Raw genomic sequence first — 230,686 nt, 5'->3', positions numbered from 1 at the left:
ACCGGGCGGCCAGCATCACCGGCACCAGCAGGGTGTAGAACGGCAGCGACTCTTCGGCCATGCCGTAAATCGTGCCGCCCGCGGCGAATAGCGCCATCAGGATCGGGATCATCCACTCCTCGCGCCCGCGCAGCCGGGTGGTAACGCGTTCGATCCCTGCGTCAATCGCCCCGGTTTTGGTGACGATCCCGAGAAAACCGCCGATGATCAGGATAAACAGCGCGACGTCGATCGCCCCGGCCTGGCCGGAGACCGGATCGTACAGCCCGGCGATGGGCGCCATCAGGACGGAAACCAGCCCCTGCGGATGTGCCGCCACGTGCGCGTACGTTCCGGCAATCGGGACTTCTTTACCGAGGGTTTCGTTCATCGCCATCTGGTACTGACCGGCGGGGACGACCCAGCTCAGCGCCGCCACAACGGCAATCAGGAAAAAGAGAATGGTGTAAGCGGAGGGAAACTTAAACTTGCCCATGATGTTCTCCTTAAACCCGGCGCACCCCGCGGCGCGCCGGGCGGTGATTAATCGCCGAGTGTCGCCACCATGACCGCTTTAATGGTGTGCATGCGGTTCTCTGCTTCGTCGAAAACGATGGAGTTCGGTGATTCGAAGACCTCTTCCGTCACCTCCAGCCCCTTCAGGCCGTACGCCATCTCGATCTCGCGACCCACTTTGGTGTGCTCGTTGTGGAACGCTGGCAGGCAGTGCATGAACTTGACGTTCGGGTTGCCGGTGGCCTTCATGACGTCTGCATTAATCTGATACGGCTTCATCAGGCTGACGCGCTCGGCCCAGGCTTCCTTCGGCTCGCCCATGGAGACCCACACGTCGGTGTAGAGGAAATCGGTCCCCCGCACGCCTTCTTCCACGTCGTCGGTGAGGGTAATGCGCGCGCCCGTCTCTTTGGCGATGGCGCGGCACTGCTCAACCAGCCCGGCTTCCGGCCAGAAGGATTTCGGCGCGACGAGGCGAATATCCATCCCCATCTTGGCCGCGCCGACCATCAGCGAGTTGCCCATGTTGTTGCGCGCGTCGCCCAGATAGGCAAAGCTCAGCTCCGGCAGGGTTTTGCCCGGCGCGTGCTCCAGCATGGTCATCAGGTCGGCGAGGATCTGCGTGGGGTGGAACTCGTCGGTCAGGCCGTTCCACACCGGCACGCCCGCGTACTCGCCCAGCTCCTCAACGATGGCCTGGCCGTAGCCGCGGTACTCGATACCGTCGTACATGCGGCCCAGCACGCGGGCGGTGTCTTTCATCGACTCTTTGTGACCGATCTGCGAGCCGCTTGGACCGAGGTAGGTCACCTGCGCGCCCTGGTCAAACGCGCCCACTTCGAAGGCGCAGCGGGTGCGGGTGGAGGTTTTTTCAAAAATCAGGGCGATGTTTTTCCCGACCAGGGTTTGCTTTTCGCGCCCGGCTTTTTTAGCCGCCTTCAGCTCGATGGCGAGGTCGATCAGGTACTGGATCTCCGCCGGGGTGTAGTCCAGCAGTTTCAGGAAGTTGCGGTTTTTCAGGTTGATGGTCATGGGTAAATCCTTTTTAAATTTGAATTAGTTACGAATCAACGTGCCTTTCTCGCCCGCGAGGATCTCCGCGCCGTCGGCCAGCGCGCCGATCCCGGCCATGCCGTTGCAGGCTTCAACAAACTCGCGGCAGGCGGCCACTTTCGGGCCCATCGATCCGGCGTCGAACTGCATGCCTCTGAGCAGCTCCGGCGTCACCTGCGCCAGCGGGCGCTGGGTCGGTTTGCCCCAGTCGAGATACACCGCGTCGGCATCGGTCAGGATCAGCAGTGCGTCGGCCTCTAACTGGCGCGCCAGCAGGGCGGCGGAGAGGTCTTTGTCGATCACCGCCTCAATGCCGCGATAGCCATTGGCGTTCTCCACCACCGGCACGCCGCCGCCGCCGTTGCAGATCACCAGGTGATCGCGCTGGATCAGCGCCGTGATGGCGTCGCTCTCGACGATGCGCTTCGGCTGCGGTGACGGCACCACGCGGCGGAAGTAGCTGCCGTCGGCCTTAAACACCCAGCCTTTCTCCGCGGCCAGCGTTTTTGCCTGGGCTTCGCTGTAGACCGGGCCGATGTACTTGGTCGGGTTGCTGAAGGCCGGGTCGGCGGCGTCCACTTCTACCTGCGTGAGCAGGACGCTTACCTCGCGCTGCGGCAGATTGTTTTTCAGCGCCTGCTGGAGCATGTAGCCGATCATTCCCTGGCTTTCTGCGCCGAGAACGTCCAGCGGGTAGGGCGTGACTTTGTCGTAGGCGCTGTTCTGCAGCGCCAGCAGACCGACCTGCGGGCCGTTGCCGTGCACCAGCACCACGCGCCACTGTTCTGTTAATCCGGCGATGGTGCGGGCGGCCTGCTCGATGTTCTGGCGCTGGATCTCGGCTTCCAGCGGCTCGCCGCGCTTGAGCAGCGCGTTGCCGCCGAGGGCCACAACCAGAGTGGGTTTTCGTTCCATGATCGCTCCTTTAAATTCCGTCGCGTTCCAGCGGGCAGCTCATGCAGCGCGCGCCGCCGCGCCCGCGTCCCAGCTCGTCGCCCGGGATAGGCAGCACGGTGATGCCCGCTTTGTCGTACTTCTCGTTGGTCCAGACGTTGCGCTCGTAACCGATCACCACGCCGGGGCGGATGGTCAGGACGTTATTGGCGTCGTTCCACTGCTCGCGTTCCGCTTCAAAGACGTCGCCGCCGGTGGTGATCAGGCGCACCTGGCTAATGCCGAGCGCTTTCTCGATGGCGTGCAGCAGGTCGGTCTCCTGGGTGCGCAGCAGGCCGCCGCGTCCGTCCGGGGTGAGCGTCCAGCACTGGGCGTCCTTGCGCACCACTTCCGGGTAGACGGAGAAAGTGTCCACGTCGATGTGGGTCATGACGGTGTCGAGGTGCATGCAGGAGCGGTGTTTTGGCAGCTCAACGGCGATCACGCGCTCGGCCTGACGGTGCTTAAACAGGCTGTTGGCGAGAAACTCCACGCCCTGCGGCGTCGTGCGCTCGGACATGCCGATCAGGACCGCGCCGCGGCCAATGACTAATACATCACCGCCTTCTAAGGTGGCGTGGTCGTAATTAATATTCTCGTCGCCGAAATACTTAATAAAATCGCCGTCGGCAAACGCCGGGTGCCAGCGATATATTGCCCGCAGGTTATTCGTTTCACGCTGACGGGCCGGTTTCGCCATTGGGTTAATAGAGACGCCGTTATAAATCCAGCACGAAGTATCGCGGGTGAATAAATGGTTTGGCAGCGGCTTCATAATAAAATCATTCGCCGTGTGGGTATCCACCACCATATTTTTAATGGCCGCCGGAATTTCGCCGTAGGTTAATCCGCCGCTCAATCTGCGCGCCAGTTCGCGGTGCGGCATATCCGCCAGCCAACCGCGCACGTCGCCGGCAAAGGTTGGGCCGAGGCGGTAGTCGGATATTTGCGTATCCAGAAGCCAGGCTTTCGCTTCTGCAATATCAAGGGTTTGTGTCAGAAGGTCGGTCAACAGCAGGACTTCCACACCCTGCTCGCGCAGCGTGTTGGCGAAGATGTCATGCTCCTCACCCGCCCGCTCCACCGAGAGCACGTCATCGAAAAGCAGCTCCTGACAGTTTGATGGTGTTAAGCGTTTCAGACTTAAATTTGGGCGGTGCAGCATAACGCTACGCAATTGACCAATTTCAGAACCGACGTAATGCTTTTCCATAATTATTCCTTTAACTGTTTTTCAGAATAAAAAGGGCATGCGCCATGTGATGTGTTTAATTTCATGGCGGCTAAGCTCAATTGATTTCGTGATTCATACTAGGCAGTTAAATAATCTGTATTGTGATATTGCTCACGCGAAACTGGATATTAAGCGGTTTGTTTTCATTTGCATGATTCGCATCAGATAATGATTAATTTCATATTATTGAGGGGTGAATAGCTAAGCAGGATCCGGTGGCATTATTTGAGGTTGTTATTATTTTGTAGATTTTAATCTTTTGAAATGTGTTGCTATGTAGTTGATTTTAAATGATAAATATTATGAATAAGAATGGCTATGCAATTAACGTAATTAACTATTTTTGACTTGAGAAAAATCAATAAATAATTATGGTTTTTTAGAGCAAATTATCAAAACAGTAAAGTGTGAGACGGCAACGGGTTTTGTTAATAAGAGAGCATGATCAAGAGGTTAGAACAGTCGGACGATAAGCACGGATCGAGGTTATGCATAACCCCTGCATAAATGCCTGGGCAGGATTAACAGTGGGTTAACACCTTTCCCGATAAACATGCGCTCGCGCAAACCTCTTCGAAAAAGGGCTGGTATGGCAGTCTTAACTCTCGTATAACTGATAAAAATGAAACGTTGTTTTACATAGAGGAGTTTCACATGATTATCGGCAACATCCACCATCTGCAGTCCTGGCTGCCTGACGATCTGCGCCAGGCCATTGAGCACGTTAAAGCCCACGTTACCGACGCCACGCCGCTCGGCAAGCACGACATCAACGGCAGCAGCCTCTTTTATCTGGTCTCGGAAGACATGACCCAGCCGTTCGCCGAGCGCCGCGCCGAGTACCACGCGCGCTATCTGGACATCCAGATAATCATGAAGGGCCAGGAGGGGATGACCTTCAGCACCCAGCCGCACGGTACGCCCGACACCGACTGGCTGGCGGACAAAGACATCGCGTTCCTGCCGGAAGGCGAGCAGGAGAAAACCGTGGTGCTTAGCGAAGGGGATTTTGTGGTGTTCTGGCCGGGTGAGATGCACAAGCCGCTGTGCGCGGTGGGGGCGCCGGCGCAGGTGCGTAAGGTTGTGGTGAAGATGCTGGTAGAGTAACCCCTCTCCCAGGGGTAGAGAGCGTAAAAGTTCCCTCTCCCTGTGGGAGAGGGCACCAGACCGCACCCACGCAATATGTGATCCAGCTTAAAATTCCCGCACTCCCTCTTCATCTCTCATTTACCTGCGCTTTTCCTGCGTCATAGTATGATCGTTAAATTAATGAACGCTGTTCTATAATGTAGAACAAAATGATTCAGCAAGGAGATCTCATGCCGCAGTCTGCGTTGTTCACGGGAATCATTCCCCCTGTCTCCACCATTTTTACCGCCGACGGCCAGCTCGATAAGCAGGGCACCGCCGCGCTGATCGACGATCTGATCGCGGCAGGCGTTGACGGCCTGTTCTTCCTGGGCAGCGGCGGCGAGTTCTCCCAGCTCGGCGCCGAAGAGCGCAAAACCATTGCCCGCTTTGCTATCGATCACGTCGATCGTCGCGTGCCGGTCCTGATCGGCACCGGCGGCACCAACGCCCGGGAAACCATTGAACTGAGCCAGCACGCGCAGCAGGCGGGCGCGGACGGTATCGTGGTGATCAACCCCTACTACTGGAAAGTGTCGGAAGCGAACCTGATCCGCTATTTCGAGCAGGTGGCCGACAGCGTCACGCTGCCGGTGATGCTCTATAACTTCCCGGCGCTCACCGGGCAGGATCTGACTCCGGTGCTGGTCAAAACCCTGGCCGACTCGCGCAGCAACATTATCGGCATCAAAGACACCATCGACTCCGTCGCCCACCTGCGCAGCATGATCCATACCGTTAAAGCCGCCCACCCGCACTTCACGGTGCTCTGCGGCTACGACGATCACCTCTTTAATACCCTGCTGCTCGGCGGCGACGGGGCGATCTCGGCGAGCGGGAACTTTGCCCCACAGGTGTCGGTGAATCTTCTGAAAGCCTGGCGGGATAAAGACGTGGCGAAAGCGGCTGAGTATCATCAGACCTTACTGCAAATACCGCAGATGTATCAGCTGGATACGCCGTTTGTGAACGTCATTAAAGAGGCGATTGTGCTCTGCGGTCGCCCGATTTCCACGCACGTGCTGCCGCCCGCCTCGCCGCTGGACGAGCCGCGCAAGGCGCAGCTGAAAATCCTGCTGCAACAGCTCAAGCTCTGCTGAGCCGGACGATAACCATGACCATCGAGAAAATTTTCACCCCACAGGATGACGTGTTTTATGCGGTGATCACCCACGCGGCGGGGCCGCAGGGAGCGCTGCCGCTGACCCCGCAGATGCTGATGGAATCCCCCAGCGGCAACCTGTTCGGCATGACGCAGAACGCCGGAATGGGCTGGGACGCCAATAAGCTGACCGGCAAAGAGGTGCTGATTATCGGCACCCAGGGCGGCATCCGCGCCGGAGACGGACGCCCGGTCGCGCTCGGCTACCACACCGGCCACTGGGAGATCGGCATGCAGATGCAGGCGGCGGCGAAGGAGATCACCCGCAACGGCGGGATCCCGTTTGCGGCCTTCGTCAGCGATCCGTGCGACGGACGCTCGCAGGGGACGCACGGCATGTTCGACTCCCTGCCGTACCGCAACGACGCGGCGATCGTGTTTCGCCGCCTGATCCGCTCCCTGCCGACGCGTCGGGCGGTGATCGGCGTGGCAACCTGCGATAAGGGGCTGCCCGCCACCATGATTGCGCTGGCTTCCATGCACGACCTGCCGACCATTCTGGTGCCGGGCGGGGCGACGCTGCCGCCGACCGTGGGGGAAGACGCGGGCAAGGTGCAGACCATCGGCGCGCGCTTCGCCAACCACGAGCTCTCCCTGCAGGAGGCCGCCGAGCTGGGCTGCCGTGCCTGCGCCTCGCCGGGTGGCGGGTGTCAGTTCCTCGGCACGGCGGGCACCTCGCAGGTGGTCGCGGAGGCGCTGGGCCTGGCGCTGCCGCACTCCGCGCTGGCGCCGTCCGGGCAGGCGGTGTGGCTGGAGATCGCCCGCCAGTCGGCGCGGGCGGTGAGCGAGCTGGATAACCGCGGCATCACCACGCGCGATATCCTCACCGACAAAGCCATCGAAAACGCGATGGTGATCCACGCGGCGTTCGGCGGCTCCACCAATTTACTGCTGCACATTCCGGCCATCGCCCACGCGGCGGGCTGCACGATCCCGGACGTTGAGCACTGGACGCGCGTTAACCGCAGGGTGCCGCGCCTGGTGAGCGTGCTGCCCAACGGCCCGGACTATCATCCGACCGTGCGCGCGTTCCTCGCGGGCGGCGTGCCGGAGGTGATGCTCCACCTGCGCGATCTCGGCCTGCTGCACCTGGACGCCATGACCGTGACCGGCCAGACTGTGGGCGAGAACCTCGACTGGTGGCAGGCATCCGAGCGCCGGGCACGTTTCCGCCAGTGCCTGCGCGAGCAGGACGGCGTGGATCCGGATGACGTGATCCTGCCGCCGGAGAAGGCAAAAGCGAAAGGGCTGACCTCGACGGTCTGCTTCCCGACGGGCAACATCGCGCCGGAGGGTTCGGTGATCAAGGCCACGGCGATCGACCCGTCGGTCGCCGGTGAAGATGGCGTTTACCGCCACACCGGCCGGGCGCGGGTGTTTGTCTCGGAGGCGCAGGCAATCAAGGCCATCAAGCGGGAAGAGATTGCGCAGGGCGATATCATGGTGGTGATCGGCGGCGGGCCGTCCGGCACCGGCATGGAAGAGACCTATCAGCTCACCTCCGCGCTCAAGCATATCTCGTGGGGCAAAACGGTATCGTTAATTACCGATGCGCGCTTCTCCGGCGTGTCGACGGGCGCCTGCTTCGGCCACGTGTCGCCGGAGGCGCTGGCGGGCGGGCCGATTGGCAAGCTGCGCGATAACGACATCATCGAGATCGCCGTCGACCGCCTGACGTTAACTGGCTGCGTGAACTTTATCGGCACCGCGGACAACCCGCTGACGCCGGAGGAGGGCGCGCGCGAGCTGGCGCGGCGGCAGACGCACCCGGACCTGCACGCCCACGACTTTTTGCCGGACGATACCCGGCTGTGGGCTGCACTGCAGTCGGTGAGCGGCGGCACCTGGAAAGGCTGTATTTATGACACCGATAAAATCATTGAGGTAATTAACGCCGGTAAAAAAGCGCTCGGCATTTAATTATTTTCAGAGATAAAACCGTCTGCGGGAAATATTCCGCGGACGGCTTTTCTGTTTCTGTTATTTAATAATATAAACAATAGGTTGAGATATATCGTTGGCGTCACAAAAGCAAAATAACGTAATTCAGAAATAAGATATGACCATTGCTGGTTAATTGAACAGCTCATTACACTCCATTAACACGATGTTGTAATTCAGCACACTACATAAGGGTGTAATTCTGATGACGCAATTAACCATGAAAGACAAAATTGGCTACGGGCTGGGTGACACCGCCTGCGGCTTCGTCTGGCAGGCCACTATGTTCCTGCTGGCCTACTTCTACACCGACGTCTTCGGCCTGTCGGCGGGCATTATGGGGACGCTGTTTTTGGTCTCCCGCGTGCTCGACGCCGTGACCGACCCGCTGATGGGGCTGCTGGTGGACCGCACCCGCACGCGGCACGGCCAGTTCCGCCCGTTCCTGCTGTGGGGGGCCATCCCGTTTGGCATCGTCTGCGTGCTGACCTTCTACACGCCGGACTTCTCCGCGCAGGGCAAGATCATCTACGCCTGCGTGACCTACATTCTCCTGACTCTGGTTTACACCTTTGTTAACGTCCCGTACTGCGCCATGCCGGGCGTCATCACCGCCGACCCGAAAGAGCGGCACGCCCTTCAGTCCTGGCGCTTCTTCCTGGCGGCGGCGGGCTCGCTCGCCATCAGCGGCATCGCGCTGCCGCTGGTGAGCATTATCGGCAAAGGGGACGAGCAGGTGGGCTATTTTGGCGCCATGTGCGTGCTCGGGCTGAGCGGCGTGGTGCTGCTCTACGTCTGCTTCTTTACCACCAAAGAGCGCTACACCTTTGAGGTGCAGCCGGGCTCGTCGGTGGCGAAAGATCTTAAGCTGCTGCTGGGCAATAGCCAATGGCGGATCATGTGCGCGTTCAAGATGATGGCGACCTGCTCCAACGTGGTGCGCGGCGGGGCGACGCTCTACTTCGTGAAATACGTGATGGATCACCCGGAGATGGCGACCCAGTTCTTACTCTACGGCAGCCTCGCCACCATGTTCGGCTCGCTCTGCTCCTCCCGCCTGCTGGGGCGCTTCGACCGCGTTACCGCCTTCAAGTGGATCATCGTCGCCTACTCGCTGATCAGCCTGCTGATTTTCGTCACCCCGGCCGAGCACATCGCGCTGATTTTTGCCCTCAACATTCTGTTCCTGTTCGTCTTCAACACCACCACGCCGCTGCAGTGGCTTATGGCCTCTGACGTGGTGGACTACGAGGAGAGCCGCAGCGGACGCCGCCTCGACGGGCTGGTGTTCTCAACTTACCTGTTCAGCCTGAAGATTGGCCTGGCGATTGGCGGGGCGGTGGTGGGCTGGATCCTGGCGTACGTCAACTACTCCGCCAGCAGCAGCGTGCAGCCGGTCGAGGTGCTCACCACCATCAAAATTCTGTTCTGCGTGGTGCCGGTGGTGCTCTACGCGGGCATGTTCATCATGCTGTCGTTCTACAAGCTCACCGACGCCCGCGTGGAGGCCATCAGCCAGCAGCTGATCAAACACCGCGCGGCGCAGGGCGAGGTCATTCCCGACGCAGCGACAGCCGCATCCCATTAACCGGAGGCAATATGGAAATCACCAACCCGATACTCACCGGCTTCAACCCGGACCCGTCCCTGTGCCGCCAGGGCGAGGACTACTTCATCGCCACCTCGACCTTCGAGTGGTTCCCGGGCGTGCGCATCTACCACTCCCGCGACCTGAAAAACTGGTCGCTGGTCAGCACCCCGCTGGACCGCGTGTCGATGCTGGACATGAAGGGCAACCCGGACTCCGGCGGCATCTGGGCGCCGTGCCTGAGCTATGCCGACGGTAAATTCTGGCTGCTCTACACCGACGTGAAGATTGTCGACTCGCCGTGGAAAAACGGCCGTAACTTCCTTGTCACCGCGCCCTCCATTGAGGGACCGTGGAGCGAGCCGATCCCAATGGGCAACGGCGGGTTTGACCCGTCCCTGTTCCACGACGACGATGGCCGCAAATACTACCTCTACCGCCCGTGGGGGCCGCGCCACCACAGCAACCCGCACAACACCATCGTGATGCAGGAGTTTGACCCGCAGACCGGCACGCTCTCGCCCGAGCGCAAAACGCTGTTTACCGGCACGCCGCTCTGCTACACCGAAGGCGCGCACCTGTATCTCCACGCGGGATGGTATTACCTGATGGTTGCCGAGGGCGGCACCAGCTACGAGCACGCCGTCGTGGTGCTGCGTTCCAAAAATATCGACGGGCCGTACGAGCTGCACCCGGACGTAACGATGATGACCAGCTGGCACCTGCCGGAGAACCCGCTGCAGAAGAGCGGCCACGGCTCGCTGCTGCAGACCCACACCGGAGAGTGGTACATGGCCTACCTCACCAGCCGCCCGCTGCGCCTGCCCGGCGTGCCGCTGCTGGCCTCCGGCGGACGCGGCTACTGTCCGCTGGGGCGCGAGACCGGTATCGCCCGCATTGAGTGGCGCGACGGCTGGCCGTACGTGGAAGGCGGCAAGCACGCGCAGCTGACCGTGAAAGGCCCGCAGGTGGCGGAGCAGCCTGCAGCCGTTCAGGGCAACTGGCGGGACGATTTCGACGCCAGTTCGCTCGACCCGGAACTGCAGACCCTGCGCATCCCGTTCGACGACACCCTCGGCTCGCTCACCGCGCGGCCGGGCTATTTACGGCTCTACGGCAACGACTCGCTCAACTCGACCTTTACCCAGTCAACCGTGGCGCGCCGCTGGCAGCACTTCGCCTTCCGCTCAGAAACGCGGATGCAGTTCTCGCCGGTCCACTTCCAGCAGAGCGCGGGGCTGACCTGCTACTACAACAGCAAAAACTGGAGCTACTGCTTTGTGGACTACGAGGAGGGGCAGGGCAGAACGATTAAGGTGATCCAGCTCGACCACAACGTGCCGTCGTGGCCGCTGCACGAGCAGCCGATTCCGGTGCCGGAGAGCGCGGAGAGCGTCTGGCTGCGGGTGGACGTGGATACACTGGTCTACCGCTACAGCTACTCGTTCGACGGCGAGACGTGGCACGCCGTGCCGGTCACCTATGAGGCGTGGAAGCTGTCGGACGACTACATCGGCGGGCGCGGCTTCTTCACCGGCGCGTTTGTGGGGCTGCACTGCGAGGACATCAGCGGCGATGGCTGCCACGCGGACTTCGACTACTTCACCTACGAGCCGGCCTGACGGCTCAGGCCGGGTAGCCCAGCGCGCGTGAGAGCTGGAGCCCGGCCTGCTGAAGCTGTTCGCGGAAATTAGCCAGCTCCGCGTCGTCCACGCGGGAGGTCAGCGTCGACAGGCTCAGGGCGGCGATGACGCGAGATTCATGGTTCCACACCGGCACCGCCACGCAGCGCACGCCCTGCTCGTTCTCTTCGCTATCCAGGGCGTAACCCTGCTCGCGGGTCTGCGCCAGGGCGCTCATTAAGGCTTCGCGAGAGGCGAGGGTGGAAGGGGTATAGGTGGTGTACTGATAGCCCTCCAGCAGGGCGTTCAGCTCGGGCTCGCCCAGCCAGGCAATCAACACCTTACCGATGGCGGTGGCGTGAACCGGCAGGCGGCGGCCGATGCGCGAATAGGCGATGGCGGCCAGCTTGCCTTCAATCTTCTCGATATAGACCCCTTCACGCCCGTCCAGGATCCCCAGATGGGTGGTCTGCCCGGTCCGCTGGGACAGCTCCGTCAGCCAGCCTTTCGCCTTCTGCCGAATATCGATGGAGCCCACGACGAAATGACCGCGCTCGACCAGCTTCATGCCGAGGCGATATTTACCGTTTTCCGGGTTCTGATCGATATAGCCGTGAAGCTGCAGGGTTTTCAGCAGCGAGTGGAGGGTACTCTTGCTCAGCCCCATCAGTTTGCTGATGTCGGTGATCTTAAGCTCGGTGGCCTGCTCGTTGAACAGGTCGAGGATCTGCAACGCACGTTCAACAGACTGAATAATCGGCATAATGCTGGCATGTCCACGCTGGAATTAAGGCGAAAACGTACCTTTTTCGGGGTGAAAAATCAATGAAATGGAGCCGGTGTTCTCCCTCTCCCCGTGGGAGAAGGCCGGGGTGAGGGCATCAGGCCGCAACGCCGCCTGATTCGCCCGGCGGCGCTTCGCTTGCACGGGCCTACGGGTTGTGTGTTCTCCCTCTCCCCGTGGGAGAGGGCCGGGGTGAGGGCACCAGGCCGCATCACCGCCTGATTCGCCCGGCGGCGCTGCGCTTGCACGGGCCTGCGGGCTGGGTGTTCTCCCTCTCCCTGTGGGTGTACGGTCCGGGGTGAGGGCATCAGGCCGCATCGTCGCCTGATTCGCCCGGCGGCGCTTCGCTTGCACGGGCCTACAGGCTGGGTGTTCTCCCTCTCCCTGTGGGAGAGGGCCGGGGTGAGGGCATCTGAACGCAGAGGACCCAATCACTCCCCAAGCGTCGCCACCATCACCGCCTTAATCGTATGCATCCGGTTTTCCGCCTGGTCAAACACGATGCTCGCGGCCGATTCAAACACCTCGTCCGTTACTTCCATCCCGCCGTGCAGATCGTACTCTTTTGCCATCTGCTTGCCGAGCGTGGTCTGGTCGTCATGGAACGCCGGCAGACAGTGCAGGAACTTCACGTCCGGGTTGCCGGTGAGCGCCATCATCTGCGCGTTCACCTGATACCCGCGCAGCAGCGCGATCCGCTCTGCCCACTTCTCTTTGGCTTCACCCATCGACACCCACACGTCGGTATAGATAAAATCCGCGCCCTTCACGCCCGCCGCCACGTCTTCCGTCAGGGTGATCTTCCCGCCGTGCTTCTCCGCCAGCGCGCTGCACTCCGCCACCAGGCTCTCTTCCGGCCAGCAGGCTTTCGGGGCCACCAGGCGCAGATCCAGCCCGGTCAGCGCCGACGCTTCCAGCATCGAGTTGCCCATGTTGTTGCGCGCGTCGCCCGCGTACACCAGCGTCATCTCGTTAAACGCCTTGCCCGGCAGGTGCTCCTGCATGGTCAGCAGGTCTGCCAGCAACTGCGTCGGGTGGAACTCGTTGGTCAGCCCGTTCCACACCGGCACGCCCGCGTACTGCGCCAGCGTTTCAACCACTTCCTGGCCGTGGCCGCGGTACTGAATGCCGTCGTACATCCGCCCGAGCACGCGCGCGGTGTCCTTAATTGACTCTTTATGCCCAATCTGGCTGCCGCTCGGCCCTAAATAGGTAACGCGAGCGCCCTGGTCAAATGCGGCAACTTCGAAAGAGCAACGTGTACGGGTCGAGTCTTTTTCGAAGATGAGCGCGATGTTTTTGCCGGTAAGCTTCTGTACTTCCTTGCCATTTTTTTTATCGGCTTTGAGCTGTGCGGCAAGGGTCAGCAGAGAAGTGAACTGTGCAGGGGTAAAGTCGAGCAGTTTCAGAAAGTGTTTCTTGTATAAATCGGACATTTTATCCTCGCATGGCGAACGCCACTTATTGAATTAAAATTCACTTTATATGTGTAATTATTCATTTGCAACCCCGTTTCACAAATCTTTCCAACAAAGGTGGAGGCAAACCCGTCCGTGTGTGAAAATAGAAGTATCTGCCGCACTTTAAAGAGGAATGAGCCATGGCAAACCCGGAACACCTGGAAGAGCAACGCGAAGAGACGCGTCTGATTATTGAAGAACTGCTGGAAGACGGTAGCGATCCGGACGCGCTGTACACCATCGAGCACCATTTCTCTGCGGATGATTTCGACGCGCTGGAAAAAATGGCGGTGGAAGCCTTCAAGCTGGGTTACGAAGTGACCGAGCCGGAAGAGCTGGAAGTGGAAGAGGGCGACACCGTCATCTGCTGCGACATCCTGAGCGAAGGCGCGCTGAAGGCGGAGCTGATCGACGCGCAGGTAGAACAGCTTATGAACCTGGCCGAGAAGTTTGAAGTGGAATACGACGGCTGGGGAACCTACTTCGAAGATCCGAACGGTGAAGACGGCGAAGAAGGCGACGACGAAGATTACGTCGACGAAGACGACGACGGCGTGCGTCACTAAGTGATTCAGGCGGTGGCGCTCGCCACCGCTTTTTCAAGGCAGAACCATGGATTACCCGCAGATACTCGCCCCCGTACTCAACTTCCTCCAGTGCCCGACCCCGCAAGCATGGATTGATAAAGCCCGCGACCCGGCGAACCTGCCGCTGCTGCTCACCGACCACATGGTGTGCGAGCTCAAGGCCGCCCAGACCGCGCTGCTGCTGGTGCGTAAATACGTCGCCGACGAAAGCGGTGCCGACGCGCTGCTCGACTGGCTCAAACCCTATGAACAGTTCACCTTCCGCGACGGCCCGGAGCCGGACTTCATCGCCCTGCACAGGCAGATTGGCAAAAGCGTGATGCCCAAAACCGACGATCCGTGGGGCCAGGCGCTTATCGACAGCATGGTGCTGCTGATTAAAGAAGAACTGCACCACTTCTGGCAGGTGCGCGAGGCGATGCTGGCGCGCGACATTCCGTACGTCAAAATCACCGCCAGCCGCTACGCCAAAGGGATGCTGAAGGAGGTGCGCACTCACGAACCGCTGACGCTGATCGACAAGCTCATCTGCGGCGCCTACATCGAAGCCCGCTCCTGCGAACGCTTCGCCGCGCTGGCCCCGTTCCTCGACAACGACCTGCAGAAGTTCTATCTTTCGCTGCTGCGCTCGGAAGCGCGCCATTATCAGGACTACCTGACGCTGGCTCAGCAGGTGAGCGACGACGATATCTCACCGCGCATAAAGCTTTTTGGCGAAATTGAAGCCACACTTATCTCGACACCGGACCACGAGTTTCGCTTCCACAGCGGCGTGCCGGTGTAAACCGGCACAACTCAAGGATAAGGATGCGAGATGAATAAAACGTGGACCCGTACCGTGATGGTTGTTGTGGTGGCCGCCGCCGTGGCGTTCTGGGTGTTCTTCGACAGGCAGCGCGCTCCGGAACGGCAGATGGATTCCGCCCTTAACGCGATGCCCGCCTGGCAGGTGATTAAGGAGCAGGAGCCCGCGCTGCATCAGCGCATCCTCGACCAGATGGCCGCCCTGCAAAAAGCGGGCGAGCCGGAGCAGCAGATTATCGACACCATCCAGCCGCAGATCCTGCATCTGCAGATGTCGCGTCTGCAAAACGCCCCGGACGCCAACGTGGTGAACTACATGACCATCAACATGGAGCAGACCGCCGCCATCCAGAAGGTGAGCGACGACGCCTGCTTCCGCTTCCTCTACCCGACGGTGAAGGGCGGCGTGAACCCGATGCGCATGCTGGATAAAGACCTGATGGTGCGGCGCATGCAGGCCGACGCCGACATGATGCGCGCGGCCTACGGCAAAAACCGCCACACCGTGACCCCGGCCGAACGCGAGGCGGCTGTCGAGGACGTGCGGCCGATTATGAAGGCTCTTGCCGATAAGTACGGCGAGGACATCCAGCTGCTGCAGATGCCGGAGAAGGCGGCGGGCAAAGAGAAGCTCTCCTGCGATATGGTGCAGGCGATGTGGGCGAAGGTGCTGGCGCTGCCGGAGCAGCAGGCGGCGGGGGTGATTCGGCTGGCGGTGTCTGAGCTGGAGTGAAAGGGCGCTGGTTTTTTGGGCACTTAGCGCGGGTTTAGCGTGTCGTCGCTTGCATGGCGGCGCGCGACAGGTATAATCCACAACGTTTCCGCATCCCCTTCAGTGCCGAAGTGGCGAAATCGGTAGACGCAGTTGATTCAAAATCAACCGTAGAAATACGTGCCGGTTCGAGTCCGGCCTTCGGCACCAAAACCTCTTTTTGCAATAATATTAAGTTCAGCTATCAAAAGCTTAAAGTACATCCCCTTTAGTCCTTAAAAAGCATGTGTCAATATTATACTGTATAACCTATTGAAATAACGGGTTTTTTATTCTCACCTCATTTTACAACTAGTGTGACACAACCCAGTCTTGTACATATTGTATTTGCGTTGCTAATGTTAATGGAGTTAATCTCTATCCATTGATAACTAAGGTAATATTTTTATTACAGTTGATTCGCACTTTCAGGAGATTATGATGACTGAACAAATTGATGCCAGTCCTACTAAGGAATTTTTCATCGATATGTTAACAAGAGATATCGCATTAGATAGAGCTATCTTGGATCTTATTGATAACAGCATCGATGCCGCCAGAAAAAATGACAAGAAATTTGCCGATGTCACACTCACTATAGAAGATAATAAGTTTATTATTTTTGATAATTGTGGCGGTATGGATATTAATGCTGCTAAAGATTATGCGTTTAGATTTGGTCGGTCAAAAAAAAGTCCTCCAACACCAAATTCAGTTGGACAATTTGGTGTTGGGATGAAAAGAACTCTTTTCAAACTAGGGAGGAATTTCCATGTGGCATCTAAGAAAAATAATGAATATTTTTGTATTAATATAGATGTTGATGAATGGAAAAAGAATGAAGAGTGGACATTTGATATTATTTATGATGAGTCTCAGGCCGACTATCATTTAAATGACGGTGAAACAATAATTTCTGTAAGCAACTTATATAGAGAAATCAATGAGCAATTAAATCAGGCTATTTTTATCAACTCTTTGAGTCATGAAATTTCAGTTGCGCATTTCAAAAGCATCAACTCAGGCATGAATATTAATTTAAATGGAGCGAAAATATCCAAATATGAACTGACGTTTCTTTCGTCACCCGAACTAGGCGTTTATAGGAAGTTAATTGATATTAACGGAGTTTCAGTTAATGTCATGGCAGGGGTTTCCTCTAGAAGTCTAGAAGAAGGTGGGTGGTATATTATATGTAATGGTCGCTTAGTTGAATTTGCCGAACAAAGTAATATTACTGGATGGCAAGTTGATGGCATTCCAAAGTATCATCCTGATTATGCATATTTCAGAGGGGTTGTTGAGTTTAATTGTGAAGATTCAAGTAAGCTTCCATGGACAACAACTAAAACAGGAATAGACAGAGATAATGCTGTTTATAGAGCGGCATTGCATGAAATGAAAGTTGCAGCAAGGCCTGTGATATCCTTCTTAAAGGAAAGAATGAAAGAGGATATGGCATTTAGAGATGGTGCTATAGATATTAGGCCATTGAATAATGCAATAGATAATGCTAATAATATTCAGTTGTTTGAAGTTGAACAAGATACGGATTTTGTAAGACCTGATGCGGCAGAAAAAAAATTACTCCCTGAGGTGGGAGTGGTACAATATACAATCTTGCAGAAAGATCTTGAATTGGCTAAAGAAGCATTAAATGTTACAACGAATAAGGAAGTTGGTGTAGAAACGTTTAAATATTACATGAAATATGAGCTGCAAAATGGCTAATTCTGGAAATATTATCAATTATAGCATTCGGGCGGCGAAAAATATTGAGAGAAAAATGCTCAGGGATATTTTTGTCCGTCTTTCACCTGTCGGTGTTTTTTCTGACTATCAGTATATTGGTTTCGGTTCAAAGTATTTTGTTGATTTTATAATGTTTCACAGGTATCTCAATATCCAAGATATGACAAGTATTGAGAGTGATACTCGATTTAAAGAAAAGTATGTATTTAACAAACCATATGATTGTGTGAAGTTAGAATTTGGTCATTCAAATGAAGTTTTGCCAAAATTAAACCTTACAAAAAAATCGATAGTTTGGCTGGATTACGACTCAGCATTTTCAAAAACAATGTTGACTGATTTGTCAACTCTTGTTGAGCGCTTACCAAGTGGAAGTATAATCACGTTGAGTTATAATTCTGAACCCTATAGGGAAAAAGAACTTGTTCAACATTTCGGAAGGAATGTTGACAAGTTATACAGACGTAAATTTGAAGAGGTTTTTGGTAAGCAATTTATCCCAGGAGGTTTTGATGAGCGTGGGTGGACAAATAAAATTAAATTTTCTAAATTTATTCGTCAAGTAATTATTTCACAAATTGAAAGTGTGCTTTCTAAGCGTAATATATCTATTTTAGATAAAGATAAGTTCAAACTTCAACAAGTTGCTTACTTTGATTATGCTGACGGTGCTAGAATGTCAACTTTAAGTTTTGTTATTTTTAACTCTAGTGAACAAGCGAGAATTGAAAACTGCCGAGCTAATGAATTATTTTTCTATAAAGATAGTGATTGTTCATATGAGATTAAAGTACCGAATTTAACTAATAAAGAAATAAGATATCTCATGGAAAAAATGCCTGGTGATAATAATTTAATTTTTGATAAGAAAATATTTAATCAAGAAGAGGTTTTAGAGTTTAAAAAGAACTACAAATATTACCCCTCTTTTTTTGAAATTGACTCAATCTAAACTAAATTATTGTAATAAGGGACGAGAATGAATATTAAAGCTGATGGTAAGAATTTAGAGCAAATATTTTATGGATTAGATACGCGTTATTTTATACCAAGATATCAACGGGATTATTCTTGGACTTCAAATAATGAGCTAACTGAACTATGGAATGATATCATTACATCGTATAGTGATGGAAAAGAATATTTCATGGGCACTTTGCTCTTGGCTAGTCGAGAAAAAAATACAACTCACTATGACATTGTTGATGGTCAGCAACGTACAATTAGTTTTATGTTGCTTCTTTCCGTTATTCAGGATTATTCAAAGTTGGTTTCTGATGGTCTCATTTCAGAGAATGATCTAAATTGCTCCTACGAAAAAAGAGAGGATATTGCTGATTCTTTGTTTGCAAGTGTAAATAGACACATTAAACAAGATGATTATTATTTAAGAGCAAACAATAAAGACTCGAAATTTTTTGAAGATGCATTAGATATCTCACTTAGAGAGGTTACAACTAATATTAGTAATAAATCTAATAGAGTAACCAAAGCAAAACGATTCTTTCAAGATAAAATTAGGAAAGATTTTTTTGGAAGAAGTGATTCGTTAAATGAAATGAAGAAGTTTTTCAGATTCATAATTACAAAGCTTAAGTTTGTAACAATTACAGTTGAAGACGATTTTGATGCTTATGTTATTTTTGAATCTTTGAACTCAAAAGGCATGGATTTATCAGTTGCTGATTTACTTAAAAATAAAATCCTCAGTAATGTTTCAAATAATTATCAAGATGCTGCTTTAAGTGAATGGGATGATCTTGTAAAGAAAATACAAGTTGTTCCTGCCAGCTTTGTAGATTATATAAAAGTATATTGGAATGCTTATGAGTCTATGGATGTTACTAAGGCAACGTTATATAAAACAATTAGAAAAACAATCGGAAATAACGAGGCCAATACAAGGAAGTTCCTAAGTAATTTAATCAATAATGCCGATTCATTTGATAAACTAAAAAACAAGTCTAATTTAAATTGGCCTAAAATCAATACTAGTGGTAAATGGGCAGAAAAAGTGGCTGAAATGAATCTCTTAGGCTATACAATTCATCTTCCATGTTTTTTGTATGCCATGAAGAATAATGAATCTATTCTGGAAAGACTGTCAGAGTTATCTCTAAATCTCTTGTTCCGCTGGGTGACGATTTGTGATTATGGGATAGGGGAAATTGACTCCTTATTCAAAAAAATGTTAACTGATATGAAGTCAGGGAAGAGTAATGACCAAATTCTTGAGGGTTTTTTACCGTTAATCGAAAAGGTGCAAAGTTCGTTTAAAGAAAGCTTTTCAAATTACGAAACAGAAAGCTCAACTATCCTCAAATATATTGCTTGCAAAATAGAACTTCATTTAGGTTCTACGAAGGCACTTATACCCGATTTTTTAGAAGTCGATCTTGAACATGTTTTACCAAAAAATTGTGATTCATGGGGGGAAGGGATGAATTTATTTAGTCAACCTTATCCAAGATGGATTAATTCTATTGGCAATACTATTCTTCTCGAAAAAGGTAAAAATAGGAAAATAAAAAACTCTATTTTTGATGATAAGAAAAAAATCCTTTCGACATCAGAATTTCATGGTGCGAGAACTATTTCAAAGCTTCATGAGTGGAGTGAAGAACAGATTTTTTATAGGTGCGAGGCTCTCACGGATTTAGCCACTTCTATTTGGAAACTTGACAAAACAATGTGTAAATGCTGAAAGTTATTAGTGTTTAAATATATTGATTTTTTATGCAAGCCACCTCATCAGAGGTGGCTTCTATTTAAATACTTCTTGAAAACTCTTTGAGACTTCTATGGTTTCTTAAGCTCGAAATTCCATCTTCCACATGAGCAGCCCAGGCTTTGATATAATCTTTTTTATCTAGCTTAGGATATAGCATTGCAAGGACAAGCTCTGTTAGCAGTAATGTTTCTCCAAGCCAAGTAATTTTATCTAGAACTAGAGAACCATCAAGCTTTTTGTTGGAATTGGCGCTAGTGTAACGGAAATCACTTTCTACAGATCGAAAAAATGCCAATCTTGCAGATATATTTGGTGTTATACCAGTATAGCCTTTCAGTTTTTTTAGTTGTTCTTCTGTCTGACGACTTAGTTGCATTCTATTCGGGAGCATTATACTGCCTCCTTAGTTAATTCCCAGAAGTAGCCTGGTTTAAGTGCAGATGACTTTGTTCGAGCATTAAATACGATTTCATATGCATGAGAAATATCATCTCTAAGTTGATCCACAAAATACCTTTCATCCACTTCTGTATCAGTCGAGAGCAACACGACCTGATGACTTGCATATGGGAAATAATGATTGATAAGTTTATCTCTATGCTGAGAATCTAAGCGTCCTAGAGGAGTATCTATAATGACAGGTAGATCTCGCCCAGATGTTTTAGCTAGTGCTTCAAGAATCGCTATCGCATAAATTTGCTTCTCTCCAGCGGAGAGTAATTTACGGTTAATAACTTTGTCGTTCTCATCCACCAGTTCAACATCAAAGGTTTCTGGATTGATATGCGCATTCAGCTGCAAATCTTCTTTTCTGGCTAATTTACGGTAAGCAACTTCAAAGTTAGATGAGAGGGTTTTTACTCGCGCCTGCGTTAACAGTTCACTATAACGATCAAGCAAGCTGATGGTCTCTTGTGCATTATTGAAAGCGCTATTAAAGCTGTGCTGGTTGCGCGCCGCATCGTGAGCCTTTTGCACCTGGCGAGCGCAATCAAGTTGATGTTGTTTGGTATTTTTTGCTTCTTCAAGCAATGAGCGATACTCCTGCCGCTTAGCTTCACGTTGACGATCCAGGTCACGGAGTCTTTCAAAAATATCCATCAGCTGATCATCTTCCGGTGCCCTGGCGATGTTTGCTGCGGCTTGCTCTAACTGTTCTTCTACCTCTGCCAGCTGGTTACGATAAAGATCGAAACGTTGCCAGGCTTTCTTACTATCCTGTTCGATGGCCTGCTGAATCATCCCAGCTTCACGTTCAGATATGTCAAACAGCAATTCACCTTTTGGTTTATCAGCAAGATATGTTTTAAGGTTATCTTCTATAGCCTCAGCAGCAATTTTACCTGTGCTTCCTGAACGGAAGGATATGTCGCTTTTGAGTTGCGTAAGGAATTGATTCAATTCCTTTTCGAAGCTATTTGCCTGTTTTATTTGCGTCTCAGCACTAATCTGTTCTAACAAACGACCCAGAGTTTTTGGAGCTAAAGCATATGGTAGTGAACTGTCACACTCATGGCGAAGCGCTTTTTCCAGGCGTTCTTTTTCTTTTAAAAGCGTCTCGACCTTCTGTTTCTCTTGGGTTTTTGTTTGAGCAAAAGCCCCCCCTTGTGCATTTAGAAGGGTCTCGTTCTGAACAATTTCCTTGGAGATCAGGTCAATACGCAATTTAACGAAATCAGCTTTTTCAAGTATCTGCTCTGTCTTGAAGGAAAATTCTTTAATCTGTTTTTCAAGTTCGAGCAGCTTTTGCTGTTGGGATTCAGCCAGTTGACCAGATTGTTGGCGCTTTACGAAAATCGTTAAATCGTTTCGGAGCTTCTCGATCAGATCCAGACCCAACAGGCGACGCACAGCAGTACGGAGGATATTTCCCGATTCGTCCTCGGCAAGCTCAGCAATTTTTTCACCATCAAAGAAGAAAAGATCGGCTATGCCGTGGGGGATTAACTCATTTAAGAAACCCTGGCACTGATCATAGCCAAGTCCTTCAATGAGTTTGCCATCCTGTTGTAAGGACAGTTTGTCTCGCTTACCTTTTTGCCAGGTGCGGGTAACGGTAAATTCAGCCTCCTGACCACCTTTGTTGTAGGTAAAAATAAGCTCGACTGAGGCCTCATCGGGCTGTTCACCCAAAGTTGAGCCGTTGTGCACCAGAGCACTAAGCTCTTCCACATACTCTTGCTGCTGAGTTGTTGAACCAAATGCAAGCCGACCGTAAAGGGCCAGGCGTATAGCGGAAAGTATTGATGTCTTACCTGCGCCGTTTAACCCACCGAACAAAACGATAGGACGGGGGTTATCGTCGTTCTGTCGTTTTTTAGGGGCCAGATCGATAACATGGGTTCCATTGAAAACCCGATAATTACGCAGTACCAGCTGTTTAATTAACACGTTCTTTTTCCTCACTGGTAAGCAGGTTTTGTTCGCTGACTTCGGCAATTCTTCGCTGCAACATTTGCAGTTCAGCTTCTATGCTTGCCACTTCTTCCTGATGAACATCACGCTCATTACGTTTCTGCAAAGCTTCCTGCTGTTGTTTGATCTCTTCAAGACTTCCCCAGTCTTGCTTGAGGATCGTCCCTAGCTTGTCAAAGATCCCCTGGCGGCGGCTAAGGCCTTCCATTGAAACTTCGAGCTCGATTAATTTCATAACCATTTCAGGGACAACATCAAATCCTTGGGCAATTTGCTCGAGAAGTTCTGCATCGCTGGCGTCGAAACGTGATTGATCGTCTATAACCCAGTCCAAATTCTTGCCATAAACCCCACGATAAATGCCCGGTAATGTGTCGTACCAGTCAGGCTCGTTGGGATCCTTTAGCCATTGCTGGCGTATGGCATGAAGCTCTGGTTCTGTGATTAATGTAATAGTATGACCTTGGGCGTTCATATCACGCTCAATCGTCAGCAATTCCTTCAACCATTCCTGGCGATACTTAAGCCAGTAGGGACCTGGCACATGTTTACGCTCAGCTGTAAGTTCCTCGCCATCCTTCGCATACTGATAGCTTACTTTACCTGTGCGTCGTTTATAGTTGCGGTAGGTATCTTTGTTTACTGGATCGGTAGTGAATGCCAGCAGATCGCGGTACTTCAAAAGTGGCGACATCCACTCTTCACCGTTCTGGATTAAGCTTTCCATCGCTTTATCTTTTGTGACGACGGTACATGTCCAGCAACCAAAGCGGGAGTTACCACAGGAAGGCGTGCTGTCATCAATAACTAGCGGACATTCACCCTGAGCTGAGGAATCCATGTAAAGAGTCCACAGCGGGCGGTTATTGCCACCCCAAGGGCTTTCCCACTCATCAATATCATCAGGCGCATATCTGAATGCACCACGCAGCAATTTCCATACGTCTTCAACATCCCAGGTATCAATTGGGGTATAAATGAAGGCATTCGAAAGAGTGGTATGGCGTGCAAGGCGCGAGCCGTCAATCTTATGCTTTGCAATAACCTGAGCACGTGATGCACTTTCACTGCTGCGCGATCCAAGAACGACAATAACTTCCTCAAACTGGCTGACCTTATCTTTGATAAAGTCACTTACCGGGTTGATTTTCATGCGTTCTGTACACCAACGGAAACTACGGGTAGGCGCTGGATAGCCTTTACCAAGCAGGTTTACCCAGAATGTCTCGTTGGTTTTTGGGGTTACAGCATGTTGTGTGATCGGTAAGCCGTCGCGCTTAGCGCCAGCTTCAATCTGGAGCATCGTTTTTTTAATGAGGTCAACTACAACCGGCGTCTCTACGAGCGTGTCAGAGGAAACGACAAACACATCCTTCGTACGCATTTCCGGCGGAAGACCCATCAACGCCAGATAAACAAGAGTAATGACTGCTGACGAGTCTTTACCGCCACTATAGCCAATCACCCAAGGGCGTTTATCTGCGCGGTAGACACGCTGAACTTCAGAGACAAAATCAGCGAGAGTACGTCCAGCAAATTGCTCTTCGTTTATGAAATCTTCATAGTCGGCCAGATCATAGGCCTGAGTTAATGTACTCATGATACAACCATCTGAGCTTCAAGCTCTTTTTCTTCAGGAGAAAGGGGGAGAGACAGCGCAGTTTTTAAAGCGTTGCAAGTTAGCTGAATGGCGGTGCCGGTTTTGCTCAGTTTGCCATGCTGCATTGCGCGCTTAATCATCTCAGGATTGCTTTTACGCCAGTCAAAGGTTTTTAGCTTCGTAAGTTTTTCCTGCCAGTGCTCAGGTTCTTCAGTCAGTAGTGAACGGCCCAGAAGGCCTAAAGCCTGCAAACCGATACCATGGGCATGCACATAATCCTGGCGGAGCTGTGCCGGAGATACTTCTTTGCGTGCAGCAAGCTGCCAGTCTGGCATGACTTTGAAAATAGCCTGCCAGTATAGCGTAGCGATATGCGTATTGTCCTCAATGCTGCCTACTTTAGGGTCTTTACCAAGCAGGGCGCGTGTTGCCTGTTTAATGCTGCTTAGCGTAAACAGTTTATTGGAAAGCAAACTGATACTCGATTTCTCAAGTTCAGTAAGGCCAATAAAGGGCTCGATAGACATAGCAAGATAGCGAGCAAGGTTCGAGCTTACATCGCGATGATCGTACAGCGCGGATAATGATGGGCTGGGGCGTATTGCGTATTTATTCAAGTCAGCAAACATCTGCTGACTACGCCTTAAACCTTCATCAACAAAGAACAATACGGGGATGTTGTCCTGCCCTAATTCAGGACGCTCCGAAAGGGCATCCTCGATAGCCTTACGGCGATGTTGACCATCATTGATAAGAATTTGCGCATCCATTGGTACGCGAAGCGTTCCAAGATTGTTGGAGTTTTCGAACTCGTCAAACTGTACATCGACCGCAATGGATGCAGTTAATGCAGAGAATACGTAATCTTTAGGGTTTTCAAGTAAGTAACGCACCATCTCTGGGATGCGTGATTTATTCAAGATACGCTGAGCGCGAAGCTCCGGCGGCACGTCTGTCTCATCGAAACTGAAGATCTTCGGAATGATGCGCATAGGGCAAGTGGCGATATAGAATGGTCGTCCAGCCTGGACGCCCCTCACTGCGGGGAAAGAGTAGCAATAATCTGCATCAAAGTTAGCCATGTTCTAGTCCCTGTTTTAAAGACGCAATTACGTTATATTTTACGTAAAAATTTCTTAGAACGAAATTTTTACGATGATAAAACACGAATTGTTAAAGATTTACGTATGATTTGACGTAACTCTTTGCTGTGCTTGATTCTTCTTCCATGTAAGCCTCAATCCGCAGATTTAAAGTTACGACGTGGCCATATGAGTTCAGGATTGATGCCAACTGATCCTGCAAAGAAGAATTTTACTTTGTGTCACGGTCTCTTAAGAGCGTTAATCGTTGTGCAGGCGCTGAGACCGAAGGTGGCGAGCGAAATCTCGTTCCTTTTTGAGAGCAGCTAAAACGCACGCTTTGTACCAAACCATTCTTCATATCTCCTTGTGGGAAGTTGACTAACAAAAAACTACGTTATTCGTAGCCTTTTTGGAATCTCTAAAAACTACGTTTTACGTAGTTTTGCGAGAGTGCTCGAGAATTTTTGAAATTCTTACGTAAAAATCAATCTAGTATTTGCACTACGTAAAACGTAGTATCTTCCTTAGACATTAACTACGATTATCGTAGTTATGAAAACATCCAATCCCCACAATCAGCTCTTCAGTCGACGCCTCAAAGAGGTGCGCTTAGACATGGCGTTATCGCAAAAAAACCTGGGTATTTTGGCTGGCATAGATGAGTTTGCAGCGAGCGCGCGTATCAACCGCTACGAGAAAGGGGTTCACCAGGCAAGCATTGAAGTCGTTCGACATCTCGCTAAAGTTCTCGAAGTGCCTGTAGCATACTTCTATACAGAAGATGATGAACTGGCCTCTTTGGTACGTCTTTGGCCGAAGCTGGACCCGGAAAAGAAGAAAAATATCCTTCAGGAGCTATAAACAAAAAAGAGTGCTTTACTGTACTTTCTCTTCTCGAAAGGCTTTCCAATGAGTTAGAAACAAAACCTTGCATTGGAATTTGGCTTTAACTCGTCTGATTTCATTTCCTGAATACTCCTCGCAATTTTCAAATTTATCCCACGCCAAACCGCTGTATTTATATTCAGCCCTATATAATGAGCACCAGAAATTACGCCGAACGGCAAAGGAAGTATCAAGGAATATCTAAAGACAGAATTCGCGATATGAAGGTGCTGCAACACCCCCATACCGCTAACCACAACCAACTAAGATGGAGTTGAAAATGGCTGCGACGAATTTTAAGCCAGAGTTTACTGTTTGCAAAACAGAATCAGACGCTTTCACCGGCATGATTGAAAACCGCGAGCTGGTACGCAAAAACAGCGCCCGCCGTCTTCACGGCAACCAGACCAACGCGGCACCCGTCCATCCCCGTGCGGAGACGCCGCAAGACAGTGCCGCCTGTTGCGAACTGTATGCGCGCATTGATATGAAATATCTTCTTTTGGGCGGCGAATGGTTAACCCGTGCGGGCTTTATCAACGGCATGCCCGTAAAAATCCGCGCCATGAAAGACTGCATTGTGATTACGCCGCAGCATACAAGAGAATTATGGGGATGCCTGGAGGGTATGAGCGTGGTGAATATAAATAAACATAAAGTCGCGCAGTGGCTGAGGACCTTTCCGGGAGCGCTGAATGATACAGGTGATGTTCCGGTGATTAAGCGCGGAAGTGGGCAGGCTGTTTAAACTTCAAGCCAGTATGACGGGCATGTGAGCACATGCCCGCTATGCTAAAAATAACTCAATGATGATCTACCTGTTCTTTCACTGCCTTAACCAGCACAGCATGAAGCTCGCCAACGGTTAAATCGCGTATCACAGGTTCGGGAATGCCTCGTAGCCTGCGAATTAAACGGCAGATACCGAAGTAATCTATGCCCTCGGTGCTAAAAAGAAACTCGTTTTCAACGAGGGAAAAAGTTTTCTCATAGCCATCTTCTTCAGTGACAAGCGTAACGCCAAACGCTTCCTCGCAGCCTTCAATCAGGGCATCGCCATCCATGCCGCAGATATCAAGGTCGGCTTCGATTAGGGTGTTCTCATCAATGCGCTTGCGATGATGTCCAGATGACTGACGTACAACTTCTATAACCTGCGAAAGAGTGGGGTGCATTATGTTGAATTCCTTTGGTACAGAAATGACGTAGACATTCATTAATAGACCGAGTTAACGTCTTGGCCCTATTATTGAAGGTACAAAGAAAATCAAAACAATCCACGCAAACATTCCAATGATTTTTAGCGGCCAGGGTTCGAATAAATCAAAGCATACAAGTGCGCCTATAACTAATAGGGGTCCTCCCAATAATTCCAGTATTCCTTCTAGGATAGATAACTTATGAGGCAATACACGATTCAGTAAAACACAAGTAAGGTGTGTGCCTCCTAAAATAATGATTGTAGCTAGAGTGCATTCTTTCCAGTTATCAGAGATACCTAAGCAAATGAGGCACAGTGCAATTACAAAAACACACAGTAACGTATTCAGCATGGAAATAATAAACTTGCTCATATCATTTTACGCCGCTCATTAAACATATAAAGAATCCATGAATATAGCATTATTGGAAGAATGATAAACGACATTGGCTAATAATGGATTTAATACTTTATTGCGCCTCGTTTATTTCCGTAATAATCGAGTTAGCGGCTTCGTACTCTTCCCACGCACTCCACCGCTATTTCTAACTTAACTAAACACCGGCACCCCCAGCCCAACCTTCACCTCCCTCAACGTCTCCTGCGTCACCCCCTGCGCCCGTTCGGTCCCGCGCTTCAGCATCGCCATCAACTCGCCCTTGTCCTGCATGTACATCGCCCTGCGCTCCCGCATCGGCGCAATCAGCTCCTGCAAACACCCCTCCAGCTCGTTCTTGCACGTCCGGTCGCCCAGACCGCCCGCCTGATAGTGCGCCTTCATCGCCGCCACTTTCTCCTTGTCCGGATGAAATGCGTCGAGGTACGTAAACACCACGTTTCCCTCAATCTGCCCCGGGTCGCTCACCTTCAGATGGTTCGGGTCGGTGTACATGGCGCTCACCGCACGGTGAATGGTCTCTTCGTTGGCCGAAAGGTGCAGCGTGTTGCCCAGCGATTTCGACATCTTGGCGCTGCCGTCGATGCCGGGCAGGCGGCTGGTGTCGCTCAGCATCGCCTTGCAGTGGCGCAGCACCGGGGCGGGCAGCAGGCTGTTCATCTTGTGCACAATCTCGTTGGTCTGCTCAATCATCGGCAGCTGGTCGTCGCCGACGGGCACGCACTCAGCCTTAAACGCGGTGATGTCCGCCGCCTGGCTGATGGGGTAGGCCATAAACCCGACCGGCAGCGAGCGGGCGAAGCCCTTCTGCGCGATCTCGTTTTTCACCGTCGGGTTACGCTCCACGCGGGCAACGGTGACGATGTTCATATACAGCATCGTCAGCTCGGCGAGGGCGGGCAGGACGGACTGCAGGCAGATGGTGGTCAGGTTCGGGTCGATGCCGGCGGCGAGGTAGTCGGCCAGCACTTCGGGGATGTTGTCGCGGATCTTCTGCGGGTTGCTGCCGTTGTCGGTTAGCCCCTGCAGGTCGGCGATTAGCACAAACTGGTTGTGCGTCTGCTGGAGCGCCACGCGCTGGCGCAGCGATCCGACGTAGTGGCCGAGGTGCAGCGGGCCGGTTGGGCGGTCGCCGGTGAGGATGGTGGGTGCGTTCATAAAGACTCCTTAATGTGCAGTTGCCGAAAGGGGTCTTAGAAATGTGAAAGCCGCCTTTCGGCGGCTATCTGAAAATGGGGAAAACAACTCCGTGCCGCCTTTAAGAAGGCAGCCACCAACGGTTTACGGTGAGCACGGCGTGGTTTATGTTCATGCTTTTACCGTATCACGTCCGGCGCGAAAAACAAAAGGGCACGTCATGCTGCAATCCCTCAACCATCTGACCCTCGCGGTCAGCGACCTGCAAAAAAGCGTCACCTTCTGGCACGAGCTGCTGGGGCTGACCCTGCACGCCCGCTGGAATACCGGGGCCTATCTCACCTGCGGCGATCTGTGGGTCTGCCTGTCGTACGACGAGGCGCGCCAGTACGTGCCGCCGCAGGAGAGCGACTACACCCACTACGCGTTTACCGTGGCGGAGGAGGATTTTGAACCCTTCTCGCAAAGGCTCGAGCAGGCGGGCGTCACCGTCTGGAAGCAGAACAAAAGCGAGGGGGCGTCGTTCTATTTTCTCGACCCGGACGGGCACAAGCTGGAGCTGCACGTGGGCAGCCTCGCCGCGAGGCTGGCGGCGTGTCGCGAGAAGCCCTATGCGGGCATGGTGTTTACCTCAGACGAGGCTTGAGGCGCGCACCTTCAGCCTGCCCGCCAGCGTCACGTGTGTGGCGGCATCTTCCTGATTGCACAGGTACTCCACCGCCAGCCGTCCCAGTTCGCTGTAGGGCAACTGAATACTGGTCAGCGGCGGGGTGAGCTGTTCGGAAATCTTCTGGTCGTCGTAGCCCGCCAGCAGCATGTCCTGCGGGATGCGCACGCCGTTCACCGCCAGCGCCTGATAGCAGCCAATCGCCAGCCAGTCGCTGGCGCAGAAGATGGCGTCCGGGTGCTCGGTCAGTGCCAGCAGGGCAGTGGTGGCGGTAAAGGACTCGCTGAACTGCCAGTTGGTCTGGCGCACCAGGTCGTCGTCGCACGCGAGTCCGGCCTGCTGCAGCGCGGCCTGGTAGCCCGCCAGACGCTGGCGCGAGGCCTCCATCCAGCTCTCGCCGGTGATGTGGGCGATGCGCGTGGCCCCGCAGGCGATGAGGTGTTTCGTCACCTGGAAGGCGTTGGCGTAGTCGTCCGGGATAAACGACGGCAGCAGCGGCGAGCCGGGGTCGCGCTGGTTGAGCAGCACCAGCGGGATGCGGGTGCAGTCCTGAAACGCCGTCATGTCGACCAGCGTGGTGACCGGGGAGGCAAGGATAATCCCGATGCAGTTGCGCTTCTCCAGCTGGCGGATGATGTTTAGCGCCAGCTCGATGTCGTCGCCGTAGTCGTAGACGGTGAGCAACGTTTCATTGCGCCACGCGGCTTCCCGCGCCTGGCTGATGGCGTCGATAAACGGATCGAAGCTCTGCATGGAGCTGACCAGCAGGGCGATCTCTTCCTGGTTGCGCGGGGCGTGAACGGCGGGGAGGCGGTCGTAGCCGAGCTCGGTGGCAACGCTTATCACCCGCTGGCGGGTGTCGTCGCTGAGCTTGATGTTCCGGGACTGGTTGAGCACCAGCGATACCGTCGCCTGCGACACGCCCGCCGCCCGCGCAATATCGTTCATCGTTACCTTCGTTTTTCGCTTCATCCGTCCTCTCCCTTTCGCGACTTCGCATCATACCCTAACCGCACGCTTACGCGCCGTCGATCACGTTTCTCATTCATCGAAGCGTGAACTTTGTGAGGGGCATCGCTTTTCTCAACGCCGTGATTTGCGCATTCATCCTGCAGCTAATATTTATTAGCTAAATATTATCAGTAAGAGGACGCGTAATGAAAGAGCAGTGGAGCAGGGAGCAGGCACAGGCGTGGTACGAGCAAAAAGGCTGGCTGTGCGGGTTTAACTATCTGCCGTCGACGGCGGTGAACTGGACCGATATCTGGCAGGAAGAGACCTTCGATGCCGCCACTATCGAGCGCGAGCTGGGCTGGGCGGCGGAGGCGGGCTACAACACCCTGCGCATCAACCTGCCGTTTATCGTCTGGGAGCACGACCGCGACGGGCTGATGGCGCGCATCGACCGCTTTTTGACGATTGCCGACGGCCGCGGCTTCAGCACCATGCTGACCCTGATGGACGACTGCGGTTTCTCCGGCGACGAGCCGTACCTCGGCCCGCAAAAGCCGCCGGTGCCGGGCAAGCACAACAGCCAGGCGGCGGCGAGCCCGGGGCGCGACAGGGTGTGCGATCCTGAATGCTGGCCGCAGATCGAGCGCTATATCCGCGACGTTGTGCGCCAGTTCCGCGAGGATAAGCGCGTGCTGCTGTGGGATCTCTATAACGAGCCGGGCAACCGCGGTATTTTCGCGACGGGCACGCAGGAGGTGCAGTACGACGCGAAGCTGGAGACCTGCGCGCACGAGTTGATGAAGCTCGCGTTCCAGTGGGTGCGTGAAGAAGACCCTACCCAGCCGCTCACAGTCTGCGCGTGGCGTCTGCCGCCTGAAGAGGAGGGCGAGACGTTCTTCCGGCATCCGCTGGACCAGACCGCGCTGGCGCTCTCGGACGTGGTGAGCTTCCACGCCTACACCCACACCGGGCGCATGACGGCGATTATCCAGCAGCTGCAACAGCTCGGTCGCCCGCTGTTCTGCACCGAATGGCTGGCGCGCCACGTGGGCAGCACCATCGAAGAGCAGCTCCCGCTGATGTACGCGGCGAAGGTCGCGCCGTACCAGTGGGGGCTGGTGCGCGGCAAAACCCAGACGTGGCTGCCGTGGCCGGTGGTGATGAAGGAGTCCACGGACTACTGCCGCCTCTGGTTCCACGACGTGTTTGAGGAGAACGGCATTCCGTTCTCGCGCCGTGAAATCGCCCTGATGCAGCAGCTGCGCAAGATCGCCCCGCAGGCGCAGGACTAATAATATCGACCCGGCGGTCCACCGCCGGGCAACCAGGCAGGCATTTAACAATGGCAACGACAATGAAAATACCGTCTCGCGAGCTGTGGTCTTATTTTGGCTATGGTTTAGGTCAGTGTTTTAGCTTTGGTTTAGTGGGTTCGTTTATTAACTATTTTTACACCGACGTGCTAGGGATATCGGCGCTGGCGGCGAGCACCATCTTCCTGATTGCCCGCGCCTGGGACGCGGTTCACGATCCGCTGTTTGCCAGCATCATGGACACCATTAACAGCCGGTTCGGCAAGTTTCGCCACTTTTTGCTGATCGCCCCTTTGCTGATCACCGGCGTCACGCTGCTGTCGTTCTATAAAATCGAAGCGGACATGACCACCAAAATTCTCTACGCCGGCGTGACCTACATCCTGTGGGGGACGCTGTACGCCATCTCCGATATCCCGTTCTGGTCGATGTCGTCGGTAATGACCAACGACTCCGGGCAGCGCACCCGCGCGGTGACGGCGGCGATGCTCGGGGTGAACGCCGGGATTGCCTGCGCCAACATCTTCTTCCCGAAGTTGGCGGCCTACTTCGCCCAGTACAGCAACGATAAAGGCTACTTTATGGCGGCGCTAGTGATGATGCTGGTGGGCCTGCCGCTGATGCTCAACGGCTTTATGCAGATCAAAGAGCGCGTGCCGCCGAGCCCGGAAAAGGTGACCATCCGCGACACCTTCCACAACCTGCGCCAGAACAAGCCGCTGTTCATCGTCCTGCTGTCGTTCTTCTTCTGCGTGTTCCACAACGTTGCGGGCGGTCTGTATATCTACTTCTTTATCAACAACCTGGGCGACGGCAGCCTGCAGATGGCGATTGGCGTGATGGGGATTGTCGCGGCGGTGCTGTGCCTGGTCGCCCCGATGCTGACGAGGCGGATGCAGAAGCGGAAGCTGTTTATGATCCTCTGCGGGCTGGACGTGGCGGTGCGCGTGGTGATGTGGTTTGTCGGGTATCAGCAGGCGACGATGCTGTTTATTTTGCTCGGCCTGAGCACGCTGTTCGTGATGATGACCAACATCCTCACCTCGTCGATGATTGCCGACACCATCGAGTACGCGGAGTACCACACCCACAAGCGCTGCGCGGCGATCACCTTCTCCGGCCAGACCTTTACCGGCAAGATGTCGGTGGCGGTAGGCGGCGGGTTGATCGGCGTGTTCCTGACGATGATTGGCTACGTGCCGCAGGCGCAAATCCAGAGTGAAGGCGTGCTGTCGGGGCTTTTCTTCGGGATCTGCCTGCTGCCAGCGATAGGGTCGCTGATCCGAATGGGCTTTATGTCGCGCTTTACCTTTACCGAGGAGAAGCACGCGGAGATTTGTCGGCTGCTGGCGGCGCGCAGGTTGATTAGGGAAGGGGAGCGGGGTAGCGAAGAGCAGGGCCTTCGTCCTATGCAGGTAAATTAATGCTGCCAGACACCGGCCTGGCAGGTGTCTGGTCTCTCTTATATTACGATGCGTGTGGCGGTTTAATCTCCTTCAGGAGATCCAGAATGCTATTACTGCTTGTCGATTTTACTTTTTGATAAAATACAGGTTCGGAGATCGGTGAATCCCATTGATGGATCTGTTCTTTTTTGAATGGGATACATTTCATGGCTGTTCGCTTCAGCGCTTTAATACGGAGATCATAAGCCTCGAAATCATCCGCCGTTGTTTTCAGACTTGCCGATCTCGCTGCGTTAATCTGGTCTGGGCATATGAGCTGTATATTACCCAGTGAAAAGATATTTACCCCAGTGATAAAAAATCTTGACGGGATATCTTTATAGTAACGGGTGTTCCACGTTGCTCCGTCAAACATGGCGTGTGGATGCGTCTGTGTCTCGATGTAATACTGGTGAGTACGCCAGTCACTGATGCCTGAAAGATTGAGGGTCATGTTGATAATCAAGTTCGGAGTGGGTCTAAAGAAAATCGTCATCAGAAACACCAGGGCCGGAATGACAATCACTATTGTCGTTATCATCTGGATGATGTTTTTCTGTTCACTTACGAGGATCATCCCAGGGAAAATGCCGACCACGGCCAGGACCACTGACAGTCCGGTGAAAATGGCTAATTGCGCGAGCATGCTCGTTTCACTGTTAAAATCATGCTGGCTGGTCACGAACAGAAGAGGGAGGACTTGAACACACGCAGGAATGAGCAATAACGCAGGTAACCCGAACTTAATCGGCCATGTTTTAAGGTATTTCTTTTCCAGCGTGTCATCAATTTTAACATACGCAGGGGTGAAAATTTGCCATCTCGACATACTCCATGTCGTTAACAGAAGCAGACCGATTGCCACTATTGTAACGCCAGGTCCGTTCCAGTTAAGAAAATAATAAACACTCATGCTACTGATAAACACAATGCAAATCATGATGCTATTTACCAGACTCACATTCGCGAGTCGTGAGGGTAAACCATCATAATGCTTTAAGGATTGTTCATTCGATAAGAAGATTAAATACAGTAAGAAAGACGAAATAAATATAACGATACTGAAGCCGAACAGGGAAAGCAGAGTGAAACCAAATATAATGCCGAGGGCGCTAGTCACGCTCAGCGCATCATAAAGTATATCCAGCCGATCAATGTTAGCGAGATAGAACCATATGACGCTAAATGTACACCCTGTCACGAAAGTGGACGAGGTTATAATGGCAATGAAAAATTTACGGTTAATGATTTTTAGAAAATCGGCCTTCATCCTGGATGCCCCCTTTGTTTAGGGGCATCATAAGACGTGATAAGCCTTAATTTCCAGCCCCCAAAATATGTGATAAAAATCGAGGGCGTTTCCTTTCTGCATTGTACAGAACAGTGACGATCGCTTAACCGGTGGACTCACCCACAAGCTCAATCCGGTTTCCGTCCGGATCGGCAATGACCGCTTCATAAAATCCATCTCCGGTCATGCGCGGTGCGCTGAGTAACGTACCCCCTGAGCGAGCCTGCTCCGCCATGCTGTCCACCGTTGCTTTGCTGCCCACATTTATGGCGATATGCGCCCAGCCGATAAACTCCGGGTGGGCAGGAGCATCCGGCAGATCCGGCAGCGTCATCAGCTCGATGGTCGGCCCGTTATCCAGCGTAATAAAGTGTGATTCGAAACCGGGACGATTTTTACTGACGTAGCGTTCGTTACTGCGGCCATTAAAAACCGTTTCCCAGAACTGAACCTGGGCGTTCAGGCTGCGGGTCCAGAGTGCGACATGTGCAATATTCATCATAACCCTCGTTGTTTGTGTTGCGCGGTTGTGCAACATTATGCGCATTGATACTCGATTAGACTTTTACAGGGACTTTCTATGCTCGATTATGCTGCTTTTCCGGAGCAACGACAAGCCAGGATCCGCCAGATCCTTCAGAAGAGCGGAAGGGTGGTGTGCGCTGAACTGGCGAGCCAGATGAACGTTTCTGAGCACACCATTCGCCGGGATTTACATGAGCTTAGCAAAGAAGGAGTCTGTAAAAAGGTCTACGGCGGCGCGGTGCTTCAGCTGCCGGATGCGGGTAATTTTTTCAGCCGCGAACAGAAAATAAGTGCAAAAAAGAACACAATCGCGCAGAAAGCAGCAGCGCTGGTTAAGCCTGGCAGCTGTATTTATATCGACGCGGGAACGACAAACCTGGCGCTGGCGAAAGCCCTCCCGGCTGATCTCAGCGTCACGGTGGTCACCAACTCCCCGGCGATTGCCGCGGAGCTGCTGCATCATCCGCTGTGCGAGGTGATCATCACCGGCGGGCAGATCCAGCGGACGTCCGGCGGTACGGTAGGCGCCACGGCGGCAAGCCAGATCCAGGGGATTATATTCGATCAGGCGTTTATCGGCGGCTGCGCGATGGATCCGGATATGGGGCTTACCGGGTTTGATTTTGCCGACTGCGCGTTCAAAACAGCCGCGATCGCCCAGAGTAATCAGACCATCGTGGCCCTGACTGCCGACAAGCTTCCCGGCGTGGCGCGCTATGTGGTAGCAAAGAGCCGCGATATTGATGTGCTGGTGGTGGCAGAGGGGATGGATAAGAGCGTTCTCGACGCGTTTGCGGCGCAGGATGTTCGCATTGTGTGCGCCTGAGGACTTTCACCGGTAAAACAGGCTACACTCTGGTTTTGAGCGCGACAAGCTGAGGAAATAACAATGCACTACACACTGAAAGAAAGCGACAAGGATAAAGCGGAAGGGTCAAACGGCGCGGGCGCTCTGCAGCAAAAACTGCTGGAGTCCCGTTCGATTGTGATCTCCGGTGAGATCAACCAGGAGCTGGCGCAGAAGGTCATCACCCAGATGATCCTGCTGCAAAGCGTCAGCAACGATCCGATCAAGCTGTATATCAACAGCCAGGGCGGCCACGTGGAAGCGGGCGATACCATCCACGACTTCATCAAGTTCATCCGCCCGGAAGTTCACGTCATCGGCACCGGCTGGGTGGCGAGCGCCGGGATCACCATCTTCCTGGCGGCGAAAAAAGAGCACCGCTACTCGCTGCCAAATACCCGCTTTATGATCCACCAGCCGCTGGGCGGCGTGCGCGGTCAGGCAACGGATATTGAGATCGAAGCGCGCGAGATCATCCGCATGCTGGATCGCGTGAACAAGCTGATCGCCGACGCGACCGGCCAGCCGCTGGAAAAAGTGAAAAAAGACACCGATCGCAACTTCTGGATGTCTCCGGCAGAAGCGCTGGACTACGGCATCGTGGGTAAACTGATTACCCATTATGACGAGCTGAAGCTGGATTAAGTTTTCGCGGCGTGTTTGAGTCGGGTGGCGGCTTTGCTTTACCCGACCTACACCGGATCTAGCGTACCTTGAACACCACCGCCATCCAGTTCGTTCGCATGCCTGGCGGAAACGCCGGGTAAGGATCGAGCCGTGTGCATGCCCCCGCCCAGATGTATGTATCCTCATCAATGCGATACCAGTGCGCGTTGCCTTCCACCGCATCCCCCATCACCGCAGCCTGCACCGTCAGCTGGCTTTCCGCAGGGAGTTCACTCGCCACGGGCGAGAATACCGAGGGGTTCTGTTTACGCGTGTAGACCGCTGTTGTGGTCTTAACAAAGCCAGTGACCGGCAGTTCAGTGAAATCGCTCATTTCAGGCCTCATGGCAGTTCTCTCTTAACGTAACGATATAAGCCGCTGTAAATATGGCGATAACGATAAAGCGTGAAACTGTCAGAATGTGTCATGCGGAAGTCTGAAAGGCACCCGTTGAGCGGGTGCCTGGAGGATTACTTAATTCTGGGCTGCGATGCTGATAAGTTCGTAGATTTTTTTTGCCCCGGCATTTGATTGAGTCAGTTCAATATTATGTTTCTGGCCATTCTTCATATGCAGGACAATTTTTTTATTAAAGGATCCTTTTATGACTACGCTACTGACTTCGCTGAAGCGGGCGTAGAAAGTTTCATACAATTTTCCCAACACGCAATAAACACCGTCATCGGTTAATACCACACCATGATCCCCTTGGCCGAAAACCGTTTCGTCGTAGTAGAACAGGATCGCATCTTCCGTGAGAGGAGGCAGCGATTGACGATGACTGGCCGCCTGGACGAAATTGATTATTTTTTTCGCGTTGAGATTGTCGTAGCGGTAAAAATTGTGGTCTTTGTTCGTCGCATACTGTGTTAATTCACCCCCGGCTGGTTTGTGTTCCAGCGCTGGCAAGGTTTGCTGTGGCTGTTGTGGTGTTGTTATCGTTGCCTCCGATACGGAACCAACCATAGAGGCACCAACAGCTCCCATCCCCGGAAGCGTCTGGGAGGTCACGCTATGTTGAATGGTGGTCACAGTTCGGGTGTAAGCGTTGACATGGCTCCCGCCTCGCATATGCGCTGATACGTTTTGCGGGGATTTGACCACGGTCTGCACCGGGGTCAGCACGGTTCTGAATGCCGCGCGCAAGGATGCCACAATCGAGACGATCAGAAGTGCGATAAGTGGGACCGAAAGCCACATAATTGAAAAATAGAAAATACTTTGCTTAGTGTTGGTTGCCAGCTGCGTTAACCTGGAACAATAAAGCCCTGCAGTTATCACGTACACGACACCACAAGCGATAGTGGCAGCCATGTTGCTCTCCCCGTCCATTGCCATTTCCTGGATAACGGGAAAGAGCAAACATCCATAGAGAACAGCGCTAAAGAGCGCATCGGGAAGTAATGTTTTTATCGTCTCAAAGGCTTTCGCAATATTGTAGAAGATCCACAGAAGTAACAATATCCAGCCAATGACAGGAATAGCTGCGGCGATAGCCATAAGTATCATGCTGACGATCATACTGCCAAGAATATTGCCTAAATGCCCTTCCGAAATAAGATACCAGATAAAATACAGGAAGGAACCGGCGAGAACGGCCGGGAAGGCGACCACAACGCTTGCAGGTATAAAGAAAACAAACCCGCCAAAGATAAGTAATAACAAAAAGCAAAGGCCAGGTCCATTATTGTCAGGTATTGAGTTTGCTTCAGCGTCTATAGACATATTAGTGATCTGCCTGCGGGTTAATGATAGGGAATGGAATAAATGCCCTTGGTGTAAGCAAACTGAGAGGTAAAGGCTGTTTGGTCTTTCCGTTAACTAATGCCAGTGACGTCAGGCGCAGCGTGAGATTGCTTTCGCAATAATGCTCGCCTTCGGCGAAAGCCGTTTGGTATCGCGTGGCATCAGAATCGCCGAATGGGTCTACCTGCAAAGTATCATGAGCTACAAGGTTATTTTCTGCATCAACGAGGTCAAAGCCTATCTCTAACGAACCAACGCTTTCCATGCCACTGTCCAGCGTGAAAGTGGCGCTGCACATCCCTTGATTTGCCCAGACGGTGTTTGAGTGCCAGATCTCAATCGCATGAGTTGGAGCAGCGAATAAAAGACATGCGAATACTGTGCTACAGTGTAAGTAACGGCTCATTATATTTTACCATCCTGAAAATTATGTATTAATCAACATAACCGTATGTTGCATCATCACCGGTGTCCGCTTCTTTTACGAGGTCTTGACCGCGATATTCATTAGGTAAAAAACCCCCATTAGTGCACTCTTTTTTCATGATGAGCTTTTGGTTTTTATATACTTTCAGGCCGGTATAATCCCATCCTTTTCCCGTACCGCTATAAACAACATAGCTGTAGTTGCCATTGATGAAACGATAATAATAAGCGCCTCCACCCGAGAACGTCATTTCACCCAGGCGAACCTGAGTTTTGTCTCCCTTATTTTGGGGGAGAGTCATTTCTACTTTTTCAAGTGAGCCGTAATAATAAGTAGGAACATCGTTATCCAGACGGACGATAACGTATTTTCCGTTCGTGAGTTCGCAGTTGAAAATAAGTTCAGGCTCAGGCGGTGCAGCATGAACGCTTGGAATTGTCGCCAGAAGTGTCAATAATCCAGCAGAGAGTAATTGAGATTTCAACGTTATTTTTCCTTAGCAGGTAAAGCAGCCGGTACCCCGGCTGCTATTTTATTATTGTGAAGCCAGTGTTTCTTGTAATTCATTCAGCTGTCCCTGCAGCTTCTGCAGTTCCATCTGTTTTTGCAATTCGGAAGCGCTTGGTTTGTTTTGCACCTCCTTCATACTTTTTTCCAGTTCTGCAACTTGCTTTTGAGCATCAGCCCGGCCAGCTGTTTTTTTCTTCAACTGGGCGACCAGATTGTTCATCGACTTTTGCAGTTCTTGCTGCGATTTTTGTTTACTGGCTACGTTGGCATTGCTCAGTGCTTTCTCTTTTTCAATCGCATCATTCACCGCTTTGAACTCTTTATTCAGTTCCTGATCGTGTTGCAGCGTTTTTTGTTTATCTTCAACGCGCTTATCCCAGGTGCCGGAGTAGTTGCAGTTAAATTTGGTAATAATGCTGACATCACCGGTTGTCGGGTCACAATCTCGCGCGTTAGTGGCACAGCCGGCTAATATGAGTGCGCTGAGTGCAAGAAAAATATAACGCATTGCTATTCCCCTCAACCGACTTTCAGCGCGGTGCGCTGGGTATAGAGGCTATCGAGCTCGCCCTGCAGGGAGCCAATTTTGTCGCGCATCAACGCAATCTCGCTATCCAGATTTTGGGTATCACTGCCGGATTTGCTCATGTCTGCAGAAACGTCCTGCCACTGCTTCTCATGTTTTTTCATGTCGGTGATGGTGCCGCGAAGGTAAGCAATGTTGGCATCCACTCCTTTAATTTGCTTCTGTACGGCGTCTTTTTTCACCGTGTTTGCAGCCATATCTTTTTCTATTTGAGCGAGGGTCTTTTTATCAGAGTCGATAACCGATTTTGCAACGCTGGTTGCGTTCTGAATGCGTTTGTTTTCGGCTTCAACATCCTTAATCGTTGCGTTTAACTGCAGCTCTTGGGAGGCGTATTTTTTGCGCTGATTATCCAGATAAGCGTTAGCCCCCATACCCACACCGCAACCGGCGATAGCGGCGGCGGCCATACATACCGCTTTGTTGCTGGAGTTACTGACAGCGCAGGCCAGTGCGCCGATTACCGCGCCGCCAGCACAGGCCTGCCAGCCTGATTTATTGAAAAACTCAACGTCCTGATTATTGGCAAGGCGCGGGTCGACGCCGCCACTACTTCCCGTACTGCCATTCTGGCACCCCGCCAGAAATACCATCATTCCTGCTATCACTGCTGTGCGAATAACCTTTAACATTCCAATCTCCTGAACTATTTAATTATTTTTTTTACATGAACTAAGCCACGCCTCGCGCGCAACTTTTCCATCTTTCCAGTACCCCTGAAGATTCTTCCAGTAGGTATCGAGATAACCGTTAAGGTTGGTTTTTCCGCGTGCAGCCATCTGTTGCAATACGACAGCGACCTGCGGTTCGATGAGGGGTTTGTCATAGGTTGTGCCCATGTCTACCAGGGTGTCAGCGTAATAACTGGTAATAAAATCAAGGGCTTTTTGATGTTGACCAAGCTGTTCCTGACGGCGGGAGCAATTAGCATCAAGCTGGCTGCCTGCGGCACAGGTTTTGGTGAAGAGCTGGTTGAGACGATCGTAAAACTCGCCGTCATCTTTCATTTTTGTGCACAAAAAGGCGCCCAACTGTAACGATGTGCGTATTGCCTGATCCCGTTGTTCATCCCGAAGCTGGCTATTTGCGCGCAGCTCACCACGCAGTTGCTCAAGTTGTTTCTTCAGTGCGTCATCCTGGACTTTTACCGAGATAGCATTCAGGTTTTTTAGCGAATCATCAGCTTTGCCTGCAGGTGTCTCCTTTTTACCCGTGCCTAATGATTGCCACTCTTTTTCAATCTCTTTCACCCGCTCGCGTGATGTCAGGGTTGTGGAAACTAAAACCAGACGAACACCGGTGCTTTTGGTCGTATTCTCGCCTGTATTGGCATAGTACGGCTCCTCTCCACGCAGTGAACTGCGGATATCCGCCTGAGGAGTCATATAACTGCCCCCCCGAACGACATAGCCCCCAGCCTTACCATGCAGGCGATCGAGCTTGTTCAGGCGGAACGGGTCAAACATCATCTCTGCTGCGTTGCCCAGTATGTCGTGCAATCCGAGCGGGTTAGGTTTCAGCAGGCCGGTAAGCTGAAGTTTTCCATTTGCAGACTGTGCCCCCGCAAACCAGACATAACCGTTTAATCCTTCAGGCATGGGGAAGTGGCGATCGCGGAACTCTGCGGGGGAAACCGCGAGCCCGCCGCGTGCAGCAAACTCCCACTCGGTTTCTGTCGGAAGCCGTAAAAATCCCGCCTGACCATCATCTTCAGGCAGTGCAGAAAGTTTTTCTTTTCGTAACCACAGGTTGTATTGATTTGCGAATACCATGGCATCCATCCAGCCAATACTCACCTTCGGTAAACGTCCTTTCATATCCGTCGTCGGGCATTCCCCAGAAAGCGCGCGATACTGCAGGTCGCTCAGTTCATATTTGGCCATCAGGTAATAACGGCCCTTACCACCCTTCTCCGGGAAACTGCCAGCAATGTGTTCCTGGCGAGATTGTTCAACGTATCCCCAGTCGTCGCCTTCTTGCCCCAGCGTGATGTTGTAATCTTCCAGCGGTTTATTCAGCGGGATAGCGACTTTGCGAAATGCCATGGCACCGTCGCACGGCATAGGCAATATCACGTCATCGGCCAGAGGTTTTGGGTTCCAGAACTTTTCATCCCAGGTGGCTTTCGCCGCGCAGGCGTACCCGAGTCCAATGATAGCCAGGCTCATCGCCAGTTTAGATTTCACGTAAACTCTCCGCAGGTTCGATTTTCAGTGCGCGCAGTGCTCCGATAGCGGCCACGCCTAACGCCACGGTAAGGACACAGAGCAATGCGGCGATAAAATGAATGGGGTCAAGGTGACAGACGAATGCCTGGTCCGGTAAAGAACTGCCCAACACATGGTTGAACAATGCGCTGCCCAGCAGGTAGATGATCACACCCAGTCCGTATGAGACGCCGGTCAAACACAGCGCCTGAATAATAATAAAAAGCGTCACAGCGCGACGGCGAAAACCCAGAAGGCGCAGCACGGCCATATCTTTGCGCTTACGATCAATGTTGGCGATGAAGGCACCGACTAACGAGGCGATGCACCCTGATGCAGAGATCCAGGCAATCACACCAAAGATAATCCCCAGCACACGGTCGATGGCACGCACAGACTCAATTTGAGCTGACTGAGTGATAGCCTCAATGTTCTGAGTCTCCAGCCACCGCGCGAGGAGTGAAACGTCTTCTACCGAACTGGCATAGATACGTGCTCTTGAATAGCGGGTTCTCTCTCTGGGCGGCTTGCCATCGCTGACCCCCAGCAAGGGAGCCTGAAAGCCATCGCGGTAGTCTTCCAGAGCAACAAGCAAAGGCAATGTAATAAAGGCACCTTGACGTGAAAATTTTGCGTCATCCAGCACGCCGGTAACGGTTAAAGCGAACGTGGCGCGTTGGTTTTTCCCTTCGCTTTTTCGGCTCACCATCAGGCGCAGGATATCTCCTGGCTGCACGCCAAGGCGCCGTGCCGCACTGGCGCTGAGTACGGTATCGCTGTCTTTGACCGGTGCTCTGACATCCTGTAAAAGAGGATCGCCTTTGGCCGTCGGGATCACTTCAGCACCCGGGACAAAGTGTTGCCCGTCCCGGACCAGATCGGCCTGAGTGTTCAGCGAACGGGTTAACGGAATCGAAAATCCGACTTCTGAACGGCGGGCGAGCTTATCAAGCCAGGCAAGATCATAATTACCATTACCCGTTATACGTACTTCCCGGGTGCGAGGGTCGTCGAGAAGCTGATGGCGAAGCTGACTGACAATGCCATTCTTCAATCCGAACAGCAGCAATAACGGTGCGATAACGGCAATCAAAGAGAAGATGATGCACAGCGCGACCTTGCGATCGTGAATGAGATCGCGCAGAGCCATACGGCATAGCAGGGTGCCTGACGCTGGCATATCAGCTGGGTAAGAAGACACTTTTTCCCTCTCCGGTCACGGCCTGATATCGGTCAATCCCAAATTGCGTCACGCGCTGCCAGTCGTGGCTCACAACAATGGCTGCCATATCCAGTGAGCGCACCATGCCGATCATCAGGTCAAACAGCCGGTCTGCATTATCAGGATCCAGCGCCGCAGTCGGTTCATCGGCAAGGAGTAAGCGTGGCTGGTGGGCAATCGCACGGATGAAGGCAACGCGCTGGCGCTCGCCGATAGAAAGCCGGGAAGGCATTCTTGTCAGCAGCGGCCGCACGCCCAGGCTGTCGATGGCCTTATCGAGCCAGGCTGACTGTAGGCTAAGTCCTGCCAGCCTGCGAACCAGAGTGATATTTTCTATCACGGGTAACCAGGGCAACAAGCCGCCGTGCTGTAGCATAAACCCAAGCTCGCGTGCGCGAAGCGCGGCCAGGACAGGCTCGTTTTCAGCCATGAGCGGTATTGAAATATCGCGACCGGCGAGCCGGTACTCGGCAAGATGCGCTGGGCGGAGGATCGCCCCTATCATCTCCAGAAGCGTGCTTTTACCGCACCCGCTAGGCCCGGTTAGAGCGACCACCTCTCCCTTTTTCAACGAGAGGTGCGGGAGGGCGACGCTATAGCCATGCGTTCCGCCCCGGCTGATCTCCATATCGCGGATCCTCAACATCAGGGCAGGTTCTCCAGAGGTACCGGATAAACGTTATCGCGTGGGTCGCTATCGGGCGCTAATGCCACCCAACGGTCTACATCCTGGTTGTAGCGTTGATAGTAATTAAGCTTGGTATTCAGCCTGCGGATGAAACGCTCCTGCTCAAGGCCATCCCAGCTTTTCCAGGTTTCTTCATCCAGGCTCAATACTTCGCTGAGGTAAGGTAAGCTCTCGATATATTCACCGAGCAGTCCCATCTCTCCGAGGCGGGTCGCATTTTTCCCTTTCGCCTGGTTTGGATCGTTGCCCATGGTTGCCGCCAGAGAACGCAGGCTGGCAAACATGTCATCCGGAGAGATCATCCCCTCATTGGCGGCATTGACGATCTTCTTCATGACATCGCTCAGATCGCTGAGCTCGCTTTTCGTGAGCAGTACGCGCACCTCGGTCGCCGGGATGTTTTGGTCAATCAGATCGCGGTCGCTTATCCATGACTTGAATACCGGTGGTGCCGTGGTGCCTTGCTTTTCACCCAGATAGGCAAGACGCATTGCCTTACTTAACTTGTCGGCATCACTGAGCAGGGGATCTTCTTTCTTACCGGCATATTTAGGGTTTGCCCCCAGCGCGCTCCCCGCCGTTTCTTCGCCGCTCCAGGCTGTTTTAATCTGGCCGGTAATGGCATTCGCCAGGTTATCGACCATACTACCGAAGCTATTTACATCACCTGAATCAATAGGATAGTAGAGCGGTTTGTGCAGGAATGGATTTAACGTCAGTTCCTGATACTGGGCTTCAGCAGAACTGTGATTTTTCTTACCATCAGAGGTTTTCAGATGTAACGCATACAGCGCAACGCCGCGATAGGCGGCTTCCTGACGCACCTGGGCGGCATCCAGATGGGTTGACGAGAGCTTATCTGTGCCATCAAGCGCGCCTGCGTCAGTAATCAGTACAACGTAGCGGGCGCCAAACTGCGTCCAGTCCACTTTGTCCAGCGCTGTCATGACCCCGCCGTAGGCATCTTCATCAACCTTGCTGCTGGAAACGGTAGCCTGCTTCAGGTCATGTACTTTAGCGAGGAAGTCTTTACCATCTTTAACGGTATTGGGGTCGACATACATCTTGCTGTCGTATTCAAGACCCGGAACCGCTTTCACGCTGGAGCGGAAAGCTACCAGGCCAAACTTGACCTGATCCTGTAAGTGTTCCTTCTCGATCCTCTTGTAGATCTTATCGATCGCCTCTTTGGTGCGATCGATATACGGCCCCATCGAGATGGTGGAGTCGATCACAAAGACAACCGAGGCGGAGAACCCTTTCATCATGTTCTTTTCATCAGCAGCGGACGCGGCCTTTTTTGCGGGCGACTTTTCACTGACGGAGGCAACGTTGAGTACACGTACCTGGAAGCCGGTATCGGTAAACACATCATCTGAGCCAAGAACAGGTAAGAGATAAAAGTTTTTTAACTGATCCACCATGTAATCAGGCTCGCGTGCCAGAACCTGCGGGACCGGTTTATGGCTGCTCAAACTGTTGAGCATTGGTTGCAATGTTGCCGCAGGATTTTTGCTGTTCAGAAGAGACTCAACGTCGGATTTCTCTTTAAAGAACAGCATCGGGTGTCGGCCAGCAGGATTGGTAAACGCCAGCGTCAGCTGCATTTTCCAGTCAACGGTGCAGGAGGATTTCATCCAGCCAGCGGTATGACCAAAGCTGTCCGGCCCAACCTGCAGCCACGTGTCCTGACCCTGCGTTGTCCTTTGGTAAACATAAAATCGACTAAAGGCCGGCTGCTCTTTACCTGCTTCACCTGCGTTGGCGGACAGCTGGCAGCCTGGGTAAGTCAGTACCCGCTGGAATAACGCATGTTTACCTTCCTGCAAAAGCGGCTGTTTACCCGCGGCACAGGCGGGGGATGCCAGCGTTGCGGCACACACCAGGCTACTGAACCAATGCATGTATTTCATTGTTTATCCTATTTCTTTAGCTCAGCTAAACGGGCTTTGGCCTCGTTATTCTGCGGATCCTGATTTACAACCGACTCATACCAATACGCCGCTGTCTCTGCGTCAGGATTGAAGCATCCTCCTGGTTTTGCGGTTTTCGGGTCATATTCTTGTGCATAACGAACGGCTATCTGCGTATCGCCGGACTGGGCTTTATAGGCGTAAAGGCGCTGAGCGATATCGCAATGTTTTGCCGCTTTCGCTTTTGCGATGACGTCCAGCAGTTGTGCACTACTTGGCTGGCTACGCAGGCACCCTTTAACGAACGCCATTTCATTGCCGCTCGCCATTTGTTCATCACCACACGGCCCGGTAGTTTTCGCGACGGGCGCGGGAGGTGCCGCTGGAATTGCAGGCTCTGGCTTACGGGTAAACCACCACCCAGCAGCGGCCAGCAGGAGCAATAGAATGGCTAATCCCGCAAATAACGGCAGCTGACTTTTCGGCTTCTGCGGCTGTTGAGATACAGGCTTTTCTGCGGCAGGTTCTAAAACGACAGGTTCCGGTTCTTGAGCGGACATCGGCTGTACGATGGGGGTATCATTCAGCGTCTGTATATTATCCGGGAGTGGGTTTTCACCACCAGCCTGGGAGCTAAGTAGCCCTTCAGCGATGGTTAGAATCCCCACATCGTTATTACTTCCATCTTTGATGGTGATGCGATAGGCCGCCTGACGGTTGGCGAGTAGTGGATCGATCAGAGAAGGGCCGACCTGAACGCAGGGGGTCTCCTCATTTTGTATCAGTGGAGGAAGGGCGAGGAAAATCTCGCCACTGACCCAATCACCGTGGCTATCCAGATACAGGCGATCCTGATTACGTACTACCGAGATTGTGACGCCCTCGGCATCGCCTTTCCAGCCTTTCAACAAGAGTAATGCGAATCCTGGTTGTATAGGGTTCAGCGTCTTAAGTTCAGGTTTGATCACGTCCAGTTACTCCTTTGCCGATTTAATCTGGCGGAGAATGACGCCCAGATTTTCGTTCTGCGCGACGCTAATCTCGCGTCCGGCAGAATGGCCTGCGTTTTCGGTAATGAGTGCTTCCAGTCCAACCAGCCAGTCGATGATAAAGAAGGCACTGTAGTTCAGCTGTTGCGGCGTCAGGCGTGCGAGGCGTTCATCACCTTTCCAGACCACGCTGTCGCACGTTGGTGGACGGGTAAAGATCGGCTGTTCGGGCTGGTTGAGACGGGCCGGGCGTTTCGATTCCGGTATATTTTGATAGCCCAGCCAGGTGATGAAATCGCTCATCACGTGAAGCACGCGTGAAACCTGACGCTCGACCATACGTTCGCGACGAACGCCAGCCTGCTCGGTATTTTTTATTGCATTGACCAGCGCGTCCTCGACACGTGAACGCAATAACCCCGTGATCAATTCGTCTACCAGCGCTTCGGCAATCGGGCGCGGAAGACTGATGTAGTTGAGCATGGCTGCGGTTTCAGGTAGGCCGCGCAGATGGTTAATCCAGAGCTGAACGCTCTGGTGCGCGAAAGCGATCTCATGGCTGTGCGTCGTAACCGCTGTTGCGCTGCTTTCGAAAGCATCTTCCACACCGATATCAAAGAATCCTGCATCTTCTTCTGCTTCAGGCGCAGACAGGGTCGTTTGCTGCATGTAAAGTGCATGGAGATCGCGGCGTGCCGGAACCAACCGCGCCAGCAGTTCGCCGTGCATGCCGCTGCGTTTTTTCAGTGTGGCAAGGATCTCTTGCGCAATTCGGGATTTTCTGGACAGCTCTTCTTCACCGTCCGGCTGATACCAGTTCCCCAGACCCCCTTCGACCAGTTCGTGGCGGATCTCGTCGAGCTGTTCTGCGATCCGCTCCAGTTTCAGTTCAGGGCGGGCGACGCGGGCCAGATAATCGGCCATTCGGCGCATACCACCGTCGTTGAGGGTGAGCATCGCATCCCAGGCTTCAGCAGGGTTCGCGATGTAGCGAGCGACAGCTTCATCTTCAAGGAAGGTTTTCCGCATCAGTGCGAGCTGCCCGCCATTGTCGTCGTTGAAAGCCGCTTCACTACCTGCGTTCATGCGGATAAAGGGCGTTTGCTGGCGCGGTTTGCGCACCAGGAACGTGTTATTGAACGCCTGGCCCTGGCTCCATTCCTGCATCCATTTGTACTGGCCAAAACGCTCGGTCATCGCCATTTTGATCATCCCGCCAAGCCCCCAGGACTGGCGAAGAAGTGCTTCGTCATGGGAAAGGTTTTGGCTAATGCGCAGATCAAACATGGTTAATGCCCAGACAAGGCCAGGTAAGCGACGACCACGCGCGTCGGCATCGGCGCCCTGGGTGTAACGGATCCACTCGTCCAGCACGCCGCCCACTTCTTTGACATCAGACTGTTTTGTTGAGGCCGTACACACCACCAGGACATTCATCTCCTGGTTTTCGGTATAACGTTCAAAAAGATAGGCCACTTTTCCGCGCAAAATTAACTGCGCTAGCGGGTTGCTCTCTGCATTTTTAACCTCGCGAGTGACATCACTCATGGACTCCACCGCCAGACGGCCGCGATAACCCGGGAAATCAAGCAAGTCGACGCTTTCGAAGATTGTTTCGCGAGGCGGAGCCATTAACGGGATATGCAATTCAACGGTAAGCGCAGTGAGCTCTGCCAGCGATAGCGAAATAGACGCACCCGTTTGCCCATTTACCACAGGACAGACTTCAATAGTCTGATCCGACGGGGTATTCAGCCGCTCCAGCATATCGACGTTCATGATGCTATCCCGCTGGATAAGCAGGCCGTTTTCGTTACGAACCAGTGTGCTCAGTGGGGCACGCAGCTCCTGCACTCCACCGAGACGCTGTAGCGTGTTGGCAAAACGGATATAGGCATTGGTTAGTTCTGGTACTTCGCCCCATAAAACGGAGAAAAGCTGGCCGCGATCTTCAACAGAAAGCCATGGTGCGAGGCTTACTGCCTGTGGCCAGTAGGTCAGGGCAAAACGGCTTTGCGTTTTCTCAGCATGGCGGATGAGGTAATCCCAAAAAGAAACTACGTCATCTTCGGTCACGCCAGGGCTGCGGGAGGTCAGGCGTCGTTTCGACAGGGACGTTAACAGATCGCTGATGCGTTTTTCATCGAACTGCCAGTCAAATTTTTCCTGGTTGAAGTCATGGATGAATGCGTTGGCGAGGATCTTCCCCATTTCCACTTCGTTGAAGAGCTGTAACGTGACAGGCCAGCGGTCGTCTGTGCTCTGATCACTGCGGCTAAACCGGGTAACAAGACCCGTCGCCTCTTTGCCGCCGCCTGGCGGGTTGATGTGGGTTAGAAAATCGAGCTGATTGCCGCCGAGGCGTGTTTCCAGCTTTCCGTTTTCACCCGCAGCCAGCGCGGAAATGAGATACGATTTGCCTGCCTGCGACAAGCCAAAGAAGCCGATTGTCATCGGTTTCGCTGCGGCCTGCGCCAATCTGCGTGCTTTGTTACGGCTGCGGCGCAAGTTCATGGTCAGGCGATCCGCTTCAGTGTTCAGGCGCGGCGCGTCCTGACGAACGCTTGCGATCCAGTCAATGGCCCGGCCTGCACCTTGTTCTACGCCATTCCAGCCCTGGATAATGGTGTTGGGATGAATAGTGCTCATTAGCTTTTAATACTCCCGCTATCCAGCCAGTAATGGGTTTCACTCAGCCCATTACCGACCATTGTGTTCAACTGGAATGCAACATCTCTACGACCATAACCGCGCTGTGCGTTTTTCATTTCCATCGAGCCAATCTGGAAGCGCTCCGGACTGACCGGTTCTTCGCTACTACGTCCACGTCCCTGTTCTGCGGTTAAAACGATGCTTATTACAGCATCACCCGACAGCTCGCTAGCCAGGTTCGCACTGGTAATTTTTAGGGTGTAAAGTGCGGTCGATGGCCAGCGTTCGTTATCAAGCTGGCGGAAACCGATACGCACTTCCCCCCGTGCTTCAAAGCCTTTCCCTTCCGGTAACTGGAAATCAGCGGAGTCCAAATCAACGTCGCGATAGGCGACATTGCTGTCTTTAATCACATTGTTTCCATCAAGCATCCCGACATAGCGGATGGTTGAATAAGGCTTAAAGTTCGCGGTGCGGAAGAAGAAGTTGTTGAGTCTGGATTTCTCCGCTAGCAGGCAGAGCATCGCCCCCACAACGGCTGTCGATTTCGGATCGTCAATGCATCCTTTCTTGTTAAACGGATACCAGCCACCGGTTTCATAACCGTGGAGTGGCAGCACGCGAGAAGGGGGAACAGGTTGAAGCTGGCGAATGAGCGCTTGAATTCCCGGCAGGCGGGATGGACGACCGGTTAAAAGTAGTACATCGCAGTTGTAGTGCCAAAGCACTTCGCACAACGCGCGCAGGCTGTGGCAAATGTTCATTCGCCCGCTGCGAGGGTCGATAAATTCATTGTGCAGACGCGCAAGATCCAACTCCAGCGGTACATCCAGAATGGAGAACGGTACTTCGCTCGCAAGCTGTCCGGAACGGGCAACGTCGTTGACGTAATCCTGTACTTTCTCGGTTGGAAGATTATCGGCAAGTAGCTCACGGAAGGTGTAATTCAGTATCTCCCGCCCATTTTCCGGGGAGTACTCTTCATAGCGATGCAAAATAGATAACGCCAGAGGCGCGAAGATCTGAAGTGTAAGCTGCTGACGTAATACCTGTTTTCCGGCTTCGATCGATTCACTACCGAACAGTTGTGACATCATTGATTCGGCTGCAAGATCGCTGTGGCCGACTTTGGTCATGGCCGCTTTTACTGCTGGCTGGAGGAAAAGCCGTATAACATCCAGCAGTATGTCGTCGCCTGCTACCTTAAACCCTTCACGGAAAAGCTGTTTCGGGGTAATCCGGACGTTAATGCCCTGGCCTTCATCCAGCGTGTAGCGAGAAATGACGAGGTCGGTCGTTCCTCCGCCAATGTCAATCGACGCGATTTTTAATGAGCGTGTATCGCTGGTGTCTTTTTGAGTATCGGGACGGCGAGTAGCTGCAAAAAATTCGTCCGTGCGACCGCCAAAGTAGTTCTGCGTTTCGTTATAGAGATATACCAACTGCCCACAGGTGGCTTCGTCCCACTTCACGTGTACACCTGGATGGGCGTATTTCAAGCACTGCGGGTCATCGCCTTCATAATCCATCTCTTCCCAGCCGAGCGCTTTCCAGACCATGCGGATAGCGTCATGCATGCTCTCCTCAAAGATAGCGCGCTCAGGCTTTGGCATCGCCGGAGGGACAGTCATAATGACATTTCGTAAACGACGCGGTGTGCTGGCGTGGTTCATCTTCAGCCGCTGTGAAGGGCTGTTGATTTGCATGAGAGCCTGGCTTAATACCTCTGACAACATCATCGTCATCAGCGAGCTACGACTGTATACCGGCGTGAAGACGGGCATACGGTCTTCTTCATTTTTCAGGCGAATGAGCAATTTCCCCTGATCGTTGACCATATACAGCAGCGGTGCTGCAGTGGCTAACGGCTCTCTGTCACTTTTCACGAAGGCCTGGCTAAAGCGCCATCCCGGTGAATAGGGTTGATCGTCCCAGAGGTAGCGTTTAGGGCTGGAGATCCCTGTTGAGCCCTCGGTACCCAGGCGTTGAGCCGCCATTCTGAAGGCTTCTCCGCCGACGCGTCCAATGGTTGGCCATGTGAAGGCATCGCTGCGCCCGCTTTTTAGCGAGAAATCCTGCTTGCCGAATTCGGCCTGGGCAAACTCGAGACGGCTGTCAAAAGGCTCGTTATAAACAAATTGCGGTTGGCTCAAATCTCGGAGCTGAAGCTGATAAAGTTGAGAAAGCCCTTTATTATCGTCACGATGTTCTTCGATCAGGATGCCGCAGCTACGTGAGTTACCAATGTCCAGTACGAGGTCTACAGGTATCGCTGAGTCCCGGATTTTGACGTCGTTGACCTGTACTTCAGGAACGACAATCGTCGTCGCCAGGACATGCAGCAGGTTAAGATAATGCGCCTGATGTTCCTTCTGCAGCAGTTGTTCATCAATGTCATCAATATGTTGGCGTAATACTTCGCGAGCCTGAGTACTGAAAATTTCCCGTAGCCATTCATTCACCCATGGCAGTGAGAGAAACTCCCCCATCTCGTGAGGATGGCGTGCCAGAGCAAATCCTGCGCCTGAACGGATATCATCCTCGCCCGGTGCGAGATACTGCGTATTCTCGCGATCCGGGAAAATTTTGGTATCAAAAATCAGAGTAGCGCGCCAGGTATTGCCCTTTTCATCCGGCTCAGGCAGCTCATGGAACTGGACGCGTGACCAGTTATACGGCCCGTGAGCAAAGGCTCGTGGCGGGTTGAAGCGGAAAAATGGCAGCGGTAACCAGAGGCCGCGATAGAGGCGTAGCGACTCTTCGGTCGTCAATGTGTAGTCGGAGTCTGCGTAGCGAGGAGGTTCGCTGTCAGGCTGAGGGATCTGCAGCTTATCTTCCCTCTCATTATAGATAAGCCGCATAATAGCCTCGTCACCCTGTTGACGAAGAAATTCCCCATATTCTTTACGCGTTGGCAGGGTAAAGGCGAAATCAAGGAACTGGATCCCGCTGTCGCGAATAAGTTTGACCTGTTTTTTAAAATCAGTGAGTTCAGCGAGCATTTACTGACTTGCCTCCTGCTTCATCGAAATAGGGAAAAGTGTTTTGGCGTCGTAACGGCCTTTGCAATCCGCAATGTTTTGCGCGCCGGGAGCACACAGAATTTCTGGCATTTGGTAGCGTGACCCATCGGAGCACTGTGCTTCTCCCTGATTGTTGATGGCGAGATGACCTGACTGAATGGCCGCGTTGACCGCGCCACGACAGGTCACACCGTCGCCACGGATCATCTGTACTTCGCCCTTACCGTTATTAATTTGGTAACTCAGACTAAGGGGCTTTCCTGTGCGTTGATCCTGAATACCAGCCCCTGCGTGCCAGTTCCCGTCCAGAAAACGGGTGTTTCCTTGGGCCAGTGAAGATGCAGGCAGGGTCAACGGGACTTTAGCGCCAGTTGAGGTATTGGCTGATGGCGCTTCGAGAGCAGGTGCTGTTCCGCCGGGATGAGGGCTATTCGTGGCTGACGCAGGATCCACAGCAGATGCCGTTGCTGCTGCGCTTTGTGACGGCGTTTGTAATGCTGATTGCTCTTGTGACGTTGTGAGTGAAGTGCCCGTGGCGCTTAAAATCTTACTGCCCGTAGTCGAATGCAGGTTCGCCTTAGACGTTGTTGTGCTGATGACGGCCCTTGACGACGGCGCAAGAGATTCGGCTGTTGGAAGGTGGGGCGCGGGCAAAGCGGGTACGGAAGATGAAATACCAGGGATCGTTATGCCTGGCATGCAACCCCGTAAGAACAGTAACGCTAAAAGGAGTAACAGAAGTAGCGGCAGTAGCCAACGCAACCATGCGGGTAAGAGCAACCACCAGCGTCTTTTGGCGTGCCTTTGATGCGTGAAAGTGCGTTCTGGTATCACCGGTTCAATACTGGCTGATTGCGGAGGCAAGGCTGTAGATATTGGACGCAAACAGTCTAACGGCTCGATGCGGGCCTGGTTAGTGGCGTTCACAAATCCCCAAAAACTGATGACCGGCTTTCCACCTACCAGCCACACGTGCTGCTGATCGGGGAATTGCATCGCTTTTTCAAGTAATTTCCCAAAGAGCCGGCGTTCCGGCTGCTGGCTTTGGGCAAATTCATTACTTATCTGGCGAAACGCTGCATGGGTGGTTTCGAGTTGCGCGAGCGCGGCATGGCGCTCAGCTTCCGTTGCGGCCGTCCATGGAATAACGTCACCGGCCAGCGGGGCATACCAGTCGATTCGATCGCCATGCTCGCTGATTTGCGGGATGGCTAAAGTGTCAGCAACCGCCGTTTGTTTTCTAAGTCGTAGGGTTTCACGCAGCTGTAATGCGGAAATATATACTGCCTGTCCATTCTCACCCATCGACTGATATTTATCGAGCTTGTCACTGCATAGAAAAATTTCTTTCACGCTGCATGCCTTTGCTGTTAAACGAACAAGTGAAAGCAAGTTCCACTGTGGAAAAGGACGCCGCAAATACGCCGGGTAATCTGCGTCATTTGTTTATGGCAACAAAATATTGACTATTATCGGCAAGTGGCCGAAAACATTTAGACCTAAACTAAACTTATTATTGGGACGTGCGCCTATCCGATTACCGCAAAAAGTTTCGCTGTGAAACTATATTTCTGACAATGTATTCATTTTCTCTAATGTGTTAATCACAACCCTGCGGCATATATTCCTTCACGGCGTTGTTCATCATCTTATTAAACTCCTGCGTATTATTGACAGCAAATACCTTTCCACCTGTATTGCTGGCAATACAGTTTCCGGCGCCGGTATTCATGATATCGACAACATTGACCTGTAATCGGGGCTTACGTTTTTTTAGCTCAAGCGCGACATCGCAAGGCGAGCCTCCGCATGTCTCTTCCCCGTCCGTCACCAGTAAAATTATGGCATCACGGTCAACGCCATTAACTCTTTTCCCCGCCTCTTCTAACGCCTCTGCCAGAGCGGTTTTACCCACCGGCTGGATTTTATCAATTAACTTTTTTAGCTCAGCGCGTTGTTCCGGCAGGAAAGCCGGAGTTGCGCTCACCTGGTGGCAATTAGCTGCAGCAATAAGGCTAATGTCCATGTCATTTGGCACGTCATCGATAATGTGTTTAGCGGATTGATGCGCGAGCGTAATGCGACGAGGTTCACGATCGATACCGGGTACAGGTTTATCCTGCATCCACCGCATTATCTCTTCTGGTGTGGCATCCATGCTCATGGCCATAGAGCCAGAAGCATCAAAAATAATAACCATTTCAGGTGCCTGCTGTTTTGTCCGCTGTGCCGGACAGAGCATTTTAACCTGATGCTCAGGGGCTGGCTGGACGGGAGAAACGGCAGGAGTGGCTACTTTGACAGTCGGCCAGCAGCCGCGCAGGAGAACAAGAGCCAGAAGCAGAGCCAGTGCTAAAAGCCCCAGCCATAACCACCCACGCTTTTTAGCCAGCGGTTCTGCCGGCAACTTAGTTTCAGGCATTATGTCCCAGCCTGTAATCACAGGCTGACCGTCAACGATCCATATTCTTTCTGGTGAGGGCTGTCTGGCTATTTTTGCCAGTAACTGCAGTGTTTCGGGAGAAGCCTGCGCGCTAGTCGAGAGTGTTTGATGAAGTTGAGTGAGTGCCGCCAGCTTTTGTGAGAGGAGTATGGCGATTTTGTCTCGCTCAACGACGTTTAAAGCGTTAAAGCGTTGGGGTTTACCATTTATTTCGCTATACCATTCAACCGCACCATCTTCAGCCTGCTGAGGGCGGGCAAAAAGATTGAGATAAGTTTTAGAAAGGTATCGGTCAATAAGATTATTTAAGGCAGAAAACGTTGAAATATATTCTTGTAAGCAATGTTCGCTTTCAACAGTCCTTGTGATTCTAATCATTGCCTTTAATGAGCCAGGTATGCAAAAGAAAATAGCTTAGAGCTAAATATAAAGAATGACAATCTCTAATGCTAATCTTGTTCTTAAAATTAAAAAACTACCAGTTTTAAGAGGTAAGATGCCTTGAGTAAAAGTAAACGTCCGACGGGAGAAAAGGTTCAGGAAAAATTATCATTTAAGTTTTACTTTAATACCACTTCACCTAATGACCAGGTTTAATCATTGCCAACACGCGCGTGGCAGGCAAATCATCTGCGCTTGACCCACGACAAAGCAGCCCTCCACGCTCTCCACCATAATCGCGCCTGTTTCCCCTCTCACTGGTGCTACCCATGGCGTATCAACTCAACCTGAACTGGCCGGAATTTCTTGAGAAATACTGGCAAAAACAACCCGTAGTGCTGAAAAATGCCTTCCCGAATTTTGTCGACCCGATCACCCCGGACGAGCTGGCAGGGCTGGCGATGGAGCCGGAAGTCGATAGCCGTCTGGTGAGTCATTTCAACGGCAAATGGCAGGCCAGCAACGGGCCGTTTGAGCACTTTGACGATCTGGGCGAAACCGGCTGGTCGCTGCTGGCGCAGGCGGTGAACCACTGGCATATGCCCGCGGCGGAGCTGGTGCGTCCGTTCCGCGTTCTGCCGGACTGGCGTCTGGATGACCTGATGATCTCCTTCTCCGTGCCGGGCGGCGGCGTGGGTCCACATATCGACCAGTACGACGTGTTTATCATTCAGGGAATGGGCAGCCGCCGCTGGCGCGTGGGTGACAAGCTGCCGATGCGTCAGTTCTGCCCGCATCCGGCGTTGCTGCATGTGGATCCGTTCGAGCCGATCATCGACGAGGATCTGGCCCCGGGCGATATCCTCTACATCCCGCCTGGATTCCCGCACGACGGCTTTACCCATGAGACGGCGCTCAACTACTCCGTCGGTTTCCGAGGGCCGAACGGTCGCGATCTGATCAGCAGCTTCGCCGATTACGCGCTGGAAAACGATCTGGGCGGCGAGCACTACAGCGATCCGGATCTGACCTGTCGCGAACACCCGGGCCGCGTGGAGCAGTACGAGCTCGATCGCATTCGTCAGATGATGATCGACATGATCGGCAAGCCTGATGATTTCACGAAGTGGTTCGGCAGCTTTGTCTCGACGCCGCGCCACGAGCTTGATATCGCCGCCGCCGAGCCGCCGTACGCGCCGGAAGAGGTGCTGGACGCGCTGCAGGGCGGCGAAACGCTGTCCCGCCTGAGCGGCCTGCGCGTGTTGAACGTTAACGGCAGCTTCTTCATCAACAGCGAACAGCTGGAGACGGTAGACGCGAAGGGCGCGGATGCGCTGTGCCGCTACACCGAACTCGGTCTGGCCGAGCTGGGCGATGCGCTGAAAAAACCGGCGTTTGTTGAAGAGCTCACCGGGCTGATTAACCAGGGATACTGGTACTTCGACGAATAACCTACCTGTTGCTCGGTGGCGCTGCGCTTACCGGGCCTACAGGATCGGTTTTCACCCTCTCCCTGTGGGAGAGGGCCGGGGTGAGGGCATCAGGCCGCACTAGCCCTCCTCCATCGCAATCACAATCGCTTCACCCATCTTCTTCAACGCCTCGCGATTTTTGTCCGTTGGCGGCAGCGCCACGTTGATCCGCAGACAGTTGCGGTACTTCCCGGAGGCGGAAAACAGCGACCCGGCCGCGGCCTGGATCTTCAGCCGACACAGCTGTTTGCTGACGCACACCATATCCACGTTTTCCGGCAGCTCAATCCACAGCAGGAAGCTGCCCTGCGGGCGCGTGACGCAAATCTCTGCCGGAAAATACTGCCGCACCCAGCAGGTGTAGGTTTCCATATTCTGCTGATAAATCTGACGCATACGGCGCACGTGGCGATGGTAATGGCCGTCGCGAATAAACGCCGCCACCGCCATCTGCGTGCCCGGCACGTTAAACCCGCCGGCGGCGTATTTCATGTGCATCACCCGGTCGTAGTAGCGTCCTGGCACAATCCAGCCGACGCGCAGGCCCGGCGCCACGGTTTTGGTAAACGAGCTGCAGAGGATCACGCGGCCGTCGATATCCATCGAATGAATGGTGCGCGGGCGCGGGTACTCCGCCGCCAGCTCGCCGTATATATCATCCTCGACAATCACGATATCGTGCCGCTGGGCGAGGGCCAGCACCTGCTTTTTCCGCGCTTCCGGCATGATAAACCCGAGCGGGTTATTGCAGTTTGGCACCAGAATCACGGCCTTGATCGGCCACTGTTCCAGCGCCAGCTCTAACGCCTCGATGCTGATCCCGGTCTCGGGATCGGTGGGAATTTCAATCGCCTTGATGTCAAACCCGCGCAGCATCTGCATGGTGCCGTGAAACGACGGCGATTCTACCGCCACGATGTCCCCCGGCTTGCACACCGAGAGCAGGGCAATCGACAGCGCGCCGTGGCAGCCGTTGGTGATGACAATCTCGTTCGCTGCCACGGTGGAGCCGCCGTCCAGCATCAGACGGGCGATCTGCTCGCGCAGCTCCAGGCGGCCGTCGAGCACGTCATAGCTCAGCATCTCGGCAGGGTTATGCTGCGCTATGCGGCTCATCTCGCGCCACAGGGGCTTCAGGCTCGGCTGGTTAATGTCCGGCGAGCCGCCGCCAAAGGAGATCATCTCTTTGTCGGCGCGGGCGTCCAGCAGCATCATCACCTCATCCCACTGGGTGACGTCCACTGGGCGCTGTACCGGGCGCGTCATGGCCGGGACGGGGGGCTGGGCCTTGCGCTGTGAGACAAAATAGCCGGAGCGCGGCTGGGGCGTGATGAGCTGGAGGTTTTCGAGGATCTGATAGGCCTGCTGTATGGTGCTGATGCTCACGCCGTGCTCCTGGCTCAGCGCACGCACCGACGGCAGACGTTCACCGCTGCGATACAGCCCTTGTTCAATGCGTTCTGCCAGAAGGTTGGCCAGATGTTGATAGCGCGTCATGCTGTATCCTTTGTTTTCACCATACAGATTGTAAAACCAGTACAGATTGCCGTAAAAATTGGCATGCAGATACTGTTTTAGCGGATCTGTATGTTAAACAAAAGCTGTTTTTGAGTCTGTATTGCACAGGTCGATTTCCAGGATGATAACCCCACTGGTACAGCGAGGAGAGCATCATGGAATTCTACGAAAATCGTTCAAAACGCCCGTTTGTCGTGTTTGTCTGGATCGGCAAAACGATCTGCAACTGGTATCGCATCAACCGCACCCGTCGCATCCTGAGCCGGATGAGCGACGAGCAGCTCAAGGACGTCGGGTTGTCGCGATATGATGTATGAGCCACGTCATCGCCGGGCGAGCGTAGCGCACCCGGCGATTTCAGCTCAACAGCGCAAGCGTCTGCCGCTTCGGCCTTTCCAGCAACTCCACCGCCTCTTCATACGACCGCACGTTGTTATAACCCATCACCAGCCCGTAGCGTTTGCCCGACCCGCGATACCACTCCGAAAGCGCATTTACCTGCAGCTGCTGTTCCTGCCAGCAGCGCGCCACTTCCCGGTCACCGCTGCCTTTGGTCAGGAACGCCACGATATGCATCCCGCCGTCGTTTTGCTCGGTGAAAAACAGATCACCATACATCTCGCGCAGGGCGGCAATCATCCAGTCGCGGCGGGTCTGATACAGCGCGCGCATCTTTTTCAGGTGACGGAAAAAATGCCCTTCGTTGAGAAACGCGGTGAGGATCTTTTGCGTCAGCACCGGCTGGCCGCTGGTGGTAATGTCCGCGCAGTCGGTAAAGGCCCCGACGGTGCTGGCGGGCATCACTACGTAGCCCATGCGCAGCGACGGCATGATGGTTTTACTGAAGGTGCCCATAAAAATCACCCGGTCGTGCTGGTCGAGGCTTTTCAGCGACGGCAGCACCTTGCGGGTGTAGTGAAACTCCCCGTCGTAATCGTCTTCGATGATCCACGCCTCGTTCTGGCTGGCCCAGTCGAGCAGCTGCTGCTTGCGCGGCAGGGAGAGGGTGACCGCCAGCGGGCTCTGGTGCGACGGGGTGACGATGGCAAAACGCGCATCGCGATGGTGACGGAGCAGGTATTCCGTGTCGATACCGCAGCGATCGACCGGTACCGTGTGCAGGCGCGGCACGATCCGCTTGAGCAGCTGCTGGCCCATAAAATAGCCCGGATCTTCAAACACCACCTTGTCGCTGCGACTGGCAAGCGTGTCGAGGATCAACCGCAGGCTGCCGCTGTAGCCGCTGGTGATCAGCACCTGCTCGGCGCTGCAGGAGAGCCCGCGCGAGATGTTGAGATAGCTGGCGATGGCCTGGCGCAGAGGATACCAGCCAAGAACGGGCGGATTGAGCATCTCCTCCTGACGCATGGCGCGCGTCGCCTGGCCTGCCAGCAGCAGCCATTTTTTATACGGAAAGCTGTCGAGGGCAGGGATGCCGGGACGCAGAAACCCAGCTCGTTCCCGCTGGCTGATGAGCGATGCCGGGAGCGTGCCGGTGGGCTGTTCCGCGGAGGCGTTCTGCGCGGGCAGCAGAAGATCCGGATTTACCCGCGTGCCGCGCGCGCCCTGGCTCACCAGATACCCTTCCCCCGTCAGAATGGCATACGCCGTTTCGACGGTTTTACGCGCCACCTTCAGCTCTTCCGCCAGCACGCGGATGGCGGGCACCCTGTCGCCCGGCTTCAGCACGCCGCCCGTGATGTTGTCGCGATAGCGGGAATAAATCTCGTGATAGCCCGGCTTCATGTCCTACCTCATTTCACGCTTTTTGTATCTTTTTACTATGTCATGAACGGCGTAGATTTGCCGCATCGCATGACATATGCCGCACAAAAAAGAGGAAAGACAATGAGCACTCGCGTTAACCACCATAAAGCTACACCTGCCCTCGCCAACGCGCTGTCTGCCCTGAGCATGGAAGTGGCAAAAACCTCCATCGACCCGGCGCTGAAGCACCTGATCGACATTCGCGTGTCGCAGCTGAACGGCTGCACCTTCTGTCTGGATATGCACTCGAAAGAGGCCAAAATCGCCGGCGAGCGCGAGCTGCGCCTGTACCATCTGGCAGCATGGCGCGAGTCTCCGCTGTTCAGCGCCCGCGAGAAAGCCGCGCTGGCCTTCACCGAAGCGCTGACCCAGATTGGCGTTCACGGGGTTAGCGACGCGCTGTACCGCAGCGTGGCGGAACACTTCTCGGACGTGGAGATTTCAGAGCTGAACTTCGCTATCGTGGCGATCAACGCCTGGAACCGTCTGGGGATCACCTCCCGCATGGCGCCGGGCTCGCTGGACGCGGCTTATGGGCTAAACAAGGCTAACCTGGAATAATCCCGCGCTCGCGGATCGTTGCCACCAGCGCCCGTAGCCCTGGCGGAACGTGGCGATGGCCAGGGTAGTACAGGCGCAGTCCGGCAAAGGGCTGCGCCCAGTCGTTCAGGACGCTCACCAGTTCTCCACGCTCAAGCTCATCCCGGATATACAGTTCCGGCAAAAATCCCACCCCTAATCCCGCTTTTACCGCACGGATCGAGGCAAACAGATCGGACGTCGCAAAGCGCGGCGGCACGGCAAGGGCATACGTTTCACCCCGACGCGCCAGCTCCCAGCGGTAGATCCCACCGTGGGCCATGCGCATGCCGATCCCCTGATGCTGCAGCAGATCGTCCGGCGTTTGCGGAATACCGTGACGGGCAAAATAGTCCGGCGTGGCGGTGACCAGCTGGCGGATCTCACCGGTCAGCGGCACGGCGATCATGTCCTGCGGCACGGACTCTTCAAGGCGGATCCCCGCGTCGTAGCCTTCCGCGACGATGTCGATCATCCGCGCTTCGCTGACGGTCTCTACGCGCATCTTCGGATAGCGGATCATAAAGTCGATCAGCAGCTGGTCCAGAAACAGGGTGCCGATATGGTTCGGCACGTTCAGACGCAGTGTGCCGGCGGGTTCCCCGGTGTCGCTGTGGATCTCTTCGCTGGCGAGACGGATCTCCTGCAGGGCCGGGCCGATACGCGCCACGTAGCGCTGCCCGGCGTCGGTGAGCGCCACGCTGCGGGTGGTGCGGTTAAAGAGGCGGGTATCAAGGCGGCTTTCCAGCCCGGCCATGGCGTTGCTTACCGCCGTGGCGGACATGCCCAGCTCCTGCGCTGCGCCGCGAAAGCTGCCGCGCCGCACGACGGCCATCACCACTTCCAGTTCTGTCAGACCTGAACGATGCATAGATTATCCTGAAAATCGAAACAACCCTTTCAGCATAGCGTGGATTATCGCAACGGAGAAGCCGTGACAGACTGTGCTCACACAGCCTGAGGAGGTTTATATGCACACCATCGAACAGATCTTTATTAACGGCGAATTTGTTACCCCGCACGGCACCGAGTGGTTTGATTTGTACAACCCGGCGACGGCGCAGGTCATCGGCCAGGTTCGTCTGGCGGATGAGATTGACGCGGAGCGCGCTATTGCGGCGGCGAAAGCGGCGTTTCCGGCGTGGTCGCAGACCACAAAGCCGGAACGCATCGCGGCGCTAAAACGTATGCACGCCGCCGTGGCCGCACGCCACGACGAACTGCTTGAAGCGATCGTTGAAGAGTACGGCGCGCCCGCCTCGCGCTCGGCGTGGATGGCCAGCTATCCGGCTGAGGTGATTGCTCAGGCCATTGAGGCGCTGGAGGCGTTTGAGTTCGTCATCCCCGCAGGCGCAGCGACGGTGCAGATGACGCCGCTTGGCGTGGCCGGGCTTATCACGCCGTGGAACAGCGACGCGGGGTTTATCTGCGGCAAGCTGGCGGCCGCGCTGGCTGCGGGCTGTACGGCAGTCATCAAGCCGAGCGAAATGAGCGCCCTGCAAACACACATCATCACCGAAGCGCTGCGCGATGCCGCGCTGCCGCCGGGCGTGTTTAACATCGTCACCGGGCGCGGCGAAACCGTCGGTGAAACCATCAGCCGCCATCCGGATGTGGCAAAAATCTCGTTTACCGGCTCGACGAATACCGGCAAGGCGATCCTGCGCAACGCGGCGGAGAGCTTTAAGCGCGTTACCCTGGAGTTAGGCGGTAAATCGCCGACGATCCTGCTGGATGATGTGGATCTGGCACAGGCGATCCCTCTGGTGATTCAGGCCGGATTTATGAACAGCGGGCAGGCGTGCGTGGCCGGAACGCGCATTCTGGTGCCGCAGGCGCGCAAGGCGGAGATCGAAGCCGCGCTGGCGCAGGCCGTGGCGGCGGTGAAATCCGGCGATCCGCGCGATAGCGCGACGGACGTCGGCCCGATGGTCAGCGAAAAGCAGTGGCAGCGGGTGCAGGGCTATATCCGCAAAGGGATCGAAGAGGGGGCGCGCCTGCTGGCGGGTGGTGAAGGGAGACCGGACGGCACGCGAGACGGCTGGTTTGTGCGCCCTACGCTGTTTGCCGACGTGAACAACCGGATGACGGTCGCCCGTGACGAGATTTTCGGCCCGGTGCTGTGCGTGATCCCCTATCGTGACGAGGCGGAGGCGATCGCCATTGCCAACGACACCGACTACGGACTGAGCGCGATGGTGCTGGGCGGCGATGCGGACCGCGCGCGACGCGTGGCGCAGCAGATTGTTTCCGGTCGCGTGCTGGTGAACACGCTTGCCCATGAGCCGAAAGCGCCGTTCGGCGGGTTCAAGCACTCCGGCGTGGGGCGCGAGAGGGGCGAGTGGGGAATTCGGGCATTCATGGAGCCGAGGTCGATTGTGGGCTAAAACCTGCCCGGTGGCGCTGCGCTTGCCGGGCCTACATCATTCCACTGGCCGGATAAGCGCAGCACCATCCGGCACAACGCTTCGCTCTTTGCCGAAGCATCGTTCCTCTCTACCCTGCATTCTCTCCCCAACATCACTACGGAGAGACCATCATGATTGCAGTCATTTTCGAAGCCAAAGCCGCGCCCGCCCATCAGGCGCGCTATCTTCAGCTCGCTGCCGAACTCAAACCTTTGCTGGCGGACATCGACGGCTTTATTGATATTGAACGGTTCCAGAGCCTGACGACCGACGGCAAAATCCTGTCGCTTTCCTGGTGGCGGGATGAGGAGGCCGTCCGTAGCTGGAAGCAGAACGTCTTCCATCAGGCCGCGCAGGCCGAAGGGCGGGAGTCGATTTTCGCGTACTACCGCATTCGGGTGGCGCAGCTGGTGCGGGAGTACAGTTCCGAAACCGGAGGGCACGCGGATGTATGACGTTCATGTGATTTTTAGCGACAGGCCCGGCGAGCTGGCGCGCTTTGGACAGCTGCTGGGGCGCAACGGCGTGGGGCTGGAGGGCGGAGGCGTATTTGGTACCGATGCCCATTTTCTGGTGGAAGACGGGGAAAAAGCGCGACGCGTGCTGCTCGACGCCGGGTTTACCGTGCAGGCGTTGCGTAAGCCGGTGATCCGGAAACTCAGGCAGGAGCGCCCCGGCGAGCTGGGTGAAATTGCGGCGGTGCTGGCGGCACGCGGCGTGTCTATCCTTACCTAGTACAGCGACCACGCGAATCACCTTATTCTGCTGACGGATGATGATAAGCTGGCCGCAGAGATCACCGAACCCTGGGCGACACATGTTAAAAACGAGCCTACCTCCTGAGAACGGCGCGGCGCTGGAACAGGCCATTGCCGCGGTGGCGGCCGCAATGGCCGATCCGTCGCGCGTAAAGATGCTGTGTGCGCTGATGGACGGGCGGGCGTGGACCGCCACCGAGCTGAGCGCGGCGGCAGACGTTGCGCCGTCGACCGCCAGTGGTCATCTCGCCCGGCTGGTGGAGGGGCAACTGATCGCCTGTCTTTCGCAGGGACGGCACCGCTATTATCGTCTGGCGGGGCACGACGTGGCGGAGCTGGTGGAGCAGATGATGGGGCTTTCCTGGAGCCGCATCACCCCGCCGGAAACTACCGCGCCGAAAGCCATGCGCGAGGCCCGAACCTGCTACGACCATCTTGCCGGAAGGATTGCGGTGCAAATCTATGATTTTATGCAGGCGGAGGGCTGGCTGGAGGCAGACGGTTCAGCGCTCACGCTGTATGGCCGGGAGCAGTTTCTGAAGCTTGGTATTCCGTTAAATCCCAATACACGTCGCAAGGCCTGCTGCGCCTGCCTGGACTGGAGCGAACGGCGGTTTCACCTTGGCGGTGAGGCGGGCGCGGCGCTGCTCGACCATCTTGAAAATAAAGGCTGGATCCAGCGGGTGGCGGGATACAGGGAGGTGGTGGTGACGGCTTCAGGTAGGGCTGCTGTTAAGAGACTTTTTAGCCGTTAAATTCGCTGCGGGCTGAAGCCCTCACTCCGCCCCTCTCCCACGGGGAGAGGGAGACGTCGTTTCGCAATTCCTGCTCTTTCACCTCTCGTTTCTTGATAGTTACCCTGATAACTATTATCTTGCCTGCGTGTGACGAGAGATTTCACTATGAGCGAAGAAGAGCTGTTTAGCCGCAGGCCAATGGGCATGCGGATGGCGATGATCGTGCGCCAGTGGCGTGCGGTGATCGACGACGCCATTCTCGATACCGGGTTAACCCAGTCGAGCTGGACGGTGATGATGCAGCTTCATCAGCTCGGGGATAACGTCTCGATGAGTGAGCTGGCGGAGGTGCAGGGCATCGAACTGCCGCCGCTGATGCGCACCCTGACACAGCTGGAAAAGCAGGGATACCTGCTGCGCGCCGTATCGCCTTATGACAAGCGCATCCGGCTTCTGACGCTGACGCCTGAGGGAAAAGCCATATTAAAACGGCTCACTCAGGTGATTGAGACCTATCAGGCGCGCGTATCGCAAAACATCGCGCCCGAACATATCGACATTTTCAGCGCCACCCTGAATCAATTCGCCTGCAATTTGCGGACAATCCGCGAAGAAGATAACAAGACCGAAAAATAATGACCCCTGAACAAAAGTTTGCCCGCTGGGTAAGGGTGAGTATTGCCTCTTTCCTGCTGATGTTTGTCTACTTTATCGTCGCGGATATCTGGATCCCGCTGACGCCGGACTCCACCGTGATGCGCGTGGTGACGCCGGTTTCTCCGCGTGTCTCCGGCTACGTGGCGGCGGTACATGTCCACAACAACAGCCAGGTGAAGAAAGGCGATCTGCTGTTTGAGCTCGACGACACGCCGTTTCGCAATAAGGTGGAAGCGGCGCAAATCGCGCTCGAGCAGGCACGCTTGTCCAATGAACAGCTGGACGCGCAGATCGCCGCCGCGCAGGCCAGCCTGAAAACCGCCGTGCTGACCGCGCGTAACGACAAAGTGACCTTTGACCGCTACCAGAAGCTGAGCACGCTGCAGAACGTCTCGCAGGCCGATCTGGATAAGGTGCGCACGACCTGGCAGAGCAGCGAACAGTCCGTCAGCTCAATTCAGGCCAACATACAGAACCTGCGCATCCAGCGCGGCGAGCGGGACGAGCACCGCAACGTGACGCTGCAAAAATACCGCAACGCGCTGGATGAGGCAGAGCTTAACCTCGGCTGGACGAAGGTTTACGCCCAGGCGGACGGCACGGTCAGCAACCTGCAGTTGAGCCCCGGCTTTTACGCCTCCTCGGGTTCCGCCGCGCTGGCGCTGGTGAACAACCAGACCGATATCGTGGCCGATTTTCGCGAAAAAAGCCTGCGTCACACCCATCAGGGCACCGATGCCGCCGTGGTGTTTGACGCCTTCCCGGGGCACGTTTTCCGCGCCCACGTGACCAGCAGCGACGCGGGGATACTGGCGGGTCAGGAGGCCGTGAACGGCCAGCTGTCCGAACCGGAAACCTCCAACCGCTGGGTGCGTGACGCCCAGCGCATGCGCATTCACGTGACGCTGGATGAGCCGCTGCCGAAGCATCTGCCGACCGGCGCGCGCGCTACCGTGCAGCTCTACAACAGCGAAGGGCCGTTTGCGCGCTTTTTCTCCGGGATGCAGATCCACCTGGTGAGCCTGCTTCACTATGTCTATTAGCACCCTGGCGCGGGTGTTTACCCCGCATGGCAACATCGTCTATACGGCAAACGACTTTCGCCAGACCCTGCGCATCGTCTTTGCCGGGATGATTGCGCTGAGCATCTCCAGCTTTTACAACACCAGCTACGGCGTGTTTTTTGTGGTCTATCCGATCATGCTGCTGTCGCTGGTGCCGGTGTTTAACCGCCACGTGGCGAAGCAGTTTATCTTCAGCGCCGCGCTAAACTGCGTCGAAATGATCTTCATCATCGGCTATCTGTCGCAATGGCCGGTCATCATGACGCTGGTGGTCTTCGCCCTGTACGTGATGCGCTTTCGCTTTATGAGCAAAGGGCCGCTGTTCCTGTTTGGCTCAATGGGCGTGGTGTGCCAGAGCGTGATGCTCAACTTTATGAGCTACCCCACGACCAACTGGCACACGCTGCTGTTTTCCAACATCGAAGCGAGCGTGATGGCGGTGTGCCTGAGCGCGCTGATGAACTATCTCCTGCCGGACGTGGAGCCCCGCAGGCCGCCGCCGCTGATTGAGAAAGACGATGCCCGGGTGCGCCACGAGTCGCTGCTCTCCGGCACCGTCGCGACGCTGATATTCGTGGTGTTTCAGATTAGCGACCTAAGCGATTCGCTTTCGGCGCTGATGGCGGGGATTTTAATTCTGTTCCCCATGCACTACCGCGGTTCGGTGATGAGCTCGATCTGGCGCGTGGTCGGCGTGGTGCTGGGCTGTCTCTACATTCTGGTGGTGCAGCTGATCCTCTACGATCACAGCAGCCATATGCTATTGATGATGCCGCTGATAGGCCTCGGGCTGGCGTTTGGCGCACGACTCCACGTGATGGAAAAGGTGGGGGCGGGCGTAGGGTTCTCCAGCATCACCACCATCGGCATTATGTTCGGGCAGAACATGCACCCGGACACTGACCTGGTGTTCAGCGATCTGTACCGCATCACCTCTGTCACCTTTTCGCTGGTGGCGACGCTGACGATGGTCTTTCTGGTGCACCTGATCCTGAACCGCTTCGAAGCGACGCGCTACGTCATCGCGCCGCCCAGGGCGGATTAATGCCCCAGCACGGCAGGCAGCTGCGAGAGTAAAAACAGAATCAGGCCAATCGTTCCGCCCACCAGGGTCCCGTTGACGCGAATGAACTGCAGGTCTTTACCGATGTTGAGCTCAATCTGGCGGGACATGTCTTTGGCGTCCCAGCTTTTGACCGTGTCGCTGATGTGTCGGGTCAGGAACGCGGCAAAATCCGGCGCGAGGCGGTGCGCGGCCTGCTCCAGATGCTCGTTCAGCGAGGCCCGCAGGCTGGCGTCGTTAGACAGCGTTTCGCCAAACCACAGCCCGGCGTTGGCGATGCGCTGCTTCACGCGCGAATCTTCACTCTGCATATCCGCCTTCAGCCACTGGCGCAGGTCGGCCCACATCTCACCCAGATAGCGGTTAAACGCCTCGTCGTTTTTCAGGTAGTGCTTGATGTTGTCGGCTTTCGCCGCCATCTCCGGATCGTTTTTCAGGTTGTCGATAAGCTTCAGCGTGGCGCGGTCAAACGCCTGGCGGATCTGGTGCGTGCGGTCGTGGCTGATATCGTCCAGCAGCGTGTTCACCGCGTTCGACACCATCTCCGCGCTTTGATCGCCCAGCCACTCGGTGGGCAGCACCAGCGCCTTGCGGGGATGCTCGGTTTTGAGCCAGTGGACGATCTGGTCGGCGATAAAGTCTCGCGTACTTTCCCGCTGAATCAAAGTAATCAGGCGGTTGATGATGGCGTCCAGGAGCACCTGGTGGCGGTTGTTTTTGGTCATGCTCTCCAGCATCACGGCGCTGGTTTCGGTGAAATCGACCTTGTCGATGGCCTTATGCACTGCCCGTTTGAGCAGGCGCTGAATGCGTCCGTCGTCGGTGAGTTCGAGAAAACCGCTCATCACCTGCATCAAGTGCAGCCCGACGCGCTGGGCGTTGTCGGGCTTGCTGAACCAGGCGCCGATCATCTGGGCGGGTTCATAGCGGCGGATTAGTGCTACCAGCGACTGGGTATCTAGAAACTTCTCCTGCACAAACTGGCCGAGATTGTCGCCGATCCGGTCTTTATTGCGCGGGATAATTGCCGTATGGCGCGAGATAAAGGGAATGGGCACCCGGCGGAACAGCGCAACCACGGCAAACCAGTCTGCCAGCGCGCCGACCATCGCCGCCTCGGCAATGGCCTTCACGCCGCGCACCCAGAAGGTCTGCGGCAGGAACAGGGTGGTGATAAACGCCGCGGCGGCAACCAGCAGCAGCGACAGCGCCAGCATCTTGGCGCGTTTGAGTTCAGCTATTTTTTCCATGGGTTAAGGATAGAGGCAAGCGGGGGGAAAGTGCAAAAACCGACACAGCACCCACCCGCCAAACCCCATCAGCACCACTCCCGCCGTGCGCTCAATCAGCCAGAGCGAACGGCTGAGCTTCTGTTGAACCACGGGCAGCCCCAACAGCGACACCAGCGCTAAATCCCACGCCAGCACCACCATCACCATCCAGATGCCGCAGGTCGCCTGCTCAAGCAGCGTGACGTCCGGCCCCAGCAAGGCCGTCATCAGCGCCAGATAGAACAGCGCGTTCTTCGGGTTTAACAGCGCCGAACCGAGCCCCAGCAGGATCTGCTTGCGCAGCGAAGGGCAGCGCTGGTGGGTTTCATTCAGCGCCAGCGCCTGCTGGCGGCTGCGAATCAGATGTGAGCCGATCCACAGCAGATACAGCGCCCCGCAAAGCTCGATAAGCGTAAACAGCCACGTAAACTGGCGCAGCGCGCTCCAGCCGATAATCACCAGTAAGATATACAGCCCGTTGCCCGCGGCGATGCCGACGCACAATCCGGCGCTACCCCGCAGTCGGTAGCGCGCGGCGTAGCCCACCAGCAGGAAGAAATCCGGGCCCGGGCTTAACAGGGCGACAAAATGCGCCAGCGCCAGCGCGAGAAAAGCGGAAGGGAATAACAGTTCCATAGCAACCTCGGTTAATAATCCGAGGTCAGACTACAGCGCTGCAGAGCCTATTTATTGTCAGATATTGATCGGCCGGTGGCGTACTGGCGCGGCGTGGCGGCGGTATAGCTGACGAAGGTCTTATGAAAATGGCTCTGGTCGGCAAAGCCGCTCTGGTAGCCAACGTCGGCAATATCATCCCCGGCGCGCAGCCGCGCTTTGGCGAACTCCACGCGGGAGATGTTGAGAAAGCTGCCCGGCGTCAGGCCGGTGTCCTGCCGGAAGGTGCGAATCAGCGTCTCCTTGCGCAGCGAGAAGCGTTGAGCAAGCTCGTCGAGGGAAGGCGGGCAGGTGAGATCGGAAAGAAACGCCTGCTGAATCTTCTGGCTGGTTGCGCGAAGCGCGTCAGCGTTATCCGCGGCGCGGGGAAGGGCAGAAAGCAGCGTCTCCAGTGATGCCTGAGAAAGGGTCTCAACAACGTCCAGGTAATGGGCAAACAGGGTTGGGCTACGAATAACCTGTAGCGCCAGCGGAAGCCCGGTGTCGATGTAGAGCATATGGTAGCTGCGCGGTTGCCCGGCGACGGGGTTACAGCTGTGCGGCTCACAGGCCGGGATCACGATGAGGTCCCCAGGGTTAAGGATGTACTCTCTGTCATGACACACGCAGCAGGTTTGGCCCTCCATAATCGCGCCGATGGAAAGCTGAGGGTGACTGTGGCGTTTGTACGCCTGCGTACTCTGCCAGGTACTGCGCAGCTCAAGGCCTGAGGCGCGGTGAAATGTCTGACGGACGTGTCGGGTATCGGTCATGGGCGCTCCTTCTGAAGGTTTTTTATACCACGTCAGCGAACCGTCCGGCAGCGCTTCATTAAGAACCTTCCGGATATACCCAACTTTACGCCCACGGCCAGTCATGTTGACTACCCTTAATACCCTAAGCGGTAAAACAAGGAGATTCGACATGGCTTATCAGACAGTAAATCCTGCCACTAACCAGCTCATCAAAGAATACCCCTCACATACCGACGCGGATATCGACGCGGCGCTCAGGGCGGCCGATGCGCTTTACCATTCGGAATGGGCGAAAGGCGACATCAGCCAGCGCCTGCCGGTGCTCCATAAGCTTGCCGATCTGATCGACGAGCGCACCGAGGATCTGGCTAAAATCGCCAGCCGGGAGATGGGGAAACTCATCGAACAGAGCCGCGGCGAGGTGAAGCTGTGCGCACAAATAGCCCGCTACTACGCCGATAACGCGAAGCGGTTCCTGGCCCCGGTGAAGTACGACTCGGAGCTTGGGGAAGCGTGGGTTGAGCATCACCCCATCGGCGTGCTGATGGCCGTCGAGCCGTGGAACTTCCCGTATTACCAGCTGATGCGCGTTCTGGCGCCGAACCTGGCGGCGGGTAACCCTGTCATCGCCAAGCATGCCAGCATCGTGCCTCACTGCGCCGAGACCTTCGCGCATCTGGTGCGCGAGGCGGGCGCGCCGGAAGGGGCGTGGACCAACCTGTTTATCTCGTCCGAGCAGGTGGCGAACATCATTGCCGACGATCGCGTGCAGGGCGCCGCATTAACCGGCTCCGAAAAGGCGGGCAGCGTGGTGGCCGCGCAGGCGGCGAAGCACATCAAGAAATCTACGCTGGAGCTGGGCGGTAACGACGTCTTCGTGGTGCTGGATGACGCAGACCTTGAGAAGGCCGTGAAAATTGGCGTTAACGCGCGGCTCAACAACGCCGGGCAGGTCTGCACCGCGGCGAAGCGCTTTATCCTGCATGAAAAGATTGCGGATGCCTTCCTGAGCAAATTCACCGAGGCATTTAAGCAGGTGAAGATTGGCGATCCGCTGGACGAAAGCACCACGCTGGGGCCTATGTCGTCTAAAGATGCTCTGGAAACGCTAACCAAACAGGTTAACGAGGCGGTGAAAAACGGTGCCACGCTGCACTATGGCGGCAAACCGGTTCAGCGCGACGGGAGCTTCTTCGAACCGACGATCCTGACGAATATCTCGCGCGATAACCCGGCGTACTTCGAGGAGTTCTTCGGCCCTGTGGCGCAGATGTACGTGGTGAAAAGCGACGACGAGGCGGTCGCGCTGGCGAACGACTCCCACTACGGCCTGGGCGGCGCGGTATTTAGTCAGAATATCGAGCGCGCGAAGAAAATGGCGTCACGGATTGAAACCGGGATGGTGTACATCAACTGGCTTACCGATACCGCGCCAGAGCTGCCGTTCGGCGGCGTGAAGCGGTCCGGCTACGGGCGCGAGCTGTCGGATCTGGGGATCAAAGAGTTTGTGAACCAGAAGCTGGTGGTGGTACACAAGTAATACCCGAGACAAAAAAACCTGCCATCTGGCAGGTTTTTTTGTTTGTTCGTCGGCTTAGAAGCTCACGCCGCCGCCCACGTATGCGCCGTCGATCAGCGTGTGGTTTGGACGACCGTCTTTGCCGTCAACGCTCACGTGGCGGTAACCCACTTTCAGCGTAACCGGTTTGATTGGGGTCCAGCTTACGCCGCCATTAGCTTCCACGTAGTTTTTCACGCTGTTGTTCAGGCCGTCTGGCGCAACGTAACCTTCACCGAAGACGTTGATGCTGTCGGTCAGTGCCACGTTCACGCCGCCGCCGATTGGGAACGCCACGCCGTTATCGCCTTTTTTCGGGCCGATGTAGATCGCTTTCGCACCTGCATTCAGCATGACCGGGCCCACTTCCAGGTTGTAGCCTGCGCCTACGCCGCCGGTCTGGGTGCCGTCATCGGTGTTTTTAAGCCAGTTACCTTCGGTGTAAAGACCGGAGGTCGATTTACCCATTTCCACATTCAGGTTGGTAAAGTTTTTACCCTGCTCAATGCTGCCACCCATCGCCAGTGCGGAGCCAGAGACAGCGGTCAGAGCGGAAAGGATGAGTACGTTAAGCTTTTTCATGAGTTTTTCCTCGTCATTAAATTAATCTGAGGGCACCTTAACAAGTGATGTTTATGACTGCAAATGTGATGCGTGTCGTGGTTTTATGCTGATTTTGTTAGTTATTTTGTTTTTATCTGTTGCTGAATTGTTTGTTTGGCGAACCGTCAATAGCAATTAAATTCGCGTTTAGTAAAAGTTTAAAGAGTTTGCTAAACGAGGTTTGAACGAGGGGAAAAAAGCCCTTTGAGATGAATTAATTAAGTTTCTAATAATTTCCAAAAATGTTTCAGTTGTCATAGATAAAGACGTAAGTTTACATTTCTGAAGAGGGATATACGTGCCGCTGCGTTGGTCAGAGTCCCTTCCATGTCATTTTTCTGACACGTTTATTCTTTACATTGTTGGCTTCACTAACTGGATGCTAACAATATGAAAAGAAAAATTATTCCTGTGCTAATCGGCTGTGCGCTCTCTTTCTCTGGCCTGGCGGCGCAGCCTACTGCTGAGCGCTATGTCGTCAGCTTCCCAGAAGGTTCCCACGTGAGCTATAGCGGCGCGTTTGCCAGCGCCTTTCCGAACGGACTCCCCGTGGGCATTGGCTCCGGCCTGCTGTTTACCGGCAAGCAGGGCGACGCCCTGACCTTTGCGACCGTGACCGATCGCGGTCCAAACGCTGATGCGCCAAAAATGGGTAAAAACGAAGCTAAAATATTTGTCACGCCAGATTTCGCGCCGCTGCTGATGACCATCCGCGTTCAGAACGGCAAAGCGGAGGCTGTTGATGCCCGCCCGCTGCATGATGATAAAGGCGAGATTAACGGTCTGCCGCTGCAAAGCGGCGTGATTGGTTCCACCAATGAAGTGGCGTTCAGCGACACCCTCAAGATCCTGAAGGGTGACAACCGTGGCCTGGACACAGAAGGCATCACCCCGGACGGCAAAGGCGGCTACTGGCTGTGCGACGAGTATGGCCCGTTCATGATTAACGTCGACAGCAAAGGGAAGATCCTGGCGATCCACGGGCCGCAGGCCGCGGAGGGGGAGAAATCCATCGCGGGCGGTCTGCCAAACATTATCAAATGGCGCCAGGCGAATCGGGGCTTTGAAGGCCTGACCCGCATGCCGGACGGGCGGATTATCGCCGCCGTGCAAAGCACGCTGGATATCGACGGTAAGAGCAAAAAGCAGGCGCTGTTTACCCGTCTGGTGAGCTTCGACCCGGCGACCGGGAAAACGGCGATGTACGGTTACCCTATCGACAGCGCGGCCTACAGCAAAAACAGCGACGCCAAAATCGGCGACATCGTGGCGCTCGATGACCAGCACATCCTGCTGATTGAGCAGGGAAGCGATAAAAACGATGGCATGCGTAACCTGATTTACAAGGTGGACCTCAGCAAGGCGAGCGACCTGACCGCCTTCGACAAGCCGGGCGAATACCCGGAGTTTGATGATGAGAAAACCCTGGCGCAGCGGGGCATAACGCTTGCTGCAAAAACGCAGGTTGTCGACCTGCGCGCGCTGGGCTGGCAGCAGGAGAAGGCCGAAGGGCTGGCGCTGATCGACAGCAAAACGCTTGCGGTGGCGAACGATAACGACTTTGGCGTGAAGGTGGCGATGCAAAACCCGGTCGAGGGCAAGAAGCTCAAGGATTATCGGGTGAACGCGGAAGGCAAGCTGACGCTGGATGATAAGCCGGTGGAAACCACGCTCAGCGTGAAGCCGCTGAAGAAGCCGGAGTCGGACAGCGAGCTGTGGATTGTGACGCTGCCGGAAGCGGTGAAATAAGTATCCCCACAAAATAATGCCTGCACAGACGCCCCCTCTCCCTTGAGGGAGAGGGCTGGGGTGAGGGGGAACATACGGCTCCGGTGGTCATTCCGTTCACTTCATGTTCCTTGCTACTCTGTAACGGCATGACCGGTGAACGTGCCAGGGTGGCTCAATCGCCACCACCCTGGCGACCTGGGCTCCCGGCGGTAAATCGCCGCTTCGCGGTGCCCTCAGCTTTTTCCTTCAGGCTATCGGGTCGGGCATGAGCCTGCATCCCTGCAGGCCACGCCCTCTCGGCGCATCCCTGCGCCTCGCCCCGGCCTTACGGAAACGCTTCGGCGATTTACAGCCGGACCAGGGCGTCGCTGTAAGTCATTAATTTACCTGAAGCAACGTTCATCGCTTCAGGTTAATAAATTACTGGGCAGAGGGGATGCATGGCGGTTATTTCTTCAGCCCCGCAAACGCCGCTCGAATTTCTTCTTCCGGCAGCTGTATGCCAATAAACACCATCACGCTGCGCGGCGCTTCATCGCCCCACGGTCTATCCCAGTCTGCGCTGTACAGGCGCTGCACGCCCTGGAACAGCAGGCGGTTAGGCTCGCCGTCGATCCACAGCATCCCTTTGTAGCGCAGCAGCTTGTCGGCAAACGACAGCAGCAGGTTTTCCATCACCCGCGAAACCTCGCCGATGTCCACCGGGTAGTCCAGCTCCACCACTATCGACGCGACGTCGTTTTGCTTGTCACCCATAAAGTGGAAGCGCGGTTTCGCGGTGACGTTCTCTTCCAGCATAAAGCCATTGGTGTTGAACAGCTGAGACAGATCGATGTCGCCATGCGTCACCGTGTAAACCGGCGCGCGGGAGTTGATGCGCGTCAGGCGCTCGCGCAGTTTTTCGCTGTCGCCCGCCACGTCGGTTTTGGTCAGCAGAATGCGGTCAGCGTAGCCCACCTGAGACTGGGCGATGGTGAACTGGTTCATCTGCTCGTCGGCGTGGACCGCATCGACCAGGGCAATCACGCCGTCCAGCAGGTAGCGCTGGCAGAGGATCTCGTGAGAGAAAAAGGTCTGAATAATCGGGCCGGGGTCGGCCATGCCGGTGCATTCGATCACCAGGCGGTCAAAGTCGATCTCGCCGCGGTCGCGGCTGTCGAGCAGGTCCAGCAGGGCGTCTTCTAATTCGTTAGAGCGGGTGCAGCAGATGCAGCCGTTGGTCAGGGTTTTGATCTGGGTGGCGCGATCGCCGATCAATTGATCGTCAACGGAGACCTCACCGAATTCGTTTTCGATGACGGCGATTTTGAAGCCGTGCTGTTCGTTCAGGATGTGGCGCAGCAGGGTGGTTTTACCGGCGCCGAGAAAACCGGTCAGCAGGGTAACGGCAATCGGGGTCATGGTCTCTCCTTTAGCAGCAGCGGACGCCGCCTTCTCCACTTCCGCCGTAGCGCGCTTCCTGCCGCTCGCGGAAGAATTCGGTGTAGGTCATGTACGGCTTATCCGGATGGTTGGTCTTCATATGCTCAACGTAGTTGTCATAGTCCGGAATGCCAATCAGCATTTTCGCCGCCTGACCGAGGTATTTTTTTGCTTCGCCTAAGTTACCAAACATTGTGGGTTCCAGACAGAAAAAGCCCGGCGATGTGAGTCCGCTGGGCTTGTGTTCCCCTCACCCCAGCCCTCTCCCAAAGGGAGAGGGGGAGGATTGCGGATTAATGGTGTGAAGAGGTCTTCACGCCGCCTTCCGGCACCGGCACGTACGGAGTTTCTTTATCCGTACGGCCGTCGGCGTTGCGTACTTTCAGCCAGGTTTTGATGCCGTAGAAGATGATGCTGTACACCACCACCAGGAACAGAATGCTCAGACCCGCGTTGGTGTAGTTGTTCACCACGATATGGTTCATGTTGGCAATCTGCTGCGCGGTCAGGTCCGCGCCGCCTGCGGCAATCTTCTCTTTGTACTGGTTAGCCATGAAGAAGAAGCCTTCCAGCTGCGGGTTGGCGCTGAACAGCTTCAGGCCAAGCGCCCAGGTGGTGCAGAGCAGCAGCCACAGCGCAGGAACAACCGTTACCCAGATGTATTTGGTGCGCTTCATCTTCACGAGGACCACGGTACCCAGCACCAGAGCAACGGCTGCGAGCATCTGGTTAGAGATACCGAACAGCGGCCACAGGCTCTTCACGCCGCCGAGCGGGTCGACAACGCCCTGATACAGCAGGTAGCCCCACAGGCCGACGCAGCCCGCAGTACCCAGAATGCCCGCTACCAGAGAGTCGGTTTTCTTCAGGAACGGCACGAAGTTACCGAGCAGATCCTGCAGCATGAAGCGGCCCGCACGGGTACCGGCGTCCAACGCGGTCAGGATGAACAGCGCTTCGAACAGAATACCGAAGTGGTACCAGAAGCCCATGTCCGCCCACGGCAGCACTTTGTGGAACACGTGTGCGATACCGACAGCCAGCGTCGGCGCGCCACCGGCGCGGTTCAGCACGGACGGTTCGCCGATGTCCTTCGCCGTCTGCATAATCTGCTCTGGCGAAATCACAAAGCCCCAAGAGCTAACGGTCGCCGCCGCGTGCGCGCTGGCGTCCTTCAGCTGCGCCATAATCAGCGCCGCGTTGTCACCGCCCATTTCGTGCAGGTTTGGCATGGTGATGCCGAGGCCCGCAGGCGGGGTGTTCATCGCGAAGTAGAGACCCGGTTCGATGATAGACGCCGCAACCAGCGCCATGATCGCCACGAAGGACTCCATCAGCATCGCGCCGTAGCCGATCAGACGCGCGTCTTTCTCGTTCGCCAGCAGCTTAGGCGTGGTACCGGAGGCAATCAGGGCGTGGAAGCCGGAGACCGCACCGCAGGCGATGGTGATAAACAGGAACGGGAACAGGGCGCCTTTCCACAGCGGGCCGGTACCGTCGATGTACTGGGTTACCGCAGGCATTTTCAGGTCCGGGTTAATCACCAGGATGCCGATCGCCAGACCGACGATAACGCCGATTTTGAGGAAAGTCGCGAGGTAGTCACGCGGGGCCAGAATCAGCCAGACCGGCAGCAGCGCGGAGATAAACGCATAGCCAATCAGCGCGAAGGTAATGGTGGTGTCCTTGAAGGTCAGCGCCGGGCCCCAGTACGGGTCGTGCGCAATCACGCCGCCGAAGTAGATGGAGGCCACCAGCAGCACGATACCAATCACCGACACTTCACCTACGCGTCCCGGTCTCAGGAAGCGCATGTAGATACCCATGAACAGCGCAATCGGCACGGTTGAGCAGACGGTGAAGACACCCCACGGGCTTTCCGCCAGCGCTTTCACCACGATCAGCGCCAGCACCGCGAGGATGATGATCATGATCAGGAAGCAGCCGAACAGGGCGATAGTCCCCGGCACGCGGCCCATCTCTTCTTTGACCATCTCGCCCAGAGAGGCGCCGTTACGGCGAGAAGAGATAAACAGCACCATAAAGTCCTGCACCGCACCCGCCAGCACCACGCCGGCGAGCAGCCAGAGCGTACCCGGCAGGTAGCCCATCTGCGCGGCCAGTACCGGGCCGACCAGCGGGCCCGCACCGGCGATCGCGGCAAAGTGGTGACCAAACAGCACGTAGCGGTTGGTTGGCACGTAGTTCAGGCCGTCATTGTTAATGACCGCCGGAGTGGCGCGCGTCGGGTCGAGCTTCATGACCTTCTGCGCGATGTACAAGCTGTAGTAGCGATAAGCCACAAGATAGACGGAAACGGACGCAACCACGATCCACAGGGCGCTTACGTGTTCGCCCCGGCGTAATGCGACAACCGCCAGACAAAAAGCGCCGAGGATCCCGAGTAAGGCCCAGGGCACGTGCTTCAGTAGTTTTTTAGTATCCATAGTAAGACCTGGTTTTTTATGTAAAGAAAAAAGGGTCAGGGTTCGTTGTGAGGAGGTATTGATTAATGCTGGAGCGATCGTGCCAGATCCTCGCGCGTGTAAAGGACGGTAAATGAATGAGTGGTTGAAAGTGCCGGGTGAGCGGTCAAAGGGGGCGACGAGCGGTTCCGGCTCGCCGCCAGGGGACGAAATTATGTGATTGAGATCACTTGATTATTCGGGTTGCGCTCCACGGCCAGATAGCTCTCCAGCGTTCCGATCAGTTTTTCCTTTAGCCATTTCGGTTCCAGAACCTGAATATGGGGAAGCCAGTAGAACAGCAGCGGCAGGATCTGGTTCTCGTGCGCCGCCTGGCAGCGCAGCGTGACGCCGCCCAGCTGCTCCTCCAGCAGCTCCTGTTCCGGCAGAAGATCGCGGCGCAGGAAGTAATGTGAAATATTATCTTTAATGAATATTTTCACCGCGAAAGTATCTTCGGACACCCAGGGATCAAGGCTTTTCTCCAGCAGCTTACGAACATTTTCTTCGGGCGTGAAGGTCGTTTTCTGAATATCAAACCAGCTAATCTGGCTCAATGAGAAGGATTTCAGGCGGCTATTTTCGGTGGCTTGTAAATACCATATATTTTTTTTGTTAATGAGTTTATAGGGGTTAATCAGACGGGTTTTACCCTTATAAACGATCTGACAAACATTATGGTTTTTAATCGATTTCTCGATTTTCGTTAAATGGCGGCGAATATCGCGTTCTAGCGTGTGTTCGGCTTCATTGCCAAGAATAAGAATATGGTTTTCGTCAACGCGCGTTTCAAGCTTCTGCCAGAATTCCGTATTTCTTTCAGGGAAAAAGCTGTCAGCATTCAGGAAGTTAGCAAGGGTGTGATGTAAGCCTTGTCCGCCGGGCGACTGTGCGGAATGGATCAGCCGATATAGCCCGTTACCGGTATGTTCAACAATGGGAGAGAGGGCATTTAAATCCCGGTAGACGGTACGCTCGGTAATTTTAAATTTTTCCATTAGCGCACTGCGGTTTACCACACCGTTTAAATGTAGCTCAAGGAGAATATCGACCAGACGTTCAGCCGAGCGGCTCCGCGTCGTTTTTGCCATAAGGTCATCCTGTATATTTAGGTATGCGCTGAATGATGCGGATGCACTGACAAAGGGTGCCAGTATTCAGTCACAGTAAATTTCTCTTATGGTTATATAACGGCGTGATTTAGCGGAAACCTTAGGAGTTTTTGTAGAAAGCGGCGCTGGCCGGAAAAAGGCCAGCGCGAGGGGGGATCACACGGCGGCTTCTGCCTCCAGCATGACCGGGTGGAAACGGCGCCTGAAGTAGATCAGGCCGTGGCCCGCATCACTCAGGATGATGTTCTTAACTTCAACAAGGTAGACAAGATGCGTGCCGATGGTTTGCACCTGGCTAATCTCACCTTCCAGGCTGGCGAGCGCGCCCTTGAGCACAGGCTGCGCCAGCGGTCCTTTCTGCCAGCAGGAGAGGGCAAAGCGTTCTTCCATCGTCATACCGGTCATCCCGGCGAAATGGCGAGCCATGATCTCCTGCTCGTGGTTCAGCACGTTGACGCACAGCCTGCCGTTACCCTGAAAGACCGGGTTCATGGCGCTGTTGGCGTTGATGCACACCATGACCGACGGCGGGGTGTCCGTCACCGAACAGACGGCGGTGGCGGTGATACCGCAGCGGCCCGCCTCGCCCTCGGTGGTGACCACATTAACCGCCGCCGACAGGCTACTCATTGCGTCGCGAAAACGCAGGCGTTGTTCATCTGAATGCATTGCAACCTCCCGCTGCGCTATTTCAGCAGCTTGTCGAGCATGTTGATATCGCTGTTGTTGTGCAGGTGCGGTACGGTCCAGCCGTGCTGGTCGTACTCGGACATGCAGCGGTCGACCATCGCCATCATTTTGTCCATGTTGCCGGAGCTCTGCGCCTGGCGCAGACACTGCAGGCGGATCTCATCCTGGCTTCCGGAGTAGTTGATTTCGTACAACTCGTGACGGCCGCCAAACTCGCTGCCGATGGCATCCCACATCAGCTTCAAAATCTTGATGCGTTCAACGTGATCCATGCCGTTGGAGCCGCGCACGTATTTCGCCAGATACTGGTCGATCTGCGGGTTGTTCAGATCCCGGGCGCTGGACGGGAGGTAAATCAGTCCGGACGTCACGTTACGCTCGATGATGTTCTTGATCTTGGCGTAGGCCATCGGCGCCATCACGCGGTAGGTTTGCAGCGCGGCGTGATCCGGCAGATACGCGCCGTTGACCCACGGGGTGGCTTCGGAACACATGGAGTCACTCAGCGCCCAGAACATGTTGCGCCAGGCAACCACTTCGCCGAGATCTGCCTGCACGCCGCGGAACTCCAGGGTACCGGTGCACTCCAGGGATTTCTTCAGCAGGGCGGTGATGAAGTCGAGCTTCACCGCCAGACGCACGCAGGCCTGCAGCGGATACATACGGGCGAAACCGCCTTCCATCGTCCAGCGACGGCAGCGGTCGAAATCGCGGTAGATCAGCACGTTTTCCCACGGGATCAGCACGTGATCCATCACCAGGATCGCGTCGTTCTCGTCGAAGCGGCTGGAGAGCGGGTAGTCGTACGGGGATCCGGTTGCGCCTGCCACCATTTCGTAAGAGGCGCGGGAGATCAGCTTCACGCCTTCGGCATCCATCGGCGCGACGAACATCAGCGCGAAGTCCGGGTTTTCGCCCATCACCTGCGCGGAGCCGAAGCCGATCATGTTGTAGTGGGTCAGGGCGGAGTTGGTGGCCACCACCTTTGCGCCGCTGACGATAATCCCGGCGTCGGTCTCTTTCTCCAGCTTGATGTAGACGTCTTTTACCTCGTCCGCCGGCTTGTGGCGATCGATCGGCGGGTTAACGATGGCGTGGTTAAAGTACAGGCCGGTTTCCTGAATGCGCGTGTACCAGTTACGGGCGTTCTGTTCGAACTGGCCGTAGAAGGCCGGGTTGGCGCCGAGCGCGCAGCCGAACGCGGCTTTGTAGTCCGGCGTGCGGCCCATCCAGCCGTAGCTCAGGCGCGACCACTCGGCGATGGCGTCGCGCTGCTGGCGCAGGTCGTCGGCGCTTTTCGCCACGCGGAAAAACTTGTGGGTATAGCCGCCGCTGCCGGTGTCGGTGCCCCAGCAGAGCGCGTCCTGCATGTCAGGCTTGTGCAGCGCGTCGTACATCTGCGCGATGGAGGCCGCCGCGTTGCGAAACGCTGGATGGGTGGTGACGTCTTTGACGCGCTCGCCGTAGATATAAATCTCACGACCGTCCTGCAGGCTTTTTAAATACTCTTCGCCGGTTAACGGACGTTTGGCATCAGCGCGGAAATCTTCAGGCTTCATAGGGACCTCGTATCGGAATAGGGTTGTTAAATTTATGTTTTGTTTTTGTTGTTTAATTGAAGCCTGAGAGGGGCGGAACGTGAAGGGACGATTGGGACAACGGCGGGTACTTTTCGCGAGAGATCGCAGAGTGTGATTTCCCTCACCCTAACCCTCTCCCAAAGGAAGAGGGGACGGTTACTCCCTCTCCCTTTGGGAGAGGGCCGGGGTGAGGGGAACAGGCGATACCGGTACTTTCTGCGCTCGATACGCGCTCGGCGAACACCCCACTAATCGGTTAAAAAACCGGGCAAAATAGGCCGGATCCTTAAATCCCAGCTGCCAGGCAATCTCGCTGACCGCGCTGTCGGAAAAGAGCAGCAAGCGTCTGGCCTCCCGCAGCTGGCGGTCGAAGATCAGCCGCTTCGGCGGGCGGTTGGCAAAGCGGCGGCAGATATCGGTCAGGCGGGATTCGGTCAGGTGCAGCTCGCTGGCGTATTCCGGCACCGTCCAGTGCTGGTGGTAATGAACGTCAATCAGCTGGGTAAAGCGCTGGAACAGCTTCAGCTCGCCGCGCATGCCGCCCGAAGCGTGGTCGTCGAGCTTCGCGTTGCGCAGCAGCAGGGTAAACACCGCCTGCGCCAGCAGGACCAGAGTATGTTCGCGCCCCGGCAGCTGTTCCGTGGATTCCCGGGCAATCAGTGGCCAGTAGTGCTTCAGCGCCGCCAGCTCGTCCGGCCTGTCGGCCAGCGAGAGGCAGATCCCCGGCAGGCCAAACGCTTCACGCGTGCCGGGGTAAAGCACCTCCAGCAGCGGCCAGATCAGATCCTCGCGCACCGTCAGCACGTGCCCGTCGCTGTCGGATTCGGTGATAAACGCGTGCGGTACCGATGGCGGCGTGAGGACGAACAGCGGGGCCTGCACCGAGTAGCGGTGATCGTCGAGCTGGAGTTCAATCTGCCCGGTATCGAGAAAGTGCATCTGAAAATACTGGTCGTGACGGTGCGCCTGCATGTCGCGGCCAAAAAAGGCCGCCATGCGCGCGAACGACTGGTAGTGCACGTCGTCGGTGCCCAGACTTTCGTCGTACTCCTTGCTGATGTCGATGTTGGTAATGGGGTTCTGGCACATGGCGGCTCCCTAGTGGATCTTCTGCGCCGCGATGCCCGGCTCGCGCTCAAGGCTTTCGCGCTGCGTCATCGGGATGCGCGTCAACACCAGCGCGCCGACCACCAGCAGCCCGGCCACGAACCACAGCCCGGAGCTGAAGCTGCCGGTTGCATCACGCAGAATGCCGATCAGCAGCGGGCTAACGGCGGATCCGACGTTGCCGATGGCGTTGATCACCGCCAGCGCCACCGCGCGGGACTGCAGGCTAATCACCCGATCCGGCGTGGTCCAGAATATGGCCATGGCGGTAAAGGATCCGGTTGAGGCCATAATGATGCCAAGCAGCTGGATCAGGCTGTGATCGGTGGCCGAGGCCAGCATCCATCCCGCCGCGGCGAACAGGTACGGCAGGATGGTGTGCTTTTTTCGCTCTTTCAGCCTGTCGGAGCGTCGGCTCCACCAGATCATCCCGAGAATGGTGCAAAACTGCGGGATCGCCGCCAGCAGGCCGATGACGATATTGCTGCTTCCCGTGTTGAAGCTTTGCAGGATCTGCGGCGTCCAGATGTTGATGGCGCTGAGCGTGTTGGTCAGGCAGAAGTAGGCCAGCGTGTAGAGCAGCACCGCCGGGGTCAGCACCTCGCGCAGCGTCGATCGCGGCGTGACGGACTGGGCAATGGCGACCTCCTGCTCGCGGGCGATCATCGTTTTCAGCGCCTGCTTTTCGTCATCATCCAGCCAGGTGGCCTGGTCAGGCGTGTCGTTGAGGTAAAACCAGGTCACCACGCCGAGCACCACCGACGGCAGCCCCTCGAGCAGGAACAGCCACTGCCAGCCCTTCAGGTTCCACAGCCCGTCCATCGCCAGAATGTAGCCGGAGAGGATCGAGCCGAGCATCATGGTCACCGGCATGGCGATCATAAACAGCGCGTTGGCGCGGGCGCGGTGATAGGCCGGGAACCACCAGGTGAGGTAGACCAAAATCCCCGGCAGGAAGCCCGCTTCGGCAATGCCCACCAGCATGCGCAGGACGTAGAGTGTTTCAGGGCTGGTGGCGAACATGGTGCAGGTGGAGGCGATGCCCCACACCACCATGATCCCGGCGATCCAGCGCCGCGCGCCGATCTTCGCCAGCATGATGTTGCTCGGGATCCCGCACAGCACGTAGGTGACGTAAAACAGCGTCGCGGCCAGGCCAAACATGGTCGACGTAAGGCCCAGATCTTTGCCCATCGTCAGCCCGGCAAAGCCGATGTTGATGCGATCGAGAAACGAAAAGACAAACAGGATAAAGAGAAAGACGATCAGGCGTCGGAACAGCTTGTTAATGGCGCGATGTTCAACAGCTTTATTATCATGAGTTTGCAGGGTAGAGGTCGTCATGGTGCGCTCCAGATCTTACGTTTAGTAGACGGATTTATTGTTATTAACTGACGTAACCGGTTGTTCGATAAAACGTGCCGCCAGCGCTTCGGCGCTGCGGGCGAGCAGGGTGGTGTCGACGCCGACGGCGACAAACAGCGCGCCAAGCTCGAGGTAGCGTTTCGCCAGCGGCTCGTTCGCCATCAGGATGCCGGGCGCTTTGCCCGCGCTGAGGATCTGCGCGATAGCCTGCTCGATGGCGGCCTGCACCTCCGGGTGCTGCGGATTGCCGGCAAAGCCCATGTCGGCGCTCAGATCCGCCGGGCCGATAAACACGCCGTCGACGCCTTCCACGTCCAGGATCTGCGGCAGATTTTTCAGCGCCTCGCGGGTTTCAATCTGTACCAGCACGCACATGGCGTCGTTGGCCTGCTGCAGGTAATCCGGAATGCGGTTCCAGCGCGACGCGCGTGCCAGGGCGCTGCCGACGCCGCGAATGCCGGCGGGCGGGTAGCGGGTAGAACGTACCGCCAGCCGCGCTTCGTCGGCGTTTTGCACCATCGGCACCAGCAGGGTTTGCGCCCCCACGTCCAGCAGCTGTTTTATCTGCACCGGATCGTTCCACGACGGGCGCACCACCGGCTGGCTGGGATAGGGCGCGATGGCCTGTAATTGGGTTAACACGGTCTGCACGCTGTTCGGCGCGTGCTCGCCGTCGATCAGCAGCCAGTCGAAGCCTGCTCCGGCCAGCAGTTCGGCGCTGTAGCTGCTGGTCAGCCCCAGCCATAAACCGATTTGCGGACGGCCCGCCTTCAGCGCCGCTTTGAATGCGTTTTGCATGGTTGCCTCCTTACACAAAGCGGCAGCTGATGGAGCCCATGTTGCCGTAGTCAACGTGGAAGGTGTCGCCTCTGCTGGCGGGCACCGGGCGTGTAAAGGAGCCGCCGAGAATAATCTGGCCGGGCTCAAGCTGCACGTCGTACGGTGCCAGCTTGTTCGCCAGCCACGCCACGCCGTTCGCCGGGTGGTTAAGCACGCCTGCGGCGACGCCGGTCTCTTCGATCACGCCGTTGCGGTAGAGCAGGGCGGAGATCCAGCGCAGATCCAGCTCGTCGGGCTTAATCGGACGACCGCCGAGGATCACCCCCGCGTTGGCGGCGTTATCGGAGATGGTGTCAAACACCTTGCGCGGGCGCTGGGTCTCCGGGTCAACGTTGTGGCAGCGGGCGTCGATCAGCTCCAGCGCGGGGATCACGTAGTCCGTAGCGTTGTAGACGTCGAAGATCGTGCAGTTCGGGCCGCGCAGCGGTTTTGCCAGCACGAAGGCCAGCTCCACTTCGATGCGCGGGACGATGAAGCGATCGACGGGAATATCGCTGCCGTCGTGGAAGAACATGTCGTCCAGCAGCGCGCCGTAGTCCGGCTCGCTAATCTGCGAGCTGGCCTGCATCGCTTTGGAGGTCAGGCCGATCTTGTGGCCCTTCAGCACGCGGCCTTCGGCAATCTTCAGGCTGACCCATTCGCGCTGGACGGCGTAGGCGTCGTCGATGGTGATCGTCGGGTAGTCAAGGGAGATCTGGCGGATCTGCTCCCGGGATTGTTCCGCCTGATGCAGACGATGGGCGATCAGGGTATGGGTATGTTTGTCGAGCATGGCGATATCCTGTTTTATATTTTTCTCCCCCTGGGAGAAGGGACGGGATTACTTAAACAGCGCGTGCACGTTGTTTTGTTTGTAATTGAGCGTCGGATGCAGCTCGTCCAGCTCGAACGAAAGCGCCAGATAGCGGCTCGCCATCAGCTCCGCAAAATGCGTTTTGATCAGCGCAAACAGCATCTCCCCCACGGCTTCGCGGCTCTCCAGGCTGCGCCCGGAACCAATCTTCAGCGTCATATGCACGAAGGCGTAATCGTGCCTGCCGTCGGCCATCTGCCAGGTGTCCAGCCAGTGGGCGCGGCTGCGGATGCCGCCGATGGGGAAGATGCCCGTGGCGGCGAGCGCCTCGTTCACTTTGGCAAACAGCCCCGGCAGGTCGGCCTGCTCGCGGATGTTGTCGGTACATTCAGCAATAAAGTGCGGCATGGTGACTCCTTACGCGGGCAGGGGGAAAACGGCGTTAACCTGGCCGGTACCGGAGCTGGCGAACAGCTCGGTGAGGAACTCCACCTTGCCGTCGTACTGGTCCCAGCCGAGCATCCCCAGCAGCATCACCGTGTCGTGCATGTTGCCCTCGCCGTAACAGTAGTCGGCGTACTCCGGCAGCATGCTGCAAAACTCTTTGAACTGCCCCTCGCGCCACAGCTTCACCACGCGCTCGTCCATCTGGCGGTCGAACTCGCGGGTGTAGCTGTTCATCCCTTCCTCGGCGCGCTGGTCGTCGATAAAGCGGTGCGACAGCGAGCCGCTGGCGAGCACCGCCACGGTGCCGTCGTATTTCTCAATGGCGCTGACGATGGCCTCGCCCAGCCTGCGGCTGTCGGCGAAGTCGTGAACCGTGCAGAACGCCGAAATAGAGACCACCTTGAAGTGCTTATCCGCGTTCATGTAGCGCATCGGCACCAGCGTGCCGTACTCCAGCTTCAGGCTCGGAATGTTGTGCGCTTTGGCGCGCACGCCGAGCTTCACCGCCTCGTCGGCGATGAGCTGGCCGAGTTCCGGATTGCCGTCGTAGTCGTAGGTCATGTCGCGGATAAAGTGCGGCAGCTCGTTGCTGGTGTAGACGCCCGAAAAATGGTCCGCACAGTTGATGTGGTAGGCGCTGTTCACCAGCCAGTGGGTGTCGAAGACGATAATGGTATCGACGCCCAGCTCCCGGCAGCGCTTGCTAATCTCTTTATGCCCGTCGATGGCGCCCTGGCGGCAGCCGTGGTTTTTGCCCGGCAGCTCGGAGAGGTACATCGACGGTACGTGGGTGATTTTTGCCGCTAACGCTAATTTACCCATGGTCAGATCCCCCACTTTGGAATCGGATGGTCGCCCATGGAGATGCAGACGTTCTTCATCTCCGCGAACACCTCGAAGCTATACTCGCCGCCCTCGCGGCCGGTGCCGGAGGCCTTCACGCCGCCAAACGGCTGGCGCAGGTCGCGCACGTTCTGGGTGTTCACAAACACCATGCCCGCTTCGATATTGCGCGCCAGGCGCAGCACTTTGCTGACGTCCTGGGTCCAGATATACGACGCCAGGCCGTACTCCACGTCGTTGGCCAGGCGCAGGCCTTCCGCTTCGTCCTTAAACGGCAGCAGGCAGGCCACCGGCCCGAAGATTTCTTCCTGCGCAACGCGCATGCGGTTGTCGACGTCCGCCAGCACGGTCGGGCGCAGGAAGTTGCCGCCCTTCAGGTGCGCAGGCAGGTCGGTCGGTTTGTCCGGGCCGCCCGCCAGCAGGGTCGCGCCCTCTTCAATGCCGAGGCGGATGTAGCCGGAGACTTTTTCCCAGTGCTGCTGGCTGATGAGCGCGCCAATCTGGGTGTTCGGATCGGTCGGGTCGCCCACGCGCAGGCGGTTGGCGCGCTCGGCAAAGCGCTTCACGAATTCCGGGTAGATGCTCTGCTGGATAAAGATGCGCGAGCCGGCGGTGCAGCGCTCGCCGTTGATGGAGAAGATGGTGAACAGGGCGGCGTCCAGCGCGCGCTCGATGTCGGCATCTTCAAAAATCAGCACCGGGGATTTGCCGCCCAGCTCCATGGAGTACTTCTTCAGCCCGGCGTTTTTCATGATGTTGCGCCCGGTGGCGGTGCCGCCGGTGAAGGAGACGGCGCGCACGTCGTGATGGCGCACCAGCGCGTCGCCCGCCGTTGCGCCGTAGCCCTGCACCACGTTGAGCACGCCCGCCGGAATGCCCGCCTCCAGCGCCAGCTCGCCCAGACGGTCGGCGGTCAGCGGGGAGAGTTCAGACATTTTCAACACCGCGGTGTTTCCGAGTGCCAGGCACGGCGCGACCTTCCAGGTGGCGGTCATAAACGGCACGTTCCACGGCGACACCAGCGCGCAGACGCCCACCGGCTGCACCAGGGTGTAGTTGAGCATCTTGTCGTCAACCGGGTAGGTTTTGCCGTTCATCTGCTGGCACACCTCGGCGAAAAATTCGAAGTTGTGCGAGGCGCGCGGAATGAGCACGTTTTTGGTCTGGTGGATCGGCAGCCCGGTATCGGCGGTTTCCATCGCGGCGATCTCCGGGACGTTCTGGTCGATCAGATCCCCCAGACGGCGCATCAGGCGCGCGCGCTCCTTCATCGGCAGGTTAGCCCACTTCGGGAACGCCTCTTTGGCGGCGGCGACGGCCTGGTGAATTTCAGCCTCACCGCCGGCGGCGACTTCCGCTAATACCTCGCCGGAGGCCGGGTTGGTTGTGTGGAAGTACTCGCTTCCGGCGACGTTTTTACCGTTGATCCAGTGGTTAATCTTTTTCATTTTGCAGTCTCCTCGCTGACAATTCGGTTCACCAGGCGTCCCACGCCCTCCACTTCCACCACCACCTCATCGCCCGGCACCACGTCGGACAGCCCCTTCGGCGTGCCGGTGGCAATCATGTCGCCCGGCTGCAGGGTCATAAAATCGCTCAGGTACGCAATCAGGAACGGAATGCTGAAGATCAGATCCGCCGTGGTCCCTTCCTGGCGCAGCTCGCCGTTGACGAAGGTGCGCAGGGCGAGGTTGTGCGGGTCGGGAATGGCCGCTTTCGGCACGATGTGGGGGGAAATGGGGGTCAGCCCGTCGCGGCTTTTCACCCTCAGGTTCGGGCGGTAGTAGTTTTCCAGGTAGTCGCGGATGGCGTAGTCGTTGCAGACCGTATAGCCCGCAACATAGTCCATCGCCTCGGCTTCGCTGACCTTGCGGGCGGTTTTACCGATGACCACCACCAGCTCCGCTTCGTAATGCATGTATTCGATATTGTTCGGGCGCACCGACGTCTGGCCGTCGCCGTTGAAGGTGTTTGGCGCTTTGATAAATACCAGCGGCTCGGTGGGCGGCTTGAAGTCCAGCTCGCTGGCGTGATCGGCATAGTTCAGACCGAGGGCAAACAGCGTGGCGTGCGGCGGCGTGCTGTGCGCAATAGTGACGCTACGCTCATCCACCACCGGGTTTTCCAGCGGCGGAAAACCTTCTGCCAGAATGCGCACGCGATCGCCCGGGCGGATCTCAACGCGGCTTTGCGGGGTGCCGAGCAGGATCGCATCGCCGGGATTGAGGGTGGCGAACTCGCTCAGGGCGCTCAGCAGTTCGGCGGCGTTACGCTGAAGATCGGCCGTGCTCCAGTGGTCCGCTTCGCGACCGTTGATCTCGGTGATGATCGTCAGGTTATCCACGTTATCAACGGCGACCAGTTCGCCGAGCGGGCAAAATCCGTCCCGGCATTTGGCCTTGATGGCCGGGCGGTAGAAGCTCTCTTCCGGCAGGCTCACCTCGTTGGCGAGCGCATATCCCGCGATGTACTCCGCGGCGTCCTCCGGGCGCACCTTGCTGGCGGTTTTGCCCACCACCAGCGCCACCGTCGCGCCGCTCAGCACCGTTTCCCCGTGCGGGAAAGGGATCGGCTCGCCCGCGCGAATCACCGTGTTATGCGGTTTGATAAACCACACCGCCGTTTTCGGCGGCGTGTTGTAGGGGGCTTTTTCAAAGGCCTCACGCCAGGCTTCGCGCTGGCTTTGATGGTTGAGGGCGACGGCAAAAACGGTACCTTTCATTCATATACTCCTCACCCCGGCGGTCCGGGTTGTGATTTCATTAATATGTTAATGATCTGGTTTTATGCTTTTGCTGTTTATTTCGCAATCAGAAGTGAAAGATTTGTGATGGGAATAACAATAAATTTACATTCTGTGATTTGTTTATAGTAAAATCAAATAGTTAATAAAATTATTGGGTTTCTGTTAGACTTTTTGACGGAAAACGTGTTGTTTATAAAAGCATCTTTTAGTGATTGTTTACTTGTTAATGATGTTAAGGGGAAAGGCTATGCATGATTCATTAACCATCGCGCTGCTGCAGGCGCGGGAAGCGGCGATGTCGTACTTCCGCCCGATCGTGAAGCGCCATAACCTGACCGAGCAGCAGTGGCGCATTGTGCGCGTGCTGGCTGAACATCCGTCGATGGATTTTCACGATCTGGCGTTTCGCACCTGCATCCTGCGCCCGAGCCTGACGGGCATTCTGACACGGATGGAGCGCGACGGCCTGGTGCTGCGCTTAAAGCCGGTGAACGACCAGCGCAAGCTGTACGTGTCGCTAACCAAAGAGGGGAATGCGCTGTATGAACACGCCCAGGCGCAGGTCGAAGAGGCGTATCAGCAGATCGAGGCGGAATACACGCCGGAGAAGATGAAACAGCTGACGGCGCTGCTGGAAGAGTTTATTGAACTCGGAAACCGGCATAACGCAGCGCGGGAAGAAGAGTAAAAACCACAAATTCCAGGATGATTTTCGTAAAGTTTTCCCTTTCCAGGCCGAAAATTCTGTATCTGTCTGAGGAAAGAGAAAACATGTTAAACCGTATCAAGATTGTCACCAGCTTAATGCTGGTTTTAGCGATATTTGGCCTTTTACAACTCACATCCGGTGGTCTTTTCTTTAATGCCCTTAAGAATGACAAAGAGAATTTCACCGTCCTGCAAACCATTCGCCAGCAACAATCCACGCTGAACGCCAGCTGGGTCGCGTTGCTGCAAACCCGTAATACCCTGAACCGTGCGGGTATCCGCTACATGATGGATCAGAGCAATATCGGCAGCGGCGCGACCGTTAACGATTTGATGCAAATCGCGTCTACGTCTCTGAAACAGGCGGAAAAAAACTGGGCTGCCTACGAAGCCCTGCCGCGCGATCCGCGTCAAAGCGATGCGGATGCCATGGAGATCAAGCGTAACTATGATATTTACCACGGCGCGCTGGCGGAGCTGATTCAGCTGCTGGGTGCCGGCAAAATCAACGCCTTCTTCGACCAGCCGACCCAGAGCTATCAGGACGGTTTTGAGAAGCAGTACGTGAGCTACCTGCAGCAGAACGACAAGCTGTATCAGACGGCGGTCGAAGACAGCAACAGCTCCTACAGCCAGGCTATCTGGGTGCTGATTAGCGTCCTGATTGCCGTGCTGGTAGTGATCGTGGCCGTCTGGCTCAACATCAAGCAGACGCTGATCTCTCCGCTGAATCGTCTGATCGACAACATTCGCCATATCGCCAGCGGCGACCTGGTGAAGCGTATTGAAGTTCAGGGCACCAACGAGATGGGTGAACTGGCCGACTCGCTGCGCCATATGCAGGGCGAGCTGGTGCGTACCGTCGGCGACGTGCGTAACGGCGCGAACGCTATCTACAGCGGCGCGAGCGAAATTGCGATGGGCAATAACGACCTCTCCTCCCGTACTGAACAGCAGGCCGCTTCCCTGGAAGAGACCGCTGCCAGCATGGAGCAGCTGACGGCGACCGTTAAGCAGAACGCCGAAAACGCCCGTCAGGCGAGCCATCTTGCGCTGAGCGCCTCTGAAACCGCGCAGAAAGGCGGCAAAGTGGTGGATAACGTGGTGCAGACCATGCGCGATATCGCGGGAAGTTCGCAGAAAATTGCCGACATTATTAGCGTGATCGACGGCATTGCCTTCCAGACCAACATTCTGGCACTGAACGCGGCGGTAGAAGCGGCGCGTGCGGGCGAGCAGGGTCGTGGTTTTGCGGTGGTGGCAGGTGAAGTGCGTAACCTGGCCCAGCGCAGCGCCCAGGCAGCACGCGAGATCAAGAGCCTGATTGAAGACTCCGTGGGCCGCGTGGAAGTAGGCTCAACACTGGTAGAAAGCGCCGGTGAAACCATGGGTGAGATCGTGAACGCGGTGACCCGCGTAACGGACATCATGGGTGAAATTGCCTCTGCGTCTGACGAGCAGAGCCGCGGTATCGACCAGGTGGGTCTGGCGGTAGCTGAGATGGATCGCGTGACCCAGCAGAACGCCTCGCTGGTTGAGGAATCTGCCGCAGCCGCCGCCGCACTGGAAGAGCAGGCGAGCCGTCTGACTCAGGCCGTGGCGGTGTTCCGCATTCAGCAGGAGCAGATGAAAGCGCGCGAGTTCGCTGCGGCTAAAGCGGTTTCCACGCCGGTGATGGCGCGTAAAACCGCGACGGCCGATTCAGGCGATAACTGGGAAACGTTCTAATCCTGCGCGTTGTGCCGGGTGGCGGCTACGCCACTCGGCAATATTACAGAGGCAGGCGCATGGCGCAGCGCGTTTTATACGCTAAGCCGTGCGCTGCTTCTTCTTCCCGTTTTTCACGCAGTTCAGGCGTGAGTTCAGCTACGTATTCAAACCCCAGCTTTGCATAGAACAGTGCGTTCCACGGTACGTCCCGGAACGTCGTCAACGTTAGCGACGCCAGCCCCAGCGTGCGGGCATGGTCAGCCGCACGGGCGATGAGCTGCCGGCCAATCCCCTTTCCCTGCCAGTCCAGATCAACCGAAAGCTCGACAATAAACAGCGACGAAGAGTGCGCTTCGGCAAGGATAAACCCGATGGGCTGGTCGTTCGCCAGCGCCAGCCAGCTTAGCCCACGTTTGGCATACTCAAGGTGCTGCTCAGCGGAAATGACCTCGCCGTCGGCAAGCCAGGCGAGCTCCGCGACTTCACGAAAGCGCTCGCCCGCCGCGCGTTCAATGGCGGGCAGGGCTGTAACGTCGCCGGGACGCGTGGGACGGACGGTGAGGTTAGGGTCGACCATTAGCCTGCGCGACTCACAATTTTGATTTCAACCATGCCGATCCCGAGCTCGCGCGGTGAGTGCCCAAGGATATTCCCCTCGTTCGTGGACTGCGGGTCCGGCGGCACGATCACCAGGGTATTGCTGCGCGAAGGATTCTCAAAATGCAGCGTCTGCGTGCTCACGTCGTTCCCGAGCGTCAGCGTCTGCTCCCGATCGCCCACGCGCACGGGCACGGGCTTGTTAGCGTTAGGGCCATACGCTCTGGCGGTGATCACCAGGTCGAACTGTTCCGGCAGGGGATGGGCGTACTCAATTTTTACCTCGTTGCCCAGCTGCGCGTTGGACCAGCGCCCCCACGACTCCGGACGCGAGATGCCGCTAAACTGCTTCACTTCCTCGGGCGCGCCGGCCACGTTAAAGATAAAACTATCCGCTTTGTAGCGAATATCGTTATCGCTGATTTTCAGCATGTCGATGTTGTGCTGATAGCGCGCGGTATCAATCACCGTATCGTTGAACGTGGTTTTGCCTTTCCACTGCGCCTTATCCACGTGCTGCACGGTTTGCTCCCCGCCGAGCTGGCCCTGAGAGACACACCAGTCGGTAGAAAGCGCCAGCGGCTGCGACCAGAGCTGGCCCATTTTGTAACACCTGTCGACCCAGACGAAATTATCGCGTGGGGCAAAATCGGCCAACTGATAGCGCAGCGGCGCGGAATATTCGCTTTCCGGCAGCGGCTCGACCCGCCCCTCCGACACGCGCACCAGCAGCGGCAGACGGAAGCTGCTGCCCGAGAAGGCAATCGTGTTTTTATCCCGATCGACGGTGAAGTCCTTCATCTCTTTCGGGAAGTTCCACAGGCGAATAATGTCTGGCTTCCAGGCGAGGATTTTATCCTTCATGTTGAGAAACACTTCCGACAGGGATTGCCCCGACAGCGTGCTGCGGCCAAGGCCAATAAAGTTGTCGCCGCCCAGAATGTCCAGCACGGTTGCGCCGTTATCCATGGAGTTGCGTTTGGTGGCAATTAGCTCCTGCTGCGGCTGGTCGCCGCGCAGGACGAAGAACAGGTTGCTGCGATCCTGCTTGTTGAGCCGATCCCAGGCGCTGTTTTTCATCGCCAGATGGTCAGACGAAACGACGATGACGGTGTTTTTAAACCAGGGCGAGGCTTTGATTTTCTCGACCAGCGCGGCAATGTGCTCCTGGCTGCAGGTGACGGCGCTGAAGGACTTGTTGCTTTTGCCGTCCACGTCATAGCTTTTGCGTTTACAGCTGCGCGAGACGAACCCGTCCGGATGGTGGGTGTCCACCGTCAGCGCAAAAAGGGAGAAACGCTTGCCCGTGCGGGAAAGCTCCTCGAATTTCTTCCAGGTTTCGTCGAGTACCGTATCATCATAGAAGCCCCAGTCGTTACGGTAGCTCGGATCGGCAACCGTCGCTTTTAACTCTTCTGAGCCATACAGGTGGTCAAAACCGTGGGATTTCAGGAACACGTCTTTTCCGGCAAAGCGCAGGTTTGCCCCCTGAACGAAATAGTTTTCGTAGCCGGAGTTTTTCAGGATATCGCCGAGGCAAATATTCTGCGGGAAGAACGTCGACATCGAGGCTGAGGCGTTACCTTCAAAAGGCGCGAACAGCGGGATACCGCACTGGGAGGCAACCATCCCGGCAATCGTATAATCCGTACCGGGCAGCTGCATGGTGTGGCTGAAATCGAGCCCTTCGTTTTTCAGCGCGCCCAGGTCTGGCGTCAGGTTCGGGAAGGCATCGTTATCAAAGTACGTGCGCTCCAGGCTTTCACCGTAGATGTAGACCAGATTGAGCTTCGGGTTGGCGATTGTTTTCGACGGTTCTTTGTAGTAAGCCGCGAAATCCGGATCGCCATCGCGCGACTGGGATTTCACCAGCTCGGCGATCTGATGGAACGCCGGGCTGGCGTCGACGGAGGCCAGCGCCAGGAATAACGCCAGCAGGCTGTAGCCATGATGGTGCGGAAGATGGCGACGTCGACGCAGCACCCAGGCCAGCGCGCCAAAAATCGTCACCAGCGCGGCGATAAGGCCGAGCCCAGGAAGAATGTATTTGCCGACGCCCGCGCCCGTCAGGCTGTTCGTCAGCGTATAGAGAACCGCATCGTTAATACCGTCACCGGTAAAGTAGTCGCTGGCATATAAGGTAATGTTTAGAATAATAAAAATGCCGAGTACCACCAGCGTGGCGATAAACCACCAGGTGTGACGGCCGGCTTTCCAGGCGTAAACGCCGACAGAAGCCAGAAAAAGGATAAGAGACATGAATTCTGACAACAGCATATCCTCATGACGCCAGGTGCTTCGCTGGCTAACTGTTTATTTTTTGGGTCATACAATGTAATTGCGATGTCGTAAAGCTGCAATTTTAGTGTCACGAAAGTGTGCTGTTGTTAGGATTTGGTTTATAAAATCGTTTTTATGAAGAAGGTCGCATCCTGACAAACGGACGCTGAGACGGTGGCAGGTGGGAAAAAGGCTCGTTTAGCGCCGCGCTGCAAGACTATCGCATTAAACGCGGCGTGTTGTGGCAGAAAATGGGGTGGCTCAGGAGAGGAAATTAACGCCTTGTTTCAGCACCAGATCGCAGGCTTTGGTTTTCACCTGTTTAGCCAGAGAAGAGTTGTCGAGGGTGCTCAGATTCAGCTGCTGGCCGTTTTGCGCGTTAAGCAGACCCTGAATGCCATCCATATAGTTGGTGTCCGCTTTCTGCTCCTGGGTATCCAGACCCAGTTTACCCAGCACCTGATTTTTCACGTTTTGCGCGTCGGTCACTGAGGCCAGCTTTTGCTTCGCACAATATTCCAGAATCCCCGCCGCGTTGTTCATCGTGCCCGCGCTAAGGCTCTGAGAGCTGTTGCCCAGCAGGCTGGTGAGGGAAGAGGCGGAGAGTCCACCCTGAGAGCTGCTGCTCTCTTTGGTCAGCTCATTTGCTGCGCTTGACAGGGACTCCTGCCAGGACGCCGCTTGCGCTATGCCGGTCACCAGCAGCGCGCCTAAAAAAGTGCTGATTAGAATCTGTTTTTTCATCATGGCTCTCTCAAAAAGGTCCGTTTTGGGCCGAAGGGGTTCCAGTATATACCTATGCCCTGACGGCGATTCCTGGAACTGTCTTAATACTCTTTGCCGGTAACGCGGCTGCGGTAACTTTCCCAGTCGAAGATGACATAAAGACTGTTACCCAGCTTCATGCGGTCCATGACGCGCTCTCCCAGCAGGCGGGTCATCTCGTCAATGTTGTGGTTCGTCAGCATGCCGGTAGGGCGTTTGGACGAGGAGCGGCGATCGACAATCTGGTTGATGATCACTTTTTCATAGCGGGATTCAGTCTGAACGCCAATCTCGTCGATGACCAGTAAATCGACATTACTCAGATCGTTAAGCAGCTGTTCTTCGCTGGTTTCGCGGTTGCTGAAGGTATCTTTCATCGCGGACATGATATCGGCCACGGTGATGATAAGAACCGATTTACCCCGCAGAAGCAGCTCGTTGCAGATAGCGGCTGCAAGGTGGTTTTTTCCGGTGCCCGGCTTGCCGCTAAAGATGAAGCTGGCGATATTGCCGTCGAATTCATCCACGTACTGACGGGCGGCGGCAAGGGCGTTCATCTGCCCGTTGGTCTCGATTTTATAGTTATCGAACGAGCAGTTCTGGTGCAGGGGACGGATACCGGAACGGTTAAAGGTGCGCTGCATTTTCATCGCCCGGTTTTCCCGGGCGAGCGCGGCTGCGCGGATCTCTCCTTGCTCTTTTTGCCACGCCAGAAGCTCTTCACCCGTGGTGAACGCGGGCTTCACGTTGGCAGGCATCATTTTTTGCAGACGTTTCATCAGGTCGCCGACGTTCTTCATTTCGCACCTCGGAATCCGCTGGGGATCTGTTTATCCGGTTCTGAAAACGCGTTGATATCGCGTTTGGGCTGGCCGTTGTTGCCGGCGCGGGTAATTTGAAGATGGCGCGCGAGCTTTTGCTGCCACTGAATATGGGTGAAGACTTTACCTTCCGCCTGCCACCAGGCGGTAAACGCGGCGAGCTCTTCCGCGGTGGCCGGTTGGGTTAACGCAATGCCCCACAGCGCGGCCTGCCGCTGAAAATCCGCATCCGGCTGCCAGCCCGCGTAAAGGGCAAATTTTCCCATCGGAACGGTCACGGGGACGTTGACCGGTTCATCAAAGAACTGGTTGTCCAGCGTGATATCGCTCGCCGGGCGCGACAGTTGCGCTTCGATCTCCAGAAGCTGTGCCAGGCGTTCCGGCGTGATTGCGTAGAACGCCGGCGCGTTGTCGGCAAAAACCGCAACCGTGCCGCCTTCGGCATGGGTCAACACACCGCGTGGGTCGCGCATAAAGGCATCAATGCCAGCAATGCTGGTGGTCAGAATTCTGGAGGACATAACGCTTACTCTACTGATTACTACGGGCGTGATATGGGCTTATGGTAGCACAGAGAGAGGAAAGGGAAGGAGGGGTAAAGTGCGGGCTGGTGCCCTCACCCTGACCCTCTCCCACAGGGAGAGGGAACAGAAGGGATTACGCGATGATATTCAGGGTCACGTCGATGTTGCCGCGGGTCGCGTTAGAGTATGGGCAAACAATGTGCGCCGCATCGACCAGCTTTTTGGCTTCCGCGGGATCCATACCCTCAACGTGGATGTTCAGTTTTGCCTCGATACCAAAACCGGTTGGCAGCGGACCAATACCCACTTCTCCTTCAATAAAGGCATCTTTTGGCAGGGTGAATTTGTCGCGTGCGGCCACGAACTTCATCGCGCCCAGGAAGCAGGCAGAGTAGCCCGCAGCAAACAGCTGCTCAGGGTTCGTTGCTTCTCCGCCCATGCCGCCCATCTCTTTTGGCACGCCCAGTTTTACGTCCAGTACACCATCGGAAGAGGTCGCGCGGCCATCACGGCCACCGGTTGCTTTTGCTTTGGCGGTATAAACTACTTTTTCTAAAGACATGGCAGGTTCCTCATCTTGCTTCAATGTGTGCTATTAAATAGCGTACGATATATATGGGTAATAATAACTCGTAAAGTATAGCTTTACGCGCGGTGTAGCTGTTGTCGCAAAAGTTCGAGCTGCTGTTTGAGCGCCAGCAAAGTGTCGGTATCACACTGTGCTGCGCAACCCACCGCATGGGGAATACCCAATGCCTGCTGCTGCAGTTCACGTCCCGCTTCACTCAGGGTGACGGCGACCTGACGTTCGTCTTTGCGCGAGCGGTGACGGTTGATTAACCCGCCGCTTTCCAGCCGTTTTAACAGCGGCGTCAGGGTCGCAGAGTCCAGAAACAGGCGTTCGCCGATGTCCGACACCGTGACGTCATCCTGCTCCCACAGCACCAGCATCACCAGGTATTGCGGGTAAGTCAGGTTCAGCGGTGCCAGCAGTTGCCGGTACAGCTTATTAAGCGCCAGATTTGCCGAATAGAGGGCAAAGCAGAGCTGGTTATCCAGCTTGAGCGCAGCGGTTGCGTCGTTCGTTTTCGCGTTCATGAGATGAATATAGATAGTGTGCGATTTAATTGCAAGCAATTTTATGGGCAGGTGTAGCGGAGCGCCACCTGAACGGCCATTTTGCGGTAGTGCTGGCGCTGAGCCTGTTCGTCCGCTCCGTCTTCAAACAGGAGCGTGAAGGTGTAACTGTTGGCAACGTAGTGAAAGCTGAAGCTGCTTATCAGGCGGTGAAGATCGCGGGCGTCAACCGTCTGGCAGAAGAGCTGCTTTTCTTTGCCCCGGTGCAGGATGCCCTCCAGCAGGTCGAGCGCGCTACGGTTGACCTGGCGAAGATAGCTCGATTGCTGCATAAAGCGGCCGCGCTGCATGTTTTCCATGCAGATAATCCGGATGTAGTCCGGATGGTCGGCATGATAGTCAAAGGTGGCTTCAACCAGGTTCACCAGCGCTTCGACGGGGGGCATTCCCGCCAGGCTTAGCGCTTTTTCACTGGCGCGAATCTGGGTGTAAACATGTTCCAGAACCAGGAGATAGAGATTCTCTTTATTCTTAAAATGGTAAACCACCATGCGTTTGGTGGTACCCGCTTTTTCCGCGATCTGCTCCATACGGGCACCGTTCAATCCATACTCGGCAAAAAGCGCGATGGCGCTCTGAAAAATTTTCTCTTTCAGGCTGGATTCTTCGCTGTGCTCGAGGTGTTCGCTGCCAGGGTTAGCCACATCCTTTCCTTATTTTCACCAAACGGACCAGAAGGATTATCTCCATGGCAGCGAAATAACACAAATATCAAACGCGTGGGCGTTTGCGGTACAGCCACAGTCCGGGGATCGACAGCCCAATAGAAAGCGCTCCGACGATGGACGACGCCTTAAGAAAGTTGCTCAGAAGGAGGATCATCTGCGGCTCGGTGTAGCCAAAATGACTGATTTTCACCGCAGAAATCATCGCCGTATACGCAGATATGCCCGGGAACATCGGGATCACGGCGGCGACGGTGAACACCTTGGGATGCGCCAGATACCAGCGCGACCACTGGATGCCTATACTGCCGACCAGCATGGAGGCCATAAATGTTGACCATTCGATGTTAAAACCCGCGGTCATCATCACCATTCGCGAACCATGACCAATCGCGCCCAGCAGCGCACACCACCGCAGAGCACGTTGCGGAACGTTAAATACCATCGCAAAGCCGACGGCAGGAATGGCGGCAAGAAGCATGTCCTGTGCCAGCGCCAGCAGAAAATCTATCACGCCCATCCGCGTAACCCCCAGAGTGTCATTGCCATCACTACGCCGATGCAGGTCGCCAGCGTCAGCAGGCTGGCAATAGCCCAGCGTGCCAGACCGGTATTGATGTGCCCTTTAAACATGTCAGCAACGGCGTTGATCAACGGAAAGCCCGGAACCAGCAGAAGCACGCTCGCGGCCATGGCAATCGTCGGGGTAGTGGCAAACTGTGGCAGGCGCAGCAGCAGGCCGGAAACCGTGGTGGCGACAAACGCGGTAATGCAGAAGTTAATTTGCGGATGCAGCTGTCTGTGCGTCAGCAGCTGGCGAACATACATAGCGATACTGCTGGCGAAAAAGGTGACGATCGCGCCGTCCCAGCCGCCTTTATTAAGCTTACAAAAGCAGGCGCACGACAGCCCTACCATCACCACGACAAGCCAGCGCGGATAACGTAATGGCTTAATTTGGCTGAACCGTTTTTCAATCTCCCGAAGATCGAGAAGCTTATGTTCAGCAAGGATGACGATGTGCTGCACTTCGGTCACAACGTGCATGTTAATGCCGCGGTCATGGTTTTTGCGGGTGGAGGTCAGGCACTGACCGTCTTTGATCGTGGTCAGCACGATGGCGTTGGATGAAATAGCGCTTTCAACGCTATCCATTCCCAGCGCCAGTCCCAGCCGGGTGGAAAGCTCCTCAACCAGCGCGCTTTCCGCGCCGTGCTGGAGCAGAAAAAGACCGCACTGAATACATAGCCGCGTGATAGCACGCTGCGTTGACCGATCTGCCTGCATGTATTGTCCTGAAGAAGATGGAAAGTTGCCGGTTGGCCCATAGCGATTACTTTTAGCACAAAGTGCAGTGCCTCTTGCTGTGGGCCAGATCAAGGTTTATGCAAACAGTTGCTGCCCTTAAGTGCAGAAGGGGTTGGGATTAATTCATCATTTTAGTGAATTATTAATATTAAAGGATAAGTAATATATATTTAGTTATTCTAATTTTATATTGTAGTTATTTTAATGACACTGCAATTAAATTTAATTTCGCTTTGTGAGATATTACTGCTGTTTAGGCATTTCTTAAACTACGAATACATCTCATCTTCTGCTTGTATTAACCTGCTTTACACTCAGGGACGAAAATACTCATACGTTGATGCGTTTTAACGTTACTCATCAAATGAAGAATGGACACGGAGGGTCTATGTTGTCTTTGCACGGTAAGCATAGCGTTATCATTAGCCGGATACCGGTCATGCAAAACGGGTTAGGGGGGGTAATGACTCGCCATTTCCCCGACTTTGAATTGACCTATTGCAGCTCATTGCAGGAGTTAACACTGCTCCAGCTACGCCGCGCTGACGTCATCATTGCCGATATTACAGGCGAATACTGGAATCCTCGGGGCGCACTCGAAGAGTATTTCAGTTTATTGAATCAATACCGGAACATTCACTGGATCTTTTTAGTTTCGCGGCCACTTAACCCTGTTGCCGTTGAGTTACTTGTGCGCCCGGAGAGTACGTTGCTTTCTGATATGGAACCCATTGAGGGGCTGGTTAACGCGATTCGGGCAGGTAGCGAACGCGCAGAGCGGGTAAGCCAGACGTTGTTAACCATGGAACCTCAACGTCCGGAGGACGAAGACGAACAGGTTATCGCGCTCACGTACTCCGAACGCAAAGTATTGCGGCTGTTAGGTAAAGGATGGGGGATTAACCAAATCGCCACATTGCTTAAGAAGAGCAATAAAACTATCAGTGCGCAGAAAAACAGTGCGATGCGACGGCTGTCATTACGCAGTAATGCCGATATGTACGCCTGGATAAACAGTACACAGGGAATGCGAGAGCTGAGTTTGATGTCAGCCTATGGAGAGTTCGAGGAATGGAAAAAACCGATTCAACAAGACATATCGCCATCGTCGAAAATTGCACGATGAGTGCTGTTGGGCTAAAGCATCTTTTTGCGATGCCCGGCCTGAATCATTATCAGCTGCATCTGTTTAGTGAATTTGACAGCTTTAAGAAAGCACTTCAGCACATCAATTTTTTCTCGCTGATCTATTCATATTCCGATGCGCGAGAAGAGCGTCGTAGCTGCCTGGCGCACCTGCGGGATTTTGCGTTTACGCATGGCCATATCCAGCGCATTATCCTGGTCGCTGATGAGATGGAAGCAAGATTAATTAGCCATCTTTCCCCGTCACGCCTTCACGGTGTGGTCAGCAAATCGCTGACGCTTGAGCGCCTGCAGAATGAACTCATGGTATTGCTGAGTGAAACCCTGCGCATCAATGACAATATGATGAATCACTGGTACCGGAGTCAAAGCAGAATGTTAAGCCCAACGGAACGGGCAATATTGCGTTATATGTCTTGCGGCTATTCCATTCCTCAAATCGCGGCACAGCTTGAACGCAATATTAAGACCATCCGGGCGCATAAGTTTAATGCGATGGTGAAGTTGGGGGTAAACTCTGACGTAGGGCTACTCGATGCGGCGGATATTATTACCCACCTTTCTGCAAGAGAACCGCGAAGTTCGGCACTCAGCAAGCCGACCTTTTTATAACCTGCCTGTTGCGCGCCAGAAAGGATCTGGCGCATCAATCAGATGCAAACATCAACCCATTTTGCGGACGTCAGCTCTGCCATTCTGTCAGGTGAGATACGAACGGCACTATGAATTGCGCCTGCGGCGGGCAGGACTTCGGCGTACTGCTTTAATGAAATATCGCAGTAAACCGCGAGCGGGTTTTCCAGGCCGAATGGGCACACGCCGCCAACGGGGTGACCGGTGATGGTCACCACCTCATCACTGCTGAGCATGCGCGCTTTTGCACCAAATGTGTCTTTCAGCTTTTTGTTATCCAGGCGCGCATCGCCTTTCGCTACCACCAGAATCACCTCATTTTTCACCTTTAATGACAAGGTTTTGGCGATTTGTCCCGGTTCAACACGATGGGCGGCAGCAGCCAACGCAACGGTAGCGGTACTCTGGCTAAGTTCAATGACGTCTATATCCGGCGCGTTGTCGGCAAAAAACTGCTGTACAGACTGCAAACTCATTGTTTCCTCCTGACAAATATCCTGCGTAATCTGTCATAAGAATTTATGCTCTGTAAATATCTCTTCAGTAACAAATATCCCGAACGGCTGATTTCTGGATCCTCTTCACAATCACGGAAACCGGTTACAGTAACCGGTTGCAGAGCGTGATGCGTCGATTAATATTGATTACGTAACGTCCCCTGTATCCAATAATAAGAGCAAATTATGAAACCATTCCGTCTGAGCTGTACCACTGGTCCACAAGCCAGCAAGGTTGTGAAGGTGATTTATGGAACAACGTGCGGCGCAAATGTGCCCGTAACAAACGTCTGACAGGAGATCTGCCATGTCTGCCAACCATGCTGCGTTTAACCTGATATTCCGTTTTGTTGAAAATTACGTGAGCCCGATTGCCGGGCGGATCTCTTCCCAGGGTCATGTGATGGCCATTCGTGATGGGTTCATCTCCGCGATGCCATTCATGATTGTGGGTTCATTTTTGTTAGTGTTCGCATACCCGCCGTTTTCGCCGGATACCACCTGGGGTTTTGCCCGGGCCTGGCTGGATATGGCGAAGCAGTTTGAAGGCCAGATCCTGACGCCGTTTGATATGACAATGGGCATTATGTCCATTTATATTTGTGCGGCCATTGCCTATAACCTTGGCAAACACTATGTCAAATCGCACCAGTTAGACCCGTTTATGTGCGCCATGCTGTCGCTGATGGCGTTTCTGCTGGTCGCGGCGCCGAAAACCAAAGGCACGCTGCCAGTCGACAGCCTGGGTGGGACGGGCATTTTTACCGCGATTCTGGTGGCGATCTACTGCGTTGAGATGATGCGTTTCCTCAAGGCGCATAACATCGGTATTCGCCTGCCAGACCAGGTTCCTCCGATGATCAAAAACTCTTTTGATCTGCTGATTCCAGTGCTGGTGGTGGTGTTGACGCTCTATCCTCTGAGCCTGCTCATTCAGTCTCAGTTTGGCATGCTGATCCCGCAGGCCATTATGTCGGTCTTTAAACCTTTGGTTTCCGCAGCGGATTCCCTGCCTGCGATCCTGCTGGCCGTGTTGATTGGCCATCTGCTGTGGTTCGCCGGGATCCACGGAGCCGCCATCGTCTCCGGGATGCTGCAGATGTTCTGGCTGACTAACCTGGGCGCGAACCAGACCGCGCTGGCCGCCAGCCAGCCTCTGCCGCATATTTTTATGGAGGCGTTCTGGACGTTCTTTATCGTTATTGGCGGGTCGGGAGCCACGATGGGGCTGGTGATTTGCTATCTGCGTAGCCGTTCAGCGCATTTACGCTCTATCGGTCGTTTGAGCGTGGTACCCAGCTTCTTTAACATCAATGAGCCTGTCATTTTCGGTACGCCAATCGTGATGAACCCGGTGTTCTTTATTCCGTTCCTGCTGGCACCGATGGTAAATGCAGTGCTCGCCTGGGCGGCGATGACGTTTGACCTGATTGGCCGCGTCATCTCAGTGGTCCCCTGGACGGCACCGGCGCCGATAGGCGCAGCCTGGGCTCTGGGCTGGGATTTCCGTGCGGCTATTCTGGTTGTGGTTCTGGCCTGCGTATCGGCAATCATCTACTTCCCGTTCTTCAAAGTGTACGAGAAACAGCTGCTGGAGCAGGAAGCGGAAGAAGCGCAGCGTAACGCGGAAGAGGACAATCAGCAGGTGGCATAGGTAAAAACAAAACGGCAACTCAGGTTGCCGTTTTTAGGGTTTGTTCCTTCTCCCTATGAGAGGGGGGAGGGCATCGGGCCGGGCCCGACTACTTCAGCGTGCAATCTCCGCACTGCTTAACGTCCGGCAGGCGGTAGCGCTGGCAGCAGGTGCGGCGAACCAGAAGCCCATCTCGGAGCACGACGGTACGGAATAACGGGTTGTCGCGGCCATCGGAAAGCTGTTTTGCAAAGAAACAGGACTGACGCAGGGCATCAACGTTCTCATCACCAAGCAGAGGCTTCATTTCCGTTAAATACCAGTGGATTAAATAGCCCGTATTGCTCCAGATAAGCTTCGCGTTAATCTCTCCCGTCGCTTCAAGCGCTTCCACCACCGGGATCAGGGCCTGAGTGATAAGCCGCTCCATACGTTCCTGAGCCGTCAGGCGTTCCGCGTTCTGGTCTTCGTGCAGATCAATCCAGAAACAGGCTGCGCGCCCGGTTTCGTGAAACTCGACGTGGAAATTATCCGGCGAGAGTTCCAGCATGCTCTTCTGGGTTAACAGCGCCAGCATGAGGGGAGGCACCATCAACCCGATATACCACTGCGCCCAGAGAGAGAGCAGTGGTTTATTTTCCCGCGTAAGAGTGGGCTGATTGCGATAGATATGGTCGGAATAGGTGGCCAGCAGCGACTGCAGTTTTGTCGGTTGACGCCACTCTGAGAGCGTCATGGCGTGGTTCGGGTGCGCTTCATCAAGGCGGATAAAGTCCAGCAGGTGGGCGCGCGTTTCTGCAATCTTATCCCGTATGGCATCCGCAAGCGAAGCATTCCCGCTGGTGAGGGGCGCTCGCCAGAGGAGGGGTTCGACGATGTGTGCGGTATGCGTAGCCATAGTATAGATAGAAATCTAAATGATAATGATTGCCAATCCTAACTATTGCTCATACCAATGGCAAGACTTTTGTCCGGGTGACACCGCCGTGATGTTTACGCTGTCTGCAGCTCTTCACTCAACAGAATGTTATTGCGCCCCATATGCTTTGCTTCGTAGAGGGCTTTGTCCGCTTTTTCCAGCGCGCCTTCCACGTCTTCATCCTCGAAAATGGCAATACCAATGCTGATGGTGACGTTTGTCGCGACACTCTCGTTAAACAGATGCGGGATTTTCAAATCGTAGACTTTCTGACGGATCCGCTCGGCCGTCTGGCGGGCATGTTCGAGAGAAATATTGGTCAGCAGCACCATAAACTCTTCTCCGCCAAAACGCGCCACAATATCGCGAGAACGCACGGCGTCGCGGATTGCCGCAGAGACGCGCTTAAGCGCCTGGTCGCCCATCATATGGCCATAATGATCGTTATAGGCTTTAAAGTGGTCGATATCCATCAGCAGAACAAAGTGCTCGCCATTTTCTACCGTCGGCAGGTTCTCCAGACGGCTTTGCAGACCGCGACGATTATAGAGGCCGGTAAGCGGGTCCATCATGCTGAGATCGGTAAGGGTTTCTCGCTCTTCCAACAGGCGTGAGAGCAATTCCTGAGCGAAACGATCGTTACGCGTTTGCAAAATGTTATGAATAGCAATTGCCACCACAGGAAGTGCGAAAGAATAGGTCATTCTCAGCCATATATCGTGATCGCTTAACCACAGGCAGGCAATAAAGGTGGGCAATGAGTGCAGCGTAAATGCTTTGATATTACTGGCGAATGCCAGCGTTCCGATAAAAAGTACCGTTAATAGGGCGATTAACAAATACGTCGCGTGGTCGTGGGTAATTAAGGCGAATTTAGACACAATTTGCCAGGCCCACAAAATACCGAAGATCCCTGAAACAACGGGAATATTTATCTTCCGCGCGCGCTTTCTCCAGTGCCAGACGAACAGGCCGGTGCTGATGGAGAAAATAGCAATAAGTGGGGCAGATAACAGGCGTACAGAATTGAGCGGATTTGTTACCGAGAACACTGCCGAGGTTGCGTTCAGAAATAAAAATAAACGTAACGACAATTGATATTTTCTGTGAACCAAAGACCGCCAGGATTGTGATGTCATAGTCGTGCGTTTTTATTAAAATTTAATTAAAACAAATAAGTAGGTGCCGTTTCGCAATAAAACATGCAAAAAACTCAAAGAGTAATTATCAGAAAATCTTTAGATGTTGTTAACAGGTGTGCAATTTATCACCTTAGGCAATTCCTGTCATTACGGGAAAGGTAAAGGTCGATGGATTTTGATTCATTCAGCTGACAAATGATAATGTGTGTCATATGATACTGGTTATCATTATCGTTGTGAGAGGGCAGATCATGTTGAACAGGGCGCTTGGCAGTGGTTGGGGGGTATTGCTACCGGGAGCCATTCTCGGCGGGTTGATGTTTGCCGATCTCTCCCTTGATACCTGGAAAGCGATCATTGTGTCAGGACTGTTAGTCACGTCAGGCATGATCTGGCATAAGCAGCTGCGCCACTTTGTTTTACTGCCATCATGCGTAGCACTGGTCAGTGGAATTCTGGTGATACTGATGAGTTTGAAATAACAGGGAAAACAAGAGGAACTTCAGAAGGGATGTAAGATAATTGGTGCGAGGGGGGGGACTCGAACCCCCACATCCTAAGGACACTAACACCTGAAGCTAGCGCGTCTACCAATTCCGCCACCTTCGCACAGTCATCTTACTATTGTTGATATCGCCTCGTTGGTGCGAGGGGGGGGACTCGAACCCCCACATCCGTAAGGACACTAACACCTGAAGCTAGCGCGTCTACCAATTCCGCCACCTTCGCCCAGTGCGAGCAATATCATTGTGATTTATGGTGCGAGGGGGGGGACTCGAACCCCCACATCCGTAAGGACACTAACACCTGAAGCTAGCGCGTCTACCAATTCCGCCACCTTCGCATACCATCGATACTGTAAAAGTATCGTAACCACGGAGGCGCATTCTAGATGTTTTCAGCTTTACGTCAACAGAAAAGTGCGCGCTACGCCTTGATTGCTGCAAAAATGGCCGATGGGTATGTCGTGTGTAGCCGGATGGCGCTTGCGCTTATCCGGCCTGCAGGAATGGCGATTACTTTTTGGCCTGACGCGTCATCACGGTGCGGTAGACTTTGAAGCGGCCGGTCTGGGCGATGACTTCATGGAAGCCGAAGGTTTCGTCCAGCACTTTCGGATACGCCAGGAAGGCGTTCGCAACGATACGCAGCTCGCCGCCGCTGTTGAGGTGACGGACTGCGCCACGGATCAGCGTTTGTGCCGCTTCCAGGCTGGTTTCCATACCGTCGTGGAACGGCGGGTTAGAGATGATCATGTCGAAGCGACCGGTGATGTCGGAGAAGACGTTGCTGGCAATCACCTCGCCTTCAATGCCGTTTGCGGCAAGCGTTGCGCGGCTGGCTTCTACCGCCGGGGCGCTCACGTCACACAGGGTTAAGCGCACTTTGGGTGAATGGCTGGCAAGCACGGTAGAGAGCACGCCCGCGCCGCAGCCTACGTCCAGCACTTTGCCTTTGGTGTGCGGCGTCAGGGTGGAGAGTAGCAGCTTGCTGCCAGTGTCCAGCGCGTCGCGGCTGAATACGCCCGGCAGGGTTTTGATGGTCAGACCGTCAAGCTGGTACTCGTCCCAGTATGCCTGTGCATCAAACGTTGTCTGCTTTTCCAGACGGCCATGATACAGACCACAGCGGCGTGCACTGTCGACTTTATTCAGCGGCGCGTAGCCTTCCAGCATTTGTTCTGCACTGCGCACGCCGCTGCGGTTCTCACCGACCACGAAAATATCGCAGCCGACCGGCAGCAGGGAGAGCAGGTTCATCAGCTGGAACTGGGCTTCCGGCTTGTTCTTCGGCCAGTAGTAAATCAGCGTGTCGCAGTCAGCGATATCGCTCTGCTCCGCCACCAGGCTAAAGCGCGCGCGCTCGCCCATCTGGCGGCTCAGCACCTGCCAGTGGTGGTAGTATTGGGTGTGGGCACGGCTTTCAGCACAGTCAAAACGCGCGGGCAGGTCATCCTGCATATCTCCGGCAAACAGAATACGGCTTTCTTCGAAATCATCACTGTGACGCAGCAAGACTTCACTTGCCGGGGTAAATGCAGACATGAATTGTTCCTCAATAAACTCAGGCGGGGATTATAGTAGGTAGATGGCGCACTTTCGACACATTTGCTATATTTGCGCGCCTGAGAGACAGGAGTTTTCCCTATGACATCCCGACGAGACTGGCAGTTGCAGCAGCTGGGCATTACCCAGTGGGCTTTGCGTCGCCCGACGGCGTTGCAGGGCGAAATCGCCATTTCCATTCCTGCGCACGTACGCCTGGTGATGGTGGCGGAAGAACTGCCTGCCCTGAATGAACCCCTGATCGATGATGTCCTTCGCAGCCTGAAGATGACGGCCGACCAGGTTTTACAGCTGACGCCAGAGCGTGTCGCGATGCTGCCTCCAGATAGCCGCTGTAACAGCTGGCGTATCGGAGAGACAAATGAGATCCCCCTCCAGGGGAGCCAGATCTGCACGCCAGCGCTGGACGAACTGAAAGCCAACCCAAAAGCGCGCAGCGCGCTATGGCAACAAATCTGCGAATATGAACACGATTTCTTCCCTCACGACGCCTGACCTGACCACAGCGTTTGCGATTGAAACACGCGCCCACGCCTTTCCGTGGAGCGAAAAAACCTTCGCCAGCAATCAGGGCGAACGGTATCTGAACTTCCGTCTGGACGTTGACGGCACCATGGCCGCCTTCGCGATCACGCAGGTTGTTCTTGATGAAGCGACGCTGTTTAATATTGCGGTTGATCCCGCGTTCCAGCGCCGTGGGCTGGGAAGAGAACTGCTCGAGCACCTCATTCGTGAGCTCGAAACCCGTGACGTTTTCACCCTGTGGCTGGAGGTGCGCGCGTCGAATGTCGCCGCCATCGCGCTCTATGAAAGCTTAGGCTTTAACGAGGCGACAGTCCGCCGTAACTACTACCCCACCGCAGAGGGACGTGAAGACGCCATCATAATGGCTCTGCCGATTGGATAACGAATATAAGGTTGTAACGATGAAATGGGACTGGATTTTCTTTGATGCCGACGAAACGCTGTTTACGTTTGACTCGTTCGGCGGCCTGCAGCGGATGTTTCTCGACTATAGCGTGACCTTCACCGCTGAAGATTTTCAGGACTATCAGGCGGTAAACAAGCCGCTGTGGGTGGATTACCAGAACGGTGCCATCACCGCGTTACAGCTTCAGCACCAGCGTTTTGACGTCTGGGCGGAACGCTTAAAGGTCAGTCCGGGAACGCTGAATGATGCGTTTCTGAACGCGATGGCCGATATCTGTGCGCCACTGCCGGGTGCGGTTTCCCTGCTGAATGCGTTGAAAGGCAAGGTGAAACTGGGGATCATCACCAACGGTTTTACCGCCCTGCAGCAGATCCGCCTCGAGCGCACCGGCCTGCGCGATCATTTCGACGCGCTGGTGATCTCGGAAGAGGTGGGCGTACCTAAACCGGATCCGCGTATTTTCGACTACGCGCTGGCGCAGGCCGGTCATCCTGACCGCGATCGCGTCCTGATGGTGGGTGATACGGCAGAGTCAGATATCCTGGGCGGCATGAAGTCAGGTCTGTCGACCGTCTGGCTCAACGCGCATGGCCGCGTGAAGCCTGAAGGCATCGAGCCGACCTGGACCGTGACGTCGTTGAACGAACTGGAGCAACTCCTGTGTAAACAATGATTGCCTGCCCCCCATTGATGGGTAAAATAGCCGCAATTTTGTATTCCATGATGCGTGGCGTGCTGCCGCGCTTATAAAAGAAGATTTAATTATGACGTTGTCTCCTTATCTGCAAGAGGTGGCCAAGCGCCGCACTTTTGCCATTATCTCGCACCCGGATGCCGGTAAAACGACCATCACTGAGAAGGTGTTGCTGTTCGGACAGGCGATCCAGACTGCCGGTACCGTGAAGGGCCGTGGCTCCAGCCAGCATGCAAAATCCGACTGGATGGAGATGGAAAAGCAGCGTGGTATTTCGATTACCACCTCCGTGATGCAGTTCCCGTATCACGACTGCCTGGTGAACCTGCTGGATACCCCGGGCCACGAAGACTTCTCCGAAGATACCTACCGTACCCTGACGGCGGTGGACTGCTGTCTGATGGTGATCGACGCCGCGAAAGGTGTAGAAGACAGGACCCGCAAGCTGATGGAAGTCACCCGTCTGCGCGATACGCCGATCCTCACCTTCATGAACAAACTCGACCGTGACATCCGTGACCCGATGGAGCTGATGGATGAAGTGGAAAACGAGCTGAAGATCGCCTGTGCGCCCATCACCTGGCCCATTGGCTGCGGCAAGCTGTTCAAAGGGGTGTATCACCTCTATAAAGACGAAACCTACCTGTATCAGACCGGTAAAGGCCACATCATTCAGGAAGTGCGCATTGTTAAAGGTCTGGACAACCCGGATCTGGACGCGGCGGTCGGGGGAGAGCTGGCCGCGCAGCTGCGCGACGAGTTGGAACTGGTCAAGGGCGCATCTCACGAATTCGACAAAGAGCTGTTCCTGAGCGGCGAAATCACCCCGGTCTTCTTCGGTACCGCACTGGGTAACTTCGGCGTTGACCACATGCTCGACGGTCTGGTGGAGTGGGCGCCGCAGCCGATGCCGCGCAAAACCGACACCCGTGAAGTGGAAGCGCAGGAAGAGAAGTTCACCGGCTTCGTGTTTAAGATTCAGGCCAACATGGACCCGAAACACCGCGACCGCGTGGCCTTTATGCGCGTGGTGTCCGGTAAGTATGAAAAGGGCATGAAGCTGCGCCAGGTGCGTATCGGGAAAGACGTTGTCATCTCCGACGCGCTGACCTTTATGGCGGGTGACCGTTCGCACGTTGAAGAAGCCTATCCGGGCGACATTATCGGTCTGCACAACCACGGCACCATCCAGATCGGCGATACCTTCACCCAGGGTGAAATGATGAAGTTCACCGGTATTCCGAACTTCGCGCCGGAACTGTTCCGCCGCATTCGCCTGCGCGATCCGCTTAAGCAGAAACAGTTGCTGAAAGGCCTGGTCCAGCTCTCCGAAGAGGGCGCCGTGCAGGTCTTCCGCCCAATTGCGAACAACGATCTGATCGTGGGTGCGGTCGGTGTGCTGCAGTTTGACGTGGTTGTCGCGCGTCTGAAGAGCGAGTACAACGTGGAAGCGATTTACGAGTCCGTGAACGTCGCGACCGCGCGCTGGGTTGAGTGTTCTGACGTGAAGAAATTCGAAGAATTTAAGCGTAAGAACGAAATTCAGCTGGCGCTGGATGGCGGCGATAACCTGACCTATATCGCGCCAACGATGGTGAACCTGAACCTGACGCAGGAACGTTACCCTGACGTTCAGTTCCGTAAAACCCGCGAGCACTAATCCCCTCTCAGAGCACGGCTCCCGCCGTGCTCTTCTTTAATTCCTGTCTTATTAATCCCTTGCGGAATGTTCTTAATTCAACGCAATTTCACGCTATTCGCGCGTTTTTTACCCAATTCTGAAAGCGGCTCTGTGAGAGTGATCTATATTTAACTCAGTGTTTAACACCGGGCGTGGATAAATTAACTGTTCAATGCATGACTTTAGGTTATCCATTTTGCCCGTGTGTTTATTCGCAATATATATAACTACTAAGGAAGTATGTAGCCCGAATAACGGGTCAACACAGGAATAGATCGATGAATATGACAAGACTGAAGATTTCGAAAACTCTGCTGGCTGTAACTCTGGGTAGCGTTCTGGTGAGCGGTTCCGCTCTGGCGGAAAGCAACACCATGGATAAAGCACAGTCCACGGCCGATACCGCAGGGCAAAAAATCGATAGCTCTATGAATAAAGTCGGCAACTTCATGGACGACAGTTCAATCACAGCAAAAGTGAAAGCCGCACTGGTGGATGATGAAGCCATCAAAAGTACCGATATTTCCGTTAAGACCGACAAGAAAGTGGTCACGCTGAGCGGCTTCGTAGAAAGCCAGTCTCAGGCCGAACAGGCGGTGAAAGTCGCGAAAGGCGTTGAAGGCGTTGCGTCCGTCAGCGATAAGCTGCACGTACGTGACGGTAAAAACGCGTCGGTGAAAGGTTATGCCGGTGATGCAGCCACGACCAGCGAAATCAAAGCTAAACTTTTAGCAGATGACATCGTGCCGTCCCGTAAGGTGAAAGTGGAAACCACCGATGGTGTGGTTCAGCTTTCCGGTACGGTAGATTCGCAGGCGCAAAGTGAACGCGCCGAGTCCATCGCGAAAGCGATTGACGGTGTGAAAAGCGTTAAAAACGATCTGAAAACGAAGTAAATCTTGACCATTCGCCCGTCTGGTTAAAACCTGCGGGCGATATAAGAACGACTCTGGAAAAACGCCGGTGAGTGACCTGAGCGCTCACGTTTAGCGGCCGACATTAACTATGGTAAAGGAGAAGCTTATGTTTCGTTGGGGCATTATATTTCTGGTTATCGCGTTAATTGCCGCCGCATTGGGCTTTGGTGGACTGGCAGGTACAGCGGCATGGGCAGCTAAAATTGTCTTCGTTGTGGGTATTATTCTGTTCCTGGTCAGCCTGTTTACGGGGCGTCGACGTCCATAGCAAACGCAATATTTCTTAAACAAAATAAAGCCAGTCACTGCGACTGGCTTTTTCTTATTTGCGTAACAGGTCGGGTGCGTTACTGTGGTGTTATAAAATAATCAAAAACAGGAAAGCAGAGGTGGGGCAACGAATTCCCGTTACGCTCGGCAATATTGCGCCGCTGACGTTAAAACCGTTCCGCGCAGGTCAACTCGCGCTGGTCTGCGAAGGTGGAGGACAGCGCGGCATTTTCACCGCCGGCGTGCTGGACGAATTTATGCGCGCGCAGTTCAACCCGTTTGACCTTTACTTCGGCACCTCTGCCGGGGCGCAGAACCTCTCTGCTTATGTTTGTAATCAACCTGGCTATGCGCGAAGGGTAATCATGCGCTACACCACGGCAAAAGAATTTTTTAATCCGGTGCGCTTTGTGCGCGGCGGCAACCTGATCGATCTTGACTGGCTGCTGGAGTCGACCTCCAGCCAGATGCCGCTGGCCATGGATACTGCTGCCCGTCTGTTTGATAGCGGCAAAGAGTTCTGGATGTGCGCCAGCCGGGGCGATGACTATTCGCCGGGCTATTTTTCTCCTCAGAAGGAGAACTGGCTGGACATCATCCGCGCCTCCAGCGCGATCCCCGGCTTTTATCGTACCGGTGCCCTGCTGGACGGCATTAGCTACCTGGACGGTGGGATCAGTGACGCGGTGCCGGTGCAGGAAGCCGCCCGGCGCGGGGCGAAAACCATTGTGGTGATCCGTACCGTGCCGTCGCAAATGTATTACACGCCGCAGTGGTTTAAACGGATGGAGCGCTGGCTGGGCGACAGCAGCCTACAGCCGCTGGTGAACATCGCGAAGCAGCATGAAACCACCTACGGCGCGATGCAGCGCTTCATTGAAAAACCGCCGGGTAAGCTGCGTATTTTTGAAATCTATCCGCCTAAGCCGCTGCTGAGCATGGCCCTGGGCAGCCGCGTCCCTGCGCTGCGCATGGATTACAAAACGGGGCGGCTGTGCGGGCGCTATTTCCTGGCTACGGTGGGGAAAATGCTGGCGGAGCAACCGCCGCTTCATCGTCATAAACGCATTATTTTGCCGCCTGCGATTGTCGCCAATGACGCTCTGACGACGCCGCTGGTGGATATTCCGCAGGCGAATGACGCTTTACTGGATAACGAGGATCTGGCGTGACGTACCGCTTTGTCGATACCCATTGTCACTTTGATTTCCCGCCTTTTACGGGAGATGAAGAGCAAAGCATTGCGAAAGCTGCCGAGGCAGGCGTTCAGGCCATCATTGTGCCGGCAGTGGAAGCGGCCTATTTTTCCCGGGTGCTGGATCTTTCCACCCGGCACCCCGCGCTCTATGCCGCGCTCGGCCTGCATCCGATCGTGATTGAGCGGCATCTTGATGAGCACATTGAGAGGCTTGATGAGGTCGTGCAGACCGCAGGAGACAAACTTGTCGCCATCGGTGAGATCGGCCTCGATCTTTACCGTGAGGATCCGCAGTTTGAGCGCCAGCAGACGATCCTCGACGCGCAGCTCAGGCTGGCGAAGCGCCACGATCTGCCGGTGATCCTCCACTCAAGACGCACGCACGATAAGCTGGCGATGCACCTGAAACGCGTCGATCTGCCGCGCAGGGGCGTAGTGCACGGTTTCTCCGGCAGCCTGCAGCAGGCGCAGCGTTTTATTGAGCTGGGCTATAAAATCGGCGTCGGTGGCACCATCACCTATCCGCGTGCCAGTAAAACTCGGGACGTGATGGCACAGCTGCCGCTGTCGGCGCTTCTGCTGGAAACCGACGCGCCGGATATGCCGCTGAATGGTTTTCAGGGCCAGCCGAATCGTCCGGAACAGGCGGCGCGCGTGTTTACCACCCTGTGTGAACTGCGACAGGAGCCAGAAGAGGTGATTGCCGGTGCGCTGCTTGAAAACACCCGTTCGGTATTTGGCATCACGCTATAGGTAAAGCGCCGGACGAATCACCGTTATCTTCTGTTTTTCCAGCGCCCGCGCCAGGGGTTCAACGTCCTCGGGCGTGGCGCTGCGCCACGACGCCGCCTCACCGTAAACGCCATGCGCATGAAACGCGTTGATGCGCACCGGAACATTCCCAAGCCCGTGGATAAAGGTCGTTAGCGGTTTGAGGTGTTCCAGATAATCACACTGCTCCGGAATCACCAGCAGGCGGAGCTCCGTCAAACGGTGACGATCTGCCAGCCAGCGGATGCTCTGCTTGATCTGCGGGTTTTCGCGCCCGGTCAGGAAGCGGTGATGCGCGTTCCCCCACGCCTTCAGATCCAGCATCGCGCCATCCAGTACCGGCAGCAGCTTTTGCCAGCCGGTTTCGCTTAACAGACCGTTGCTGTCTACCAGGCAGGTGAGGTGGCGCAGGGTGGGATCGGCTTTGATCGCGGTGAACAGAGCGATCAAAAACGGTAATTGCGTAGTGGCTTCACCGCCGCTGACGGTGATCCCTTCGATAAACGGGGCGGATTTGCGGACCTGGGTGAGGATCTCTTCCACGTTGAAGCGGTGCGCCATAGGCGTTGCCTGCTGCTGACACAGGTGCAGGCAGGTGTCGCACTGCTGGCAGTCACTCTCCTGCCACCAGACGCGTCCGGCCTGAATAGTCAGCGCGTCGTGCGGGCAGTGGGGCACGCAGTCCCCGCAGTCGTTGCAGCGGCCGATCGTCCACGGGTTGTGGCAGGTTTTACAGCGCAGGTTGCAGCCCTGCAGAAACAGCGCCAGGCGGCTGCCCGGCCCGTCCACGCAGGAAAAAGGAATAACCTGACTAACTAAAGCGCATCTGCTGTTCATGGCTTATCACGCGCGGCTGACGTTCCAGAATGCGGGTATTACGTGCGGCCTCTTCGCCCAGCCACGTGGTATTGGTGCGCGATCCGGCTTCCCGGTATTTCTCCAGATCCGATAATCGCACCATATAACCGGTCACGCGGACCAGATCGTTACCCGCCACGTTGGCGGTAAATTCACGCATACCCGCCCTGAACGCGCCCAGGCAAAGCTGAACTACCGCCTGCGGGTTACGTTTTACCGTCTCATCCAGCGTCAGGATATCGCTTATCCCGGAAGAGTAGTGTTTGTGGTGAGGAGCTACCGCCAGCAAATGGCTGATGGGATCCGGCTCGTCGCCGTAGGGCAGACGCGCGCCCGGCGTGGTGCCCGAGTCGGAACTGATCCCCGACTGCGCATGGAGCATCGCGCGCTGCTTCCAGCCGTATTTCACCGGCGTGCTTTCAACGAACGCCGCAAGCTGTTCGCTGATGCGATAGCCCAGCGCGTTGGCCTGCTCGTCTTTTCCGTAACGGCCTTCAATGCCCTCCTTTTCACAGAGCGTATTCACCGCTTCCGCCAGGCCGTACATGCCAAACATGGGCACAAACCGATCGGCATCAATCAGCCCCTCTTTGACCAGGAAGCTATTCTCAAAGAAGCCAGATTGCTCGTACAGGAAACCGCAGCGTGCATCGATGATGGCAATTTGCTGCTGGCAGTAGTGCGGGAGCGTGCGGGTGAAGAAGTCTTCAATGGATGTGCTGCGTTCAGCAATGGCTTTGAGGTTAAGGCGCACCAGGGTGCTGCCACCGCCTGCAAGCGGCAGAGAGTTGTAACAGCTCACCACGCCGTAACGGCCTTTTGTGAAAATTTTATCATTCACTGGGCCATTAGAAATGTGCGGTTTGCTGCATTCACATATGTTTTTTGCCACCTCAAGCAGCAGGTCGTCAGGGGTGATATCGGGATCGTAGATAAAGGTCAGGTTCGGTGCAACCTGCTTCAGCTCTGCATCGGCACGCAGAATGGCACGGGTAATGGGGCCGTCAGCAGGCCCGATGTTTGCGTGCATAAACGCATCCGGCAGCGTACGGTCGAGATAGCGCCAGAAACGTTTTATTCGGCTATTGATTTCTTCTTGTGTTAGAATTCTAACATACGGTTGCAGCAGCGCATCAAGCTGACCGAGATAGACCGGCATCGATGTGACGGACGGAACATGATGGTAGAGGATGGTTAACAGCGAGAGGGCGTCGTCGAGATCTTTCGCGCCTTCCAGCTCCAGCCATTCTGAACCGTTAGCCAGAAATTTTGCGTAATCCGGCAGAACGTAACGGGGTTTGTAGGGCGCATGGCCTTCGAACATGTCGCAGATAAACCCCTCGTCCAGCGCGGCGCGCGCGGCCTCAGGAAGTGCCGGATACGGCAGGTTGTTTTCCGCTTCCAGCGCCAAAAAATGACGTTTTTGTTCCGGGGTTAACACCGGGCTTGTCACAATCTGCTGGCAACGTTGCTGCAGGGCGTCGGGCATGTTCGCTTCCTTGAATGTTCTACGGATGATGACCGGATTGTAGGAAGCCAGCCTGTCGGGGCTTTTGATCCGACAGGGGGTATCGCTGCTTTAGTCGGCAATTTACGCGCTAAAGTTTGAAGAAGATCTCATTACAGTAATGCAAATTTGTACGCAGTTTTCATTAACTGTGATGAATGTCGAAGTGTGGATGCGGGTGAATGTTAGAATACTCACAGACCCGCAAGGTAAAATTTATACGGCACTGCCGTTGGAGATTGTTATGACCGATTTAACTGCAAGCAGCCTGCGCGCGTTGAAACTGATGGACCTGACCACCCTGAACGATGACGACACCAATGAAAAAGTCATCGCCCTGTGCCATCAGGCGAAAACGCCGGTGGGTAATACCGCAGCCGTTTGTATCTACCCGCGCTTTATCCCTATTGCCCGTAAGACGCTGAAAGAGCAGGGTACGCCGGACGTGCGCATTGCAACCGTAACTAACTTCCCGCACGGCAACGATGATATCGAGATTGCGCTGGCTGAAACCCGCGCGGCGATTGCTTACGGCGCAGACGAAGTTGACGTGGTGTTCCCGTACCGCGCGCTGATCGCCGGCAACGAGCAGGTCGGTTTTGACCTGGTGAAAGCCTGTAAAGACGCGTGCGCGGCGGCAAACGTGCTGCTGAAAGTGATCATCGAAACCGGCGAGCTGAAAGAAGAAGCGCTGATTCGTAAAGCATCTGAAATCTCCATCAAAGCCGGTGCGGATTTCATTAAAACCTCTACCGGTAAAGTGCCGGTGAATGCGACCCCGGAAAGCGCGCGCATCATGATGGAAGTGATCCGCGACATGGGCGTGTCCAAAACCGTTGGTTTCAAACCCGCGGGCGGCGTGCGTACTGCCGAAGACGCGCAGCAGTTCCTGGCGATTGCCGACGAGCTGTTTGGCGCCGACTGGGCGGACTCCCGTCACTACCGCTTCGGCGCGTCCAGCCTGCTGGCTAGCCTGCTGAAAGCGCTGGGTCACGGCGACGGTAAGAGCGCAAGCAGCTACTAAGATTTGAATTGCCGGGTGAGCGTAGCGACCCCGGCCTACTTCGGGAGGTTACCGTGTTTCTCGCACAAGAAATTATTCGTAAAAAACGTGATGGTCATGCATTAAGCGACGAAGAGATCCGCTTCTTTATCAACGGCATTCGTGATAACACCGTCTCAGAAGGGCAGATTGCGGCTCTGGCGATGACCATTTTCTTCCACGATATGTCGATGCCTGAGCGCGTGTCGCTGACCATGGCGATGCGAGATTCAGGAACCGTTCTGGACTGGAAAAGCCTCAACCTTAACGGCCCGATTGTGGATAAACACTCCACCGGCGGCGTGGGCGATGTGACGTCTCTGATGCTCGGCCCGATGGTGGCAGCCTGCGGCGGTTACATCCCGATGATCTCCGGGCGCGGCCTGGGCCACACCGGCGGTACGCTCGACAAACTGGAAGCCATTCCGGGCTTCGATATCTTCCCGGACGACAACCGCTTCCGCGACATTATTAAAGACGTTGGTGTGGCGATTATCGGCCAGACCAGCTCTCTTGCTCCGGCAGACAAGCGTTTCTACGCGACCCGCGACATCACCGCGACTGTTGACTCCATCCCGCTGATCACCGCCTCTATCCTGGCGAAGAAACTGGCAGAAGGGCTGGACGCGCTGGTGATGGACGTGAAGGTCGGCAGCGGCGCGTTTATGCCGACCTATGAACTCTCAGAGGCGCTGGCCGAAGCGATCGTTGGCGTCTCCAACGGCGCGGGCGTGCGCACTACCGCGCTGCTCACCGACATGAACCAGGTGCTGGCGTCCAGCGCCGGTAACGCGGTCGAAGTGCGTGAAGCGGTGCAGTTCCTGACCGGTGAATACCGTAACCCGCGTCTGTTCGACGTCACCATGGCGCTGTGCGTTGAGATGTTAATCTCCGGCAAGCTGGCCAAAGACGACGCAGAAGCCCGCGCGAAACTGCAGGCGGTGCTGGACAACGGCAAAGCGGCGGACATTTTCGGCCGCATGGTTGCAGCCCAGAAAGGCCCGACCGATTTCGTCGAAAACTACGCGAAATACCTGCCAACCGCGACGCTCAGCAAAGCGGTGTATGCCGATAGCGAAGGGTTTGTCTCTGCGATGGACACCCGTGCGCTGGGTATGGCGGTGGTCTCGATGGGCGGCGGCCGTCGTCAGGCGTCAGACACCATTGATTACAGCGTCGGCTTTACCGATATGGCCCGTCTGGGCGACAGCGTTGACGGTCAACGTCCGCTGGCAGTGATCCACGCGAAAGACGAAGCCAGCTGGCAGGAAGCGGCTAAAGCGGTAAAAGCGGCTATTACGCTTGACGATAAAGCGCCGGAAACCACACCGACTGTCTATCGCCGTATCACCGAATAGCGGTATACTGATCTGATCGATAATTTTTGAAGCACTACGTACGGAGAACAATTATGAAACGTGCATTTATTATGGTGCTGGACTCATTCGGCATCGGCGCAACCGAAGATGCAGAACGTTTTGGTGACGTGGGTTCCGATACCATGGGCCACATCGCGGAAGCCTGTGCGAAAGGCGAAGCGGACAACGGTCGTAAAGGCCCTCTGACTCTACCTAACCTGACCCGCCTCGGGCTGGTGAAAGCGCATGAAGGCTCTACCGGTAAAATCGCAGCCGGTATGGACGGCAACGCGGAAGTCGTGGGCGCCTACGCCTGGGCTCACGAGCTCTCCTCCGGTAAAGACACCCCGTCTGGCCACTGGGAAATCGCCGGTGTGCCGGTGCTGTTCGACTGGGGTTACTTCTCCGATCACGAGAACAGCTTCCCGCAGGAGCTGCTCGATAAGCTGGTGAAGCGTGCCAACCTGCCGGGCTACCTCGGTAACTGCCACTCTTCCGGTACCGTGATTCTGGATCAGCTCGGCGAAGAGCACATGAAAACCGGCAAGCCGATTTTCTATACCTCTGCTGACTCCGTGTTTCAGATTGCATGCCATGAAGAGACGTTTGGCCTGGATAAACTCTACGAGCTGTGCGAAATCGCCCGTGAAGAGCTGACCGAAGGCGGCTACAACATTGGTCGCGTGATCGCGCGTCCGTTCATCGGCGACAAAGCGGGTAACTTCCAGCGTACCGGTAACCGTCACGACCTGGCGGTTGAGCCACCGGCGCCAACCGTGCTGCAGAAGCTGGTTGAAGAGAAAGACGGCCACGTGGTTTCCGTGGGTAAAATCGCGGATATCTACGCCAACTGCGGCATCACCAAAAAAGTGAAAGCCACCGGTCTGGATGCGCTGTTCGATGCCACCATCAAAGAGATGAAAGAAGCGGGCGACAAGACCATTGTCTTCACCAACTTCGTGGACTTCGACTCCTCCTGGGGCCACCGTCGCGACGTCGCAGGCTATGCGGCCGGTCTTGAGCTGTTCGACCGCCGTCTGCCGGAGCTGATGGAGCTGGTGGGTGAAGATGACATTCTGATCCTGACCGCGGACCACGGCTGTGACCCAACCTGGACCGGTACCGACCACACCCGTGAGCACATTCCGGTGCTGGTGTACGGCCCGAAAGTGAAGCCGGGCTCGCTCGGTCACCGTGAAACTTTCGCGGACATCGGCCAGACCCTGGCGAAATACTTTGGTACGTCTGACATGGAATATGGCAAGGCCATGTTCTGAATCATGTTGGGTGAGGTCTGATGCCCTCACCCCGGCCCTCTCCCACAGGAAGAGGGTGAAAAGAATAAACAATGTAAAAGGAACTGAAGATGGCAACTCCTCACATTAACGCAGAAATGGGTGATTTCGCTGACGTCGTATTGATGCCGGGCGACCCGCTGCGCGCGAAGCACATTGCAGAAACTTTCCTGGAAGACGTGCGTGAAGTGAACAACGTTCGCGGCATGCTGGGCTTCACCGGTACCTATAAAGGCCGCAAAATCTCAGTTATGGGCCACGGTATGGGTATCCCATCCTGCTCTATCTATACTAAAGAGCTGATCACCGACTTCGGCGTGAAGAAAATCATCCGCGTGGGCTCCTGCGGCGCGGTGCGCATGGACGTTAAGCTGCGCGACATCGTTATCGGTATGGGTGCCTGCACCGATTCCAAAGTTAACCGCATGCGTTTCAAAGACCATGACTTCGCGGCGATTGCTGACTTCGGCATGGTGCGTGACGCGGTTGACGCGGCAAAAGCGCTGGGCGTTGAAGCGCGCGTGGGTAACATCTTCTCTGCTGACCTGTTCTATGCCCCGGACGGCGGCGAGATGTTCGACGTAATGGAAAAATACGGCATCCTGGGCGTGGAAATGGAAGCGGCGGGTATCTACGGCGTGGCGGCTGAGTTTGGTGCGAAAGCGCTGACCATCTGCACCGTATCTGACCACATCCGTACTCACGAGCAGACCACCGCTGCCGAGCGTCAGACCACGTTCAACGACATGATCAAAATCGCGCTGGAATCCGTTCTGCTGGGCGATAAAGAGTAATTCTGTCTCTTCCCTCCCTCTCCCTGCGGGAGAGGGCCGGGGTGAGGGCATCAGACCGCACCTAGCGCACGGCCTGTGCAATCCACGCCGACAGCTCCCGCAGCTCTTTTTCCTGCTCCGGGAAATCTCCGAGCAACGCGTCGCATTCCTGCTGCAGCATATCTGCCCTGTACAAACAGCCCTGCAAACGTGCCGACAGCGCCTCTAACGGTGCCGGGTTAAGGCTATCGGTAAACACCTGCGTGCGGGTGATATGGCCTTTCTCCACGTCAAAATGCAGCTCCACGCCGCCCCAGGTAAAACGCTCGTCCAGCAGATGGGAAAACGCAGGGGCCTGACCGAAGTTCCACTCCCAGCTGCTCTGGCGGGCGAAGGTTTCGGCGAAGTTGGGCAGGTCTGGGGTTTTGTCAGGTGAGATGACTTCTGCTTCCACGCGCTCGCCGTAATATTCAAAGAACGCGTCACGGATCGCATCGCAAATCTGCTCGTGCGTAATTCCCGGCAGCAGTTCCACCAGATTTGCCACGCGGCCGCGTACGGAGGTAATTCCTTTGGCCTGGAGCTTTTTCTTATCCGGATTCAGGTAGTTCGCCAGACGGCTCAGGTCAGCGTTCAGCAACAGGGTGCCGTGGTGGAAGCCGCGATCCATCGTTTCGCGGTAGGCGGAGCCGGAGACCTTCCGGTCGCCCTCGGGGGTTTTCACCACCAGATCGTTACGCCCGGACGCTTCCGCCGTCACGCCGAGTGAATTGAGCGCGTTGAGGACGATGGACGTTGAGATGGTTTTATCGTATTCCGGTTTGCCCGCCATAAAGGTAAAGCAGGTATTGCCCAGATCGTGAAACACCGCGCCGCCGCCGCTGCTGCGGCGCGCGAGACGGACGTTGTCCTCTTCCATGCGCCGCGTATTGCACTCTTTCCACGGGTTTTGCGCGCGGCCGATGACCACCGTATCGGCGTTCCGCCAGAGAAACAGTACGCGCTGGGTGGCGGGCATCTGGCGGAAGATGCACTCTTCTACCGCGAGATTAAACCAGGGATCGTAAGAGTCAGAGATAAGCAGGCGTAACGTCGTCATGGCAAAGTTCCTTTTCCGAATCGTTCGCCTACTTTATCACTAATCTTTCTTCTCGCTCTCTTCGTCTTCGGGGACGGATTTGCTGGCGGTCAGCAGGAACGGGGATTGCTGCCAGCGCGAGCGCTTGCCGCGAAGCAGGGTACGCGCCAGCACAACGCCGATGGCGAGCGAAAGCAGCAGCATCAGGCGCAGAATATTGGTGGTATTATCGACCTGTTTGGCTTCAGTAGGCAGGGTGTGGGTATCGAGGGTCAGGCGCAGATAGCCCAGCGGGCCATTCTTCCCCTGAATAGGTTCAACAATCTGCTGGTTGAAGTAGCCGCCGGCTTTTTTGCCGTCCAGCGCCAGCCTGTCTCGCACGTCGACGTGCTCGCCCGCGCGGGCAATCAGGTTGCCTTGCTCATCATAGACGCCAGCATCAAGAATGCGGCTGTTCTCCGTGAGCAGGCGTAAAACCTGGCCTATCCGCTTATCGTCCGGCGTTTCGGTACGCATGGACTGCGCGACGTTGAGCGTCACCTGGCGTGCCAGCGTACGGGCAAGTTCTTCAAACTGCGGGTTGCGTTGCCGTTGATGGTTCTGGCTAAACCACGATGCCCCTTGCATCAGCACCACTACGAGTGCGAGACAGGAAAGGACAATCACGGCGCGATGAAGCCGGAATTTCAGTTTTGCGCGAGCCATATTCCACCTGCTGAAAATTTACGGCTTAATGTTGCCAGAAGTGATGGTTACAGGGTAGCCTCATGCGTTATTTTCCCTCTGCAACCTTCCGGCGCGAACGAAATTACAGGAGCTTTAATGCCGAACATTACCTGGTGTGACCTGCCAACGGATGTCTCTTTATGGCCAGGATTGCCGCTCTCTTTAAGTGGCGATGAGGTGATGCCTCTGGATTACCATGCCGGTCGTAGCGGCTGGCTCCTCTACGGACGCGGTCTGGATAAGCAACGCCTGACCCAGTATCAAAGCAAGCTGGGTGCGGCAATGGTCATCGTCGCCGCCTGGTGCGTGGAAGACTACCAGGTTATTCGCCTGGCGGGTTCCCTGACGCAGCGCGCAACGCGTCTGGCGCATGACGCGGGGCTGGACGTCGCGCCGCTGGGCAAAATTCCGCACCTGAAAACTCCGGGCCTGCTGGTGATGGACATGGACTCTACCGCCATTCAGATCGAGTGTATCGACGAGATTGCGAAGCTGGCGGGCAGCGGCGAGCTGGTGGCGGAAGTTACCGAGCGTGCGATGCGCGGCGAGCTGGACTTCACCGCCAGCCTGAGACAGCGCGTGGCGACCCTGAAAGGGGCCGATGCCAACATTCTGCGCCAGGTGCGCGACGTGCTGCCGCTGATGCCAGGGCTGACGCAGCTGGTGCTGAAGCTGCAATCCCTCGGCTGGAAGGTGGCGATTGCCTCCGGTGGCTTCACCTTCTTCGCGGATTACCTGCGGGAAAAACTGCATCTGACCACCGTGGTGGCCAATGAGCTGGAGATCATGGACGGCAAGCTGACCGGCCAGGTAATCGGCGATATCGTAGATGCCCAGTACAAAGCCAATACGCTGACGCGTCTGGCGGAAAAATATGAAATTCCGGTCGTCCAGACCGTCGCCATCGGCGATGGCGCGAACGACCTGCCGATGATCAAAGCCGCCGGGCTGGGCATTGCCTACCACGCCAAGCCAAAAGTGAATGAAAAGACGGAAGTCACTATCCGTCACGCTGACCTGATGGGGGTGTTCTGCATTCTCTCCGGCAGCATTAATCAGAAATAACGGTCTGCTTTGTAGGCCGGGTAAGCGTAAGCGCCGCCCGGCACGCAGGCCGCACAGAAATAACGAGGTAAACCGTGGCGAAAGCTCCAAAACGCGCATTTGTTTGTAATGAATGTGGTGCGGATTATCCGCGCTGGCAGGGGCAATGCAGCGCCTGTCATGCCTGGAACACCATCACCGAAGTGCGTGGTGTGGCGGCTTCGCCGAGCGTGGCGCGCAATGAACGCCTGAGCGGCTATGCCGGTAACGCGGGCGTGGCGAAGGTGCAAAAACTTTCGGACATCAGCCTCGAAGAGCTGCCGCGCTTCTCCACCGGGTTCAAAGAGTTTGACCGCGTGCTCGGCGGCGGCGTGGTGCCGGGCAGCGCGATCCTGATCGGCGGTAACCCGGGCGCGGGTAAATCGACCCTGCTGCTGCAAACGCTCTGCAGGCTCGCCGAACAGATGAAAACCCTGTACGTCACGGGCGAAGAATCACTCCAGCAGGTGGCGATGCGCGCGCACCGTCTGGGCCTGCCGACCGGCAACCTGAACATGCTCTCCGAAACCAGCATCGAGCAGATCTGCATGATCGCTGAAGAAGAGCAGCCGAAGCTGATGGTGATCGACTCCATCCAGGTGATGCACATGGCGGACATTCAGTCTTCGCCGGGCAGCGTCGCGCAGGTGCGTGAAACCGCGGCTTACCTGACGCGCTTTGCCAAAACGCGCGGCGTGGCGATTGTGATGGTCGGCCACGTGACCAAAGACGGCTCGCTGGCCGGGCCGAAGGTGCTGGAACACTGTATCGACTGCTCCGTAATGCTCGATGGCGACGCGGATTCTCGCTTCCGTACCCTGCGCAGCCACAAGAACCGCTTTGGGGCGGTGAACGAACTGGGCGTGTTTGCCATGACCGAACAGGGGCTGCGCGAAGTCAGCAATCCGTCGGCCATCTTCCTGAGCCGCGGCGATGAGATCACCTCCGGCAGCTCGGTGATGGTGCTGTGGGAGGGGACGCGCCCGCTGCTTGTTGAAATTCAGGCGCTGGTGGACGTGTCGATGATGGGCAACCCGCGGCGCGTGGCGGTCGGTCTGGAACAGAACCGTCTGGCGATCCTGCTGGCGGTGCTGCACCGTCACGGCGGGCTGCAGATGGCGGATCAGGACGTCTTCGTTAACGTGGTCGGCGGCGTCAAAGTCACGGAGACCAGCGCAGACCTGGCGCTGCTGCTGGCGATGGTCTCCAGCCTGCGAGACAGACCGCTGCCGCAGGATCTGGTGGTATTCGGCGAAGTGGGCCTCGCCGGGGAAATCCGTCCGGTACCCAGCGGCCAGGAGCGTATCTCCGAGGCGGCAAAACACGGTTTCCGCCGGGCGATCGTTCCCGCCGCCAACGTGCCGAAAAAGATCCCGGAAGGGATGCAGGTATTTGGCGTGAAAAAACTCGCAGATGCGTTAAATGTCTTTGACGACTTATAATTACGTAAATTTGATTTTGCAGGAGGCACCGTAATTTATGTCATCATTTGACTACATCAAGACCGCAATCCGCCAGAAGGGCTGCACGCTGCAGCAGGTGGCGGACGCCAGCGGCATGACCAAAGGCTACCTGAGCCAGCTGCTGAACGCCAAAATCAAAAGCCCCAGCGCGCAGAAGCTGGAAGCGCTGCACCGCTTTCTGGGGCTGGAGTTCCCGCGTATGCAAAAGAACATCGGCGTGGTGTTCGGCAAGTTTTACCCCCTGCATACCGGACATATCTATCTGATCCAGCGCGCCTGTAGCCAGGTTGACGAGCTGCATATCATCATGGGATACGACGAAACCCGTGACCGTCAGCTGTTTGAAGACAGCGCCATGTCGCAGCAGCCGACCGTGCCGGACCGCCTGCGCTGGCTGCTCCAGACCTTTAAGTATCAGAAAAATATTCGTATTCATGCCTTTAACGAAGAGGGCATGGAGCCGTATCCGCACGGCTGGGACGTGTGGAGCAACGGCATCAAAGCGTTTATGGAAGAGAAGGGCATTGCGCCTAACTGGATCTACACCTCTGAAGAGTCCGACGCGCCGCAGTTCCGCGAGCATCTGGGTATCGAGACGGTGCTTATCGACCCGAAACGTACCTTTATGAACATCAGCGGAGCGCAGATCCGCGAGAACCCGTTCCGCTACTGGGATTACATCCCGACCGAGGTGAAGCCGTTCTTCGTGCGTACCGTCGCGATCCTGGGCGGCGAGTCGAGCGGGAAATCAACGCTGGTCAACAAGCTGGCGAACATCTTCAACACCACCAGCGCGTGGGAGTACGGCCGCGATTACGTCTTCTCGCACCTTGGCGGCGACGAGATGGCGCTGCAGTATTCCGACTACGACAAAATCGCGCTCGGTCATGCCCAGTACATTGATTTTGCGGTCAAATACGCCAACAAGGTGGCATTTATCGATACCGATTTTGTCACCACCCAGGCGTTCTGTAAAAAATACGAAGGGCGCGAGCACCCGTTCGTGCAGGCGCTGATTGACGAATACCGCTTTGACCTGGTGATCCTGCTGGAAAACAACACCCCGTGGGTGGCCGACGGTATGCGCAGCCTCGGCAGCTCCGTAGACAGGCGAGAGTTTCAGACTATGCTGGTGGAGATGCTCAACGAAAACAACGTTGAGTTTGTCCATGTGGAAGAGTCTGACTATGACTCCCGTTTCCTGCGCTGCGTCGAGCTGGTGAAGGAGATGATGGGGGAGCAGGGGTAAAAACTTACCCCTCACCCTAACCCTCTCCCACAGGGAGAGGGGACGTTAACCTCCCTCTCCCTGTGGGAGAGGGACGGGGTGAGGGCATCAAGCCACTCAGAACTCAACCACCACTTTCCCCCGCATATGTCCCTCCAGCACTTTACGGTGCGCCTCGGTAATGCTCTCCACGCTCAGCCCGTGCAGCGTTTCACTCAGTGAGCTTTCCACCACGCCGTTATCCACCAGCTTTGCCACCTCATTGAGGATCTCACCCTGACGCGCCATATCCGCGGTCTGATACATGCTGCGGGTGTACATAAATTCCCAGTGCAGGGCGGCGGATTTGGACTTCAGCTTGTCCTGGTTCAGCGGACGTTCATTCTCAACGATGGAACAGATATGCCCCTGAGGCGCAATCAGGTCGCTGACCGCATCCCAGTGCCCGTCGGTGTCGTTGAGGATGAAAATGTAATCCACAAAGGTCAGCCCCTGTTTCGTCAGCTCCCCTTTCAGGTCGCGGTAGTTGACGACAACGTCAGCCCCGCGATCGCGACACCAGCGGGCGGAATCTTCTCTTGATGCCGTCGCGATGATTTTCACCTTGCTGTTGTGCTTTGCAAAGGGGATCGCCAGCGATCCCACTCCGCCCGCGCCGCCAATGATCAGCAGCGTTTTATCCGCCCCGGCATCCTGAATGTTCAGCCGCTCGAATAATCCTTCCCAGGCTGTAAGGGCGGTCAGTGGCAACGCGGCAGCCGCGGCCCAGCCGAGGCTGGCAGGCTTGTGCCCGACAATGCGCGCGTCGATCAGCTGGTGCGTGGTATTGCTGCCCGGGCGGGTAATGTCGCCCGCGTACCACACTTCATCCCCCGGTTTGAATCCGGTGACGCCACCCCCAACGGCTTTGACGATCCCGCTGGCATCCCACCCGAGGATGCGCGGCTCATTCAGCCCGTTCCTGGCAATGCCCGCATGGACTTTGGTATCGACCGGGTTAACGGAGACGGCTTTCACCTCCACCAGCAGATCGTGCTCGCCGGGCTGCGGCATTGGCGGGGTGATTTCAATGAAGGTGGACGGATTTTCTGGGTTAACGGCAATGGCTTTGACAGACATGGTGTACTCCTCAATGAAATGCGTTTTGTTGAGGCTAGTCTATAAAGTGGCCAGCTGCGTGATAAGATGGACAATCAAGAACTCAGCGTTCGTACAGGGTGAACAATCATGTTTAAACAGCTGCAGGATATGGCGCTGTTCGCGCTGGTGGCGGAGATGGGCAGCTTTACCGCTGCCGCGCAGAAAGCCGAACTGCCGAAATCCAGCGTAAGCCAGCGAATTAGCCAGCTGGAACAGCAGGTGGGTATCCGCCTGCTGAACCGCACCACGCGCAGGATCAGCCTCACGTTTGCGGGCGAGCACTATCTGGTGCACTGTCGCGAGATGCTGGCGGCCAGCGAGCGGGCAGAGTACGCCATTCAGCGCCTGCGCGAAAACCCCAGCGGGCGGCTGCGGATCACCTGTCCGGCGGGGATAGGGGCGACGCTGCTGGCGCATATGAACGCCGAGTTCCAGCTTCGCTATCCTGACGTTTCGCTGGATGTGTCAATTTCTGATGATGTGGTGGATCTGGTCGAGGCCGGTTTTGACGTAGCGCTGCGCACCGGTAAGCCGCAGGACTCCTCCCTGATTGGCCGGATGATCGGGCACTGCCCGCGTTATATGCTGGCCTCGCCGGACTATCTGGCGCGTCGGGATCCGCTGACGCATCCCCGCCAGCTGGTGGAGCACCGCTGCATTACGCACAGGGCGTGGTCGGAGTGGCTTCTGCGAAGCGAGAGCGAGGATTACCGCTACCTGCCGGATAACGCGCACATGACCGATAATCTGGTATACGCCCGCGAGTGTGCGATTGCCGGTGCGGGGGATCACGCTCTTACCCGCATTTCTGCTGGAAGATAAAATTGAAAAAGGTGCGCTGGTTCAGGTGCTGCCGGAGTGGAATGTTGAAGGTAACGATCTGTGGCTGGCGTATCCAAGCCGCAAGCTGAACTCGCCCGCGCTGATGAGCTATATCGACTTTGCGATGCAGTTTGACGAGGTGAAGCGGTATTACGTGGGTGGCTGAATTTGTGCGGCCTGATGCCCTCACCCTGACCCTCTCCCACGGGGAGAGGGTACAAACATAAAAAACGGCAACCGAGGTTGCCGTTTTGCTTTTATTTCGCGATACGCTTGTACTTAATACGCTTCGGCTCCAGCGCGTCGGCGCCCAGCGTGCGTTTCTTGTACTCTTCGTATTCGGTGAAGTTACCTTCGAAGAACTCCACTTTACCTTCGTCCTGGTAGTCCAGGATGTGGGTCGCGATACGGTCCAGGAACCAGCGGTCGTGCGAGATAACCATCGCGCAGCCCGGGAACTCCAGCAGGGCGTTTTCCAGCGCGCGCAGGGTTTCAATATCCAGGTCGTTGGTTGGTTCATCAAGCAGCAGAACGTTACCGCCCACCTGCAGCAGCTTCGCCAGGTGCAGACGACCGCGCTCACCGCCGGACAGTTCGCCCACGCGTTTGCCCTGGTCGGTGCCTTTGAAGTTAAAGCGGCCAACATAGGCGCGGCTTGGCATCTCGGTGTTGCCGATACGCATGATATCCAGACCGCCGGAGACTTCTTCCCACACGGTTTTGCTGTTATCCATCGCGTCACGGAACTGGTCAACGGAGGCCAGCTTCACGGTCTCACCCAGGGTGATAGAGCCGCTGTCAGGCTGTTCCTGGCCGGACATCATGCGGAACAGGGTCGATTTACCCGCGCCGTTCGGACCGATGATGCCAACGATAGCGCCTTTCGGTACGGAGAAGGTCAGGTCGTCGATCAGCACACGGTCGCCGTAGGACTTACGCAGGTTGGTCACTTCAACCACTTTATCCCCCAGACGTGCTCCAGGTGGAATAAACAGTTCGTTGGTTTCGTTACGTTTCTGGTATTCGGTGTTGTTCAGCTCTTCGAAGCGTGCCAGACGGGCTTTGCCCTTAGACTGGCGGCCTTTCGCGCCCTGACGAACCCACTCCAGCTCTTTCTCGATAGACTTACGACGCGCCGCTTCCTGTGAAGCTTCCTGCGCCAGACGCTGATCTTTCTGCTCCAGCCAGGAAGAGTAGTTGCCTTCCCACGGAATACCTTCACCGCGGTCCAGCTCCAGGATCCAGCCAGCGACGTTGTCGAGGAAGTAACGGTCGTGGGTAATCGCCACAACGGTGCCTTCGAAGTCGTGCAGGAAGCGCTCCAGCCACGCCACGGATTCTGCATCCAGGTGGTTAGTCGGTTCGTCGAGCAGCAGCATGTCTGGTTTTTCCAGCAGCAGGCGGCACAGCGCCACGCGGCGGCGTTCACCACCGGAGAGGTTAGCGATTTTCGCATCCCAATCCGGCAGACGCAGGGCATCAGCCGCGCGCTCCAGCTGCACGTTCAGATTGTGACCGTCGTGCGCCTGGATGATCTCTTCATACTTGCCCTGCTGTGCGGCCAGCTTGTCGAAGTCCGCATCCGGCTCGGCGTATTTGGCATACACTTCGTCCAGACCTTTCAGCGCGTTAACCACTTCGGATACCGCTTCTTCAACGGATTCGCGAACGGTGTGTTCCGGGTTCAGCTGAGGTTCCTGCGGCAGGTAACCAATCTTGATGCCAGGCTGCGGACGGGCTTCACCTTCGATGTCTGTATCAATGCCGGCCATGATGCGCAGCAGGGTGGACTTACCGGCACCGTTGAGACCCAGAACACCGATTTTTGCGCCCGGGAAGAAGCTCAGCGAGATATTTTTAAGAATATGACGTTTCGGCGGGACAACTTTGCCGACACGATGCATGGTATAAACGAATTGAGCCACGTTGGACTTCGCCTCTTTTATCGTAATGAGAAGGAATTTCAGCCTCGAAGTGTAGCCTTTTTCACGTCCTAATCCCAGCCAGGAACGTCGGGAGTGTTAAAACGCGCAAGAAAGGTAAAAAAGTGTCCATGACGTGGCGCGTTGAAGGATGCCTGGTTAGCATAAGTTAATTAGACTTTGACGTAGCAAGACGCTGCAATTGACGAAAAAACAATGAGGAAGAGCTTGTGGAAAAAGCCAAACGGGTGGTCTGGCGTCTGCTGGCTGCCAGCGTATGCGTAATGGCGGTAAGCCAGGCGGTGCATGCCGATTCACTGGATGAACAACGTAACCGCTACGCCCAGATTAAACAGGCGTGGGACAACAAGCAGATGGATACCGTGCAGGCGCTAATGCCGACGCTAAAGGATTATCCGCTGTATCCGTATCTGGAGTATCGCCAGATCACGGACGACCTGATGAACCAACCTACCGTCACCGTGAATAACTTCATTCAGGCGAACCCGACTCTGCCGCCTGCCCGAAATCTCCAGTCTCGCTTTGTGAATGAGCTGGCGCGTCGCGAAGACTGGCGCGGCCTGCTGGCGTTTAGCCCTGAGAAGCCGAATGCCACCGAAGCCCAGTGTAACTATTACTACGCAAAATGGGCGACCGGCCAGCAGGAAGAGGCCTGGGCAGGAGCGAAAGAGCTCTGGCTGACCGGAAAAAACCAGCCGAACGCCTGTGATTCCCTGTTTAGCGCGTGGCGTGCTTCCGGCAAGCAGGATCCGCTGTCCTACCTTGAGCGCATCCGTCTGGCGATGAAAGCCGGTAACACGCGTCTGGTGACCACGCTGGCGGGGCAGATGCCGTCCGATTACCAGACGATCTCCACGGCGGTTATCGGGCTTGCAAACGATCCCAACAGCGTGCTGACCTTTGCCCGCAGTACGGGCGCGACCGATTTCACCCGCCAGATGGCGGCGGTGGCCTTTGCCAGCGTGGCGCGTGACGATGTGGAAAACGCGCGGCTGATGATCCCGCAGCTGGTGCAGGCGCAGCAGCTCAATGAGGAGCAAACCCAGGAGCTGCGCGACATCGTGGCGTGGCGACTGATGGGCACCGATGTGACCGATGAACAGGCGCGCTGGCGTGACGATGCGATTATGCGTTCGAATTCTACGTCGCTGGTGGAACGCCGCGTGCGCATGGCGCTGGGCACGGGCGATCGCCGTGGGCTGAATACATGGCTCGCGCGCTTGCCAATGGAGGCCAAAGAGAAAGACGAATGGCGCTACTGGCAGGCCGATCTGCTGATGGAGCGCGGCCGTGATGATGAAGCCAAAGAGATCCTCCATACGCTGATGCAGCAGCGCGGGTTTTACCCGATGGCAGCCGCGCAGCGTCTGGGCGAGGAGTACACCTTCCGCATTGATAAAGCGCCTGCCAACGCGAACCCGGCGCTGACGCAGGGGCCAGAAATGGCGCGCGTTCGCGAGCTGATGTACTGGAATATGGATAACACCGCGCGCAGCGAGTGGGCGAATCTGGTGACCAGCCGCACCACCGACGAGAAAGCCCAGCTTGCCCGCTATGCGTTTGATAATCACTGGTGGGATCTCAGCGTGCAGGCGACGATCGCCGGCAAGCTTTGGGATCATCTGGAAGAGCGTTTCCCGCTGGCGTACAAAGATCTTTTCGATCGCTACACCAGCGGTAAAGATATCCCGCAAAGCTACGCGATGGCGATTGCCCGTCAGGAGAGCGCGTGGAACCCGAAAGTCCGTTCCCCGGTGGGCGCCAGCGGCCTGATGCAGATTATGCCAGGCACGGCGACGCACACGGTGAAGATGTTTAATATTCCGGGGTACAGCAGTCCGTCGCAGCTTCTGGATCCGGATACCAACATCAATATCGGTACCAGCTATCTCCAGTACGTGTATCAGCAGTTCGGCAATAACCGCATCTTCTCATCGGCGGCGTATAACGCGGGGCCAGGACGCGTGCGCACCTGGCTCGGCAACAGCGCCGGACGCATCGACGCGGTAGCGTTTGTGGAGAGCATCCCGTTCTCGGAAACGCGCGGCTACGTGAAGAACGTGCTGGCCTATGACGCTTACTATCGCTACTTCATGGGGCAGAAAGATACCCTGATGAGCGATGCCGAGTGGCAGAGGCGTTACTGATCGGCGTGGGTTGTGTTATGCTGTACTCGCTAAAGAGTACAAGAGGCAGCATAACATGACCCAGCATTCCCCGTATTCCTCGGCAATGGCCGAACAACGTCATCTGGAGTGGCTTCGTTTTGTGGAGCTGCTGCGTCAGTCTTACGAACAGGATCTGCATTTACCCCTGATGCAGCTGATGCTCACGCCGGACGAGCGTGAGGCGCTTGGCACGCGCGTGCGGATCATTGAAGAGCTGCTGCGCGGAGAAATGAGCCAGCGCGAGCTGAAAAATGAGCTCGGCGCGGGCATTGCAACGATCACCCGCGGCTCGAACAGCCTGAAGTCGGCGCCGGTTGAGCTGCGCCAGTGGCTGGAAGCGGTATTGCTGAAAAATGCCGGATGACGGCTTTTCTTTATCCGGCCAACAAACTTACCGATAAATCGCGTTATGGAACGGGCTTAACGCCAGAATCACGGCCTGGTGGTAAACGCCTGAACGCGTCAGCTTGCCAGCGGTAAAGACGCCAATAGCCCCTTCTTTACGGCCAATCTCATCGATGCCGGTGTACTGCGACATCACTGGCCCGAGCGCTTCACCCGCACGGACTTTTTCCAGAATGATTTCCGGCAGCGGCAGGGTGGCCGAACGCGCTTCACCGCGCTGCTCGCGGCTTTCGATGACAACCCAGCTAAAGGTTGCGCCTTCGTCGATACCTGCTTCAATCGCTACCCAAAAGTCAGCATCTGGTGCGGCAGCCTTAGCGTTTGCCACGCGATTTCGTGCGCCAGCGCGCGTTTCCTCGCTGCCAAACGGCTGTTCAGGAACGCCACTCTCGACGCCGATGGCCTCAATATGGCAGGATCCTGCGCCGAAGATCTCGTCAAATGCCCTTAGAATTGCCTGAATTTTGGCAGGATTAGTGGTAGCAGAGACAACATGGTGCATAATTAAGCTCGATTCAAAAAAAACTCATCGCAGTATAACGGAAAAAAAGCATGTTACAGGTATACCTTGTTCGCCACGGTGAAACGCAGTGGAACGCCGAGCGACGTATTCAAGGCCAGTCAGACAGTCCTCTCACCGAGAAGGGGGTGCAGCAAGCGTGGCAGGTGGCGGAACGCGCCAGAACGCTGGGCATTACCCACGTGATTACCAGCGATTTAGGTCGCACACAGCAGACGGCGCGCATCATCGCAGATGCCTGCGGCTGCGACGTCATGCTGGAGCCGCGCCTGCGCGAGCTGGATATGGGCGTGCTGGAGAAACGCCATATCGATACGCTGACGGAAGCGGAGGAAGGCTGGCGCCGCACGCTGGTGAACGGTACCGAAGATGGCCGTATTCCTGAAGGCGAATCCATGCAGGAGCTTAGCGTACGCATGCACGCCGCGCTGGCGGAATGCCTGAAACTTCCGGCTGGCAGCCGTCCGCTGCTGGTGAGTCACGGGATTGCGTTGGGTTGCCTGGTGAGCACTATTCTGGGGCTACCGGCCTACGCTGAGCGCCGTTTGCGTCTGCGCAACTGCTCCATTTCCCGGATTGATTATCAGGAAAGCGCGTGGCTGGCGTCGGGCTGGGTAGTGGAGATGGCAGGGGACATTTCGCATCTTGATGCCCCTGCGCTTGACGAACTGCAGCGTTAACGACGTATCGGAATCAAGAATTCCATACGCAGATTGATTGGGCCTTCTTCCGGTTTGGCATCCTGCGCCGGGTAGTAGCGCTCAATGTCCTGACCTTTACGGCGATTCAGATTCAGCATCGGCATGCAGGTTCCGTAAACGGTCAGGATAAACTCCTGAACTCCCGTTCCCAGCCCTTCATATGCGAACATCACGTATTCGCCGCCTTCCAGCACGACAGGCTTTGATCCCTGAATATAGCCATTGGCCATATCGGGCGTCAGCGCGGTGGTGTAGAACACCTCCTGCTCGTCGTCTTTTTCCTGGCTTGGGTGCGTTTCGTTGAGGCCGTACAGGATCGGCGGGATCGTCGGTGCGTGGCTCAGGAAATCGCGCCAGAACTGGACGCGCATCTGATGACGGAACTCTGAAATCTGCTCCAGGGAGCACGAATAGCTCTGCGTCGTGCCGATCAGATGGGTTTCCGGCAGTGTAATAATTTCATACTTCGGCATCGCGAATTCGCCCAGACGCAGCGGCGGACGCATACCAAACGAGCTCCAGTCAGGCGAGCGGCGATAAAGCGCTGGCGTCAACGAGAACTGTTTTTTAAAGGCGCGGGTGAAGGTCTGCTGGGAATCGAAACGATATTGCAGGGCAATATCCAGAATCGGCCGCGCGGTCAGGCGCAGTGCCACAGCAGATTTTGATAAACGACGTGCGCGAATATAGGCCCCGATAGCATGACCGGTGACATCCTTGAACATCCTTTGCAAATGCCACTTGGAATAGCCTGCTTTAGCCGCCACATTATCCAGTGACAAAGGCTGGTCGAGATGACCTTCCAGCCAGGTGAGCAGGTCGCGAATAATTCCAGCCTGATCCATATACTATCCTCATCCTTAAAACAGCAGGTGCCTGATAACAGGTTAGCGGATAATAGCATTTTTTGATGTTTTAGCATTCAGTGTTTTTTTTGCGCATTCATGCTTTTTAGAGCACATTACAGGCAGATATATTCTAATCCTGTGATCTTGCTACATTTTTGTCTAAAGTGTTGAATAATTGCTCAGTGTAATTTTAAAGAATGGTAACAATATGAAATACAAGACTTTGATCTTCACCGCGCTGATGCTGATGGTCGGGCGCGTGGCGCAGGCAGAACAGATTGGCTCCGTCGATACCGTGTTCAAAATGTTCGGCCCGGACCACAAAATCGTGGTGGAGGCGTTTGACGATCCGGACGTGAAAAACGTCACCTGCTACGTCAGCCGCGCAAAAACGGGCGGTATCAAAGGCGGGCTGGGACTGGCGGAAGATACCTCCGATGCAGCGATTTCTTGTCAGCAGGTGGGGCCAGTTGAGTTGAGCGATAAAATTAAAAACGGCAAAGCGCAGGGCGACGTGGTGTTCCAGAAACGGACCTCGCTGGTGTTTAAAAAGCTGCAGGTGGTGCGTTTCTATGATGCCAAACGCAACACCCTGGCTTACCTGGCCTATTCTGACAAAGTGGTGGAAGGCTCGCCGAAAAACGCGATCAGCGCGGTGCCGATTATGCCGTGGCATTAATTCAGGAATGAACCATGCAACAACCTGTGGTCTGGCTGGTTGAAGACGAAACCAGTATCGCCGATACGCTGATCTACATGCTTCAGCAGGAAGGATTCGCGGTAAAGGCGTTTGAACGCGGTTTACCCGTGCTGGAGGAGGCGCGGCGGCAGGCTCCGGCCCTCGCCATTCTGGACGTCGGGCTGCCGGACATCAGTGGATTTGAGCTTTGCCGCCAGCTGCTGGCGCAGCATCCCTCACTGCCCGTGCTGTTTCTGACGGCGCGCAGTGATGAGGTAGACAAGCTGCTTGGCCTGGAAATGGGCGCTGATGACTACGTTGCGAAACCTTTCTCCCCTCGTGAAGTCTGCGCCCGGGTGCGGACGATTTTACGGCGCATGCAGAAATCCGCCGCACCATCAGAAACGTTGCGTATCGGGCAGTTTGAACTGAACGAGCCTGCCGCGCGAATCAGCTGGTGCGGGGAAGCATTGCCCCTGACCCGCTATGAATTCTTGCTGCTCAAAACCTTGTTGCAGGCCCCCGGACGGGTCTTTTCTCGTCAGCAGCTCATGGACAAGGTGTGGGGTGAAGACGGCGACAGTTTCGACCGCACCGTGGACACCCACATCAAAACCCTGCGTGCCAAGCTGCGGGCGGTAAACGAGGAACTTTCACCCATCAGCACCCATCGTGGTATGGGCTACAGTCTGGGCCTTTACTGATGCGCATTGGGATGCGGCTATTGCTGGGGTACTTCCTGATCGTGGCCATCGCCGCGTGGTTTGTGCTGTCGATCTTTGTTCAGGAAGTAAAGCCCGGCGTGCGCAGGGCAACCGAGGGTACGTTAATCGATACTGCGACCTTACTCGCCGAAGTCGGGCGTGAGGATCTCCTCTCGGGCAATGCGCAGCAGGGCAAACTGGCACAGGCCTTTTCTCAGCTTCATCAGCGCCCTTTCCGCGCCAATATCGGCGGCATTCATAAAGTGCGTAACGAGTATCACGTCTACATGACCGATGCGCAGGGTCGCGTTGTGTTTGATTCCGCCGGTCTGGCCGTGGGGAAAGATTACTCGCGCTGGAACGATGTCTGGCTGACGCTTCGCGGCGAATACGGCGCGCGCAGTACGCAAAGCCATCCCGACGATCCGGAAAGCACGGTGATGTATGTTGCCGCGCCGGTTGTGGATCAGGACAAGATTATCGGCGTGGTGTCGGTCGGGAAACCTAACAGCGCGATGGCACCGGTTATCCATCGCAGCGAGCGGCGGATCCTGTGGGCAGGCGGGGCGCTGCTCGGCATTGCCCTGCTGATTGGCCTCGTTGTGGCGTGGTGGATCAATCGATCTATCGCGACGTTATCGCGCTATGCCGACTCGGTGACCACGGACACGCCTCTCCCGCTGCCTAATCCTGGCAGTAGCGAACTGCACAAGCTGGCATTGGCGCTGGAGAATATGCGCATTCGCCTGGAAGGGAAAAACTACATTGAACACTATGTCCATGCGCTGACCCACGAACTGAAAAGCCCCATCGCCGCCATACGCGGCGCGGCGGAAATTCTCTCCGAGCAGCCGCCGCCGCAGGTGGCCGCGCGGTTTATCGATAATATTCTGGTGCAAAACGCGCGTATGCAGTCGCTGGTTGAAAAACTGCTCACTCAGGCGCGTCTTGAAAATCGGGTCGAAATTACGCCTCAGATCGTCCGTGTCGACCTGCTGTTTACGCGTCTTGCCGACGCGCGCTCGGCGCTGTTGGCAGCAAAAGAGATTGTACTGACCCTCCAGCCCGCTTCGATTCATGTAGAAGGCGATCCCGACCTGCTCGAACAGGCACTCGGTAATTTACTGGATAACGCTATCGATTTTACGCCGCAGGGCGGCGCCATTGAACTGGCGGCCCGGGAAGTGCAGGGGCAGATACAGCTGATCGTCACCGACAGCGGAAGCGGGATACCGGATTACGCGCTGGATCGTATTTTTGAGCGCTTTTATTCCCTGCCGCGCGAGAACGGGTTGAAGAGCAGCGGGCTCGGGCTGGCGTTTGTTCAGGAGGTGGCGCGTCTGCATCAGGGAGAGATTATATTGCGTAATCATGATGAAGGTGGCGTGATGGCCACGCTGGTACTTCACCGTCCCTTCACATAACTTCAAACTGACCCCACATAGCCTGGTTACGCTCTCCTCATCATAAAGGAGACGTAATCATGAAATCCCCACTGTTCTGGAAAATTAGCACCCTGCTGGGGTGCATCCTGCTGCTGTTAGTTCCGCTGTTTATGGTCAGTAACCTGATTTCAGAGCGGGAGAGCTACCGCAACGATGTCGAAAATACGCTGCGCCAGAGTACCAGCGGACCGCAAAAACTGGTCGGCCCGATGATTGCGATTCCGATGACGGAGATCTTTTACAAGATAGAGGATGAGAAGAAGGTCGAATACAAGAAAAGCTACATGCATTTCATTCTGCCGGAATCTCTGGTTGTTGAAGGGAACCAACGCGTTGAGTCGAGAAATATTGGTATCTATGACGGACAGATCTGGAACACGGACCTGAAGATAAAAGCGCAGTTTAATACCGAAGAGCTGAAGCAGTTGAAAGGGGAAACGATCGCGACAGGGCAGCCGTTTATCGTGACGGGCGTTGGCGACGCGCGGGGTATTGGCACGGTCAGTATCTCTAAAATCAATGGTGAAACTCTAAGCGTGGAACCTGGTTCAGGCGTCTACGGTGCGCTTGCTGGGATCCATATCCCACTGACCGACAAAGCGCTGGAAGCCAAAACGTTTGCGCTTGAGATGTCACTCAACCTGGCAGGAACCGGCAGTTTTGCGGTGGTGCCGGTAGGGCGTAATAGCGACATGACGCTCAACAGCAACTGGCCGCATCCGGGTTTTATGGGCGATTATCTCCCTGTTAAGCATCAAATAGGCGAGTCTGGTTTCCAGGCGAACTGGCAGAGCAGCTGGTTTGCAAATAACCTTGAGAGCTGGTTCTACGGCAAGGAATCGCCGGAGTGGGAGGCGCTCCCGGCCTTTAGCGTGACGGTAGCGACGCCAGCCGACCAGTATCAATTGACCGACCGGGCAATTAAATACGCTATTTTGCTGATTGCGCTGACGTTTATGGCCTTCTTCGTCTTCGAAACCTTAACCGGATTACGCCTTCACCCGATGCAGTATCTGCTGGTGGGGCTGTCGCTGGTCCTGTTCTATCTGGTGCTGCTGGCGCTGTCTGAACACGTCGGGTTTACGCCAGCCTGGGTTGTTGCAAGCCTGGTTGGCGCAGCGATGAACGGAATGTACCTGCAGGCCGTGTTGAAAAGCTGGAAACGCAGCGGGCTGTTTGTGCTGGCACTCCTCGGACTGGATGTCGTGATGTGGTTCCTGCTGCGCTCGGAGGACAGCGCATTGCTACTGGGCTCTGCTGTTCTTGCCCTGGCGCTGTTCGCGGTGATGTACCTGACCCGGCATTTCGACTGGTACTCGCTCTCTCAGCCGAAGCGACCAGAGCCACCCGCAGCACCTGATAACGATACGATGCGGATTTGGAAATAAAAAAAACGGCGCAAATGCGCCGTTTTTTAATGCGTTAACTGCGGGATTACTCCTGCAGATCGCCGCAGAAACGGTACCCTTCGCCGTGGATCGTGGCGATGATTTCCGGCGTATCTGGCGTAGATTCGAAATGCTTACGAATACGACGAATGGTCACGTCTACAGTACGGTCGTGCGGTTTCAGCTCACGGCCGGTCATTTTCTTCAGCAGCTCTGCACGGGACTGAATTTTGCCCGGGTTTTCGCAGAAGTGCAGCATCGCGCGGAATTCACTGCGCGGCAGTTTATACTGCTCACCGTTCGGGCTGATCAGCGAACGGCTATTGATATCAAGTTCCCAGCCGTTGAATTTGTAGCTGTCTACGCTACGACGCTCTTCGCTGACCGTACCCAGGTTCATGGTGCGGGACAGCAGGTTGCGTGCACGAATGGTTAACTCGCGAGGGTTGAACGGCTTGGTGATGTAGTCATCCGCACCGATTTCCAGGCCAAGAATTTTATCAACTTCGTTATCACGGCCCGTCAGGAACATTAACGCGACGTTCGCCTGCTCGCGCAGTTCGCGCGCCAGAAGAAGACCGTTTTTGCCCGGCAGGTTAATATCCATGATCACCAGGTTGATATCATTTTCAGAAAGAATCTGATGCATCTCTGCGCCATCGGTCGCTTCAAAGACATCGTAGCCTTCTGCTTCGAAAATGCTCTTTAACGTGTTGCGTGTTACCAACTCGTCTTCAACGATAAGAATGTGCGGGGTCTGCATGTTTGCTACCTAAATTGCCAACTAAATCGAAACAGGAAGTACAAAAGTCCCTGACCTGCCTGATGCATGTCGCAAATTAACATGATCGGCTTAACGTGACTAAAGTACGTAATTGCGTTCTTGATGCACTTTCCATCAACGTCAACAACATCATTAGCTTGGTCTTGGGTACTTTCCCTTTGGACCCGACAGTGTCAAAAACGGCTGTCATCCTAACCATTTTAACAGCAACATAACAGGCTAAGTGACACCAGACACCCAATAAAACTACGCTTCGTTGACATATATCAAGTTCAATTGTAGCACGTTAACAGTTTGATGAAATCATCGTAGCGGAATGCTAGCCTTTGTCACAATTTTTCAATAAACCAACTAGTTGCGGACATTGATTTATAAACGAAGCGAATCCAATCAGAATAGGGTATTCATGTCGCCATTATCATTATAAAACATAGGGATAATAGTGTTCTGTTAACATTCTAACTGATTGTTCAGACAAGGAATAGTTTAGCGTTTTTAATTTGTTATGAAACGCTATTTCGGTGATTTGTGTTGCAATTTTGTAAATTCGCGCTGCGTAATATGTTGAAGTGCATCACATTTTTACCCGCTAACTGATTAAAAAGAGAGCATAAATGCATCTGTCGATTGTACTGGTTGCCCCAGCCAGAGCTGAAAATATAGGCGCTGCCGCGCGTGCCATGAAAACCATGGGGTTCACAGATTTACGTATCGTGGACAGCACTGCCCACCTGGAGCCTGCGGCTCGTTGGGTAGCGCACGGATCGGGCGATATCCTCGATAATATAACCACTTACGCTACGCTTGCTGATGCGCTGCACGACATTTCGTTTACCGTTGCGACCACCGCGCGCAGCCGTGCGAAGTTCCATTACTATGCCACGCCAGCGGAGCTGGTGCCGATGCTGAGCGAGAAAAGCCAGTGGCTGGAGAAGGCCGCGCTGGTGTTTGGTCGCGAAGATTCCGGATTAACCAACGAAGAGCTGGAACTGGCGGACGTTCTTACCGGTGCGCCGATGGTCGCCGATTATCCCTCCCTGAATTTAGGCCAGGCGGTCATGGTCTACTGCTATCAATTAGCCTCCCTAATACAAATCCCCCAACCTCCGGCAGAAGGGGCAAATGAAAATCAGCTGGCTGCGCTGCGCGCTCGCGTTGAGCAACTGTTGTCTCAGCTGGGGGTAGCGGACGATCAGAAAATGGCTGACTGGCTGCAGCAGCGTTTGGGCCGTCTTGAGCAGCGGGACACCGCAATGCTGCACCGTTTGCTGCACGATATTGAAAAAAAATTGGCGGAGTAAAATCCTGTCATAAGTTTTTAATATGGCGAATAAGTCTGTCCAGAAGGGTTGCTATTGGGCGAATCGGATGAAAATAATTCTGCAAACAGCGGGACGTGAGAGTCTCCCGAATTGTGATCAAATTAAAAATTCGTTGACTTAAGGTGCTCGATCCTTTAACCCTAAAAGAATACAGGACAGACAGATAATAATGACAGAGTACACAACATCCATGAAACGCATCAGCATCACCACCATTACTACAACCATCATCATTACCACAGGTAACGATGCGGGCTGACGCGTACAGGAAAAACAAAAAAAAGCCCGCACCTGAACAGTGCGGGCTTTTTTTTCGGCTAAAGGAAACGAGGTAGAACCATGCGAGTGTTGAAGTTCGGCGGTACATCAGTGGCAAATGCAGAACGTTTTCTGCGTGTTGCCGATATCCTGGAAAGCAACGCCAGGCAGGGGCAGGTTGCTACCGTGCTCTCTGCCCCGGCAAAAATCACGAACCATCTGGTGGCGATGATTGAAAAAACCATCGGTGGCCAGGATGCACTCCCGAACATCAGCGACGCAGAGCGCATCTTCGCTGACTTACTGCAAGGGCTGGCAGAGGCGCTGCCTGGCTTCCCGCACGCTCAGCTGAAGTCCTTCGTTGAGCAGGAGTTCGCGCAAATCAAACACGTCCTGCACGGCATAAGCCTTCTCGGCCAGTGCCCGGACAGCGTCAACGCGGCGCTGATCTGCCGGGGCGAAAAACTCTCTATCGCCATCATGGCCGGCGTGCTGGAAGCGCGCGGCCATAGCGTGACCGTAATCGATCCGGTTGAAAAACTGCTGGCGGTGGGCCACTACCTCGAATCCACCGTTGATATTGCCGAATCAACCCGCCGTATCGCCGCCAGCAAAATTCCGTCTGACCATATGATCCTGATGGCAGGCTTCACCGCCGGTAACGAGAAGGGGGAGCTGGTGGTGCTGGGCCGTAACGGCTCCGACTACTCCGCTGCCGTGCTGGCCGCCTGTTTACGCGCGGACTGTTGTGAAATCTGGACTGACGTCGACGGCGTTTATACCTGTGACCCGCGTCAGGTACCGGACGCCAGGCTGCTGAAGTCGATGTCGTACCAGGAAGCGATGGAGCTTTCCTACTTCGGCGCCAAAGTGCTTCACCCGCGTACCATCTCCCCGATTGCCCAGTTCCAGATCCCTTGCCTGATTAAAAACACCGGTAATCCGCAGGCGCCGGGTACGCTGATTGGCGCGAGTACCGATGAAGACGGTTTGCCGGTCAAAGGCATCTCCAACCTCAACAACATGGCGATGTTCAGCGTCTCCAGTCCGGGGATGAAGGGGATGGTCGGCATGGCGGCGCGCGTCTTTGCTGCTATGTCCCGCAACGGTATCTCGGTGGTGCTGATTACCCAGTCTTCTTCCGAATACAGCATCAGCTTCTGCGTGCCGCAGGCCGACTGCCTGCGCGCCCGCCGCGCGCTGGAGGACGAGTTCTACCTGGAGCTGAAAGAAGAGCTGCTGGAGCCGCTCGCCATTCAGGAGCGTCTGGCGATTATCTCCGTGGTCGGCGACGGCATGCGCACGCTGCGCGGTATCTCCGCCAAGTTCTTTGCCGCGCTGGCGCGCGCCAATATCAATATCGTGGCGATTGCCCAGGGCTCGTCAGAGCGTTCAATTTCTGTTGTCGTGGACAACGATGACGCTACCACCGGCGTACGCGTGGTTCACCAGATGCTGTTCAACACCGATCAGGTTATCGAGCTGTTCCTGATCGGCGTCGGCGGGGTGGGCGGCGCGCTGCTGGAGCAGGTGAAGCGTCAGCAGGAGTGGCTGAAGAAGAAACACATCGATCTGCGCGTCTGCGGAATTGCCAACTCAAAAGCGCTGCTGACCAACGTCCACGGCCTGAACCTGGAAAACTGGCAGGCTGAGTTGAAAGAGGCAAAAGAGCCGTTCAACCTGGGCCGCCTGATCCGTCTGGTGAAAGAGTACCACCTGCTCAACCCGGTGATTGTCGACTGTACCTCGAACCAGGCGGTGGCCGACCAGTACGCCGACTTCCTGCGCGAAGGGTTCCACGTGGTGACGCCGAACAAAAAGGCCAACACCTCGTCGATGGATTACTATCACCAGCTGCGTCTGGCGGCGAGCAAGTCGCGCCGCAAGTTCCTGTACGACACCAACGTGGGCGCGGGCCTGCCGGTTATCGAGAACCTGCAGAACCTGCTGAACGCCGGCGACGAACTGCAGCGTTTCTCCGGCATTCTCTCCGGCTCGCTGTCGTTTATCTTCGGCAAGCTGGATGAGGGGATGAGCCTGTCGGAAGCCACCCGCGCCGCGCGCGAGCTGGGCTATACCGAGCCGGATCCGCGTGACGATCTCTCCGGTATGGACGTGGCGCGCAAGCTGCTGATCCTCGCCCGTGAAACGGGCCGTGAGCTTGAGCTTTCCGATATCGTGATTGAACCCGTGCTGCCAGCAGAATTTGACAGCAGCGGTGATGTCGCTGCATTCATGGCAAATTTGCCGCAGCTTGACGACGCTTTTGCCGCTCGCGTTGCGAAAGCCCGTGATGAAGGTAAGGTATTGCGCTATGTTGGCAACATTGAAGAAGATGGCGTGTGCCGGGTGAAGATTGCCGAAGTGGATGGCAACGACCCGCTGTACAAAGTCAAAAACGGCGAAAACGCCCTCGCGTTTTACAGCCACTATTATCAGCCACTGCCGCTGGTGCTTCGCGGCTATGGCGCAGGGAACGATGTTACGGCGGCGGGTGTGTTTGCCGATCTGCTGCGTACCCTGTCATGGAAGTTAGGAGTTTAACATGGTCAAAGTTTATGCCCCGGCTTCCAGCGCGAATATGAGCGTCGGATTTGACGTGCTGGGCGCGGCGGTGACGCCGGTGGATGGTTCGCTGCTGGGCGATACGGTCACGGTGGAAGCGGCAGACAGCTTCAGCCTGAAAAACGTGGGCCGCTTCGCCAGCAAACTGCCGTCCGACCCGCGCGAGAATATCGTCTATCAGTGCTGGGAACGCTTCTGTCAGGAGATCGGTAAAAACGTGCCGGTTGCCATGACGCTGGAAAAAAGTATGCCGATTGGCTCGGGTCTGGGTTCCAGCGCCTGCTCGGTGGTCGCCGCGCTGGTGGCGATGAACGAGCACTGCGGCAAGCCGCTAAACAACAACCGCCTGCTGGGGTTGATGGGCGAGCTGGAAGGGCGCATCTCCGGCAGCATTCACTATGACAACGTGGCGCCGTGCTTCCTCGGCGGCATGCAGCTGATGATCGAAGAAAATGGCATCATCAGCCAGCAGGTGCCAGGGTTTGATGAGTGGCTGTGGGTGCTGGCCTATCCGGGCATTAAGGTCTCTACCGCGGAAGCGCGTGCGATCCTGCCCGCGCAGTATCGTCGTCAGGACTGTATCGCCCACGGGCGTCATCTGGCGGGCTTTATCCACGCCTGCTACACCCGTCAGCCGCAGCTGGCGGCGAAGCTGATGAAGGACGTCATTGCCGAGCCGTACCGCACGAAGCTGCTGCCGGGCTTTAACGAGGCGCGCCAGGCATCCATGGATATCGGCGCGCAGGCGTGCGGCATCTCCGGCTCCGGCCCGACGCTGTTCGCCCTGTGCGACAAGCCTGACACCGCGCAGCGCGTGGCGGACTGGCTCTCTAAACACTACCTGCAAAATCAGGAAGGCTTTGTTCATATTTGCCGTCTGGACACGGCTGGCGCACGAGTACTGGGATAATTAATGAAACTCTACAATCTTAAAGATCATAACGAGCAGGTCAGCTTCGCGCAGGCGGTGACTCAGGGACTGGGCAAAAATCAGGGGCTGTTCTTCCCGCATGACCTGCCGGAATTCCAGCTGACCGACATCGACGAGCTGCTGAAACAGGACTTCGTCACCCGCAGCACCAAAATTCTGTCTGCGTTTATCGGCGACGAAATTCCGCAGGAGCTGCTGGAAGAGCGCGTGCGTGCGGCGTTCGCTTTCCCGGCGCCGGTTAAGCAGGTTGAGCCTGACGTTGGCTGCCTGGAGCTGTTCCACGGCCCGACCCTGGCGTTTAAAGACTTCGGCGGCCGCTTTATGGCGCAGATGCTGACCCACATCAGCGGCGATAAACCGGTGACCATCCTGACCGCGACCTCCGGGGACACCGGTGCGGCGGTGGCGCACGCGTTTTACGGCCTGAAAAACGTCCGCGTGGTGATCCTCTACCCGAAAGGCAAAATCAGCCCGCTGCAGGAAAAACTGTTCTGTACGCTCGGCGGCAACATTGAAACCGTGGCGATCGACGGCGATTTCGATGCCTGCCAGGCGCTGGTCAAGCAGGCCTTCGACGACGAAGAGCTGAAGGTGGCCCTGGGGCTTAACTCTGCTAACTCCATCAACATCAGCCGTCTGCTGGCGCAGATCTGCTACTACTTCGAAGCGGTGGCGCAGCTGCCGCAGGAAGCGCGTAATCAGCTGGTGGTTTCCGTGCCGAGCGGTAACTTCGGTGACCTGACGGCGGGCCTGCTGGCGAAATCCCTGGGTCTGCCGGTGAAACGCTTTATCGCGGCGACCAACGCCAATGACACCGTGCCGCGCTTCCTGAAAGACGGAAAGTGGGCGCCGAACGCCACGCAGGCGACGCTCTCCAACGCGATGGATGTGTCACAGCCGAACAACTGGCCGCGCGTGGAAGAGTTGTTCCGCCGTAAGATCTGGCGTCTGGGTGACCTGGGCTACGCCGCGGTGACGGATGAAACCACCAAAGCGACCATGCGCGAGCTGAAGGCGGTGGGGTATACCTCTGAACCGCACGCGGCGATTGCCTACCGCGCGCTGCGCGACCAGCTTAACCCGGGTGAATATGGCCTGTTCCTTGGCACCGCGCATCCGGCGAAATTCAAAGAGAGCGTGGAAGATATTCTGGGCGAAACGCTGCTGCTGCCAAAAGAGCTGGCCGAGCGTGCCGACCTGCCGCTGCTGTCACATGAGCTACCCGCAGATTTTGCCGCGCTGCGTAAGCTGATGATGACCCGCGCGTGATTGTGTTGCCGGGTGGCGGCGAAGCCGCCACCCGGCTTTTTTATGGAGAAATTAAGGAGAGAAAAAGCAGGAAAAAAGCAGAAATTCCCAATAAATGCGGTCACTTAGCGTTTAGGATTGCAGAGAATAACATCCCCCGTTCCCCTCGCGTAATCTCCTTACATCGGCCCACGTTGGGCAAGAAGAATAAGGAGTCACCTGTGTCTACACTGAAACCTGCACTCATCGCGCTTTCACTGGTGCTGGCCGCCCCCATGGCGGTTCAGGCATCTGAAATTACCCTCGTACCTGCGGTAAAACTGCAGATTGGCGACCGGGATAACAACGGGCACTACTGGGACGGCGGCCGCTGGCGCGACCACGACTGGTGGAAGGCGCATTATGACTGGCGTGATAACCACTGGCGTCCACATGATGAGTATCGTAAACACGACGATCGTCACGATGACCATCACCACGATGACCACCGCGACGATCGCGGCCCGGACTGGAAACATCACTAATGCAAAACCCCGCCATAAGGCGGGGTTTGTTTTTACTGCTCGTGGCGCTTAAACACCAGCTCGCCTTTCCCCGACGACGCCTCGTCAAAGAAATAGCCTTCGCTGTTGAAGGCGGTTAGCTGCTCCGGCTTCGTCAGGCGGTTCTGGATGATGTAGCGGCTCATCAGGCCTCGCGCTTTCTTGGCGTAGAAGCTGATCACTTTGAACTTACCGTTCTTCTCGTCGAGGAACACCGGCTTGATGATTTCGGCATCCAGCTTTTTCGGCTTCACCGACTTGTAGTATTCATCGGATGCCAGGTTAATCACCACGTTATCGCCCTGGGCATGCAGCGCCGCGTTCAGTTTGTCGGTAATGATATCGCCCCAGAAATGGTACAGATCTTTGCCTTTGGCATTTTCCAGGCGAATCCCCATCTCCAGACGATACGGCTGCATCAGATCCAGCGGGCGCAGTACGCCGTACAGACCCGACAGCATACGCAGATGCTGCTGGGCATAATCGAAATCGGCTTCGCTAAAATCTTCCGCCTGCAGGCCGGTATAGACATCGCCTTTAAACGCCAGAATCGCCTGGCGAGCGTTCGCCGGGGTGAAATCCGGGTGCCACTCGTGAAAGCGGGTCGCGTTAAGATCGGCCAGTTTGTCGCTGATGCTCATCAGCGAGGCGATTTGCGGCGCAGAGAGCTTACGCGCTTCGCGGATCAGCTGTTGCGAGTAGTCCAGCAGTTCAGGCTGGGTATAGCGCTCGGTGGCGAGCGGGCTCTGGTAGTCGAGCGTTTTTGCAGGTGAAATCAGAATCAGCATATCCAGTCCTTGCAGGAAATTTAGAGCGACTTTAGCAAAAAATCGCCCTGAATTGATCGATAGCTGTTATTGCCGCGGCAAATCATCCCACGTGCCGGGGGCAAGCTGCGCCTTAACGTCGGGATAGCGGGCGGGATCAAATACCGGCGGAACGCCGAGTTTGCGCTGACGAAGGTAGTCTCTGGCAATCAGCGTAACCACGGGCGAGAGCAGCAGGATCGCCGTGAGGTTCGTGATCGCCATCAGTGCCATAATGATATCGGCCAGCTGCCAGACCAGCGGCATACTGAGGAAGGAGCCAGCGACGATCATCAGTATGACCGCGAGCCGCAGGGCTCCGATTGCGGTACGCGAGTCGAGTTTCAGGAAAATAAGGTTATTTTCGGCGTAGAGGTAATTCACCACAATCGAACTGAAGGCAAACAACACCAGGACGAGCGAGACAAATCCTGCTCCCCAGCCGCCGGTCAGGCTCACCAGCGCCTGTTGGAGAAGCTGTATTCCGGCGTTACCAGAAGAATGCGGGACGGGGCCTGCCAGCAGTAAAATCATGGCGCTGGCGGAACAGATGATAATGGTATCGGTAAAGACGCCAATCATCTGCACAATGCCCTGTGCGGCCGGGTGCGGCGGCCAGGAAGAGGCGGCAGCGGCCGCGTTGGGGGTTGACCCCATTCCGGCTTCATTGGAGAACATGCCCCGCTGAAAACCCGCCATCAGCGCCTGGCTAAAGGTGTAGCCCAGCGCCCCGGAGGCCACCTCGCGCCAGCCAAAAGCGCTTTTGACGATGGTCGCAATCACGCCCGGCACCTGGTCGATATGCAGTGCGGCGACGAACAGGCTCGCGGCAACCCAGAGCAGTGCCATAACGGGAACCAGCCACTGCATCAGGCGGGCAACGCCCCTGAGACCGGCTGAAATGGTGAGCAAAACGACGAGGGCTAACACGATACCGGCGATCCACTCCGGGCAGGAGAAGGCATAGCGCAGGGCATTGGCGACAGAATTTGCCTGGACGGTATTAAAAATAAGGCCGTACGCGAGCAGTAAAAAAAGCGAGAACAGAACGCCCATCCAGCGCATCCCTAAGCCACGCGCCATGTACCAGGCAGGACCGCCGCGAAACTGGCCGTTTTTATCTTTCTCTTTATACAGCTGGGCGAGCGAACTTTCGGCAAAGGAGGTGGCCATCCCGAGTAGCGCCGTCACCCACATCCAGAAGACCGCGCCTGGCCCACCGGCGCTGATGGCCAGCGCAACGCCCGCCAGATTTCCGCTGCCGAGGCGTGCCGCCAGGCTGGTACAGAGTGCCTGGAACGACGTTAATCCGCCCGGCTGGGGCGTAACGCTGTTTTTCAGACTTCTGCCAAACTTGCGGATATAACGAAACTGGATAAACCCACTGCGTAGCGTAAACCAAATCCCTGCTCCCAGAAGCAGGTAAATCATTATCGAACCCCAGAGGACTTCGTTAATAAAGAAAAAGAAATCAGGCATTAACGTCCCTCTTGTTGATGCCAATGTGAATATGTAAGCGCTACCACTGATTGGGCATGCTGTTGCTTAGCAGCCTGTTAATCTTCCGAGTTTACCATACTCTACCTAAGCGCACTGTCTGCGGTTGCGCTACCCCTCCGTCGTGTTATCATCAGGGCAGACCGGTTACATCCCCCTAACAAGTAAACCTGTCATTTTTCCGCTGCAGGCATGCTGTCGGTAGCGTGAATTATCCAGGGCACGTTAAAAGAGAAACACTATCATGACGGATAAATTGACCTCCCTTCGTCAGTTCACCACTGTCGTAGCTGACACCGGAGATATCGCGGCAATGAAGCTGTACCAGCCGCAGGATGCCACAACTAACCCTTCTCTGATCCTTAACGCCGCACAGATCCCTGAGTATCGCAAACTGATTGACGACGCAGTGACCTGGGCGAAAGCACAGAGCAACGACCGCGCGCAGCAGGTTGTGGATGCCACCGACAAACTGGCAGTGAACATCGGTCTGGAAATCCTGAAGCTGGTTCCTGGCCGTATCTCTACCGAAGTGGACGCACGTCTCTCCTACGACACCGAAGCGTCTATCGCGAAAGCGAAACGTCTGATCAAAATGTACAACGACGCTGGCATCAGCAACGACCGTATCCTGATCAAACTGGCTTCTACCTGGCAGGGTATCCGCGCGGCAGAGCAGCTGGAAAAAGACGGTATCAACTGTAACCTGACCCTGCTGTTCTCCTTCGCGCAGGCGCGCGCATGTGCAGAAGCGGGCGTATACCTGATTTCTCCGTTCGTGGGCCGTATTCTGGACTGGTACAAAGCCAACACCGATAAGAAAGAGTACGCGCCGGCTGAAGATCCAGGCGTGGTTTCTGTTACTGAAATCTACGAATACTACAAACAGCACGGCTATGAGACCGTGGTTATGGGCGCAAGCTTCCGTAACGTCGGTGAAATCATCGAGCTGGCTGGCTGTGACCGCCTGACCATCGCCCCTGCGCTGCTGAAAGAGCTGGCAGAAAGCGAAGGTACCATCGAGCGTAAGCTGTCTTACACCGGTGAAGTGAAAGCACGCCCAGAGCGCATCACTGAATCCGAGTTCCTGTGGCAGCACAACCAGGATCCAATGGCTGTAGACAAACTGGCGGACGGTATCCGTAAGTTTGCTGTTGACCAGGGCAAACTGGAAAAAATGATCGGCGACCTGCTGTAATCATTCTGCGTGACCGGGTTCCCGGTCACGCGACTGCTTTCGTACCCTGTCTGAATCTCATCTCTGCGTGTATCATTCCCTTTAATCAGTACTTTTTGAATTGAATGGATATGAATACCTTACGCATCGGCTTAGTGTCGATTTCTGACCGCGCCTCCAGCGGTGTTTACCAGGATAAAGGCATCCCCGCTCTGGAAGAGTGGCTTGGCAGCGCGCTGACCACCCCCTTTGACATTCAGACCCGCCTGATCCCTGACGAGCAGCCAATCATCGAGCAGACGCTCTGCGAGCTGGTGGATGAGATGAGCTGCCACCTTGTTCTGACGACGGGCGGAACCGGCCCCGCGCGCCGCGACGTGACGCCGGACGCAACGCTGGCGATTGCAGATCGTGAAATGCCGGGCTTCGGTGAGCAGATGCGCCAGATTAGCCTGCACTTTGTCCCGACAGCCATTTTGTCGCGCCAGGTTGGCGTGATCCGCAAACAGGCGTTAATACTTAATCTGCCGGGCCAGCCGAAATCAATTAAAGAGACGCTGGAAGGGCTGAAGGCGGAAGATGGCAGCGTCATCGTTCACGGCATCTTTGCAAGTGTGCCGTATTGTATACAGCTTCTTGACGGTCCGTATGTGGAAACCGATGAGAAAGTGGTAGCAGCTTTTCGTCCGAAAAACGCTCGTCGCGAAACAATCTCCTGAAATTAAACAATATGTGACATTAGCTGAAGCGGCGATAGCGTGGTAAAGCTTTTACGGTATAGTAATTTTTTCTTTACGATTGCTGTAAAAATAAATCCACAACACACGCATAATGGTTCGCTATGTCACATAACACCCGACCTCTGAATCGACAGGACTACAAAACTCTCACGCTCGCGGCCTTAGGCGGCGCGCTGGAGTTTTACGACTTTATCATCTTCGTCTTCTTCGCCGCCGTGGTGGGAGAGCTCTTCTTCCCGGCTGATATCCCGGAATGGCTGCGTCAGGTGCAAACCTTCGGCATTTTTGCCGCCGGGTATCTGGCGCGTCCGCTGGGCGGCATTATCATGGCCCACTTTGGCGATCTGGTCGGGCGCAAGAAGATGTTTACCCTTAGCATCCTGCTGATGGCCGTGCCGACGCTGGCTATTGGTCTGCTGCCCACCTATGCCTCGATGGGCATTCTCGCTCCGTTGCTGCTGTTGCTGATGCGCGTTCTTCAGGGCGCGGCGATTGGCGGTGAAGTGCCGGGCGCGTGGGTGTTTGTCGCGGAGCATGTTCCGGCGCGCCGCATTGGTATCGCCTGCGGAACCTTAACGGCGGGACTGACGGTCGGGATCCTGCTCGGCTCGGTGGTCGCAACCATTGTGAATACCAGCATGACGCAGCAGGCCGTGCACGACTGGGGCTGGCGTATTCCTTTCCTGCTGGGCGGGGCGTTTGGTCTGGTGGCGATGTACCTTCGCCGCTGGCTGCAGGAGACGCCGATTTTCCTCGAGATGCAGCAGCGCAAAGCGCTGGCGCAGGAGCTGCCGGTGAAGGCGGTCGTGGTACGCCATAAAAGAGCGGTGGTGGTGTCGATGCTGCTCACCTGGCTGCTCTCGGCGGGCATTGTGGTGGTGATATTGATGTCCCCGGTGTGGCTGCAAAAGCAGTACGGCTTCGCCCCTGCCGTGACGCTACAGGCGAACAGTATCGCGACAATCATGCTCTGCTTTGGCTGTCTCGCCGCCGGGCTGGCGGCTGATCGTTTCGGCACCAGCGTTACCTTTATCGTCGGCAGCCTGCTACTGGCCGCATCAAGCTGGGCGTTTTATCATCTGGCAGGCAGCCATCCTGAACAGCTGTTCCTGCTGTACGGCACGGTAGGGCTGTGCGTGGGCGTTGTCGGGGCCGTACCGTACGTGATGGTCCGCGCGTTCCCACCGGAGGTACGCTTCACCGGGATCTCATTTTCCTACAACGTGTCGTATGCCATTTTCGGCGGGCTGACGCCGATTGCGGTGACGGTGCTGATGGGCGTGTCGCCGATGGCGCCAGCCTGGTACGTACTCGCGCTTTCGTTGATGGGGCTGGGATTAGGGATTTGGCTGGGGCAGATGAAGGGATGTCGTGCCCGCGATGCGGACACGACAGAGGGATCAGTGTTTTTCACCAATCGGTAGAATGGTGCGGTCAAACTGCTCGTTCAGCACTTCACCCATTGCGAGGTAGATAGCGCTTGCGCCGCAAACCAGACCAATCCAGCCTGCAACATGAACGATGCCTTCGTTATCCACCAGGTGACCGATCGCCAGCAGGGCGAACAGCACGGTCAGGCTCAGGAAAACGAACTGCAGCATGCGGTTACCTTTCAGGGTACCGAAGAACATGAACAGGGTGAAGACGCCCCACAGGCCCAGGTAAACGCCCAGGAAGTGAGCGTTTGCCGCGTCTGCCATGCCCATTTTAGGCAGTAGCAGAATGGCAACCAGGGTCAGCCAGAAAGAACCGTAAGAGGTGAAGGCGGTTAAGCCGAAGGTATTGCCTTTCTTATATTCCAGCAGGCCCGCGAAGATTTGCGCGATACCGCCGTAAAAAATGCCCATCGCCAGGATGATGCCATCCATCGGGAACATCCCGATATTGTGCAGGTTCAGCAGGATAGTGGTCATGCCAAAACCCATCAGGCCCAGCGGAGCCGGATTAGCCAACTTAGTGTTGCCCATAAGTCCTCAAAAAAATCATCATTAATATGGTGAAATGGTTAAACCCGCGTCAATACTCCCTGACGGGGCGCGGCATCATAATGGGCGCAATCGATGGCGTCTATGATCTCATCAGGGTGAAATTAAAATTTTTTTTATGCTTGCCCCTTGATGGATGCCGTCGCGACCCCATCTTGTAGTCAACCGCAGTGTGTGGACCTGAAAAAAATCAAATCTGGGCAGTTGAAAAAGCACGTTCTGCCCTTATTACAGGTACACAACCACATGTTGACTGAATTTTTAGTGGAGACGTTTAGATGGGTAAAATTATTGGTATCGACCTGGGTACTACCAACTCTTGTGTAGCGATTATGGATGGCACTACTGCACGCGTGCTGGAGAACGCCGAGGGCGATCGCACCACGCCTTCTATCATTGCTTATACCCAGGATGGTGAAACTCTGGTTGGTCAGCCGGCTAAACGTCAGGCAGTGACAAACCCGCAAAACACCCTGTTTGCGATTAAACGCCTGATCGGCCGCCGCTTCCAGGACGAAGAAGTTCAGCGTGACGTTTCCATCATGCCTTACAAAATCATCGCGGCAGATAACGGCGATGCATGGCTTGATGTGAAAGGCACCAAAACTGCACCACCGCAGATTTCTGCTGAAGTGCTGAAAAAAATGAAGAAAACCGCTGAAGATTACCTGGGTGAACCGGTAACTGAAGCTGTTATCACCGTTCCTGCATACTTCAACGATGCTCAGCGTCAGGCAACCAAAGATGCTGGTCGTATCGCAGGTCTGGAAGTAAAACGTATCATCAACGAACCAACCGCTGCTGCACTGGCTTACGGTCTGGATAAAGAAGTTGGCAACCGTACTATCGCGGTTTACGACCTGGGTGGTGGTACCTTCGATATCTCTATTATCGAAATCGACGAAGTTGACGGCGAAAAAACCTTCGAAGTTCTGGCAACCAACGGTGATACCCACCTGGGGGGTGAAGACTTCGATACCCGTCTGATCAACTACTTCGTTGACGAGTTCAAGAAAGATCAGGGCATTGACCTGCGTAACGACCCGCTGGCCATGCAGCGCCTGAAAGAAGCCGCTGAGAAAGCGAAGATCGAGCTGTCTTCCGCTCAGCAGACCGACGTGAACCTGCCGTACATCACCGCAGACGCGACCGGTCCAAAACACATGAACATCAAAGTGACCCGTGCGAAACTGGAAAGCCTGGTAGAAGACCTGGTGAACCGTTCAATCGAGCCGCTGAAAGTTGCCCTGCAGGACGCTGGCCTGTCCGTATCTGACATCCAGGACGTTATCCTGGTGGGTGGTCAGACCCGTATGCCAATGGTTCAGAAGAAAGTGGCTGAGTTCTTTGGTAAAGAGCCACGTAAAGACGTTAACCCGGACGAAGCGGTTGCAATCGGCGCTGCGGTTCAGGGTGGCGTACTGACCGGTGAAGTTAAAGACGTACTGCTGCTGGACGTTACCCCGCTGTCTCTGGGTATCGAAACCATGGGCGGTGTGATGACTGCGCTCATCAACAAAAACACCACCATCCCAACGAAACACAGCCAGGTGTTCTCTACCGCTGAAGACAACCAGTCTGCGGTAACCATCCATGTGATTCAGGGTGAGCGTAAGCGTGCGGCGGATAACAAATCTCTGGGTCAGTTCAACCTTGACGGTATTAACCCGGCACCGCGCGGCATGCCGCAGATCGAAGTCACCTTCGACATCGATGCTGACGGTATCCTGCACGTGTCTGCGAAAGACAAAAACAGCGGTAAAGAGCAGAAGATCACCATCAAGGCATCTTCTGGCCTGAACGAAGCGGAAATCGAAAAAATGGTTCGCGATGCCGAAGCTAACGCGGAATCCGACCGTAAGTTCGAAGAGCTGGTTCAGACCCGTAACCAGGGTGACCATCTGCTGCACAGCACCCGTAAGCAGGTTGAAGAAGCAGGCGATAAACTGCCAGCGGAAGACAAGACTGCTATCGAAGCTGCACTGAGTGCGCTGGAATCCTCACTGAAAGGTGAAGATAAAGCGGACATCGAAGCGAAGATGCAGGAACTGGCGCAGGCTTCTCAGAAGCTGATGGAAATCGCTCAGCAGCAGCACGCTCAACAGCAGGCGGGCGCTGACGCTTCGGCGAACAACGCGAAAGACGACGACGTTGTCGACGCTGAGTTCGAAGAAGTTAAAGATAAAAAATAATCGCCCTGATGCAGGGTAATTAATCGGCACGGGCGTAGGAGAACTCTCCACGCCCGTGCTCGCATGTTAAGGGGCTTAAAAAAACCAATGGCAAAGCAAGACTATTACGAGATTTTAGGCGTTCCGAAAACTGCGGAAGAGCGTGAAATCAAAAAGGCGTACAAGCGCCTGGCCATGAAATTCCACCCGGACCGTAACCAGGGTGACAAAGAGGCTGAAGCCAAATTTAAAGAGATCAAAGAAGCCTACGAAGTCCTGACCGATGCACAAAAACGTGCGGCCTATGACCAGTACGGTCACGCAGCCTTTGAACAGGGCGGCATGGGCGGCGGTGGATTCGGCGGCGGCGGCTTTGGCGGCGGTGCTGACTTCAGCGATATCTTTGGCGATGTATTTGGCGACATCTTCGGCGGCGGCCGTGGTCGTCAGCGCGCGGCGCGCGGCGCGGACCTGCGATATAACATGGAGCTGACGCTGGAAGAGGCCGTTCGCGGTGTCACCAAAGAGATCCGTATTCCGACGCTGGAAGAGTGTGACGTTTGCCACGGCAGCGGCGCGAAAGCGGGTACGCAGCCTCAGACCTGTCCAACCTGTCACGGCTCTGGTCAGGTACAGATGCGTCAGGGCTTCTTCGCGGTACAGCAGGCCTGTCCGCACTGTCACGGTCGCGGCACGCTGATTAAAGATCCGTGCACCAAATGCCACGGCCACGGTCGCGTTGAGAAAACCAAAACACTGTCCGTTAAGATCCCGGCTGGCGTCGATACGGGCGACCGCATCCGTCTGGCAGGTGAGGGCGAAGCAGGGGAGCACGGCGCACCGGCGGGCGATCTGTACGTTCAGGTGCAGGTGAAACAGCACGCTATTTTCGAGCGTGAAGGTAATAACCTGTACTGCGAAGTGCCGATCAACTTCGCGATGGCGGCACTCGGTGGTGAAATCGAAGTGCCTACGCTGGACGGTCGCGTGAACCTGAAAGTGCCTGGGGAAACCCAGACCGGCAAGCTGTTCCGCATGCGCGGGAAAGGCGTTAAATCCGTTCGCGGTGGCGCCCAGGGCGACCTGCTGTGCCGCGTCGTCGTCGAAACGCCGGTTGGCCTGAACGACAAGCAGAAACAGCTGCTGAAAGAACTGCAGGAGAGCTTTGGCGGCCCAACGGGTGAGAAAAACAGCCCGCGTTCCAAAAGCTTCTTTGATGGCGTCAAAAAATTCTTCGATGATTTGACCCGCTAATTCGTTAGCTGATTTTCATCTTCGAAAAGCCCGGAAGCGATTCCGGGCTTTTTTATTTGCGCGTATAGCTCGGTTAAACTGAGTCTATACTCAACATTAATCTGTTTTTGCCGAGCTATTTGGCTTGGTATTATGGTTTTATCGAGGTATTGTTGTAAAAGAGAGAACTTAAATGAAATTACTACACCGTTTCTTTAGCAGTGAGGCGTCCGGTGGCGTGATCCTGATTATTGCCGCAGCGGCCGCGATGGTGCTGGCTAACCTTGGCATCACGCAGGATCTCTACCATGCATTTCTGGAAACGCCCGTTGAGCTGAAGGTCGGGGCGCTGGAAATTAACAAGAACATGCTGCTGTGGATCAACGATGCGCTAATGGCGGTATTCTTCCTGCTGGTGGGTCTTGAGGTTAAGCGTGAGCTGGTTCTAGGCTCGCTTGCCAGCCGCCAGCGCGCGGCGTTTCCTGTGATTGCAGCCATCGGCGGAATGGTCGTTCCGGCGTTGCTCTTCCTGGCGTTCGCCTGGCAGGATCCTGTTGCGCGTGACGGCTGGGCGATCCCGGCCGCGACGGATATCGCCTTTGCGCTCGGTGTCTTAGCCTTGCTCGGTAGCCGCGTGCCGGTGGCCCTGAAAATCTTCCTGATGGCGCTGGCGATCATCGATGACCTGGGCGCCATTGTGATTATCGCGCTGTTCTACACCAGCGATCTGTCGATCCTGTCCCTGAGCGTCGCCGCCGGGGCGATTGCGGTGCTGGCGCTGCTGAACATCTTCAATGTTCGCCGTATCGGTATCTATATCCTGGTGGGGATGGTGCTGTGGACGGCGGTGCTAAAATCCGGCGTGCACGCCACGCTGGCAGGCGTGATTGTGGGCTTCTTCGTGCCGCTTAAACCGCAGGACGGCAAGTCGCCCGCCAAACAGCTGGAGCATGTGCTGCACCCGTGGGTTGCCTTTATGATCCTGCCGCTGTTTGCGTTTGCCAACGCGGGCGTTTCCCTTGGCGGGGTGACGCTGGACGGGCTGACGTCCGTGCTGCCGCTGGGCATTATTGCCGGGCTGTTTATCGGCAAGCCGCTGGGTATTAGCCTCTTCTGCTGGCTGGCGACGAAGCTGAAGCTGGCGTCATTGCCGCACGGCACAACTTTTGGTCAAATTATGGCCGTCGGCGTGCTGTGCGGAATCGGGTTTACTATGTCGATCTTTATCTCGACGCTGGCGTTTGGTGCGCATGCGCCTGAGCTTATCGTCTGGGCGAAACTCGGCATTCTCATCGGATCATTACTGGCCGCGGTAATCGGTTATACCTTGTTGAAGGTGAAGTTGTCCGGACAGGCCGTCCAGGCATAACGGAACACCGGGAGGAGGCGATCCTCCTTCCGATATACACTCAGGGAGAGAAGATGCGATGTCTCATTTAAATTACAACCATCTGTACTACTTCTGGCACGTCTACAAACAGGGCTCGGTAGTGGGGGCGGCAGAGGCGCTCTACCTGACGCCGCAAACCATCACCGGGCAAATCAAGGCCCTGGAAGAGCGTCTGCAGGGCAAGCTGTTCAAGCGTAAGGGGCGTGGGATTGAACCCAGCGAACTGGGTGAACTGGTTTTCCGCTATGCGGACAAAATGTTCACCCTGAGCCAGGAGATGCTGGATATCGTCAACTATCGCAAAGAGTCGAACCTGCTCTTTGACGTGGGCGTGGCGGATGCGCTGTCCAAGCGACTGGTGAGCGGCGTGCTGGATGCGGCGGTAGTTGAAGACGAGCAAATCCACCTGCGCTGCTTTGAATCCACCCACGAGATGCTTCTGGAACAGCTGAGCCAGCACAAGCTGGACATGATTATCTCGGACTGCCCGATTGACTCCACCCAGCAGGAAGGGCTGTTCTCGGTGAAGATTGGCGAATGCGGCGTGAGCTTCTGGTGCATTAATCCGCCGCCGGAAAAACCGTTCCCCGCGTGCCTTGAAGAGCGCCGCCTGCTGGTACCTGGGCGACGTTCCATGCTCGGACGCAAGCTGCTGAACTGGTTTAACTCGCAGGGGCTAAAGGTAGAAATCCTCGGAGAGTTTGACGATGCGGCGCTGATGAAAGCCTTTGGCGAAGCGCATAATGCGATCTTCGTTGCGCCGACGCTGTACGCGCACGATCTCTATTCAGACGACAAGATTACGGAGATAGGCAGAGTGGATAACGTGATGGAGGAGTATCACGCCATTTTTGCCGAAAGAATGATTCAGCATCCGGCGGTGCAGCGAATCTGCAATCGTGACTACTCGGCGCTGTTTACGCCACCGGCAATCTGAAGGCATAAAAAAACCCGCGTTAAGCGGGTTCTTTAAACAAGCAACAACAAGTAGCGATTAAGCCAGTTTGTTGATCTGCGCGGTCAGGTTTGCTTTATGACGCGCTGCTTTGTTTTTGTGGATCAGACCTTTAGCAGCCTGACGATCCACGATTGGTTGCATTTCGTTAAATGCGTTCTGCGCTGCAGCTTTGTCGCCTGCTTCGATTGCTGCGTATACTTTCTTGATGAAAGTACGCATCATAGAGCGACGGCTTGCGTTGTGCTTACGAGCCTTTTCAGACTGAACGGCACGTTTCTTAGCTGATTTGATATTAGCCAAGTCCAACTCCCAAATATGTTCTATGTGGACAATTCAAAGGCCGAGGAATATGCCCTCTTTGCCTTCTTTTGTCAATGGATTTGTGCAAATAAGCGCCGTTAATTAGCGACGCTACGTTACGTAGTGATGGCGCAGGATTCTACCAGCTTGTCTTCCCTGAATACAGCCTTTCGGCATAAAAATCGCAGTTCAGGAGCAGATTTTTTCGCTGCGAAAGGTCAGCCTGATGAAATCATTACGGCTTTCTGTTTTGCGCGAACAATCGCCGGTTAACCTTAACCGCTGTACAAGGTATACTTTGGCGATTTTCACTGTTTTGAGCCAGACATGAAGCTGATACGCGGCATACATAATCTCAGCAGCGCGCCACACGGGTGCGTGCTGACTATTGGTAATTTCGACGGCGTGCATCGTGGTCATCAGGCGCTGTTGCAGGGATTGCGTAAAGAAGGGGAGGCCCGTGGCCTGCCCGTTGTAGTGATGATTTTCGAGCCGCAGCCGCTGGAGCTGTTCGCGGGCGATAAATCTCCCGCCCGACTTACCCGCCTGCGCGAGAAGTTGCGCTATCTGGCGGAGTCCGGCGTGGACTATGTATTGTGTTTACGTTTCGATCGTCGCTTTGCCGCGCTGACAGCACAAAACTTCGTCAGCGACCTGCTGGTTAAGCGTCTTGGAGTTCAGTTTCTCGCCGTGGGTGATGATTTCCGCTTTGGCGCTGGTCGTCAGGGCGATTTCTTGCTATTACAGAAGGCTGGTCTGGAGTACGGATTTGACGTCACCAGCGCGATGACCTTCTGCGAAGGCGGCGTGCGAGTCAGCAGCACGGCGGTGCGTCAGGCGCTGGCTAATGATGACCTGGACACGGCAGAAACCCTGCTGGGGCATCCGTTCACCATCTCTGGCCGCGTGGTCCATGGCGATGCGCTGGGCCGCACGATAGGCTTCCCGACGGCGAATATACCGCTGCGTCGTCAGGTTTCCCCGGTTAAAGGGGTGTATGCGGTGGAAGTGGCAGGACTGGGCGATAAGCCGTTCTACGGCGTCGCCAACATTGGCACGCGTCCGACCGTCGCCGGTGTGCGACAACAGTTAGAAGTGCACCTGCTGGACGTTGTAATGGACCTCTATGGTCGCCATATAGATGTGATACTGCGTAAAAAAATACGCAACGAGCAGCGATTTGGTTCGCTGGATGAACTAAAAGCGCAAATTGCGCGAGATGAATTGACGGCCCGCGAGTTTTTTGGGCTTTGAACCCGGCTTAACTGCCTACGTGATAAATACGGAACCGAGAATCTGATGAGTGACTATAAATCAACCCTGAATTTGCCGGAAACAGGGTTCCCGATGCGCGGCGATCTCGCCAAGCGTGAACCGGGAATGCTGGCGCGTTGGACCGATGATGACCTGTACGGCATCATTCGTGCAGCCAAAAAAGGCAAAAAAACCTTCATTCTGCATGATGGCCCTCCATATGCGAATGGCAGCATTCATATTGGTCACTCGGTTAACAAGATTCTGAAAGACATTATCGTGAAGTCCAAAGGCCTCACGGGATATGACTCGCCTTACGTTCCGGGTTGGGACTGCCACGGTCTGCCAATTGAGCTGAAAGTGGAGCAAGAGTTTGGCAAACCGGGTGAGAAGTTCACCGCCGCCGAGTTCCGTGCGAAGTGCCGCGAATACGCAGCCACGCAGGTTGACGGTCAGCGCGCTGACTTCATCCGTCTGGGCGTGCTGGGCGACTGGTCGCACCCGTACCTGACCATGGACTTCAAAACCGAAGCCAACATCATCCGTGCGCTGGGTAAAATCATCGGTAACGGCCACCTGCACAAAGGTGCTAAGCCGGTGCACTGGTGCGTGGACTGCCGTTCTGCGCTGGCAGAAGCGGAAGTTGAGTATTACGACAAAACCTCTCCGTCTATCGACGTGGCGTTCAACGCTGTCGATCAGGATGCGGTGAAGGCTAAATTTGGCGTCTCCTCGGTAAACGGCCCGATCTCTCTGGTGATCTGGACCACCACCCCGTGGACCCTGCCGGCGAACCGTGCGATCTCCCTGTCCGGTGAGTTCGAATACGCGCTGGTGCAGATTGACGGTCAGGCGGTTATCCTGGCGAAAGATCTGGTTGAGAGCGTGCTGAAGCGCGCGCATATCAGCGACTACACCGTGCTGAGTACCGTGAAAGGCAACGCGCTGGAGCTGATGCGCTTCAAACACCCGTTCCTGGACTTCGACGTTCCGGCGATCCTGGGCGACCACGTGACGCTGGAAGCGGGTACCGGTGCGGTGCATACCGCCGGCGGCCACGGTCCTGACGACTACAACATCAGTCTGAAGTACGGTCTGGAAATCGCTAACCCGGTTGGCCCGGACGGATCTTACCTGCCTGGCACCTACCCGGCGCTGGACGGTATCAACGTCTTCAAAGCGAACGACATCATCGTCGACATGCTGCGCACCCGCGGCGCACTGCTGCACGTTGAAAAAATGCAGCACAGCTATCCGTGCTGCTGGCGTCATAAGACGCCGATCATCTTCCGTGCGACCCCGCAGTGGTTCGTCAGCATGGATCAGAAGGGCCTGCGCGAGCAGTCTCTGAAAGAGATCAAAGGCGTGCAGTGGATCCCTGACTGGGGCCAGGCGCGTATCGAATCCATGGTGGCTAACCGTCCTGACTGGTGTATCTCACGTCAGCGCACCTGGGGCGTGCCGATGTCTCTGTTCGTACATAAAGAGACGCAGGAGCTGCATCCGAACACCCTGGAACTGATGGAAGAAGTGGCGAAGCGCGTCGAAGTTGACGGTATTCAGGCGTGGTGGGATCTCGACGCCCGCGACATCCTGGGCGCTGACGCAGACAACTACGAGAAAGTGCCGGATACCCTGGACGTGTGGTTCGACTCCGGGTCTACTCACTCCTCCGTGGTTGACGTGCGTCCGGAATTCGCCGGTCACGCTGCCGATATGTATCTGGAAGGATCTGACCAACACCGCGGCTGGTTCATGTCATCTCTGATGATCTCCACCGCCATGAAGGGTAAAGCGCCTTACCGTCAGGTACTGACTCACGGCTTCACCGTGGATGGTCAGGGCCGCAAGATGTCCAAATCTATCGGTAACACCGTTTCTCCGCAGGATGTGATGAACAAGCTGGGCGCAGACATTCTGCGTCTGTGGGTGGCCTCTACCGATTACACCGGCGAAATGGCGGTGTCTGACGAGATCCTGAAGCGTGCTGCCGACAGCTATCGTCGTATCCGTAACACCGCGCGCTTCCTGCTGGCGAACCTGAACGGGTTCGATCCGGCAAAAGACATGGTGAAACCGGAAGAGATGGTGGTGCTGGATCGCTGGGCGGTAGGCTGCGCGAAAGCGGCGCAGGAAGATATCCTGAAAGCCTATGAGTCTTACGACTTCCACGAAGTGGTGCAGCGCCTGATGCGCTTCTGCTCCATCGAGATGGGCTCGTTCTACCTCGACATCATCAAAGACCGCCAGTACACCGCGAAAGCGGACAGCGTGGCGCGTCGTAGCTGCCAGACCGCGCTGTTCCACATCGCAGAAGCGCTGGTTCGCTGGATGGCGCCGATCATGTCCTTCACCGCGGATGAAATCTGGGGCTACCTGCCGGGCGACCGTGAGAAGTATGTGTTCACGGGCGAGTGGTACGAAGGTCTGTTCGATCTCTCCAGCACCGAAGCGATGAACGATGCCTTCTGGGACGAGCTCCTGAAAGTGCGTGGCGAAGTGAACAAGGTTATCGAGCAGGCGCGTGCAGACAAGAAAGTCGGCGGCTCTCTGGAAGCGGCAGTTACGCTGTATGCAGAACCGGAGCTGGCGGCGAAGCTGACGGCGCTGGGCGATGAATTACGATTTGTCCTGTTGACCTCCGGTGCGAAAGTTGCGGATTATGCCGATGCTTCTGCTGATGCTCAGCAGAGCGAACTGCTCAAAGGACTGAAAGTCGCGCTGAGCAAAGCCGACGGTGAGAAATGCCCGCGTTGCTGGCATTACACCACCGATGTTGGCCAGGTGGCGGAACACGCAGACATCTGCGGACGCTGTGTAAGCAACGTCGCCGGTGACGGCGAAAAACGTAAGTTTGCCTGATGAGTAAAACTCTCTGTTCAACAGGACTGCGCTGGCTGTGGCTGGTTGTGGTGGTGCTGATTATCGATCTGGGCAGCAAGTTCCTGATCCTCCAGAATTTCGCTCTGGGGGATACGGTCCCGCTGTTCCCGTCGCTTAACCTGCACTACGCGCGTAACTACGGCGCAGCGTTTAGTTTCCTTGCCGACAGCGGTGGCTGGCAGCGCTGGTTCTTTGCGGGTATCGCTCTCGGTATCTGCGTGATCCTCGCGGTGCTGATGTACCGCTCGAAGGCGACGCAAAAGCTGAATAACATCGCTTACGCGCTGATCATTGGCGGCGCGCTGGGCAACCTGTTTGACCGCCTGTGGCACGGCTTTGTGGTCGATATGATCGACTTCTACGTCGGCGACTGGCACTTCGCGACCTTTAACCTCGCTGATAGCGCAATTTGCATCGGTGCGGCGTTAATCGTGCTGGAAGGCTTCTTGCCTAAACCCGCCGCGAAAGAGCAGGCGTAATACACTCGCCCGGTGGTGAAATACTACCGGGCAAAACAAGCGAGCAATTTGCATGTCTAAATCCGTACAGAGCAACAGCGCGGTTCTCGTTCACTTCACGCTGAAGCTGGATGACGGCTCCACGGCCGAATCCACCCGCAATAACGGCAAACCAGCCCTGTTTCGCCTTGGCGATACCTCCCTGTCTGAAGGTCTTGAGCAGCAGCTTCTCGGTCTGAAAGAGGGTGAGAAAAAGGCTTTTTCGCTGGAGCCGGATGCCGCGTTTGGCGTGCCGAGTCCGGACCTGATCCAGTATTTCTCGCGCCGCGAGTTTATGGACGCGGGTGAACCGGAGATCGGAGCGATTATGCTCTTTACCGCTATGGACGGCAGCGAAATGCCTGGCGTGATCCGCGAAATCAACGGCGACTCTATTACCGTTGACTTCAACCATCCGCTTGCCGGGCGTACCGTTCATTTTGATGTTGAAGTGCTGGAAATCGATCCTGCACTGGAGGCCTGAAATGCAGATCCTGTTGGCTAACCCGCGCGGCTTCTGCGCCGGTGTAGACCGCGCTATCAGCATTGTTGAAAACGCGCTGGAAATTTACGGCGCGCCGATTTATGTACGTCACGAAGTGGTACATAACCGCTACGTGGTCGACAGCCTGCGCGAGCGCGGCGCCATCTTCATTGAGCAGATCAGCGAAGTGCCGGACGGCGCAATCCTGATCTTCTCCGCGCACGGCGTCTCGCAGGCGGTACGTAACGAAGCGAAAAGCCGCGATCTGACCGTCTTCGATGCCACCTGTCCGCTGGTGACAAAAGTGCATATGGAAGTGGCGCGCGCCAGCCGTCGTGGTGAAGAGTCGATTCTGATCGGCCATGCCGGTCATCCGGAAGTCGAAGGCACCATGGGCCAGTACAGCAACCCGGAAGGGGGAATGTATCTGGTGGAGTCGCCGGAGGATGTCTTTACGCTGAACGTGAAAAACGAAGCCCGTCTGTCGTTTATGACCCAGACGACGCTCTCCGTAGACGATACCTCAGACGTGATTGACGCGCTGCGTCAGCGCTTCCCGAAAATCGTCGGTCCGCGTAAAGATGACATCTGCTACGCGACCACTAACCGTCAGGAAGCGGTGCGCGCACTGGCTGAACAGGCGGACGTGGTGCTTGTCGTCGGTTCCAAAAACTCCTCTAACTCTAACCGTCTGGCCGAACTGGCGCAGCGTATGGGGAAAGCGGCGTTTCTGATCGACGACGCAACGGACATTCAGGAAGCGTGGGTAAAAGAGGCGAAATGTGTAGGCGTCACCGCAGGGGCTTCTGCGCCGGATATCCTGGTGCAAAACGTGATTGCGCGTTTACAGGAACTGGGCGGTGGCGAGGCTATTCCGCTGGAAGGGCGTGAAGAGAACATCGTTTTCGAAGTGCCAAAAGAGCTGCGTGTGGATATCCAGCAAATCGATTGAGAAAACGGGGAGCGAGGCTCCCCGTTTTGCTAATGGGATTCCCCAATTCAGCTTGCGCTCAGGTCCCATGGTCGAGGGTTCGCCTGTCTTCCTCCATCTGTTTTGGCGTGAGTGGTGGGATAGACTTTTAGCTGCCTGGACGTATATACAGGGATCTCAGCTTATTACACCAGACCTGAACGGAGCCGGCATCGAAATAGATCGCGTTCATCTTTCTATCCAGTACCAGTGGAATACAGGGATACAAATCTGGTTTACCTTCGCTTAACAACGTATTAATTTCTCCCTCCGCAAACAGGCTCAAATCAAAAAATCGCAGATACCATTTCTTAATATCCTCAAATGAATTCAGCACGATTAGCGTCTGATGACGGGCTCCCAACACAATCAATCTCCACGTAAACTATCCTATATATATTATGTATATATCCTTATGATTGTATTTTGGATATAAATAACGCCTACCTTTAAATATAAATCAAGATGGTTTTAAGTCCATTTTGGCATTGCTTTTTTTGTGTCGGATTTGTTTTATTTAATTGTTTTAATTGGGTTTTTTGTGGGGTCCAGTTTGGCACTTTTATTTGTTTGTCTTTCTGTGCGTTAAATTCATAATCCTCCGCGCATATAAAATTATTCTCTGGATTTTGCTTCATCTGTTTAATGTCGGACAGGGTTTCTCTGGCTGAAGCAAAGGCTATTGGTTTTTTTATGTTTTTACACTTTTAAAGGAAAAAAAGTTGTTAAATCGCCATCATCCACGGGGTCAAAATGAATCCTAAACTCAGTAAACTGTCTGCGACGGTTTGCCTGTTTTCGCAATTATTCAGCATCGCCTTACCGACTTTCGTGCCGGTTATTGCGCTCGCGCAGAATAAGCCGCAAACGCTCGCAGAAATAACCACCACACCTTATATTCTGAAAAAAGGCGAAACGGTCTCCGTTGTTGCCGCGCGTTATTCTCTCAGCGTTGATGCGCTGAAAAAACTTAACGTCTTCAGAACCTTTAGTAAGCCTTTTGAGAAACTCGTAGAAGGCGATGAAATCGATGTTCCGGTAAATAACACCACTAAAAAAGACACTGCCGGAAATACCCCTGAGGGTGCTGACGCCTTCTGGGCAAACCGGGCCTCCTCGCTCGGCAGCACACTCTCTTCAGACCATCCTGCCGATCAGGCAGCCTCGATGGTTAAAAGCATGACCACCGGTGCGGCGGTCTCCACCGTTGAGCAGTGGCTCGATCAGTTCGGCACCGCGAAAGCGAAGCTGAACCTGGACGATGATTTCACCCTCGACGGCTCATCGCTCGACGTCCTGCTGCCGCTCTATGATCAGCAGAATAACCTGCTGTTCACGCAGCTCGGTTACCGGAACAAGGATTCCCGTAACACCCTCAATGCCGGCCTCGGTTTCCGTACCTTCCACGGCAACTGGATGTACGGCATCAACAGCTTTTATGATGACGACGTGACGGGTAATAACCGCCGCCTGGGCGTGGGTCTGGAAGCCTGGACCGATTACCTGAAACTCGGCGCCAACAGCTACACCGGCCTGACGGGCTGGCACCAGTCCCGCGACTTCGCCGATTACGATGAACGCCCGGCTGACGGTTTCGACATCCGCGCCGAAGGCTGGCTGCCGGCTTATCCGCAGCTCGGCGGCAAACTGGTGTACGAGCAGTATCGCGGTGATGAGGTCGCCCTGTTCAGCAAGGACGACCGTTCCAGCGATCCGAAAGCGGTCACCCTGGGCCTGAACTATACGCCGGTGCCGCTGGTGACGGTGGGTGTTGACCACCGCCAGGGGCAGAGCGGGCAGAATGACACCCGTCTGAATCTCGAATTTAATTACGAGCTCGGTCTGCCGTGGAACAAGCAGATCGACGATTCGCTGGTGGCCGCCCGCCGCACGCTGGCAGGCAGCCGTCTTGATCTGGTCGATCGTAACAACGATATCGTCCTTGAGTATAAAAAACAGGATCTGATCCACCTGACCCTGCCGGCGCTTCTCGAAGGCAAAGCCGCTGACAAAGGTAACATCAGCGCCACCGTCAAGGCCAAATACGGTGTCGATCATGTCGAATGGGACTACAGCGAAATCCTTGCGGCGCAGGGCAGTGCCGTCGCCGTCAACAAGCAGACGCTGGAGATCACCTTCCCGCCGTATCAGACCACCGGCAGCAATGTGTACCACATCAGCGCGGTGGCCTACGATCCGCATCACAACAAGTCAAACCGTGAAACCACGGAAATCCGCGTCAGCGAGCCGGATGCGACCATCAGTGACGGGGACCTGATTGTCACCGTGGACGGGGCGGCCGCCAACGGCGAGGCCACCGACACGGTGCAGGCGAAAGTCACCGACAGCGCGCACCACGCGGTCGCCGGGGTGAAAGTTGAGTTTACCGCAGACAACGAGACGCGAGTGATGACGGCCTCGGCGGTCACCGACGTAAACGGTCTGGCGACAACCAACCTGACTAACATCCACGCGGGCAAATCAAACGTGACCGCCACGGTGAACGGTTCAGCCCGCAGCGTCCCTGTCAGCTTTGTCGCCGATAACGGCAGCGCGGTGATTGCCGACGGCAACCTCACCGTTACCCGCGACAACGGTAAAGCGAACAACAGCGACACCAACCACGTTCAGGCGAAAGTCACGGACAAAAACGGCAACACCGTTTCGGGCACCACGGTGAGCTTCTCCAGCACCGTCAGCGGGGCCACTATGGTGACGGCGTCTGCGGTCACGGATGAAAACGGTATTGCAGGCACCGACCTGACCAGCAACATGTCGGGAGTGGTTCCGGTGAAAGCAGCGGTGAACGGTACCGACAAATCGGTCGACACCCACTTCGCCCAGGATGACAGCAGCGCCACCATTGGTGCGGGCGATTTTGTCCTCACCACGGATAACGCGAAAGCCAACGGCAGCGCCACCAACGCGGTGAAGGCGACCGTGAAAGACGCGAACGGCCTGCCGCTTGCCGGCGTGGTGGTCAGCTTCAGCGCAACTAACGGGGCGAACGTTGCCAGCGCGAAGGCCACTACCGACCAGAGCGGGGTCGCCACCACGACGCTGACCAGCACGAAAGCCGGAATCTCTGCGGTCACCGCCAGCGTCAGCAATGCCACGGGCGGCAGCAGCCAGTCGCTGGACGCGCATTTTGTCGCGGACGACAGCACGGCGACGATTTCTGCCGGTAACCTGACGGTGACCACCGACAACGCGAAAGCGGACGGCAGCGCCACCAACGCGGTGAAAGCGATTGTCACGGATGCGAACGGCAACGTTCTCGCCGGACAGAGCGTGAGCTTCTCTGCCTCCAACGGTGCAACGGTCATCACCGCCTCCGCCACCACGGACGCGGACGGTGTGGCCACCACCACGCTGACCAACAGCAAATCCGGGATCACCAGCGTAACCGCCACGGTGAACGGCAACAGCCAGTCTGTGGACACCACCTTCCTGGCCGACAGCAGTACGGCGGGTATCAGTTCCGGTAACCTGACGGTGACCACCGATAACGCGAAAGCGGACGGCGCGGCCACCAACGCGGTGAAAGCGATTGTCACCGACGCGAAAGGCAACCTGGTAAAAGACGCCACGGTGACCTTTACCGCCTCTAACGGGGCTACCATCACCACGGCCTCCACCACCACGGACGTTAACGGTATCGCTACCACCACGCTCACCAACAGCAAAGCCGGTGTGGCGAAAGTGACCGCCAGCGTCAACGGCAGCAGCCAGACCGTGGACACCACCTTTGTGGCGGACAGCGGCACGGCAACCATCAGCGAAGGCAACCTGACGGTGACCACCGATAACGCGAAAGCCAACGGCACGGCCACCGACGCGGTGAAAGCTATTGTGACGGATGCGAAGGGCAACCTGGTTTCCGGTGTGGCAGTGACCTTTACCGCCACAAACGGGGCGACGGTGACCACCGCCTCTGCAACCACGGATGCGGACGGTATCGCCACCACCACCCTGACGAACACCAAATCCGGTGTGGCGAAAGTAACCGCCAGCATCAACGGCAACAGCCAGTCTGTGGATACCACCTTTGTGGCGGACAGCAGCACGGCGACCATCAGCGACGGTAACCTGACGGTGACCACCGACAACGCGAAAGCGGACGGGTCGGACACCAACGCGGTGAAAGCGATTGTGACAGACGCCAACGGTAACCTGGTTTCCGGTGTGGCAGTGACCTTTACCGCCACCAATGGCGCGACGGTGACCACCGCTTCCGCGACCACGGATACGGACGGTATCGCCACCACCACGCTGACCAACAGCAAATCCGGTATTGCCAAAGTGACGGCGACCGTCAACGGCAACAGCCAGACGGTGGACACCACCTTCCTGGCGGACAGCAGCACGGCAACCATCAGTTCCGGTAACCTGACGGTGACCACCGATGGCGCGAAAGCGGACGGGGCGGATACCAACGCGGTGAAGGCGATTGTCACCGATGCGAAAGGTAACCTGGTGAAAGACGTGACGGTGACCTTTACCGCCACCAACGGCGCCATCATCACTACGGCCTCCGCCACCACCGACGTTGACGGTATTGCCACCACCACGCTGAGCAACACCACGGCCGGCACGGCGAAAGTGACCGCCACCGTCAACGGCAACAGCCAGACGGTCGACACCACCTTTGTGGCCGACGGCGGCACGGCAACCATCAGTTCCGGCAACCTGACGGTAACCACCGATAACGCGAAAGCCAACGGCAGCGCCACCAACGCGGTGAAGGCGATTGTCACCGACGCGAAAGGCAACCCGGTGAAAGACGCGGTAGTGACCTTCACGGCCACCAACGGCGCAGTGATTACCACGGAGTCTGCGACCACCGACGCCGACGGTATCGCCACCACCACGCTGAAGAACACCAAAGCGGGTGTTTCTGCGGTGACCGCGAAAGTGAACGGCAACAGCCAGTCTGTGGACACCACTTTTGTGGCGGACAGCAGCACGGCGACCATCAGTTCTGGTAACCTGACGGTGACCACCGATAACGCGAAAGCGGACGGCACGGCCACCGATGCGGTGAAAGCTATCGTGACGGATGCGAACGGCAACCTGGTTTCCGGTGTGGCAGTGACCTTTACCGCCACTAACGGGGCCACCATCACCACCGCCTCTGCCACCACCGATGCGGACGGTATTGCCACCACCACGCTGACCAACACCAAATCCGGTGTGGCGAAAGTGACGGCCACCGTCAACGGCAACAGCCAGACCGTGGACACCACCTTTGTGGCGGACAGCAGTACGGCGACGATTTCGTCCGGTAACCTGACGGTGACCACCGATAACGCGAAAGCCAACGGCAGCGCCACCGACGCGGTGAAAGCCATTGTCACTGACGCCAACGGTAACCTGGTGAAAGACGCGACGGTGACCTTTACCGCCACCAACGGCGCCACCATTACCACCGCCTCTGCCATCACCGATGCGGACGGTATCGCCACCACCACGCTGACCAACACCAAGTCCGGCGTAAGCAAAGTGACAGCTACCGTCAACGGAGCCAGCCAGACCGTGGACACCACCTTTGTGGCGGACAGCAGCACGGCGACCATTACCGACGGTAACCTGACGGTGACCACCGATAACGCGAAAGCCAACGGCAGCGCCACCGATGCGGTGAAAGCGATTGTCACGGACGCCAACGGTAACCTGGTTTCCGGTGTGGCAGTGACCTTTACCGCCACCAACGGCGCCACCATTACCACCGCTTCTGCCACCACCGATGCGGACGGTGTGGCAACGACCACGCTGACCAATACCAAATCCGGTGTGGCGAAAGTGACGGCCACCGTCAACGGCAACAGCCAGACCGTGGACACCACCTTTGTGGCGGACAGCAGTACGGCGACCATTAGTTCCGGTAACCTGACGGTGACCACTGATAACGCGAAAGCTAACGGCACGGCCACCGATGCGGTGAAAGCCACTGTCACCGATGCCAACGGCAACCTGGTTTCCGGTGTGGCAGTGACCTTTACCGCCGCCAACGGGGCGACCATCGTGACGGAATCGGTCACCACCGATGCCGACGGTATCGCCACCACCACGCTGACCAACACCAAATCCGGTGTGGCGAAAGTGACGGCTACCGTCAACGGTGCCAGCCAGACCGTGGACACCACCTTTGTGGCGGACAGCGGGACGGCAACCATTACCGACGGTAACCTGACGGTGACTACCGACAATGCGAAAGCCAACGGCACGGCCACCGACGCGGTGAAAGCCATCGTGACGGATGCCAACGGTAACCTGGTGAAAGACGCGACGGTGACCTTTACCGCCACCAACGGCGCCACCATCACCACCGCCTCCGCCACCACGGATGCGAACGGTGTGGCAACGACGACGCTGACCAACACCAAAGCCGGTATTGCCAAAGTGACGGCGACGGTGAATGGTAACAGCCTGTCTGTGGACACCACCTTTGTGGCCGACAGCAGTACGGCGACTATCAGCGACGGCAACCTGACGGTGACCACCGACAACGCGGTGGCCAACGACAGCGACACCAACGCGGTGAAAGCGATTGTCACCGATGCCAACGGTAACCCGTTGAAAGACATGACGGTGACCTTTACCGCCACCAACAGCGCGAAAATCACCACCGCCTCTGCCATCACGGACGCCGATGGTGTGGCCACCACTACGCTGACCAACACCAAAGCCGGTATTGCAGCGGTGACGGCCACCGTTAACGGCAACAGCAAGTCAGTGGACACCACCTTCGTGGCCGACAGCAGTACGGCGACCATTGCGACGGGTAACCTGACGGTCACCACCGACAACGCGGCAGCAAACGGCACGGCGACGGATGCGGTACAGGCGAAAGTCACCGATGCCAACGGCAACCTGGTGCCGGGTGTGGCGGTTGCGTTCAGCGTCACCACCGGGGCGACGGTTGTCACCGCCTCTGCCACCACTGACGCCTACGGACTGGCGAAAACCAACCTGACCAGCGAGAAGTCCGGTGCCTACACGGTAACCGCCACGCTTGGCGAGGCCAGCCAGACCGCCACGGTGAACTTCAAAGCGGACGCGACCACGGCAGTCACCACGCTGGTAGCCGATGTGACCACGCAGCCTGCTGACGGTGAAACCGCCGTGGTGGTGACCGCCACCGTGAAGGATGCGAAGGGTAACCTGGTGCCAAATGAAAACGTGGTGTTTACCACCACCGGCGCGGCGACGTTAGGCGATGCCACCGTGACCAAAACCGTTGCCACCGACGCGAATGGTCAGGCGAAGCTGAACGTGACGGATGTCACGGTGGAAGCGGTAACCGTTGCGGCGAAGTCCTCGTCCAACGCCAGTGATACTGGCGGCAGCGTGGACCTGACCTTTACCGCGCCACCGCCGGCACCGATGCCGTCCACCACAAAAGTTGCGGTTAACGGCGCTAACTTTGCCGTCGATGCCGGCTTCCCGAAAACAGGCTATGACGGCGCTACGTTCCAGATTGCCATCAAAGGCGATGCGGCTAACAACGCCAATTATACCTGGTCAGATAACAGTGACTGGGTCTCCGTGGACAGTACCGGTACGGTGACCTTTAGCGGTGAGGGCACTTCGGATGAAGTGACCATTACCGCCACGCCAAAAAATGGCGGAGTCACGTATGAGTACAAGTTCCAGTTAAACACATGGTTTAAGGACCCTAAAGTTTCAGTCTCTCCAGGCAACGTAACAACAGGTTGTTCTGCTTTAGGTAATGGATATTCTGTGCCTTCCTATACCAAATTGACAAACGGTGTATATTTAGGCAGCAGCGTCCCGTCCACACGTACTGCAACAGGAGGACTTCTCTGGAGTGAGTGGGGGGACCTCCCCGGAGGGGATCTATGGACCTCCGATGTTGTTAACGGTGAGCAAGTTTATCTAGCCACTGATGGAACATTACATTCGGCTAAGGTAAATCTCTACAAAGATGTTGCCTGCTCAAAAGCGTTATAACCCAACATCATTGCATGCAGTCATGATTAAGCGTTAAGAGTATTAAAATGTCATCAAATGGGAGCCTCCGGCTCCCATTTTTTACGCCCCTGGCGTCCCCGGCAAAACTTTCCCCTGCCTGTGCGGCGTAGATACCCCATTCTGACTCTCAAGGAAAGCGACGATATCATCGATATCTTTCTGCGGGAGTGACAGACTTTTACGCAACCATCGGATCGGCAAAACGCATCTTTCTGCCACCGGCGCGGGTGATGAGAGTCTTGCGGTTTTTGCCGATCGTCATGTCTTTTACTGATATTTAAGTCGGTTTCACGTTAAATTCTAATTATCGGTGTTTTCAGTTGGCAGCAGAGAGCAAGGCTGGTTAATCTGAAAACGGTTTACATCATTTTAACGTAAGAGAATAACTATGCATGATGCACAGATCCGTGTCGCTATTGCGGGCGCGGGTGGACGTATGGGCCGTCAGCTGATTCAGGCGGCACTTCAGATGGATGGCGTAGCGCTTGGCGCGGCACTGGAGCGTGAAGGTTCGTCGCTTCTGGGAACCGATGCCGGTGAGCTGGCGGGCGCAGGCCACACGGGCGTTACCGTGCAAAGCAGCCTGGAGGCGGTAAAAGAGGACTTCGATGTATTCATCGATTTTACCCGCCCGGAAGGGACGCTCGCGCATCTGGCGTTTTGTCGTCAGCACGGCAAGGGGATGGTGATCGGCACCACCGGTTTTGACGATGCGGGCAAACAGGCTATCCAGGATGCATCAAAAGAGATTGCGATTGTCTTCGCGGCAAACTTCAGTGTGGGCGTTAACGTCATGCTGAAGCTGCTGGAGAAGGCCGCGAAGGTGATGGGCAACTATACCGATATCGAGATCGTAGAAGCTCACCACCGTTACAAAGTTGATGCGCCATCGGGTACGGCGCTGGCGATGGGCGAAGCGATTGCTCATGCACTTGATAAAGATTTAAAAGACTGCGCGGTCTATGCCCGCGAAGGTTACACCGGCGAACGCGTGCCTGGCACCATTGGTTTCGCAACCGTGCGAGCGGGTGACATCGTCGGCGAACACACGGCGATGTTCGCCGATATTGGCGAACGAGTCGAAATTACGCATAAAGCCTCCAGCCGGATGACGTTTGCCAACGGCGCCGTACGTTCCGCCTTGTGGCTGAAAAGCAAGAAAAACGGCCTTTTTGATATGCGAGATGTGCTCGATCTCAACAATCTGTAAGCATTATTACCCATCGTGATGTGGTTATTGCAGTCGTAATTGTTTGATTGCATAGGGCAATATTTTATTGCCCTTTTATTTTGCCTGTCTTATAGTGAATTTTACTTTAAAGACATAAATGTCTATGTGTTGTTGCGTTTTAACGTTACTGAAATGTAAATTTTGACCATTTGGTCCACTTTATTCTGCGCCATCGCGTTATTTTTTATTAAACTAGGCGCGCAAGCGTTTTCCGCAGTGATTTACCTGATCTTTTTGTCGCTTAAGCTCTGTTACGCTCGCCAGGCTTGCAAAAGTCTAAGCAAAATATCCGTTTTAAGTTGACTTTTACCCACCAAATCTCCAGAATGCCGCCGTTTGCCAAAAATCCGCTGGCAACACATTTGCATTGATCCATGACGTGCTATGAATTAATATGCAAATAAAGTGAGTGAATATTCTCTGGAGGGTGTTTTGATTAAGTCAGCGCTATTGGTTCTGGAAGACGGAACCCAGTTTATCGGTCGGGCCATAGGGGCAACGGGTTCGGCGGTTGGGGAAGTCGTTTTCAATACTTCAATGACCGGTTATCAAGAAATCCTCACTGATCCTTCCTATTCTCGCCAAATCGTTACTCTTACTTATCCTCATATCGGCAATGTCGGCACCAATGCGGCTGACGAAGAATCCTCTCAGGTACATGCGCAAGGCCTGGTCATCCGCGACCTGCCGCTGATTGCCAGCAACTTCCGCAATACCGAAGACCTCTCTTCTTACCTGAAGCGCCATAACATCGTGGCGATTGCCGATATCGATACCCGTAAGCTAACGCGTCTGCTGCGCGAGAAGGGTGCACAGAACGGCTGCATCATCGCGGGTGATAACCTCGATGCGACGCTGGCGCTGGAAAAAGCGAAAGCCTTCCCGGGCCTGAACGGCATGGACCTGGCGAAAGAAGTGACTACTGCTGAAGCCTACAGCTGGACGCAGGGTAGCTGGACGCTGGAAGGCGACCTGCCGGAAGCGAAAAAAGAGAGCGAGCTGCCGTTCCACGTGGTGGCCTACGATTTCGGCGCCAAGCGCAATATCCTGCGCATGCTGGTTGACCGCGGCTGCCGCCTGACGGTGGTGCCGGCACAAACGTCCGCCGAAGACGTGCTGAAGATGAATCCGGACGGTATTTTCCTGTCCAACGGCCCTGGCGACCCGGCGCCGTGCGATTACGCCATCGCCGCCATCAAGTCCTTCCTGGAAACCGACATCCCGGTATTCGGCATCTGCCTCGGCCATCAGCTGCTGGCGCTGGCGAGCGGTGCGAACACCGTTAAGATGAAGTTCGGCCACCACGGTGGTAACCACCCGGTGAAAGATATCGATAACAACACGGTGATGATCACCGCGCAGAACCACGGCTTTGCCGTCGATGAAGCCTCGATGCCGGCTAACCTGCGCGTGACCCATAAGTCGCTGTTCGATGGCACCCTGCAGGGCATTCATCGTACCGATAAGCCAGCGTTCAGCTTCCAGGGACACCCGGAAGCCAGCCCGGGCCCGCACGACGCCGCGCCGCTGTTCGATCACTTCATCGAACTTATCGAGCAATACCGTAAGACCGCTAAATAATCAGGAGCCGAGAAGACAATGCCAAAACGTACAGACATAAAAAGCATCCTGATCCTTGGCGCTGGCCCGATCGTGATCGGCCAGGCCTGCGAATTCGACTACTCCGGCGCGCAGGCGTGTAAAGCCCTGCGCGAAGAGGGTTACCGCGTTATCCTGGTGAACTCTAACCCGGCCACCATCATGACCGACCCGGAAATGGCTGATGCGACCTACATCGAGCCTATTCACTGGGAAGTGGTGCGTAAAATCATCGAGAAAGAGCGTCCGGACGCGGTGCTGCCAACCATGGGCGGCCAGACGGCGCTGAACTGTGCGCTGGAGCTGGAGCGTCAGGGCGTGCTGGAAGAGTTCGGCGTGACCATGATCGGTGCGACCGCCGACGCGATTGATAAAGCAGAAGACCGTCGCCGCTTCGACGTGGCGATGAAGAAAATCGGCCTCGACACCGCGCGTTCCGGTATCGCACACAACATGGAAGAAGCGCTGGCCGTCGCGGCTGACGTGGGCTATCCGTGCATCATCCGTCCATCGTTCACCATGGGCGGCACCGGCGGCGGCATTGCCTACAACCGCGAAGAGTTTGAAGAGATTTGCGAACGCGGTCTGGATCTCTCCCCAACCAAAGAGCTGCTGATTGATGAATCGCTGATTGGCTGGAAAGAGTACGAGATGGAAGTGGTGCGTGATAAAAACGACAACTGCATCATCGTCTGCTCCATCGAAAACTTCGATGCGATGGGTATCCACACCGGTGACTCCATCACCGTTGCGCCAGCCCAGACCCTGACCGACAAAGAGTATCAAATCATGCGTAACGCCTCGATGGCGGTATTGCGTGAAATCGGCGTTGAAACCGGCGGCTCTAACGTGCAGTTCTCCGTTAACCCGAAAACAGGCCGTCTGATTGTTATCGAAATGAACCCGCGCGTGTCCCGCTCCTCCGCGCTGGCTTCTAAAGCGACCGGCTTCCCGATTGCGAAAGTGGCGGCGAAGCTGGCGGTGGGTTACACCCTCGACGAGCTGATGAACGACATCACCGGTGGCCGCACCCCTGCGTCCTTCGAGCCGTCAATCGACTACGTTGTAACCAAAATTCCACGCTTCAACTTCGAGAAATTCGCAGGCGCGAACGACCGTCTGACCACCCAGATGAAATCTGTCGGTGAAGTGATGGCGATTGGCCGCACGCAGCAGGAATCCCTGCAGAAAGCGCTGCGCGGTCTGGAAGTGGGCGCGACCGGCTTTGACCCGAAAGTGAGCCTGGACGACCCGGAAGCGCTGACGAAAATTCGTCGCGAGCTGAAAGACGCGGGCGCAGAGCGTATCTGGTACATCGCCGATGCCTTCCGTGCGGGCCTGTCCGTCGACGGCGTGTTCAACCTGACCAACATCGACCGCTGGTTCCTGGTGCAGATTGAAGAGCTGGTGCGTCTGGAAGAGCAGGTTGCTGAACTGGGCATCAACGGCCTGGACGCTGACTTCCTGCGCGTGCTGAAGCGTAAAGGCTTCGCCGACGCGCGTCTGGCTAAGCTGGCGGGCGTGCGTGAAGCCGAAATCCGCAAGCTGCGCGACCAGTACGACCTGCACCCGGTCTACAAGCGCGTGGACACCTGTGCGGCTGAATTCTCGACCGACACCGCCTACATGTACTCCACCTATGAAGACGAGTGCGAAGCGAACCCGTCCGTCGACCGCGACAAGATTATGGTGCTGGGCGGCGGTCCAAACCGTATCGGCCAGGGCATCGAGTTCGACTACTGCTGCGTACACGCCTCGCTGGCGCTGCGCGAAGACGGTTACGAGACCATCATGGTCAACTGTAACCCGGAAACCGTCTCTACCGACTACGACACCTCTGACCGCCTCTACTTCGAGCCGGTTACCCTGGAAGACGTGCTGGAAATCGTGCGCATCGAGAAGCCAAAAGGCGTTATCGTGCAGTACGGCGGCCAGACCCCGCTGAAGCTGGCGCGCGCGCTGGAAGCAGCAGGCGTGCCGGTAATCGGCACCAGCCCGGACGCGATTGACCGTGCGGAAGACCGCGAGCGTTTCCAGCAGGCGGTTGACCGTCTGAAGCTGAAACAGCCGGCGAACGCCACCGTGACCGCCATTGAAATGGCCGTTGAGAAGGCGAAAGAGATTGGCTACCCGCTGGTGGTGCGTCCTTCCTACGTGCTGGGCGGCCGCGCGATGGAAATCGTTTATGACGAAGCCGACCTGCGCCGCTACTTCCAGACCGCGGTGAGCGTCTCCAACGATGCGCCAGTGCTCCTCGATCGCTTCCTCGACGACGCGGTGGAAGTGGATGTTGACGCCATCTGCGACGGCGAAATGGTGCTGATTGGCGGCATCATGGAGCATATCGAGCAGGCGGGCGTGCACTCCGGCGACTCCGCCTGTTCTCTGCCAGCGTACACGCTGAGCCAGGAGATTCAGGACGTGATGCGCCAGCAGGTGCAGAAGCTGGCCTTCGAGCTGCAGGTTCGCGGTCTGATGAACGTCCAGTTCGCGGTGAAAGACAACGAAGTCTATCTGATTGAAGTCAACCCGCGTGCGGCACGTACCGTACCGTTCGTCTCCAAAGCCACCGGCGTACCGCTGGCGAAAGTGGCGGCGCGCGTGATGGCGGGCCAGACGCTGGCGCAGCAGGGCGTGACCAAAGAGATCATCCCACCGTACTACTCGGTGAAAGAAGTGGTGCTGCCGTTCAACAAATTCCCGGGCGTTGACCCGCTGTTAGGGCCAGAAATGCGCTCTACCGGGGAAGTGATGGGCGTGGGCCGCACATTCGCAGAAGCGTTCGCGAAGGCGCAGCTGGGCAGTAGCTCCACCATGAGAAAATCAGGCCGTGCGCTGCTCTCCGTTCGCGAAGGCGACAAAGAGCGCGTGGTTGACCTGGCCGCCAAGCTGCTGAAACAGGGCTTCGAGCTGGACGCGACCCACGGTACCGCGATTGTGCTGGGCGAAGCCGGCATCAACCCGCGTCTGGTGAACAAGGTGCATGAAGGGCGTCCGCACATTCAGGACCGTATCAAGAATGGCGAGTACACCTACATCATCAACACCACCGCAGGCCGCCAGGCGATTGAAGACTCCAAGCTGATTCGCCGCAGCGCGCTGCAGTACAAAGTGCACTACGACACCACCCTGAACGGCGGTTTCGCGACGGCCATGGCGCTGAACGCGGATGCCACCGAGAAGGTGATTTCGGTTCAGGAAATGCACGCGCAGATTAGCAAGTAAGTAAAAATGCCCGGTGCCGTTCGGTTGCCGGGCATTCTCCCATCTTCAGAACCTTCTGGTTTTTCATCCGCATTCAGTCAGTTAGCCTAAAATGGTTAGGTCGATAACGAAATTCAACTGAGAGCAGGGGAAAACACCATGCAAAATAAATTACTGATCGCTTCCGTTCTGGCTGCCACGACAATGTTTACCGTTGCGGGCTGTTCGTCTAATCAGGCCGTAAAAACCACCGATGGCAAAACTATCGTCACCGACGGCAAACCGCAGGTAGATGACGATACCGGTCTGGTGTCGTATAAAAACGCCGAAACCGGTCAAACCGAGCAGATCAACCGTGACCAGGTGAAATCCATGGGCGAGCTGGATAACTAATTCAGAATTCTGACGTAAGCCCGTCAATAATATTCACTATTAGCCTGTTGAATTACTGACTACACTCTTTTGTTAAAAGAAAGCAGTAACAACAGGCTAATCAATGATTCTGATAATTTATGCCCATCCTTATCCGCAGCACTCGCATGCGAATAAGCGGATGCTTGAGCAGGTAAGGACGCTTGATAACGTAGAGATACGTTCCCTCTATCAACTTTATCCCGATTTTAATATCGATATCGCCGCCGAACAGGAGGCGCTCTCCCGTGCCGATCTGATTATCTGGCAGCACCCCATGCAGTGGTACAGCACGCCCCCGCTCCTGAAGCTGTGGATTGATAAAGTCTTCTCCCACGGCTGGGCGTACGGACACAACGGCAATGCGCTAAAAGGAAAAAGCCTGATGTGGGCGGTCACCACCGGCGGTGGTGAAAGCCATTTTGATATCGGTTCCTTCCCGGGTTTTGACGTTCTGGCGCAGCCGCTGCAGGCGACTGCGCTCTATTGCGGTCTGAACTGGCTCCCGCCTTTTGCGATGCACTGCACGTTTGTTTGCGACGATGAAACGCTGCAGGCGCAGGCTCGCCATTATAAACAACGCTTACTTGAGTGGCAGGAGACGCATCATGGATAGCCATACGCTGATACAGGCGCTGATTTACCTCGGCGCGGCGGCGCTGATTGTGCCCGTGGCGGTACGTCTGGGGCTGGGCTCGGTTCTCGGCTACCTGATTGCGGGCTGCGTCATTGGGCCGTGGGGCTTTCGGCTGGTCACGGATGCCGAGGCGATTCTCCATTTCGCTGAAATCGGCGTGGTGCTGATGCTGTTTGTGATTGGCCTGGAACTCGACCCGCAGCGGCTGTGGAAGCTTCGCGCCTCGGTATTTGGCGGCGGCGCGCTGCAGATGGTGGCCTGCGGCCTGCTGCTGGGCGGGTTCTGCATCCTGTTGGGCATGGACTGGAAAGTGGCTGAGCTCATCGGCATGACGCTGGCGCTCTCCTCGACGGCGATTGCCATGCAGGCGATGAACGAGCGAAACCTGACGGTCTCCCAGATGGGACGCAGCGCGTTCTCGGTGCTGCTGTTCCAGGACATTGCCGCTATCCCGCTCGTGGCGATGATCCCGCTGCTGGCGGCCAGCGGTTCCTCTACCACGCTGGGCGCTTTTGCTCTGTCGGCGCTGAAGGTGGCGGGCGCGCTGGCGCTGGTGGTGCTCCTTGGCCGCTACGTGACCCGCCCGCTGCTGCGGTTTGTTGCCCGTTCTGGCCTGCGCGAAGTGTTCAGCGCCGTAGCGCTGTTCCTGGTGTTTGGCTTCGGTCTGCTGCTGGAGGAAGCCGGGCTGTCGATGGCGATGGGGGCGTTCCTCGCAGGCGTTCTGCTGGCGAGCTCTGAATACCGTCACGCGCTGGAAAGCGATATCGAGCCGTTCAAAGGACTGCTGCTGGGGCTGTTTTTCATCGGCGTCGGGATGTCCGTCGATTTCGGCACGCTGGTGACGCACCCGCTGCGGATCGTCATCCTGCTTGTCGGCTTCCTGGTCATTAAAATGGTGATGCTGTGGCTGATAGCTCGCCCGTTGAACGTGCCGGGCAGGCAGCGCCGCTGGTTCGCCGTGCTGCTGGGGCAGGGGAGTGAATTTGCGTTCGTGGTCTTTGGCGCCGCGCAGATGGCAAACGTGCTCGATCCCGAGTGGGCGAAGGCGCTGACGCTGGCGGTGGCACTGTCGATGGCGGCGACGCCCGTGCTGCTGGTGGTGCTGACGCGCCTGGAAAAAGCGGGCAGCGAGCAGGAGCGCGAGGCCGACGAGATCGACGAGGAGCAGCCGCGCGTCATCATCGCCGGATTTGGCCGCTACGGGCAGATCGTGGGGCGTTTGCTGCTGTCGAGCGGGGTGAAAATGGTCATCCTCGATCACGATCCCGATCATGTCGATACCCTGCGTAAATTTGATATGAAGGTGTTTTACGGGGATGCAACCCGCGTCGATCTGCTGGAATCCGCCGGGGCGGCAAAAGCCGAGGTGTTGATTAACGCCATTGACGATCCGGAAACCAGCATGCAGATGGTTGAGCTGGTAAAAGAGCATTTCCCGGCGCTGACTATTATCTCCCGCGCGCGCGATGTGGATCACTACATCCGGCTGCGGCAGGCGGGCGTAGAGGCGCCGGAGCGTGAAACGTTCGAAGGCGCGCTGAAGTCTGGCCGCGTGGCGCTGGAAAACCTGGGGCTCGGCGCATATGAGGCACGCGAACGGGCAGACCTGTTCCGCCGCTTTAATACCGAGATGGTTGAAGAGATGGCGGCGATGGCCGGCAGTTCGGCCACCGAGCGCGCGGCGGTGTTCAAGCGCACCAGCGCGATGCTGACGGAAATCATTAACGAGGATCGTAATCACCTGTCGCTGATCCAGCGTCATGGCTGGCAGGGCACGGAAGAGGGCAAGCATACCGGCGATCCGGCTGACGAGCCCGAGAGTAAACCTTCCGCGTGAAGTGGAGTTGCCAGCAATAATAAAAAATTTCTTTATCTTTACCCTGCCGCCAGTCGACGAAAGATTAAGCTTTCCGTATAGTGGCGGCAATTTTTTGCATCCGGGAAATTTTCAATGATCAGTCTGATTGCAGCGCTGGCGGTGGACCGCGTTATCGGTATGGAAAATGCCATGCCGTGGAACCTGCCTGCCGATCTCGCATGGTTTAAACGTACTACGTTAAACAAGCCGGTAGTGATGGGCCGCCTGACCTGGGAGTCGATTGGTCGTCCATTACCGGGCCGTAAGAATATCGTTATCAGCAGCCAGCCGGGCACTGACGATCGCGTCGAATGGGTAAAATCAGTAGACGAGGCGATTGCTGCATGCGGCAATGCCGAAGAGATCATGGTGATTGGCGGTGGGCGCGTGTACGAGCAGTTCCTGCCAAAAGCGCAGAAGCTGTATCTGACCCACATTGATGCAGAAGTGGAAGGGGATACCCATTTCCCGGACTACGATCCGGACGAGTGGGAATCGGTATTCAGCGAATTCCACGACGCGGATGCACAGAACTCCCACAGCTACTGCTTCGAGATTCTGGAACGTCGTTAAGTGATTTTCCCTCTCCCGGCCGGGAGAGGGAATAGCGTATCAGGAGGCAACGGCCTCGCTTTCTCCTAAGTCCAGCTGTCGGTTGGACGGCTGCACAAAGTAAGCTTTATCTTCCCAGCGTAAGCAGGTTAACTCTCCGCCCCAGCAGCATCCGGTATCCAGACCGTAAATCCCTTCCGGTGTTCCTTTTCCTTCCAGCGCAGCCCAGTGACCAAATACCACGCTGTACTCGCTGGTCACCGGTCCCGGAATGGCAAACCACGGTTTCAGCGGAGCGGGCGCGCTTTCCGGCGTCTCTTTGGAATACATGTCCAGCTGTCCGTTCGGGAAGCAGAAGCGCATGCGGGTGAAGGCGTTGGTGATAAAGCGCAGACGGGCCAGACCGCTGAGATCCTCGCTCCAGTGGTTCGGCATATCACCGTACATGGCATCGAGGAAGAAAGGATACGAGTCGCTCGCCAGCACCGCCTCAACGTCACGCGCGCAGGTTTTCGCCGTCTCAAGATCCCATTGCGGGGTGATCCCGGCATGCGCCATGACCAGCTTTTTCTCTTCGTCGATCTGCAGCAGGGGCTGACGGCGCAGCCAGTTAATCAGATCGTCCGCGTCCGGCGCATCCAGCAGTGGGGTGAGGCGATCTTTAAGTTTGTTGCGGCTGATCCCGGCGAAAACCGCCAGAAGATGCAGATCGTGATTGCCCAGCACCATGCGCACGCTATCGCCGAGTGATTTAACGAAGCGCAGAACCTCAAGGGAGCCGGGGCCACGCGCGACTAAATCGCCCGTCAGCCAGAGCGTGTCCTGTCCTGGCGTAAAGTCGACCTGTTTTAATAATGCGATCAGTTCATCGTAGCAACCGTGAACGTCGCCAATCAGATATGTAGACATTAGATTAATGAATGAGTGTGGTTACGGCGAGACGGAACACAGGAATGGCAACGCGGAAATCATTGCCATCGACGTCGACCATTTCATAATGGCCTTGCATAGTACCCATCGGCGTTTCAATCACCGCGCCGCTGGTGTACTGGTACTCTTCGCCAGGGGCGATGTGGGGCTGTTCACCAACCACACCTTCACCCTGAACTTCGATTTCGCGGCCATTGCCGTTAGTGATAAGCCAGTAGCGCCCGCGCAGCTGTACGGGCATCCGCCCCAGATTGCGAATGGTCACGGTGTAAGCGAAAACAAAACGTTCTTCGTCCGGTGAGGACTGTGATTCAACATAGACGCTTTGTACATGGACACATACGCGGGGCGAATCAATCATGGCTTAACTCTCCTTCGGCGGCGCATTATCGCTGATGTAATTAGCCAGCTTGCAGTACTGCTCTACGGAAATGTTCTCCGCACGCATTGCCGGGTCGATCCCCAGCTCGGCTAACACCTCAACGGTAAACGAATTGCTCAGGCTGTTACGGATCGTTTTACGGCGCTGGTTAAAGGCTTCTGTGGTAATGCGGCTCAGCACGCGCAGATCTTTAACCGGATACGGTTTCGTCTTGTGCGGCACAAGGCGCACAACCGCTGAATCCACTTTCGGTGGTGGTGTGAACGCTGACGGCGGTACTTCGAGTACCGGGATCACGTTGCAGTAATACTGTGCCATCACGCTTAAACGACCATACGCTTTACTGTTCGGGCCTGCAACCAGACGGTTAACAACCTCTTTTTGCAACATGAAGTGCATGTCGGCAATGGCATCAGTATAGCTAAAGAGGTGGAACATGAGCGGCGTGGAGATGTTGTACGGCAGGTTGCCGAAGACGCGCAGCGGCTGGCCCATTTTTTCCGACAGTTCGCCAAAGTTCATCGTCATGGCGTCCTGCTGATAGATGGTCAGCTTCGGCCCGAGGAACGGGTGCGTTTGCAGGCGTGCGGCCAGATCGCGGTCCAGTTCGATGACGGTCAGCTCGTCGAGGCGTTCGCCTACCGGCTCGGTCAGCGCGGCAAGGCCCGGGCCGATTTCGACCATCGCCTGACCTTTTTGCGGATTAATAGCCGAGACAATGCTTTCGATCACGAACTGATCGTTAAGGAAGTTTTGCCCGAAACGTTTACGGGCTAAGTGGCCCTGATGGACTCGATTAGTCATTGAGTATTAACAATCATTTTGATGGCGAGATTAAGCGCCGTAATAAAACTGCCGACATCCGCTTTCCCCTGGCCTGCCAGATCCAGCGCAGTACCGTGGTCAACGGACGTTCGAATAAAGGGTAAACCGAGGGTGATATTCACCCCGCGGCCAAAGCCCTGGTATTTTAGCACGGGCAGGCCCTGATCGTGGTACATCGCGAGCACGGCGTCGGCATTATCCAGGTATTTCGGCTGGAAAAGGGTATCTGCAGGCAGCGGCCCGCTGAGGTTCATCCCCTTCGCCCGCATTTCGTTGAGTACCGGAATGATGGTGTCGATCTCTTCGGTGCCCATGTGCCCGCCTTCACCGGCGTGCGGATTCAGGCCGCAGACCAGCACGTGCGGCTGCGGGATCCCAAACTTTGTCTGTAGATCGTGATGCAAAATCCCGATGATCTCGCGCAGGAGTTCAGGGGTGATCGCATCAGGGATGGCTTTGATCGGCAGATGGGTAGTCACCAGCGCAACGCGCATTTCCTCCGTCGCCAGCATCATCACTACTTTCGGGCTGTGCGAGCGCTCTTCGAAGAACTCCGTATGCCCGGTAAAGGGTATACCCGCTTCGTTGATGACGCCTTTGTGGACGGGGCCGGTGATCAGGGCGGCAAATTCGCCCTTCAGGCAACCGTCGCAGGCGCGCGCAAGGGTTTCAACGACATAGTGGCCGTTTTCCGTGCTGAGCTGGCCCGGAATAACCGGCGTACGAAGGGGAACAGAAAGAAGGGTGAGCGTACCGGCTTGCTGCGGTGCAGGCTGTTGGCCTTCAACGTAAGGGATGAGCGTTAAAGGCAGACCGAGCAGCGTTGCCCGGTCTTGTAACAGTGTTGCATCGGCGCAGACAACCAGTTCTACCGGCCAGCTGCGCTGGGCGAGCTGGACAACGAGGTCAGGCCCAATCCCGGCGGGTTCGCCGGGCGTGATAACAACACGATGCTGTTTCATTAGTTGCTCAGAACTTTCACGTAAGCGCTGGCGCGTTGTTCCTGCATCCAGGTTGCTGCTTCTTCAGAGAACTTACGGTTAAACAGCATACGGTAGGCTCTGTCTTTCTGTGCCGCATCCGTTTTATCAACGTTACGGGTGTCCATCAGCTCGATCAGATGCCAGCCAAACGAAGAGTGGACCGGCGCGCTGATCTGGCCTTTGTTCAGCTTCATCAACGCGTCACGGAAGGCAGGATCGTAGATATCCGCAGCCGCCCAGCCCAGATCGCCGCCCTGGTTTGCAGAGCCTGGATCCTGAGAGAACTCTTTTGCTGCCTTCGCAAATGTGGTTTTGCCGCTCTTAATGTCTGCTGCGATCTGTTCCAGCTTCGCCCGCGCCTGATCGTCAGTCATGATCGGTGACGGTTTCAGAAGAATGTGGCGAGCGTGAACTTCGGTGACGGAGATATTTTGGCTCTGGCCGCGCAGATCGTTCACCTTCAGAATGTGGAAGCCCACGCCTGAACGGATAGGACCGACGATATCCCCTTTCTTCGCCGTGCTCAGCGCCTGGGCAAAGATAGATGGCAGCTCCTGAATGCGTCCCCAGCCCATCTGGCCACCTTTCAGCGCCTGTTGGTCAGCGGAGTAGGTGATTGCCAGCTTGCCAAAGTCGCCGCCGTTACGCGCCTGTTCAACAATCGAACGCGCCTGGCTTTCGGCTTCCGCAGCTTGATCGGACGTTGGGTTCTCTGGCAGTGGGATCAGAATGTGGCTCAGGTTCAGCTCTGTGCTCGCATCGTTCTGGTTACCCACCTGTTTTGCCAGCGCGTCCACTTCCTGAGGCAGGATAGTGACGCGGCGACGCACTTCGTTGTTACGCACTTCCGAAATCAGCATCTCTTTACGGATCTGGTTACGGTAGGTGGCGTAGCTGATGCCGTCATAGGCCAGGCGGCTGCGCATCTGGTCTAAAGACATATTGTTCTGCTTCGCAATGTTAGCGATCGCCTGATCGAGCTGCTCGTCAGTGATCTTCACACCCATTTTCTGCCCCATCTGCAGAACGATCTGATCCATGATCAGACGCTCCAGGATCTGGTGGCGCAGCGTGGCGTCATCCGGAAGCTGTTGACCGGCTTCGCCCGAATTGAGCTTCACCGATTTCATCAGACCGTCAACGTCACTTTCAAGCACGACGCCGTTGTTAACCACAGCAGCGACTTTATCAACAACCTGGGGGGCGGCGAAGCTGGTATTCGCAACCATAGCGACACCGAGCAGCAGCGTTTTCCAGTTCTTCATACTTTTTCCATTTCAATTAACCGCAAAGCGGATTACGTTGCAAATCAAGCACATTACAAGGCGCTACTGTACGGCAGAATATTCGAGCGCAGCATTTTCTGCGTACCCAGACCGTAGTTGGAACTCAGGCCGCGTAACTCGAAGTTAAAGCCAATCACGTTATCGTATTTGCTCTGATTGTTTTCCCAGCCGTTAAGCTTACGTTCGTAACCGAGACGCAGCGCGTAACAGCAGGAGTTATATTGCAGACCTACCATCTGGTCAGCAGCTTTATTGGCGTTGGTGTCAAAGTAGTACGCGCCTACGATTGACCAGCGGTCGGCGATTGGCCAGCTCGCTGCGCCACCCACCTGCGAAATACCATCTTTATACTGCTCGGCAGTACCATAGTTCGGTAGCGTCGCCTGAATATATTCCGGGCTGGCATAACGATAGGTCAACTGCAGCATACGATCTTCATCCCGGCGATACTCAATCGCCGCCGTACTGTTGGCGATATTGTCTAGACGGGTGTCATATTGCACGCCACCGCGAAGACCCCAACGATCGGTCATACGCCAGTAGGTATCACCAGCCCAAATCAGCGAACCTGTCTTGTTATCTTTCTCCCACTTAATATTGTCATCGCCCGTACGAGACTCGGTGAAATAGTAGATTTGACCAACAGAAACGTTAAAACGTTCAACGGCAGCGTCATCATAAACGCGCGATGTGACCCCGGTCGTTAACTGGTTCGCTGACGCGATGCGGTCAAGACCACCGTAGGTACGGTCGCGGAACAGGCCGCTGTAGTCAGACTGCAGTAAAGAAGAGTCATAGTTGTTAATGTTGCTCTGGTCGCGATAAGGCACGTACAGGTACTGCATACGTGGCTCCAGCGTCTGGGTATAGCCATCCGCCAGAAGTGCCATATTGCGTTCGAAGATCAGCTTACCGTCCATCTTGAACTGCGGAAGCGTACGGTTTACGGATTCCTCAAGATGGGCGTTGTTGCTGGTATTGTAATCATCAATATTTTTTTGCTGATAGTGTGTCGCCATCAGCTTGGCTTCCGTGTTCAGGCTTGCCCAGTCATTCGACCATGGCAAGTTGATAACGGGCTCCAGGTGAACTCGGGTGGCTTCCGGCATACTGGAATTGGTGTTTACAAAATGCACCGCCTGACCATAAATACGGGTGTCGAACGGACCCACGTCATTCTGGTACCAGTTAACGTCCAACTGAGGCTCGGCGCCATAGGTACTTGCCGTTTGGTTGGAGAATACCTGGAACTGTTTGTTGGTTACCGTCGCATCGAAGTTCTGAACCGCGTAACCCACGCTGAAGATCTGCGTGGCATAACCGTCGGTACTCGAACCGTATTTGGATGAGAAATCATTGAAGTAGTTCGGGTCACTGACTTTGGTGTAGTTGACGTTGAAACGCCAGACCTTGTCCATCACCCCGGAATGCTGCCAGAAATACATCCAGCGGTGCTTATCGCCTTCGGTTGGATGCTCGTCCTGGAAGACTTTATCCGACGGCAGATAATCCAGCTCCATCAGACCCGCACCGGCGTGGGTCAGATAGCGGAACTCGTTCTCCCACATGATGTTGCCGCGCTTGTGGATATAGTGCGGCGTGATCGTCGCATCCATGTTTGGCGCGATGTTCCAGTAATACGGCAGATAGAACTCAAAGTAGTTCGTGGTGCTGTATTTGGCATTCGGGATCAGGAAACCGGAGCGACGTTTGTCACCGACGGGAAGCTGCAGATAAGGGCTGTAGAATATGGGAACAGGGCCCAGCTTGAAGCGGGCGTTCCAGATCTCTGCGACCTGTTCTTCGCGGTCATGGATAACCTCGCTCCCGACCACGCTCCAGGTATTGGAACCCGGCAGACATGACGTGAACGTGCCGTTTTCCAGGATCGTATAGCGGTTTTCACCGCGCTGTTTCATCAGGTCTGCGTCACCGCGCCCCTGGCGACCCACCATCTGGTAATCACCTTTCCAGACGTTAGTATCTTTAGTATTCAGGTTTGACCAGGCTTTCGGACCTTTCAGGATGACCTGATTGTCGTCATAGTGCACATTACCCAGCGCATCCACCGTTCGTACCGGCTCGGCCGCACCTTCCGGCTGCTTCTGGTGCAGCTGCACTTCGTCTGCCTGCAGGCGGCTATTGCCCTGGTTAATATCGACATTGCCCGTAAACGTGGCATTGTCAGGGTAAGTCCCTTTCGAACTGTCGGCAGTAATGGTTACCGGCAAGCTATTTGTATCGCCACTCACCAGTGGGCGATTATAACTTGGAACGCCAAGCATACACTGCGAGGCGAGATCGGCCGCCAGCCCCTGTTGACTATACAGGGCGGAGCCAATCATTGTGGCCAGGAGGGTGGGGATACGTTTTTTCATACGTTGTATTTTATTGTTCCGTCATCAGTGGCTACGGCTTACAAACGCTCAGAGACTATCTTACTCATCTGCGCAGTACCAGCGTTAATCCTGCCCGTTTGCGTGCCAGAGTGTTAGGCTCGCTATCGAATGACGAGTATGATAAAGCAAATTATAGGCGATGTCCTTCAATTGACCGTGACTTGAACACAGTGATGATGACGTTGCGTCGGCCAGGAATATGACTATCCGGGGAGTATATGCAGTATTGGGGTAAAATAATCGGCGTTGCGTTCGCCATCATCATGGGTGCCGGGTTCTGGGGGATTGTGCTTGGGCTTATTATCGGCCATATGTTTGATAAGGCGCGCAGCCGCAAAATGGCCTGGTTTGCCAACCAGCGCGAGCGTCAGTCACTCTTTTTCTCCACCACCTTTGAGGTCATGGGGCACTTAACCAAATCCAAAGGGCGTGTCACAGAAGCCGATATTCAGATTGCCAGCGTTTTTATGGATCGCATGAACCTGCACGGCGACTCCCGTCTGGCAGCGCAAAATGCGTTTCGCATCGGCAAGTCGGATAATTATCCGCTTCGCGAAAAAATGCGTCAGTTCCGCAGCATCTGCTTTGGACGTTTTGATTTAATTCGGATGTTTCTGGAAATTCAAATCCAGGCGGCCTTCGCCGACGGCTCGCTTCACCCTAATGAACGTGACGTGCTGTACGTCATTGCGGAAGAACTGGGCATCTCCCGCATGCAATTCGACCAGTTCCTGCGCATGATGCAGGGCGGGGCGCAGTTTGGCGGCGGCTATCATCAGCAGTCGTCCGGCGGTGCCTGGCAGCAGGCGCAGCGTGGTCCGACGCTGGAAGACGCCTGCAACGTGCTTGGCGTTAAGCCCTCTGACGATCAGACCACGATTAAACGTGCCTATCGTAAGCTCATGAGCGAGCATCATCCGGACAAACTGGTCGCGAAAGGCTTACCGCCAGAAATGATGGAGATGGCGAAGCAAAAAGCGCAGGAAATCCAGAAGGCGTACGAGCTCATTAAAGAGAAGAAAGGTTTCAAATAAAAAAAAGCCCGACGATGTCGGGCTTTTTTTTTAGAAGTCCACCGGGGCTTTAAACGTCATCGCGTTACCGAAGGCCGGATGGGTAATGGTGAGCGTCTGAGCGTGCAGCTGCAGACGTGGCGCCAGGGCCAGCGCTTCAGGCGGCGCATAGAAGCGGTCGCCCAGAATCGGATGACCCAGGGCAAGCATATGCACGCGCAGCTGGTGTGAACGTCCGGTAATCGGCTTAAGCAGGACGCGCGCGGTATTATCCGGCGCGTACTCCAGCACTTCGTACTCGGTCTGCGCGGCCTTGCCGGTTTCGTAACACACCTTCTGCTTTGGCCGGTTCGGCCAGTCGCAGATCAGCGGTAAATCCACCAGCCCTTCCGCCTGCGCGGGATGACCCCAGACGCGGGCGACATACTGCTTTTTCGGCTCGCGCTCGCGGAACTGGCGCTTTAACTCGCGTTCCGCCGCTTTGTTCAGCGCTACCACAATCACGCCGCTGGTGGCCATATCCAGGCGATGGACTGACTCCGCCTGCGGATAATCGCGCTGAATGCGCGTCATCACGCTGTCTTTGTGCTCGTCCAGACGCCCCGGCACGGACAACAGGCCGCTGGGCTTGTTGACCACCATAATGTGTTCATCCTGATACAGAATGACCAGCCAGGGATCCTGCGGCGGATTGTAAGGCTCCATCACCATCTTGCGCTCCGTTTACTGATGCGTCACAACGATAAGACGCAGGGCATCCAGACGCCAGCCAGCCTGATTCAGGCTTTCCAGCACCTGCTGACGGTTGCTTTCAATCGCCGCCAGCTCGTCGTCACGGATGTTCGGGTTGACGGCTTTTAACGCTTCCAGACGGGACAGCTCCGCAGACAGTTTCTCGTCGGCTTCACTGCGCGCGGCGTCAATCAGCGCTCTGGCCGCTTTTTCAATCTGGGTTTCGCCCAGCTGCAGAATAGCGTGCACATCCTGCTGTACCGCGTTCACCAGCTTGCTGCCCGTATGGCGGTTTACCGCGCTCAGCTGTCGGTTGAAGCTTTCGAACTCGACCTGTCCGGCCAGGTTCGTGCCGTTTTTGTCCAGCAGCAGGCGGACCGGCGTTGGCGGCAGGAAGCGGGTGAGCTGCAGCTGTTTCGGCGCCTGCGCTTCCACAACGTAGATCAGCTCCACCAGCAGGGTGCCCACCGGCAGCGCCTTGTTTTTCAACAGGGAAATGGTACTGCTGCCGGTATCGCCGGAGAGGATCAGGTCCAGGCCGTTACGGATCAGCGGGTGTTCCCAGGTGATGAACTGGGCGTCTTCGCGGGACAGCGCCACATCGCGCTCAAAGGTGATGGTGCAGCCATCTTCCGGCAGGCCCGGGAAATCTGGCACCAGCATGTGATCGGACGGGGTCAGGACAATCAGGTTCTCGCCGCGGTCGTCCTGGTTGATGCCGACGATATCGAACAGGTTCATGGAGAAGCTGATGAGACTGGTGTCATCATCCTGCTCTTCAATACTCTCAGCCAGCGCCTGCGCTTTTTCGCCGCCGTTGGAATGGATCTCCAGCAGGCGATCGCGACCCTGCTCCAGCTGCGCTTTCAGCGCGTCGTGCTTCTCGCGGCAGGACTTAATCAAATCGTCAAAGCCGTCGGTATTTTCCGGCGCGGCCAGGTAACCGATCAGATCGCCATGCACCTGGTCATAAATGGTGCGGCCCGTCGGGCAGGTGTGCTCAAACGCATCCAGACCTTCGTGGAACCAGCGTACCAGCACGGACTGCGCGGTTTTTTCCAGATACGGCACGTGGATCTGAATATCATGCGCCTGACCGATACGATCCAGACGGCCGATACGCTGCTCCAGCAGATCCGGGTTGAACGGCAGATCGAACATCACCAGGTTACTGGCAAACTGGAAGTTACGGCCTTCAGAGCCGATTTCCGAGCACAGCAGAACCTGTGCGCCGCTGTCCTCTTCCCCGAACCACGCCGCGGCGCGGTCGCGTTCGACGATGGACATGCCTTCGTGGAACACGGCGGCGCGAATGCCTTCACGCTCGCGCAGAACCTGCTCCAGCTGCAGCGCGGTGGCCGCTTTGGCGCAGATCACCAGCACTTTCTGGGAGCGGTGGGCGGTCAGGTAGCCCATCAGCCACTCCACGCGCGGATCGAAGTTCCACCAGGTGCCGGTATCGCCTTCAAATTCCTGGTAGATTTGTTCCGGATAAAGCATGTCGCGGGCGCGCTCTTCCTGGGTTTTGCGCGCACCCATAATGCCGGAGACTTTAATCGCCGTCTGATACTGCGTCGGCAGCGGCAGTTTAATCGTATGCAGCTCGCGTTTCGGGAAGCCTTTGACGCCGTTACGGGTGTTTCGGAACAGCACGCGGCTGGTGCCGTGGCGGTCCATCAGCATGTCGATCAGCTCTTTACGCGCGGATTCCGCGTTGTCGCTGTCGCTGTTCGCGGCCTGCAAAAGCGGCTCGATATCCTGCTCGCCAATCAGATCGCTCAGGGTGTTAAGTTCGTCATCAGAAAGACGCTTGCCCGCCAGCAGCATGGCGACGGCATCGGCGACCGGGCGATAGTTATTTTGCTCTTCCACGAACTGCGCAAAGTCGTGGAAACGGTTTGGATCGAGCAGGCGCAGACGGGCGAAGTGGCTTTCCAGACCCAGCTGCTCCGGCGTTGCGGTCAGCAGCAGGACGCCAGGCACGCGTTCCGCAAGCTGCTCTATAGCCATGTATTCGCGGCTCGGCGCGTCTTCGCTCCAGACCAGGTGGTGCGCCTCGTCAACAACCATAATGTCCCACTCGGCATCGCACAGGTGCTCAAGACGCTGCTTGCTGCGGCGCACGAAGTCCAGGGAGCAAATGACCAGCTGTTCGGTTTCAAACGGGTTGTCGGCATCGTGCTGCGCTTCGGCATAGCGTTCATCGTCGAACAGGGAGAAGCGCAGGTTGAAGCGGCGCAGCATCTCAACCAGCCACTGGTGTTGCAGGGTTTCTGGCACCACGATCAGCACGCGTTCGGCAGCGCCGGAAAGCAGCTGTTGATGCAGGATCATGCCCGCTTCGATGGTTTTACCCAGGCCCACTTCATCTGCCAGCAGCACGCGCGGCGCGTGGCGACGGCCCACGTCGTGGGCGATGTTCAGCTGGTGGGGGATCAGGCTGGTGCGCTGGCCGCGCAGGCCGCTCCACGGCATGCGGTACTGTTCACTCTGGAACTTACGCGCGCGATAGCGCAGGGAGAAGCGATCCATACGGTCGATTTGCCCGGCAAACAGGCGGTCCTGCGGCTTACTGAACACCAGTTTGCTGTCGAGCAGCACTTCACGCAGGACGACATTGGCTTCATCCGTATCAAGACGAGTACCAATGTAGGCGAGCAGTCCATTCTCTTCTTTTACGTCTTCAATCTTGAGCTGCCAGCCGTCATGGCTGGTCACGGTGTCACCCGGATTAAACATCACGCGGGTTACAGGGGAGTCATTGCGAGCGTACAGACGGTTTTCACCGGTGGCAGGGAAGAGGAGGGTAACCATACGCGTATCGATTGCTACGACGGTTCCTAATCCAAGTTCGCTTTCTGTATCGCTGATCCAGCGTTGACCAAGTGTAAAAGGCATAGTTGTTCGGCTCTAATCTTTAATTGCAGGCAATAGTTCGGCTACCGTCAAAAAAGACGGTCATCGAAAAATGGGTCCGGGAATGGAAAGGGCGCTATGGTACTGGATGGCAGCCATTTCGTCACGCGTCAAAATAGGCCAAGTTGCCCTGTCACTAGTGTAGCAAAATCATCGTCGATGAAGGGCAAAATTCCGTCGGCAACCGGCTGAAGCTGACGCGTCAGATAGTGTTCGTAATCCAGAGGAGAATGCTGATAATCCACGGGTTCCGGGCCGCTAGTGGTCCAGACGTATTTGATGGTTCCCCGGTTTTGATACTGCGGCGCGCGGCCACGGCGGACGTTTTCTTCATCCGCGAGACGTGCGGCGCGTACGTGCGGAGGAACGTTACGCTGGTACTCCGCCAGCGGGCGGCGCAGGCGCTTGCGGTATACCAGCTGCGCGTCAAGTTCGCCCGCCATCAGGCTGGCTATCGTCTCGCGCACGTAGTCCTGATACGGCTCATTGCGAAACACGCGCAGATAGAGCGTCTGCTGGAACTGCTGCGCCAGCGGCGTCCAGTCGGTACGCACCGTTTCCAGCCCTTTAAAAACCATCCGCTGCGCGTCGCCTTCCTGAATCAGCCCCGCGTAACGCTTCTTGCTGCCCTGATCGGTACCGCGAATGGTGGGCATTAAAAAGCGGGCGAAATGGGTTTCAAATTCCAGCTCCAGCGCGCTGGTTAACCGCTCTTTCTGCAAATGTTCCTGCCACCAGTCGTTCACGAAGGCGACCAGCGATTTGCCGATTTGCGCGGCGTCGTCTTCCGAGTGCGCGCCCTTAAGCCACACAAAGGTGGAGTCGGTGTCGCCGTAGATGACGTCATAGCCCCGGGACTCAATCAGCGCTTTGGTCTGGCGCATAATCTCGTGCCCGCGCATGGTGATCGAGGAGGCCAGACGCGGGTCAAAGAAGCGGCAGGCGCTGGTGCCCAGCACGCCGTAAAAGGCATTCATGATGATTTTCAGCGCCTGTGATAGCGGCTTGTTGCCGTGGCGCTTGGCCTCGTCGCGCCCGTGCCAGATGTTTCCCACGATTTCAGGCAGACAGTGTTTTTCGCGCGAGAAGCGTGCGCCGAGGAAACCTTCCGTGCTGTGCTCATCATCCGGCTGGGCCATGCCCTCAACCAGCCCGACGGGATCGATGAGGAAGGTTCGGATAATCGACGGGTACAGGCTTTTGTAGTCCAGTACCAGCACCGAGTCATACAAACCTGGCCGGGAGTCCATCACATACCCGCCGGGACTTGCCTGCGGCGGCACGTCCCCGAGGTTGGGGGCGACGTATCCTGCCCGATGCATCCGCGGAAAATAGAGGTGGCTAAAGGCCGCTACGGAGCCGCCGTGTCTGTCGACGGCCAGGCCGTTTACCGTCGCGCGCTCCAGCAGGAACGGCATAATCTCGGTTTTGTGGAAGATCTGCGTGACCAGCTCGCAGTCTTTCAGGTTATAGGTGGCGAGCGCGGGTTTGTCTTCGTTAAAGCGCCGGTCGATCTCGTCCATTCTGTCCCAGGGGTTGTCGATGGATTTGCCTTCGCCAAGCAGTTCCTGTGCGACCGCTTCGAGGGAGAATGAAGAGAAGTTCCAGAAGGCGGACTTAAGCGCCTCGATGCCGTCGATGATCAGGCGACCGTTAGCCTGCGCGAAGAAGACACCGTTCTTAAAACCATGTTCGCGCCATTCCAGCTCGCTGTTTCCGCGCCCCAGCATCAGCGGGATGCGGTAGCGCTCGGCGTGTTTTTGCAGCACGCGCAGGTCAAACTGCACCACGTTCCAGCCGATCAGAACGTCGGGATCATAGTCTGCAAACCACTGGTTAAGCTTCTCCAGCAGCTGCGGGCGGCTGTTGACGTACTCAAGCCGGAAATCCAGCGTGGACGCATCGCCATTCGGCGGCCCGAGCATATAGACAACCCGATCGCCGCAGCCTTCCAGACCTATGCAGTACAGTTCGCCGTGGCGGGTGGTTTCGATATCCAGGGAGACCCACTTCAGCGGCGGGCGGTAGTGCGGATTGGGTTTCAGGCGCGCGTTAACGAGGCTGCCGCTATGATCGGTGCCGTCGACCCAGACGGGGGCGGTAATAAACCGCTCCATCAGAAAGCGTTCCGGTGGGCGAATATCCGCCTCGTAGAGCGTAACGCCCGCCTCGCGGAGCAGCTTTTCATAGCGCATCAGCTGACGTTGGGCGCGACAGTAGAGGCCGTAAACCGGCTGACGGTGGAAATCTTTCAGCTCAAGCGGAGTGATGCGCCAGCCGTTTTCGCCGCGCAGTAGCTGTTTCACTTTTTCGACGTGCGCTTCAGGAATAAAAGCCACGGATTCCTGCGGGGGAAGCGTAACGTGCAGCGGACCGTTGTCCGTCGCCAGCCAGAACGCGACCTCGGTGCCCTGAGGGGTATCCCGCCAGTGTCGGGTCAGTAAAAAGCCTTCTTGCGCCTGCGCCACGCCGTTATCCCAGAAAACAAAACCAGGCCTGATTATAGCCTGGTTAAGAATTTAATGCTGGGTTTATATACAGTTTACTGCCCGTAATAGGCCTTCGCGCCGTGCTTGCGCAGGTAATGCTTATCCAGCAGGGTTTGCTGCATATCCGGCAGCTGCGGCGCCAGCTGGCGACAGAAGATCCCCATATAGGCGACCTCTTCAAGCACGATGGCGTTATGCACCGCGTCTTCCGCGTTTTTACCCCAGGCAAACGGGCCGTGGGAGTGCACCAGCACGCCGGGCATCTGCGCCGCGTCGATCCCCTGTTTTTCGAAGGTTTCGACAATCACATTCCCCGTTTCCCACTCGTACTCACCGTTAATCTCAGCATCGGTCATCAGACGCGTGCAGGGAATGGTACCGAAGAAGTAGTCCGCGTGGGTGGTGCCGGTCGCCGGGATGGACTGGCCCGCCTGCGCCCAGATGGTGGCGTGGCGCGAATGGGTATGCACGATGCCGCCGATGGTCGGGAATGACCGGTACAGCAGGTGATGAGTCGGCGTATCGGAGGACGGTTTTTTCTTACCTTCAACCACTTCGCCAGTCTCGAGGCTGACAACGACCATATCGTCTGCGGTCATCACCGTGTAATCCACGCCGGAAGGCTTAATCACGAACACGCCTTTTTCGCGGTCAACGGCGCTGACGTTGCCCCAGGTCAGGGTGACCAGATTATGTTTCGGCAGCGCCAGGTTGGCTTCGAGCACCTGACGTTTGAGATCGTCTAACATTGTTGTCTCCCTGCCCGGTGAGCGTAGCGTCACCGGGCATTCCGTACTTAGCGTTTTGAACCGTAATAGACTTCGTTCCAGCGCAGCGCGTCTTTGAAGGCGGGCAGGCGGGTATCGTTATCAATCACGGTCAGCTCGATGTCGTGTAGCTCGGCGAACTGACGCATGTCGCTCAGATCCAGCGCGTGGCTGAACACCGTGTGGTGCGCGCCGCCCGCCAGGATCCAGGCTTCTGATGCGGTTGGCAGGTCAGGCTGTGCTTTCCACAGGGCGTTGGCGACCGGCAGTTTCGGCAGAGAATGTGGGGTTTCAACCGCATCGACGCAGTTCACCAGCAGGCGGAAACGATCGCCGAGGTCGATCAGGCTGGCGTTGATGGCCGGGCCGGTGCGGGTGTTGAAGATCAGACGCGCCGGATCGGCTTTACCGCCGATGCCGAGGTACTGCACGTCGAGGATCGGTTTCTCTTCGACGGCGATAGATGGACACACTTCCAGCATGTGGGAGCCGAGCACCAGGTCGTTGCCGTTTTCGAAGTGATAGGTGTAGTCCTCCATAAAGGAGGTGCCGCCCTGCAGACCGGTCGACATCACCTTCATGATGCGAAGCAGAGCGGCAGTTTTCCAGTCGCCTTCGCCCGCAAAGCCGTAGCCCTGCTGCATCAGACGTTGTACTGCCAGACCCGGCAGCTGTTTCAGACCGTGGAGGTCTTCAAAGGTAGTGGTAAAGGCGTGGAAGCCGCCCTGTTCCAGGAAGCGCTTCATGCCCAGCTCGATGCGCGCTGCGTCCAGTACGTTCTGACGCTTGTCGCCGTTGATTTGTGCCGCAGGCGTCAGGCGGTAGCTGCTTTCGTACTCGTCCACCAGCGCGCTCACGTCGCCATCGCTGATTTCATTCACCACCTGCACCAGGTCGCCCACGGCCCAGGTATTCACGGAGAAGCCGAACTTGATCTGCGCGGCGACTTTATCGCCGTCGGTGACCGCAACTTCACGCATGTTGTCGCCGAAACGCACCACTTTCAGATGGCGGGTATCCTGTTTGGATACCGCCTGACGCATCCAGGAGCCGATACGCTGTTGCGCCTTGCCATCCTGCCAGTGGCCGGTGACCACCGCGTGCTGCTGACGCATACGCGCGCCGATGAAGCCGAACTCGCGGCCGCCGTGCGCGGTCTGATTCAGGTTCATAAAGTCCATGTCGATACTGTCCCACGGCAGGGAGGCGTTGAACTGGGTATGGAACTGCAGCAGCGGTTTGTTGAGGATAGACAGGCCGTTGATCCACATTTTGGCCGGAGAGAATGTGTGCAGCCACACCACCAGACCGGCGCATTTATCGTCGTAGTTGGCGTCGCGGCAGATGTGGGTGATTTCGTCCGGCGTGGTGCCCAGCGGTTTCAGCACCAGTTTGCACGGCAGTTTAGCTTCCGCGTTCAGCGCGTTAACGACGTGCTCCGCGTGTTTCGTCACCTGCTGCAGCGCTTCCGGTCCGTACAGATGCTGGCTTCCAATCACAAACCACACTTCATAGTTATTAAAAATGGTCATCATCGTGTCCTTAATGGGTCAGGGTTGCCGTAGTGTCCGCGGTGCTTTTGGCCGGGGCGGCGACAGGGAGATAGTGAAGTTCGGCGCTTTTTGCCCATTGCTGGTAGCGCTGATAAAGCTGTTCAAAGCGTTGTGCCTGCTGGGCGCGCGGCTGAAGCGTGTTTTCGACGGCGCTCGCCATATGCTGCTGCGCAGTCGGAATGTCCGCATGAACGCCCGCGGCCACGGCGGCGAAAATCGCCGCGCCCAGCGCGCAGCACTGATCGGAGGCCACAATCTGCAGCGGACGGTTCAGCACGTCGCAGCAGGCCTGCATGATCACCTGATTTTTACGGGCGATACCGCCCAGCGCCATCACGTTGTTGACGTCGATACCCTGCCCTGTGAAGCACTCCATAATGGCGCGGGCACCGAAGGCCGTTGCGGCAATCAGGCCGCCGAACAGCGCAGGGGCGTCGGTCGCCAGGTTGAGATCCGCGATCACCCCTTTCAGGCGCTGGTTGGCAAACGGCGTGCGGCGGCCGTTAAACCAGTCCAGCACCACCGGGAGGTGATCGAGAGACGGATTTTTTGCCCAGGCTTCGGTGAGCTGCGGCAGAAGCTGCTTTTTGCTGTCGGCTATCTGGGTTTTCAGTTCAGGATGCGCCGCCGCCAGCTGGTCCAGCGGCCAGCCGAGCACGCGACCAAACCAGGCGTAGATATCGCCAAATGCGGACTGACCGGCTTCGAGGCCGATAAAGTCCGGCACCACGCTGCCGTCAACCTGGCCGCAGATGCCTTTTACCGCGCGCTCGCCGACGGTGGCTTTATCCGCCGTCAGGATGTCGCAGGTTGAGGTCCCGATGACTTTAACCAGCGTGTTTGGCTGTGCGCCCGCGCCCACGGCGCCCATATGGCAGTCAAAGGCACCGCCCGAGATCGCTACGTTCTGCGGCAGGCCGAGGCGCGTCGCCCACTCTTCGCAGAGGGTGCCGACGGGAATATCGGCGGTGAAGGTGTCGGTAAACAGCGGGTACGTCAGGCTCTTGTTGACGATCGGATCGAGCTCGTCGAAGAACGCGGCCGGTGGCAGACCGCCCCAGCTTTCGTGCCACAGGGATTTATGCCCGGCGCTGCAGCGGCCGCGGCGGATATCCTGCGGGCGGGTGGTGCCGGAGAGCAGGGCAGGCACCCAGTCGCACAGCTCAACCCATGACGCCGCAGCCTGCGCAACGGCTGCGTCGGCACGGGTGACGTGAAGGATCTTGGCCCAGAACCATTCGCTGGAATAAATCCCGCCGATGTAGCGGGAGTAGTCTGTTTTGCCCGGCTGATGGCACAGGCGCGTAATGGCTTCGGCCTCTTCCACGGCGGTGTGGTCTTTCCACAGTACGAACATGGCGTTCGGGTTGTCGGCAAACTCCGGGCGCAGCGCCAACACGCGGCCTTCGGCATCCACAGGGGCAGGCGTGGAGCCGGTGCTGTCGACGCCAATCCCGACAATCTCAGCCCGCTGGGCGTCAGTCAGTTCGGCAAGGACGGTTTTGATCGCCGCTTCCATCGACTCGATATAGTCACGCGGGTGGTGGCGGAACTGGTTGTTAGGCGCATCGCAGTAGCGCCCCTCTTGCCAGCGCGGGTACCACTCAACGCTGGTTGCTATCTCCTGGCCGGACGTACAGTCCACTGCCAGCGCGCGAACCGAATCGCTGCCAAAATCGAGGCCAATCGCAATTGCCATGGTGTTGCTCCATCGAAAAAACAGGTATGGAAGAACATTAGAGACTGGGGAAAAAAGTCGTCAGGCAGGATCCGCTAATCTTATGGACTAAATTGCTGTTACAACGGAAAGTGTGACGCCGTGCAAATATTCAATGTGGACATTTCTGCCGCACTTATAGACACTTTTGTTACTGGTTATCTGCCTGCTCTGGCGGAGAAATCAGGGGGAAAGGCTGAAACATGGCGGACGTAAAAGCGGCGTGATGCTTTTTGGATCTTTTCGCGGGCCATTTTAAAGCTGCTTTTAGTGATATGGACAATTGGTTTCCTTCAGGACCCTTGGGAGAACTGAATCTATGGCCGAAACGCAAAACGATCCCCTGCTGCCGGGATACTCGTTTAACGCGCACCTTGTGGCGGGACTGACCCCTATCGAGGCTGAGGGATATCTCGACTTTTACGTCGACCGACCGCTCGGCATGAAAGGGTATATCCTCAATCTGACCGTGCGAGGGGAAGGGATCATCAAGAACGGTGACCAGCAGTTTGTCTGCCGCCCCGGCGATATCCTGCTGTTCCCGCCGGGGGAGATCCACCACTATGGCCGTCATCCGGATGCCAGAGAGTGGTATCACCAGTGGGTCTATTTCCGTCCGCGCGCCTACTGGCAGGAGTGGCTTTCCTGGCCAGCTATTTTTGCGCACACCGGTTTTTATCGCCCGGATGAGGTTCATCTGGCGCAGTTTCGCGAGCTTTTTGCGCAGATTATCGAGGCGGGACAGGCCGGTGGGCGCTACGCCGAACTGCTGGCGATTAACCTGCTTGAACAGCTGCTGCTGCGACGGATGGAGGCGATTAACGAATCGCTTAACCCCCCGCTGGATAACCGCGTGCGCGACGCCTGCCAGTACATCAGCGACCACCTGGCCGATAGCCAGTTTGATATCGCCAGCGTTGCTCAGCACGTCTGCCTGTCGCCGTCGCGGCTGTCGCATCTGTTCCGCCAGCAGCTTGGCGTCAGCGTATTGAGCTGGCGCGAGGATCAGCGCATCAGCCAGGCAAAGCTGCTGCTCAGCACCACCCGGATGCCGATTGCCACCGTCGGGCGCAACGTGGGCTTTGAGGATCAGCTCTATTTCTCCCGGGTATTTAAAAAATGTACCGGGGCCAGCCCGAGCGAATTCCGTGCGGGATGTGAATAAACGGTAAAAAAAGATAAACAAACAGGTGAATGCAGAAAGCAACCTGTAAACTATTCAGACAATTGTTGCCTTGACGCGGTGCGGGGCGCTAAGCAGAATCGCTGATTCGTTTTCTGACCGGAATAGTTATGCAGGCATTGCTGGAACACTTTATTACCCAGTCCGTTATGTACTCGCTCATCGCCGTGGCGCTGGTGGCGTTTCTGGAATCGCTGGCGCTGGTTGGGCTGATCCTACCCGGCACCGTGATGATGGCCGGGCTTGGGGCGCTTATTGGCAGCGGCGAGGTTAATTTCTGGCAGGCGTGGCTGGCCGGGATTATCGGCTGCCTGCTCGGCGACTGGATCTCCTTCTGGCTGGGCTGGCGCTTTAAGAAGCCGCTGCACCGCTGGTCGTTCATGAAAAAGAACAAAGCCTTGCTGGATAAAACCGAGCATGCGCTGCATCAGCACAGCATGTTCACCATCCTCGTCGGCCGCTTTGTAGGGCCAACGCGTCCGCTGGTGCCGATGGTGGCGGGGATGCTGGATCTGCCCGTCGCGAAATTCGTGGTGCCGAACATTATCGGCTGCGTTTTCTGGCCTCCGTTCTACTTCCTGCCGGGGATCCTCGCGGGCGCAGCCATCGATATTCCTGACGGTATGCAAAGCGGTGAGTTTAAGTGGCTGCTGCTGGGAACGGCCGTGCTGCTGTGGCTGGCAGCATGGCTCTGCTGGCGGCTGTGGCGCAGCGCGAAAGCCAATGTCGATCGCCTGACGCGCTACCTTCCGCGTACTCGTCTGCTCTGGCTGGCGCCGCTGACGCTGGGCGTGGCAGTGGTAGCCCTTGTCGCGCTGATTCGTCATCCGCTGATGCCGGTGTACGGTGAGATTTTATTGAAAGTGGTGAGCCGTTAACGTGTTTGCCCTCTCCCGGTGGGAGAGGGCCAGGGTGAGGGCATCAGACCGCACGAATACCCAACAGTGAAGACGCCCCCGCCTTACCACTCAGCAGTTCTTCTGTTTTTCCATCCCACAAAATACGCCCTTCGGCAATCACCACCGATCGCGGTGCGATGCGGGCAGCATCCTCAATACTGTGTGAAACCATCAGCATCGTCAGCCGCTGGCGCTGGCAGACGTCCTGCACCAGGGCGAGCATCTCCTGGCGCAGCGCGGGATCGAGCGCCGAGAACGGCTCATCCAGCAGCAGGATCGGCTGCTCGCGAACCAGGCATCGCGCCAGCGCCACGCGCTGACGCTGGCCGCCGGAAAGCTCGCCCGGCAGTCTGTCGATGAACTCGCTGATCCCCATCTGGGCGGCAATGATCTCCAGCTTCTGGCGCTGGGCATCGTTCAGCCTGAGTCCCGGATGCATTCCCAGCGCGATGTTTTGCCGCACCGTCAGATGGGTAAACAGGTTGTTTTCCTGAAACAGCATCGAGACAGGACGTTTTGCGGGAGGTGCGTGGGTATAATCTTGATTTTCAATGACTATCGAGCCGCTTGCCGGCTGCAGAAAACCCGCAATCAGATTAAGCAGCGTGCTTTTTCCCGCGCCGCTTGGGCCAAGTACGGCGATCATCTCCCCCTGGCGCACGGAGAGCGTGAAGCGCATCGGCAGATGCTGATAAAGCCAGATTACATCAGTCAGTTTTAACATCACGCCCCGGAAGTTTCTCGATAACGGTAAATAAGGCAAAGCACAGCAGCAGCAGTAACAGCGCGGTGACCGCGCCGTCCTGACTGCGATAAGAGCCGATCTGCTGATAGAGCCAGTATGGCAGCGTGCGGAAATCGTCATTGCCGAACAGCGCCACGACGCCAAAGTCTCCAATAGAGAGCACGCAGGCAAACGCCAGCGCCTGCGCCAGCGGGCGTTTCAGCGCGCGCAGTTCGACCACCTTCAGCCGCTGCCAGCCCTGCATGCCCAGCGACTGGCACAGCAAACCGTAGCGGCTGTTGACGTCGCGCATCGGGTTTTCCAGCACTTTGAGCGCGTAAGGGATGGCCATCAGGGCGTTGGTAAAAATCACAATGCCGTCGGCGCTTTCCGGCAGGCCGACGGTGCTGTTGAACAGCAAAAAGAAGCCCGTCGCCAGCACGATGCCCGGCATTGCCAGAATCAGCATGCCCGTCAGCTCCAGCGCCTGTCCGGCCTTTTGGGCCTGCCGGGCATAGAGTTCACGGCTGCTCCACAGCAGCATCATGGTTAGCATGACGCACAGTAACCCTGCTGCCAGGGCGATACGCAGCGAGGTCCATGTCGCCTGCCAGAGGACGGGCTGCTGCAGGACGGACATGAGATTAAGGTTCAGTCCGTCAACGATAACGGCCATCAGCGGCGGCAGCAGAAGCAGGAGCGCCAGCGCGATCAGGATAAAATCGGTAACGCGGCTGTGCAGGCTGTCCTGCGGATCGCGCCAGCCGGTAATTTGATTACTGCCAGCGGGAATGGCTTTACTCAGCCGCTGGCTCAACAGCACCAGCGCCAGACAGCACGCCATCTGCACCATTGCCAGCAACGCGGCGCGACCGGGATCGTAGTCGTAACTTAAGGCCTGGTAAATCGCCAGCTCAATAGTGGTGGCCTGCGGCCCGCCGCCGAGCGACAGCACGGTGGCAAAGCTGGCAAAGCAGAGCATGAAGATTAACGCCGCGACGGGCGGGATCTGGCGGCGCAGCCACGGCCATTCGACAAAGCGGAAGAATGACCAGCCGCGCATGCCTAGCTGAGCCGCAATCTGACGCTGTTCGCCGGGAATGTTTTCCAGCGCCTGCAAGAAGAGGCGCGTTGCCATTGGCATATTGAAAAACACGTGCGCGAGCAGAATGCCCTGCAGGCCGTAAGGAGAGAATGACCATTCCAGACCAAACTCGCCGAACAGCGAAGCCAGCCAGCCCTGACGACCGTAAACGCTGAGGATGCCAAATACCGCCACCAGCACGGGCAGGATCAGCGTCATGGCGCACAGGCGCAGCAGTGCCAGCCTGCCGGGAAAACGCCGCCGGTACAGGGCGCGCGCCAGGAAAATGGCCGGGAACACCGACAGCAGGGCAGAGAGAGACGCCTGCCAGAAGGAGAACCGAATGACGTGCCAGAGGTAGCTGTCGTGCCAGAGGGCGAGCAGGTCGCTCTCTGGCGCGTTGAACCACAGTGCAAGAAAAGCCCCCAGGCTGACCGCCACCATCACTGTGGCGGCGAGTAGCCCGGGACGTAACCAGCCCGGAATCAACGGCTGACGGCGCGTTGCCATTCACTTACCCATGCTGCACGCTGCGCGGCGACCTGCTGCGGCGTAAACTCCAGCGAGGTGTTTGGTTTGGTCAACTGCTCGAAACCTGCGGGCAGGGTAACGTTCGTGACCGGATACATCCAGTTGCCAGCCGGGATGGCATTCTGGAACCCCGGTGAAACCATAAACTTCAGGAACTTCTCGGCCAGCTCCGGCTGTTTGCTGGCGGCGGTACGCGCGGCGACTTCCACCTGCAGATAGTGCCCTTCAGCAAAATTAGCGGCAGCGTAGTTATCTTTCTTCTCGGCGATAATGTGATAGGCCGGAGAGGTGGTGTAGCTCAGCACAAGGTCGCTTTCGCCTTTGAGGAACAGGCCATAGGCTTCGCTCCAGCCCTTGGTGACGGTGACGGTTTTAGCGGCCAGTTTCTGCCACGCCTCCGGCGCTTTATCCCCATAAACCTTTTGCATCCACAGCAGCAGGCCCAGGCCTGGCGTGCTGGTGCGCGGATCTTCATAAATCACGCGCCATTTCTGGTCACTCTCAACCAGCTCTTTCAGGCTCTTCGGCGGGTTTTTCAGCTTATTTTTGTCGTAAACAAAAGCAAAGTAGCCATAGTCGAACGGCACAAAGGTGTCGTTCTTCCAGCCGCCCGGCACGTTAACGGCATCTGCCGCGACGCCGCTTTTGGCAAACAGTTTGGTTTGCGAGGCGGCTTCCAGCAGGTTGTTATCCAGCCCGAGCACCACGTCGGCTTTACTGTTTTTTCCTTCCATGCGCAGACGGTTGAGCAGCGACACGCCATCTTCCAGCGCCACGAACTTCAGCTCGCAGTTGCAGTCCGCTTCAAAGGCTTTTTTAACCACCGGGCCAGGGCCCCAGTCGGCAGAGAAGGAGTCATAGGTGTAGACCGTCAGGACGGGCTTCGCAAAAGCAGGCAGCGCAAACAGCGCCAGCAGGGGAAGAACTTTTTTTAACACTTTGCACCTCAAAGTTGAGTGGCAAAGGATTTTGAGCAACAGCCTCAAATCCCTTCGCCGGCGTTATCCGGATCAGGTTCGACGGGTATTATCTCAGCGCACATCTGTGATGCAGCACCCCGTTGAGAACGGCGCTATTGTAATGATTTGGTGAATATTACGAAAGCGTTATGGCTCCGGCGGCGCAAACCAGGCGGATTTAAAATCAAACCAGCCCAGGGTGTTCATCCGCAGGCCGCGCATGCTGCGCTGGCCCTGGATCATCAGCCAGTGGTGGATCAGCGGGACGATCGACTGCTCGGCCAGAAGCTGCTGGCACCACGCTGCAAGATTCATTTCGCCCGCGCGCCACAGGGCGGCATCCTGCTGCCAGTCACGGTCGATGCAGTGCTGGATCAGCGGGACTTCATACAAATGTGAGAAAAGGGAAAAATCGAGCGGCAGGGTAAAGTTGGCGCTGTTGAGCCAGATATCACTGGCGATCTCCCCCTGATGCCATTCGTCATAGTCCACTTCCCTGACCTCTAACCTGACCCCCTCGGCTGCCAGCAGCCGGGTCATAATTCTGGCGATAAAGCGGTGCTCCACGTGCTCGCGGTAGTAGGTCAGGGTGATGGACTCCAGCCCGGCGGGTTTGTCGCAGTGCACCGGGCGGGCGTGGTGCCAGCGCGGAAGCAGGCCGTACGCCGGGAACCAGTATGTCTGGTACTGCTCTTCAGCATGGTAAATCAGATTAGAAGGGGACAAAACGTGGCTAACCCACTTGCGGACGGCCTGGTTTGCCCCACGGTGGGTGCGGCGGTCAAAGAGAAGATAGTAGCATCCCTCCTCCAGGCGACTCTCCACGGCTTTTTCTCCCGTGGTGGGGCCTTCCAGCGTCAGCCCGCAGCTCAGGTCTTCATTGAGATCCGGTAATACCCAGACGTTCACCTCGTCGATCAGCGCCCGATAGCCAAAGTAGTCATCAAACGCGCGGATTTTCAGCTGGTTGCTGTTATTGCGGGACACGGAGTAAGGCCCGGTGCCAATCGGCAGGCTGGCAAAATTGTTCATCGATTCCCACTCGCCGGGCAAAATCATCGACGGCACGTAGCCCAGCAGCCAGGGAAGCCACTTGTCCTGCTGCGACAGCTCAATATCCAGCGTCCAGGCCGTGGGGGAGTGGATGCGCGAAATATGCGAGTAGAGCGGCAGCCTGCGGGCGCGTTCCAGAGAGGCGATGACGTCGTGCATTTCCAGCTCGCGGCCGTGGTGAAAGTGGATGCCGGGGCGTAAGAAGAAGCGCCAGTGGCGAGGGGAAAGCTGCTGCCAGTGGTGCGCGATATCCGCCTCCAGTTCCCCGTTTTCCTCATTTATGCGCGTCAGGCCGCTGAATATTTGTCGGGCCATGTGGGTTTCAGAGCGGCGTAAGGCCGTGCCGGGCAATAGATTTTTCATCGGACGGTAGTAGAGCACCCGCAGAATGTGGCGGCCCTGACGAAAGCTGCGCCCGAGATGGGAAACCAGCATCTGGCGCACGGCGGCCTTGTCGCCCACCAGCTGGACCAGCTGATCGATGCGATCCTGTTCGAGCAGATCTTCCGCGCGCTGCTGCTGCAGCGCCAGCCCGGTATAGAGGAAGGTCAGCCGCGAACGTTTGCCGCGTCCCGCCTCCGCTTCCCAGCTTAACCAGCCCTGCTGCTGCATGGTGTTGAGCAGCGTGCGCATATGGCGGCGGGAGCAGCTAAGCAGGTCAGCCAGCTCGTTGAGCGTGGTCTCCTGCGATTGCCCCTCGCAGCACTGCCAGAGGCGGATAAACTGTTGTTGCAGACGACCGGAAGGCATAAAAGGGGAACTCCTGACAAAAAACCAGCAATTTATTTATCCCTATATTAGGCCAATAATTCTCCCCGATGAAGCGAGGAGGTAAATTATGAAGAGGTCTACCGCACGTCAGTTTTATCAGCAGTACTTTTCAGCGACAAAAGGATCGTCCTGGCTGGCCCGCCGGTGTGCAGAGCAACGGCTGAAAACGTTAGAAGAACTGATGCAGTGGGACGTTACAGCCCCGACCTCTTCCCGCTAACTCGCCTCGATCATGTGTGACTGAGTATTGGTGCTTATCACCCGCCAGCAAAATGTTTTTGCTGGCTTTTTTCGTTTACTATTCACCCAATTTCGATTCGCTTTCACAAGGACTTGCGCATGCTGTGGTTGATGACGATGGGACGACGCCTGAATGGCGTGTATGCCGCTTTTATGCTGGTGGCCTTTATGATGGGCGTGGCGGGGGCGCTGCAGGCGCCGACGCTGAGCCTGTTTCTCAGCCGCGAGGTGGGGGCGCAGCCGTTTTGGGTCGGCCTGTTTTATACCGTCAACGCCATTGCCGGGATCCTGGTCAGCCTCGCGCTGGCGAAACGATCGGACAGCCAGGGCGATCGCCGCAGGCTGATCCTCTTTTGCTGCGCCATGGCCGTGGGAAACGCGCTGCTCTTTGCCTTCAACCGTCATTATCTGACGCTCATTACCTGCGGCGTGCTGCTGGCGTCGCTGGCGAATACCGCCATGCCGCAGCTGTTCGCGCTGGCCCGTGAATATGCGGATAACTCGGCGCGTGAAGTGGTGATGTTCAGCTCGGTGATGCGCGCCCAGCTTTCGCTGGCGTGGGTCATTGGTCCGCCGCTGGCCTTCATGCTGGCGTTGAACTACGGCTTTACCACCATGTTTTCCATCGCCGCCGGGATTTTTGTCATCAGCCTGGCGCTGATTGCCTTCGCGCTGCCGTCCGTGGCGCGCGTCGAACAGACGACCGATAAACCTGTCACCGAGGTGAGCGGCTGGCAGGACAAAAACGTCCGCATGCTGTTTATTGCCTCCACGCTGATGTGGACCTGCAACACCATGTACATCATCGATATGCCGCTGTGGATCAGCAGCGATCTGGGCCTGCCGGACAAGCTTGCGGGGATCTTAATGGGAACTGCCGCCGGGCTGGAAATTCCGGCGATGATTCTGGCGGGTTATTACGTTAAGCGCTTTGGAAAGCGCAGGATGATGATCGTCGCCGTGGCGGCCGGGGTGCTGTTCTACGCGGGGCTGATCCTTTTCCATTCGCGGGAAGCGTTGCTGGCGCTGCAGCTGTTTAACGCCGTGTTTATTGGGATTGTTGCCGGGATCGGCATGCTCTGGTTTCAGGATCTCATGCCCGGCCGTGCCGGCTCGGCGACCACGCTTTTTACCAACAGCATTTCAACCGGGGTGATTCTGGCGGGCGTGATTCAGGGGGCGCTGGCGCAAAGCTATGGGCATGCATCCGTGTACTGGACGATCGCAGCGATCTCGGTCATCACGCTGGTATTGACGTGCCGGGTTAAAGACGTTTGATACTGGAAGCCGAAAAGCAATAAGAGGGCTGGAATGCAAAAATGTGCTGGAATCAGTGGCCCGCGCTTAGCGGGCCACTGCCTTTAGCCCATAAACGCAGGCTGTTTGTTCTCATACGCTGAGATAGCGTCTTCGTGCTGGAGAGTTAAACCAATGCTGTCCAGACCGTTCAGCATGCAGTGACGGCGGAAGGCATCAATGCTGAAGCTGTAGGTCTTATCCCCGGCTTTCACCACTTCTGCTTCCAGATCCACTTCAAACGAAATGCCCGGATTCGCGTTAACCAGTGCGAACAGCTCATCGACCTGTTCATCGCTCAGCGTGACGGGCAGCAGCTGGTTGTTGAAGCTGTTACCGTAAAAAATATCCGCGAAGCTTGGGGCAATGACCACTTTAAAACCGTAGTCGGTGAGCGCCCACGGCGCGTGTTCACGGGATGAGCCGCAGCCAAAGTTTTCGCGTGCCAGCAAAATGGAGGCGCCTTTATATTCCGGGAAGTTCAGAACGAATTCCGGATTAGGCACTTCTCCCTTATCGTCCAGGAAACGCCAGTCGTTAAACAGATGTGCGCCGAAACCGGTGCGCGTCACTTTCTGCAGAAACTGTTTTGGAATAATAGCGTCAGTATCGACGTTAGCGGCGTCCAGCGGGACAACACGGCCCGTATGTTGGGTAAATTTCTCTGCCATGATTGTCTCCTTATTTCAGGCTGCGAATATCGGCGAAATGGCCGGTGACTGCCGCAGCGGCGGCCATTGCCGGGCTGACCAGATGGGTGCGCCCACCGCGGCCCTGACGGCCTTCAAAGTTACGGTTGCTGGTAGAGGCGCAGCGCTCACCCGGATTCAGGCGATCGTTGTTCATGGCCAGACACATGGAGCAGCCGGGCAGGCGCCACTCGAAGCCCGCTTCGATAAAGATCTTATCCAGACCTTCGGCTTCCGCCTGGGCTTTCACCGGGCCGGAGCCAGGAACCACCAGCGCCTGAACGCCAGGCGCCACTTTGCGGCCTTTGGCAATCTCGGCTGCGGCACGCAAATCTTCGATACGGGAGTTGGTGCAGGAACCGATAAAGACTTTATCAATGGTCACGTCGGTCAATGGTACGCCAGGCTTCAGACCCATGTAGGCCAGCGCTTTTTCCGCACTGGCGCGCTCGACCGGATCGGCGAAGGAGGCCGGATCGGGAATCGCGTCATTGACGGAAATTACCTGGCCCGGGTTGGTGCCCCAGGTCACCTGCGGCGCAATCTCTTCTGCCTGCAGCGTGACGACGGTGTCAAACGTCGCCCCATCGTCGGTTTTCAGGGTTTTCCAGTACGCTACCGCGTCGTCAAAATCCTGACCTTTCGGCGCGTGCAGACGACCCTTCACGTAGTTGAAGGTGGTTTCGTCCGGCGCGACCAGACCGGCTTTGGCACCCATCTCAATGGCCATGTTGCACAGGGTCATGCGACCCTCCATGCTCAGCGCCTGGATGGCTTCCCCGCAGAACTCGACAACATGACCGGTGCCGCCTGCGCTGCCGGTTTTACCGATAATCGCCAGCACGATATCTTTCGCGGTAATGCCAGGTGCGGCTTTACCCTTCACTTCAATCTTCATCGTTTTGGCGCGGCCCTGCTTCAGGGTCTGTGTAGCCAGAACGTGTTCAACTTCAGACGTGCCAATCCCGAACGCCAGGGCGCCAAACGCGCCGTGGGTTGCGGTATGGGAGTCACCGCAGACGATGGTCATGCCCGGCAGGGTGATCCCTTGCTCAGGCCCCATCACGTGAACGATGCCCTGATACGGATGGTTCAGATCGTACAGCTCAACGCCAAACTCGTTGCAGTTCTTAATCAGCTCCTGCATCTGGATACGCGCCATCTCACCCGAGGCATTAATGTCTTTGGTCTGGGTGGAAACGTTGTGATCCATCGTCGCGAAGGTTTTACCCGGCTGACGTACCGGGCGCTTGTGCGCGCGCAGGCCGTCAAAGGCCTGAGGAGAGGTCACTTCGTGCACAAGATGACGGTCAATGTACAGCAGCGGGGTTTCGTTTGGCGCCTCGTAAACAACGTGCGCATCAAACAACTTTTCATATAACGTCTTAGCCATGATTACACCCCTTCAGCGACATAGCGGGCAATGATGTCGCCCATTTCATCGGTACTGACTGCCGCCGTGCCGCGTGCTAAATCGCCGGTACGGACGCCTTCTTCTAACGCCCGGTTAATGGCGTTTTCAATTGCGGTTGCTGCATCGCCTGCATCCAGGCTGTAGCGCAGCAGCAGGGCCAGGGAGAGGATCTGCGCAATAGGGTTGGCAATGTTTTTGCCTGCAATATCCGGCGCGGAGCCGCCCGCAGGCTCGTACAGGCCAAAGCCTTCTTCATTCAGGCTTGCGGAGGGCAGCATGCCCATCGAGCCGGTGATCATCGCGCACTCGTCAGAGAGGATATCGCCGAACAGGTTGGAGCACAGCAGCACGTCAAACTGGGACGGATCTTTAATCAGCTGCATGGTCGCATTGTCGATGTACATGTGCGACAGCGCGACGTCCGGGTACTGCTTAGCGACTTCACTGACGATCTCGCGCCACAAAATGGAGGACTGCAGCACGTTCGCTTTATCAATGGAGGTCACTTTATGGCGGCGTTTGCGCGCCGACTCGAACGCGATGTGGGCGATACGTTCGATTTCGAAACGGTGATACACCTCGGTGTCGAACGCTTTCTCGTGTTGTCCGCTGCCTTCGCGGCCTTTTGGCTGACCGAAGTAGATCCCGCCGGTCAGTTCACGCACGCACAGAATGTCGAAACCGTTGGCGGCGATATCCGCGCGCAGCGGGCAGAACTCTTCCAGACCCTGATACAGCTTCGCCGGACGCAGGTTGCTGAACAGCTTGAAATGTTTACGCAGCGGCAGCAGCGCGCCGCGCTCTGGCTGCTCTGCCGGCGGCAGGTGTTCCCATTTCAGGCCACCGACGGAACCAAACAGCACGGCATCGGCATTTTCGCAGCCTTCCACGGTCGCTTTTGGCAGCGGCGTGCCGTGGTTATCAATCGCAATACCGCCCACGTCATAGTGGCTGGTAGTGATTTTCATCGCAAAACGCGCGCGAACGGCTTCCAGTACTTTCAGCGCCTGTGCCATCACTTCCGGACCAATACCGTCGCCCGGCAACACAGCAATATGGTAATTCTTCGACATTACACGGTTTCCTTGTTGTTCTCTTTATTCTGAGCTTTGCGTTGCAACTCTTTTTCGACTTCGGCGGCGCGCCAGATGTTGTTCAGAACATGCACCATCGCTTTCGCGGAGGATTCAACGATGTCGGTCGCCAGGCCCACGCCGTGGAAGCGGCGGCCATTGTGGGTAACAACAATGTCGACCTGACCCAGTGCATCTTTGCCGTGGCCCTTGGCCGTCAGGTCATATTTCACCAGCTCAACGTCGTACTCGGTGACGCGATTAATCGCCTGGTAGATGGCATCGACAGGGCCGTTACCGTTAGCGGCCTCTGCTTTAATTTCATCCCCGCAGGCCAGTTTGACCGAGGCGGTGGCGATATCGCTGGAGCCGGACTGCACGTTGAAGTAATCCAGACGGAAATGCTCCGGCTCTTCCTGCTGCTTGTTAATAAAGGCCAGCGCTTCCAGGTCATAGTCGAACACCTGACCTTTTTTGTCGGCCAGCTTCAGGAACGCGTCGTACAGCTGATCCATGTTGTAATCGCTGTCCTTATAACCCATCTCTTCCATACGGTGTTTAACCGCGGCGCGACCGGAACGGGAGGTCAGGTTCAACTGCACCTGATTCAGGCCGATGGATTCCGGGGTCATGATTTCGTAGTTTTCACGATTCTTCAGGACACCATCCTGGTGAATACCGGAGGAGTGCGCGAAGGCACCGGTGCCGACAATCGCTTTGTTAGCCGGAATAGGCATGTTGCAAATCTGGCTGACGGTCTGGCTGGTGCGCCAGATTTCGTTGTGATTGATGCGGGTGTGCACGTCCATAATGTCTTTGCGCACTTTGATCGCCATGATCACTTCTTCCAGCGAACAGTTGCCCGCGCGTTCGCCGATACCGTTCATCGCGCCTTCTACCTGACGTGCGCCAGCGTGGACGGCGGCGATCGCATTACCCACGGCCAGACCCAAATCATCGTGGGTGTGGACGGAGATAATTGCTTTATCAATATTCGGCACGCGGTCATACAGTCCGGTGATGATGTTGGAGAACTCAAACGGCATGGTGTAGCCGACGGTGTCCGGGATGTTGATGGTTTTCGCGCCCGCGTTGATGGCGGCTTCTACAACGCGCGCCAGGTCTTCAATTGGCGTACGGCCCGCATCTTCACAGGAGAACTCAACGTCATCGGTATAGTTGCGTGCGCGCTTAACCATGTAGACCGCGCGCTCAATCACCTCATCCAGCGTGCTGCGCAATTTGGTTGCGATGTGCATAGGTGAGGTAGCAATAAAGGTGTGGATACGGAACGCTTCGGCGACCTTCAGCGACTCGGCGGCGACGTCGATGTCTTTCTCTACGCAGCGCGCCAGGGCACATACGCGGCTGTTTTTAATGGTGCGCGCAATGGTCTGTACGGATTCGAAATCACCCGGAGACGAGACCGGGAAACCGACCTCCATCACGTCGACACCCATACGTTCGAGAGCCAGCGCGATCTGCAGTTTCTCTTTTACACTCAGGCTTGCCTGTAATGCCTGTTCACCGTCACGTAAAGTAGTATCGAAAATAATGACTTGCTGGCTCATGGGTTAGGTCCTTGTCAGTCTTAGGGCGCCTTGCTACGAGCATAAAAAAACCCGCGCAGTGGCGCGGGTTTCTAGTCTTACTGGTGACGATTCAACGCTGAATTTCGCCCGCCAGTCTACCGCGCACAGTGGATGCGTTTAGTAGTAGTAGACCGGTGAAACGAATGGTGCGTGTCATGAATCGTGCTCCGTTAAATTCAATATGCTTTTAGTGGTACTGGATACGGCTGTTCATGTCAACCCCTGAGGATGAAAACGGCCCCGACAGACGAGATCAACAGGATATTCACTTTAGCTAATTGTGCTGGTTTTTGCTTTTTTGACCAGTCTAATTGTCTAATTTTGGACTTAATAAAAAATTGCAGAAACAAAAAAATATAATTGTTCAAACAAGCGTGAAACGGGTTGAAGAGAATACTTTGTGCTTAAAGCGTTTTGAGATCATTAAGTTATAAATGCAGTGAATCTATTCCAGAATGCTGAAAAGCGAACGGGGATAACAGGTTGTTAACTAACTGTAGGACGATAGCAATAATTGTTTAATAATACTTACGTCATCATTAACCTGATGGCAATTGTATATTTGTTTAGTTTATGGTTTCATTTGGCTCCTAAAGTCAAACATATCATTTTTGTTCATTAATTTTCGTTAATATAGAGTCTTTATATATTCCGAATTTTAAATCATTCTCTTTCGCTGATCGTATTTGCATGATAAATCATATTTTTCGAGATTATTACCGTACGTTGGCAAAGGGGTGTAGCGTGACAGTGGAGTCAGAAGTGCCAGAAAATAATATTAAACAACCTCAAGCTACTGATGGGATTAAACCGCAGTTACGCACGGTGGATCTGAATCTTCTGACGGTGTTTGATGCTGTCATGCAGGAACAGAATATCACCCGCGCTGCTCAAACCTTGGGGATGTCACAACCTGCCGTGAGTAATGCCGTTGCCAGGCTTAAGCTTATGTTTAACGACGAATTATTTGTTCGCTACGGGAGAGGGATTCAGCCTACGGCGCGCGCATACCAGCTGTTTGGCTCTATTCGCCAGGCGTTGCAACTGGTTCAAAATGAGCTGCCGGGGTCGGGCTTTGAACCCTTAAGCAGCGAGCGCGTATTCCATCTTTGTGTCTGTAGTCCATTAGATAATTATTTAACGTCGATTATCTATAATAAAGTTGAAGAGATCGCACCAAATATCCATCTTGCTTTTAAATCATCCCTGAATCAAAACACGGAACATCAGTTACGCTATCAGGAGATAGAGTTCGTTCTGGGGTATGAAGAGTTCCGTCGTCCGGAATTTTCCTGCGTGCCGCTGTTTAAGGATGAAATGGTTCTGGTCGCCAGTAAAAAACACCCGCGCATGAATTCTCCGCTGCGAGAAAACGATGTTTATAACGAGCAGCACGCCGTTGTTGCGCTCGACAGATATGCTTCTTTTAGCCTGCCGTGGTATGACACTGCGGATAAACAGGCGAGCGTGGCTTATCAGGGGATGGCTATGGTCAGCGTATTAAACGTTGTCTCCCAAACGCATCTGGTGGCGATTGCACCGCGCTGGCTGGCAGAAGAGTTTTCTGAATCTTTAAATCTGCAAATTTTGCCTCTGCCGCTTAAGCTAAATAGCCGAACCTGTTATCTTTCCTGGCATGAAGCAGCGGGCCGGGATAAAGGACATCAGTGGATGGAAGAGTTGCTGGTTGGCATCTGCCGCCGGTAAACGCATCAGGATAAATCGCATCGGTTTATATGATTTATCCTGATTTTTTTTAGATAACTGATATTTTATTCTATTGTGCTTTTTTTCGGGTTGCTCTCTGGCGCGCAAAAATAGATGATTTTCTGCGTTGTCGCGCTTTTCAGCGATGATTTATCACCCCATCCTCTATTCTCAGAGGAATTAACCATATCTTCTCTTAACGGCTGCTTTTTCTGCTTTACCCACCGTTTATCTCTCCAGGTTTGCTAATTGCCTGCCTCATAACGAGCGGTTAAGGTAAAGAACACTCTGCAAAATATAAGATTGGTTTATCCCAATCGTAAGACGGTGCGGAAATGAATTCGGCAGTCCGTCTATAACAAAATGCCTGGAGGCAAAGCATGGAGATGTTGTCTGGCGCGGAAATGGTCGTTCGGTCGCTGATCGATCAGGGCGTAAAGCAAGTGTTCGGCTACCCTGGCGGTGCGGTCCTCGATATTTATGATGCGCTGCATACGGTTGGGGGCATTGACCATGTTCTGGTACGTCACGAGCAGGCGGCGGTACACATGGCTGACGGCCTGGCACGTGCGACGGGTGAAGTGGGCGTGGTATTAGTCACGTCCGGCCCCGGCGCGACAAACGCCATTACCGGCATTGCGACGGCCTATATGGACTCTATCCCGCTGGTGATCCTCTCCGGGCAGGTGGCAACCTCGCTGATAGGCTACGATGCGTTTCAGGAGTGCGACATGGTCGGGATTTCGCGTCCCGTTGTGAAGCACAGCTTCCTGGTCAAGCAAACAGAAGACATTCCAGGCATACTGAAAAAAGCCTTCTGGCTGGCGGCGAGCGGACGCCCGGGACCGGTGGTGGTCGATCTGCCTAAAGATATCCTCAACCCGGCAAACAAGCTGCCTTATGTCTGGCCGGAATCGGTAAGCATGCGCTCTTATAACCCCACAACGCAGGGGCATAAAGGTCAGATCAAGCGAGCGTTGCAAACGCTTCTGGCCGCCAAAAAACCGGTGGTCTATGTCGGTGGCGGGGCAATCAACTCTGCCTGTGAAGCCCAGCTTCGTGAACTGATTGAAAAGCTTAATCTTCCCGTTGCGTCGTCGCTGATGGGGCTGGGGGCGTTCCCTGCAACCCATAGTCAGGCGCTGGGGATGCTGGGTATGCACGGTACCTATGAAGCCAACATGACAATGCATCATTCCGATGTGATTTTTGCCGTCGGCGTGCGCTTTGACGATCGCACCACCAACAACCTGGCGAAGTATTGTCCGAACGCCACCGTGCTGCACATTGATATCGATCCAACGTCAATTTCAAAAACGGTGTCGGCTGATGTGCCGATCGTCGGTGATGCCCGGCAGGTTCTGGAGCAAATGCTGGATCTGCTGGCCCAGGAGAGTGCAACCCAGCCGCTGGATGAGATCCGCGACTGGTGGCAGCAGATTGAGCAGTGGCGCGCGCGTCAGTGCCTGAAATATGACTCGCAAAGTGAAAACATTAAGCCGCAGGCGGTCATTGAAGCGTTGTGGCGACTGACGAAAGGTGAGGCGTACGTGACCTCAGACGTGGGGCAGCATCAGATGTTTGCCGCCCTGTATTACCCGTTTGATAAACCGCGACACTGGATCAACTCCGGTGGGTTAGGAACCATGGGCTTTGGTCTGCCTGCCGCGCTGGGCGTGAAGCTGGCGCTGCCGAATGAAACCGTCGTCTGCGTGACGGGGGACGGCAGTATTCAGATGAACATTCAGGAGCTGTCTACCGCGCTGCAATATGAACTGCCGGTACTGGTGCTGAACCTGAATAACGGCTATCTCGGTATGGTCAAGCAGTGGCAGGATATGATCTACTCTGGCCGCCACTCCCAGTCCTACATGAAATCGCTGCCGGACTTTGTTCGTCTTGCTGAAGCCTACGGTCATGTAGGCATGCGGGTGACCGATCCGGCTGAGCTGGAAACGAAGCTCGCACAAGCGCTTGAGCACGTTAAAAACAACCGCCTCGTCTTTATGGATGTGATTGTTGATGGAACCGAGCACGTTTATCCGATGCATATTCGTGGTGGTGGTATGGATGAAATGTGGTTAAGCAAAACGGAGAGAACCTGATATGCGCCGGATATTATCTGTTTTACTGGAAAACGAGTCTGGCGCACTGTCGCGCGTCATTGGCCTTTTTGCGCAGCGCGGCTATAACATTGAAAGCCTGACCGTTGCCCCGACGGAAGACCCGACGCTGTCGCGCATGACGATCCAAACCGTCGGTGATGCCAAAGTGCTTGAGCAGATTGAGAAACAACTGCATAAGCTGGTCGACGTACTGCGCGTGAGCGAGCTGGGGCAGGGGGCCTACGTTGAACGTGAGGTCATGCTGGTAAAAATCCAGGCCAGTGGCTACGGGCGTGATGAAGTCAAACGCAATGCGGATATTTTCCGCGGACAAATTATCGACGTCACGCCTTCTCTTTATACGGTTCAGCTGGTTGGGACAAGCGACAAGTTGGATGCTTTCCTGGCGTCCGTGCGGGATGTCGCAAAAATTGTCGAGGTCGCGAGATCGGGTGTAGTGGGTCTGTCACGCGGCGAGAAAATCATGCGTTAGTTGTCAAAAAGGTTCGCCTCTTTCTGCCCGGTCACCAAAGCCGGGCTTTTTTTTGCGTAATCAGCCGACAACGCAGATAAAAGCGGTTGCCGCGAAGGCTTTTCTGCGTTTAGATGTTAAAAGATTTAACCATAACCTTGACAGGGCCATGGACTCTTTTCTTTTTTTAAGGGGCAATTGTGAAACTGGATGAAATCGCCCGGCTAGCCGGCGTGTCACGAACAACGGCCAGCTATGTGATTAACGGTAAAGCAAAGCAGTACCGTGTCAGCGACAAGACCGTTGAAAAAGTTATGGCGGTGGTTCGTGAGCATAACTACCATCCGAATGCTGTCGCAGCCGGCCTACGTGCCGGGCGTACCCGCTCTATTGGTCTGGTGATCCCTGACCTGGAAAACACCAGCTATACCCGTATCGCCAACTATCTTGAACGTCAGGCGCGCCAGCGCGGCTATCAATTGCTGATTGCCTGCTCGGAAGACCAGCCCGACAACGAGATGCGCTGCATTGAGCATCTGCTCCAGCGCCAGGTGGATGCAATCATCGTGTCGACCTCCTTGCCGCCAGAGCATCCGTTCTACCAGCGCTGGGCGAACGACCCGTTCCCAATCGTTGCGCTGGATCGCGCGCTCGATCGCGAGCATTTCACCAGCGTCGTGGGTGCGGATCAGGATGATGCAGAAATGCTGGCCGCAGAGCTGAGAACGTTCCCCGCAGAGACAGTGCTGTATCTTGGCGCGTTGCCCGAGCTTTCCGTGAGCTTCCTGCGCGAGCAGGGATTCAGAACCGCCTGGAAAGACGATCCGCGCGAGGTCCACTACCTCTATGCCAATAGCTACGAGCGTGAAGCCGCGGCGCAGCTGTTCGAAAAATGGCTGGAAACGCACCCGATGCCTCAGGCGCTGTTCACCACCTCGTTTGCGCTGTTGCAGGGCGTCATGGATGTGACCTTACGCCGTGAAGGTAAACTGCCCTCCGATCTGGCGATTGCCACGTTCGGGGATAACGAGCTGCTCGACTTCCTCCAGTGCCCGGTGCTGGCGGTAGCACAGCGTCACCGCGATGTGGCTGAACGCGTGCTGGAGATTGTGCTGGCAAGCCTGGATGAGCCGCGCAAACCGAAGCCGGGCCTGACGCGGATCAAACGTAATCTCTACCATCGCGGAATTTTAAGCCGCCAAAAATGAAATGACTGGGGCGGCGAAATCTGCCCCATTTTGCTGCGATAAATCGTACGGATAATTCCCGGAGAGAAATTAGGATAATTCTTGCGAGATCATAATCGCCTATTTTTTTTAATTCATTTTGGCTTTTAAATTGTCCTTTAAAGAACATCTCAGCGATTTTAAACAGCTATCTTTGTATTGTTTTGTTACAAACCCTATTCGGCCGATGAATAATCAGACGTTTTTCCTCCTCCTGTGCCAGCTTAAGTGGCAACCGCCGCGCTTACCGGGTGCCAGAGTGAATCTGGCGCTGTTATCCCCTGAGAATCTGTCATAAAATGCTGCCCGCGTCGCAAACTGACACTTTATATTTATCTGCGATGATATTGAGTGAGCTTTAACGCTAGTGTGCATATTCGGTTTTTTTCTTACAAATATTCATAACGTTAATTTTGCCTCGCCAGTTGTGCAGTTATTAGCCAGGACTGTTTATCTCTGTAAATAGAGGGCTTCCGAGTCCTTATAGGGAGAGTCCTGGCTTGACAAGCTTTTCCCTCGCTCCGTAAACTCCTTTAGGTGGGAATTTGTGGGTTAAAGTGGAGAGGAGGGGTGAGACTGGCATGTTCCGTGGAGCAACGTTAGTCAATCTCGACAGCAAAGGGCGATTATCGGTACCAACCCGATACCGCGACCAGCTGATTGAGAACGCTGCGGGTCAAATGGTTTGCACCATTGACATTAACTCCCCCTGCCTGCTGCTTTACCCCTTGCCTGAATGGGAAATTATTGAGCAAAAGCTGTCGCGACTGTCGAGCATGAACCCGCAGGAACGCCGCGTGCAGCGGCTGTTATTGGGACATGCCAGTGAATGTCAGATGGATAACGCAGGGCGATTACTGATCGCGCCTGTGTTGCGGCAACATGCCGGTCTGACCAAAGAAGTGATGCTGGTCGGGCAGTTCAACAAGTTTGAACTGTGGGATGAAACGACCTGGTATCAACAGGTCAAGGAAGATATCGACGCTGAGCAGTCTGATTCCGCGACATTATCGGAACGGCTGCAGGACTTGTCTCTATAAATATGATGGAAAATTATAAACATAAAACGGTGTTACTGGACGAGGCCGTAAACGGTCTGAATATTCGTCCGGATGGCATCTACATTGATGGCACTTTTGGTCGCGGTGGTCACTCGCGTTTGATTCTCTCCCAGCTTGGAGAGGAAGGACGTCTGCTGGCAATCGATCGCGATCCGCAGGCTATTGCCGTTGCACAGACCATCAATGACCCACGCTTTTCCATCGTGCATGGACCTTTCTCCGCGCTCGCAGATTATGTTGCCGAGCGCGGCCTGACGGGCAAGATCGACGGGATTCTTCTCGATCTTGGCGTCTCTTCACCCCAACTTGATGACGCTGAACGTGGTTTCTCCTTTATGCGTGATGGTCCGCTGGACATGCGTATGGACCCAACGCGCGGTCAGTCTGCCGCTGAGTGGTTACAGACCGCTGACGAAGCCGATATTGCATGGGTCATCAAAACGTTTGGCGAGGAGCGCTTTGGCAAACGTATTGCGCGCGCCATCGTTGAGCGCAATCGCATTGAACCCATGACCCGTACCAAAGAGTTGGCTGAGGTAATCGCGGCGGCGACACCGGTGAAGGATAAGCACAAACATCCCGCGACCCGTACCTTCCAGGCGGTTCGCATCTGGGTAAACAGTGAACTGGAGGAAATAGAGCTGGCGCTAAAAAGCTCGCTCGACGTGCTGGCCCCGGGTGGGCGGTTATCCATCATCAGCTTCCATTCGCTGGAAGACCGTATTGTGAAACGCTTTATGCGTGAACAAAGCCGCGGTCCACAGGTGCCAGCGGGGCTGCCGATGACGGAAGAACAACTCAGGAAGCTGGGTGGCCGTCAGTTGCGAGTATTAGGCAAGTTGATGCCGGGCGAAGAAGAAGTGGCAGAGAATCCACGCGCCCGTAGTTCAGTGCTGCGTGTTGCAGAGAGGACGAACGCATGATCGGCAGAGTGACAGAGACCCTAAGCAAAGTTAAGGATTCGTTAGGAAGCAACGAGCGCCATGCCTTGCCTGGCGTGATCGGCGACGATCTTTTGCGGTTTGGGAAACTGCCACTCTGTCTGTTCATTTGCATCATTGTCACAGCAGTTACGGTGGTGACCACCGCCCACCATACACGTTTATTGACTGCGCAACGCGAGCAGATGGTACTGGAACGCGATGCGCTGGATATTGAATGGCGAAATCTGATCCTTGAAGAAAACGCGCTCGGCGATCACAGCCGGGTTGAACGGATCGCAACGGAAAAGCTGCAATTGCAGCATGTTGATCCTTCGCAGGAAAATATCGTAGTACAAAAATAAGGGAAAACGCGACGCATGAAAGCAGCGGCAAAAACGCTAAAACCAAAACGTCAGGAAGAACAGGCCAACTTTGTCAGTTGGCGTTTTGCGTTGCTTTGCGGCTGCATTTTACTCGCTCTGGGTTTTCTGCTTGGACGCGTGGCCTGGCTACAAATCATCGCTCCTGACATGCTGGTGCGCCAGGGTGACATGCGTTCCCTGCGCGTTCAGGAAGTGTCGACATCCCGCGGGATGATCACCGACCGCTCGGGTCGTCCGCTGGCGGTGAGCGTGCCGGTGAAGGCGATCTGGGCCGATCCGAAAGAATTGCATGATGCAGGCGGGATCACGCTTGATAACCGCTGGAAGGCGCTTGCGGATGCGTTGAAGATGCCGCTGGACCAGTTAGCTTCACGCGTGAATACCAACCCGAGAGGGCGGTTTATCTATCTGGCGCGTCAGGTGAACCCTGACATGGCGGACTACATCAAAAAATTAAAGCTGCCGGGCATCCACCTGCGTGAAGAATCCCGTCGTTACTATCCCTCCGGCGAAGTGACTGCTCACCTCATTGGCTTTACTAACGTCGATAGCCAGGGGATTGAGGGCGTTGAAAAAAGCTTTGATAAATGGCTCACCGGTCAGCCCGGCGAGCGCATTGTGCGTAAAGACCGCTATGGTCGCGTAATCGAGGATATCTCCTCTACGGACAGCCAGGCCGCACACAACCTGGCGCTGAGTATTGATGAGCGGTTACAGGCGCTGGTTTACCGCGAGCTGAACAATGCCGTGGCTTTCAACAAAGCGGAATCGGGCAGTGCCGTGTTAGTCGACGTCAACACGGGTGAAGTGCTGGCGATGGCCAATAGCCCTTCCTACAACCCTAACAATCTCACCGGTACGCAGAAGGATGTTATGCGTAACCGTACCATCACCGACGTATTCGAACCGGGTTCGACCGTTAAGCCGATGGTGGTCATGACTGCACTTCAGCGCGGTATCGTCAATGAAAACACCGTACTGAATACCATTCCATACCGAATTAACGGCCACGAAATCAAAGACGTGGCGCGCTACAGCGAATTGACCCTGACCGGGGTATTACAGAAGTCGAGTAACGTCGGTGTTTCAAAGCTGGCGTTAGCGATGCCGTCCTCAGCGTTAGTAGAGACTTACTCACGTTTTGGGCTTGGAAAGGCGACCAATTTGGGGTTGGTCGGAGAACGCAGTGGCTTATATCCTCAAAAACAACGGTGGTCTGACATAGAGAGGGCCACCTTCTCTTTCGGCTACGGGCTAATGGTGACACCGTTACAGTTAGCGCGAGTCTATGCAACGATCGGCAGCTATGGCGTATATCGTCCGCTGTCGATTACCAAAGTTGATCCACCGGTTCCCGGCGAGCGTATCTTCCCGGAATCAACCGTCCGTACTGTTGTTCATATGATGGAAAGCGTGGCGCTGCCCGGTGGCGGCGGCGTTAAGGCGGCAATCAAAGGTTATCGCATCGCCATCAAGACCGGTACGGCGAAAAAAGTAGGGCCGGACGGCCGCTATATCAACAAATACATTGCCTATACCGCAGGCGTTGCGCCTGCAAGCAATCCGCGTTTTGCGCTGGTGGTCGTGATAAACGATCCACAGGCGGGTAAATACTACGGCGGCGCCGTCTCCGCGCCTGTGTTCGGGGCTATCATGGGCGGCGTGTTACGCACCATGAACATTGAACCGGATGCGCTGGCGACGGGCGAAAAAAGTGAATTTGTAATTAATCAAGGCGAGGGTACAGGTGGCAGATCGTAATTTGCGCGACCTTCTCGCTCCGTGGGTGCCAAATGCACCGGAGCGAGCACTGCGAGAGATGATACTGGACAGCCGCGTGGCTGCTTCTGGCGATCTTTTTGTGGCGGTGGTCGGTCATCAGGCGGACGGGCGTCGTTATATCCCGCAGGCGATTGCGCAAGGTGTGGCTGCCATTATTGCTGAGGCGAAAGATGAGGCAACCGACGGTGAGATCCGTGAAATGCACGGAGTGCCGGTTATCTATCTCAGCCAGTTAAACGAGCGTCTTTCCGCGCTGGCGGGACGTTTTTATCACGAACCTTCCGACCAGCTGCGCCTGGTTGGCGTCACGGGTACGAACGGTAAAACCACTACCACGCAGCTGATGGCTCAGTGGGCCCAGCTGCTGGGTGAAACCGGGGCGGTGATGGGTACCGTGGGTAACGGCCTGCTGGGTAAAGTGAGCCCGACGGAAAATACCACCGGCTCGGCGGTAGACGTACAGCATGTGCTTGCCGGTCTGGCAGGGCAGGGGGCAACCTTTGCTGCGATGGAAGTCTCTTCGCACGGTCTGGTTCAGCACCGCGTCGCGGCGCTGAAATTTGCTGCTTCCGTATTTACCAACCTGAGCCGCGATCATCTTGATTATCACGGTGATATGGAGCATTACGAAGCCGCGAAATGGCTGCTGTTCTCTACTCACCATTACGGACAAGCCATCATCAACGCCGACGACGAAGTGGGCCGCCGCTGGCTGGCGAAGCTGCCGGATGCGGTTGCGGTGTCGATGGAAGACCATATCAATCCGAACTGCCGCGGCCGCTGGCTGAAGGCGGTTGAGGTGAATTATCACGACAGCGGGGCGACAATCCGCTTTGCCTCTTCCTGGGGTGAAGGTGAGATTGAAAGCCGCCTGATGGGCGCCTTTAACGTCAGCAACCTGCTGCTGGCGCTGGCAACGCTGCTGGCGCTGGGTTATCCGATGGCTGAACTGCTGAAAACCTCAGCGCGTCTGCAGCCGGTTTGCGGCCGCATGGAAGTGTTCAGCGCGCCGGGCAAACCGACCGTTGTGGTTGATTATGCCCACACGCCGGATGCGCTGGAAAAAGCGCTGGAAGCGGCGCGCCTGCACTGCGCCGGTAAGCTCTGGTGCGTGTTTGGCTGCGGCGGCGATCGCGATAAAGGCAAACGCCCGCTGATGGGGGCTATTGCCGAGCAGTTTGCAGATATTCCGGTTGTGACCGATGACAACCCGCGTACCGAAGAGCCGCGCGCCATCATTAATGACATTCTGGCGGGCATGCTGGACGCGGGCCGCGCTCGCGTGGTGGAAGGGCGTGCGGAAGCCGTGACCAACACCATCATGCAGGCGCAGGAGAATGATGTTGTTCTGCTGGCGGGCAAAGGCCATGAAGATTATCAGATCGTTGGCAATCGCCGTCTGGACTACTCGGACCGCGTAACGGCAGCACGCCTGCTGGGAGTCGTGGCATGATTAGCATCACGTTAAGCCAGGCCGCTGCTATTCTGCAGGGCGACCTCTACGGGCAAGACCTGACCATTGATGCCGTAACGACGGACACCCGTAAAATCACCGCAGGCTGTCTGTTTGTGGCGCTGAAAGGCGAGCGTTTTGACGCACATGATTTTGCGGAACAGGCCAAAGAGAACGGCGCTGGTGCGCTGCTCGTCAGCCGCAGGCTCGATATCGATCTGCCACAAATTGTGGTGAAAGATACGCGTCTCGCGTTCGGTGAGCTGGCCGCCTGGGTGCGTCAGCAGGTCCCTACGCGCGTTGTCGCCTTGACCGGTTCATCAGGCAAGACGTCGGTGAAAGAGATGACGGCGGCGATCCTCAGCCAGTGCGGGAATACGCTTTATACCGCGGGCAACCTCAATAATGACATCGGCGTGCCGATGACATTACTCCGCCTGACCAAAGAACATGAATTTGCGGTGATCGAGTTAGGGGCAAACCACCAGGGCGAAATCGCCTGGACCGTGAGCCTGACTCGCCCGGAAGCCGCGCTGGTGAATAACCTCGCGGCGGCGCATCTGGAAGGTTTTGGCTCGCTGGAAGGCGTAGCGAAAGCCAAAGGTGAGATTTACACCGGCCTGCCGGATGACGGTATCGCCATCCTGAACGCCGACAACAACGACTGGCTGAACTGGCAGAGCATTATCGGTTCGCGTAAAACCTGGCGCTTCTCGCCGAATGCGGCCAACAGTGACTTTACCGCGACCAATATCCACGTGACGTCGCACGGCACGGAGTTCACCCTCACCACCCCAACGGGTGACGTTGATGTGCTGCTGCCGCTGCCGGGTCGCCATAACATCGCCAATGCGCTTGCGGCGGCGGCGCTGTCGACGGCGGTGGGCGCGTCGCATGAAGCGATTAAAACCGGGCTGGCGAACCTGAAAGCCGTGCCGGGGCGTCTGTTCCCGATTCAGCTTTCGGAAAACAAGCTGCTGCTGGATGACTCCTACAACGCGAACGTTGGCTCAATGACGGCGGCGGTGCAGGTGTTATCTGAAATGCCGGGCTATCGCATCATGGTGGTGGGCGATATGGCAGAGCTGGGCGACGAAAGCGAAGCCTGCCATACCCAGGTCGGTGAAGCGGCGAAAGCGGCAGGGCTGGACTGCGTGCTGAGCGCAGGAAAACTGAGCCAGGCGATTAGCCATGCCAGCGGCGTTGGCGAGCATTTTGCTGATAAAGCCGCGTTGATAGCGCGCCTTAAGGCGTTGATTACAGAAAAACAAATTGTGACTGTGTTAGTGAAAGGTTCACGTAGTGCCGCCATGGAAGAGGTTGTGCACGCATTACAGGAGAACGGGACATGTTAGTTTGGCTGGCCGAACATTTGGTCAAATATTATTCAGGCTTTAACGTCTTTTCGTATCTGACGTTTCGCGCCATCGTCAGCCTGCTGACTGCGCTGTTCATCTCGTTGTGGATGGGCCCGCGCATGATTGCCCGTCTGCAAAAACTCTCTTTCGGCCAGGTTGTGCGTAACGACGGTCCGGAATCGCACTTCAGCAAGCGCGGCACGCCGACCATGGGCGGGATCATGATCCTGACGGCCATCGTCGTTTCCGTGCTGCTGTGGGCGTATCCTTCCAACCCGTACGTCTGGTGCGTTCTGACGGTACTGGTGGGTTACGGGATCATCGGTTTTGTGGATGATTACCGCAAAGTCGTCCGCAAAGATACCAAAGGCCTGATCGCGCGCTGGAAATATTTCTGGATGTCGGTGATCGCGCTGGGCGTTGCCTTCGCGCTGTATCTGGCAGGCAAAGACACGCCAGCTACCGAGCTGGTCGTGCCGTTCTTTAAAGACGTGATGCCACAGCTGGGGCTGTTCTACATCCTGCTGGCCTACTTTGTGATTGTCGGTACCGGCAACGCCGTTAACCTGACCGACGGTCTGGATGGTCTGGCGATTATGCCAACCGTGTTTGTGGCAGCCGGTTTTGCGCTGGTGGCGTGGGCGACCGGTAACATGAACTTTGCGAACTACCTGCACATCCCTTATCTGCGCCACGCGGGTGAGCTGGTGATCGTCTGTACGGCGATTGTCGGCGCGGGGCTGGGCTTCCTGTGGTTCAACACCTATCCGGCGCAGGTCTTTATGGGTGACGTCGGTTCTCTGGCTTTGGGCGGTGCGCTCGGCATTATCGCCGTACTGCTTCGTCAGGAGTTCCTGCTGGTGATCATGGGCGGCGTGTTTGTGGTTGAAACCCTGTCGGTGATTTTGCAGGTCGGTTCCTTCAAGCTGCGCGGTCAGCGCATCTTCCGTATGGCGCCGATTCACCACCACTATGAACTGAAAGGCTGGCCGGAGCCGCGCGTGATTGTGCGTTTCTGGATTATTTCGCTGATGCTGGTGCTGATTGGCCTGGCAACGCTGAAGGTACGTTAATCATGGCAGATTACCAGGGCAAAAAAGTCGTTATCATCGGGTTGGGCCTCACGGGGCTCTCCTGCGTGGACTTTTTCCTCGCGCGCGGCGTGACGCCACGCGTGATGGATACGCGTGTCTCTCCGCCGGGTCTGGACAAACTGCCGGAGCAGGTTGAACGCCACCTTGGTGGTCTGAATGATGACTGGCTGCTGGCAGCCGATCTGATTGTCGCAAGCCCGGGTATGGCGCTGGCGCACCCTTCGCTGAGCGCTGCCGCGGATGCGGGGGTGGAAATTGTCGGCGATATCGAGCTGTTCTGCCGCGAAGCGCAGGCGCCTGTTATCGCCATTACCGGCTCTAACGGTAAAAGCACCGTCACCACCCTGGTGGGGGAAATGGCGAAAGCGGCGGGCATGAATGTCGGCGTTGGCGGTAACATTGGTTTACCGGCGCTGATGCTGCTGGACAAAGGCTGCGAGCTGTATGTTCTTGAACTTTCCAGCTTCCAGCTGGAAACGACCTCCAGCCTGCATGCCGCGGCTGCGACGATCCTTAACGTGACCGAAGATCATATGGACCGATATCCATTTGGTCTGCAGCAGTACCGTGCCGCCAAGCTCCGCGTTTATGAAAATGCCAAAGTCTGCGTTGTTAACGCCGATGACGCGCTGACCATGCCGGTGCGTGGCGCAGACGATCGCTGTATTAGCTTCGGTATCACCATGGGGGATTACCACCTGAACCGTCAGCTGGGCGAAACCTGGCTGCGCGTGAAGGGTGAGAAAGTGCTGAACGTGAAAGAGATGAAGCTCTCTGGTCAGCACAACTATACCAATGCCCTGGCGGCGCTGGCGCTAGCGGATGCAGTAGGGCTGCCGCGCTCCTCCAGCCTGAAGGCGTTAACCACGTTTTCTGGCCTGGCGCACCGTTTCCAGCTGGCGCTGGAGCACAATGGCGTGCGCTGGATCAACGACTCCAAAGCCACCAACGTGGGCAGCACCGAGGCCGCGCTCAACGGTCTGCACGTTGACGGCACCCTGCACTTACTGCTGGGCGGCGACGGTAAATCAGCGGATTTCTCCTCTCTGAAGCCGTATCTCGCCGGAGATAACATCCGCCTGTACTGCTTCGGTCGTGACGGCAGCGAGCTGGCTGAACTGCGCCCGGAGATTGCCGAGCAAACTGATACCATGGAACAGGCGCTGCGCCTGATCGCGCCGCGCGTGAAGCCAGGCGACATGGTGCTGCTCTCTCCGGCTTGCGCCAGCCTCGATCAATTCAAGAATTTCGAACAGCGTGGTGATGTCTTTACCCGCCTGGCGAAGGAGTTAGGCTGATGCGTTTATCTCTCCCTCGCCTGAAAATGCCGCGCCTGCCAGGATTTGGGATCCTGGCATGGTTGTTTGCGGCGCTCAAAGGCTGGGTGATGGGCTCTCGTCAAAAAGATAACGACAGCCTTGTCATGTACGATCGCACGCTGTTCTGGCTCACGATGGGGCTGGCGGCGGTCGGCTTCATAATGGTGACGTCAGCCTCAATGCCTGTCGGGCAGCGTCTGGCGAACGATCCTTTCCTGTTTGCCAAGCGTGATGGTCTTTACATTATCCTGGCGTTCTGCCTGGCGCTGGTGACCTTGCGTCTGCCGATGGAGTTCTGGCAGCGGCACAGTACGGCGATGCTGATCGCCTCGATTATTATGCTGCTGATCGTACTGGTGGTGGGGAGCTCTGTTAACGGGGCATCACGCTGGATCGCCTTTGGCCCGCTGCGTATTCAGCCTGCGGAATTTACCAAGCTCTCCCTGTTCTGCTACCTGGCTAACTACCTGGTGCGTAAGGTAGATGAAGTGCGTAACAACCTGCGCGGCTTCTTAAAACCGATGGGCGTGATTCTGGTGCTGGCGGTATTACTGCTGGCGCAGCCTGACCTCGGTACCGTGGTGGTACTGTTTGTGACCACCCTGGCCATGCTGTTCCTGGCGGGCGCGAAGCTGTGGCAGTTCATCGCTATTATCGGGATGGGGATTTCGGCGGTTGTGCTGCTGATCCTCGCCGAGCCTTACCGTATTCGCCGTGTGACCTCGTTCTGGAACCCGTGGGAAGATCCCTTCGGCAGCGGCTATCAGCTGACGCAGTCGCTGATGGCCTTTGGTCGCGGTGAAGTCTGGGGGCAGGGGCTGGGTAACTCGGTACAGAAACTGGAGTATTTACCGGAAGCGCATACTGACTTCATCTTCTCCATTATTGCGGAAGAACTGGGTTATATCGGTGTGGTATTAGCGCTTTTAATGGTATTCTTCGTCGCTTTCCGCGCCATGTCCATCGGCCGGAAAGCGCTGGAGATCGATCACCGCTTCTCAGGATTCTTAGCCTGTTCTATTGGTATCTGGTTTAGCTTCCAGGCATTGGTTAACGTCGGGGCCGCAGCGGGTATGCTGCCGACCAAAGGTCTGACGTTGCCGTTGATCAGTTATGGTGGTTCGAGTCTGTTGATTATGTCGACGGCCATCATGTTTTTGTTGCGCATAGATTATGAGACGCGTCTGGAAAAAGCCCAGGCGTTTACACGAGGTTCACGATGAATCAACCGAAGCGGTTAATGGTGATGGCAGGCGGTACCGGCGGACACGTGTTCCCGGGGCTGGCGGTTGCGCACCATTTAATGGATCAGGGCTGGCAGGTACGCTGGCTGGGAACCGCAGACCGCATGGAAGCCGACCTGGTGCCGAAGCACGGTATCGAGATCG

General features: G+C 55.9%; 203 protein-coding genes, 4 tRNA genes, 3 pseudogenes, 1 riboswitch and 1 other annotated feature (2 of these 212 only partly in view). Of the genes and pseudogenes, 107 read left to right on the top strand and 103 right to left on the bottom strand.

The annotated features are described in order from the left end of the window. The 4 genes in view from ACOTZB_RS10485 to arcA (ACOTZB_RS10470) are tightly spaced (at most 47 nt apart) and all read right to left on the bottom strand, a layout consistent with a single transcriptional unit that may run on beyond the window. Positions 1 to 475, bottom strand: partial view of a YfcC family protein gene (locus ACOTZB_RS10485; protein ID WP_033144505.1) — the 5' portion only. The gene continues 929 nt to the left of window position 1, outside the view; only the first 475 of its 1,404 coding nucleotides appear in the window; it begins with the start codon at positions 473 to 475; the stop codon falls past the left edge of the window. A gap of 47 nt (positions 476 to 522) precedes the next feature. Next, positions 523 to 1,527 carry an ornithine carbamoyltransferase gene (gene argF, locus ACOTZB_RS10480; RefSeq protein ID WP_023310201.1) on the bottom strand — a complete coding sequence of 335 codons (1,005 nt, stop codon included), beginning with the start codon at positions 1,525 to 1,527 and terminating at the stop codon, positions 523 to 525. Between the two features lie 24 nt (positions 1,528 to 1,551). Then, positions 1,552 to 2,463, bottom strand: a complete 912-nt coding sequence (gene arcC / locus ACOTZB_RS10475; RefSeq protein WP_421627094.1) for a carbamate kinase — start codon at positions 2,461 to 2,463, stop codon at positions 1,552 to 1,554. Between the two features lie 10 nt (positions 2,464 to 2,473). Beyond that, complete coding sequence (gene arcA / locus ACOTZB_RS10470) at positions 2,474 to 3,694, bottom strand: arginine deiminase (protein ID WP_421627093.1); 1,221 nt, start codon at positions 3,692 to 3,694, stop codon at positions 2,474 to 2,476. A gap of 675 nt (positions 3,695 to 4,369) precedes the next feature. Between arcA (ACOTZB_RS10470) and ACOTZB_RS10465 the strand changes: the two genes are divergently transcribed. The 5 genes from ACOTZB_RS10465 to ACOTZB_RS10445 all read left to right on the top strand — a co-directional run bounded on the left by ACOTZB_RS10465 (position 4,370) and on the right by ACOTZB_RS10445 (position 11,156). Then, entirely contained in the window at positions 4,370 to 4,822 is a 453-nt protein-coding gene (locus ACOTZB_RS10465) for a YhcH/YjgK/YiaL family protein (RefSeq protein WP_421627092.1), read from the top strand. 212 nt (positions 4,823 to 5,034) lie between these two features. Continuing rightward, complete coding sequence (gene yagE / locus ACOTZB_RS10460) at positions 5,035 to 5,943, top strand: 2-keto-3-deoxygluconate aldolase (protein WP_193805145.1); 909 nt, start codon at positions 5,035 to 5,037, stop codon at positions 5,941 to 5,943. A 14-nt stretch (positions 5,944 to 5,957) separates the two neighbouring features. Beyond that, a complete protein-coding gene (gene yagF / locus ACOTZB_RS10455) occupies positions 5,958 to 7,925 on the top strand; it encodes a xylonate dehydratase YagF (RefSeq protein ID WP_421627091.1) in 1,968 nt (655 codons plus the stop codon). Between the two features lie 226 nt (positions 7,926 to 8,151). Then, a complete protein-coding gene (locus ACOTZB_RS10450; RefSeq protein WP_421627090.1) occupies positions 8,152 to 9,534 on the top strand; it encodes an MFS transporter in 1,383 nt (460 codons plus the stop codon). Between the two features lie 11 nt (positions 9,535 to 9,545). Then, positions 9,546 to 11,156, top strand: coding sequence for a glycoside hydrolase family 43 protein (locus tag ACOTZB_RS10445; protein ID WP_421627089.1), 1,611 nt, complete (start codon positions 9,546 to 9,548; stop codon positions 11,154 to 11,156). 4 nt (positions 11,157 to 11,160) lie between these two features. Here the strand turns inward: ACOTZB_RS10445 and xynR are convergent, their stop codons facing one another. From xynR to argL, 3 genes are all read right to left on the bottom strand, one after another. Beyond that, positions 11,161 to 11,919, bottom strand: a complete 759-nt coding sequence (gene xynR, locus ACOTZB_RS10440; protein WP_008501378.1) for a DNA-binding transcriptional repressor XynR — start codon at positions 11,917 to 11,919, stop codon at positions 11,161 to 11,163. Between the two features lie 452 nt (positions 11,920 to 12,371). Next, entirely contained in the window at positions 12,372 to 13,376 is a 1,005-nt protein-coding gene (argF, locus tag ACOTZB_RS10435) for an ornithine carbamoyltransferase (protein WP_421627088.1), read from the bottom strand. After that, positions 13,346 to 13,441 carry a putative translational regulatory protein ArgL gene (gene argL / locus ACOTZB_RS10430; RefSeq protein WP_213328991.1) on the bottom strand — a complete coding sequence of 32 codons (96 nt, stop codon included), beginning with the start codon at positions 13,439 to 13,441 and terminating at the stop codon, positions 13,346 to 13,348. Before argL ends, argF (ACOTZB_RS10435) begins: the two co-directional genes overlap by 31 nt. Before the next feature lie 99 nt (positions 13,442 to 13,540). Between argL and rraB the strand changes: the two genes are divergently transcribed. From rraB to ACOTZB_RS10395, 7 genes are all read left to right on the top strand, one after another. Next, the gene (rraB, locus tag ACOTZB_RS10425; RefSeq protein ID WP_014882320.1) at positions 13,541 to 13,966 is read left to right on the top strand and encodes a ribonuclease E inhibitor RraB; all 426 of its coding nucleotides are present in this window, start codon (positions 13,541 to 13,543) and stop codon (positions 13,964 to 13,966) included. A 46-nt stretch (positions 13,967 to 14,012) separates the two neighbouring features. After that, the gene (gene miaE / locus ACOTZB_RS10420) at positions 14,013 to 14,771 is read left to right on the top strand and encodes a tRNA isopentenyl-2-thiomethyl-A-37 hydroxylase MiaE (RefSeq protein WP_421627087.1); all 759 of its coding nucleotides are present in this window, start codon (positions 14,013 to 14,015) and stop codon (positions 14,769 to 14,771) included. Between the two features lie 30 nt (positions 14,772 to 14,801). Then, on the top strand, positions 14,802 to 15,524 hold the full coding sequence (locus ACOTZB_RS10415; protein ID WP_421627086.1) for a topoisomerase II: 723 nt from the start codon (positions 14,802 to 14,804) through the stop codon (positions 15,522 to 15,524). Positions 15,525 to 15,628: 104 nt separating this feature from the next. After that, a tRNA-Leu gene (locus ACOTZB_RS10410) sits at positions 15,629 to 15,713 on the top strand. Between the two features lie 267 nt (positions 15,714 to 15,980). Continuing rightward, a complete protein-coding gene (locus ACOTZB_RS10405; protein ID WP_421627085.1) occupies positions 15,981 to 17,273 on the top strand; it encodes an ATP-binding protein in 1,293 nt (430 codons plus the stop codon). Then, positions 17,266 to 18,246 carry an O-methyltransferase gene (locus ACOTZB_RS10400; RefSeq protein ID WP_421627084.1) on the top strand — a complete coding sequence of 327 codons (981 nt, stop codon included), beginning with the start codon at positions 17,266 to 17,268 and terminating at the stop codon, positions 18,244 to 18,246. Before ACOTZB_RS10405 ends, ACOTZB_RS10400 begins: the two co-directional genes overlap by 8 nt. A 27-nt stretch (positions 18,247 to 18,273) precedes the next feature. Next, positions 18,274 to 19,998 carry a DUF262 domain-containing protein gene (locus ACOTZB_RS10395; protein ID WP_421627083.1) on the top strand — a complete coding sequence of 575 codons (1,725 nt, stop codon included), beginning with the start codon at positions 18,274 to 18,276 and terminating at the stop codon, positions 19,996 to 19,998. A 64-nt stretch (positions 19,999 to 20,062) separates the two neighbouring features. Here ACOTZB_RS10395 and dndE read toward each other — a convergent pair whose 3' ends face one another. Genes dndE through dndB form a run of 4 tightly spaced genes read right to left on the bottom strand, consistent with a single transcriptional unit; the run spans position 20,063 to position 25,122 of the window. Beyond that, entirely contained in the window at positions 20,063 to 20,416 is a 354-nt protein-coding gene (gene dndE / locus ACOTZB_RS10390) for a DNA sulfur modification protein DndE (RefSeq protein ID WP_421627082.1), read from the bottom strand. Continuing rightward, positions 20,416 to 22,416, bottom strand: a complete 2,001-nt coding sequence (gene dndD, locus ACOTZB_RS10385) for a DNA sulfur modification protein DndD (protein ID WP_421627081.1) — start codon at positions 22,414 to 22,416, stop codon at positions 20,416 to 20,418. Before dndD ends, dndE begins: the two co-directional genes overlap by 1 nt. Next, positions 22,406 to 24,040, bottom strand: coding sequence for a DNA phosphorothioation system sulfurtransferase DndC (gene dndC, locus ACOTZB_RS10380; RefSeq protein WP_421627080.1), 1,635 nt, complete (start codon positions 24,038 to 24,040; stop codon positions 22,406 to 22,408). Before dndC ends, dndD begins: the two co-directional genes overlap by 11 nt. Then, complete coding sequence (dndB, locus tag ACOTZB_RS10375; protein ID WP_421627079.1) at positions 24,037 to 25,122, bottom strand: DNA sulfur modification protein DndB; 1,086 nt, start codon at positions 25,120 to 25,122, stop codon at positions 24,037 to 24,039. Before dndB ends, dndC begins: the two co-directional genes overlap by 4 nt. 555 nt (positions 25,123 to 25,677) lie before the next feature. On the opposite strand from dndB, the gene ACOTZB_RS10370 reads away from it, so the two are divergent. Then, positions 25,678 to 25,986: a helix-turn-helix domain-containing protein gene (locus ACOTZB_RS10370; protein WP_421627078.1), complete on the top strand. Its 309-nt coding sequence runs from the start codon at positions 25,678 to 25,680 to the stop codon at positions 25,984 to 25,986. Between the two features lie 304 nt (positions 25,987 to 26,290). Further along, the gene (locus ACOTZB_RS10365; RefSeq protein WP_421627202.1) at positions 26,291 to 26,758 is read left to right on the top strand and encodes a SymE family type I addiction module toxin; all 468 of its coding nucleotides are present in this window, start codon (positions 26,291 to 26,293) and stop codon (positions 26,756 to 26,758) included. Positions 26,759 to 26,813: 55 nt separating this feature from the next. Here ACOTZB_RS10365 and ACOTZB_RS10360 read toward each other — a convergent pair whose 3' ends face one another. Beyond that, positions 26,814 to 27,185, bottom strand: coding sequence for a hypothetical protein (locus ACOTZB_RS10360; protein WP_421627077.1), 372 nt, complete (start codon positions 27,183 to 27,185; stop codon positions 26,814 to 26,816). A 576-nt stretch (positions 27,186 to 27,761) separates the two neighbouring features. Continuing rightward, positions 27,762 to 28,766, bottom strand: coding sequence for a tryptophan--tRNA ligase (gene trpS / locus ACOTZB_RS10355; RefSeq protein ID WP_421627076.1), 1,005 nt, complete (start codon positions 28,764 to 28,766; stop codon positions 27,762 to 27,764). 199 nt (positions 28,767 to 28,965) lie between these two features. Here trpS and fosA point away from each other — a divergent pair, with 199 nt between their 5' ends. Continuing rightward, positions 28,966 to 29,391, top strand: a complete 426-nt coding sequence (gene fosA, locus ACOTZB_RS10350; protein WP_047718350.1) for a FosA/FosA2 family fosfomycin resistance glutathione transferase — start codon at positions 28,966 to 28,968, stop codon at positions 29,389 to 29,391. Here the strand turns inward: fosA and ACOTZB_RS10345 are convergent. Then, the gene (locus ACOTZB_RS10345) at positions 29,377 to 30,384 is read right to left on the bottom strand and encodes a LacI family DNA-binding transcriptional regulator (RefSeq protein WP_421627075.1); all 1,008 of its coding nucleotides are present in this window, start codon (positions 30,382 to 30,384) and stop codon (positions 29,377 to 29,379) included. The two genes, fosA and ACOTZB_RS10345, sit on opposite strands and share 15 nt — an antisense overlap. Before the next feature lie 185 nt (positions 30,385 to 30,569). Here ACOTZB_RS10345 and ACOTZB_RS10340 point away from each other — a divergent pair, with 185 nt between their 5' ends. Next, complete coding sequence (locus tag ACOTZB_RS10340; RefSeq protein WP_421627074.1) at positions 30,570 to 31,658, top strand: cellulase family glycosylhydrolase; 1,089 nt, start codon at positions 30,570 to 30,572, stop codon at positions 31,656 to 31,658. A 50-nt stretch (positions 31,659 to 31,708) separates the two neighbouring features. After that, entirely contained in the window at positions 31,709 to 33,103 is a 1,395-nt protein-coding gene (locus ACOTZB_RS10335; protein WP_421627073.1) for an MFS transporter, read from the top strand. Between the two features lie 43 nt (positions 33,104 to 33,146). On the opposite strand, the gene ACOTZB_RS10330 is transcribed toward ACOTZB_RS10335, so the two are convergent. Both ACOTZB_RS10330 and ACOTZB_RS10325 read right to left on the bottom strand, forming a co-directional pair. After that, positions 33,147 to 34,394, bottom strand: a complete 1,248-nt coding sequence (locus ACOTZB_RS10330; RefSeq protein ID WP_421627072.1) for a hypothetical protein — start codon at positions 34,392 to 34,394, stop codon at positions 33,147 to 33,149. A gap of 124 nt (positions 34,395 to 34,518) precedes the next feature. Beyond that, positions 34,519 to 34,914 carry a VOC family protein gene (locus tag ACOTZB_RS10325; protein WP_193805126.1) on the bottom strand — a complete coding sequence of 132 codons (396 nt, stop codon included), beginning with the start codon at positions 34,912 to 34,914 and terminating at the stop codon, positions 34,519 to 34,521. A gap of 81 nt (positions 34,915 to 34,995) precedes the next feature. Here ACOTZB_RS10325 and ACOTZB_RS10320 point away from each other — a divergent pair, with 81 nt between their 5' ends. Further along, positions 34,996 to 35,766: a DeoR/GlpR family DNA-binding transcription regulator gene (locus ACOTZB_RS10320; RefSeq protein ID WP_421627071.1), complete on the top strand. Its 771-nt coding sequence runs from the start codon at positions 34,996 to 34,998 to the stop codon at positions 35,764 to 35,766. A 63-nt stretch (positions 35,767 to 35,829) separates the two neighbouring features. Beyond that, positions 35,830 to 36,432 (top strand): ATP-dependent Clp protease proteolytic subunit, encoded by a 603-nt coding sequence (locus ACOTZB_RS10315; protein WP_008501342.1) that lies wholly within the window; start codon positions 35,830 to 35,832, stop codon positions 36,430 to 36,432. Between the two features lie 58 nt (positions 36,433 to 36,490). Here the strand turns inward: ACOTZB_RS10315 and ACOTZB_RS10310 are convergent, their stop codons facing one another. From ACOTZB_RS10310 to ACOTZB_RS10240, 15 genes are all read right to left on the bottom strand, one after another. Continuing rightward, positions 36,491 to 36,787, bottom strand: a complete 297-nt coding sequence (locus tag ACOTZB_RS10310) for an SH3 domain-containing protein (protein ID WP_421627070.1) — start codon at positions 36,785 to 36,787, stop codon at positions 36,491 to 36,493. Between the two features lie 141 nt (positions 36,788 to 36,928). After that, positions 36,929 to 38,179 (bottom strand): hypothetical protein, encoded by a 1,251-nt coding sequence (locus tag ACOTZB_RS10305; RefSeq protein WP_421627069.1) that lies wholly within the window; start codon positions 38,177 to 38,179, stop codon positions 36,929 to 36,931. Position 38,180: 1 nt separating this feature from the next. Then, positions 38,181 to 38,606: an IrmA family protein gene (locus tag ACOTZB_RS10300; protein WP_421627068.1), complete on the bottom strand. Its 426-nt coding sequence runs from the start codon at positions 38,604 to 38,606 to the stop codon at positions 38,181 to 38,183. A 28-nt stretch (positions 38,607 to 38,634) separates the two neighbouring features. Then, the gene (locus ACOTZB_RS10295) at positions 38,635 to 39,111 is read right to left on the bottom strand and encodes a hypothetical protein (RefSeq protein WP_421627067.1); all 477 of its coding nucleotides are present in this window, start codon (positions 39,109 to 39,111) and stop codon (positions 38,635 to 38,637) included. A 51-nt stretch (positions 39,112 to 39,162) separates the two neighbouring features. Then, positions 39,163 to 39,645, bottom strand: a complete 483-nt coding sequence (locus ACOTZB_RS10290; RefSeq protein WP_421627066.1) for a hypothetical protein — start codon at positions 39,643 to 39,645, stop codon at positions 39,163 to 39,165. Between the two features lie 11 nt (positions 39,646 to 39,656). Continuing rightward, entirely contained in the window at positions 39,657 to 40,355 is a 699-nt protein-coding gene (locus tag ACOTZB_RS10285) for a hypothetical protein (RefSeq protein ID WP_033144530.1), read from the bottom strand. A gap of 18 nt (positions 40,356 to 40,373) precedes the next feature. Next, positions 40,374 to 41,768, bottom strand: coding sequence for an SUMF1/EgtB/PvdO family nonheme iron enzyme (locus ACOTZB_RS10280; protein WP_421627065.1), 1,395 nt, complete (start codon positions 41,766 to 41,768; stop codon positions 40,374 to 40,376). 130 nt (positions 41,769 to 41,898) lie between these two features. Next, positions 41,899 to 43,080, bottom strand: a complete 1,182-nt coding sequence (locus ACOTZB_RS10275) for an ABC transporter permease (RefSeq protein WP_421627064.1) — start codon at positions 43,078 to 43,080, stop codon at positions 41,899 to 41,901. A 31-nt stretch (positions 43,081 to 43,111) separates the two neighbouring features. Next, positions 43,112 to 43,798: an ABC transporter ATP-binding protein gene (locus tag ACOTZB_RS10270; RefSeq protein ID WP_421627062.1), complete on the bottom strand. Its 687-nt coding sequence runs from the start codon at positions 43,796 to 43,798 to the stop codon at positions 43,112 to 43,114. Beyond that, positions 43,798 to 45,753 carry a vWA domain-containing protein gene (locus ACOTZB_RS10265; RefSeq protein ID WP_421627060.1) on the bottom strand — a complete coding sequence of 652 codons (1,956 nt, stop codon included), beginning with the start codon at positions 45,751 to 45,753 and terminating at the stop codon, positions 43,798 to 43,800. The genes ACOTZB_RS10270 and ACOTZB_RS10265 overlap by 1 nt, the downstream gene beginning before the upstream one ends. Before the next feature lie 8 nt (positions 45,754 to 45,761). After that, on the bottom strand, positions 45,762 to 46,721 hold the full coding sequence (locus ACOTZB_RS10260; protein WP_421627058.1) for a hypothetical protein: 960 nt from the start codon (positions 46,719 to 46,721) through the stop codon (positions 45,762 to 45,764). A gap of 6 nt (positions 46,722 to 46,727) precedes the next feature. Then, positions 46,728 to 49,391 (bottom strand): putative virulence factor, encoded by a 2,664-nt coding sequence (locus tag ACOTZB_RS10255; protein ID WP_337279663.1) that lies wholly within the window; start codon positions 49,389 to 49,391, stop codon positions 46,728 to 46,730. Further along, positions 49,391 to 52,396 carry a virulence factor SrfB gene (locus ACOTZB_RS10250; protein ID WP_421627056.1) on the bottom strand — a complete coding sequence of 1,002 codons (3,006 nt, stop codon included), beginning with the start codon at positions 52,394 to 52,396 and terminating at the stop codon, positions 49,391 to 49,393. The genes ACOTZB_RS10255 and ACOTZB_RS10250 overlap by 1 nt, the downstream gene beginning before the upstream one ends. Then, entirely contained in the window at positions 52,397 to 53,770 is a 1,374-nt protein-coding gene (locus ACOTZB_RS10245; RefSeq protein ID WP_421627054.1) for an SrfA family protein, read from the bottom strand. A 247-nt stretch (positions 53,771 to 54,017) separates the two neighbouring features. Next, positions 54,018 to 55,238, bottom strand: coding sequence for a VWA domain-containing protein (locus tag ACOTZB_RS10240; protein WP_421627052.1), 1,221 nt, complete (start codon positions 55,236 to 55,238; stop codon positions 54,018 to 54,020). 332 nt (positions 55,239 to 55,570) lie between these two features. On the opposite strand from ACOTZB_RS10240, the gene ACOTZB_RS10235 reads away from it, so the two are divergent. Continuing rightward, the gene (locus ACOTZB_RS10235; RefSeq protein ID WP_421627050.1) at positions 55,571 to 56,692 is read left to right on the top strand and encodes a JmjC domain-containing protein; all 1,122 of its coding nucleotides are present in this window, start codon (positions 55,571 to 55,573) and stop codon (positions 56,690 to 56,692) included. Between the two features lie 99 nt (positions 56,693 to 56,791). On the opposite strand, the gene ACOTZB_RS10230 is transcribed toward ACOTZB_RS10235, so the two are convergent. After that, a complete protein-coding gene (locus ACOTZB_RS10230; protein WP_421627048.1) occupies positions 56,792 to 58,210 on the bottom strand; it encodes a PLP-dependent aminotransferase family protein in 1,419 nt (472 codons plus the stop codon). Positions 58,211 to 58,386: 176 nt separating this feature from the next. On the opposite strand from ACOTZB_RS10230, the gene ACOTZB_RS10225 reads away from it, so the two are divergent. Beyond that, the gene (locus tag ACOTZB_RS10225; protein WP_193805122.1) at positions 58,387 to 58,548 is read left to right on the top strand and encodes a DUF1127 domain-containing protein; all 162 of its coding nucleotides are present in this window, start codon (positions 58,387 to 58,389) and stop codon (positions 58,546 to 58,548) included. A 40-nt stretch (positions 58,549 to 58,588) separates the two neighbouring features. Here ACOTZB_RS10225 and ACOTZB_RS10220 read toward each other — a convergent pair whose 3' ends face one another. Then, positions 58,589 to 59,977 carry a PLP-dependent aminotransferase family protein gene (locus ACOTZB_RS10220; protein ID WP_421627047.1) on the bottom strand — a complete coding sequence of 463 codons (1,389 nt, stop codon included), beginning with the start codon at positions 59,975 to 59,977 and terminating at the stop codon, positions 58,589 to 58,591. 102 nt (positions 59,978 to 60,079) lie between these two features. Between ACOTZB_RS10220 and ACOTZB_RS10215 the strand changes: the two genes are divergently transcribed. Then, on the top strand, positions 60,080 to 60,559 hold the full coding sequence (locus tag ACOTZB_RS10215) for a carboxymuconolactone decarboxylase family protein (RefSeq protein WP_008501331.1): 480 nt from the start codon (positions 60,080 to 60,082) through the stop codon (positions 60,557 to 60,559). Here ACOTZB_RS10215 and ACOTZB_RS10210 read toward each other — a convergent pair. After that, positions 60,546 to 61,448 carry a LysR family transcriptional regulator gene (locus ACOTZB_RS10210; protein ID WP_421627045.1) on the bottom strand — a complete coding sequence of 301 codons (903 nt, stop codon included), beginning with the start codon at positions 61,446 to 61,448 and terminating at the stop codon, positions 60,546 to 60,548. The two genes, ACOTZB_RS10215 and ACOTZB_RS10210, sit on opposite strands and share 14 nt — an antisense overlap. 100 nt (positions 61,449 to 61,548) lie before the next feature. On the opposite strand from ACOTZB_RS10210, the gene ACOTZB_RS10205 reads away from it, so the two are divergent. The 7 genes and pseudogenes from ACOTZB_RS10205 to ACOTZB_RS10175 all read left to right on the top strand — a co-directional run bounded on the left by ACOTZB_RS10205 (position 61,549) and on the right by ACOTZB_RS10175 (position 67,246). Beyond that, entirely contained in the window at positions 61,549 to 62,964 is a 1,416-nt protein-coding gene (locus ACOTZB_RS10205) for an aldehyde dehydrogenase family protein (RefSeq protein ID WP_421627043.1), read from the top strand. A 152-nt stretch (positions 62,965 to 63,116) separates the two neighbouring features. Continuing rightward, complete coding sequence (locus ACOTZB_RS10200; RefSeq protein ID WP_023310251.1) at positions 63,117 to 63,440, top strand: antibiotic biosynthesis monooxygenase family protein; 324 nt, start codon at positions 63,117 to 63,119, stop codon at positions 63,438 to 63,440. Beyond that, positions 63,433 to 63,828: pseudogene (locus ACOTZB_RS10195) on the top strand (amino acid-binding protein). Before ACOTZB_RS10200 ends, ACOTZB_RS10195 begins: the two are co-directional and overlap by 8 nt. Next, positions 63,803 to 64,498: an ArsR/SmtB family transcription factor gene (locus ACOTZB_RS10190; RefSeq protein WP_421627041.1), complete on the top strand. Its 696-nt coding sequence runs from the start codon at positions 63,803 to 63,805 to the stop codon at positions 64,496 to 64,498. The pseudogene ACOTZB_RS10195 and the gene ACOTZB_RS10190 overlap by 26 nt, the downstream one beginning before the upstream one ends. Positions 64,499 to 64,645: 147 nt before the next feature. Continuing rightward, positions 64,646 to 65,116 (top strand): MarR family winged helix-turn-helix transcriptional regulator, encoded by a 471-nt coding sequence (locus ACOTZB_RS10185; protein WP_047651649.1) that lies wholly within the window; start codon positions 64,646 to 64,648, stop codon positions 65,114 to 65,116. Beyond that, entirely contained in the window at positions 65,113 to 66,180 is a 1,068-nt protein-coding gene (locus ACOTZB_RS10180; RefSeq protein WP_193807339.1) for an HlyD family secretion protein, read from the top strand. The genes ACOTZB_RS10185 and ACOTZB_RS10180 overlap by 4 nt, the downstream gene beginning before the upstream one ends. Continuing rightward, positions 66,170 to 67,246 (top strand): DUF2955 domain-containing protein, encoded by a 1,077-nt coding sequence (locus ACOTZB_RS10175; protein WP_047651646.1) that lies wholly within the window; start codon positions 66,170 to 66,172, stop codon positions 67,244 to 67,246. Before ACOTZB_RS10180 ends, ACOTZB_RS10175 begins: the two co-directional genes overlap by 11 nt. Here ACOTZB_RS10175 and ACOTZB_RS10170 read toward each other — a convergent pair. From ACOTZB_RS10170 to ACOTZB_RS10160, 3 genes are read right to left on the bottom strand one after another with little or no spacing between them, the layout of a single operon-like run. Then, positions 67,243 to 68,514 carry a DUF445 domain-containing protein gene (locus ACOTZB_RS10170; RefSeq protein WP_421627038.1) on the bottom strand — a complete coding sequence of 424 codons (1,272 nt, stop codon included), beginning with the start codon at positions 68,512 to 68,514 and terminating at the stop codon, positions 67,243 to 67,245. The genes ACOTZB_RS10175 and ACOTZB_RS10170 overlap by 4 nt on opposite strands. 3 nt (positions 68,515 to 68,517) lie before the next feature. After that, positions 68,518 to 69,171, bottom strand: a complete 654-nt coding sequence (locus tag ACOTZB_RS10165; protein ID WP_421627036.1) for a LysE family translocator — start codon at positions 69,169 to 69,171, stop codon at positions 68,518 to 68,520. A gap of 47 nt (positions 69,172 to 69,218) precedes the next feature. Next, complete coding sequence (locus ACOTZB_RS10160) at positions 69,219 to 69,962, bottom strand: helix-turn-helix transcriptional regulator (protein ID WP_126328903.1); 744 nt, start codon at positions 69,960 to 69,962, stop codon at positions 69,219 to 69,221. A 151-nt stretch (positions 69,963 to 70,113) separates the two neighbouring features. On the opposite strand from ACOTZB_RS10160, the gene ACOTZB_RS10155 reads away from it, so the two are divergent. After that, positions 70,114 to 71,484: an NAD-dependent succinate-semialdehyde dehydrogenase gene (locus ACOTZB_RS10155; protein WP_421627033.1), complete on the top strand. Its 1,371-nt coding sequence runs from the start codon at positions 70,114 to 70,116 to the stop codon at positions 71,482 to 71,484. Positions 71,485 to 71,538: 54 nt separating this feature from the next. On the opposite strand, the gene ACOTZB_RS10150 is transcribed toward ACOTZB_RS10155, so the two are convergent. Then, the gene (locus tag ACOTZB_RS10150; RefSeq protein WP_047651642.1) at positions 71,539 to 72,084 is read right to left on the bottom strand and encodes a YfaZ family outer membrane protein; all 546 of its coding nucleotides are present in this window, start codon (positions 72,082 to 72,084) and stop codon (positions 71,539 to 71,541) included. A gap of 411 nt (positions 72,085 to 72,495) precedes the next feature. Between ACOTZB_RS10150 and ACOTZB_RS10145 the strand changes: the two genes are divergently transcribed. Further along, positions 72,496 to 73,854 carry an esterase-like activity of phytase family protein gene (locus tag ACOTZB_RS10145; RefSeq protein WP_126328901.1) on the top strand — a complete coding sequence of 453 codons (1,359 nt, stop codon included), beginning with the start codon at positions 72,496 to 72,498 and terminating at the stop codon, positions 73,852 to 73,854. A gap of 429 nt (positions 73,855 to 74,283) precedes the next feature. On the opposite strand, the gene yjiA is transcribed toward ACOTZB_RS10145, so the two are convergent. The 14 genes from yjiA to hpaG form a co-directional block, all read right to left on the bottom strand. Then, positions 74,284 to 75,237 carry a GTPase gene (gene yjiA, locus ACOTZB_RS10140; RefSeq protein ID WP_047651640.1) on the bottom strand — a complete coding sequence of 318 codons (954 nt, stop codon included), beginning with the start codon at positions 75,235 to 75,237 and terminating at the stop codon, positions 74,284 to 74,286. A gap of 10 nt (positions 75,238 to 75,247) precedes the next feature. Continuing rightward, the gene (locus ACOTZB_RS10135; RefSeq protein WP_003856610.1) at positions 75,248 to 75,451 is read right to left on the bottom strand and encodes a YbdD/YjiX family protein; all 204 of its coding nucleotides are present in this window, start codon (positions 75,449 to 75,451) and stop codon (positions 75,248 to 75,250) included. 100 nt (positions 75,452 to 75,551) lie between these two features. Continuing rightward, the gene (locus tag ACOTZB_RS10130; RefSeq protein WP_047346241.1) at positions 75,552 to 77,705 is read right to left on the bottom strand and encodes a carbon starvation CstA family protein; all 2,154 of its coding nucleotides are present in this window, start codon (positions 77,703 to 77,705) and stop codon (positions 75,552 to 75,554) included. A gap of 191 nt (positions 77,706 to 77,896) precedes the next feature. Further along, positions 77,897 to 78,814: a helix-turn-helix transcriptional regulator gene (locus tag ACOTZB_RS10125; protein WP_047651639.1), complete on the bottom strand. Its 918-nt coding sequence runs from the start codon at positions 78,812 to 78,814 to the stop codon at positions 77,897 to 77,899. A gap of 177 nt (positions 78,815 to 78,991) precedes the next feature. Next, positions 78,992 to 79,504, bottom strand: a complete 513-nt coding sequence (locus ACOTZB_RS10120) for a 4-hydroxyphenylacetate 3-monooxygenase reductase subunit (protein WP_126328898.1) — start codon at positions 79,502 to 79,504, stop codon at positions 78,992 to 78,994. A 17-nt stretch (positions 79,505 to 79,521) separates the two neighbouring features. Further along, positions 79,522 to 81,084 (bottom strand): 4-hydroxyphenylacetate 3-monooxygenase, oxygenase component, encoded by a 1,563-nt coding sequence (gene hpaB / locus ACOTZB_RS10115; protein WP_421627029.1) that lies wholly within the window; start codon positions 81,082 to 81,084, stop codon positions 79,522 to 79,524. 177 nt (positions 81,085 to 81,261) lie between these two features. After that, on the bottom strand, positions 81,262 to 82,194 hold the full coding sequence (hpaA, locus tag ACOTZB_RS10110) for a 4-hydroxyphenylacetate catabolism regulatory protein HpaA (protein ID WP_421627027.1): 933 nt from the start codon (positions 82,192 to 82,194) through the stop codon (positions 81,262 to 81,264). 9 nt (positions 82,195 to 82,203) lie between these two features. After that, on the bottom strand, positions 82,204 to 83,556 hold the full coding sequence (hpaX, locus tag ACOTZB_RS10105) for a 4-hydroxyphenylacetate permease (RefSeq protein WP_134866842.1): 1,353 nt from the start codon (positions 83,554 to 83,556) through the stop codon (positions 82,204 to 82,206). Between the two features lie 21 nt (positions 83,557 to 83,577). Further along, positions 83,578 to 84,375 (bottom strand): 4-hydroxy-2-oxoheptanedioate aldolase, encoded by a 798-nt coding sequence (gene hpaI, locus ACOTZB_RS10100; protein ID WP_421627026.1) that lies wholly within the window; start codon positions 84,373 to 84,375, stop codon positions 83,578 to 83,580. A 10-nt stretch (positions 84,376 to 84,385) separates the two neighbouring features. Next, positions 84,386 to 85,189: a 2-oxo-hept-4-ene-1,7-dioate hydratase gene (gene hpaH / locus ACOTZB_RS10095; RefSeq protein ID WP_039262280.1), complete on the bottom strand. Its 804-nt coding sequence runs from the start codon at positions 85,187 to 85,189 to the stop codon at positions 84,386 to 84,388. Positions 85,190 to 85,237: 48 nt separating this feature from the next. Continuing rightward, positions 85,238 to 85,618 carry a 5-carboxymethyl-2-hydroxymuconate Delta-isomerase gene (locus ACOTZB_RS10090; protein ID WP_421627025.1) on the bottom strand — a complete coding sequence of 127 codons (381 nt, stop codon included), beginning with the start codon at positions 85,616 to 85,618 and terminating at the stop codon, positions 85,238 to 85,240. A gap of 9 nt (positions 85,619 to 85,627) precedes the next feature. Continuing rightward, on the bottom strand, positions 85,628 to 86,479 hold the full coding sequence (hpaD, locus tag ACOTZB_RS10085; protein ID WP_126328895.1) for a 3,4-dihydroxyphenylacetate 2,3-dioxygenase: 852 nt from the start codon (positions 86,477 to 86,479) through the stop codon (positions 85,628 to 85,630). 2 nt (positions 86,480 to 86,481) lie between these two features. Continuing rightward, positions 86,482 to 87,948, bottom strand: coding sequence for a 5-carboxymethyl-2-hydroxymuconate semialdehyde dehydrogenase (gene hpaE / locus ACOTZB_RS10080; protein WP_193805098.1), 1,467 nt, complete (start codon positions 87,946 to 87,948; stop codon positions 86,482 to 86,484). Continuing rightward, positions 87,945 to 89,222 (bottom strand): 4-hydroxyphenylacetate degradation bifunctional isomerase/decarboxylase, encoded by a 1,278-nt coding sequence (hpaG, locus tag ACOTZB_RS10075; protein ID WP_421627024.1) that lies wholly within the window; start codon positions 89,220 to 89,222, stop codon positions 87,945 to 87,947. The genes hpaE and hpaG overlap by 4 nt, the downstream gene beginning before the upstream one ends. A gap of 271 nt (positions 89,223 to 89,493) precedes the next feature. Here hpaG and hpaR point away from each other — a divergent pair, with 271 nt between their 5' ends. Together hpaR and tsr are read left to right on the top strand one after the other, a co-directional pair. Beyond that, positions 89,494 to 89,934, top strand: a complete 441-nt coding sequence (gene hpaR / locus ACOTZB_RS10070; RefSeq protein ID WP_023334396.1) for a homoprotocatechuate degradation operon regulator HpaR — start codon at positions 89,494 to 89,496, stop codon at positions 89,932 to 89,934. 83 nt (positions 89,935 to 90,017) lie between these two features. After that, positions 90,018 to 91,682 (top strand): methyl-accepting chemotaxis protein, encoded by a 1,665-nt coding sequence (tsr, locus tag ACOTZB_RS10065; RefSeq protein WP_047651681.1) that lies wholly within the window; start codon positions 90,018 to 90,020, stop codon positions 91,680 to 91,682. Between the two features lie 43 nt (positions 91,683 to 91,725). Here tsr and ACOTZB_RS10060 read toward each other — a convergent pair whose 3' ends face one another. The 10 genes from ACOTZB_RS10060 to ACOTZB_RS10015 form a co-directional block, all read right to left on the bottom strand. Beyond that, positions 91,726 to 92,241 carry a GNAT family N-acetyltransferase gene (locus tag ACOTZB_RS10060; RefSeq protein ID WP_421627023.1) on the bottom strand — a complete coding sequence of 172 codons (516 nt, stop codon included), beginning with the start codon at positions 92,239 to 92,241 and terminating at the stop codon, positions 91,726 to 91,728. Next, positions 92,241 to 94,532: a phosphatidylglycerol--membrane-oligosaccharide glycerophosphotransferase gene (gene opgB / locus ACOTZB_RS10055; protein ID WP_421627022.1), complete on the bottom strand. Its 2,292-nt coding sequence runs from the start codon at positions 94,530 to 94,532 to the stop codon at positions 92,241 to 92,243. Before opgB ends, ACOTZB_RS10060 begins: the two co-directional genes overlap by 1 nt. A 270-nt stretch (positions 94,533 to 94,802) precedes the next feature. Then, the gene (locus ACOTZB_RS10050; RefSeq protein WP_421627201.1) at positions 94,803 to 95,285 is read right to left on the bottom strand and encodes a DUF2501 domain-containing protein; all 483 of its coding nucleotides are present in this window, start codon (positions 95,283 to 95,285) and stop codon (positions 94,803 to 94,805) included. 83 nt (positions 95,286 to 95,368) lie between these two features. Further along, the gene (gene dnaC / locus ACOTZB_RS10045) at positions 95,369 to 96,106 is read right to left on the bottom strand and encodes a DNA replication protein DnaC (protein WP_013095461.1); all 738 of its coding nucleotides are present in this window, start codon (positions 96,104 to 96,106) and stop codon (positions 95,369 to 95,371) included. Continuing rightward, entirely contained in the window at positions 96,103 to 96,648 is a 546-nt protein-coding gene (gene dnaT, locus ACOTZB_RS10040; protein WP_029742210.1) for a primosomal protein DnaT, read from the bottom strand. The genes dnaC and dnaT overlap by 4 nt, the downstream gene beginning before the upstream one ends. A gap of 136 nt (positions 96,649 to 96,784) precedes the next feature. Then, on the bottom strand, positions 96,785 to 97,213 hold the full coding sequence (locus tag ACOTZB_RS10035; RefSeq protein ID WP_116342363.1) for an organic hydroperoxide resistance protein: 429 nt from the start codon (positions 97,211 to 97,213) through the stop codon (positions 96,785 to 96,787). Between the two features lie 83 nt (positions 97,214 to 97,296). Next, on the bottom strand, positions 97,297 to 97,749 hold the full coding sequence (locus ACOTZB_RS10030; protein WP_033146484.1) for a MarR family winged helix-turn-helix transcriptional regulator: 453 nt from the start codon (positions 97,747 to 97,749) through the stop codon (positions 97,297 to 97,299). A gap of 41 nt (positions 97,750 to 97,790) precedes the next feature. Beyond that, complete coding sequence (locus tag ACOTZB_RS10025) at positions 97,791 to 98,432, bottom strand: TetR family transcriptional regulator (protein ID WP_421627021.1); 642 nt, start codon at positions 98,430 to 98,432, stop codon at positions 97,791 to 97,793. Between the two features lie 67 nt (positions 98,433 to 98,499). Next, entirely contained in the window at positions 98,500 to 98,973 is a 474-nt protein-coding gene (locus ACOTZB_RS10020) for a threonine/serine exporter (protein WP_023310302.1), read from the bottom strand. Further along, the gene (locus ACOTZB_RS10015) at positions 98,964 to 99,740 is read right to left on the bottom strand and encodes a threonine/serine ThrE exporter family protein (RefSeq protein WP_023310303.1); all 777 of its coding nucleotides are present in this window, start codon (positions 99,738 to 99,740) and stop codon (positions 98,964 to 98,966) included. The genes ACOTZB_RS10020 and ACOTZB_RS10015 overlap by 10 nt, the downstream gene beginning before the upstream one ends. A 409-nt stretch (positions 99,741 to 100,149) precedes the next feature. Between ACOTZB_RS10015 and ACOTZB_RS10010 the strand changes: the two genes are divergently transcribed. Continuing rightward, positions 100,150 to 100,887, top strand: a complete 738-nt coding sequence (locus ACOTZB_RS10010; protein ID WP_047651618.1) for a helix-turn-helix transcriptional regulator — start codon at positions 100,150 to 100,152, stop codon at positions 100,885 to 100,887. Beyond that, a complete protein-coding gene (gene bglJ / locus ACOTZB_RS10005; protein ID WP_063409131.1) occupies positions 100,884 to 101,519 on the top strand; it encodes a DNA-binding transcriptional activator BglJ in 636 nt (211 codons plus the stop codon). Before ACOTZB_RS10010 ends, bglJ begins: the two co-directional genes overlap by 4 nt. A gap of 38 nt (positions 101,520 to 101,557) precedes the next feature. Here the strand turns inward: bglJ and ACOTZB_RS10000 are convergent, their stop codons facing one another. Continuing rightward, entirely contained in the window at positions 101,558 to 102,016 is a 459-nt protein-coding gene (locus ACOTZB_RS10000) for a YbaK/EbsC family protein (RefSeq protein ID WP_008502085.1), read from the bottom strand. A gap of 328 nt (positions 102,017 to 102,344) precedes the next feature. On the opposite strand from ACOTZB_RS10000, the gene ACOTZB_RS09995 reads away from it, so the two are divergent. Further along, entirely contained in the window at positions 102,345 to 103,691 is a 1,347-nt protein-coding gene (locus ACOTZB_RS09995) for a PTS sugar transporter subunit IIC (RefSeq protein WP_421627020.1), read from the top strand. A gap of 88 nt (positions 103,692 to 103,779) precedes the next feature. Here the strand turns inward: ACOTZB_RS09995 and fhuF are convergent, their stop codons facing one another. After that, the gene (gene fhuF / locus ACOTZB_RS09990; RefSeq protein WP_063409129.1) at positions 103,780 to 104,568 is read right to left on the bottom strand and encodes a siderophore-iron reductase FhuF; all 789 of its coding nucleotides are present in this window, start codon (positions 104,566 to 104,568) and stop codon (positions 103,780 to 103,782) included. Between the two features lie 95 nt (positions 104,569 to 104,663). After that, a complete protein-coding gene (locus ACOTZB_RS09985; protein ID WP_023310308.1) occupies positions 104,664 to 105,728 on the bottom strand; it encodes a GGDEF domain-containing protein in 1,065 nt (354 codons plus the stop codon). A gap of 215 nt (positions 105,729 to 105,943) precedes the next feature. Here ACOTZB_RS09985 and ACOTZB_RS09980 point away from each other — a divergent pair, with 215 nt between their 5' ends. Next, the gene (locus tag ACOTZB_RS09980; RefSeq protein ID WP_032660829.1) at positions 105,944 to 106,213 is read left to right on the top strand and encodes a DUF1435 domain-containing protein; all 270 of its coding nucleotides are present in this window, start codon (positions 105,944 to 105,946) and stop codon (positions 106,211 to 106,213) included. 41 nt (positions 106,214 to 106,254) lie between these two features. On the opposite strand, the gene ACOTZB_RS09975 is transcribed toward ACOTZB_RS09980, so the two are convergent. The 4 genes from ACOTZB_RS09975 to rsmC form a co-directional block, all read right to left on the bottom strand. Continuing rightward, positions 106,255 to 106,340, bottom strand: a tRNA-Leu gene (locus ACOTZB_RS09975). Positions 106,341 to 106,373: 33 nt separating this feature from the next. Then, positions 106,374 to 106,460: transfer RNA gene (locus tag ACOTZB_RS09970), tRNA-Leu, on the bottom strand. Positions 106,461 to 106,488: 28 nt separating this feature from the next. After that, a tRNA-Leu gene (locus tag ACOTZB_RS09965) sits at positions 106,489 to 106,575 on the bottom strand. Positions 106,576 to 106,747: 172 nt separating this feature from the next. Continuing rightward, on the bottom strand, positions 106,748 to 107,776 hold the full coding sequence (rsmC, locus tag ACOTZB_RS09960; protein WP_126328887.1) for a 16S rRNA (guanine(1207)-N(2))-methyltransferase RsmC: 1,029 nt from the start codon (positions 107,774 to 107,776) through the stop codon (positions 106,748 to 106,750). A 102-nt stretch (positions 107,777 to 107,878) separates the two neighbouring features. On the opposite strand from rsmC, the gene ACOTZB_RS09955 reads away from it, so the two are divergent. From ACOTZB_RS09955 to ACOTZB_RS09920, 8 genes are all read left to right on the top strand, one after another. Then, positions 107,879 to 108,292 carry a DNA polymerase III subunit psi gene (locus ACOTZB_RS09955; protein ID WP_029740017.1) on the top strand — a complete coding sequence of 138 codons (414 nt, stop codon included), beginning with the start codon at positions 107,879 to 107,881 and terminating at the stop codon, positions 108,290 to 108,292. After that, positions 108,261 to 108,704 (top strand): ribosomal protein S18-alanine N-acetyltransferase, encoded by a 444-nt coding sequence (rimI, locus tag ACOTZB_RS09950; protein ID WP_033144573.1) that lies wholly within the window; start codon positions 108,261 to 108,263, stop codon positions 108,702 to 108,704. Before ACOTZB_RS09955 ends, rimI begins: the two co-directional genes overlap by 32 nt. A gap of 19 nt (positions 108,705 to 108,723) precedes the next feature. Then, complete coding sequence (yjjG, locus tag ACOTZB_RS09945; RefSeq protein WP_039260913.1) at positions 108,724 to 109,401, top strand: pyrimidine 5'-nucleotidase; 678 nt, start codon at positions 108,724 to 108,726, stop codon at positions 109,399 to 109,401. A gap of 91 nt (positions 109,402 to 109,492) precedes the next feature. Continuing rightward, the gene (gene prfC, locus ACOTZB_RS09940; RefSeq protein WP_421627019.1) at positions 109,493 to 111,082 is read left to right on the top strand and encodes a peptide chain release factor 3; all 1,590 of its coding nucleotides are present in this window, start codon (positions 109,493 to 109,495) and stop codon (positions 111,080 to 111,082) included. Positions 111,083 to 111,381: 299 nt separating this feature from the next. After that, positions 111,382 to 111,999 (top strand): molecular chaperone OsmY, encoded by a 618-nt coding sequence (gene osmY / locus ACOTZB_RS09935; protein ID WP_421627018.1) that lies wholly within the window; start codon positions 111,382 to 111,384, stop codon positions 111,997 to 111,999. Between the two features lie 127 nt (positions 112,000 to 112,126). Then, a complete protein-coding gene (locus ACOTZB_RS09930; RefSeq protein ID WP_003856556.1) occupies positions 112,127 to 112,288 on the top strand; it encodes a DUF1328 domain-containing protein in 162 nt (53 codons plus the stop codon). A 121-nt stretch (positions 112,289 to 112,409) separates the two neighbouring features. Further along, positions 112,410 to 113,462, top strand: coding sequence for a patatin-like phospholipase family protein (locus tag ACOTZB_RS09925; RefSeq protein ID WP_257831513.1), 1,053 nt, complete (start codon positions 112,410 to 112,412; stop codon positions 113,460 to 113,462). After that, positions 113,459 to 114,241 (top strand): TatD family hydrolase, encoded by a 783-nt coding sequence (locus ACOTZB_RS09920; RefSeq protein WP_421627017.1) that lies wholly within the window; start codon positions 113,459 to 113,461, stop codon positions 114,239 to 114,241. The genes ACOTZB_RS09925 and ACOTZB_RS09920 overlap by 4 nt, the downstream gene beginning before the upstream one ends. On the opposite strand, the gene ACOTZB_RS09915 is transcribed toward ACOTZB_RS09920, so the two are convergent. Further along, entirely contained in the window at positions 114,236 to 115,096 is an 861-nt protein-coding gene (locus ACOTZB_RS09915; RefSeq protein WP_421627016.1) for a YjjW family glycine radical enzyme activase, read from the bottom strand. The two genes, ACOTZB_RS09920 and ACOTZB_RS09915, sit on opposite strands and share 6 nt — an antisense overlap. Then, positions 115,071 to 116,606 (bottom strand): YjjI family glycine radical enzyme, encoded by a 1,536-nt coding sequence (locus ACOTZB_RS09910; protein WP_421627015.1) that lies wholly within the window; start codon positions 116,604 to 116,606, stop codon positions 115,071 to 115,073. The genes ACOTZB_RS09915 and ACOTZB_RS09910 overlap by 26 nt, the downstream gene beginning before the upstream one ends. 262 nt (positions 116,607 to 116,868) lie before the next feature. Between ACOTZB_RS09910 and deoC the strand changes: the two genes are divergently transcribed. From deoC to deoD, 4 genes are all read left to right on the top strand, one after another. After that, positions 116,869 to 117,648 carry a deoxyribose-phosphate aldolase gene (deoC, locus tag ACOTZB_RS09905; RefSeq protein ID WP_003856543.1) on the top strand — a complete coding sequence of 260 codons (780 nt, stop codon included), beginning with the start codon at positions 116,869 to 116,871 and terminating at the stop codon, positions 117,646 to 117,648. A 53-nt stretch (positions 117,649 to 117,701) separates the two neighbouring features. Next, positions 117,702 to 119,024, top strand: a complete 1,323-nt coding sequence (deoA, locus tag ACOTZB_RS09900) for a thymidine phosphorylase (RefSeq protein ID WP_047651601.1) — start codon at positions 117,702 to 117,704, stop codon at positions 119,022 to 119,024. A gap of 53 nt (positions 119,025 to 119,077) precedes the next feature. Continuing rightward, complete coding sequence (deoB, locus tag ACOTZB_RS09895; protein ID WP_033144579.1) at positions 119,078 to 120,301, top strand: phosphopentomutase; 1,224 nt, start codon at positions 119,078 to 119,080, stop codon at positions 120,299 to 120,301. A gap of 89 nt (positions 120,302 to 120,390) precedes the next feature. Further along, on the top strand, positions 120,391 to 121,113 hold the full coding sequence (gene deoD, locus ACOTZB_RS09890) for a purine-nucleoside phosphorylase (protein WP_010427122.1): 723 nt from the start codon (positions 120,391 to 120,393) through the stop codon (positions 121,111 to 121,113). 61 nt (positions 121,114 to 121,174) lie between these two features. Here deoD and lplA read toward each other — a convergent pair whose 3' ends face one another. Together lplA and ACOTZB_RS09880 are read right to left on the bottom strand one after the other, a co-directional pair. After that, complete coding sequence (gene lplA / locus ACOTZB_RS09885) at positions 121,175 to 122,191, bottom strand: lipoate--protein ligase LplA (protein WP_368525954.1); 1,017 nt, start codon at positions 122,189 to 122,191, stop codon at positions 121,175 to 121,177. A gap of 39 nt (positions 122,192 to 122,230) precedes the next feature. Then, entirely contained in the window at positions 122,231 to 122,875 is a 645-nt protein-coding gene (locus ACOTZB_RS09880; RefSeq protein WP_421627014.1) for a YtjB family periplasmic protein, read from the bottom strand. 117 nt (positions 122,876 to 122,992) lie between these two features. Between ACOTZB_RS09880 and serB the strand changes: the two genes are divergently transcribed. The 3 genes from serB to nadR all read left to right on the top strand — a co-directional run bounded on the left by serB (position 122,993) and on the right by nadR (position 126,691). Beyond that, positions 122,993 to 123,961 carry a phosphoserine phosphatase gene (gene serB, locus ACOTZB_RS09875; protein ID WP_023310325.1) on the top strand — a complete coding sequence of 323 codons (969 nt, stop codon included), beginning with the start codon at positions 122,993 to 122,995 and terminating at the stop codon, positions 123,959 to 123,961. Positions 123,962 to 124,035: 74 nt separating this feature from the next. Next, positions 124,036 to 125,421, top strand: a complete 1,386-nt coding sequence (gene radA, locus ACOTZB_RS09870) for a DNA repair protein RadA (protein ID WP_023310326.1) — start codon at positions 124,036 to 124,038, stop codon at positions 125,419 to 125,421. Positions 125,422 to 125,458: 37 nt separating this feature from the next. Continuing rightward, entirely contained in the window at positions 125,459 to 126,691 is a 1,233-nt protein-coding gene (nadR, locus tag ACOTZB_RS09865) for a multifunctional transcriptional regulator/nicotinamide-nucleotide adenylyltransferase/ribosylnicotinamide kinase NadR (protein WP_015572616.1), read from the top strand. A gap of 96 nt (positions 126,692 to 126,787) precedes the next feature. Here the strand turns inward: nadR and ACOTZB_RS09860 are convergent, their stop codons facing one another. Then, the gene (locus ACOTZB_RS09860; protein ID WP_023310327.1) at positions 126,788 to 127,789 is read right to left on the bottom strand and encodes a zinc-binding alcohol dehydrogenase family protein; all 1,002 of its coding nucleotides are present in this window, start codon (positions 127,787 to 127,789) and stop codon (positions 126,788 to 126,790) included. Between the two features lie 108 nt (positions 127,790 to 127,897). Between ACOTZB_RS09860 and ACOTZB_RS09855 the strand changes: the two are divergent. Beyond that, positions 127,898 to 128,798, top strand: a pseudogene (locus ACOTZB_RS09855) (LysR family transcriptional regulator). A 91-nt stretch (positions 128,799 to 128,889) separates the two neighbouring features. On the opposite strand, the gene ettA reads toward ACOTZB_RS09855, so the two are convergent. Next, positions 128,890 to 130,557 carry an energy-dependent translational throttle protein EttA gene (gene ettA / locus ACOTZB_RS09850; RefSeq protein WP_003856515.1) on the bottom strand — a complete coding sequence of 556 codons (1,668 nt, stop codon included), beginning with the start codon at positions 130,555 to 130,557 and terminating at the stop codon, positions 128,890 to 128,892. Between the two features lie 227 nt (positions 130,558 to 130,784). On the opposite strand from ettA, the gene sltY reads away from it, so the two are divergent. Next, positions 130,785 to 132,722 carry a murein transglycosylase gene (gene sltY / locus ACOTZB_RS09845; protein ID WP_023310329.1) on the top strand — a complete coding sequence of 646 codons (1,938 nt, stop codon included), beginning with the start codon at positions 130,785 to 130,787 and terminating at the stop codon, positions 132,720 to 132,722. Positions 132,723 to 132,777: 55 nt separating this feature from the next. Then, complete coding sequence (gene trpR, locus ACOTZB_RS09840; RefSeq protein ID WP_023310330.1) at positions 132,778 to 133,107, top strand: trp operon repressor; 330 nt, start codon at positions 132,778 to 132,780, stop codon at positions 133,105 to 133,107. Positions 133,108 to 133,134: 27 nt separating this feature from the next. On the opposite strand, the gene yjjX is transcribed toward trpR, so the two are convergent. Next, positions 133,135 to 133,650: an inosine/xanthosine triphosphatase gene (gene yjjX, locus ACOTZB_RS09835; protein ID WP_023310331.1), complete on the bottom strand. Its 516-nt coding sequence runs from the start codon at positions 133,648 to 133,650 to the stop codon at positions 133,135 to 133,137. Positions 133,651 to 133,700: 50 nt separating this feature from the next. Here yjjX and gpmB point away from each other — a divergent pair, with 50 nt between their 5' ends. Further along, complete coding sequence (gene gpmB / locus ACOTZB_RS09830; RefSeq protein ID WP_023310332.1) at positions 133,701 to 134,348, top strand: 2,3-diphosphoglycerate-dependent phosphoglycerate mutase GpmB; 648 nt, start codon at positions 133,701 to 133,703, stop codon at positions 134,346 to 134,348. On the opposite strand, the gene robA is transcribed toward gpmB, so the two are convergent. Beyond that, positions 134,345 to 135,214 carry an MDR efflux pump AcrAB transcriptional activator RobA gene (robA, locus tag ACOTZB_RS09825; RefSeq protein ID WP_047651588.1) on the bottom strand — a complete coding sequence of 290 codons (870 nt, stop codon included), beginning with the start codon at positions 135,212 to 135,214 and terminating at the stop codon, positions 134,345 to 134,347. The two genes, gpmB and robA, sit on opposite strands and share 4 nt — an antisense overlap. A 211-nt stretch (positions 135,215 to 135,425) precedes the next feature. Here robA and creA point away from each other — a divergent pair, with 211 nt between their 5' ends. The 4 genes from creA to creD are packed head-to-tail and all read left to right on the top strand — an operon-like array spanning position 135,426 to position 139,433. Then, positions 135,426 to 135,896 carry a protein CreA gene (gene creA, locus ACOTZB_RS09820; protein ID WP_023334448.1) on the top strand — a complete coding sequence of 157 codons (471 nt, stop codon included), beginning with the start codon at positions 135,426 to 135,428 and terminating at the stop codon, positions 135,894 to 135,896. Positions 135,897 to 135,910: 14 nt separating this feature from the next. Beyond that, positions 135,911 to 136,600 carry a two-component system response regulator CreB gene (gene creB, locus ACOTZB_RS09815; RefSeq protein WP_193805075.1) on the top strand — a complete coding sequence of 230 codons (690 nt, stop codon included), beginning with the start codon at positions 135,911 to 135,913 and terminating at the stop codon, positions 136,598 to 136,600. After that, positions 136,600 to 138,024: a two-component system sensor histidine kinase CreC gene (creC, locus tag ACOTZB_RS09810; RefSeq protein WP_421627013.1), complete on the top strand. Its 1,425-nt coding sequence runs from the start codon at positions 136,600 to 136,602 to the stop codon at positions 138,022 to 138,024. The genes creB and creC overlap by 1 nt, the downstream gene beginning before the upstream one ends. A 56-nt stretch (positions 138,025 to 138,080) precedes the next feature. Next, the gene (gene creD, locus ACOTZB_RS09805) at positions 138,081 to 139,433 is read left to right on the top strand and encodes a cell envelope integrity protein CreD (RefSeq protein ID WP_421627200.1); all 1,353 of its coding nucleotides are present in this window, start codon (positions 138,081 to 138,083) and stop codon (positions 139,431 to 139,433) included. A gap of 46 nt (positions 139,434 to 139,479) precedes the next feature. Here creD and arcA (ACOTZB_RS09800) read toward each other — a convergent pair whose 3' ends face one another. Further along, a complete protein-coding gene (gene arcA / locus ACOTZB_RS09800; protein WP_003856501.1) occupies positions 139,480 to 140,196 on the bottom strand; it encodes a two-component system response regulator ArcA in 717 nt (238 codons plus the stop codon). 95 nt (positions 140,197 to 140,291) lie between these two features. Between arcA (ACOTZB_RS09800) and yjjY the strand changes: the two genes are divergently transcribed. The 7 genes from yjjY to ACOTZB_RS09765 all read left to right on the top strand — a co-directional run bounded on the left by yjjY (position 140,292) and on the right by ACOTZB_RS09765 (position 147,065). Then, on the top strand, positions 140,292 to 140,432 hold the full coding sequence (gene yjjY, locus ACOTZB_RS09795; protein ID WP_085928893.1) for a protein YjjY: 141 nt from the start codon (positions 140,292 to 140,294) through the stop codon (positions 140,430 to 140,432). A 399-nt stretch (positions 140,433 to 140,831) separates the two neighbouring features. Beyond that, positions 140,832 to 141,518 carry a tRNA/rRNA methyltransferase gene (locus tag ACOTZB_RS09790; RefSeq protein ID WP_032660775.1) on the top strand — a complete coding sequence of 229 codons (687 nt, stop codon included), beginning with the start codon at positions 140,832 to 140,834 and terminating at the stop codon, positions 141,516 to 141,518. Positions 141,519 to 141,729: 211 nt separating this feature from the next. Beyond that, positions 141,730 to 141,798 (top strand): thr operon leader peptide, encoded by a 69-nt coding sequence (gene thrL, locus ACOTZB_RS09785; protein WP_015572623.1) that lies wholly within the window; start codon positions 141,730 to 141,732, stop codon positions 141,796 to 141,798. Next, positions 141,737 to 141,854: a sequence feature (Thr leader region), on the top strand. It overlaps the preceding gene by 62 nt. Positions 141,855 to 141,878: 24 nt before the next feature. Next, entirely contained in the window at positions 141,879 to 144,341 is a 2,463-nt protein-coding gene (thrA, locus tag ACOTZB_RS09780; RefSeq protein ID WP_421627012.1) for a bifunctional aspartate kinase/homoserine dehydrogenase I, read from the top strand. Position 144,342: 1 nt separating this feature from the next. Next, the gene (gene thrB / locus ACOTZB_RS09775) at positions 144,343 to 145,272 is read left to right on the top strand and encodes a homoserine kinase (protein WP_223605159.1); all 930 of its coding nucleotides are present in this window, start codon (positions 144,343 to 144,345) and stop codon (positions 145,270 to 145,272) included. A gap of 3 nt (positions 145,273 to 145,275) precedes the next feature. Further along, positions 145,276 to 146,562, top strand: coding sequence for a threonine synthase (gene thrC / locus ACOTZB_RS09770; protein ID WP_421627011.1), 1,287 nt, complete (start codon positions 145,276 to 145,278; stop codon positions 146,560 to 146,562). A gap of 200 nt (positions 146,563 to 146,762) precedes the next feature. Continuing rightward, entirely contained in the window at positions 146,763 to 147,065 is a 303-nt protein-coding gene (locus tag ACOTZB_RS09765) for a DUF2502 domain-containing protein (RefSeq protein WP_421627009.1), read from the top strand. A gap of 32 nt (positions 147,066 to 147,097) precedes the next feature. On the opposite strand, the gene yaaA is transcribed toward ACOTZB_RS09765, so the two are convergent. Both yaaA and ACOTZB_RS09755 read right to left on the bottom strand, forming a co-directional pair. After that, entirely contained in the window at positions 147,098 to 147,871 is a 774-nt protein-coding gene (yaaA, locus tag ACOTZB_RS09760) for a peroxide stress protein YaaA (RefSeq protein ID WP_421627008.1), read from the bottom strand. A 66-nt stretch (positions 147,872 to 147,937) separates the two neighbouring features. Next, positions 147,938 to 149,368: an alanine/glycine:cation symporter family protein gene (locus ACOTZB_RS09755; RefSeq protein ID WP_421627007.1), complete on the bottom strand. Its 1,431-nt coding sequence runs from the start codon at positions 149,366 to 149,368 to the stop codon at positions 147,938 to 147,940. A gap of 262 nt (positions 149,369 to 149,630) precedes the next feature. Here ACOTZB_RS09755 and tal point away from each other — a divergent pair, with 262 nt between their 5' ends. The 3 genes from tal (at position 149,631) to ACOTZB_RS09740 (ending at position 152,727) form a co-directional block, all read left to right on the top strand. Beyond that, positions 149,631 to 150,584, top strand: a complete 954-nt coding sequence (gene tal / locus ACOTZB_RS09750) for a transaldolase (RefSeq protein WP_023310342.1) — start codon at positions 149,631 to 149,633, stop codon at positions 150,582 to 150,584. A gap of 110 nt (positions 150,585 to 150,694) precedes the next feature. Then, positions 150,695 to 151,282, top strand: a complete 588-nt coding sequence (mog, locus tag ACOTZB_RS09745; protein ID WP_337279713.1) for a molybdopterin adenylyltransferase — start codon at positions 150,695 to 150,697, stop codon at positions 151,280 to 151,282. Positions 151,283 to 151,404: 122 nt separating this feature from the next. Next, complete coding sequence (locus ACOTZB_RS09740) at positions 151,405 to 152,727, top strand: MFS transporter (RefSeq protein ID WP_421627006.1); 1,323 nt, start codon at positions 151,405 to 151,407, stop codon at positions 152,725 to 152,727. Here ACOTZB_RS09740 and satP read toward each other — a convergent pair. Continuing rightward, a complete protein-coding gene (gene satP, locus ACOTZB_RS09735; RefSeq protein ID WP_023334461.1) occupies positions 152,704 to 153,270 on the bottom strand; it encodes an acetate uptake transporter in 567 nt (188 codons plus the stop codon). The two genes, ACOTZB_RS09740 and satP, sit on opposite strands and share 24 nt — an antisense overlap. A gap of 296 nt (positions 153,271 to 153,566) precedes the next feature. Here satP and dnaK point away from each other — a divergent pair, with 296 nt between their 5' ends. The 4 genes from dnaK (at position 153,567) to nhaR (ending at position 159,019) form a co-directional block, all read left to right on the top strand. After that, a complete protein-coding gene (gene dnaK, locus ACOTZB_RS09730; protein WP_421627005.1) occupies positions 153,567 to 155,480 on the top strand; it encodes a molecular chaperone DnaK in 1,914 nt (637 codons plus the stop codon). 87 nt (positions 155,481 to 155,567) lie between these two features. Next, on the top strand, positions 155,568 to 156,713 hold the full coding sequence (gene dnaJ, locus ACOTZB_RS09725; protein WP_023310347.1) for a molecular chaperone DnaJ: 1,146 nt from the start codon (positions 155,568 to 155,570) through the stop codon (positions 156,711 to 156,713). 172 nt (positions 156,714 to 156,885) lie between these two features. Beyond that, entirely contained in the window at positions 156,886 to 158,061 is a 1,176-nt protein-coding gene (nhaA, locus tag ACOTZB_RS09720) for a Na+/H+ antiporter NhaA (protein ID WP_045355102.1), read from the top strand. 58 nt (positions 158,062 to 158,119) lie between these two features. Then, a complete protein-coding gene (nhaR, locus tag ACOTZB_RS09715; protein WP_032660752.1) occupies positions 158,120 to 159,019 on the top strand; it encodes a transcriptional activator NhaR in 900 nt (299 codons plus the stop codon). Positions 159,020 to 159,076: 57 nt separating this feature from the next. Here the strand turns inward: nhaR and rpsT are convergent, their stop codons facing one another. Next, the gene (rpsT, locus tag ACOTZB_RS09710) at positions 159,077 to 159,340 is read right to left on the bottom strand and encodes a 30S ribosomal protein S20 (RefSeq protein ID WP_003856458.1); all 264 of its coding nucleotides are present in this window, start codon (positions 159,338 to 159,340) and stop codon (positions 159,077 to 159,079) included. A gap of 101 nt (positions 159,341 to 159,441) precedes the next feature. Here rpsT and ACOTZB_RS09705 point away from each other — a divergent pair. From ACOTZB_RS09705 to folA, 14 genes and pseudogenes are all read left to right on the top strand, one after another. Continuing rightward, positions 159,442 to 159,660 (top strand): annotated as a pseudogene (locus ACOTZB_RS09705) (DUF2575 domain-containing protein). 7 nt (positions 159,661 to 159,667) lie between these two features. Further along, entirely contained in the window at positions 159,668 to 160,594 is a 927-nt protein-coding gene (gene ribF, locus ACOTZB_RS09700) for a bifunctional riboflavin kinase/FAD synthetase (protein WP_023310350.1), read from the top strand. 45 nt (positions 160,595 to 160,639) lie between these two features. Beyond that, positions 160,640 to 163,456 (top strand): isoleucine--tRNA ligase, encoded by a 2,817-nt coding sequence (gene ileS / locus ACOTZB_RS09695; RefSeq protein WP_421627004.1) that lies wholly within the window; start codon positions 160,640 to 160,642, stop codon positions 163,454 to 163,456. After that, positions 163,456 to 163,956 carry a signal peptidase II gene (gene lspA, locus ACOTZB_RS09690; protein WP_047346316.1) on the top strand — a complete coding sequence of 167 codons (501 nt, stop codon included), beginning with the start codon at positions 163,456 to 163,458 and terminating at the stop codon, positions 163,954 to 163,956. Before ileS ends, lspA begins: the two co-directional genes overlap by 1 nt. 52 nt (positions 163,957 to 164,008) lie before the next feature. Then, positions 164,009 to 164,458, top strand: coding sequence for an FKBP-type peptidyl-prolyl cis-trans isomerase (gene fkpB / locus ACOTZB_RS09685; protein WP_003856450.1), 450 nt, complete (start codon positions 164,009 to 164,011; stop codon positions 164,456 to 164,458). A gap of 1 nt (position 164,459) precedes the next feature. Continuing rightward, the gene (ispH, locus tag ACOTZB_RS09680) at positions 164,460 to 165,410 is read left to right on the top strand and encodes a 4-hydroxy-3-methylbut-2-enyl diphosphate reductase (protein WP_047651573.1); all 951 of its coding nucleotides are present in this window, start codon (positions 164,460 to 164,462) and stop codon (positions 165,408 to 165,410) included. Positions 165,411 to 166,181: 771 nt separating this feature from the next. Further along, a complete protein-coding gene (locus ACOTZB_RS09675; protein WP_421627003.1) occupies positions 166,182 to 173,402 on the top strand; it encodes an Ig-like domain-containing protein in 7,221 nt (2,406 codons plus the stop codon). 409 nt (positions 173,403 to 173,811) lie between these two features. Beyond that, positions 173,812 to 174,633 (top strand): 4-hydroxy-tetrahydrodipicolinate reductase, encoded by an 822-nt coding sequence (dapB, locus tag ACOTZB_RS09670; protein ID WP_421627002.1) that lies wholly within the window; start codon positions 173,812 to 173,814, stop codon positions 174,631 to 174,633. 453 nt (positions 174,634 to 175,086) lie between these two features. After that, entirely contained in the window at positions 175,087 to 176,235 is a 1,149-nt protein-coding gene (carA, locus tag ACOTZB_RS09665) for a glutamine-hydrolyzing carbamoyl-phosphate synthase small subunit (protein ID WP_010427050.1), read from the top strand. Between the two features lie 18 nt (positions 176,236 to 176,253). Then, positions 176,254 to 179,478 carry a carbamoyl-phosphate synthase large subunit gene (gene carB / locus ACOTZB_RS09660; protein WP_039260850.1) on the top strand — a complete coding sequence of 1,075 codons (3,225 nt, stop codon included), beginning with the start codon at positions 176,254 to 176,256 and terminating at the stop codon, positions 179,476 to 179,478. Between the two features lie 138 nt (positions 179,479 to 179,616). Continuing rightward, entirely contained in the window at positions 179,617 to 179,850 is a 234-nt protein-coding gene (locus ACOTZB_RS09655; protein ID WP_023310357.1) for a YgdI/YgdR family lipoprotein, read from the top strand. A 103-nt stretch (positions 179,851 to 179,953) separates the two neighbouring features. Beyond that, a complete protein-coding gene (kefF, locus tag ACOTZB_RS09650) occupies positions 179,954 to 180,484 on the top strand; it encodes a glutathione-regulated potassium-efflux system oxidoreductase KefF (RefSeq protein WP_023310358.1) in 531 nt (176 codons plus the stop codon). Next, on the top strand, positions 180,477 to 182,342 hold the full coding sequence (kefC, locus tag ACOTZB_RS09645; RefSeq protein WP_421627001.1) for a glutathione-regulated potassium-efflux system protein KefC: 1,866 nt from the start codon (positions 180,477 to 180,479) through the stop codon (positions 182,340 to 182,342). Before kefF ends, kefC begins: the two co-directional genes overlap by 8 nt. 114 nt (positions 182,343 to 182,456) lie before the next feature. Next, positions 182,457 to 182,936, top strand: a complete 480-nt coding sequence (gene folA / locus ACOTZB_RS09640; protein WP_008502023.1) for a type 3 dihydrofolate reductase — start codon at positions 182,457 to 182,459, stop codon at positions 182,934 to 182,936. Positions 182,937 to 182,975: 39 nt separating this feature from the next. On the opposite strand, the gene apaH is transcribed toward folA, so the two are convergent. Genes apaH through lptD form a run of 6 tightly spaced genes read right to left on the bottom strand, consistent with a single transcriptional unit; the run spans position 182,976 to position 189,699 of the window. After that, positions 182,976 to 183,824, bottom strand: coding sequence for a bis(5'-nucleosyl)-tetraphosphatase (symmetrical) ApaH (gene apaH, locus ACOTZB_RS09635; protein ID WP_421627000.1), 849 nt, complete (start codon positions 183,822 to 183,824; stop codon positions 182,976 to 182,978). 4 nt (positions 183,825 to 183,828) lie between these two features. Continuing rightward, on the bottom strand, positions 183,829 to 184,206 hold the full coding sequence (gene apaG / locus ACOTZB_RS09630) for a Co2+/Mg2+ efflux protein ApaG (protein ID WP_023310361.1): 378 nt from the start codon (positions 184,204 to 184,206) through the stop codon (positions 183,829 to 183,831). A gap of 3 nt (positions 184,207 to 184,209) precedes the next feature. After that, positions 184,210 to 185,031, bottom strand: coding sequence for a 16S rRNA (adenine(1518)-N(6)/adenine(1519)-N(6))-dimethyltransferase RsmA (gene rsmA / locus ACOTZB_RS09625; RefSeq protein ID WP_023310362.1), 822 nt, complete (start codon positions 185,029 to 185,031; stop codon positions 184,210 to 184,212). Further along, positions 185,028 to 186,014, bottom strand: coding sequence for a 4-hydroxythreonine-4-phosphate dehydrogenase PdxA (pdxA, locus tag ACOTZB_RS09620; RefSeq protein WP_029740873.1), 987 nt, complete (start codon positions 186,012 to 186,014; stop codon positions 185,028 to 185,030). Before pdxA ends, rsmA begins: the two co-directional genes overlap by 4 nt. Then, positions 186,014 to 187,300 carry a peptidylprolyl isomerase SurA gene (gene surA, locus ACOTZB_RS09615; protein WP_126328865.1) on the bottom strand — a complete coding sequence of 429 codons (1,287 nt, stop codon included), beginning with the start codon at positions 187,298 to 187,300 and terminating at the stop codon, positions 186,014 to 186,016. Before surA ends, pdxA begins: the two co-directional genes overlap by 1 nt. A gap of 53 nt (positions 187,301 to 187,353) precedes the next feature. Then, a complete protein-coding gene (gene lptD / locus ACOTZB_RS09610; RefSeq protein WP_421626998.1) occupies positions 187,354 to 189,699 on the bottom strand; it encodes an LPS assembly protein LptD in 2,346 nt (781 codons plus the stop codon). A gap of 239 nt (positions 189,700 to 189,938) precedes the next feature. Between lptD and djlA the strand changes: the two genes are divergently transcribed. Further along, the gene (gene djlA, locus ACOTZB_RS09605) at positions 189,939 to 190,754 is read left to right on the top strand and encodes a co-chaperone DjlA (protein ID WP_023310366.1); all 816 of its coding nucleotides are present in this window, start codon (positions 189,939 to 189,941) and stop codon (positions 190,752 to 190,754) included. A gap of 30 nt (positions 190,755 to 190,784) precedes the next feature. Here the strand turns inward: djlA and rluA are convergent, their stop codons facing one another. The 6 genes from rluA to araB all read right to left on the bottom strand — a co-directional run bounded on the left by rluA (position 190,785) and on the right by araB (position 200,889). Beyond that, positions 190,785 to 191,444 carry a bifunctional tRNA pseudouridine(32) synthase/23S rRNA pseudouridine(746) synthase RluA gene (rluA, locus tag ACOTZB_RS09600; RefSeq protein ID WP_008502014.1) on the bottom strand — a complete coding sequence of 220 codons (660 nt, stop codon included), beginning with the start codon at positions 191,442 to 191,444 and terminating at the stop codon, positions 190,785 to 190,787. A 12-nt stretch (positions 191,445 to 191,456) separates the two neighbouring features. Beyond that, positions 191,457 to 194,363 carry an RNA polymerase-associated protein RapA gene (gene rapA, locus ACOTZB_RS09595; RefSeq protein WP_193805058.1) on the bottom strand — a complete coding sequence of 969 codons (2,907 nt, stop codon included), beginning with the start codon at positions 194,361 to 194,363 and terminating at the stop codon, positions 191,457 to 191,459. Between the two features lie 128 nt (positions 194,364 to 194,491). Then, on the bottom strand, positions 194,492 to 196,849 hold the full coding sequence (gene polB, locus ACOTZB_RS09590) for a DNA polymerase II (protein WP_421626997.1): 2,358 nt from the start codon (positions 196,847 to 196,849) through the stop codon (positions 194,492 to 194,494). A gap of 74 nt (positions 196,850 to 196,923) precedes the next feature. Further along, the gene (gene araD / locus ACOTZB_RS09585) at positions 196,924 to 197,619 is read right to left on the bottom strand and encodes an L-ribulose-5-phosphate 4-epimerase (protein ID WP_421626995.1); all 696 of its coding nucleotides are present in this window, start codon (positions 197,617 to 197,619) and stop codon (positions 196,924 to 196,926) included. A 47-nt stretch (positions 197,620 to 197,666) separates the two neighbouring features. Beyond that, positions 197,667 to 199,169, bottom strand: a complete 1,503-nt coding sequence (araA, locus tag ACOTZB_RS09580; RefSeq protein ID WP_337279783.1) for an L-arabinose isomerase — start codon at positions 199,167 to 199,169, stop codon at positions 197,667 to 197,669. Between the two features lie 10 nt (positions 199,170 to 199,179). Beyond that, complete coding sequence (gene araB, locus ACOTZB_RS09575; protein ID WP_421626994.1) at positions 199,180 to 200,889, bottom strand: ribulokinase; 1,710 nt, start codon at positions 200,887 to 200,889, stop codon at positions 199,180 to 199,182. A 337-nt stretch (positions 200,890 to 201,226) separates the two neighbouring features. On the opposite strand from araB, the gene araC reads away from it, so the two are divergent. Both araC and ACOTZB_RS09565 read left to right on the top strand, forming a co-directional pair. Then, positions 201,227 to 202,072, top strand: coding sequence for an arabinose operon transcriptional regulator AraC (gene araC, locus ACOTZB_RS09570; protein WP_193805055.1), 846 nt, complete (start codon positions 201,227 to 201,229; stop codon positions 202,070 to 202,072). A gap of 128 nt (positions 202,073 to 202,200) precedes the next feature. Then, positions 202,201 to 202,968: a DedA family protein gene (locus ACOTZB_RS09565; protein WP_421626992.1), complete on the top strand. Its 768-nt coding sequence runs from the start codon at positions 202,201 to 202,203 to the stop codon at positions 202,966 to 202,968. A gap of 43 nt (positions 202,969 to 203,011) precedes the next feature. On the opposite strand, the gene thiQ is transcribed toward ACOTZB_RS09565, so the two are convergent. From thiQ to sgrR, 4 genes are all read right to left on the bottom strand, one after another. After that, positions 203,012 to 203,713 carry a thiamine ABC transporter ATP-binding protein ThiQ gene (gene thiQ / locus ACOTZB_RS09560; RefSeq protein ID WP_421626991.1) on the bottom strand — a complete coding sequence of 234 codons (702 nt, stop codon included), beginning with the start codon at positions 203,711 to 203,713 and terminating at the stop codon, positions 203,012 to 203,014. Next, on the bottom strand, positions 203,697 to 205,307 hold the full coding sequence (gene thiP / locus ACOTZB_RS09555; RefSeq protein ID WP_421626990.1) for a thiamine/thiamine pyrophosphate ABC transporter permease ThiP: 1,611 nt from the start codon (positions 205,305 to 205,307) through the stop codon (positions 203,697 to 203,699). The genes thiQ and thiP overlap by 17 nt, the downstream gene beginning before the upstream one ends. Continuing rightward, a complete protein-coding gene (gene thiB, locus ACOTZB_RS09550) occupies positions 205,283 to 206,266 on the bottom strand; it encodes a thiamine ABC transporter substrate binding subunit (protein ID WP_047646627.1) in 984 nt (327 codons plus the stop codon). Before thiB ends, thiP begins: the two co-directional genes overlap by 25 nt. Before the next feature lie 31 nt (positions 206,267 to 206,297). Then, positions 206,298 to 206,398, bottom strand: a riboswitch (TPP riboswitch). Between the two features lie 36 nt (positions 206,399 to 206,434). Further along, positions 206,435 to 208,090, bottom strand: coding sequence for an HTH-type transcriptional regulator SgrR (sgrR, locus tag ACOTZB_RS09545; RefSeq protein ID WP_421626989.1), 1,656 nt, complete (start codon positions 208,088 to 208,090; stop codon positions 206,435 to 206,437). Positions 208,091 to 208,178: 88 nt separating this feature from the next. On the opposite strand from sgrR, the gene sgrT reads away from it, so the two are divergent. Together sgrT and ACOTZB_RS09535 are read left to right on the top strand one after the other, a co-directional pair. Next, the gene (gene sgrT, locus ACOTZB_RS09540; RefSeq protein ID WP_032665133.1) at positions 208,179 to 208,331 is read left to right on the top strand and encodes a glucose uptake inhibitor SgrT; all 153 of its coding nucleotides are present in this window, start codon (positions 208,179 to 208,181) and stop codon (positions 208,329 to 208,331) included. A gap of 119 nt (positions 208,332 to 208,450) precedes the next feature. Next, a complete protein-coding gene (locus ACOTZB_RS09535; protein WP_421626988.1) occupies positions 208,451 to 209,629 on the top strand; it encodes a sugar efflux transporter in 1,179 nt (392 codons plus the stop codon). A gap of 83 nt (positions 209,630 to 209,712) precedes the next feature. Here the strand turns inward: ACOTZB_RS09535 and leuD are convergent, their stop codons facing one another. The 5 genes from leuD to leuL form a co-directional block, all read right to left on the bottom strand. Then, a complete protein-coding gene (gene leuD / locus ACOTZB_RS09530) occupies positions 209,713 to 210,318 on the bottom strand; it encodes a 3-isopropylmalate dehydratase small subunit (RefSeq protein WP_421626987.1) in 606 nt (201 codons plus the stop codon). 10 nt (positions 210,319 to 210,328) lie between these two features. Then, positions 210,329 to 211,729: a 3-isopropylmalate dehydratase large subunit gene (gene leuC / locus ACOTZB_RS09525; RefSeq protein ID WP_126328854.1), complete on the bottom strand. Its 1,401-nt coding sequence runs from the start codon at positions 211,727 to 211,729 to the stop codon at positions 210,329 to 210,331. A gap of 2 nt (positions 211,730 to 211,731) precedes the next feature. Next, positions 211,732 to 212,823, bottom strand: coding sequence for a 3-isopropylmalate dehydrogenase (leuB, locus tag ACOTZB_RS09520; RefSeq protein WP_421626986.1), 1,092 nt, complete (start codon positions 212,821 to 212,823; stop codon positions 211,732 to 211,734). Next, entirely contained in the window at positions 212,823 to 214,394 is a 1,572-nt protein-coding gene (gene leuA / locus ACOTZB_RS09515; protein WP_029741222.1) for a 2-isopropylmalate synthase, read from the bottom strand. Before leuA ends, leuB begins: the two co-directional genes overlap by 1 nt. A 91-nt stretch (positions 214,395 to 214,485) precedes the next feature. Then, on the bottom strand, positions 214,486 to 214,572 hold the full coding sequence (leuL, locus tag ACOTZB_RS09510) for a leu operon leader peptide (RefSeq protein WP_071786497.1): 87 nt from the start codon (positions 214,570 to 214,572) through the stop codon (positions 214,486 to 214,488). A 605-nt stretch (positions 214,573 to 215,177) separates the two neighbouring features. Between leuL and leuO the strand changes: the two genes are divergently transcribed. The 14 genes from leuO to murG all read left to right on the top strand — a co-directional run. Continuing rightward, positions 215,178 to 216,122: a transcriptional regulator LeuO gene (gene leuO, locus ACOTZB_RS09505; RefSeq protein WP_047651540.1), complete on the top strand. Its 945-nt coding sequence runs from the start codon at positions 215,178 to 215,180 to the stop codon at positions 216,120 to 216,122. A gap of 380 nt (positions 216,123 to 216,502) precedes the next feature. Then, complete coding sequence (gene ilvI / locus ACOTZB_RS09500) at positions 216,503 to 218,227, top strand: acetolactate synthase 3 large subunit (protein WP_421626985.1); 1,725 nt, start codon at positions 216,503 to 216,505, stop codon at positions 218,225 to 218,227. Between the two features lies 1 nt (position 218,228). Further along, entirely contained in the window at positions 218,229 to 218,720 is a 492-nt protein-coding gene (gene ilvN / locus ACOTZB_RS09495) for an acetolactate synthase small subunit (RefSeq protein ID WP_023310389.1), read from the top strand. Positions 218,721 to 218,899: 179 nt separating this feature from the next. Then, positions 218,900 to 219,907 carry a catabolite repressor/activator gene (gene cra, locus ACOTZB_RS09490; protein WP_008501993.1) on the top strand — a complete coding sequence of 336 codons (1,008 nt, stop codon included), beginning with the start codon at positions 218,900 to 218,902 and terminating at the stop codon, positions 219,905 to 219,907. A 599-nt stretch (positions 219,908 to 220,506) separates the two neighbouring features. Further along, positions 220,507 to 220,965 (top strand): division/cell wall cluster transcriptional repressor MraZ, encoded by a 459-nt coding sequence (gene mraZ / locus ACOTZB_RS09485; RefSeq protein ID WP_021240528.1) that lies wholly within the window; start codon positions 220,507 to 220,509, stop codon positions 220,963 to 220,965. 2 nt (positions 220,966 to 220,967) lie between these two features. Continuing rightward, positions 220,968 to 221,909 (top strand): 16S rRNA (cytosine(1402)-N(4))-methyltransferase RsmH, encoded by a 942-nt coding sequence (gene rsmH, locus ACOTZB_RS09480; protein WP_421626984.1) that lies wholly within the window; start codon positions 220,968 to 220,970, stop codon positions 221,907 to 221,909. Next, a complete protein-coding gene (gene ftsL / locus ACOTZB_RS09475) occupies positions 221,906 to 222,271 on the top strand; it encodes a cell division protein FtsL (RefSeq protein ID WP_008501989.1) in 366 nt (121 codons plus the stop codon). The genes rsmH and ftsL overlap by 4 nt, the downstream gene beginning before the upstream one ends. Positions 222,272 to 222,286: 15 nt before the next feature. Next, positions 222,287 to 224,053, top strand: coding sequence for a peptidoglycan glycosyltransferase FtsI (locus tag ACOTZB_RS09470; RefSeq protein ID WP_023310391.1), 1,767 nt, complete (start codon positions 222,287 to 222,289; stop codon positions 224,051 to 224,053). Further along, the gene (murE, locus tag ACOTZB_RS09465) at positions 224,040 to 225,527 is read left to right on the top strand and encodes a UDP-N-acetylmuramoyl-L-alanyl-D-glutamate--2,6-diaminopimelate ligase (RefSeq protein ID WP_421626983.1); all 1,488 of its coding nucleotides are present in this window, start codon (positions 224,040 to 224,042) and stop codon (positions 225,525 to 225,527) included. The genes ACOTZB_RS09470 and murE overlap by 14 nt, the downstream gene beginning before the upstream one ends. Continuing rightward, positions 225,524 to 226,882: a UDP-N-acetylmuramoyl-tripeptide--D-alanyl-D-alanine ligase gene (murF, locus tag ACOTZB_RS09460; protein WP_421626982.1), complete on the top strand. Its 1,359-nt coding sequence runs from the start codon at positions 225,524 to 225,526 to the stop codon at positions 226,880 to 226,882. The genes murE and murF overlap by 4 nt, the downstream gene beginning before the upstream one ends. Then, entirely contained in the window at positions 226,876 to 227,958 is a 1,083-nt protein-coding gene (mraY, locus tag ACOTZB_RS09455; protein WP_008501985.1) for a phospho-N-acetylmuramoyl-pentapeptide-transferase, read from the top strand. The genes murF and mraY overlap by 7 nt, the downstream gene beginning before the upstream one ends. 2 nt (positions 227,959 to 227,960) lie before the next feature. Further along, on the top strand, positions 227,961 to 229,277 hold the full coding sequence (gene murD, locus ACOTZB_RS09450) for a UDP-N-acetylmuramoyl-L-alanine--D-glutamate ligase (RefSeq protein ID WP_421626981.1): 1,317 nt from the start codon (positions 227,961 to 227,963) through the stop codon (positions 229,275 to 229,277). Further along, the gene (ftsW, locus tag ACOTZB_RS09445) at positions 229,277 to 230,521 is read left to right on the top strand and encodes a cell division protein FtsW (RefSeq protein ID WP_024907458.1); all 1,245 of its coding nucleotides are present in this window, start codon (positions 229,277 to 229,279) and stop codon (positions 230,519 to 230,521) included. The genes murD and ftsW overlap by 1 nt, the downstream gene beginning before the upstream one ends. Further along, positions 230,518 to 230,686: the 5' end (the start) of an undecaprenyldiphospho-muramoylpentapeptide beta-N-acetylglucosaminyltransferase gene (gene murG, locus ACOTZB_RS09440; RefSeq protein WP_029741228.1), read on the top strand. It continues 896 nt past the right edge of the window; only the first 169 of its 1,065 coding nucleotides appear in the window; its start codon is at positions 230,518 to 230,520; its stop codon lies off the right edge, out of view. The genes ftsW and murG overlap by 4 nt, the downstream gene beginning before the upstream one ends.

Origin of the sequence: Enterobacter cloacae complex sp. SHL020 (assembly GCF_049236945.1) — a bacterium.
GTDB classification, from domain to species: Bacteria; Pseudomonadota; Gammaproteobacteria; order Enterobacterales; family Enterobacteriaceae; genus Enterobacter; species Enterobacter dykesii.
Note: the sequence above shows the minus strand (reverse complement) of the source record. Positions and strands in the feature narration are given on the sequence as shown.

Bases quoted from the DNA above. Each gene is read 5' to 3' on its own strand.
- argF (WP_023310201.1), bottom strand. From the start codon at position 1,527: ATGACCATCAACCTGAAAAACCGCAACTTCCTGAAACTGCTGGACTAC.
- arcC (WP_421627094.1), bottom strand. From the start codon at position 2,463: ATGGAACGAAAACCCACTCTGGTTGTGGCCCTCGGCGGCAACGCGCTG.
- arcA (WP_421627093.1), bottom strand. From the start codon at position 3,694: ATGGAAAAGCATTACGTCGGTTCTGAAATTGGTCAATTGCGTAGCGTT.
- ACOTZB_RS10465 (WP_421627092.1), top strand. From the start codon at position 4,370: ATGATTATCGGCAACATCCACCATCTGCAGTCCTGGCTGCCTGACGAT.
- yagE (WP_193805145.1), top strand. From the start codon at position 5,035: ATGCCGCAGTCTGCGTTGTTCACGGGAATCATTCCCCCTGTCTCCACC.
- yagF (WP_421627091.1), top strand. From the start codon at position 5,958: ATGACCATCGAGAAAATTTTCACCCCACAGGATGACGTGTTTTATGCG.
- ACOTZB_RS10450 (WP_421627090.1), top strand. From the start codon at position 8,152: ATGACGCAATTAACCATGAAAGACAAAATTGGCTACGGGCTGGGTGAC.
- ACOTZB_RS10445 (WP_421627089.1), top strand. From the start codon at position 9,546: ATGGAAATCACCAACCCGATACTCACCGGCTTCAACCCGGACCCGTCC.
- xynR (WP_008501378.1), bottom strand. From the start codon at position 11,919: ATGCCGATTATTCAGTCTGTTGAACGTGCGTTGCAGATCCTCGACCTG.
- argF (WP_421627088.1), bottom strand. From the start codon at position 13,376: ATGTCCGATTTATACAAGAAACACTTTCTGAAACTGCTCGACTTTACC.
- argL (WP_213328991.1), bottom strand. From the start codon at position 13,441: ATGAATAATTACACATATAAAGTGAATTTTAATTCAATAAGTGGCGTT.
- rraB (WP_014882320.1), top strand. From the start codon at position 13,541: ATGGCAAACCCGGAACACCTGGAAGAGCAACGCGAAGAGACGCGTCTG.
- miaE (WP_421627087.1), top strand. From the start codon at position 14,013: ATGGATTACCCGCAGATACTCGCCCCCGTACTCAACTTCCTCCAGTGC.
- ACOTZB_RS10415 (WP_421627086.1), top strand. From the start codon at position 14,802: ATGAATAAAACGTGGACCCGTACCGTGATGGTTGTTGTGGTGGCCGCC.
- ACOTZB_RS10405 (WP_421627085.1), top strand. From the start codon at position 15,981: ATGATGACTGAACAAATTGATGCCAGTCCTACTAAGGAATTTTTCATC.
- ACOTZB_RS10400 (WP_421627084.1), top strand. From the start codon at position 17,266: ATGGCTAATTCTGGAAATATTATCAATTATAGCATTCGGGCGGCGAAA.
- ACOTZB_RS10395 (WP_421627083.1), top strand. From the start codon at position 18,274: ATGAATATTAAAGCTGATGGTAAGAATTTAGAGCAAATATTTTATGGA.
- dndE (WP_421627082.1), bottom strand. From the start codon at position 20,416: ATGCTCCCGAATAGAATGCAACTAAGTCGTCAGACAGAAGAACAACTA.
- dndC (WP_421627080.1), bottom strand. From the start codon at position 24,040: ATGAGTACATTAACTCAGGCCTATGATCTGGCCGACTATGAAGATTTC.
- dndB (WP_421627079.1), bottom strand. From the start codon at position 25,122: ATGGCTAACTTTGATGCAGATTATTGCTACTCTTTCCCCGCAGTGAGG.
- ACOTZB_RS10370 (WP_421627078.1), top strand. From the start codon at position 25,678: ATGAAAACATCCAATCCCCACAATCAGCTCTTCAGTCGACGCCTCAAA.
- ACOTZB_RS10365 (WP_421627202.1), top strand. From the start codon at position 26,291: ATGGCTGCGACGAATTTTAAGCCAGAGTTTACTGTTTGCAAAACAGAA.
- ACOTZB_RS10360 (WP_421627077.1), bottom strand. From the start codon at position 27,185: ATGCACCCCACTCTTTCGCAGGTTATAGAAGTTGTACGTCAGTCATCT.
- trpS (WP_421627076.1), bottom strand. From the start codon at position 28,766: ATGAACGCACCCACCATCCTCACCGGCGACCGCCCAACCGGCCCGCTG.
- fosA (WP_047718350.1), top strand. From the start codon at position 28,966: ATGCTGCAATCCCTCAACCATCTGACCCTCGCGGTCAGCGACCTGCAA.
- ACOTZB_RS10345 (WP_421627075.1), bottom strand. From the start codon at position 30,384: ATGAAGCGAAAAACGAAGGTAACGATGAACGATATTGCGCGGGCGGCG.
- ACOTZB_RS10340 (WP_421627074.1), top strand. From the start codon at position 30,570: ATGAAAGAGCAGTGGAGCAGGGAGCAGGCACAGGCGTGGTACGAGCAA.
- ACOTZB_RS10335 (WP_421627073.1), top strand. From the start codon at position 31,709: ATGGCAACGACAATGAAAATACCGTCTCGCGAGCTGTGGTCTTATTTT.
- ACOTZB_RS10330 (WP_421627072.1), bottom strand. From the start codon at position 34,394: ATGAAGGCCGATTTTCTAAAAATCATTAACCGTAAATTTTTCATTGCC.
- ACOTZB_RS10325 (WP_193805126.1), bottom strand. From the start codon at position 34,914: ATGAATATTGCACATGTCGCACTCTGGACCCGCAGCCTGAACGCCCAG.
- ACOTZB_RS10320 (WP_421627071.1), top strand. From the start codon at position 34,996: ATGCTCGATTATGCTGCTTTTCCGGAGCAACGACAAGCCAGGATCCGC.
- ACOTZB_RS10315 (WP_008501342.1), top strand. From the start codon at position 35,830: ATGCACTACACACTGAAAGAAAGCGACAAGGATAAAGCGGAAGGGTCA.
- ACOTZB_RS10310 (WP_421627070.1), bottom strand. From the start codon at position 36,787: ATGAGCGATTTCACTGAACTGCCGGTCACTGGCTTTGTTAAGACCACA.
- ACOTZB_RS10305 (WP_421627069.1), bottom strand. From the start codon at position 38,179: ATGTCTATAGACGCTGAAGCAAACTCAATACCTGACAATAATGGACCT.
- ACOTZB_RS10300 (WP_421627068.1), bottom strand. From the start codon at position 38,606: ATGAGCCGTTACTTACACTGTAGCACAGTATTCGCATGTCTTTTATTC.
- ACOTZB_RS10290 (WP_421627066.1), bottom strand. From the start codon at position 39,645: ATGCGTTATATTTTTCTTGCACTCAGCGCACTCATATTAGCCGGCTGT.
- ACOTZB_RS10285 (WP_033144530.1), bottom strand. From the start codon at position 40,355: ATGTTAAAGGTTATTCGCACAGCAGTGATAGCAGGAATGATGGTATTT.
- ACOTZB_RS10280 (WP_421627065.1), bottom strand. From the start codon at position 41,768: ATGGCATTTCGCAAAGTCGCTATCCCGCTGAATAAACCGCTGGAAGAT.
- ACOTZB_RS10275 (WP_421627064.1), bottom strand. From the start codon at position 43,080: ATGGCTCTGCGCGATCTCATTCACGATCGCAAGGTCGCGCTGTGCATC.
- ACOTZB_RS10270 (WP_421627062.1), bottom strand. From the start codon at position 43,798: ATGTTGAGGATCCGCGATATGGAGATCAGCCGGGGCGGAACGCATGGC.
- ACOTZB_RS10265 (WP_421627060.1), bottom strand. From the start codon at position 45,753: ATGAAATACATGCATTGGTTCAGTAGCCTGGTGTGTGCCGCAACGCTG.
- ACOTZB_RS10255 (WP_337279663.1), bottom strand. From the start codon at position 49,391: ATGAGCACTATTCATCCCAACACCATTATCCAGGGCTGGAATGGCGTA.
- ACOTZB_RS10250 (WP_421627056.1), bottom strand. From the start codon at position 52,396: ATGCTCGCTGAACTCACTGATTTTAAAAAACAGGTCAAACTTATTCGC.
- ACOTZB_RS10240 (WP_421627052.1), bottom strand. From the start codon at position 55,238: ATGATTAGAATCACAAGGACTGTTGAAAGCGAACATTGCTTACAAGAA.
- ACOTZB_RS10235 (WP_421627050.1), top strand. From the start codon at position 55,571: ATGGCGTATCAACTCAACCTGAACTGGCCGGAATTTCTTGAGAAATAC.
- ACOTZB_RS10230 (WP_421627048.1), bottom strand. From the start codon at position 58,210: ATGACGCGCTATCAACATCTGGCCAACCTTCTGGCAGAACGCATTGAA.
- ACOTZB_RS10225 (WP_193805122.1), top strand. From the start codon at position 58,387: ATGGAATTCTACGAAAATCGTTCAAAACGCCCGTTTGTCGTGTTTGTC.
- ACOTZB_RS10220 (WP_421627047.1), bottom strand. From the start codon at position 59,977: ATGAAGCCGGGCTATCACGAGATTTATTCCCGCTATCGCGACAACATC.
- ACOTZB_RS10215 (WP_008501331.1), top strand. From the start codon at position 60,080: ATGAGCACTCGCGTTAACCACCATAAAGCTACACCTGCCCTCGCCAAC.
- ACOTZB_RS10210 (WP_421627045.1), bottom strand. From the start codon at position 61,448: ATGCATCGTTCAGGTCTGACAGAACTGGAAGTGGTGATGGCCGTCGTG.
- ACOTZB_RS10205 (WP_421627043.1), top strand. From the start codon at position 61,549: ATGCACACCATCGAACAGATCTTTATTAACGGCGAATTTGTTACCCCG.
- ACOTZB_RS10200 (WP_023310251.1), top strand. From the start codon at position 63,117: ATGATTGCAGTCATTTTCGAAGCCAAAGCCGCGCCCGCCCATCAGGCG.
- ACOTZB_RS10190 (WP_421627041.1), top strand. From the start codon at position 63,803: ATGTTAAAAACGAGCCTACCTCCTGAGAACGGCGCGGCGCTGGAACAG.
- ACOTZB_RS10185 (WP_047651649.1), top strand. From the start codon at position 64,646: ATGAGCGAAGAAGAGCTGTTTAGCCGCAGGCCAATGGGCATGCGGATG.
- ACOTZB_RS10175 (WP_047651646.1), top strand. From the start codon at position 66,170: ATGTCTATTAGCACCCTGGCGCGGGTGTTTACCCCGCATGGCAACATC.
- ACOTZB_RS10170 (WP_421627038.1), bottom strand. From the start codon at position 68,514: ATGGAAAAAATAGCTGAACTCAAACGCGCCAAGATGCTGGCGCTGTCG.
- ACOTZB_RS10165 (WP_421627036.1), bottom strand. From the start codon at position 69,171: ATGGAACTGTTATTCCCTTCCGCTTTTCTCGCGCTGGCGCTGGCGCAT.
- ACOTZB_RS10160 (WP_126328903.1), bottom strand. From the start codon at position 69,962: ATGACCGATACCCGACACGTCCGTCAGACATTTCACCGCGCCTCAGGC.
- ACOTZB_RS10155 (WP_421627033.1), top strand. From the start codon at position 70,114: ATGGCTTATCAGACAGTAAATCCTGCCACTAACCAGCTCATCAAAGAA.
- ACOTZB_RS10150 (WP_047651642.1), bottom strand. From the start codon at position 72,084: ATGAAAAAGCTTAACGTACTCATCCTTTCCGCTCTGACCGCTGTCTCT.
- ACOTZB_RS10145 (WP_126328901.1), top strand. From the start codon at position 72,496: ATGAAAAGAAAAATTATTCCTGTGCTAATCGGCTGTGCGCTCTCTTTC.
- yjiA (WP_047651640.1), bottom strand. From the start codon at position 75,237: ATGACCCCGATTGCCGTTACCCTGCTGACCGGTTTTCTCGGCGCCGGT.
- ACOTZB_RS10135 (WP_003856610.1), bottom strand. From the start codon at position 75,451: ATGTTTGGTAACTTAGGCGAAGCAAAAAAATACCTCGGTCAGGCGGCG.
- ACOTZB_RS10130 (WP_047346241.1), bottom strand. From the start codon at position 77,705: ATGGATACTAAAAAACTACTGAAGCACGTGCCCTGGGCCTTACTCGGG.
- ACOTZB_RS10125 (WP_047651639.1), bottom strand. From the start codon at position 78,814: ATGGCAAAAACGACGCGGAGCCGCTCGGCTGAACGTCTGGTCGATATT.
- ACOTZB_RS10120 (WP_126328898.1), bottom strand. From the start codon at position 79,504: ATGCATTCAGATGAACAACGCCTGCGTTTTCGCGACGCAATGAGTAGC.
- hpaB (WP_421627029.1), bottom strand. From the start codon at position 81,084: ATGAAGCCTGAAGATTTCCGCGCTGATGCCAAACGTCCGTTAACCGGC.
- hpaA (WP_421627027.1), bottom strand. From the start codon at position 82,194: ATGTGCCAGAACCCCATTACCAACATCGACATCAGCAAGGAGTACGAC.
- hpaX (WP_134866842.1), bottom strand. From the start codon at position 83,556: ATGACGACCTCTACCCTGCAAACTCATGATAATAAAGCTGTTGAACAT.
- hpaI (WP_421627026.1), bottom strand. From the start codon at position 84,375: ATGCAAAACGCATTCAAAGCGGCGCTGAAGGCGGGCCGTCCGCAAATC.
- hpaH (WP_039262280.1), bottom strand. From the start codon at position 85,189: ATGCTCGACAAACATACCCATACCCTGATCGCCCATCGTCTGCATCAG.
- ACOTZB_RS10090 (WP_421627025.1), bottom strand. From the start codon at position 85,618: ATGCCGCACTTTATTGCTGAATGTACCGACAACATCCGCGAGCAGGCC.
- hpaD (WP_126328895.1), bottom strand. From the start codon at position 86,479: ATGGGTAAATTAGCGTTAGCGGCAAAAATCACCCACGTACCGTCGATG.
- hpaE (WP_193805098.1), bottom strand. From the start codon at position 87,948: ATGAAAAAGATTAACCACTGGATCAACGGTAAAAACGTCGCCGGAAGC.
- hpaG (WP_421627024.1), bottom strand. From the start codon at position 89,222: ATGAAAGGTACCGTTTTTGCCGTCGCCCTCAACCATCAAAGCCAGCGC.
- hpaR (WP_023334396.1), top strand. From the start codon at position 89,494: ATGCATGATTCATTAACCATCGCGCTGCTGCAGGCGCGGGAAGCGGCG.
- tsr (WP_047651681.1), top strand. From the start codon at position 90,018: ATGTTAAACCGTATCAAGATTGTCACCAGCTTAATGCTGGTTTTAGCG.
- ACOTZB_RS10060 (WP_421627023.1), bottom strand. From the start codon at position 92,241: ATGGTCGACCCTAACCTCACCGTCCGTCCCACGCGTCCCGGCGACGTT.
- ACOTZB_RS10050 (WP_421627201.1), bottom strand. From the start codon at position 95,285: ATGAAAAAACAGATTCTAATCAGCACTTTTTTAGGCGCGCTGCTGGTG.
- dnaC (WP_013095461.1), bottom strand. From the start codon at position 96,106: ATGAAGAACGTCGGCGACCTGATGAAACGTCTGCAAAAAATGATGCCT.
- dnaT (WP_029742210.1), bottom strand. From the start codon at position 96,648: ATGTCCTCCAGAATTCTGACCACCAGCATTGCTGGCATTGATGCCTTT.
- ACOTZB_RS10035 (WP_116342363.1), bottom strand. From the start codon at position 97,213: ATGTCTTTAGAAAAAGTAGTTTATACCGCCAAAGCAAAAGCAACCGGT.
- ACOTZB_RS10030 (WP_033146484.1), bottom strand. From the start codon at position 97,749: ATGAACGCGAAAACGAACGACGCAACCGCTGCGCTCAAGCTGGATAAC.
- ACOTZB_RS10020 (WP_023310302.1), bottom strand. From the start codon at position 98,973: ATGGGCGTGATAGATTTTCTGCTGGCGCTGGCACAGGACATGCTTCTT.
- ACOTZB_RS10015 (WP_023310303.1), bottom strand. From the start codon at position 99,740: ATGCAGGCAGATCGGTCAACGCAGCGTGCTATCACGCGGCTATGTATT.
- ACOTZB_RS10010 (WP_047651618.1), top strand. From the start codon at position 100,150: ATGTTGTCTTTGCACGGTAAGCATAGCGTTATCATTAGCCGGATACCG.
- bglJ (WP_063409131.1), top strand. From the start codon at position 100,884: ATGAGTGCTGTTGGGCTAAAGCATCTTTTTGCGATGCCCGGCCTGAAT.
- ACOTZB_RS10000 (WP_008502085.1), bottom strand. From the start codon at position 102,016: ATGAGTTTGCAGTCTGTACAGCAGTTTTTTGCCGACAACGCGCCGGAT.
- ACOTZB_RS09995 (WP_421627020.1), top strand. From the start codon at position 102,345: ATGTCTGCCAACCATGCTGCGTTTAACCTGATATTCCGTTTTGTTGAA.
- fhuF (WP_063409129.1), bottom strand. From the start codon at position 104,568: ATGGCTACGCATACCGCACACATCGTCGAACCCCTCCTCTGGCGAGCG.
- ACOTZB_RS09985 (WP_023310308.1), bottom strand. From the start codon at position 105,728: ATGACATCACAATCCTGGCGGTCTTTGGTTCACAGAAAATATCAATTG.
- ACOTZB_RS09980 (WP_032660829.1), top strand. From the start codon at position 105,944: ATGATACTGGTTATCATTATCGTTGTGAGAGGGCAGATCATGTTGAAC.
- rsmC (WP_126328887.1), bottom strand. From the start codon at position 107,776: ATGTCTGCATTTACCCCGGCAAGTGAAGTCTTGCTGCGTCACAGTGAT.
- ACOTZB_RS09955 (WP_029740017.1), top strand. From the start codon at position 107,879: ATGACATCCCGACGAGACTGGCAGTTGCAGCAGCTGGGCATTACCCAG.
- rimI (WP_033144573.1), top strand. From the start codon at position 108,261: ATGAACACGATTTCTTCCCTCACGACGCCTGACCTGACCACAGCGTTT.
- yjjG (WP_039260913.1), top strand. From the start codon at position 108,724: ATGAAATGGGACTGGATTTTCTTTGATGCCGACGAAACGCTGTTTACG.
- prfC (WP_421627019.1), top strand. From the start codon at position 109,493: ATGACGTTGTCTCCTTATCTGCAAGAGGTGGCCAAGCGCCGCACTTTT.
- osmY (WP_421627018.1), top strand. From the start codon at position 111,382: ATGAATATGACAAGACTGAAGATTTCGAAAACTCTGCTGGCTGTAACT.
- ACOTZB_RS09930 (WP_003856556.1), top strand. From the start codon at position 112,127: ATGTTTCGTTGGGGCATTATATTTCTGGTTATCGCGTTAATTGCCGCC.
- ACOTZB_RS09915 (WP_421627016.1), bottom strand. From the start codon at position 115,096: ATGAACAGCAGATGCGCTTTAGTTAGTCAGGTTATTCCTTTTTCCTGC.
- ACOTZB_RS09910 (WP_421627015.1), bottom strand. From the start codon at position 116,606: ATGCCCGACGCCCTGCAGCAACGTTGCCAGCAGATTGTGACAAGCCCG.
- deoC (WP_003856543.1), top strand. From the start codon at position 116,869: ATGACCGATTTAACTGCAAGCAGCCTGCGCGCGTTGAAACTGATGGAC.
- deoB (WP_033144579.1), top strand. From the start codon at position 119,078: ATGAAACGTGCATTTATTATGGTGCTGGACTCATTCGGCATCGGCGCA.
- deoD (WP_010427122.1), top strand. From the start codon at position 120,391: ATGGCAACTCCTCACATTAACGCAGAAATGGGTGATTTCGCTGACGTC.
- lplA (WP_368525954.1), bottom strand. From the start codon at position 122,191: ATGACGACGTTACGCCTGCTTATCTCTGACTCTTACGATCCCTGGTTT.
- ACOTZB_RS09880 (WP_421627014.1), bottom strand. From the start codon at position 122,875: ATGGCTCGCGCAAAACTGAAATTCCGGCTTCATCGCGCCGTGATTGTC.
- serB (WP_023310325.1), top strand. From the start codon at position 122,993: ATGCCGAACATTACCTGGTGTGACCTGCCAACGGATGTCTCTTTATGG.
- nadR (WP_015572616.1), top strand. From the start codon at position 125,459: ATGTCATCATTTGACTACATCAAGACCGCAATCCGCCAGAAGGGCTGC.
- ACOTZB_RS09860 (WP_023310327.1), bottom strand. From the start codon at position 127,789: ATGTCTGTCAAAGCCATTGCCGTTAACCCAGAAAATCCGTCCACCTTC.
- trpR (WP_023310330.1), top strand. From the start codon at position 132,778: ATGACCCAGCATTCCCCGTATTCCTCGGCAATGGCCGAACAACGTCAT.
- yjjX (WP_023310331.1), bottom strand. From the start codon at position 133,650: ATGCACCATGTTGTCTCTGCTACCACTAATCCTGCCAAAATTCAGGCA.
- gpmB (WP_023310332.1), top strand. From the start codon at position 133,701: ATGTTACAGGTATACCTTGTTCGCCACGGTGAAACGCAGTGGAACGCC.
- robA (WP_047651588.1), bottom strand. From the start codon at position 135,214: ATGGATCAGGCTGGAATTATTCGCGACCTGCTCACCTGGCTGGAAGGT.
- creA (WP_023334448.1), top strand. From the start codon at position 135,426: ATGAAATACAAGACTTTGATCTTCACCGCGCTGATGCTGATGGTCGGG.
- creB (WP_193805075.1), top strand. From the start codon at position 135,911: ATGCAACAACCTGTGGTCTGGCTGGTTGAAGACGAAACCAGTATCGCC.
- creC (WP_421627013.1), top strand. From the start codon at position 136,600: ATGCGCATTGGGATGCGGCTATTGCTGGGGTACTTCCTGATCGTGGCC.
- arcA (WP_003856501.1), bottom strand. From the start codon at position 140,196: ATGCAGACCCCGCACATTCTTATCGTTGAAGACGAGTTGGTAACACGC.
- ACOTZB_RS09790 (WP_032660775.1), top strand. From the start codon at position 140,832: ATGCATCTGTCGATTGTACTGGTTGCCCCAGCCAGAGCTGAAAATATA.
- thrA (WP_421627012.1), top strand. From the start codon at position 141,879: ATGCGAGTGTTGAAGTTCGGCGGTACATCAGTGGCAAATGCAGAACGT.
- thrB (WP_223605159.1), top strand. From the start codon at position 144,343: ATGGTCAAAGTTTATGCCCCGGCTTCCAGCGCGAATATGAGCGTCGGA.
- thrC (WP_421627011.1), top strand. From the start codon at position 145,276: ATGAAACTCTACAATCTTAAAGATCATAACGAGCAGGTCAGCTTCGCG.
- yaaA (WP_421627008.1), bottom strand. From the start codon at position 147,871: ATGCTGATTCTGATTTCACCTGCAAAAACGCTCGACTACCAGAGCCCG.
- ACOTZB_RS09755 (WP_421627007.1), bottom strand. From the start codon at position 149,368: ATGCCTGATTTCTTTTTCTTTATTAACGAAGTCCTCTGGGGTTCGATA.
- tal (WP_023310342.1), top strand. From the start codon at position 149,631: ATGACGGATAAATTGACCTCCCTTCGTCAGTTCACCACTGTCGTAGCT.
- mog (WP_337279713.1), top strand. From the start codon at position 150,695: ATGAATACCTTACGCATCGGCTTAGTGTCGATTTCTGACCGCGCCTCC.
- ACOTZB_RS09740 (WP_421627006.1), top strand. From the start codon at position 151,405: ATGTCACATAACACCCGACCTCTGAATCGACAGGACTACAAAACTCTC.
- satP (WP_023334461.1), bottom strand. From the start codon at position 153,270: ATGGGCAACACTAAGTTGGCTAATCCGGCTCCGCTGGGCCTGATGGGT.
- dnaK (WP_421627005.1), top strand. From the start codon at position 153,567: ATGGGTAAAATTATTGGTATCGACCTGGGTACTACCAACTCTTGTGTA.
- dnaJ (WP_023310347.1), top strand. From the start codon at position 155,568: ATGGCAAAGCAAGACTATTACGAGATTTTAGGCGTTCCGAAAACTGCG.
- nhaA (WP_045355102.1), top strand. From the start codon at position 156,886: ATGAAATTACTACACCGTTTCTTTAGCAGTGAGGCGTCCGGTGGCGTG.
- nhaR (WP_032660752.1), top strand. From the start codon at position 158,120: ATGTCTCATTTAAATTACAACCATCTGTACTACTTCTGGCACGTCTAC.
- ribF (WP_023310350.1), top strand. From the start codon at position 159,668: ATGAAGCTGATACGCGGCATACATAATCTCAGCAGCGCGCCACACGGG.
- ileS (WP_421627004.1), top strand. From the start codon at position 160,640: ATGAGTGACTATAAATCAACCCTGAATTTGCCGGAAACAGGGTTCCCG.
- lspA (WP_047346316.1), top strand. From the start codon at position 163,456: ATGAGTAAAACTCTCTGTTCAACAGGACTGCGCTGGCTGTGGCTGGTT.
- fkpB (WP_003856450.1), top strand. From the start codon at position 164,009: ATGTCTAAATCCGTACAGAGCAACAGCGCGGTTCTCGTTCACTTCACG.
- ispH (WP_047651573.1), top strand. From the start codon at position 164,460: ATGCAGATCCTGTTGGCTAACCCGCGCGGCTTCTGCGCCGGTGTAGAC.
- ACOTZB_RS09675 (WP_421627003.1), top strand. From the start codon at position 166,182: ATGAATCCTAAACTCAGTAAACTGTCTGCGACGGTTTGCCTGTTTTCG.
- dapB (WP_421627002.1), top strand. From the start codon at position 173,812: ATGCATGATGCACAGATCCGTGTCGCTATTGCGGGCGCGGGTGGACGT.
- carB (WP_039260850.1), top strand. From the start codon at position 176,254: ATGCCAAAACGTACAGACATAAAAAGCATCCTGATCCTTGGCGCTGGC.
- ACOTZB_RS09655 (WP_023310357.1), top strand. From the start codon at position 179,617: ATGCAAAATAAATTACTGATCGCTTCCGTTCTGGCTGCCACGACAATG.
- kefF (WP_023310358.1), top strand. From the start codon at position 179,954: ATGATTCTGATAATTTATGCCCATCCTTATCCGCAGCACTCGCATGCG.
- kefC (WP_421627001.1), top strand. From the start codon at position 180,477: ATGGATAGCCATACGCTGATACAGGCGCTGATTTACCTCGGCGCGGCG.
- folA (WP_008502023.1), top strand. From the start codon at position 182,457: ATGATCAGTCTGATTGCAGCGCTGGCGGTGGACCGCGTTATCGGTATG.
- apaH (WP_421627000.1), bottom strand. From the start codon at position 183,824: ATGTCTACATATCTGATTGGCGACGTTCACGGTTGCTACGATGAACTG.
- apaG (WP_023310361.1), bottom strand. From the start codon at position 184,206: ATGATTGATTCGCCCCGCGTATGTGTCCATGTACAAAGCGTCTATGTT.
- rsmA (WP_023310362.1), bottom strand. From the start codon at position 185,031: ATGACTAATCGAGTCCATCAGGGCCACTTAGCCCGTAAACGTTTCGGG.
- pdxA (WP_029740873.1), bottom strand. From the start codon at position 186,014: ATGAAACAGCATCGTGTTGTTATCACGCCCGGCGAACCCGCCGGGATT.
- surA (WP_126328865.1), bottom strand. From the start codon at position 187,300: ATGAAGAACTGGAAAACGCTGCTGCTCGGTGTCGCTATGGTTGCGAAT.
- lptD (WP_421626998.1), bottom strand. From the start codon at position 189,699: ATGAAAAAACGTATCCCCACCCTCCTGGCCACAATGATTGGCTCCGCC.
- djlA (WP_023310366.1), top strand. From the start codon at position 189,939: ATGCAGTATTGGGGTAAAATAATCGGCGTTGCGTTCGCCATCATCATG.
- rluA (WP_008502014.1), bottom strand. From the start codon at position 191,444: ATGGTGATGGAGCCTTACAATCCGCCGCAGGATCCCTGGCTGGTCATT.
- rapA (WP_193805058.1), bottom strand. From the start codon at position 194,363: ATGCCTTTTACACTTGGTCAACGCTGGATCAGCGATACAGAAAGCGAA.
- araD (WP_421626995.1), bottom strand. From the start codon at position 197,619: ATGTTAGACGATCTCAAACGTCAGGTGCTCGAAGCCAACCTGGCGCTG.
- araA (WP_337279783.1), bottom strand. From the start codon at position 199,169: ATGACCATTTTTAATAACTATGAAGTGTGGTTTGTGATTGGAAGCCAG.
- araB (WP_421626994.1), bottom strand. From the start codon at position 200,889: ATGGCAATTGCGATTGGCCTCGATTTTGGCAGCGATTCGGTTCGCGCG.
- araC (WP_193805055.1), top strand. From the start codon at position 201,227: ATGGCCGAAACGCAAAACGATCCCCTGCTGCCGGGATACTCGTTTAAC.
- ACOTZB_RS09565 (WP_421626992.1), top strand. From the start codon at position 202,201: ATGCAGGCATTGCTGGAACACTTTATTACCCAGTCCGTTATGTACTCG.
- thiQ (WP_421626991.1), bottom strand. From the start codon at position 203,713: ATGTTAAAACTGACTGATGTAATCTGGCTTTATCAGCATCTGCCGATG.
- thiP (WP_421626990.1), bottom strand. From the start codon at position 205,307: ATGGCAACGCGCCGTCAGCCGTTGATTCCGGGCTGGTTACGTCCCGGG.
- sgrR (WP_421626989.1), bottom strand. From the start codon at position 208,090: ATGCCTTCCGGTCGTCTGCAACAACAGTTTATCCGCCTCTGGCAGTGC.
- sgrT (WP_032665133.1), top strand. From the start codon at position 208,179: ATGAAGAGGTCTACCGCACGTCAGTTTTATCAGCAGTACTTTTCAGCG.
- ACOTZB_RS09535 (WP_421626988.1), top strand. From the start codon at position 208,451: ATGCTGTGGTTGATGACGATGGGACGACGCCTGAATGGCGTGTATGCC.
- leuD (WP_421626987.1), bottom strand. From the start codon at position 210,318: ATGGCAGAGAAATTTACCCAACATACGGGCCGTGTTGTCCCGCTGGAC.
- leuC (WP_126328854.1), bottom strand. From the start codon at position 211,729: ATGGCTAAGACGTTATATGAAAAGTTGTTTGATGCGCACGTTGTTTAC.
- leuB (WP_421626986.1), bottom strand. From the start codon at position 212,823: ATGTCGAAGAATTACCATATTGCTGTGTTGCCGGGCGACGGTATTGGT.
- leuA (WP_029741222.1), bottom strand. From the start codon at position 214,394: ATGAGCCAGCAAGTCATTATTTTCGATACTACTTTACGTGACGGTGAA.
- leuL (WP_071786497.1), bottom strand. From the start codon at position 214,572: ATGACACGCACCATTCGTTTCACCGGTCTACTACTACTAAACGCATCC.
- ilvI (WP_421626985.1), top strand. From the start codon at position 216,503: ATGGAGATGTTGTCTGGCGCGGAAATGGTCGTTCGGTCGCTGATCGAT.
- ilvN (WP_023310389.1), top strand. From the start codon at position 218,229: ATGCGCCGGATATTATCTGTTTTACTGGAAAACGAGTCTGGCGCACTG.
- mraZ (WP_021240528.1), top strand. From the start codon at position 220,507: ATGTTCCGTGGAGCAACGTTAGTCAATCTCGACAGCAAAGGGCGATTA.
- rsmH (WP_421626984.1), top strand. From the start codon at position 220,968: ATGATGGAAAATTATAAACATAAAACGGTGTTACTGGACGAGGCCGTA.
- ftsL (WP_008501989.1), top strand. From the start codon at position 221,906: ATGATCGGCAGAGTGACAGAGACCCTAAGCAAAGTTAAGGATTCGTTA.
- ACOTZB_RS09470 (WP_023310391.1), top strand. From the start codon at position 222,287: ATGAAAGCAGCGGCAAAAACGCTAAAACCAAAACGTCAGGAAGAACAG.
- murF (WP_421626982.1), top strand. From the start codon at position 225,524: ATGATTAGCATCACGTTAAGCCAGGCCGCTGCTATTCTGCAGGGCGAC.
- mraY (WP_008501985.1), top strand. From the start codon at position 226,876: ATGTTAGTTTGGCTGGCCGAACATTTGGTCAAATATTATTCAGGCTTT.
- murD (WP_421626981.1), top strand. From the start codon at position 227,961: ATGGCAGATTACCAGGGCAAAAAAGTCGTTATCATCGGGTTGGGCCTC.
- ftsW (WP_024907458.1), top strand. From the start codon at position 229,277: ATGCGTTTATCTCTCCCTCGCCTGAAAATGCCGCGCCTGCCAGGATTT.